217 protein-coding genes and 1 pseudogene (1 of these 218 cut by a window edge) are annotated in these 226,891 nt (G+C 69.9%); 91 read left to right on the top strand and 127 right to left on the bottom strand.

Going from position 1 to position 226,891, the window contains the following annotated elements; all coding sequences use genetic code 11:
* Positions 1-1,959, bottom strand: partial view of an LLM class flavin-dependent oxidoreductase gene (locus ABZ794_RS03755; RefSeq protein ID WP_357514054.1) — the 5' portion only. It extends 321 nt beyond the left edge of the window; only the first 1,959 of its 2,280 coding nucleotides appear in the window; its start codon is at positions 1,957-1,959; the stop codon falls past the left edge of the window.
* A 144-nt stretch (positions 1,960-2,103) separates the two neighbouring features.
* On the opposite strand from ABZ794_RS03755, the gene ABZ794_RS03750 reads away from it, so the two are divergent.
* Positions 2,104-2,628 carry a MarR family winged helix-turn-helix transcriptional regulator gene (locus ABZ794_RS03750; RefSeq protein WP_357514053.1) on the top strand — a complete coding sequence of 175 codons (525 nt, stop codon included), beginning with the start codon at positions 2,104-2,106 and terminating at the stop codon, positions 2,626-2,628.
* 73 nt (positions 2,629-2,701) lie between these two features.
* Here the strand turns inward: ABZ794_RS03750 and ABZ794_RS03745 are convergent, their stop codons facing one another.
* On the bottom strand, positions 2,702-3,529 hold the full coding sequence (locus ABZ794_RS03745; RefSeq protein ID WP_357514205.1) for an SAM-dependent methyltransferase: 828 nt from the start codon (positions 3,527-3,529) through the stop codon (positions 2,702-2,704).
* Positions 3,530-3,786: 257 nt separating this feature from the next.
* Here ABZ794_RS03745 and ABZ794_RS03740 point away from each other — a divergent pair, with 257 nt between their 5' ends.
* Both ABZ794_RS03740 and ABZ794_RS03735 read left to right on the top strand, forming a co-directional pair.
* A complete protein-coding gene (locus ABZ794_RS03740; protein WP_357514051.1) occupies positions 3,787-4,722 on the top strand; it encodes a hypothetical protein in 936 nt (311 codons plus the stop codon).
* Between the two features lie 174 nt (positions 4,723-4,896).
* Positions 4,897-6,600: a cellulose binding domain-containing protein gene (locus ABZ794_RS03735; protein WP_357514049.1), complete on the top strand. Its 1,704-nt coding sequence runs from the start codon at positions 4,897-4,899 to the stop codon at positions 6,598-6,600.
* Positions 6,601-6,701: 101 nt separating this feature from the next.
* Here ABZ794_RS03735 and ABZ794_RS03730 read toward each other — a convergent pair whose 3' ends face one another.
* From ABZ794_RS03730 to ABZ794_RS03695, 8 genes are all read right to left on the bottom strand, one after another.
* Positions 6,702-7,688, bottom strand: coding sequence for a LacI family DNA-binding transcriptional regulator (locus ABZ794_RS03730; RefSeq protein ID WP_210781547.1), 987 nt, complete (start codon positions 7,686-7,688; stop codon positions 6,702-6,704).
* Positions 7,689-7,800: 112 nt separating this feature from the next.
* Positions 7,801-9,528, bottom strand: coding sequence for an IlvD/Edd family dehydratase (locus tag ABZ794_RS03725; RefSeq protein WP_357514047.1), 1,728 nt, complete (start codon positions 9,526-9,528; stop codon positions 7,801-7,803).
* Between the two features lie 87 nt (positions 9,529-9,615).
* On the bottom strand, positions 9,616-10,500 hold the full coding sequence (locus tag ABZ794_RS03720; protein ID WP_357514045.1) for a carbohydrate ABC transporter permease: 885 nt from the start codon (positions 10,498-10,500) through the stop codon (positions 9,616-9,618).
* Positions 10,500-11,441 (bottom strand): sugar ABC transporter permease, encoded by a 942-nt coding sequence (locus tag ABZ794_RS03715; protein ID WP_238689939.1) that lies wholly within the window; start codon positions 11,439-11,441, stop codon positions 10,500-10,502. Before ABZ794_RS03715 ends, ABZ794_RS03720 begins: the two co-directional genes overlap by 1 nt.
* Positions 11,442-11,517: 76 nt before the next feature.
* Positions 11,518-12,858 carry an extracellular solute-binding protein gene (locus ABZ794_RS03710; protein ID WP_357514042.1) on the bottom strand — a complete coding sequence of 447 codons (1,341 nt, stop codon included), beginning with the start codon at positions 12,856-12,858 and terminating at the stop codon, positions 11,518-11,520.
* Between the two features lie 104 nt (positions 12,859-12,962).
* Positions 12,963-15,146 carry an alpha/beta hydrolase-fold protein gene (locus tag ABZ794_RS03705; protein ID WP_210781501.1) on the bottom strand — a complete coding sequence of 728 codons (2,184 nt, stop codon included), beginning with the start codon at positions 15,144-15,146 and terminating at the stop codon, positions 12,963-12,965.
* A gap of 91 nt (positions 15,147-15,237) precedes the next feature.
* Positions 15,238-16,233 carry a LacI family DNA-binding transcriptional regulator gene (locus ABZ794_RS03700; protein ID WP_357514040.1) on the bottom strand — a complete coding sequence of 332 codons (996 nt, stop codon included), beginning with the start codon at positions 16,231-16,233 and terminating at the stop codon, positions 15,238-15,240.
* Positions 16,234-16,548: 315 nt separating this feature from the next.
* The gene (locus ABZ794_RS03695) at positions 16,549-18,921 is read right to left on the bottom strand and encodes a glycoside hydrolase family 3 N-terminal domain-containing protein (protein WP_210781503.1); all 2,373 of its coding nucleotides are present in this window, start codon (positions 18,919-18,921) and stop codon (positions 16,549-16,551) included.
* A 285-nt stretch (positions 18,922-19,206) separates the two neighbouring features.
* Between ABZ794_RS03695 and ABZ794_RS03690 the strand changes: the two genes are divergently transcribed.
* Positions 19,207-20,730 carry an alpha-N-arabinofuranosidase gene (locus tag ABZ794_RS03690; RefSeq protein ID WP_238689934.1) on the top strand — a complete coding sequence of 508 codons (1,524 nt, stop codon included), beginning with the start codon at positions 19,207-19,209 and terminating at the stop codon, positions 20,728-20,730.
* A 111-nt stretch (positions 20,731-20,841) separates the two neighbouring features.
* On the opposite strand, the gene ABZ794_RS03685 is transcribed toward ABZ794_RS03690, so the two are convergent.
* The 9 genes from ABZ794_RS03685 to ABZ794_RS03645 all read right to left on the bottom strand — a co-directional run bounded on the left by ABZ794_RS03685 (position 20,842) and on the right by ABZ794_RS03645 (position 29,786).
* Positions 20,842-20,967: a hypothetical protein gene (locus tag ABZ794_RS03685; protein WP_255750828.1), complete on the bottom strand. Its 126-nt coding sequence runs from the start codon at positions 20,965-20,967 to the stop codon at positions 20,842-20,844.
* A gap of 99 nt (positions 20,968-21,066) precedes the next feature.
* A complete protein-coding gene (locus tag ABZ794_RS03680; protein ID WP_210781505.1) occupies positions 21,067-22,269 on the bottom strand; it encodes an RNA-guided endonuclease TnpB family protein in 1,203 nt (400 codons plus the stop codon).
* Positions 22,270-22,289: 20 nt separating this feature from the next.
* On the bottom strand, positions 22,290-22,448 hold the full coding sequence (locus ABZ794_RS03675; RefSeq protein ID WP_210781506.1) for a hypothetical protein: 159 nt from the start codon (positions 22,446-22,448) through the stop codon (positions 22,290-22,292).
* Between the two features lie 324 nt (positions 22,449-22,772).
* Positions 22,773-24,290, bottom strand: a complete 1,518-nt coding sequence (locus tag ABZ794_RS03670; protein ID WP_210781507.1) for an aldehyde dehydrogenase family protein — start codon at positions 24,288-24,290, stop codon at positions 22,773-22,775.
* Positions 24,287-25,495: a fumarylacetoacetate hydrolase family protein gene (locus ABZ794_RS03665; protein WP_210781508.1), complete on the bottom strand. Its 1,209-nt coding sequence runs from the start codon at positions 25,493-25,495 to the stop codon at positions 24,287-24,289. Before ABZ794_RS03665 ends, ABZ794_RS03670 begins: the two co-directional genes overlap by 4 nt.
* On the bottom strand, positions 25,492-26,673 hold the full coding sequence (locus ABZ794_RS03660; protein ID WP_357514036.1) for a mandelate racemase/muconate lactonizing enzyme family protein: 1,182 nt from the start codon (positions 26,671-26,673) through the stop codon (positions 25,492-25,494). The genes ABZ794_RS03665 and ABZ794_RS03660 overlap by 4 nt, the downstream gene beginning before the upstream one ends.
* Before the next feature lie 8 nt (positions 26,674-26,681).
* Positions 26,682-27,512, bottom strand: coding sequence for a carbohydrate ABC transporter permease (locus ABZ794_RS03655; protein WP_357514034.1), 831 nt, complete (start codon positions 27,510-27,512; stop codon positions 26,682-26,684).
* Positions 27,509-28,462, bottom strand: a complete 954-nt coding sequence (locus ABZ794_RS03650) for a sugar ABC transporter permease (protein WP_210781511.1) — start codon at positions 28,460-28,462, stop codon at positions 27,509-27,511. Before ABZ794_RS03650 ends, ABZ794_RS03655 begins: the two co-directional genes overlap by 4 nt.
* 76 nt (positions 28,463-28,538) lie before the next feature.
* Positions 28,539-29,786, bottom strand: a complete 1,248-nt coding sequence (locus ABZ794_RS03645; protein ID WP_210781512.1) for a sugar ABC transporter substrate-binding protein — start codon at positions 29,784-29,786, stop codon at positions 28,539-28,541.
* A 111-nt stretch (positions 29,787-29,897) separates the two neighbouring features.
* Between ABZ794_RS03645 and ABZ794_RS03640 the strand changes: the two genes are divergently transcribed.
* A complete protein-coding gene (locus ABZ794_RS03640) occupies positions 29,898-30,740 on the top strand; it encodes an IclR family transcriptional regulator (RefSeq protein ID WP_357514032.1) in 843 nt (280 codons plus the stop codon).
* A 37-nt stretch (positions 30,741-30,777) separates the two neighbouring features.
* On the opposite strand, the gene ABZ794_RS03635 is transcribed toward ABZ794_RS03640, so the two are convergent.
* Together ABZ794_RS03635 and ABZ794_RS03630 are read right to left on the bottom strand one after the other, a co-directional pair.
* Positions 30,778-31,074 (bottom strand): chorismate mutase, encoded by a 297-nt coding sequence (locus ABZ794_RS03635; RefSeq protein WP_357514030.1) that lies wholly within the window; start codon positions 31,072-31,074, stop codon positions 30,778-30,780.
* 121 nt (positions 31,075-31,195) lie between these two features.
* The gene (locus ABZ794_RS03630; RefSeq protein WP_357514029.1) at positions 31,196-31,813 is read right to left on the bottom strand and encodes a TetR/AcrR family transcriptional regulator; all 618 of its coding nucleotides are present in this window, start codon (positions 31,811-31,813) and stop codon (positions 31,196-31,198) included.
* An 81-nt stretch (positions 31,814-31,894) separates the two neighbouring features.
* Here ABZ794_RS03630 and ABZ794_RS03625 point away from each other — a divergent pair, with 81 nt between their 5' ends.
* Together ABZ794_RS03625 and ABZ794_RS03620 are read left to right on the top strand one after the other, a co-directional pair.
* Complete coding sequence (locus ABZ794_RS03625; protein WP_210781515.1) at positions 31,895-32,323, top strand: hypothetical protein; 429 nt, start codon at positions 31,895-31,897, stop codon at positions 32,321-32,323.
* Between the two features lie 11 nt (positions 32,324-32,334).
* Positions 32,335-32,721, top strand: coding sequence for a hypothetical protein (locus ABZ794_RS03620; protein WP_210781516.1), 387 nt, complete (start codon positions 32,335-32,337; stop codon positions 32,719-32,721).
* 129 nt (positions 32,722-32,850) lie between these two features.
* Here ABZ794_RS03620 and ABZ794_RS03615 read toward each other — a convergent pair whose 3' ends face one another.
* The 4 genes from ABZ794_RS03615 to ABZ794_RS03600 all read right to left on the bottom strand — a co-directional run bounded on the left by ABZ794_RS03615 (position 32,851) and on the right by ABZ794_RS03600 (position 36,354).
* Complete coding sequence (locus ABZ794_RS03615) at positions 32,851-33,792, bottom strand: hypothetical protein (protein ID WP_357514026.1); 942 nt, start codon at positions 33,790-33,792, stop codon at positions 32,851-32,853.
* 156 nt (positions 33,793-33,948) lie between these two features.
* Positions 33,949-34,836, bottom strand: a complete 888-nt coding sequence (locus tag ABZ794_RS03610; RefSeq protein ID WP_357514024.1) for a helix-turn-helix transcriptional regulator — start codon at positions 34,834-34,836, stop codon at positions 33,949-33,951.
* A gap of 98 nt (positions 34,837-34,934) precedes the next feature.
* Entirely contained in the window at positions 34,935-35,525 is a 591-nt protein-coding gene (locus ABZ794_RS03605; protein WP_357514022.1) for a WHG domain-containing protein, read from the bottom strand.
* On the bottom strand, positions 35,518-36,354 hold the full coding sequence (locus ABZ794_RS03600) for an alpha/beta hydrolase (protein ID WP_210781520.1): 837 nt from the start codon (positions 36,352-36,354) through the stop codon (positions 35,518-35,520). Before ABZ794_RS03600 ends, ABZ794_RS03605 begins: the two co-directional genes overlap by 8 nt.
* A 167-nt stretch (positions 36,355-36,521) precedes the next feature.
* On the opposite strand from ABZ794_RS03600, the gene ABZ794_RS03595 reads away from it, so the two are divergent.
* Positions 36,522-37,124 (top strand): class I SAM-dependent methyltransferase, encoded by a 603-nt coding sequence (locus ABZ794_RS03595; RefSeq protein ID WP_210781521.1) that lies wholly within the window; start codon positions 36,522-36,524, stop codon positions 37,122-37,124.
* A 94-nt stretch (positions 37,125-37,218) separates the two neighbouring features.
* On the opposite strand, the gene wrbA is transcribed toward ABZ794_RS03595, so the two are convergent.
* Positions 37,219-37,818 carry an NAD(P)H:quinone oxidoreductase gene (gene wrbA / locus ABZ794_RS03590; RefSeq protein ID WP_210781522.1) on the bottom strand — a complete coding sequence of 200 codons (600 nt, stop codon included), beginning with the start codon at positions 37,816-37,818 and terminating at the stop codon, positions 37,219-37,221.
* Between the two features lie 165 nt (positions 37,819-37,983).
* On the bottom strand, positions 37,984-38,376 hold the full coding sequence (locus ABZ794_RS03585; RefSeq protein ID WP_210781523.1) for a nuclear transport factor 2 family protein: 393 nt from the start codon (positions 38,374-38,376) through the stop codon (positions 37,984-37,986).
* Positions 38,377-38,602: 226 nt separating this feature from the next.
* On the opposite strand from ABZ794_RS03585, the gene ABZ794_RS03580 reads away from it, so the two are divergent.
* Complete coding sequence (locus ABZ794_RS03580; protein WP_357514019.1) at positions 38,603-40,480, top strand: alpha/beta hydrolase-fold protein; 1,878 nt, start codon at positions 38,603-38,605, stop codon at positions 40,478-40,480.
* Positions 40,481-40,634: 154 nt separating this feature from the next.
* On the opposite strand, the gene ABZ794_RS03575 is transcribed toward ABZ794_RS03580, so the two are convergent.
* Positions 40,635-41,348, bottom strand: coding sequence for an alpha/beta hydrolase (locus tag ABZ794_RS03575; RefSeq protein WP_357514018.1), 714 nt, complete (start codon positions 41,346-41,348; stop codon positions 40,635-40,637).
* A gap of 109 nt (positions 41,349-41,457) precedes the next feature.
* Here ABZ794_RS03575 and ABZ794_RS03570 point away from each other — a divergent pair, with 109 nt between their 5' ends.
* The 4 genes from ABZ794_RS03570 (at position 41,458) to ABZ794_RS03555 (ending at position 44,721) form a co-directional block, all read left to right on the top strand.
* Positions 41,458-42,123, top strand: coding sequence for a DNA alkylation repair protein (locus ABZ794_RS03570; protein WP_357514016.1), 666 nt, complete (start codon positions 41,458-41,460; stop codon positions 42,121-42,123).
* Between the two features lie 75 nt (positions 42,124-42,198).
* Positions 42,199-43,437, top strand: coding sequence for an MFS transporter (locus ABZ794_RS03565; protein WP_357514014.1), 1,239 nt, complete (start codon positions 42,199-42,201; stop codon positions 43,435-43,437).
* Between the two features lie 227 nt (positions 43,438-43,664).
* The gene (locus tag ABZ794_RS03560) at positions 43,665-44,423 is read left to right on the top strand and encodes a hypothetical protein (RefSeq protein WP_357514012.1); all 759 of its coding nucleotides are present in this window, start codon (positions 43,665-43,667) and stop codon (positions 44,421-44,423) included.
* Between the two features lie 13 nt (positions 44,424-44,436).
* The gene (locus ABZ794_RS03555; protein WP_357514010.1) at positions 44,437-44,721 is read left to right on the top strand and encodes a hypothetical protein; all 285 of its coding nucleotides are present in this window, start codon (positions 44,437-44,439) and stop codon (positions 44,719-44,721) included.
* Between the two features lie 171 nt (positions 44,722-44,892).
* On the opposite strand, the gene murQ is transcribed toward ABZ794_RS03555, so the two are convergent.
* On the bottom strand, positions 44,893-45,786 hold the full coding sequence (murQ, locus tag ABZ794_RS03550; RefSeq protein WP_238667857.1) for an N-acetylmuramic acid 6-phosphate etherase: 894 nt from the start codon (positions 45,784-45,786) through the stop codon (positions 44,893-44,895).
* A 252-nt stretch (positions 45,787-46,038) separates the two neighbouring features.
* Between murQ and ABZ794_RS03545 the strand changes: the two genes are divergently transcribed.
* From ABZ794_RS03545 to ABZ794_RS03535, 3 genes are read left to right on the top strand one after another with little or no spacing between them, the layout of a single operon-like run.
* Positions 46,039-47,604 carry a sodium:solute symporter gene (locus ABZ794_RS03545; RefSeq protein ID WP_357514008.1) on the top strand — a complete coding sequence of 522 codons (1,566 nt, stop codon included), beginning with the start codon at positions 46,039-46,041 and terminating at the stop codon, positions 47,602-47,604.
* An 11-nt stretch (positions 47,605-47,615) separates the two neighbouring features.
* Positions 47,616-48,812, top strand: coding sequence for an anhydro-N-acetylmuramic acid kinase (locus ABZ794_RS03540; protein ID WP_357514007.1), 1,197 nt, complete (start codon positions 47,616-47,618; stop codon positions 48,810-48,812).
* A 24-nt stretch (positions 48,813-48,836) separates the two neighbouring features.
* A complete protein-coding gene (locus tag ABZ794_RS03535) occupies positions 48,837-51,710 on the top strand; it encodes an FAD-binding and (Fe-S)-binding domain-containing protein (RefSeq protein ID WP_357514005.1) in 2,874 nt (957 codons plus the stop codon).
* A 100-nt stretch (positions 51,711-51,810) separates the two neighbouring features.
* Here the strand turns inward: ABZ794_RS03535 and ABZ794_RS03530 are convergent, their stop codons facing one another.
* From ABZ794_RS03530 to ABZ794_RS03515, 4 genes are all read right to left on the bottom strand, one after another.
* Positions 51,811-53,850 carry a hypothetical protein gene (locus ABZ794_RS03530; protein WP_357514003.1) on the bottom strand — a complete coding sequence of 680 codons (2,040 nt, stop codon included), beginning with the start codon at positions 53,848-53,850 and terminating at the stop codon, positions 51,811-51,813.
* Positions 53,851-54,005: 155 nt separating this feature from the next.
* Positions 54,006-54,152, bottom strand: a complete 147-nt coding sequence (locus ABZ794_RS03525) for a hypothetical protein (RefSeq protein ID WP_167337290.1) — start codon at positions 54,150-54,152, stop codon at positions 54,006-54,008.
* 133 nt (positions 54,153-54,285) lie between these two features.
* Positions 54,286-54,927 carry a GNAT family N-acetyltransferase gene (locus ABZ794_RS03520; RefSeq protein ID WP_357514001.1) on the bottom strand — a complete coding sequence of 214 codons (642 nt, stop codon included), beginning with the start codon at positions 54,925-54,927 and terminating at the stop codon, positions 54,286-54,288.
* Positions 54,928-55,181: 254 nt separating this feature from the next.
* Positions 55,182-56,396, bottom strand: coding sequence for a cellulose-binding domain-containing protein (locus ABZ794_RS03515; RefSeq protein WP_357514000.1), 1,215 nt, complete (start codon positions 56,394-56,396; stop codon positions 55,182-55,184).
* 413 nt (positions 56,397-56,809) lie between these two features.
* On the opposite strand from ABZ794_RS03515, the gene ABZ794_RS03510 reads away from it, so the two are divergent.
* The 3 genes from ABZ794_RS03510 to ABZ794_RS03500 all read left to right on the top strand — a co-directional run bounded on the left by ABZ794_RS03510 (position 56,810) and on the right by ABZ794_RS03500 (position 60,298).
* A complete protein-coding gene (locus ABZ794_RS03510; protein ID WP_238689924.1) occupies positions 56,810-57,409 on the top strand; it encodes a hypothetical protein in 600 nt (199 codons plus the stop codon).
* A 215-nt stretch (positions 57,410-57,624) separates the two neighbouring features.
* The gene (locus tag ABZ794_RS03505) at positions 57,625-57,978 is read left to right on the top strand and encodes a VOC family protein (protein ID WP_210783576.1); all 354 of its coding nucleotides are present in this window, start codon (positions 57,625-57,627) and stop codon (positions 57,976-57,978) included.
* A 190-nt stretch (positions 57,979-58,168) separates the two neighbouring features.
* Positions 58,169-60,298, top strand: a complete 2,130-nt coding sequence (locus ABZ794_RS03500) for a ThuA domain-containing protein (protein WP_357513997.1) — start codon at positions 58,169-58,171, stop codon at positions 60,296-60,298.
* 21 nt (positions 60,299-60,319) lie between these two features.
* Here the strand turns inward: ABZ794_RS03500 and ABZ794_RS03495 are convergent, their stop codons facing one another.
* On the bottom strand, positions 60,320-60,796 hold the full coding sequence (locus ABZ794_RS03495; protein ID WP_238689923.1) for an Rrf2 family transcriptional regulator: 477 nt from the start codon (positions 60,794-60,796) through the stop codon (positions 60,320-60,322).
* A 110-nt stretch (positions 60,797-60,906) separates the two neighbouring features.
* On the opposite strand from ABZ794_RS03495, the gene ABZ794_RS03490 reads away from it, so the two are divergent.
* From ABZ794_RS03490 to ABZ794_RS03470, 5 genes are all read left to right on the top strand, one after another.
* Positions 60,907-61,374 carry a cupin domain-containing protein gene (locus ABZ794_RS03490; protein WP_357513995.1) on the top strand — a complete coding sequence of 156 codons (468 nt, stop codon included), beginning with the start codon at positions 60,907-60,909 and terminating at the stop codon, positions 61,372-61,374.
* 436 nt (positions 61,375-61,810) lie between these two features.
* Entirely contained in the window at positions 61,811-62,536 is a 726-nt protein-coding gene (locus tag ABZ794_RS03485) for a hypothetical protein (protein ID WP_357513993.1), read from the top strand.
* A complete protein-coding gene (locus ABZ794_RS03480) occupies positions 62,533-63,060 on the top strand; it encodes a hypothetical protein (RefSeq protein WP_357513991.1) in 528 nt (175 codons plus the stop codon). Before ABZ794_RS03485 ends, ABZ794_RS03480 begins: the two co-directional genes overlap by 4 nt.
* On the top strand, positions 63,057-63,596 hold the full coding sequence (locus tag ABZ794_RS03475; RefSeq protein WP_210783587.1) for a hypothetical protein: 540 nt from the start codon (positions 63,057-63,059) through the stop codon (positions 63,594-63,596). Before ABZ794_RS03480 ends, ABZ794_RS03475 begins: the two co-directional genes overlap by 4 nt.
* A gap of 57 nt (positions 63,597-63,653) precedes the next feature.
* Positions 63,654-63,791: a hypothetical protein gene (locus tag ABZ794_RS03470; protein WP_210783756.1), complete on the top strand. Its 138-nt coding sequence runs from the start codon at positions 63,654-63,656 to the stop codon at positions 63,789-63,791.
* Positions 63,792-63,915: 124 nt separating this feature from the next.
* On the opposite strand, the gene ABZ794_RS03465 is transcribed toward ABZ794_RS03470, so the two are convergent.
* The 3 genes from ABZ794_RS03465 to ABZ794_RS03455 all read right to left on the bottom strand — a co-directional run bounded on the left by ABZ794_RS03465 (position 63,916) and on the right by ABZ794_RS03455 (position 67,400).
* A complete protein-coding gene (locus ABZ794_RS03465) occupies positions 63,916-65,265 on the bottom strand; it encodes a glycoside hydrolase family 6 protein (protein ID WP_357513988.1) in 1,350 nt (449 codons plus the stop codon).
* A gap of 223 nt (positions 65,266-65,488) precedes the next feature.
* Positions 65,489-66,442: a cyclase family protein gene (locus ABZ794_RS03460; RefSeq protein ID WP_357513986.1), complete on the bottom strand. Its 954-nt coding sequence runs from the start codon at positions 66,440-66,442 to the stop codon at positions 65,489-65,491.
* A 112-nt stretch (positions 66,443-66,554) separates the two neighbouring features.
* A complete protein-coding gene (locus ABZ794_RS03455) occupies positions 66,555-67,400 on the bottom strand; it encodes a DUF1963 domain-containing protein (protein ID WP_357513984.1) in 846 nt (281 codons plus the stop codon).
* Between the two features lie 412 nt (positions 67,401-67,812).
* Between ABZ794_RS03455 and ABZ794_RS03450 the strand changes: the two genes are divergently transcribed.
* Positions 67,813-69,000, top strand: a complete 1,188-nt coding sequence (locus ABZ794_RS03450; protein ID WP_357513983.1) for an amidohydrolase family protein — start codon at positions 67,813-67,815, stop codon at positions 68,998-69,000.
* 13 nt (positions 69,001-69,013) lie between these two features.
* Here ABZ794_RS03450 and ABZ794_RS03445 read toward each other — a convergent pair whose 3' ends face one another.
* Positions 69,014-69,448 (bottom strand): glutaredoxin domain-containing protein, encoded by a 435-nt coding sequence (locus ABZ794_RS03445; RefSeq protein ID WP_210783595.1) that lies wholly within the window; start codon positions 69,446-69,448, stop codon positions 69,014-69,016.
* A 258-nt stretch (positions 69,449-69,706) separates the two neighbouring features.
* Here ABZ794_RS03445 and ABZ794_RS03440 point away from each other — a divergent pair, with 258 nt between their 5' ends.
* The 3 genes from ABZ794_RS03440 to ABZ794_RS03430 all read left to right on the top strand — a co-directional run bounded on the left by ABZ794_RS03440 (position 69,707) and on the right by ABZ794_RS03430 (position 73,571).
* Entirely contained in the window at positions 69,707-71,209 is a 1,503-nt protein-coding gene (locus ABZ794_RS03440; RefSeq protein ID WP_357513981.1) for a family 43 glycosylhydrolase, read from the top strand.
* A 140-nt stretch (positions 71,210-71,349) separates the two neighbouring features.
* Positions 71,350-72,927 (top strand): RICIN domain-containing protein, encoded by a 1,578-nt coding sequence (locus ABZ794_RS03435; RefSeq protein WP_238690124.1) that lies wholly within the window; start codon positions 71,350-71,352, stop codon positions 72,925-72,927.
* A gap of 122 nt (positions 72,928-73,049) precedes the next feature.
* The gene (locus tag ABZ794_RS03430; RefSeq protein ID WP_210783597.1) at positions 73,050-73,571 is read left to right on the top strand and encodes a hypothetical protein; all 522 of its coding nucleotides are present in this window, start codon (positions 73,050-73,052) and stop codon (positions 73,569-73,571) included.
* A gap of 51 nt (positions 73,572-73,622) precedes the next feature.
* Here the strand turns inward: ABZ794_RS03430 and ABZ794_RS03425 are convergent, their stop codons facing one another.
* Both ABZ794_RS03425 and ABZ794_RS03420 read right to left on the bottom strand, forming a co-directional pair.
* On the bottom strand, positions 73,623-74,888 hold the full coding sequence (locus ABZ794_RS03425) for a PHB depolymerase family esterase (protein WP_210783599.1): 1,266 nt from the start codon (positions 74,886-74,888) through the stop codon (positions 73,623-73,625).
* Positions 74,889-75,055: 167 nt separating this feature from the next.
* Positions 75,056-75,655 carry a hypothetical protein gene (locus ABZ794_RS03420; protein WP_210783601.1) on the bottom strand — a complete coding sequence of 200 codons (600 nt, stop codon included), beginning with the start codon at positions 75,653-75,655 and terminating at the stop codon, positions 75,056-75,058.
* 116 nt (positions 75,656-75,771) lie between these two features.
* Between ABZ794_RS03420 and ABZ794_RS03415 the strand changes: the two genes are divergently transcribed.
* The 4 genes from ABZ794_RS03415 to ABZ794_RS03400 all read left to right on the top strand — a co-directional run bounded on the left by ABZ794_RS03415 (position 75,772) and on the right by ABZ794_RS03400 (position 80,734).
* Positions 75,772-78,087: a tetratricopeptide repeat protein gene (locus ABZ794_RS03415; RefSeq protein ID WP_357513978.1), complete on the top strand. Its 2,316-nt coding sequence runs from the start codon at positions 75,772-75,774 to the stop codon at positions 78,085-78,087.
* A gap of 75 nt (positions 78,088-78,162) precedes the next feature.
* Positions 78,163-79,311 (top strand): sensor histidine kinase, encoded by a 1,149-nt coding sequence (locus ABZ794_RS03410; protein ID WP_357513976.1) that lies wholly within the window; start codon positions 78,163-78,165, stop codon positions 79,309-79,311.
* Entirely contained in the window at positions 79,308-79,970 is a 663-nt protein-coding gene (locus ABZ794_RS03405; protein ID WP_210783607.1) for a response regulator transcription factor, read from the top strand. The genes ABZ794_RS03410 and ABZ794_RS03405 overlap by 4 nt, the downstream gene beginning before the upstream one ends.
* Before the next feature lie 98 nt (positions 79,971-80,068).
* A complete protein-coding gene (locus tag ABZ794_RS03400) occupies positions 80,069-80,734 on the top strand; it encodes a DUF2306 domain-containing protein (protein WP_210783609.1) in 666 nt (221 codons plus the stop codon).
* Between the two features lie 73 nt (positions 80,735-80,807).
* On the opposite strand, the gene ABZ794_RS03395 is transcribed toward ABZ794_RS03400, so the two are convergent.
* The gene (locus ABZ794_RS03395) at positions 80,808-81,140 is read right to left on the bottom strand and encodes a TraR/DksA C4-type zinc finger protein (RefSeq protein ID WP_210783611.1); all 333 of its coding nucleotides are present in this window, start codon (positions 81,138-81,140) and stop codon (positions 80,808-80,810) included.
* A gap of 480 nt (positions 81,141-81,620) precedes the next feature.
* Between ABZ794_RS03395 and ABZ794_RS03390 the strand changes: the two genes are divergently transcribed.
* A complete protein-coding gene (locus ABZ794_RS03390) occupies positions 81,621-83,765 on the top strand; it encodes an amylo-alpha-1,6-glucosidase (RefSeq protein ID WP_210783613.1) in 2,145 nt (714 codons plus the stop codon).
* 21 nt (positions 83,766-83,786) lie between these two features.
* Here the strand turns inward: ABZ794_RS03390 and ABZ794_RS03385 are convergent, their stop codons facing one another.
* From ABZ794_RS03385 to ABZ794_RS03350, 8 genes are all read right to left on the bottom strand, one after another.
* Positions 83,787-84,521, bottom strand: coding sequence for a VOC family protein (locus tag ABZ794_RS03385; protein WP_357513972.1), 735 nt, complete (start codon positions 84,519-84,521; stop codon positions 83,787-83,789).
* Between the two features lie 113 nt (positions 84,522-84,634).
* Complete coding sequence (locus ABZ794_RS03380; RefSeq protein ID WP_357513970.1) at positions 84,635-84,991, bottom strand: DNA polymerase ligase N-terminal domain-containing protein; 357 nt, start codon at positions 84,989-84,991, stop codon at positions 84,635-84,637.
* A gap of 50 nt (positions 84,992-85,041) precedes the next feature.
* Positions 85,042-86,154 carry a Gfo/Idh/MocA family oxidoreductase gene (locus tag ABZ794_RS03375; protein ID WP_210783619.1) on the bottom strand — a complete coding sequence of 371 codons (1,113 nt, stop codon included), beginning with the start codon at positions 86,152-86,154 and terminating at the stop codon, positions 85,042-85,044.
* On the bottom strand, positions 86,124-86,834 hold the full coding sequence (locus ABZ794_RS03370) for a ThuA domain-containing protein (protein ID WP_357513968.1): 711 nt from the start codon (positions 86,832-86,834) through the stop codon (positions 86,124-86,126). Before ABZ794_RS03370 ends, ABZ794_RS03375 begins: the two co-directional genes overlap by 31 nt.
* Positions 86,835-87,673: 839 nt before the next feature.
* Positions 87,674-89,149, bottom strand: coding sequence for an RICIN domain-containing protein (locus ABZ794_RS03365; RefSeq protein ID WP_307850528.1), 1,476 nt, complete (start codon positions 89,147-89,149; stop codon positions 87,674-87,676).
* Between the two features lie 29 nt (positions 89,150-89,178).
* Positions 89,179-90,618 carry a glycoside hydrolase family 43 protein gene (locus ABZ794_RS03360; RefSeq protein WP_357513965.1) on the bottom strand — a complete coding sequence of 480 codons (1,440 nt, stop codon included), beginning with the start codon at positions 90,616-90,618 and terminating at the stop codon, positions 89,179-89,181.
* A 36-nt stretch (positions 90,619-90,654) separates the two neighbouring features.
* Positions 90,655-92,052, bottom strand: a complete 1,398-nt coding sequence (locus tag ABZ794_RS03355) for a family 43 glycosylhydrolase (protein ID WP_357513963.1) — start codon at positions 92,050-92,052, stop codon at positions 90,655-90,657.
* Between the two features lie 507 nt (positions 92,053-92,559).
* On the bottom strand, positions 92,560-93,144 hold the full coding sequence (locus tag ABZ794_RS03350) for an NADAR family protein (RefSeq protein WP_357513961.1): 585 nt from the start codon (positions 93,142-93,144) through the stop codon (positions 92,560-92,562).
* 9 nt (positions 93,145-93,153) lie between these two features.
* Here ABZ794_RS03350 and ABZ794_RS03345 point away from each other — a divergent pair, with 9 nt between their 5' ends.
* Entirely contained in the window at positions 93,154-93,837 is a 684-nt protein-coding gene (locus ABZ794_RS03345) for a DUF6817 domain-containing protein (RefSeq protein ID WP_357513959.1), read from the top strand.
* 123 nt (positions 93,838-93,960) lie between these two features.
* Here ABZ794_RS03345 and ABZ794_RS03340 read toward each other — a convergent pair whose 3' ends face one another.
* On the bottom strand, positions 93,961-94,833 hold the full coding sequence (locus ABZ794_RS03340) for an ATP-grasp domain-containing protein (RefSeq protein ID WP_357513957.1): 873 nt from the start codon (positions 94,831-94,833) through the stop codon (positions 93,961-93,963).
* 61 nt (positions 94,834-94,894) lie between these two features.
* On the opposite strand from ABZ794_RS03340, the gene ABZ794_RS03335 reads away from it, so the two are divergent.
* Entirely contained in the window at positions 94,895-95,488 is a 594-nt protein-coding gene (locus ABZ794_RS03335) for a GNAT family protein (RefSeq protein ID WP_210783633.1), read from the top strand.
* Positions 95,489-95,534: 46 nt separating this feature from the next.
* Here ABZ794_RS03335 and ABZ794_RS03330 read toward each other — a convergent pair whose 3' ends face one another.
* From ABZ794_RS03330 to ABZ794_RS03320, 3 genes are all read right to left on the bottom strand, one after another.
* On the bottom strand, positions 95,535-95,939 hold the full coding sequence (locus tag ABZ794_RS03330) for a hypothetical protein (protein ID WP_357513955.1): 405 nt from the start codon (positions 95,937-95,939) through the stop codon (positions 95,535-95,537).
* A 101-nt stretch (positions 95,940-96,040) separates the two neighbouring features.
* Positions 96,041-96,916, bottom strand: coding sequence for an endonuclease/exonuclease/phosphatase family protein (locus tag ABZ794_RS03325; RefSeq protein WP_357513953.1), 876 nt, complete (start codon positions 96,914-96,916; stop codon positions 96,041-96,043).
* A 152-nt stretch (positions 96,917-97,068) separates the two neighbouring features.
* On the bottom strand, positions 97,069-97,695 hold the full coding sequence (locus ABZ794_RS03320) for a disulfide bond formation protein DsbA (RefSeq protein WP_210783744.1): 627 nt from the start codon (positions 97,693-97,695) through the stop codon (positions 97,069-97,071).
* A 39-nt stretch (positions 97,696-97,734) separates the two neighbouring features.
* Between ABZ794_RS03320 and ABZ794_RS03315 the strand changes: the two genes are divergently transcribed.
* The 3 genes from ABZ794_RS03315 (at position 97,735) to ABZ794_RS03305 (ending at position 99,529) form a co-directional block, all read left to right on the top strand.
* Positions 97,735-98,262: a MarR family transcriptional regulator gene (locus ABZ794_RS03315; RefSeq protein WP_210783637.1), complete on the top strand. Its 528-nt coding sequence runs from the start codon at positions 97,735-97,737 to the stop codon at positions 98,260-98,262.
* Positions 98,263-98,306: 44 nt separating this feature from the next.
* Positions 98,307-98,834 (top strand): GNAT family N-acetyltransferase, encoded by a 528-nt coding sequence (locus tag ABZ794_RS03310; protein WP_210783639.1) that lies wholly within the window; start codon positions 98,307-98,309, stop codon positions 98,832-98,834.
* A 92-nt stretch (positions 98,835-98,926) separates the two neighbouring features.
* Positions 98,927-99,529 (top strand): GNAT family protein, encoded by a 603-nt coding sequence (locus tag ABZ794_RS03305; RefSeq protein WP_210783641.1) that lies wholly within the window; start codon positions 98,927-98,929, stop codon positions 99,527-99,529.
* A gap of 32 nt (positions 99,530-99,561) precedes the next feature.
* Here the strand turns inward: ABZ794_RS03305 and ABZ794_RS03300 are convergent, their stop codons facing one another.
* The 8 genes from ABZ794_RS03300 to ABZ794_RS03265 form a co-directional block, all read right to left on the bottom strand.
* A complete protein-coding gene (locus ABZ794_RS03300) occupies positions 99,562-100,101 on the bottom strand; it encodes an SUKH-4 family immunity protein (RefSeq protein ID WP_357513949.1) in 540 nt (179 codons plus the stop codon).
* Positions 100,098-100,628, bottom strand: a complete 531-nt coding sequence (locus tag ABZ794_RS03295) for an SUKH-4 family immunity protein (RefSeq protein WP_247669315.1) — start codon at positions 100,626-100,628, stop codon at positions 100,098-100,100. Before ABZ794_RS03295 ends, ABZ794_RS03300 begins: the two co-directional genes overlap by 4 nt.
* A gap of 8 nt (positions 100,629-100,636) precedes the next feature.
* Complete coding sequence (locus tag ABZ794_RS03290) at positions 100,637-101,167, bottom strand: endonuclease (protein ID WP_210783647.1); 531 nt, start codon at positions 101,165-101,167, stop codon at positions 100,637-100,639.
* On the bottom strand, positions 101,160-101,654 hold the full coding sequence (locus ABZ794_RS03285; protein ID WP_210783649.1) for a hypothetical protein: 495 nt from the start codon (positions 101,652-101,654) through the stop codon (positions 101,160-101,162). The genes ABZ794_RS03290 and ABZ794_RS03285 overlap by 8 nt, the downstream gene beginning before the upstream one ends.
* A 4-nt stretch (positions 101,655-101,658) precedes the next feature.
* Positions 101,659-101,982 (bottom strand): hypothetical protein, encoded by a 324-nt coding sequence (locus ABZ794_RS03280; protein WP_210783651.1) that lies wholly within the window; start codon positions 101,980-101,982, stop codon positions 101,659-101,661.
* On the bottom strand, positions 101,979-102,401 hold the full coding sequence (locus ABZ794_RS03275; RefSeq protein ID WP_210783653.1) for a YbaB/EbfC family nucleoid-associated protein: 423 nt from the start codon (positions 102,399-102,401) through the stop codon (positions 101,979-101,981). Before ABZ794_RS03275 ends, ABZ794_RS03280 begins: the two co-directional genes overlap by 4 nt.
* Positions 102,402-102,592: 191 nt before the next feature.
* Positions 102,593-103,609, bottom strand: coding sequence for an ATP-binding protein (locus ABZ794_RS03270; RefSeq protein ID WP_210783655.1), 1,017 nt, complete (start codon positions 103,607-103,609; stop codon positions 102,593-102,595).
* Positions 103,602-104,297 carry a response regulator transcription factor gene (locus ABZ794_RS03265; protein ID WP_307850530.1) on the bottom strand — a complete coding sequence of 232 codons (696 nt, stop codon included), beginning with the start codon at positions 104,295-104,297 and terminating at the stop codon, positions 103,602-103,604. Before ABZ794_RS03265 ends, ABZ794_RS03270 begins: the two co-directional genes overlap by 8 nt.
* 159 nt (positions 104,298-104,456) lie before the next feature.
* Here ABZ794_RS03265 and ABZ794_RS03260 point away from each other — a divergent pair, with 159 nt between their 5' ends.
* Positions 104,457-105,536 carry an NAD-dependent epimerase/dehydratase family protein gene (locus tag ABZ794_RS03260; RefSeq protein WP_210783659.1) on the top strand — a complete coding sequence of 360 codons (1,080 nt, stop codon included), beginning with the start codon at positions 104,457-104,459 and terminating at the stop codon, positions 105,534-105,536.
* Here ABZ794_RS03260 and ABZ794_RS03255 read toward each other — a convergent pair.
* The gene (locus ABZ794_RS03255; RefSeq protein WP_357513944.1) at positions 105,508-106,863 is read right to left on the bottom strand and encodes a hypothetical protein; all 1,356 of its coding nucleotides are present in this window, start codon (positions 106,861-106,863) and stop codon (positions 105,508-105,510) included. The two genes, ABZ794_RS03260 and ABZ794_RS03255, sit on opposite strands and share 29 nt — an antisense overlap.
* Positions 106,864-107,019: 156 nt before the next feature.
* Here ABZ794_RS03255 and ABZ794_RS03250 point away from each other — a divergent pair, with 156 nt between their 5' ends.
* The 9 genes from ABZ794_RS03250 (at position 107,020) to ABZ794_RS03210 (ending at position 115,334) form a co-directional block, all read left to right on the top strand.
* On the top strand, positions 107,020-107,697 hold the full coding sequence (locus ABZ794_RS03250; RefSeq protein WP_238689904.1) for a glycosyltransferase family 2 protein: 678 nt from the start codon (positions 107,020-107,022) through the stop codon (positions 107,695-107,697).
* Positions 107,694-108,374: a DUF2064 domain-containing protein gene (locus tag ABZ794_RS03245; protein ID WP_210783665.1), complete on the top strand. Its 681-nt coding sequence runs from the start codon at positions 107,694-107,696 to the stop codon at positions 108,372-108,374. Before ABZ794_RS03250 ends, ABZ794_RS03245 begins: the two co-directional genes overlap by 4 nt.
* Positions 108,375-108,496: 122 nt before the next feature.
* On the top strand, positions 108,497-109,084 hold the full coding sequence (locus tag ABZ794_RS03240) for a class I SAM-dependent methyltransferase (protein ID WP_247669333.1): 588 nt from the start codon (positions 108,497-108,499) through the stop codon (positions 109,082-109,084).
* Complete coding sequence (locus ABZ794_RS03235) at positions 109,081-110,247, top strand: molybdopterin-dependent oxidoreductase (RefSeq protein WP_357513942.1); 1,167 nt, start codon at positions 109,081-109,083, stop codon at positions 110,245-110,247. The genes ABZ794_RS03240 and ABZ794_RS03235 overlap by 4 nt, the downstream gene beginning before the upstream one ends.
* On the top strand, positions 110,244-110,669 hold the full coding sequence (locus ABZ794_RS03230; RefSeq protein ID WP_210783669.1) for a hypothetical protein: 426 nt from the start codon (positions 110,244-110,246) through the stop codon (positions 110,667-110,669). The genes ABZ794_RS03235 and ABZ794_RS03230 overlap by 4 nt, the downstream gene beginning before the upstream one ends.
* Before the next feature lie 44 nt (positions 110,670-110,713).
* Positions 110,714-111,553, top strand: coding sequence for an S-methyl-5'-thioadenosine phosphorylase (locus tag ABZ794_RS03225; RefSeq protein WP_210783671.1), 840 nt, complete (start codon positions 110,714-110,716; stop codon positions 111,551-111,553).
* Between the two features lie 78 nt (positions 111,554-111,631).
* Positions 111,632-112,204: a DM13 domain-containing protein gene (locus ABZ794_RS03220; protein ID WP_210783748.1), complete on the top strand. Its 573-nt coding sequence runs from the start codon at positions 111,632-111,634 to the stop codon at positions 112,202-112,204.
* A 371-nt stretch (positions 112,205-112,575) separates the two neighbouring features.
* Positions 112,576-113,928 carry a ricin-type beta-trefoil lectin domain protein gene (locus ABZ794_RS03215; protein WP_210783673.1) on the top strand — a complete coding sequence of 451 codons (1,353 nt, stop codon included), beginning with the start codon at positions 112,576-112,578 and terminating at the stop codon, positions 113,926-113,928.
* A gap of 119 nt (positions 113,929-114,047) precedes the next feature.
* The gene (locus tag ABZ794_RS03210; protein ID WP_238690122.1) at positions 114,048-115,334 is read left to right on the top strand and encodes a ricin-type beta-trefoil lectin domain protein; all 1,287 of its coding nucleotides are present in this window, start codon (positions 114,048-114,050) and stop codon (positions 115,332-115,334) included.
* Positions 115,335-115,405: 71 nt separating this feature from the next.
* On the opposite strand, the gene ABZ794_RS03205 is transcribed toward ABZ794_RS03210, so the two are convergent.
* From ABZ794_RS03205 to ABZ794_RS03160, 10 genes are all read right to left on the bottom strand, one after another.
* Positions 115,406-115,792, bottom strand: coding sequence for an AtzH-like domain-containing protein (locus tag ABZ794_RS03205; RefSeq protein WP_210783675.1), 387 nt, complete (start codon positions 115,790-115,792; stop codon positions 115,406-115,408).
* An 83-nt stretch (positions 115,793-115,875) separates the two neighbouring features.
* A complete protein-coding gene (locus tag ABZ794_RS03200) occupies positions 115,876-117,504 on the bottom strand; it encodes a regulator (protein WP_247669317.1) in 1,629 nt (542 codons plus the stop codon).
* A gap of 12 nt (positions 117,505-117,516) precedes the next feature.
* On the bottom strand, positions 117,517-118,209 hold the full coding sequence (locus ABZ794_RS03195; protein WP_238689899.1) for a cysteine hydrolase: 693 nt from the start codon (positions 118,207-118,209) through the stop codon (positions 117,517-117,519).
* Positions 118,210-118,218: 9 nt separating this feature from the next.
* Positions 118,219-118,908: an isochorismatase family cysteine hydrolase gene (locus tag ABZ794_RS03190; protein WP_210783679.1), complete on the bottom strand. Its 690-nt coding sequence runs from the start codon at positions 118,906-118,908 to the stop codon at positions 118,219-118,221.
* A gap of 37 nt (positions 118,909-118,945) precedes the next feature.
* Positions 118,946-120,748: an allophanate hydrolase gene (atzF, locus tag ABZ794_RS03185; protein WP_357513938.1), complete on the bottom strand. Its 1,803-nt coding sequence runs from the start codon at positions 120,746-120,748 to the stop codon at positions 118,946-118,948.
* A gap of 99 nt (positions 120,749-120,847) precedes the next feature.
* Positions 120,848-121,513: a GntR family transcriptional regulator gene (locus ABZ794_RS03180; RefSeq protein ID WP_210783683.1), complete on the bottom strand. Its 666-nt coding sequence runs from the start codon at positions 121,511-121,513 to the stop codon at positions 120,848-120,850.
* Positions 121,514-121,668: 155 nt separating this feature from the next.
* Positions 121,669-122,928, bottom strand: a complete 1,260-nt coding sequence (locus tag ABZ794_RS03175; protein ID WP_210783685.1) for a SpoIIE family protein phosphatase — start codon at positions 122,926-122,928, stop codon at positions 121,669-121,671.
* Positions 122,925-123,731, bottom strand: coding sequence for an alpha/beta hydrolase (locus ABZ794_RS03170; RefSeq protein WP_210783687.1), 807 nt, complete (start codon positions 123,729-123,731; stop codon positions 122,925-122,927). Before ABZ794_RS03170 ends, ABZ794_RS03175 begins: the two co-directional genes overlap by 4 nt.
* A gap of 98 nt (positions 123,732-123,829) precedes the next feature.
* A complete protein-coding gene (locus tag ABZ794_RS03165) occupies positions 123,830-124,255 on the bottom strand; it encodes a hypothetical protein (protein ID WP_357513934.1) in 426 nt (141 codons plus the stop codon).
* 205 nt (positions 124,256-124,460) lie between these two features.
* The gene (locus ABZ794_RS03160; protein WP_210783691.1) at positions 124,461-124,874 is read right to left on the bottom strand and encodes an STAS domain-containing protein; all 414 of its coding nucleotides are present in this window, start codon (positions 124,872-124,874) and stop codon (positions 124,461-124,463) included.
* 256 nt (positions 124,875-125,130) lie between these two features.
* Here ABZ794_RS03160 and ABZ794_RS03155 point away from each other — a divergent pair, with 256 nt between their 5' ends.
* The 6 genes from ABZ794_RS03155 (at position 125,131) to ABZ794_RS03130 (ending at position 132,429) form a co-directional block, all read left to right on the top strand.
* Entirely contained in the window at positions 125,131-126,924 is a 1,794-nt protein-coding gene (locus ABZ794_RS03155) for a thiamine pyrophosphate-requiring protein (protein WP_357513932.1), read from the top strand.
* 82 nt (positions 126,925-127,006) lie between these two features.
* Positions 127,007-127,564: an HPP family protein gene (locus tag ABZ794_RS03150; protein WP_357513930.1), complete on the top strand. Its 558-nt coding sequence runs from the start codon at positions 127,007-127,009 to the stop codon at positions 127,562-127,564.
* On the top strand, positions 127,533-129,968 hold the full coding sequence (locus ABZ794_RS03145) for a nitrate reductase (protein WP_357513928.1): 2,436 nt from the start codon (positions 127,533-127,535) through the stop codon (positions 129,966-129,968). The genes ABZ794_RS03150 and ABZ794_RS03145 overlap by 32 nt, the downstream gene beginning before the upstream one ends.
* Positions 129,969-129,971: 3 nt before the next feature.
* Positions 129,972-130,430: a hypothetical protein gene (locus tag ABZ794_RS03140; RefSeq protein WP_357513926.1), complete on the top strand. Its 459-nt coding sequence runs from the start codon at positions 129,972-129,974 to the stop codon at positions 130,428-130,430.
* A gap of 124 nt (positions 130,431-130,554) precedes the next feature.
* Positions 130,555-130,962 (top strand): four-helix bundle copper-binding protein, encoded by a 408-nt coding sequence (locus tag ABZ794_RS03135; protein ID WP_210783700.1) that lies wholly within the window; start codon positions 130,555-130,557, stop codon positions 130,960-130,962.
* 168 nt (positions 130,963-131,130) lie between these two features.
* Entirely contained in the window at positions 131,131-132,429 is a 1,299-nt protein-coding gene (locus ABZ794_RS03130) for an NAD(P)/FAD-dependent oxidoreductase (protein WP_357513925.1), read from the top strand.
* A 99-nt stretch (positions 132,430-132,528) separates the two neighbouring features.
* Here the strand turns inward: ABZ794_RS03130 and ABZ794_RS03125 are convergent, their stop codons facing one another.
* The 3 genes from ABZ794_RS03125 to ABZ794_RS03115 all read right to left on the bottom strand — a co-directional run bounded on the left by ABZ794_RS03125 (position 132,529) and on the right by ABZ794_RS03115 (position 133,773).
* Positions 132,529-132,765 carry a hypothetical protein gene (locus ABZ794_RS03125; RefSeq protein WP_210783704.1) on the bottom strand — a complete coding sequence of 79 codons (237 nt, stop codon included), beginning with the start codon at positions 132,763-132,765 and terminating at the stop codon, positions 132,529-132,531.
* A gap of 70 nt (positions 132,766-132,835) precedes the next feature.
* Complete coding sequence (locus ABZ794_RS03120; RefSeq protein WP_210783706.1) at positions 132,836-133,018, bottom strand: ribonuclease; 183 nt, start codon at positions 133,016-133,018, stop codon at positions 132,836-132,838.
* A gap of 47 nt (positions 133,019-133,065) precedes the next feature.
* A complete protein-coding gene (locus tag ABZ794_RS03115; protein WP_357513923.1) occupies positions 133,066-133,773 on the bottom strand; it encodes a GAF and ANTAR domain-containing protein in 708 nt (235 codons plus the stop codon).
* Positions 133,774-134,187: 414 nt separating this feature from the next.
* Between ABZ794_RS03115 and ABZ794_RS03110 the strand changes: the two genes are divergently transcribed.
* Positions 134,188-134,421 carry an ANTAR domain-containing protein gene (locus tag ABZ794_RS03110; RefSeq protein WP_238689894.1) on the top strand — a complete coding sequence of 78 codons (234 nt, stop codon included), beginning with the start codon at positions 134,188-134,190 and terminating at the stop codon, positions 134,419-134,421.
* Positions 134,422-134,566: 145 nt separating this feature from the next.
* Here ABZ794_RS03110 and ABZ794_RS03105 read toward each other — a convergent pair whose 3' ends face one another.
* From ABZ794_RS03105 to ABZ794_RS03095, 3 genes are all read right to left on the bottom strand, one after another.
* Complete coding sequence (locus ABZ794_RS03105) at positions 134,567-134,950, bottom strand: VOC family protein (RefSeq protein ID WP_357513921.1); 384 nt, start codon at positions 134,948-134,950, stop codon at positions 134,567-134,569.
* Positions 134,951-135,062: 112 nt separating this feature from the next.
* Positions 135,063-136,709 (bottom strand): thiamine pyrophosphate-binding protein, encoded by a 1,647-nt coding sequence (locus ABZ794_RS03100; protein ID WP_357513919.1) that lies wholly within the window; start codon positions 136,707-136,709, stop codon positions 135,063-135,065.
* Between the two features lie 12 nt (positions 136,710-136,721).
* The gene (locus ABZ794_RS03095) at positions 136,722-137,483 is read right to left on the bottom strand and encodes a cyclase family protein (RefSeq protein ID WP_238689891.1); all 762 of its coding nucleotides are present in this window, start codon (positions 137,481-137,483) and stop codon (positions 136,722-136,724) included.
* Positions 137,484-137,657: 174 nt separating this feature from the next.
* On the opposite strand from ABZ794_RS03095, the gene ABZ794_RS03090 reads away from it, so the two are divergent.
* Together ABZ794_RS03090 and ABZ794_RS03085 are read left to right on the top strand one after the other, a co-directional pair.
* Positions 137,658-138,962: a cytochrome P450 gene (locus ABZ794_RS03090; RefSeq protein WP_238689890.1), complete on the top strand. Its 1,305-nt coding sequence runs from the start codon at positions 137,658-137,660 to the stop codon at positions 138,960-138,962.
* Between the two features lie 173 nt (positions 138,963-139,135).
* Positions 139,136-140,788, top strand: coding sequence for a right-handed parallel beta-helix repeat-containing protein (locus ABZ794_RS03085; RefSeq protein WP_357514200.1), 1,653 nt, complete (start codon positions 139,136-139,138; stop codon positions 140,786-140,788).
* 27 nt (positions 140,789-140,815) lie between these two features.
* Here ABZ794_RS03085 and ABZ794_RS03080 read toward each other — a convergent pair whose 3' ends face one another.
* Positions 140,816-141,250: an ATP-binding protein gene (locus ABZ794_RS03080; protein WP_210783717.1), complete on the bottom strand. Its 435-nt coding sequence runs from the start codon at positions 141,248-141,250 to the stop codon at positions 140,816-140,818.
* A gap of 197 nt (positions 141,251-141,447) precedes the next feature.
* Here ABZ794_RS03080 and ABZ794_RS03075 point away from each other — a divergent pair, with 197 nt between their 5' ends.
* From ABZ794_RS03075 to ABZ794_RS03065, 3 genes and pseudogenes are all read left to right on the top strand, one after another.
* Positions 141,448-142,668 carry a GAF domain-containing SpoIIE family protein phosphatase gene (locus ABZ794_RS03075; protein ID WP_210783719.1) on the top strand — a complete coding sequence of 407 codons (1,221 nt, stop codon included), beginning with the start codon at positions 141,448-141,450 and terminating at the stop codon, positions 142,666-142,668.
* Between the two features lie 199 nt (positions 142,669-142,867).
* Complete coding sequence (locus ABZ794_RS03070) at positions 142,868-143,584, top strand: GAF and ANTAR domain-containing protein (RefSeq protein ID WP_357513917.1); 717 nt, start codon at positions 142,868-142,870, stop codon at positions 143,582-143,584.
* 233 nt (positions 143,585-143,817) lie between these two features.
* Positions 143,818-144,105: pseudogene (locus ABZ794_RS03065) on the top strand (STAS domain-containing protein); the annotation flags it as partial.
* Between the two features lie 18 nt (positions 144,106-144,123).
* On the opposite strand, the gene ABZ794_RS03060 reads toward ABZ794_RS03065, so the two are convergent.
* Positions 144,124-144,864 (bottom strand): GAF and ANTAR domain-containing protein, encoded by a 741-nt coding sequence (locus ABZ794_RS03060; protein ID WP_357513915.1) that lies wholly within the window; start codon positions 144,862-144,864, stop codon positions 144,124-144,126.
* 319 nt (positions 144,865-145,183) lie between these two features.
* Complete coding sequence (locus ABZ794_RS03055; protein WP_238690120.1) at positions 145,184-145,903, bottom strand: SigB/SigF/SigG family RNA polymerase sigma factor; 720 nt, start codon at positions 145,901-145,903, stop codon at positions 145,184-145,186.
* Between the two features lie 613 nt (positions 145,904-146,516).
* On the opposite strand from ABZ794_RS03055, the gene ABZ794_RS03050 reads away from it, so the two are divergent.
* A complete protein-coding gene (locus tag ABZ794_RS03050) occupies positions 146,517-147,809 on the top strand; it encodes a protein kinase (RefSeq protein ID WP_357513913.1) in 1,293 nt (430 codons plus the stop codon).
* Positions 147,810-147,893: 84 nt separating this feature from the next.
* Complete coding sequence (locus ABZ794_RS03045) at positions 147,894-149,669, top strand: substrate-binding and VWA domain-containing protein (RefSeq protein WP_357513911.1); 1,776 nt, start codon at positions 147,894-147,896, stop codon at positions 149,667-149,669.
* 85 nt (positions 149,670-149,754) lie between these two features.
* Here ABZ794_RS03045 and ABZ794_RS03040 read toward each other — a convergent pair whose 3' ends face one another.
* From ABZ794_RS03040 to ABZ794_RS02995, 10 genes are all read right to left on the bottom strand, one after another.
* Positions 149,755-150,771 (bottom strand): ABC transporter permease subunit, encoded by a 1,017-nt coding sequence (locus tag ABZ794_RS03040; protein WP_210786700.1) that lies wholly within the window; start codon positions 150,769-150,771, stop codon positions 149,755-149,757.
* Positions 150,768-151,649 carry an ABC transporter ATP-binding protein gene (locus tag ABZ794_RS03035; RefSeq protein ID WP_210786702.1) on the bottom strand — a complete coding sequence of 294 codons (882 nt, stop codon included), beginning with the start codon at positions 151,647-151,649 and terminating at the stop codon, positions 150,768-150,770. The genes ABZ794_RS03040 and ABZ794_RS03035 overlap by 4 nt, the downstream gene beginning before the upstream one ends.
* Positions 151,646-152,035, bottom strand: a complete 390-nt coding sequence (locus tag ABZ794_RS03030; protein ID WP_210786704.1) for a GntR family transcriptional regulator — start codon at positions 152,033-152,035, stop codon at positions 151,646-151,648. The genes ABZ794_RS03035 and ABZ794_RS03030 overlap by 4 nt, the downstream gene beginning before the upstream one ends.
* 89 nt (positions 152,036-152,124) lie before the next feature.
* Positions 152,125-152,949 carry a 5-deoxy-glucuronate isomerase gene (gene iolB, locus ABZ794_RS03025; RefSeq protein WP_210786730.1) on the bottom strand — a complete coding sequence of 275 codons (825 nt, stop codon included), beginning with the start codon at positions 152,947-152,949 and terminating at the stop codon, positions 152,125-152,127.
* A gap of 45 nt (positions 152,950-152,994) precedes the next feature.
* A complete protein-coding gene (locus tag ABZ794_RS03020; RefSeq protein ID WP_210786706.1) occupies positions 152,995-154,182 on the bottom strand; it encodes a glycoside hydrolase family 88 protein in 1,188 nt (395 codons plus the stop codon).
* 84 nt (positions 154,183-154,266) lie between these two features.
* On the bottom strand, positions 154,267-154,944 hold the full coding sequence (locus tag ABZ794_RS03015; RefSeq protein WP_210786708.1) for a hypothetical protein: 678 nt from the start codon (positions 154,942-154,944) through the stop codon (positions 154,267-154,269).
* Positions 154,945-154,949: 5 nt separating this feature from the next.
* Positions 154,950-155,846: a carbohydrate ABC transporter permease gene (locus tag ABZ794_RS03010; RefSeq protein ID WP_210786710.1), complete on the bottom strand. Its 897-nt coding sequence runs from the start codon at positions 155,844-155,846 to the stop codon at positions 154,950-154,952.
* Complete coding sequence (locus tag ABZ794_RS03005; RefSeq protein ID WP_238689881.1) at positions 155,846-156,709, bottom strand: sugar ABC transporter permease; 864 nt, start codon at positions 156,707-156,709, stop codon at positions 155,846-155,848. The genes ABZ794_RS03010 and ABZ794_RS03005 overlap by 1 nt, the downstream gene beginning before the upstream one ends.
* A gap of 116 nt (positions 156,710-156,825) precedes the next feature.
* Positions 156,826-158,130, bottom strand: coding sequence for an extracellular solute-binding protein (locus ABZ794_RS03000; RefSeq protein ID WP_210786714.1), 1,305 nt, complete (start codon positions 158,128-158,130; stop codon positions 156,826-156,828).
* A gap of 43 nt (positions 158,131-158,173) precedes the next feature.
* Positions 158,174-160,183, bottom strand: a complete 2,010-nt coding sequence (locus ABZ794_RS02995) for a DUF2264 domain-containing protein (RefSeq protein ID WP_357513906.1) — start codon at positions 160,181-160,183, stop codon at positions 158,174-158,176.
* A 399-nt stretch (positions 160,184-160,582) separates the two neighbouring features.
* Between ABZ794_RS02995 and ABZ794_RS02990 the strand changes: the two genes are divergently transcribed.
* From ABZ794_RS02990 to ABZ794_RS02975, 4 genes are all read left to right on the top strand, one after another.
* A complete protein-coding gene (locus ABZ794_RS02990; protein WP_210786718.1) occupies positions 160,583-161,722 on the top strand; it encodes a substrate-binding domain-containing protein in 1,140 nt (379 codons plus the stop codon).
* 199 nt (positions 161,723-161,921) lie between these two features.
* Complete coding sequence (locus ABZ794_RS02985) at positions 161,922-162,971, top strand: hypothetical protein (protein WP_357513904.1); 1,050 nt, start codon at positions 161,922-161,924, stop codon at positions 162,969-162,971.
* A 202-nt stretch (positions 162,972-163,173) separates the two neighbouring features.
* Positions 163,174-163,782: a response regulator transcription factor gene (locus ABZ794_RS02980; RefSeq protein ID WP_210786722.1), complete on the top strand. Its 609-nt coding sequence runs from the start codon at positions 163,174-163,176 to the stop codon at positions 163,780-163,782.
* A 118-nt stretch (positions 163,783-163,900) separates the two neighbouring features.
* Positions 163,901-164,485 carry a response regulator transcription factor gene (locus tag ABZ794_RS02975; RefSeq protein WP_210786724.1) on the top strand — a complete coding sequence of 195 codons (585 nt, stop codon included), beginning with the start codon at positions 163,901-163,903 and terminating at the stop codon, positions 164,483-164,485.
* Positions 164,486-164,514: 29 nt separating this feature from the next.
* Here ABZ794_RS02975 and ABZ794_RS02970 read toward each other — a convergent pair whose 3' ends face one another.
* From ABZ794_RS02970 to lanKC, 4 genes are all read right to left on the bottom strand, one after another.
* On the bottom strand, positions 164,515-166,293 hold the full coding sequence (locus ABZ794_RS02970) for an ABC transporter ATP-binding protein (protein ID WP_357513901.1): 1,779 nt from the start codon (positions 166,291-166,293) through the stop codon (positions 164,515-164,517).
* The gene (locus ABZ794_RS02965; protein ID WP_357513899.1) at positions 166,290-168,017 is read right to left on the bottom strand and encodes an ABC transporter ATP-binding protein; all 1,728 of its coding nucleotides are present in this window, start codon (positions 168,015-168,017) and stop codon (positions 166,290-166,292) included. Before ABZ794_RS02965 ends, ABZ794_RS02970 begins: the two co-directional genes overlap by 4 nt.
* Before the next feature lie 72 nt (positions 168,018-168,089).
* Positions 168,090-168,209, bottom strand: coding sequence for a SapB/AmfS family lanthipeptide (locus tag ABZ794_RS02960; protein ID WP_013734295.1), 120 nt, complete (start codon positions 168,207-168,209; stop codon positions 168,090-168,092).
* Positions 168,210-168,214: 5 nt separating this feature from the next.
* Positions 168,215-170,812 (bottom strand): class III lanthionine synthetase LanKC, encoded by a 2,598-nt coding sequence (gene lanKC, locus ABZ794_RS02955; protein WP_357513897.1) that lies wholly within the window; start codon positions 170,810-170,812, stop codon positions 168,215-168,217.
* A 585-nt stretch (positions 170,813-171,397) separates the two neighbouring features.
* Between lanKC and ABZ794_RS02950 the strand changes: the two genes are divergently transcribed.
* A complete protein-coding gene (locus ABZ794_RS02950) occupies positions 171,398-171,976 on the top strand; it encodes a hypothetical protein (protein ID WP_357513895.1) in 579 nt (192 codons plus the stop codon).
* A 268-nt stretch (positions 171,977-172,244) separates the two neighbouring features.
* Positions 172,245-172,850 carry a lytic polysaccharide monooxygenase gene (locus ABZ794_RS02945; RefSeq protein WP_231396184.1) on the top strand — a complete coding sequence of 202 codons (606 nt, stop codon included), beginning with the start codon at positions 172,245-172,247 and terminating at the stop codon, positions 172,848-172,850.
* 80 nt (positions 172,851-172,930) lie between these two features.
* Here the strand turns inward: ABZ794_RS02945 and ABZ794_RS02940 are convergent, their stop codons facing one another.
* The 6 genes from ABZ794_RS02940 to ABZ794_RS02915 all read right to left on the bottom strand — a co-directional run bounded on the left by ABZ794_RS02940 (position 172,931) and on the right by ABZ794_RS02915 (position 177,902).
* Positions 172,931-173,290, bottom strand: a complete 360-nt coding sequence (locus ABZ794_RS02940) for a VOC family protein (protein ID WP_238689872.1) — start codon at positions 173,288-173,290, stop codon at positions 172,931-172,933.
* Positions 173,291-173,535: 245 nt separating this feature from the next.
* Positions 173,536-174,459, bottom strand: a complete 924-nt coding sequence (locus ABZ794_RS02935; protein ID WP_238689871.1) for a serine hydrolase — start codon at positions 174,457-174,459, stop codon at positions 173,536-173,538.
* Positions 174,452-175,066 (bottom strand): hypothetical protein, encoded by a 615-nt coding sequence (locus tag ABZ794_RS02930; protein WP_357513892.1) that lies wholly within the window; start codon positions 175,064-175,066, stop codon positions 174,452-174,454. Before ABZ794_RS02930 ends, ABZ794_RS02935 begins: the two co-directional genes overlap by 8 nt.
* A 229-nt stretch (positions 175,067-175,295) precedes the next feature.
* Entirely contained in the window at positions 175,296-175,796 is a 501-nt protein-coding gene (locus ABZ794_RS02925) for a SigE family RNA polymerase sigma factor (protein WP_210780432.1), read from the bottom strand.
* Positions 175,789-176,667: a hypothetical protein gene (locus ABZ794_RS02920; RefSeq protein WP_357513890.1), complete on the bottom strand. Its 879-nt coding sequence runs from the start codon at positions 176,665-176,667 to the stop codon at positions 175,789-175,791. The genes ABZ794_RS02925 and ABZ794_RS02920 overlap by 8 nt, the downstream gene beginning before the upstream one ends.
* Before the next feature lie 233 nt (positions 176,668-176,900).
* Complete coding sequence (locus tag ABZ794_RS02915; protein ID WP_210780434.1) at positions 176,901-177,902, bottom strand: PaaX family transcriptional regulator C-terminal domain-containing protein; 1,002 nt, start codon at positions 177,900-177,902, stop codon at positions 176,901-176,903.
* 399 nt (positions 177,903-178,301) lie between these two features.
* Here ABZ794_RS02915 and ABZ794_RS02910 point away from each other — a divergent pair, with 399 nt between their 5' ends.
* Entirely contained in the window at positions 178,302-179,687 is a 1,386-nt protein-coding gene (locus ABZ794_RS02910; RefSeq protein ID WP_307850410.1) for a PHB depolymerase family esterase, read from the top strand.
* A 162-nt stretch (positions 179,688-179,849) separates the two neighbouring features.
* Here the strand turns inward: ABZ794_RS02910 and ABZ794_RS02905 are convergent, their stop codons facing one another.
* The 8 genes from ABZ794_RS02905 to ABZ794_RS02870 are packed head-to-tail and all read right to left on the bottom strand — an operon-like array spanning position 179,850 to position 186,068.
* Positions 179,850-180,677, bottom strand: a complete 828-nt coding sequence (locus ABZ794_RS02905; protein ID WP_307850411.1) for an IclR family transcriptional regulator — start codon at positions 180,675-180,677, stop codon at positions 179,850-179,852.
* Positions 180,674-181,054 carry a 4-carboxymuconolactone decarboxylase gene (gene pcaC / locus ABZ794_RS02900; protein WP_210780435.1) on the bottom strand — a complete coding sequence of 127 codons (381 nt, stop codon included), beginning with the start codon at positions 181,052-181,054 and terminating at the stop codon, positions 180,674-180,676. The genes ABZ794_RS02905 and pcaC overlap by 4 nt, the downstream gene beginning before the upstream one ends.
* The gene (gene pcaD / locus ABZ794_RS02895; RefSeq protein WP_238690159.1) at positions 181,051-181,830 is read right to left on the bottom strand and encodes a 3-oxoadipate enol-lactonase; all 780 of its coding nucleotides are present in this window, start codon (positions 181,828-181,830) and stop codon (positions 181,051-181,053) included. The genes pcaC and pcaD overlap by 4 nt, the downstream gene beginning before the upstream one ends.
* Positions 181,827-183,167 (bottom strand): 3-carboxy-cis,cis-muconate cycloisomerase, encoded by a 1,341-nt coding sequence (pcaB, locus tag ABZ794_RS02890; protein ID WP_210780436.1) that lies wholly within the window; start codon positions 183,165-183,167, stop codon positions 181,827-181,829. The genes pcaD and pcaB overlap by 4 nt, the downstream gene beginning before the upstream one ends.
* On the bottom strand, positions 183,142-183,714 hold the full coding sequence (gene pcaG / locus ABZ794_RS02885) for a protocatechuate 3,4-dioxygenase subunit alpha (RefSeq protein WP_210780437.1): 573 nt from the start codon (positions 183,712-183,714) through the stop codon (positions 183,142-183,144). The genes pcaB and pcaG overlap by 26 nt, the downstream gene beginning before the upstream one ends.
* Positions 183,707-184,456 (bottom strand): protocatechuate 3,4-dioxygenase subunit beta, encoded by a 750-nt coding sequence (gene pcaH, locus ABZ794_RS02880; RefSeq protein ID WP_210780438.1) that lies wholly within the window; start codon positions 184,454-184,456, stop codon positions 183,707-183,709. Before pcaH ends, pcaG begins: the two co-directional genes overlap by 8 nt.
* Entirely contained in the window at positions 184,453-185,253 is an 801-nt protein-coding gene (locus ABZ794_RS02875) for a CoA-transferase (protein WP_210780439.1), read from the bottom strand. Before ABZ794_RS02875 ends, pcaH begins: the two co-directional genes overlap by 4 nt.
* The gene (locus ABZ794_RS02870; protein WP_210780440.1) at positions 185,250-186,068 is read right to left on the bottom strand and encodes a CoA transferase subunit A; all 819 of its coding nucleotides are present in this window, start codon (positions 186,066-186,068) and stop codon (positions 185,250-185,252) included. The genes ABZ794_RS02875 and ABZ794_RS02870 overlap by 4 nt, the downstream gene beginning before the upstream one ends.
* Positions 186,069-186,368: 300 nt before the next feature.
* Between ABZ794_RS02870 and ABZ794_RS02865 the strand changes: the two genes are divergently transcribed.
* From ABZ794_RS02865 to ABZ794_RS02835, 7 genes are all read left to right on the top strand, one after another.
* Positions 186,369-187,829 carry a benzaldehyde dehydrogenase gene (locus ABZ794_RS02865; RefSeq protein WP_210780441.1) on the top strand — a complete coding sequence of 487 codons (1,461 nt, stop codon included), beginning with the start codon at positions 186,369-186,371 and terminating at the stop codon, positions 187,827-187,829.
* 17 nt (positions 187,830-187,846) lie between these two features.
* Positions 187,847-189,028 (top strand): 4-hydroxybenzoate 3-monooxygenase, encoded by a 1,182-nt coding sequence (gene pobA, locus ABZ794_RS02860; protein WP_247668652.1) that lies wholly within the window; start codon positions 187,847-187,849, stop codon positions 189,026-189,028.
* 207 nt (positions 189,029-189,235) lie between these two features.
* Positions 189,236-190,210, top strand: coding sequence for an ABC transporter substrate-binding protein (locus tag ABZ794_RS02855; RefSeq protein WP_210780442.1), 975 nt, complete (start codon positions 189,236-189,238; stop codon positions 190,208-190,210).
* Between the two features lie 71 nt (positions 190,211-190,281).
* Positions 190,282-191,082 (top strand): ABC transporter permease, encoded by an 801-nt coding sequence (locus ABZ794_RS02850; protein WP_210780443.1) that lies wholly within the window; start codon positions 190,282-190,284, stop codon positions 191,080-191,082.
* Complete coding sequence (locus tag ABZ794_RS02845) at positions 191,079-191,903, top strand: ABC transporter permease (protein ID WP_307850412.1); 825 nt, start codon at positions 191,079-191,081, stop codon at positions 191,901-191,903. Before ABZ794_RS02850 ends, ABZ794_RS02845 begins: the two co-directional genes overlap by 4 nt.
* On the top strand, positions 191,896-192,708 hold the full coding sequence (locus ABZ794_RS02840) for an ABC transporter ATP-binding protein (RefSeq protein WP_238690165.1): 813 nt from the start codon (positions 191,896-191,898) through the stop codon (positions 192,706-192,708). Before ABZ794_RS02845 ends, ABZ794_RS02840 begins: the two co-directional genes overlap by 8 nt.
* Before the next feature lie 39 nt (positions 192,709-192,747).
* Positions 192,748-193,638, top strand: coding sequence for a PaaX family transcriptional regulator C-terminal domain-containing protein (locus tag ABZ794_RS02835; protein WP_210780445.1), 891 nt, complete (start codon positions 192,748-192,750; stop codon positions 193,636-193,638).
* On the opposite strand, the gene ABZ794_RS02830 is transcribed toward ABZ794_RS02835, so the two are convergent.
* The 8 genes from ABZ794_RS02830 to ABZ794_RS02795 form a co-directional block, all read right to left on the bottom strand.
* Complete coding sequence (locus tag ABZ794_RS02830) at positions 193,559-195,085, bottom strand: long-chain fatty acid--CoA ligase (protein ID WP_238690166.1); 1,527 nt, start codon at positions 195,083-195,085, stop codon at positions 193,559-193,561. The two genes, ABZ794_RS02835 and ABZ794_RS02830, sit on opposite strands and share 80 nt — an antisense overlap.
* Before the next feature lie 58 nt (positions 195,086-195,143).
* On the bottom strand, positions 195,144-195,596 hold the full coding sequence (locus ABZ794_RS02825) for a MaoC family dehydratase (RefSeq protein WP_210780447.1): 453 nt from the start codon (positions 195,594-195,596) through the stop codon (positions 195,144-195,146).
* A gap of 16 nt (positions 195,597-195,612) precedes the next feature.
* Positions 195,613-196,494, bottom strand: a complete 882-nt coding sequence (locus tag ABZ794_RS02820; protein WP_210780448.1) for an amidohydrolase family protein — start codon at positions 196,492-196,494, stop codon at positions 195,613-195,615.
* A gap of 51 nt (positions 196,495-196,545) precedes the next feature.
* Positions 196,546-197,472: an SDR family NAD(P)-dependent oxidoreductase gene (locus tag ABZ794_RS02815; protein WP_210780449.1), complete on the bottom strand. Its 927-nt coding sequence runs from the start codon at positions 197,470-197,472 to the stop codon at positions 196,546-196,548.
* A 162-nt stretch (positions 197,473-197,634) separates the two neighbouring features.
* Complete coding sequence (locus ABZ794_RS02810) at positions 197,635-198,375, bottom strand: IclR family transcriptional regulator (protein ID WP_238690167.1); 741 nt, start codon at positions 198,373-198,375, stop codon at positions 197,635-197,637.
* 54 nt (positions 198,376-198,429) lie between these two features.
* Positions 198,430-199,383 carry a PDR/VanB family oxidoreductase gene (locus ABZ794_RS02805; protein WP_307850413.1) on the bottom strand — a complete coding sequence of 318 codons (954 nt, stop codon included), beginning with the start codon at positions 199,381-199,383 and terminating at the stop codon, positions 198,430-198,432.
* Positions 199,380-199,598, bottom strand: coding sequence for a hypothetical protein (locus ABZ794_RS02800; protein ID WP_210780451.1), 219 nt, complete (start codon positions 199,596-199,598; stop codon positions 199,380-199,382). Before ABZ794_RS02800 ends, ABZ794_RS02805 begins: the two co-directional genes overlap by 4 nt.
* The gene (locus ABZ794_RS02795) at positions 199,595-200,638 is read right to left on the bottom strand and encodes an aromatic ring-hydroxylating dioxygenase subunit alpha (protein WP_210780452.1); all 1,044 of its coding nucleotides are present in this window, start codon (positions 200,636-200,638) and stop codon (positions 199,595-199,597) included. The genes ABZ794_RS02800 and ABZ794_RS02795 overlap by 4 nt, the downstream gene beginning before the upstream one ends.
* Positions 200,639-201,335: 697 nt before the next feature.
* Between ABZ794_RS02795 and ABZ794_RS02790 the strand changes: the two genes are divergently transcribed.
* Both ABZ794_RS02790 and ABZ794_RS02785 read left to right on the top strand, forming a co-directional pair.
* A complete protein-coding gene (locus tag ABZ794_RS02790) occupies positions 201,336-203,684 on the top strand; it encodes a non-reducing end alpha-L-arabinofuranosidase family hydrolase (RefSeq protein ID WP_307850415.1) in 2,349 nt (782 codons plus the stop codon).
* Between the two features lie 139 nt (positions 203,685-203,823).
* On the top strand, positions 203,824-205,167 hold the full coding sequence (locus ABZ794_RS02785; protein WP_357513879.1) for a ricin-type beta-trefoil lectin domain protein: 1,344 nt from the start codon (positions 203,824-203,826) through the stop codon (positions 205,165-205,167).
* 114 nt (positions 205,168-205,281) lie between these two features.
* Here ABZ794_RS02785 and ABZ794_RS02780 read toward each other — a convergent pair whose 3' ends face one another.
* The 3 genes from ABZ794_RS02780 to ABZ794_RS02770 all read right to left on the bottom strand — a co-directional run bounded on the left by ABZ794_RS02780 (position 205,282) and on the right by ABZ794_RS02770 (position 207,297).
* On the bottom strand, positions 205,282-205,767 hold the full coding sequence (locus ABZ794_RS02780; RefSeq protein ID WP_210780454.1) for a hypothetical protein: 486 nt from the start codon (positions 205,765-205,767) through the stop codon (positions 205,282-205,284).
* Positions 205,764-206,531, bottom strand: a complete 768-nt coding sequence (locus tag ABZ794_RS02775) for an SDR family oxidoreductase (RefSeq protein WP_210780455.1) — start codon at positions 206,529-206,531, stop codon at positions 205,764-205,766. Before ABZ794_RS02775 ends, ABZ794_RS02780 begins: the two co-directional genes overlap by 4 nt.
* A gap of 154 nt (positions 206,532-206,685) precedes the next feature.
* Positions 206,686-207,297, bottom strand: a complete 612-nt coding sequence (locus tag ABZ794_RS02770; RefSeq protein ID WP_210780456.1) for a copper resistance protein CopC — start codon at positions 207,295-207,297, stop codon at positions 206,686-206,688.
* A 174-nt stretch (positions 207,298-207,471) separates the two neighbouring features.
* On the opposite strand from ABZ794_RS02770, the gene ABZ794_RS02765 reads away from it, so the two are divergent.
* The 7 genes from ABZ794_RS02765 (at position 207,472) to ABZ794_RS02735 (ending at position 213,208) form a co-directional block, all read left to right on the top strand.
* Positions 207,472-207,906, top strand: coding sequence for a hypothetical protein (locus ABZ794_RS02765; protein WP_210780457.1), 435 nt, complete (start codon positions 207,472-207,474; stop codon positions 207,904-207,906).
* 29 nt (positions 207,907-207,935) lie between these two features.
* Complete coding sequence (locus ABZ794_RS02760) at positions 207,936-208,235, top strand: sigma factor (protein WP_210780458.1); 300 nt, start codon at positions 207,936-207,938, stop codon at positions 208,233-208,235.
* A 138-nt stretch (positions 208,236-208,373) separates the two neighbouring features.
* Complete coding sequence (gene sigJ, locus ABZ794_RS02755) at positions 208,374-209,231, top strand: RNA polymerase sigma factor SigJ (RefSeq protein ID WP_247668655.1); 858 nt, start codon at positions 208,374-208,376, stop codon at positions 209,229-209,231.
* A gap of 124 nt (positions 209,232-209,355) precedes the next feature.
* Positions 209,356-210,807: a PLP-dependent aminotransferase family protein gene (locus tag ABZ794_RS02750; RefSeq protein ID WP_238689776.1), complete on the top strand. Its 1,452-nt coding sequence runs from the start codon at positions 209,356-209,358 to the stop codon at positions 210,805-210,807.
* Complete coding sequence (locus ABZ794_RS02745; protein ID WP_210780461.1) at positions 210,795-211,199, top strand: cupin domain-containing protein; 405 nt, start codon at positions 210,795-210,797, stop codon at positions 211,197-211,199. The genes ABZ794_RS02750 and ABZ794_RS02745 overlap by 13 nt, the downstream gene beginning before the upstream one ends.
* 12 nt (positions 211,200-211,211) lie before the next feature.
* A complete protein-coding gene (locus ABZ794_RS02740; protein ID WP_238689777.1) occupies positions 211,212-212,027 on the top strand; it encodes an NAD(P)-dependent oxidoreductase in 816 nt (271 codons plus the stop codon).
* Between the two features lie 47 nt (positions 212,028-212,074).
* Positions 212,075-213,208, top strand: a complete 1,134-nt coding sequence (locus ABZ794_RS02735) for a hypothetical protein (RefSeq protein ID WP_238689778.1) — start codon at positions 212,075-212,077, stop codon at positions 213,206-213,208.
* Here ABZ794_RS02735 and ABZ794_RS02730 read toward each other — a convergent pair.
* A complete protein-coding gene (locus ABZ794_RS02730) occupies positions 213,170-215,398 on the bottom strand; it encodes a hypothetical protein (protein WP_210780464.1) in 2,229 nt (742 codons plus the stop codon). The genes ABZ794_RS02735 and ABZ794_RS02730 overlap by 39 nt on opposite strands.
* Positions 215,399-215,619: 221 nt before the next feature.
* Between ABZ794_RS02730 and ABZ794_RS02725 the strand changes: the two genes are divergently transcribed.
* Both ABZ794_RS02725 and ABZ794_RS02720 read left to right on the top strand, forming a co-directional pair.
* Positions 215,620-216,528 carry a GNAT family N-acetyltransferase gene (locus ABZ794_RS02725; RefSeq protein ID WP_238689779.1) on the top strand — a complete coding sequence of 303 codons (909 nt, stop codon included), beginning with the start codon at positions 215,620-215,622 and terminating at the stop codon, positions 216,526-216,528.
* Positions 216,528-216,989 (top strand): barstar family protein, encoded by a 462-nt coding sequence (locus ABZ794_RS02720; RefSeq protein WP_255750777.1) that lies wholly within the window; start codon positions 216,528-216,530, stop codon positions 216,987-216,989. The genes ABZ794_RS02725 and ABZ794_RS02720 overlap by 1 nt, the downstream gene beginning before the upstream one ends.
* 54 nt (positions 216,990-217,043) lie before the next feature.
* Here the strand turns inward: ABZ794_RS02720 and ABZ794_RS02715 are convergent, their stop codons facing one another.
* The 3 genes from ABZ794_RS02715 to ABZ794_RS02705 all read right to left on the bottom strand — a co-directional run bounded on the left by ABZ794_RS02715 (position 217,044) and on the right by ABZ794_RS02705 (position 219,759).
* A complete protein-coding gene (locus tag ABZ794_RS02715; protein ID WP_238689781.1) occupies positions 217,044-217,448 on the bottom strand; it encodes a hypothetical protein in 405 nt (134 codons plus the stop codon).
* A 557-nt stretch (positions 217,449-218,005) separates the two neighbouring features.
* Entirely contained in the window at positions 218,006-218,608 is a 603-nt protein-coding gene (locus ABZ794_RS02710) for a response regulator transcription factor (RefSeq protein WP_210780468.1), read from the bottom strand.
* On the bottom strand, positions 218,608-219,759 hold the full coding sequence (locus ABZ794_RS02705) for a histidine kinase (protein WP_210780469.1): 1,152 nt from the start codon (positions 219,757-219,759) through the stop codon (positions 218,608-218,610). The genes ABZ794_RS02710 and ABZ794_RS02705 overlap by 1 nt, the downstream gene beginning before the upstream one ends.
* Before the next feature lie 107 nt (positions 219,760-219,866).
* On the opposite strand from ABZ794_RS02705, the gene ABZ794_RS02700 reads away from it, so the two are divergent.
* From ABZ794_RS02700 to ABZ794_RS02690, 3 genes are read left to right on the top strand one after another with little or no spacing between them, the layout of a single operon-like run.
* Complete coding sequence (locus ABZ794_RS02700; protein WP_210780470.1) at positions 219,867-220,748, top strand: ABC transporter ATP-binding protein; 882 nt, start codon at positions 219,867-219,869, stop codon at positions 220,746-220,748.
* Positions 220,749-220,774: 26 nt separating this feature from the next.
* The gene (locus tag ABZ794_RS02695; protein WP_210780471.1) at positions 220,775-221,494 is read left to right on the top strand and encodes an ABC transporter permease; all 720 of its coding nucleotides are present in this window, start codon (positions 220,775-220,777) and stop codon (positions 221,492-221,494) included.
* Complete coding sequence (locus tag ABZ794_RS02690; protein ID WP_210780472.1) at positions 221,491-222,171, top strand: GPP34 family phosphoprotein; 681 nt, start codon at positions 221,491-221,493, stop codon at positions 222,169-222,171. Before ABZ794_RS02695 ends, ABZ794_RS02690 begins: the two co-directional genes overlap by 4 nt.
* Positions 222,172-222,480: 309 nt before the next feature.
* Here the strand turns inward: ABZ794_RS02690 and ABZ794_RS02685 are convergent, their stop codons facing one another.
* Complete coding sequence (locus ABZ794_RS02685; protein WP_210780473.1) at positions 222,481-223,683, bottom strand: low temperature requirement protein A; 1,203 nt, start codon at positions 223,681-223,683, stop codon at positions 222,481-222,483.
* Positions 223,684-223,946: 263 nt separating this feature from the next.
* On the opposite strand from ABZ794_RS02685, the gene ABZ794_RS02680 reads away from it, so the two are divergent.
* Entirely contained in the window at positions 223,947-225,032 is a 1,086-nt protein-coding gene (locus tag ABZ794_RS02680; RefSeq protein WP_238689782.1) for a hypothetical protein, read from the top strand.
* A 193-nt stretch (positions 225,033-225,225) separates the two neighbouring features.
* On the opposite strand, the gene ABZ794_RS02675 is transcribed toward ABZ794_RS02680, so the two are convergent.
* A complete protein-coding gene (locus tag ABZ794_RS02675; protein ID WP_238689783.1) occupies positions 225,226-225,768 on the bottom strand; it encodes a hypothetical protein in 543 nt (180 codons plus the stop codon).
* A gap of 185 nt (positions 225,769-225,953) precedes the next feature.
* Positions 225,954-226,778 (bottom strand): helix-turn-helix transcriptional regulator, encoded by an 825-nt coding sequence (locus tag ABZ794_RS02670; RefSeq protein WP_238689784.1) that lies wholly within the window; start codon positions 226,776-226,778, stop codon positions 225,954-225,956.
* Positions 226,779-226,891: the final 113 nt, after the last annotated feature.

Here is a 226,891-nt window from a genome sequence, read left to right as displayed (position 1 = left end):
GATCATCACGTCGCCGGAATGGATCATGTGCTCCATGAGGTCGGCCGCCTGCGGTGTGACGTGGTGCAACAGGCCGCTGCGGGTGTCGCGCAGTCCCTGCCCCCGATGCTGGTTGCCCGGCGGCACGACGATCGCCGGGTACGGCACGAGCTGCGCCTGCTGGTCGAGGATCGGCCCGATCTCCAGGAACGGGCTGAGGGCGGACTGCGCCGCCTCGACGTCGTCACCGGCGTAGACGAGCGTGACCTGGGCAGCCGGTGGGCTGCCACGGCGAGCGGGAAAGAGGGAGAGGAAGCTCGTCAGCTCCCGTGGCGCGTCCTCGACGAGCTGGCCCCACCGGCGCAGCAACTGGGCGGTGTCGGTCGCGTCCGCGACGAGTTGGGCGTAGACGACCTTGTCGACCTCGTACGCCTCCAACTCCAGCGCGGTGACCACACCGAAGTTTCCACCGGCGCCGCGGACGGCCCAGAACAGGTCGGGGTGATGCTCGTCGTCGACGCGGAGCAGACGGCCATCCGCGGTGACGATCTCGGCGGCGACGACGTGGTCGATGGTCAGGCCGTGCTTGCGCGCCAGGTACCCGACGCCGGCGGTGGTGGCGAGACCACCGACGCCCACGTCTCCGTAGTCGCCCGAGCTCATGGCCAGACCGTACGGCGCGAGCGCCTGGGCCACCTCGCCCCAGCGTGCACCCGGCTCCAGTCGCACCCGACGGGTCGCCCGGTCGAGCACCTCGACCCTGTTCATCCTCGACATGTCGATGACGACTCCCCCGTCGTTCGTCGACCGGCCGCTGATGCCGTGCCCGCCGCTGCGCACCGACAGCGGAACTTCCTGCGTTCGGGCGTACGACACGGCGTCGACCACCTCGGCGGCGTTGCGCGGACGGATCACCAGGGCCGGCGAGCCGTGCCAGCTGTAGGTGTGGCGTACCCGCTCGTACTCCTGGTCACCGGGCTCGACGGACCTGGCGGCCAGCGACGGCGGCAGCGCGTCGTAGTCGAGGCCGGGGTGCCGCTCGGCCAGCGCGACGGTCGTGCGGACCGGCCCGGTGCCGACCTCACCCCCGGTGCGCTCCTTGGCGACCGCCTCCCGCAGCGCGGGGGCGATCTCCTGCCCGAGGGTCTGGATGAGACGTGGGTCGTCGCGCCCGATCAGGAAGGTGCTGAACCCCTCCTCCACGACCAGCGGAAGGAGTTGGTCGACCCACTGCTCGACGGGCCCCTGGAGGAAGCCGCGGCTGCGCGACGAGACGTCGACAGTGAACAGGTTGAGCAGCCGCCGGATCTCCCGGGGGTCGCGGCCCGCGGCGATGGCCGCCTCGTCGATGAGCCGGTTGGCGGTCACCCGGTCCGGAGATCGCAGGTATTCCAGCGTCGGCAGCCAGCCGTTGGCCTTCTGACCGGTCAGGGCCAGCATCTTCGGCTGGTACGCGCCGAGCCAGATGTCGATGTCGTGTGCCGGCTTCGGGCCGCGCTGCATGCCGGGTACGGGGTAGTACTCTCCGTCCAGCCGCAGCGGCCCGGTGGCGGTGTCGTCCCAGACGCCGCGCAGGACGTCGATAGCCTCCCGCAGGGCCGCGACTCCCTGCCCCGCTGTCAGCCGACGAGCGCCCATGCCCTCGATCCCGTCCCAGAACGCGCCGGCGCCGAGGCCCAGTTCGAAACGGCCGTGCGACAGCCGGTCCAGGCTCGCCGCGGCCCGGGCCAGCACTGCCGGCGGGCGCAGCGGCAGGCTGAGGACGTTCCCGGAGATCCGGAGCCGCTCCGTGCGGGCGGCGACCCAACTCAGCAGGGTCCAGGTGTCGAGGAACTCCGCGTTGTACGGGTGGTCCTGGAAGGTGACCAGGTCCAGCCCCGCCGCCTCGGTCAGCTCGGCCAGCGCCACCACCTGATCCGGGTCGTGCACGCTGGGTGTCAGGAACGACCCAAACCGGAGTTCGTGCCCGTAGTCCGACATTGCTTCACCATCCACGCGATCGTTTGATCAATCTATCATGTTCTGCACCTATCGTTTGTCAGACAACCTATCTTAGCTGCCAATCATTCCGGGGCTGCCGCGATGTCGGATCATGATCAACGCACCGGCCACTAGCATCGGGACATGTCCGTGACCGACCCGTGCGAGCTGCCGGCCGACCGCGAGCGCGGCTCGAACTTCGGTTGGTCGCTGGGCATGGTGCTGCGCCGCTGGCACGAGCGCGTCGAGGAGTTACTGAAGGACCTGCCGCACGGCAGCCGGGGCTACCACATCCTGGCCGTCGTCGTGCACGAAGATGTGCCCACGCAGGGAGCCCTGGCCGCTCGCCTGGCCATCGACCGCAGCGTGCTGACCTACGTCATCGACGACCTGGCGAACGCCGGTCTCATCGAGCGCAGGCCTGACCCCCAGGACCGGCGGGCCCGACGGGTCGTGGGCACCGAACGCGGACGCCAGACGCTCGCCGAGGCCGAGCGGCGGGTCGCCCACGCCGAGGACCACGTGCTGGGCGGGTTACCCGAGGAGCAGCGCGAGGTCTTTCGCGACCTCGCCGCCCGGGCCGCCGAAGCGATCCACGCCGCCGCACCCGCCACGGACCCCTGCGTGGCGGTGCAGAGCGTCCTTCCGCCAGCCGACCAGTCCGGCTGACCGTCCTTACCGCTCGGCGGCGTAGCCACCAGGAACGACCCACAGCGGTGCCGACCGCCGCCGCACGACAGTGTCAGCGCTTGCGGCCCACCCCGCCGAAGGCGTCGATGTCGGCCGGCGTGTCGACCGCGTCGTCCGGCCGCCACTGCGGGCACGGCACGACGCCGGGCTCGACCAGCTCCAGGCCGTCGAAGAAGCCGGCGATCTCGTCGGGAGAGCGCAGGGTGTACGGAGTCGCGCCGCTGCCGTTGTAGTCGTCCTGCGCCTGCTGCATCTCGGCGCTGATCAGGCTCGTGCCGTCGTTCAGCGAGAGGTAACTGCCGCTCGGCAGCGCCGCCACCAACTGCCGGGTGATCGAGCGGGCGGCCTCGTAGTCGGGCACGTGGCCCATGACGCCGCTGAGGATGAGACCGATCGGCTGCGCGAAGTCGAGCGTCTTGCCGGCCTCGGCGATGACCGCGGCCGGGTCGTGCAGGTCACCGTCGATGTAGGCGGTCCTGCCCTCGGCCGTGCCCACCAGCAACGCGCGAGCGTGCACCAGCACCAGCGGGTCGCTGTCGACGTAGACGATCCGCGCGTCCGGGGCGATCCGTTGGGCCACCTCGTGCGTGTTGTTGGCGGTCGGCAGCCCGGTGCCGACGTCGAGGAACTGGCGGATGCCCGCGTCGGCGGTGAGGAACATGATCGAGCGGACCAGGAACTGCCGAGAGGCCCGGGCCACGTCGACGACGCCGGGGAAGACCTGGCGATACTGGTCCCCGGCCTCGCGGTCGACGGCGAAGTTGTCCTTGCCACCGAGCCAGTAGTTCCAGATCCGCGCCGAATGCGGCACCGACGTGTCGATCTTCTGCTGCACGTCGGCCTCACCGGCCTCGTGCCGGCCGGTCGTCGGCGATTCCATGCTCACGACGAATCCCCCATGTCGAACGCGTACGCGACGTCGTCGCGGGCGGCCCGGTCGAGGAAGTGGCCACCCGTGATCGTGCCACGGTATAGAAGGCCGAGGATTCGCACCACACCCGGTCACTCCACAGGAGACGCACGGTGCTTGACGCGCCCTGTTCGGCGCACCCACTGTCCGGCCGGTCCCTCCCGCGAGGGAGCGACGTCCCCTGTCAGCGGGGTCCGCCCACCCGGGGACGCCGGCAGGATCGGCGCATGACGACATCGACACGGATCGTCGGGCGGAGCGTCCATGGCCTGACGTACGCAGTGCTCGGCTGGGCCGTGGCATACGGGGGCGTGCGTCTGGCCTGGACGGTCGGCGAGGCTCCGGAGTTCGGGAGGCTCGGGCTGGATCTGCTCGGCTTCACCGGCTGGTGGTCGGTGGCGTTGTGTGTGGTCGCGGGCGGGGTGGCGGTTGCCCTGGACAGGGTGGCGACCTGGCGGCCGACGCTTGCGGGACTCGCCTGGACGGTCGCCGCAGCGCTGGTCGCGGCAGCCGCGATCCTGCTGCCGGAGCTGGTGGGCTTCCTGCTGTTCACCGTCGGCCCGTTCTTCGACCCGCTGGCGTTCGTCAGTCGGCTGACCTGCGTAACCGGAGCGGTCCTGCTCGCTCTGGCCACCGCGCGCTATCAGCGGCGCACCCGGGGCGACTGCCCAGCCTGCTGCCGGACGGTCCGACCGGGTACGCGGCGCTCGGCACCCACGCGGTGGGCGCGCTGGGCGGCGTGGGCCACTGTGGGCGGTCTCGTGACCCGCTTCGCGGCCCAGTTCGCGGTGGGGTTCGACCGCGTCGACCAGAGCGCCTCCCTGCTCGGGTTGGAGATCGGCCTGGTGCTGGCAGGAGTGCTGTTGCCACTGGCGCTGGTGTACCACTGGGGTGAGGTCTGGCCGGGGTGGGTGCCGCTGCTCGCCGGGCGCACCATTCCTCGTCTGCTGCTGCTGGTGCCCGGCTTCGGGCTCGGCGCGGGCATCGTGGCCTACTTCGGCATGGGGATGGTGCAGGTGACGTCGGGCTCGCACAGCGAGTTCTCCGACGCGTTCCTGTGGGTGGCGATGTCGGCGTACCTCGTCATGGGGGTGGGCCTGGTGATCGCGTCCACCGACTACCACCTGCGCACTCGCAGGCAGTGCGGCGCCTGCGGCCGGTGACGGCACCACTGCGCCCAGGCCGATTGCATTGACAGGATTCGTTATACGAATTAGCTTTCTGAGTCACCACCTGGGAGCGCTCCCAATTTTTCCGCCGCTCACACCGTCGCTGAATCTCACCGCAGACGAGCCCTCCCGAGGCGTGGAAGCCACCACCACTTCAGGAGGAGTTTCATGAGAAGAAGCAGAGTGACAAACGCCGCCCTGGTGTCGGCCGGCGCCGTCCTGCTGGCGTCGGCGGCGGTCGCCGTGGCGATGCCGGCGGGGGCCGCAGCCGCCGGCTGTTCGGTGAACTACAGCGTGTCGTCGCAGTGGCAGGGCGGCTTCGGCGCCAACGTCACCATCACCAACCTCGGTGACGCGGTGACGAGTTGGACGTTGACCTGGAACTACAACGCCGGTCAGACCGTCACGCAGGCCTGGAACACGACGTTGACGCAGAGCGGCACCGCCGTCACCGCCAAGAACGTCAGCTACAACGGGGCCATCCCGACCAACGGGACCGTCTCGTTCGGTTTCAACGGCTCGTGGACCGGCAGCAACCCCGATCCGACCATCTTCGCGTTGAACGGCGTGGGCTGCACCGGTGGCACCGAGCCAACCCCGCCACCGACGGACCCGCCGCCCACCACCACCCCGCCGCCGAACGGGCCGGCGGACATCACTGTGAACAGCGCTACCAAATACCAGACGGTCGACGGGTTCGGGGCCGCACAGTCCATCTGGGGTAGCGCCTGGTCGACGACGGACACCCAGACGCTGGTCGGGATGGGTGCCAACCAGCTGGGGCTCTCCATCGTGCGGACCGGCCTGTCGCCGGAATCCAACGAGTGGGCGACGCACGTGAACTCGTTGAAGACCGCGAAGTCGTACGGGTCCAACGTGAAGATCCTCGCCTCGCCCTGGACCGCGCCGGCAGCGTGGAAGACCAACAACAGCCGGGTCAACGGCGGCAAACTGAGGACCGACTACTACGACGACTACGCCAACCATCTGAACAGCTACGTGCAGTACATGCGTGGCCAGGGCGTACCCGTCGATGTCACGTCGGTGCAGAACGAGCCGGACTGGCACCCGGACTACGACTCGATGGACTGGAGCGGCACCGAGCTGCGCACCTTCGTCCGCGACCAGGGCACCAAGGTGCAGAACACCAAGCTGATGGTGGCCGAGGCGGTCAACATGAACTACGGCTACACCGATCCGACCCTCAACGACGCGACCGCCCGCAACAACATCGGCTACGTCGGCGGGCACCTGTACGGCACCGAGGAGTCGGGCCGACTGCGGCCGTACTCCCTGGCGGAGCAGCACAACAAGCCGGTGTGGATGACCGAGTGGAACCTGCACGCCGCCGACGGTGGCGGCTCCAACATCTGGGGCAACCCCGCCAACGCGGCGGTCTGGAACGAGACCCTCGACGACATCATGCGCACCGTGCACAAGTCGATGGAGGCCAACTGGAACGCCTACATCTGGTGGTACGGCAAGCGCTACTACTCCTTCATCGGTGACGGCGAGTCGGCGTTCGGCACCGTCGCGGGCGCTCCGCTCAAGCGCGGGTACGCCTTCTCGCAGTACGCGAAGTACGTCCGCCCCGGCTACCAGCGGGTTGCCCTGACGAAGAGCTCGAAGGCCTCGCCGCTGGAGGTGACCGCCTACCAGGGGGACGGGAAGATCACCCTGGTGATCCTCAACCGCTCGAACAGCGCGGTCAACAACGCCGTGATCCAGGCCCCGCAGAACGTCAGCCGGGCCGAGCACTATCTCACCTCACAGAACGCCAACGCGGCCAGCCAGCCGACCAGCGTGAACGGCGGCCAGGCCACCATCAACGTCGGCGCCCGCAGCATCTCCACGCTCGTCTTCACCCTCTGAACACCTCGTTCGCCCCGAGCACCATCGACGTCGCGGGGGTCCCGGTCACACGCCTGGGGCTCCCGCCCGTCGGCGGGCGGCCGCTCCAGGTCGTCGGCTGTTCAGGTAGCGGTCGGCGGCGCCGTGCTCTGTCGCACCACGAGCTTGGGAACGACCAGCGGCAGACGCTGCGGCACCGTGTCGTCGATGGCCTGGGTGACGGCCGTGATGGCCCGCCGACCGACCGCGTCGAAATCCTGCTGAATCGTCGTCAACGGCGGGATCAGGAAGGGCGCCTCGGGCACGTCGTCGAATCCGACGACGGAGACGTCGTGTGGCACCCGCCGGCCACGCTCGTGCAACGCGCGCAGCACACCGATGGCCATCTGGTCGTTGGCGGCGAACACCGCAGTGGTTGCGCGCATCGCACCGATCCGCAGCCCGGCGGCGTAGCCGCTGTGCGCCCTCCAGTCCCCCTCGACCGGCTCCGGCGGGCGTAGGCCCGCGGCACTCATCGCCCGACGCCACCCTTCGAGGCGAGCGCGGGCCTCCGCCCAGTTGAGCGGGCCGCTCACATGCACGATCTCTCGATGCCCGAGGTCGAGGAGGTGCTCGGTGGCCATCCGGGCGCCGAGCACCTGGTCGACACCGACTGTCACGCTGGCCCTGGACAGGTCGCCCTCCACGACGACGAAGGGGACACCCGAGCGCGTCATCCGCACCACCTCGAGGGCCTCGTCGTTGCCGGCGATCATCACGACGCCCTCCACGCCGACGCGCATGAGGTGTTCGGTGGCGTCGCTGAGCGCCCGTACCGTCACCTCGGAGAGGCTCACCGAGGTGGCGAAGTAGCCGGCCGCGCGGGCGGCGTCCTCGACGCTGCGATGGATGCTCGTCGGACCGAACAGCGTCCTGGCCGTGCCGATGATGCCGATCATCCCGGACCGTCCGCGCACCAGCGCACGGGCGGCCGTGTTGGGGCGGTAGTCGAGTCGTCGGATGGCCTCGAGGACCCGCTCCCGCGTCTCGCGCCTGATGCTGGGTGCCCCGTTGATGACCCGGGACACCGTCTGGTGTGACACGCCCGCCAGGCGAGCGACGTCGGCCATGACCGGGGGCCGGTCGGCCGCTGTCACAGCGGCCTTTGCGTGAACTCGCACTGGCGGGCCGTCCGTTCTTCCATGGAATCAGTTCCTCGTGGGCCTCGTCCGATCGTGGCCGTCAGTGTGAATGACGGGGCACCGCGCTGCCGCTGCCCCCGACGAGGAAGTCGAGGTCCGCGCCGCTGTCTGCCTGTAGGACGTGCTCGCTGTAGAGCCGTACCCAACCCCGGTCGGCCACCGGCTGCGGAGGCTGCCAGGCGGTGCGGCGTCGGGCGAGTTCGGCGTCGTCGACCAGGAGGTCCAGCCGGCGCGTCGTAACGTCGACGGAGACCAGGTCGCCGGTGCGTACCAACGCGAGCGGGCCACCCACTGACGCTTCCGGTGCCACGTGCAGGATGCAGGTGCCGTAGCCGGTGCCGCTCATCCGAGCGTCGGAGATCCGCACCATGTCCGTGATGCCGTCGGCGAGCAACCGTCGTGGCATGGGCACGTTGCCCACCTCCGGGAAGCCGGGGTAGCCCCGCGGCCCGGCGTTGCGCACGACGATCACCGTGTCGGGGGTGACCTCGAGGTCCGGGTCGTCGGCGGCGACGACGTACTCCTCGATCCGGTCGAAGACGAGCGCCGGGCCGGTGTGCGTGAGGAGGTGGGCGGAGGCGGCGGAGACCTTCAACACCGCCCCGGACGGCGCGAGCGAGCCGCGCAGCACCACCGTGCCCGAGCCAACGGGCTGGAACGGCTCCTCCAGGGTGGCGATGACGTCCCGGTTCCAGCACTGGGCGCCGTCGACGTTCTCCGCCACGCTCCTGCCGCTGACAGTGATGTGGTCCATGTGCAGCAGCGGGGCGAGCTCCTTCATCACCACCGGAAGGCCGCCCGCGTAGGCGAAGTCCTCCATCAGGTACGTCCCGGACGGCATGAGGTTGACGAGCATGGGCACGTCGGCGGTGAGGGTGTCGAAGTCCTCCAGCGACAGGGGGACGCCGAGGCGTCCGGCGATCGCGAGCAGGTGTACGACGGCATTGGTGGAGCCGCCGATGGCGGCGTTCACCCGGACGGCGTTCTCGAACGCCTGCCTGGTGAGCACCGAGGACAACCGCTGGTCCTGTTCGACCATGGCGACGATCCGGCGTCCGGCGGCGTGCGCGAGCGCGTACCGCCGGGAGTCGACAGCCGGCACGGCGGCCGCCCCCGGCAGCTGCACGCCCAGCGCCTCGGTCACACAGGCCATCGTGGACGCGGTACCCATTGTCATGCAGTGGCCTCGGCTGCGGGACATGCCGACCTCAGCCTCGGAGCAGTCGGCCGCGGTCATCCGGCCGGCCCGCATCTCCTCGGTGAAGCGCCAGACGACAGTGCCGGAGCCGATGTCCTGGCCGCGGAACTTGCCGTTGAGCATCGGGCCGCCGGTCAGCATCAGGGTCGGCAGGTCGACGCTCGCCGCTCCCATCAGCAGGCCGGGGGTGGTCTTGTCGCAGCCGGAGAGCAGGACCACCCCGTCGAGCGGGTTGGCGCGGACCGACTCCTCCAGCTCCATCGCCAGCAGGTTGCGGTAGAGCATGGTCGTGGGTCGCATCAGCGGCTCGCCCAGGCTCATCGCCGGGAACTCCAGCGGCAGGCCCCCGCTCTCCCACACGCCCCGCTTCACCGACTCGGCCAGGTCGCGCAGGTGGGCGTTGCAGGGCGTCAGCTCCGACCAGGTGGTGGCGATGCCGATCACCGGGCGACCGTCGAAGACGTCGTCCGCGAACCCCTGGTTGCGCATCCAGGACCGATGGATGAACCCGTTGCGGCCTTCCGCACCGAACCACTCCCCGCTGCGCAGCGGTCGATTCGTCGTCGACATCAGCACACCTCTCTGTCATCCGTCCGGCCGCGTCCTGCGCGGCGATCAATGCGCCTGTGGTGGATTGGCTGGTGACGTCGGTGCGGCCTACCGGAGACCTCCGACGGAGAGGCCGCCGCGCCAATGTCGTTGCAGACTGAAGAACGCGATGATCAGCGGGATCACTGACACCAGGGAACCCAGGATGATGAGGCTCCACAGCGAGGTGGTTCCCGCGTTGTTCGCGGACGCGATTCCCTGCCAGAGGCCGAGGCCGACGGTGACCGGGAAGAGCCGGTTGTCGGAGAGCATGGCCAGCGGCAGGAAGTAGTTGTTCCAGGACGCCACGGCCGACAGGAGCAGCACGGTGACCACCGCGGGACGCATCAGCGGAAGAGCGATCTGAAGGAACGTCCGTACCTCTCCCGCGCCGTCGACCCGTGCCGCGTCCAGGAGTTCGTCGGGCACCGCGTCGCGCGCGTACACGTGCATCAGGTAGACGCCGAACGGGTTGAGCAGCGACGGGAGGATCACCGCCCAGACCGTGTTCGTCAGGCCGAGCCGGGAGAACATGATGAAGGTCGGGATGACCAGAGCGGTGGCGGGCACCATCAGCGCGCCGAGCACGATGGCGAAGCTGAAGCGCCGGGCGGCGAACCGGTACTTGGCGAACCCGTAGCCGGCCATGACCGCCAGGACGGTGGCGCCGATTCCGCCGGCGATGGCGTAGAGCGTGGAGTTGAGCATCCACCGCAGGTAGATGCCACCGTCGTAGGTGAAGAGCTGCCGCAGGTTCCCGAGGTAGTCGATCTGGTCGGTGAACCAGAGGGTGTTGCCGCCGCCGAACAGGCCGGGCGCGCCCTTGGAGCTGTTGACGATGACCCACCAGAACGGTACGAGGAAGTAGATCACCAGGAAGCCGAGGAGGATCTGAAGGGGAAGATAGCGCTGCGGTCGGCGGGCGCCGGCGCGAACGCTGGTGTGGTCGGTCATCAGAGGAAGCTCCTCCGCTTGCGGGTGAAGAACAGGAAGGCGTACACGCAGATGAACACGAGCCCGCCGAGGGCGAAGGAGATCGCCGACCCGTAGTTGAAGTTGGCGAGCGAGAACGCCTGTTGGTACGCGTACATGTTCGGGGTGAAGTCCGCGCCGATCGTGCCCGCGGCGAGGTAGCGCAGGATCTGCGGTTCGTTGAAGAACTGCAGGGTGCCGATGAGCGAGAAGACCAGGATGAGGATCAGGGCGGGCGCGATCAGCGGAATCTTGATCCGCGTCGCGATCTGCCACCGCCCGGCGCCGTCCATCCGGGCCGCCTCGTAGAGCGTCGGGTCGACGCCCTGCAACGCCGCGTACAAAATGATCATGTAGTAGCCGGCCCACTGCCAGGTGACGACGTTGAGCAGCCCGTAGAAGATCAGGTCGCTGCTCAGGAAGTCGGGTGCGGTGGCGCCGAACAGCCCGAAGATGTCGGTGAGCGGGCCGAAGCCCCGGCTGTAGAGGAACCCCCACATCACGGCCCCGATCACGGTGGGGATCGCGTACGGCAGAAAGATCATGAGGCGGGAGAAGCGAGCGAACAGGGTGGTCACCGAGTCCAGGATGAGGGCCAGCGCGAGCGCGATGACGATCTGCAGCGGGATCGAGACCAGCGAGAAGCGGATGACGAACCACGCCCCGGACAGGAAGCTCGGGTCGGTGAACGCCTTCACGTAGTTGTCGAAGAGAACGAAGCTGGTGCCGCCGATCAGCTTCTTCTGAAAGAGACTGAGGTACAGCGCGTACCCCAGCGGTGCGATGAGGAACGCCAGGAACACGATCCCGAACGGCCCGACGAAGAGCCACCCCATCAGGTGTTCGCGGAGGTGCACCTTGCCACGGATCTTGCGCGCCTCAGGCTGAGGACGCGGTGCTCGCTTCTCGGTCAGGGATGTCATCTTGGTCTCCGGGACGTGGACGCTGAGGGGGGCGGGTGGGCCGGCCGGCCAGTGCCGGCGCGGCCCACCCGTCCGGTCACTGAACGGTGAAGCCTTGTTCCTTGGCGTACTTCGCCACGTCCTCCTGGAGCCGGTCGGCAGCCTGCGAACCGGTGACGGAGCCCTTGATGATCTCGCTGACCTGTTTGGTCATGGCATCGAGGTAGTACTGACCGAAGGGGGCGTACGCGACACCCCTGTAGGCCTCGGCGGCGGGAAGGTAGACCTCCTTGTTCGCCTGCTGGCCGTTGAAGAACGCCACCTTCAGGTCGGCGAACGCGGGGTCCTTGAGCGCCGTGAGGTTCAGCGGGAAGATGATCTGGTTGGTCCAGCCGTCGGTGAGCGACTCCTTGTCGGCGTAGAGCCCGTAGGCGACCTTCGCGGCCAGCTCCGGCTTCTTCGCCTGCTTGGTCACCGAGAAGGCCGACCCACCCCAGTTGACCTGCACCGGGTTGGCCGGGTCCCACTGCGGCAGCGGCGCCACAGCGAACTTGCCCGTGTCCTGCCCCTTACCGACGCCGGCGCCGGTGAGGTAGCCGGGCGCCCAGGCCGCCGAGATGTACGTCGCGTAGTTGCCGTTGATCACGCCGGAGATGTACTCCGGGGTGAACTGGTCCTGCGTACCGACCAGGCCCTTCTTGGCGAGGCCGCCCCAGTAGTCCAACACGTCCTTGGACGCCTGGTCGTTGAGCTTCACCCCGATCGCCTTCGGCTGCGCCGGGTCGTAGGTGAAGGGCGCGGCGCCCTTCTGGATCTGCAGCGCCATGGTGAGCGCCGAGACGTTCGCGCCGAGGTCACCGAAGAGCGGGCCACCGGCGTCCTTGACCTTCTGGGCGGCCTGCTCGTACTCGGCCCAGGTCTTCGGCGGCGTGATCTTGTATTTGTCGAAGATGTCCTTCCGGTAGATCATCGCCACCGGGCCGCCGTCGACCGGGACGCCGTAGACCTTGTCGCCGACCGACACGTCCTTCCAGGCGCCCTCGCCGTAGTTGGCCTTGACCGCGTCGAAGCCGTACTGCTTGATGTCGACGAGCGCGCCCTGGATCTGGAACGTCGGGATCCGGTCCGCCTCGACCATGATCACGTCAGGTGCGCCGGTGCCCGCCGAGATGGCGGTCTGGAACTTGTCGTACTCGTCGCTGCCCTGGCCGACGTTGGTCCAGCAGACCTGCACGTCGTCGTGCTGCTTGTTGAAGTTGTCGACGACGAGTTGGGTGTTGGGGTACCAGCCCCACATCGTCACGACCGGCACGTTCTGCTTGGTGATGGTGTTCGTGCAATTGCTCGCGTCGCTGCCGCCCTCGTCGGAGGAGCAGGCGACGAGGCCGGTCCCCGCCGCGAGCATGGCTACCGTGGCGAGTATTCGTCTTCTCTTCATTGAGATGGTTCCCTTCGGCGATGGCGGTGCACTGCATCCATGCGCTGGCGGGCGCCACCGGGGGCAGGAAGCCCTGCTCCCGGTGGCGTCGCCGGCGAAGGCTCCTAGCGCTTGAACAGACGGGGCGCCAGGTCGATGAGGTTCTTCTGCCACACGTCCCAGCCGTGCGGCCCGGGGGTGACCCCGTCGAACTCGTAGCGGATACCGAGGTTGTCCAACGTGGTCAGCGATGCCATGAAGCTCGGGTACACGAAGTCGGTCTGGTCACCGACGTACAGGCGCAGCATCTTGGTGCCGTTGTTGATCGCCGCCACGTCGACGCCGGTGCCGCTGCCGAAACCGGCCGAGAACGCGGCGACGTAGGCGAACTCGCCCGGGTAGGCCCGCAGCACCCCGAACGCCTGCCCGCCGCCCATCGACAGGCCGGCGAGGGCCTGCTGCGACGGATCGCTGGAGATGTGGTAGCGGGCACGGGCCGTCGGAACGATGTTCTGCCGCAACTCGCTGTTGAAGTTCGACGAGTTGCCGTTGCCCATCACGACGACCATCGGCGTGAGGTCGCCGTCGAGGAACTGGTGGTCGAGGATCTGCTTGGCGCGGCCCATCTCGACCCAGTCCGTGTAGTTCTGGCCGCCGCCGTGCTGGAGGTAGAGGACGGGGTACGGCTGCGTCCGGTTCGGGTCGTACCCCGGTGGGGTCCACACCAGCGCGGTGCGGTCCTGGCCGGCCACCGTGCTGGGATAGGTCATGCTCTCGACCTTGCCGCCGCGACCGGCGGGCACGTCCGACAGCAGTCGGGCACCCGGCCCCGGGATGAAGAAGGTGCTCCACATCGGCTCGGTGGTGACAGTCGTCGGGTTGGAGGCGTCCTTGACCGCGACCCGGTCCACGATCAGCCGGTAGTAGTAGAACCAGGGCTTCAGCGGACCCACTGTTGCCCGCCACCGGTCACCGTCGCGCGTCAGTGGCAGTCGCAGCCAACTGCCGCCCGGCGCGACGTTCGCCCAGACCGTGACGTGCTGGGCGTCAGTGAAGTCCGTGGTCGTCTCGAAGGTGACGAACCCGTCCTCACTGATGAAGGGTGTCGGGGTGGTGCCGGCCGGCGGCGGGGCGAACTCCCGCTTGAGCGGCTGGTGACCGGGGCTCGGCCCGTGGTCCGCCACGTGCCGGAACAACCGCGGCACGAAATCGACGAGGTTCTCCTGCCAGGTGGTCCAGGTCGCGCCGCCGTCCGGGTTGACCCCGTCGAACTCGAACCGGACGTCAGCTCGGGTCAACGCCTTCGTCAGCCGGTAGGTGGGGTTGTACGCGGGATCGGTGACGTTGCCGGTGTAGAGGCGGAGCAGCTTGACGCCGCGGTTGATCGCCTTGGCGTCCTTCCGGTCGATCTGCGGGGCCGACGTGCCCGAGAACGAACCGACGTGCCCGAACTGACCCGGCTTGGTGAGCGCTGCCCGCAACGCCTGCGTGCCGCCGTCGGACACACCCGCGATCGCCTGGTGCGCCGGATCGCGAAGGACCCGGTAGGTGTCGGTGACCGCCTTCCGGAGGTCCTTCAACTCCCTGTCGTCCGAGGCGTCGGCGTCGTTGATCACCACCACCATCGGGCTCATGGCACGCGCGGCCGAGAGGTTGTCGAGGATCTGCTTGGATCGGCCGAGGTCGAGCCAGTCGGTGGCGGCCACATCGTCACCCGACTGCAGGAAGAGCGCCGGGTATCCCTTGGAGCCCTTGGCCGCGTAACCCGGTGGCGTCCAGACCAGGGCGGAGCGCTGTGCGTTCCTGGTCCGATAGGTCAGCGTCTCGATCTTCCCGCCGGTGCCGGCTGGCGCGTCGACCAGCCACCGGGCCGAGTCACCCGCGATGAAGAAGGTGCTCAGGAGCGGGTTGGACGCGACACCGGTGCTGTTCGTCGGGTCCTTGATGGTCAAGGTGTCGTCGGCGGTGAGCTGGTAGTTGTACAGCCCGGGCTCCAGCGCGCCGAGAACACCCGACCACACGTCACCCCGGCGGGTCAGACCGAACTCCGCCCAGCTGGCCGACGGGCCGAAGTTTCCCTCGACGACGACCTGCGAGACGGTGCCCAGGTTCTCCTGGACGTACGCCGCGGGAACGGCGAACGTGGCGTAGCGGTCCGCGGAGACGTCCAGCCACGGCGTGTCCGCCGCTGCCGGTTGCGGCGCGAGGAGCACCGCCGCGGTGGCGATGACCCCGGCGGTGAACGCCGCCGAGAGCCGCCGACGTACGCCCAGACGGCGTAAACGCCCGTGATACTGTTCGGTAGCCACACTCCACTCCTTTCACGTGCCGGCAGCGGATGCGACCCGACTGGCCGGCTCAACTCAACGGTGGATCTGCCGTGTGGTGCGTGCACCTCCTTCAGGCCGCTGCCGCGCTCTTCGGCGGTGCTGTCGAGTCGCGCACGACGAGGCTGGTCGGAAGCACGATCTGGCTCGGCTCGTCCCACTCCCCGGTCACCAGTGACTTCAGCATCCGCGCGGCTTCGTACCCGAGCTGATACATCGACTGGTCCACAGTGGTCAGACCCGGCTGGGTCAACGCCGACTCGGGGATGTTGTCGAACCCCACGACGGACAGGTCCCCCGGCACCGAGAACCCCAGCTCCCTGGCGACCTCCAGGACCTTGAGGGCCATCCCGTCGCTCGCCGCGAAGATCGCCGATGGCGGGTCCGGTCGTTGCAGCAGGACGCGCGCCAGCGGAGTCGCCGACTCCGGGTTGAAATCTCCTCGGCCGATCAGTGTCGGGTCGACCGGAACCCCGGCGGTGGTCAGCGCGGCCCGGTAGCCCTCCTCCCGGGACCAGGCCGAGGCCAGGCTGTCCCGGCCGGCGATGAACCCGATGCGTCGATGGCCCAGGCCGAGCAGGTGCTGGACCGCCGTGGTGGCGCCAGCGAAGTTGTCGGAAATCACCGAGGGTGCCGTCGAGCCCCGCACCGGGTCGATGGCCACGACCGGCGTCCGGGTCCGGAAATCACCCCAGGGCGTGACGACGATGCACCCGTCGGTGAGGGTGCCCGACAGTCGGGTCAGGTGGCGCTGCTCCCAACCCTCCGAATACGACCCGTAGAGGTCGCTGTTGGCATAGATGATCAGATCGAAGCCCGATCGGCTCAGCGCCTTCATCACGCCCTTGAGCACTTCCGCCGTGTACGACTGGAAGCTGTGCGCCACGAGACCCAGAACGTTGGTGCGGCTGCGCCGAAGGCTGGTGGCCACCAGACTCGACTCGTAGCCGAGCTGCTCGATGGCGGAGCGCACCTGAGCGACAGTGCGAGCGCTGACGCCGTAATGCCCGTTGACGACGCGCGAGACGGTGGCGGTGGAAACGCCAGCAGCTCGGGCGACATCACTCATTGTTACCGGCGCATTGACTTCAATCATGCCGCTCTCTCTGGACTGCAATCGTTATCGGTTACGTTTCCAGGATGTTGCCAACGTAACTGAGAACGATTACGAACACAAGACCTCTTCGTCCTTGACCGACCGTCGAGAACAAGGTCCTAACCGGACGCCCGCAAGGGCGCGATGACCTTCGGACGCCGTTGCGGATAACGCAATCGGCATCCTCTGCCGGGGGTCGGATTGGGCCCGATTTCCGCGTTGGTGCCACCCGTTGACAACAGGACGGCACGCTCCGTCAAGAACCATTCCCCGTCCCCGGGTGAACGATCACAGTTGCCGAACTTCGACGGCCCCGGTAAAGACCTTCGACGTCGGCCGGTCCGGGTCCGCACTGATGACAAAGGTGCCGGCATGAGTGTGGTCGGCAGCCGAGAAGCCGACGTACACCTCGATCTGCCCGGCCTCCACCGCGTAGGCCATGCTCCGGTCGTAGAAACCGAGCTGGCCGGTGGGGAGCGCGAACCGCACCGCCACCCGCTGGCCGGCGGCGGCCTCGACGCGGGCGAAGGCCTTCAGCTCCAGCACCGGCCGGGTGACAGTGGCCTGTGGGTCGCGGACGTAGAGCTGCACCACCTGCTCCCCCGCCCGGTGTCCGGTGTTGGTGAGCGTGACCTCGACACCGACGGTGTCCCCGGCGCGAACCTCGGCGCTCTCCACCGTGGCGTCCTCGATCACGAACGAGGTGTACCCGAGGCCGTGGCCGAAGACGTACCGCGGGGCGACCGGCGAATCCACGTAGTCGCCGTGCCAGTGTGACCGCCCGCCGGACACCTTGTGGCCGTAGAAGACGGGGATCTGGCCCACGCCGCGGGGGTACGAGATCGGCAGCTTCCCGCTCGGGTCGACCTCACCGAGGAGCACCTCGGCGATCGCCTGCGCCCCGGTCTCCCCCGGCAACCAGGCCATCAGCACCGCGGCGCACTCCTCGTGCAGGAAGTCGCTGCCCACCGGTCGGCCGGCGACGAGCACCGCCACGACGGGCGTGCCGGTGGCGACGACGGCACGGACAAGCGCTTCCTGCACGCCCGGCAGATCCAGACTGGACCGGTCCCGCGACTCGCCAGTGGTGGCCCCGGGCGTCACGCCCGAGCGATCACCCAGGACCAGCACCGCGACGTCGGCCGCCGAGGCGACGGCGACCGCCTCGGCGAACCCCTCGTTCGACGGGTCGAGCACGTCGCAGCCCCGGGCGAAGCGCAGCCGGTCGCCCAGCCGCGCCGCGAGTTCGTCCCGCACCGTGGGCACACCCTCGGTACTCTCGTCGATCTCCAGATCGTCGGGGATCGTCATCATCTCGCCGAGCAGGCCGCGCCGCTTGCGCGCCTGGACCAACGCCTCGATGTGGGCCACGAACGAGTAGTCACCGAGCAGGTGTCGGGCGTCGTCGGCGTTCGGGCCGATGAGAGCGACGGTTCCGACGCCGGCGAGCAGCGGCAGGACGCCGTCATTCTTGAGCAGGACGAGGCTGCGGCGGGCGATCTCCAGCGCCACGTCCCGGTGCCGCTCGGCGTTCGCCGACGTCGAGGCCGCATCCTCGTCGACGTACGGGTTCTCGAAGAGCCCGAGTTCGACCTTGTGCCGAAGGATCCGTGCGACCGCCTCGTCCAGCCGGGCCTGGCTGACCTCGCCGGCGTTCAGGGCGCGGGTGAGGGCGTCCGCGTACGCGTCCGTCGCCGGAAGCTCGACGTCCACGCCCGCGCCGAGGCCCACAGTCGCGGCCTGCTGCTTGTCCTGGGCGAAGTGGTGGTACGAGTGGAGGTCGTTGACGGCGAAGTAGTCGGAGACCACGGTTCCGGTGAAGCCCCACTGCCCACGCAGGACGTCGGCGAGGAGTTCCTGGTTGGCATGGCACGGGACGCCGTCGAGCTCGTGGTAGCCGGCCATCACCGACTGGAGCCCGCCGTCACGGACCGCCGCCTCGAACGGATACAGGTACACCTCGCGCAGCAGACGCGGCGGCAGGTGGGCCGGCGCCCAGTTCAGCCCACCCTCGGACGCCCCGTAGCCGACGAAGTGCTTGGCGGTGGCGAGGACGCCGTCGGCCAGCTCGGCGCCCTGCAGGCCCCTGACGAACGCCACCCCCATCCGGGACACCAGGTACGGGTCCTCGCCGTAGGTCTCCTCCGTCCGGCCCCACCGTGGGTCGCGCACCACGTCCAACACCGGCGAGAGCCCCTGATGACTTCCCATGGCGCGCATCTGTGCGCGAACAACGTCCGCCAGCTGCCGGTTCAGCTCCGGTGCCCAGGTGCTCGCGACGCCGATCGCCTGCGGGAAGATGGTCGCCTCGCGGGCCATGACCCCCGAGCAGACCTCCTCGTGCACGATCGCCGGAATCCCCAGCCGGGTCTCGCTGACCAGGAAGCGCTGGATCGCGTTGGCGGCCCGCGCCACCTGCGCCGCCTTCAGACTGGTCGCGCCCGCGATGCGGGTGACGTGCCCCAGGCCGTGTCGAAGGATCGGCCGGGCCCGCTCGGCCGCGAACCGTCCGCCCTCCAGCAGTGTGAACGCCCACGTGCTGCCCAGTTGCGCGAGCTTCTCCTCGCGGGTCATCCGGGCCAACAGGTCCGACACCCGTTCGTCGACCGGTGCCGTCGCATCCCTGTAGGTCGCTTCGATCTCCGGCTCAACAGTGGTCACCCGGTCACCCCAATCACCGCGACAAGCTGGTCTTTCGGCCGGGGCGGCAGGACCCGCGGGGGGATGCCGGCCAGACATTGGTCCAGGCGTCGTGTTCCCTTACGTAAACGTAATCGGTAACGTTTACATAGATCGAGAACGTAATCGAAGACGATCACGTTGTCCAGAGCTCACAGTGCCTCCACCACCCCTCGGTCCCGGCGCTCGGGCAGTGCTGCCGGCGTCGGACCTGCACGAAGGGAGCCAGCCCTGAACACCCACCTCGACAGCGCGCCGGAGAACGGCGTGAACACGGCCCGCCTGACCCTGGACCCCCGCCGACGCGTCGCGCCGGTGCCACGTCGACTCTTCGGCTCGTTCGTCGAGCACCTGGGTCGCTGCGTCTACACCGGAATCTACGAGCCGGGGCACCCGACGGCCGACGCCGACGGCTTCCGGGGCGACGTCCTCGCGCTGGTGCGTGAGTTGGGCGTCACCACGGTCCGCTATCCCGGCGGCAACTTCGTCTCCTCCTACCGCTGGGAGGACGGCGTAGGCCCGGTCGACAAACGACCGGCGAGGCTCGACCTCGCCTGGCACAGCCTGGAGACCAACGCGTTCGGGCTCGACGAGTTCATGCGGTGGGTCGGCAAGGCCGAGGTGGATCCGATCATGGCGGTCAACCTGGGCACCCGTGGCACCGCCGAGGCCGTCGACCTGCTCGAGTACGCCAATCACCGCGGCGGGAGCCACCTCGCCGACCAGCGCCGCGACAACGGCGCCGTCGATCCGTACGGAATCAAGCTGTGGTGCCTGGGAAACGAGATGGACGGCCCGTGGCAGGTGGGCCAGCGCAGCGCGACCGAGTACGGGCGGCTGGCGGCGCAGACCGCGAAGGCCATGCGCCGCTTCGATCCCGATCTCGAACTCGTCGCCTGCGGCTCCTCACACCTCGGTATGCCGACCTTCGGCAGCTGGGAGCGTGACGTGCTGACCGAGGCGTACGACGACGTGGACCTGATCTCGCTGCACGCGTACTACCAGCCGGTCGACGACGACCTGGCCAGCTTCCTCGCCTCGGCCGAGGACATGGACAGGTACATCGACGCCGTCACCGCCATCGCCGACTCGGTCGGAGCGATCCGTCGGTCCACCAAGAAGATCATGATCGCGTTCGACGAGTGGAACGTCTGGTACCAGTCCGCCGCCCCGTCCACGCCGCCGAGCGGCGAGGACTGGCCGGTCGCACCGCCGCTGCTGGAGGACCACTACAGCGTGGCCGACGCGGTCGTCGTCGGCGGCCTGCTCATCAGCCTGCTGCGGCACAGCGACCGGGTGAGCGCGGCGTGCCAGGCCCAACTGGTAAACGTCATCGCACCGATCATGACCGAGACGGGCGGCTCGGCCTGGCGGCAGACCATCTTCCACCCCTTCGCCCGCACCGCCCGGCACGCTCAGGGCACGGTGCTGGACGTGCTGCGCGAGGGCAGCACGACGACCACCGACCGCTACGGTGAGATCAACGCGGTCGACGCGGTCTCCACCTGGGACGACACCACCGGGGAGATGACCGTCTTCCTCGTCAACCGCGTCCTCGACACCCCGGCCGAGGTGACCATCGACGTCGCCGGCGCGCAGGTCAGCGACATCATCGAGTGCGTCACCGTCGGCGGCACCGACCTGCACGCCAAGAACACGGCCGACGGTCCGGACCACGCCGCGCCGCGCCCCAACGACACGGCACGCGGCGCCGACGCCAGCGTCCAGCTGACTCTTCCGCCGGCGTCCTGGACCATGCTGCGCCTGCGTGCCGCCGACAAGACCCCGTGATCGGCTGACGAACGGTCCCGGACATGCCCCGGCCGCGCACACCCTGGCAATCACCAGGGGTGCGCGGCCGGGGGCTTCCCCACCACAGGGAGTACGGGATCCAGCCTGTTGTTACCGGGCGTCGACGGGATCGCTGTCAGAGTCGTTGAAGAGCTTGTCGCCCCGGTAGCGGGCGACCACCGGCGCGTTCAGCTCACCACTGACGGTCTTCTTCAGCCGGGCGACGCCGTGGCGCACCGGGGCCGACCCGAGGTGCCTGTCACCCGCGTAGAAGTCGACAGTCGTGGGTGAACGCTTGACGTCCTCTCTGCCCTGGAGGGCGGAGATTCCGGTCTGCTACGCCCCCGAAGGGGCAAGCTCTCGGCGGGTTACCGCTTCGCCGCGCGGTGCCGGCACGGGTGCCGGTCTTACCTGCGCTCCACGGTCGTTGAGGTCCGCCCGTCCGGCGGCCCTGATGTTCTTGGCGGCGTTCACGTCTCGGTCGTGCAGGCTGCCGCATGGGCAGCCCCACGTCCGGACGTTGAGCGCCATCTTATCGTTGATCCGGCCGCAGTCCGAGCACATGCGCGTCGACGGAAAGAACCGACCTACCCGAGCGAAGGTGCGCCCGCGCCGGGCGGCCTTGTACTCCAGCATGGCCGCGAACTGCGACCACCCAGCGTCGTGCACCGACTTCGCCAACCGTGTCCGGGCGAGACCAGCCACGCACAGGTCCTCGACGAACACCGCTTGGTTGTCGCGGATGATCTGCGTCGAAAGCTTGTGCTGCCAGTCCCGCCGGGTGTCGGCCACCTTCGCGTGCGCGCGGGCGACCTTCCGGACAGCCTTCTTGCGGTTGTTGCTGCCCCGCTGCTTGCGGGACAAGCCCTGCTGCAACCGGCGCAGCTTGCGGGCTGCACGGCGCAGGAACTTCGGCGCGCTCACCTTCGTCCCGTCGGACATCACTGCGAAGTGCGTCAACCCCAGGTCGATGCCGACCTCCGAGTCCAGCTCGGGCAACGGCTGGTCGGCGGTCTGCACCACGAACGAGGCGAAGTGCCGACCGGCGGCGTCCCGGACCACCGTCACCGACGTCGGCGCAGCCGGCAGCTCCCGCGACCAACGGACTTCCAGATCGCCGATCTTCGGCAGCCGCAGTCGACCGTTGTCGAGGATCTTGAACCGGGCGTTGGCGGTGAACCGGACGGCCTGCCGGCTGTCCTTGCGGGACCGGAACCGGGGAGCGGCGACCTTGCGACCCTTGCGCATGCCCGACAGCGAGGCGAAGAAGGCGCGGTACGCAGTGTTCAGGTCAGCGAGGGCCTGCTGCAACACCACCGATGACACCTCACCCAGCCACGCACGCTCCGGGGTCAACTTGGCCACGGTAACCCGCTTGGACAACTCGGCGTCCGTCGGATACGGCAGGCCAGCCTCGTGTGCTTCCTGTCGCACGCGCAGCCCGTCGTTGAACACCACCCGCGCGCACCCGAACGCCTTCGCCAGCGCCTCACGCTGGGCGGCGTCCGGGTAGAGCCGGTAGTTGCACCGAAGCTGCACGCATCGATTCTAGCGTTGGTCTATGGCTGATCTCGGAGACGTCCGCACTGGTAGACGGTCGGGCGCAGGAGCGCGGGGGGTGCGGCCGAGGCGGGCGGGGCGGTGACGGCGGCGAGCAACGCGAGCATCAGCCGGCGCGTCGGTGCCGGCATCAGGGGACGGGGAGGTGCGACGGGCATGTTCCTGCTCCCTCTTCGGCGTGTGGGTCAGACCGCACCGAGCGGCCGACCGACCATTCGATGGTGAGGTGAAGGGATACCAGTAACGAGCGATGCAGCTATGCGAGCGCTAACATCGTTCCCTGCCGAAAACACAACCATGAATTGCATTGACGGTGAAGACGGAAATCGGAACAGAGAATCGCGTCCAAACAATTCGGGCGCGCTTCAGCGGCACCAGGACAACTGGCGCGCGAATTCGCTGTCGGGTCGATGTCGTCGAGGAATTCGCGCGCCAGTCGCAGGTGGGCCGGAAACGCGCCCAAAAGAAACCGGCAGACCCGGTTATTCGACCGCTGGCTGCAACCTCCCGTCGATTCGCCGGGAGATGGCGGTGTACTCGTCGCGCAACTCCTCGGGGAGGACCCAGGCCGGGGCGTCCTGCCACGCCAGTGGGCGGAGGAACCGTCGGATCGACGTGGCGCCCACCGACGTGTGCACGGCGTTTGTCGACGGCCACGGGCCACCGTGGTGCTGGGCCCACGACACCCGGACACCGGTCGGGTAGCCGTCGAAGACGATGCGACCCGCGCGGGCGGCGAGCACGTCGACCAGTCGGCGTACGACGTCGGCGTCGTCGCCCGGTCCGCTGTGGAGCGAACCGGTCAGCGACGGCGGGACGGAGGCCAGCGCGGCGTCGAGGTCGGCGGCGTCGTCGTAGCGGACCACTACCAAAAGCGGGCCGAAGCACTCGTCGGCGATCTCGGCGGTCAGGCCGGCGAGGTCGACCTCCAGGAGGGTCGGTGCCACCGTGAAGCCCGCCCCGGGTTCGACAGTGGGCCGCGCCGACAGCCGGGCGCCGGCCCGTTCGAACTCCGTGGACCGGTCCTCGAACGCGTCCCGGATGCGCTCGTTGAGCAGGAGCGTGCCGCCCGACGCGTCGACTCTGGCCCGCAGCGCGTCGACCAGGCCGTCACCACCCGGATCCGACGGAACGAACGCCAGGCCGGGCTTGGTGCACAACTGACCGCCCGAGTTCGTGAAGGAGCCGAACAGCCCCTCGGCGATCTGGTCGGCTCGGGCGGCGGCCGCGTCGGGCAGGACGACGATCGGGTTCACGCTGCTCAGTTCGGCGTACAGGGGAATGGGGTCGGGCCGTTCGTCGATGGCCGCCTGGATGGCGCGGGCGGCGTTGACCGAGCCGGTCAGGGCGGCTGCGCGGATCGCCGGGTGGCGCACCAGCGCGCGACCGGCCTGCTCCCCGTACACGGTCGCGACGACACCCTCGGGCCCGCCGAGGTCGCGGACCGCCGACTCGATCGCGGCGGCGGAGGCGTGCGAGGTCAGCGGGTGCGACGGGTGGGCCTTCAGGATCGTCGGACACCCGGCGGCGAGCGCCGCGGCCGTGTCACCGCCGGCGACCGAGAAGGCGAACGGGAAGTTGCTGGCCCCGAAGACCGCGACCGGCCCGAGGGGTACCAGCATCCGCCGCAGGTCCGGGCCTCGGCCGAGCGGGGTGTCGGCGGCGTGGTCGATGGTGGCCTCGACGTACGCGCCGTCGCGCAGCACCTCGCCGAACATCCGGAACTGGAGCGCCGCCCGGGTGAGTTCCCCGTCGAGTCGCGCGTGGCTCAGCCCGGTCTCCGCCTCGGCGGCAGCGACCAGATCCACCCGACGGGACTCCAGCGACGCGGCGATCGCGTCCAGCAACTCCGCGCGGCCGAGCCTCCCGCGCGCGGCCAGCCACTGCGCCGCCGGGGACGTCTGACCGGCGATCACCTCCAGTCGAGACTCGTCGGTCTCGGTGAGCTCCGTCGCGCGACGCTGACCGTCGCGCGGATCGACAGTGCTGACCACGTTCACAGCAGTCCTCTCCTTACCAGATTGCCCATGAGATCGCGGACGCCGAAGTGCCAGGGCTCGCACTCCTCCGCGTGCCACACCCGATTGACCAGGGTGCCGAGCGCCGGGCAGCTGATCCGTACCACGTCGTCGACCTTGTGGGTGAAGCCCTCACCGGGGCGGTCCCGGTCCTGGATGGGCGCGAACATGGTGCCGAGCATCAGGGCGGCGCCGTCGGGATAGTGGTGGTGCGGCCCGATCAGCTGCCGGACCAGTTCCTCGGGATCGCGTGACATCTGGGTCATCTCCGAGACCGCCTCCAGGTGGAAGCCGTCCTCGCCGCGAACCTGCAGGCGCACCTCGAGTTCGCGTATCCGATCCATGCCGAACCGGTCGTCGAAGAGCCGGATCAGGGGGCCGAGGGCGCAGGAGGCGTTGTTGTCCTTCGCCAGGGGAAGCAGGAGCGCCGAGCGGCCCTCGATGTCACGCAGGTTGACGTCGTTGCCGAGGGTGGCGCCGACGATCCGGCCACTGGACTGGACGATGAGCGTGACCTCGGGTTCCGGGTTGTTCCAGGTCGACGCGGCGAGCACGCCGACCGGAACGGCGGTGCCGACGGCGGAGAGGATCTGTCCCTTGGTGAAGATCTCGGCGTCCGGGCCGATGCCCACCTCCAGGTACTGGCTCCACATGCCCTCGGCGACCAGCAGACTCTTGAGCCGATCCGCCTCCGGTGAGCCCGCCTCCAGGTTGTGCAGGTCGACACCGACGTCGGCGAGCATGCGGTGCCGGATGTCCGCCGCCAGTGCCAGGTCTCCCCGCGCCCGTTCCTCGATCACCCGCTCGATCATGGAGATCGGGAAGGTCACGCCAGCGGCCTTGAGCGCCTGGAGGTCGACCGGGGTGAGCAACCAGGGCGTGCCACGGTCCCGGGTCGCGGCCCCCGTGTTGGCCAGTATCTCCCCGAAGTCGCCCACCCTCGGCCCGTCGAGCCCGGCCACCGTCGCGGCGGGATCGGGCAGCTCGCAGATGTCGCGGACGGTCGGGAACCGGTGGCTGATGTCGATGACCTCGCCGTCGCGGACGGTCACCGGTGAGGGGCCGTCGCCGGACGGGTCCCAGATGCGGCCGATGAGGACGCTGTCGGCATCGTCCGGCAACGCTTCGGCGGCGGTACCGACCCAGTCCGCGGCCGCGGCCGACCCCCGGGGCCGTGGCAGCGTCATGAGTCGCTCTCCAGGTTGAAGAAGGACCGCTCGTCGCGGGGACGGATGTCGAAGACGGCGTCCTGGAACATCCGCAGCGGGTGCGGTGTGAACGGATGCTGCTCGATCGCTGTGAGATCCACCTCGATGCCCAGGCCGATCCCGGTCGGGATGAGGATGTCTCCGTCGTCGGTCAGCACCAGCCGCTCGTTGGTGATCTCGGGACGCCAGGGCACGTCGGTCGCCATGATCTCCAGGTACCGGAAGTTGGGCAACGTCGCCCCGAGTTGCAGCGTCGCGGCGGTGCTGAGTGGACCGCTCGGGTTGTGCGGCGCGAAGCCCACGTAGCTGGTCGCGGCGAGCGTGGAGATGAAGGCCAGCTCGGCGATCCCGCCGGCGTGCGTCACGTCGGGCTGGACGAAGTCGACCGCCTGGCGGGCCAGCGCCGGCGCGAAGCCCTGCCGCCCGTACCACCGCTCCCCCGCGGCGATCGGCACCGGCGACGCGCGACGGATGTCGACGAGCGCGTCGAGGTTGTCCGGTGGGCAGGGTTCCTCGAACCACACCGGGTCGAACTGGGCGATCTCCTTCGCCACCTTGATGGCGTGGCGGACGTCGAAGCGGCCGTGCCCCTCGACGAACAGCTCCACCTCGCGGCCCACCGCCTGACGGACGGCGTCGATCTGGGCCAGCACCCGGTCCAGCTGCGCGGTGGTGATGGTCAGGTCGTAGTTCTCGAACGGGTCCCACTTGAGGCCCCGGAAGCCCGACTCCACGGTCCGGCGCGCGGCGGCCGCGTAGTCCTCCGGCGTGACGGCGCCGGAGAACCAACCATTGGCGTACGCGCGGACCCGGTCGCGGGTCGCGCCGCCGAGAAGCCGGGAGACCGGCACGCCGAGCTCGCGCGCCGAGATGTCCCACAGGGCCATCTCCAGCGAGCTCAACGCCGTCATGATCACCGGCCCGCCGCGCCAGTACCAGTCCCGCGCGGCTTCGTAGAGGATCTTCGAGATGCTGGTGGGATCCAGGCCCACCACCGCCTCGGCCAGCTCGGCGATGGCACCCTGGACGGCACGTTCCTTGCCCTCCAGGGTGGCCTCACCGAGCCCGACGATCCCCTCGTCGGTGTGGACCCGCACGATGACGAGGTTCGTACGGTAGAAGTCGACGACCAGTGTGTCGACAGAGACGATCTTCATCTTTCGGCTCAACCCTTCACCGCACCGGCGGTCATGCCGGACACCACGTACTTCTGGACCAACAGGTAGAAGGCGACGGCGGGCAGTGTGAACAGGAAGGCGACAGCCATCACCGTCTGGATCGGTGTACCCAGCTCGCCGATGAAGTTCGCGATGCCGACGGAGGCGGGTTGCAGGTCGGGGTTGAAGATGAACGTCACCGCGAACACGTACTCGTTCCAGGCGTGAAAGAAGGCGATGACCGCGGTGGCCGCGATCGACGGTGCGATGAGCGGCACGTTGATGCGGGTCAGGGTGGTGAAGGGCCGGGCGCCGTCGGCGCGCGCCGCCTCCTCCAACTCCTTCGGGATGCCGTCGATGGCGCCCTTGAGGATCAGCGCGACGATCGGCAGGACGAAGGCGGAGTTCACCAGGACGAGGCCGGTCAGCGAGTCGAGCAGTTCGAAGCGGCGGAACAGCGCGAACAGCGGGACGACCATGAGCGCCTCGGGAAGCATCTGCGTGAACAGCAGCACGACGGTCAGCACGGCCTTGCCCCAGAACGAGAATCGGGACAGCGCGTACCCGAGCGGGATGCCCAGGCCGACGGAGAGAACCATCGTGCCGACGGCGATGATCAGGCTGTTGAGCAGCCACCCGGCCGCCTTGCCCTCGGCGAGCGCGTCCACGAAGACCCCGAACTGGCCGAGGTCGGGCGTGAGCCGGGGCTGATCGGCGAAGAGGTCGCTGTTGCTGGACAGCGCCGTGACGAACATCCAGTACAGCGGGAACACCGCGACACCCAGCACGACGAGCACGGCGATGATCCGTGCGGTGACACCGAATCGGACGCGCCTCATCGGACGTCCCCCTTCTCCACGGCACGGGCGACCAGGCGGCTGCCGATGATGACGATGAGCGAGATGACGACGCCGACCATTCCGATGGCCGCCGCCGATCCGAGTTCCTTCGAGTCGAACGCCTGCGAGTAGAGGTCGATGACGAGCGTCTCGGTGGCACCGACCGGTCCGCCCTTGGTCATCAGCCAGATCAGCTCGAACCGCCGCAGCGACCAGATCGTCATCAGCAGGGCCAGCAGGCCCACTGTCGGCTTGATGACCTGCCAGGTGACCGCGCGGAAGGTGGCCCATCGTCCGGCGCCGTCCACCGTCGCGGCCTCGTTGAGGTCCTGCGGAACGGACTGCAGGGCGGACAGCAGCACCACGGAGGTGAACGGGAACAGCTGCCAGATGGTCGTGGCGAGCACTGCCGGGAGCGCGTAGCGCGAGCTGTCCAGGATGGCGCCACCCGGGACGCCGAGCCCGACCGCGTCGAGGAAGCGGTTGACGATGCCGTACTGCGCGTTGAGCATCCAGGTGGCGATGAGCGCGACCGCGATGCCCGGAGCGGCCCAGGGGACGGTCACCAGCGCCCGTGCCACGCCCCGGCCGCGAAACTTCTTGTTGAGCAGGAGCGCGACGGCGAGCCCGGCGCCGATCGCGACGACCACACAGGTGATCACGTAGACGAAGGTGATCAGCAGCGTGCGGTGGAATTCGGGGTCACCGAAGATCCGGTTGAAGTTGTCGAGCCCGACCCACTCGCTGCGGGTGGGGTTGAGCAGCCTCGTCCTGGTGAAGCTGAGGTACACCTCCTGAACGAGGGGTACCACCTGGAAGACGAGGATGAACAGGGCGGCGGGTGCCAGGAAGAGGTACGGCGTCCACTTGCTGCCCAGTGGGCTGGGCCGACGCCGGGGTCGGCCTGGGGTTGGTGTCTTCGGTGCTCCGGTCTGCTCGACCACAGTCATCGGGTTCGATCCTTCTGGGGGAAGGACGCTGCCGGCGCACGGATCGTTGCGCCGGCAGCGTCGCCGTGTCGAGCGGTCAGCGGACCAGTTCGCTCGCCTGCTGCTGGGCGCGATCCAGTGCCGACTTGAGGTCGGCCTTGCCCTGCAGTGCCGCGACCACGTTCTGCACGACCACCTTGCGGATGTCCGGCGTCTTGGCCTCGAACCCCAGGACGATCTGCGGCAGGCTGGTCTCGGTGAGCCCGTCGAAGACGGGGAGGAACGGGGTCGCCTTGAGCGCCTCCGCGCTGCGCTGCGTGGTGGTGGCCACGCTGCTCGCGCCGAGGATCTCCTGAAGCTTGACCTGGTTCTGCGGCTCCAGCGCCCACTTGATGAAGGTGCCGGCCTCGTCCTTGCCCTCGCTCGCCTCGTTGATCACGATCGGTGCGAGGATCGCGCCCTGCTTGCGGACCGGGAACGGGATGGGCGCGACGTTGAAGTTCAGCTTCGCGTTCTGGCCGCGGGTGGCGGTCACGTAGCCGCCGTTGTTCAGCTCCATCCCGACCTTGCCCTCGGCGAACATCCGCCGGAAGGTGGCCGCGTCCGCTCCGCGCGGGATCACGTTCGCGTCGTACAGGTCCTTGAACGCCTGCAGGCCCTTGAGGTTCTCGGGCGAGTTGATCGTCAGGTTCTTGCCGTCGGACCACGCGCCGCCGAAGCCGTAGACGTAGTTGAAGATGTCCTGCCAGACACCGGCCTCCTCGGCCTCCGTCTGACGGAACGCCAGGCCGAAGACGTCACCCTTGGTCAGCGACTTCGCGGTGGAGGTGAACTGCTCGTAGGTGGTCGGCGGCGTCGGGATCAGGTCCGCGTTGTAGAACATCGCGTAGTTCGACGCCTCGAAGATGACGCCGTGCCGGACACCGTCGTGGACCATGAACTGGTCCGGCTGCTTGAGCAGGTCGTACTTGCTGGCGTCGATCACCTTGTCCAGCGGCGCGACGAGGCCGGCGTCGGAGGCCGCCTCGAACTCGGGCATGTCGAAGCGGATCAGGTCGGGGCCCTTGCCGCTGCCCATCTGCGTGAGCACGGTCTGGCCGAAGGTCGGGTACGGCACCGCGGCGGCGGACACCTGGACCTTGGTCTGGCTCTGGTTGAACTCGTCGAGCCACTTCGTCAGCAGGGGCCCGCGGCCCGGGTCGCCGAAGGTCGAGGCGGCGAAGGTCAGTTTGGTGACGCCGTCGCCGGAATCGCCGTCCGAGCCGCAACCGGTCAGGAGGGTGGCGACCAGGCCGAGGGCACATGTCGCCCTGGCGATGCCGAAATGAGCGCGCTTATTACCCATCGTTACTCCACTGTTACGAGTTGGCGTCAAGCCGATGAAATTGCAACGATCGTAGCGCCATGTGCAACGGTGTCAAGTGGCGATTGCGCATCGCGTCATCTATATTGCATAATGTGCAATGAGAGCGACGGCGTTGCCCGTCGCGCGAGGGGAGACACAGCCTTGGCGCAATCAATCCGCCGCGCGATCGACCTCATCCGTCGATCCGCGGAGCACCCGCTGTCCCTTACGGAGGCTGCGGACGTGCTCGGCGTCCACAAGTCCACAGCCCTGCGCATCCTGCAGACACTGGAGTCCGCGCGCTTCGTCCGCCGCACCGGCGCGGGCACCTACGTGCTCGGCAGCGGCCTGATCGAGCTGTCCGAGCTCGCGCTCGGCTCGATGGACCTCCGCCAGCCCGCGGCCGCACACCTGCGTGCGCTGCAACGCGCGACCGGCCACACCGTACACCTGGCGCAACTGACCGGCGACGAGATCATCTATATCGACAAGGTGGACAGCCCGGCCTTCGACGCCGTCAAGCTGCCCTCGCGGGTGGGACGCGCGGTGTCCATCTACGCGAGCGCTGTGGGCAAGACGATCCTGGCCTACCTCCCCCGGCAGGAACGCGACCGCCTTCTCTCCCACGTCGTCTTCGAGAAATTCACCGACACCACCTTCACCGACCACGACGCCCTGGAAGCCGAACTCGCCCGCATCCACGACTGCGGCTGGGCCATGGACAACGGCGAGCACGACGCCTACGTGATGTGCGTGGCCGCGCCGATCAGGGACTCGCGGGGAAAGGTCATCGCCGCCGCCTCGATCACGGCGATCGAGGTCATCGCAAGCCTCGACCAGCTCAAGAGCAACCTTCCGCTGCTCCTGGAGACCGCCAACAAGATCTCGTACGAACTCGGCTACGCGCCGCCCGCCCTGGCGAGCCCGGACGGTGAGAGCCGCTCCGCGACCTGAGCGCGCACGTCCCGGGCGATCACCGCACTCTCGACGCCTACCCGCCGGTGACGCGACGGTGCTCGTCGGTCTCCATGGCGATGAAGGCCTGGATCATGCCCCGGTAGATCCGTTCGATCAGATCCGGGTCGGCGCTGGCCTCGCTGGCCAACGTGCGGACCCGGGCCACCACCTGCGCCACCCGGTCCGGCGCACGGACCGCCTGAGCGTCGCTCTTGAGCGGGGCGGCCTGCCGGACCAGCGCCTCCCGCCGGGCGAGCAACCCGACCAACTCCCGATCCAGCTCGTCGATCCGTGCGCGGATCTCGGTCAGCGTCGCCGCAGTCTCTGCCACGCCGGAATCGTCCCATGAGGGCGACGCGATCAGGTGACCCGCTCGCCTGCCCGTTTCGGCCGGTCAACCCGGCAGCACGGGCACGGACGACTTCCTGCCCGCCTACGCCTGAGCCGTCCGGTCAGCGCAGCAGCGTCATCCGGTCGATGATGGAGTCGAGCAGCCCCGGCGGCCACGGGAACAACGGCGCCGCCACCTGGAGCTGGGCGAATCCGTGCAGCCCGACCCAGAGCGCCGCCGCGTCGCCGAAGGGGTCCACACTCGTCGATCGTCCCGCCGCGACGCAGTCGGCGAGCGTACGCCGGAAGACCTCGAAGGCTCCCATCCCGAGCACTGTGAGATCGTCCGCCATGGCCGGGACCCGCTCAAGGGCCTGCCCGGCGTCCCAGACGGCACCGAACATCACCCGGTACTGGTGGGGCCGGCGTTCGGCGAAGGTCAGGTAGGCAGCGCAGATCGCGCGCAGGCGCTCGACCGGATCCGCGTCATCGGGCGCGCTCAGCTCCTGCTCCAGGATTCCGAACGCGCGTTGCGCGACAGCGAGCAGGATCGAGTCCAGGTCCGGAAAGTGCGGATAGATCGATGGCGCGGAGATGCCGGCCTGTCGGGCGATCCCCCGCAGGGTCACGTTCTGCGGCGTGCCGTCCTGCAGGAGCGCCATCGCGGCGTCGACGATCTCGTCGCGCAGCTGAGCACCTTCGCCGCGCTTGTTGCGGGCCCGTGTTCTCGGTGAGGTCACGCCATGACTTTACAGGCGTTAGGCGAGAGCGTAAGTTAACGCCTGTAAGTTCACATCCGTTTCCTGGAGATGAGGCTCCTCATGACCACCGCAACAGCTACCCGAATCGGCCTCGCCGCCCCCGCCCGCCGCGCAGACCTCGTCGGCCGTGGGCTGGCGGCCCTCGCGTCCCTCGCCACCGGCGTCGCGTTCGTCAACGGCGTGCTCCTGACCATCAACGCCAGCGACGACCGCCTGTTCGTCGAAGGCTGGCGAGTTTCCAGCTTCGGCATCTTCGCCGCGCTCTTCGCCCTGCTCGCGGTAAGGCCCCGTCAGGCGGCCGGTGTCTGGGAGATCGTGCTCGTCGGCAAGGCCGCGCTCGTCGTGTTCGGCGCGCTGATCGGAGACGTCCCCGAGGCGCGCCTCTCCGCCATCATCGACTTCGGGCTCGTCGCCGTCGTCGCGGCTGCCTACGTGCTGTGCCGCGGCTGGTCGGCGTGGCGTCCCGCCACCACCAACCCGACCCGATGACGGAGGCGACGATGCCCCCCACCTCGCCTCGCCGGCGCGTCGACCGGACCGTCATCATCTCGATCTGGGCGGTCCCGGTCCTGGTCGTCGGCCAGTTCGCCATGCTGGCCATCGTCCCGGTGGTCCTTGCGCTGACCGTCAGCCTGCGGCATGCCCACCTACGCGGGCTGCGCCGCTGGACCATCGCTCTCACCACCGCGTACGCCACGCCGCTGATCCTCTGGGCCATCGGGCCCGACCGCGCCCCGAGCCTTTCCAAGGACATGCACCCGCTCTTCGCCGCGCTGATCGTAGTGGCCGCGCTGGCCGCGGCAACTGCCTTCCACCTCTGCCATCGACGCCCGAGCAGGCCCGACGGGACGTCGAGCGAGCGGCCGCACTTCCGGGCCGCGCCGTGACCGATGCGCTTCTCCCCCGCCTGGGCGGGAGCGCCGGATCGCCCGTCGCCGTCATCCGACGGTGGCGGGCGATCCGAGCGCTCAGTATCGAGGGAACGTGGCCTCACTGCTCCACAAAGGAGTGGTGGGTCAGCGGAGCGGCAGGGTGGCCAGCACCAGGTTGGGGTCGACGCCGGTGGCGTATGCGGCACTGAGCACGTAGACGGTGCGGCCCCGCACGGCCACCGAGGTCGGGTTCTGCAACCCGTCGGCGGCGGTCATCAGCGTTCGGGAACGGCCGGCCGCGTCGATGCTCACCACTGCGTTCGGTCCGTTCAGTGTGGCGACGACCTGGTGGTCACCGACGAAGGCGAAGTCGTCGATGCCGACCAGCCCGGTCGCCGCCACCCGGACCGGCCCGGGTCGGCCGTGCCGCAACGGAATGCGCAGCAGCGTGCCCTGGTCGAGGTTGGTCGCCCAGGCCGCACCGGCACGTACCTTGATGCCGTTGGCACCGAGGAAGCCCGTCGCGGCGAGCTCGGGTGCCGAGGACCAAACCTCGGCGCTGCCGCCTTCCAGGGGAACGGTCGAGATCGTGCCGAGCACCGAGTCCGTGAGGTAGAACCTCTTCGTGTCCGCCTCGAACGCCAGGCCGTTGGGGAGCCCGTCTGACGGCAGGGCCGCGATGCGGTGCGGGGACCGGCCGGGACGCAGCCGGTACAGCCCCGTGGTGGTGGCATCGCCGCTCGCGTAGAGGAAGTAGAGGGTGCCGTCATTCATTCGGACGATGCCCGTGGTCAGCGCGAACGCGAGCACCGGCGTGTTGACGCCGCCATCGGCCGGGGCCGGCAGAGTCGCCAGGATCCGCGTCCCGCCGGACGGGCTGACCGCGGCGACCTGCCGGGCGGCCGCGAAGGTGACGTAGGCGGTGCCGTCCGGGCCGAGCGCGACGTTCTCCGGCAACTGCCCCTTCGACAGGTCGAAGTGGACCGCGATCCGTGCGGGCACCGGCGCGGCCGACGCTCGGGGCGCCCCGACGGTGAGGGGCCTGGCGGTGGCGGCCGGTGCGGCGCCTGACGGTACGACCGTCACGACGCCGATCCCCGCTGCTGCGACAGCGACTGCGAGGGTCATCGTTCTCTTGCGCATTTCTGTCCTTACTCACTGTGTTGTTGGTGGGCTTGAAAAGGGCGCGACGGGTCCGGCGCTCCTTGCGGAGCACCTCGTGTCGAGCCGATGGGGACGGCGCTATTCGCGCCTGACGAGCGGCTGTGGAGCACCGGCACGGGTGGTGACGACGCCGTGTACGAGCAGCGTCATCGCGGCGTGAGATGCCGAGCCGGGTTCGGTGGTGGCGACGACAACGGTCTGGCCGTCCTCGATACGCAGGGTCTGCTGTGTCACGTCCATCGCACCGACCAGCGGGTGACACATCCGGTAGACGGTGTCGCCGCCGACCTTCACCCGGTGATCGGCCCACATGGCGGCGAACTGCGGACTCCGCATCGTCAGCTCACCGACCAGCGCGGCCATCAGCGGGTCGTCCGGGTGCTGCCCGGAAGCCATCCGCAGCGTCGCCACCACCGCGCGGGCCTTGGCGGGCCAGTCCGCGTACAGGTCACGGGTGTGCGCGTCCAGGAACACCAGTCGTGCCATGTTCGGGTACTGGTTCGGCCGCTGCGGGATCTCCGGGTTCAGGTGGCCGGCGAACAGGGCGTGACCGGCGGTGTTCCAGGCCAGCACGTCGGCGCGGCGACCGAGCACCACCACGGGTACGTCACCAAGCGTCGCGAGGAGCTGGCGTACCGCCGGGCTCACCCGTTCCGGGGCCGGGCGACGGACGGCGGGCCGACGGCGGGTTCCGGCCGCCAGCTCGCCCAGATGGCGGCGTTCCGCGTCGTCGAGTCGCAGTGCCCTGGCAAGCGCGTCGAGCACCTCGGGTGAGGCGTTCACGGCCTGCCCCTGCTCCAACCGGGTGTAGTACGAGACGCTCACCCCGGCCAGCAGGGCCAACTCCTCCCGGCGCAGCCCTCGAACCCGGCGCCGCTCACCGTACGTCGGCACGCCGGTGTCCTCCGGCCGCAGCTGGGAGCGCCGGGCCTGGAGGAAGTCGCCGAGTTGTCCTCTCGCGTTCATGCCTCGAAGTATTGCGAGCCCTGCCGGCCCCAACCACTCCCTGCCAGGGGTAGGCACCGCGCGGCGAGGCAGCCGGTACGGGTCGAGGCGACCCGGTGTCAGCGGGCGGCGTCGCTGCCGCTGGCGGCACCGGCGCGAAGGCCCTGATCGATGAAGTTGACCAACCAGGTGAAGCTGTCGTCGACGGACGCGTCGATCTGGAACCCACCAGCCGTCTCCAGGGTGGCGAACCCGTGCAGGACGCTGCGCAGCGTCCGCATGGCGTGGATCTTTTGGCCGGGGTCCAGGTCGTACCCGCTCAGCATGGCCGCCCAGGAGGCCAGCACTCGCTCGCTGGCCGGGATGAACGGGTCGTCGGGGCCGGTCGGGCGGGTGGCGTTGGCGGCCGCGTACCGGCCGGGGTGTTCCCGCACGTACGTCCGCATCGCCTGCGCGCCCGCGGCGAGGGCATCGCTGCCGGACCGGCCCTGAATGGCGTCGCGGATGGCATCGCCGGCCTCGGTCATGGCCAGGACGGCGATCCGGTGCGCCAGCTCGGCCTGGCTGGCGACGTGCTTGTAGAGCGAGGGGGTCTTGACCCCCAGCCGTTCGGCGAGCAGACCCATGCTGAGGTTGTCGAAGCCGACCTCGTCGACCAGCTCGGCCCCGGCCTCGGTGACCGACGCCGGCGTGAGCCGGGCCTTAGGCATTGGTCAGCGTCCGGGCGAGGAAGGGCAGGGCCAGGGCGACGACCTGGTCGGGCGTCTGGACGTGCGGGTAGTGGCCGGCGCCCTCGATGACAGCCAGCTCGCCGAGCCCTCGCGGCAGGTCGGCGATGATGCGCTCACCCTCGGCCCGCGGGTCGGCCCAGTCCGGGTCGGCGCTGCCCTGAATCACCAGGACCGGGCAGGTGACGTTGGGCAGTTGCCGCCCGGCGTCGCCCGGGCTGGTCTTGGCCATGGCCTGGAGGACCTTCATCCGGCCGGGCTCACTCATCGTGGCCTCGATACGTGCCAGCTCGCTGTGCCAGTCGGCGGGCTTGGTGGGGATCGCCACGTCGAGGTACCTACGCCAGTTCGCCAGGCTGCCCCGCAGGAGCACCTGCGCCAGTTGGAGGTAGCCGGCCCGGAAGCGCTTCACCCGCACCAACCCGCCAAGGTCGAAGGACTGTGCGCGGGTGAACGGCGCCAGCTCGATGGCGCCGACGATCAGCTCGGGCGCGGTGGCGGCCGCGATGGTCGCGGCACCCCCGCTGATCGACTGGCCGATGATCACGGCCGGCCCGCCGAGGTGGCGCACGACGGCGACGAGATCACCAGCGATGTCGGTGCGGCTGTAGCCGTCCCAGCCCAGGCTGGAGTCGCCGCAGCCACGGATGTCGACGTTGGCGACCCGGTATCCGGCCGCGACCAGGGCCGGAGCGACGAACCGGTAGGAGTGTCGGCTGTCGCCCATGCCGTGCGCCAGGACGACCAGTGGGCCCTGTCCGGTCACCTCGTAGGCGATGGTGTTGCCGGCAATGTCCAGGTATTCGGTCATGACGTCCTCCATGGAAGCTAACGTGATTAGCTAAAGGCTAACCGCATTAGCCACAGCTGGCAAACGCCGGTCGCCGCTACGTCCCTCCGCCCAGGCCGAGCTGGGGATAGAGGGCGTCAGGGGCGGAGGCCGCCTCGGCAAGGCCTGGTGACCCGTATAGTGCCGCGATGGAAACGGACACGGTGCGGCAGGCTTACACGTCCGTCGCGGAGCTCTACATCGAGCTGTTCGGCACGAGCCAGCAGGTGGACACCGACGACCTCGCCCTCATCAGGCGACACCTGGGCAGCCGGCCCGGCCGGGTGCTCGATCTGGGGTGCGGGCCTGGCCACCTCACCGGCTACCTTCGTGAGCTGGGCGTCGACGCAGCGGGGATCGACCTGGTCCCCGAGTTCATCGCGCATGCGCGGGCGTCCCACCCGGGCGTCGAGTTCCACATCGGTTCGATGGAACGCCTCGACGTGGCCGACGACTCGATCGACGGCATCCTGGCCTGGTACTCGTTGATTCACCTTCCGCCGCCGGAGTTCGACGGCATGCTCAAGGAGTTCCGGCGGGTGCTGGTCCCGGACGGACGGTTGGTCCTGGGCGTCTTCGACGCCGAGGAGGTCGGCGCCTTCGACCACAAGGTCCTGACCGCCTACCGCTGGCCGGTCGACGAGATCTCCGAACGACTCGGCCGGGCCGGTTTCCGGGAGGTCGAACGCCTCCGGCGGCCCGGCACCGACGAACATCGGCTGCTTGCCGCCGTCGCGGCGATCGCGGTGTGAGGACGCCGAGGGCCGGCCTCCCGTGGTGGGAGGCCGGCCCTCGCCCAGCTGAGCACCCGCGTCGACGCGGGCGTCCGTTACGGCGCCAGCGCGATCAGGCGCTGAGCTTGCCGGCGATCTTGACGACCCGCTCGGCCAGGTGGTCGAGGGCAGCGAACTGGGCGTCGCCCAGCGGGGCGTCGTTGCTTCCGCCGGTGACGTGCGAGACGCCGTACGGGTTGCCGTCGGCGAACTTCAGCGGGTCGGTGTAGCCCGGGGCGACGACCAGACCGCCGAAGTGGTGGACGGTGTTGTAGAGCGCGAGAAGCGTCGACTCCTGGCCGCCGTGCGCGGTCATGGAGGCGGTGAAGCCGGCGTACACCTTGTCGGCGAGCAGGCCCTGCGCCCACTGCGGGCCGAGGGTGTCGATGAACTGCTTGAGCTGGCTGGCCACGTTGCCGTAACGGGTGGGCGTGCCGAACAGCACCGCATCCGCCCAGACGACGTCGTCGGCGGTCGCCTTCGGCTCGTTCTTCGTGGAGTCGAAGTGCTGGCTCCAGGCGGCGTTGGAGGCGATGGCCTCGGCCGGGGCGAGCTCCGGAACCTGACGCAGCCGCACCTCGGCGCCCGCCTTCTCGCCGGCCTCGGCGAGGCGCTTGGCCATGGCGTGGAGGGTTCCGGTGGACGAGTAGTAGATGACGGAGAGCTTGGTCATCGGAGGTATCCTTCCCAAAGTAGTTGCCGCTGATAAATTTGCGGCCGCAACAATCTCGACTGTAGCAGCCGCCCCCGCGGCGCCCCAACGTCCTGACCATGCCCACCTGCGTGACGGAGCACACCAGGCGGAGCGGGAACTGTTGCCGCCGTCGGGTTCCTCGGGTCACGACCCGTCCGGGGGGTCGGCGGGCTGCTGCCCCGGCCAGAACGGCCACTCCTCGAATGAGCGGCACCGTCCGTCGTCGGCGAATCGCATGACCCACAGGTCGCGGTACTCCTGGTCGACCGGGTCGCCGTAGCGGACCTCCTGGCGCGACACGGCGGTGTCGCCCTCGACCGCGACGATCTCCGTGGTCAGCTGGAACACCTCGTCGGGGCCCTTGCGCTGCTTCTCCCACATCCGGGCGATGGCCGGCAGGCCGACGACGGGGGTCCAGTACGGGCCCTGCTGATAGCTCGCGTCCTCGGTGAAGAGCGTGACCAGCGCGTCAGTGCCCGGGGTCCGCCAAAGCCGCTCGTAGGTGGCCAGCCAATCCTCGACGTGCTTCCTGTCCATGGCCAACACCCTGCCATCCGAGCGGCGCCCAGCTGGGAAAACCCGCAGGCCGCAGGTGGTGGGCCCATTGATGCGCTGGCCGGCCTCAGCTCCGGACACCCTTGACATCGAAAGGTGTAGCCAGCCACACTCCCGATGCTAATTCGATTTAGCGACCATCGAAGCCCTCAACTCCCAGCACTGGACCAGACCGCGACGAGCGACCACCACAAAGGAGTCTTCGCGCATGAGGGAAACGACCGGAAGACGCGGGCTCCGGCTTGCGATCTCGATTCTCGCGCTCACGGCACTCGGTGCGGGGGCCGTCGTCCCCGCGCCGGCTGCCGCCGCCGGCCGGCCCGTGCCGGGTGCGACGGTCAAGGCGGACCGCACCTCACCGACCGGGTACACAGTCACGTTCGTCTACCGCAACCCCGACGCCACCCAGGTCCGCCTCGCCGGGGACCTGACCCTGCTCGACGTCGCCACCGGCACCACGCGCTACCAGCCGCAAGAGTGGCAAACGGGGCGCTACCACGCGGGCGGCACCGAGTTCCTCCGGGACATGACCAGGGACCCGAAGGGAAACTGGTCGGTCTCGATCCCGCTGCACGCCGGGGGACTCAGCTACTGGTACCGGGTCTGGGACCCGACGCAGGGCTGGGAGAACAAGCGCATCTGGGACCCCGCCTCGACGAACCCTCGGCCGCCAGGCGAGTCCTCGTTCCGGGTCAGGAACAACGACGTGCTCGACGCCGTGCACGTGCCGTACGCCAAGAAGCAGAACGACCCGGTGCTGAAGGCGCGTGCGGACTACGAGTTGCCGGTGGCCGACCGCGCGAAGCGGGGAACCGTCCGGTACGTCCCGTACACCACGATCCTGGGCGACAGCGGCCACTACCTCGGCGTCTACCTGCCGGCCAACTACGACGCCAACCGGGCGGAGCCGTACAAGGTCGCGTACCTCGCCCACGGCATCTTCGGCGACGAGACCGACTTCATGGTCCCCGCGAACGTCCCGAACATCCTGGACAACATGACGGCCAGGGGTGAGATCGAGCCGACGGTGGTTGTCACCATGGGCAACCACTTCACGGGCACCAGCCTCGGCTTCGCCTCCTACAACCAGACCAACGCGGCCAACAACCTGGTCCAGACGATCCTGCCCCTCATCGAGCGCAGCTACAACGTCTCGACCGAGCGCTCCGGGCGGGCCTACGCCGGGTTCTCGTACGGCGGGATGACGGGCGGCGTCGTCATCAAGAACTACCCGAGCACCTTCGCGTTCTACGGACACTTCTCCGGCAACCCGTCGCTCACCAGCCAGGACTACGACACCATCGCGAACGCGGTCGGGGACGACGACCTCTCCGTCTTCCTCGGCAATGGCATCTTCGAGGGCAGCCTCAACGCCCAGAACGCCATCGCGGACAACTTCCGGGCCCGGGGATACGCCGCCGCGACGACCCAGGTCCCCGGCGCGCACGACGGAATGACGGCGGGCCAGCTGTTCACGATCTTCGCCCGGGACCACCTGTGGTCGGGGGTCGACTCCGTGTCGGTGACGCCCGCGACGGTTAACCTGACGAAGGGCTGGAACTGGGCCAGGCGGTTCACCGCCCAGGTGACGGCCAACGAGGGTGTGAGCCCGGCGGTGACGTGGTCGGTCCAGGGAGCGACCTCCACCGGCACCAGCATCTCCGCGGAGGGCCTGCTCTCGGTCGCCGCCGCGGAGACCGCGTCGTCGCTCACCGTCGTGGTGACGTCAGTGGTCGATCCGAGCAAGTCACGCTCCGCCCAGGTCACCCTGACGCCTCCGGGCCCGGCCCGGGTCGCGGTGAAGGCGAAGGCCACGCCAGCCTCGGTCGTCAGCGGTGACACGTTCACGCTGACCGTCGGCGTACGGGCACAGTCTCCGCACCGGAAGGCTCCGAAGGTGACCGGCGAGGTCGCCGTCACCTTCGGCGGTACCACCCAGGTGGTTCCGCTCCGTGGTGGCGCGACCGTCGTCGAACTGCCGACCGGCGGGCTGCCCGCGGGGGTGTACCCGATGCACGTCGCCTACTCCGGTGACAGGGTCCACGCCCCCAACGCTGCGGTCCACCAGCGGTTGCGGGTTCGGTAGCCAGCAGGCAGGGGTGGGGGGGGGGCCCCCCGGCGGCGCCCCCCCCCCCCCGGAGCGCGGGCCCCCGCGCGCCCCCCCCCCCCCCCCCCCCGCGGGCGGGGGGGGCCCCGCCCCCCCGGGGCCCGCCCCCACCGCCAGTTGTCCGTCCGGACCGTCAGCTCACGCCCCGAACCGCCTCGATGATCGTCTCGGCGACCTCGCTCGGCCGGGCCACCGCCATCGCGTGCGAGCCGCCGACCACCTCGCGCTGCCCCCGGGGGTTGGCCCGTTCGGCCATGAACCGGTGCACCTCGGCGGGGATGTTCTTGTCAGCGTCCCCGAACACGAACCAACTGGGCAGCGACCGCCAGGCGGGGTCGCCGGTGAGCTTGTCGCCCAGGCCCTGTTCGGTGATCGGCCGCTGGGTCCGGGCCATCAGCGCGGCCATGTCGTCCGTCGCGTCCGCGCAGAACTGCTCGTGGTACTGGTCCTGGCCGATCGCCACCTCGTTCCCACCGCTCGACACCGGGTACTGCACCAGCGTGTCGGCGAGGGTACTGCCGGGGAACTTCGCGGACAGTGTCAGCGCCGACTCACCGGTGTCCGGGGCGAAGGCGTTCACGTACACGAGGGCCCGCACCGAGGTGTCGCCGGCTGCGGCCTGCGTGATCACCATGCCGCCGTACGAGTGGCCGACGAGGACGACAGGACCGCCGATCCCGCGCACGACATCCCGCACGTACGCGGCGTCGCCCGCCACGCTCCGCAGCGGGTTCGCGACGGCCACCGAGTCGTACCCGGCGCCCAGCCGCTCGAGGACACCGTTCCAGCTCGCCGACTCGGCGAACGCGCCGTGCACGAGCACGATGGTGGGCTGTGGATCAGGCATGACAGGTGCCCCCTCACTCCGTGAAGCTGTTCACCGCCGGTCGCGCTGGTACGCCTGGATACCCGTTACGCGAGTGTGAAACGTCCGACCCGATGAGCAGGAGGCTGCGATGGCTATGACGACGCTGGCCGAGGTGACGGCCGAACTGGCCGCGCTGGAGGACCCGAAGGCACTGGAGGTGAACGCCAGACACGGCGACGATCATGGTGTGCACCTCGGTGCGCTTCGGGCGCTGGCGAAGCGACTGAAGACGCAGCACGATCTCGCGCGCCAGCTCTGGGCGACGGGCGGGGCCTCGGCGCGGCTGCTGGCAATCCTGATCTGCCGTCCCAGGGCGTTCGAGCGGGACGAGTTGGACGTCATGGTGCGCGAGGCGCGCGCCCCTAAGGTGCACGACTGGCTCGTGAACTACGTGGTGAAGAAGAGTCCGCACTCCGAGGAGCTGCGGTTGGCCTGGTTCGCCGACCCGGATCCCGTGGTCGCGAGTGCCGGCTGGGCGCTGACCACCGAACGCGTGACGAAGAAGCCCGAGAGTCTCGACCTCCCGGGACTGCTCGATGTGATCGAGACCGAGATGAGGGACGCGCCGGATCGCCTGCAGTGGGCGATGAACCACTGCCTGGCGCAGATCGGCATCGAGCACGCCGAGCACCGCGAACGGGCGACCGACATCGGCGAACGCCTTGAGGTGCTCAAGGACTACCCCACCTCCCCTGGCTGCACGTCTCCGTTCGCGCCCACCTGGATCGGCGAAATGGTGCGCCGAGCGGGATAGGCAGCCGGTTCTCGGTCGAGCCCGCATCGGCGGGGTCGACGCCCTCTCCCGCGCGCCCCTATAGTGAGTTCCATTATGGGACTTACTACGTTCTGGCGGTGGTGGGTCGCCGGCACGACCAGCCAACTCGGCTCGGCGGTCGGCGCGCTGGCCCTACCGTTGACCGCGCTGACCGTGCTTCACGCGTCGGCCTTCGAGCTGGGTCTGGTCACGGCGGCGGGCTATCTGGCGTACCTTCTGATCAGCCTGCCGGCGGGCGTGATCGTGCAGCGCCTGCCGCTGCGCGGCATGCAGGTCGCCCTGGATCTGGTCCGGGCCCTCGCCATCGCGTCGGTCCCGCTGGCCTGGTGGTTCGACATGCTGACGGTGGCCCAGCTGATCGCGGTCGCCCTGGTCGTGAGCTTCGCCAACGTGCTGTTCGACGTGGCGAACCAGACCTTCCTGCCGGAGATCGTGCCGGCCGCGCAGTTGCAGGCCCGCAACAGCCTCACCTCCGGCACGCACGCCGCCACCGCGCTGGGCGGGCCATCCCTGGGCGGTCTCGCGGTGCAGTTGCTGGGTGCGGTGCCGACGCTGTTCGTGGACGCCGTCAGCTACCTGCTCTCCGCCACGCTGCTGCGCACCCTTCCGGCCCGGCGGGTGCAGCGACCGGCCGAACGGCCACCGATGATCACGATGATCCGCGAGGGCTGGCACTTCGCGCTCCGGCACCCGATCATCGGACCGGCCATGTGGGACGCCACCGCGACGAACTTCGTCAACGGCGCCATGCTCGCCCTGTTCCCCTTCTACCTGGTGCGTGAGCTGCACGCGTCGCCGCTCATGGTCGGGCTGCTGATCGCCACCGACGGCCTCGGCACGCTCATCGGCGCGGCGTTGACGACCCGGTTCACCGACCGGTTCGGCACCGCACGCGGGCTGATCATCGCGGCCTTCGTCGGTGTGGCCGGCGCGCTCATCATCCCGTTGGGCACCGGCACCGCCGCGTTTCTGGCCTTCGCCATCGGAAACATCATCTTCGCCGGCTCCACTGTGGTGCTCAGCGTGACCACCCGCACCTACCGGATGCTCGCCAGCCCACCGGAGCTGCTGTCCCGGGTGATCGCCACGGTCAAGTTCGTCTCCTGGGGCGCCATCCCGGTCGGCGGCCTGCTCGCCGGCATCCTGGCCGGGCCCCTCGGCGCCCGTACCACACTGCTGGTCTTCGGGGCGCTCACCGTACTGTCCCCGATCATCTACCTGTCGACGCCGATCCGCCGGCTGCGCGACCTGCCGCTCGATCCCACGCCGACACCCACCGAGGCGAGGGTGTGACCCGGTCGGGTGTGCTCCCGATCTGTCCACATCGCTCACCGGAGATATCGACAGAAGGTGTAGCTCCCGGTCCCCCGGGGCAAGAACCCGCACATGGAGGGAACGGCAGGCTACGAGGGGCAACAGCTCGGCCGACGGCACCGCACCGGTGAGCCGGACCGGGCCGGCCTGGCGTCCGCGCTGCTGGCGACCTCCGTCTGATGCGGCTGAGGCACAGCCTCCCCCCGGTGGCGCTCGGCGCGGTGGCGCTCGGCGCGGCTCTGGGTGCCAACCCCGCCCACGCCGACACCCCGTCGCCGTCGCGTATCCCGCTGGTGGAGGTCGCCACCTCGCCGGAGGCCATCAAGGTTTCGGTGGCCGAGGTGGTCGAGGTGCAACTGACCGTCCCCCTGCCCCTGCCGACCGCTGTCGTCTCGCTGCCCCTGCCTCTACCGTCGACGGACCCGCTGCCCCTACCGTCGACGGCCCCCCTGCCGTCGGCCGTTCCGCTGCCGACGCCGCCGGCTAAGCCCTCCACCGCCCGGCCGAGTCGGCCGGCTGGCACCCCGTCGTCGTCGCCGCAGGCAACACGGGCACCGTCCGCCTCGGCATCCCCGGTGGCACGGGTCGCCTCGCGGCCGTGGCCGGCGCCCGCGACGCGTGTACCGGCGACGGTGACCCGAAGCGGCGCTCGCGACACGTCCGACGGCCGGGCGTCGGCCCAGGCGACGATGACCGCCGTCACCGGACAGCGGCCCAACCCGCCCGCCCGTCGCGCACCCGGGCCACCGGTGTTCGTGCTGGCGCTCGCGTCCGCACCGACCGGCGTCGGCGCCGGCGGCGCTGATCCACCCACGTCAACAGCAGAAGCTTCGCCGCCCGCCTCGCCGCTGCGGCCAGGGCTCACCGTCACCGCCGTCGACATGCGCGCCTCCAGCCGTCCCGTCGAGCGGGGTCCTCCCCCGCCCCGACACCTCCTGATCACCCACTCGCGTCCACGACGTTGATCAGGAGAGGTTCATGGAAATCGCCGTTATCTGGATTCCCGCCCACATCGAGCCGTCGGAGCCCGCCGTCGCGAAGTGTCTCAGCCACCTTCGCGAACACTCCTACCGATTCGCAGGAATCATGCGGGCCCCGTGGGAGACCGTCGAGCAGACGATGATCGACGGGGAGGTGGATGTCGTCGTCATCGCCGACTTCGCCCACCTCCCGCCGGATCGGTCCCCCCGGATCGAGCTGGCCAGTCCCCCCGACGGCGACGCGGACGAGGACCGAACGGTTCCGGGCACCCAGCTCGACTGACACCACGAAGCGCCCCGTCCGCAATGGACGGGGCGCTTCGTCAATCGGGCTTTCTGCTCCGGACACCGTGCGATCAGGATGTCGGGCGGTGGCATCGTGCCGCCACCACCACGACGAGCTACCGCTCGCCCTCACCCGGACCCCGACAAGACGCCGCCGCGAAGCCCTGGATCAGGCAGCGACGGCCGCCCGGACGTCGTCGTCGGCGGCGCGCAGCCGGGCCGCGGCCTCCTCGGCGGTGCAGTTCGCCAACAGCAGCACGATGGCCGTCTTGGCGTGCCCGTGCGCCGCCGCGAGCGCCCGCGCGGCCGTGTCGAGGTCGGTGTCGGCGGCCTCGGCGACGATCCGACGCGCCCGGTCGACGAGCTTCTCGTTTGTGGCGTTCATGTCCACCATCAGATTGCCGTAGACCTTGCCGAGCCGGGCCATCGTGGCGGTGGAGAGCATGTTGCAGACCAGCTTCTCGGCGGTGCCGGCCTTGAGCCGGGTCGAGCCGGTGAGCACCTCGGGGCCGGTGGGCACCTCGATGGCGACGTCGGCGTGCCGGCTGGTCACCGCGTCGGTGTTGCAGGCCACCGATACGGTCGCCGCGCCAAGCGCGCGGGCGTGATCCAACCCACCGACCACGTACGGGGTACGGCCGCTGGCGGCGAGCCCGACCACCGTGTCGCGGGCGGTCAGGCCGACGGCGTCCAGGTCGGCGACGGCGCGGGTCGGGTCGTCCTCCGCGCCCTCGACGGCGACACCGAAGGCTCGCGCCCCGCCGGCGAGCAGACCGACGACCCGCTCGGGCGTCGTACCGAAGGTGGGTGGGATCTCGACGGCGTCGAGCATGCCGATCCGGCCGCTGGTGCCCGCGCCGAGGTAGATCAGCCGTCCGCCCTGGCGGAGCGACGCCACGATGACGTCGACGGCGGCGGCGATGTCCGGCACGGCCCGGCGGACGGCGTCGGCGACAGTCTGGTCCTCGTCGTTCATCGCGAGAAGCAACTCGGTGGGAGACATCCGGTCAAGGTCGCCGGTCTTGTCGTTGCGGGTCTCGGTGCCGAGGGTGCTGAGGTCCACGGGGTGCTCGTTCCTCTCGCTGGTGTGCAGTCGCCAGCCGGCGGGGAGAGGTCCTCCGGTCGCCCGGCGGCTCGCCGTCGAGCGTGTCCTCGCGACCCGCCGCCGCGGCCAGGCCGAGGGCGCAGCTGCGAACAGTCCCCGTATCAGCAGGCTGAAACCACAGCGTAACCAGCCCGGACGGGCGGTGGCAAAAAGTTTCGCGTTAGGGTGAGTCAACGTCACTTATTGACAACCGCTGGTTGGGAGCGAGCCGTGCGTCAACTCGACCTCGTCGTGATCGTGCTGTACCTCGTGGTGATCGCCTACGTCGGACTACGCCTGTCCGGTAAACAGAAGTCCGCCAAGGACTACTTCGTTGGCGAGGGTCGACTGCCCTGGTGGACCGTCTCGTTCTCCGTCGTCGCCACCGAGACCAGCGTCCTGACCGTGATCAGTGTTCCCGGCGGGGCCTACAGCGGTCAGGGCTTCGGCAACGTCGAGCTGGCCCTGGGCTACGTCATCGGTCGGGTCGTCGTGGCCGCGGTGCTCATCCCGCTCTACAAGCGGGGTGGGTTCGTCAGCGCCTACCAGTACCTCGGTGAGCGGTTTGGCCTGAAACTTCAGGGCCTGGCGTCGGTGACGTTCGTCTTCACCCGCCTGCTCGCCGAGGGCGTACGGCTGTTCGCCTCGGCCATCCCCATCAAGCTTCTTCTCGACGAGTTCGGGCTGAATGTCGGCTATCAGGCCATCATCGTCGTGCTGACGCTCATCACTGTGGTCTACACCTACCTCGGTGGCATCAAGGCGGTCATCTGGACCGATGCCATCCAGATGGGGCTGTACCTGGGTGGGGCGATCCTGGCCATCGCGGTGCTCAGCCACGCCGTCGGCTTCGACGGCTACTCGCAGGCGCTGGACGCCGGCAAGTTCCAGCTCTTCGACACCAACTTCGCCCTCTCGCACGTGCTCACCAGCCCGTTCGCCCTGCCGACCGCGATCATCGGTGGCGCGATCTTCGCGATGGCCAGCCACGGGTCGGACCAGCTGATCGTGCAGCGCATCCTGTCGACCCGCACGCTGCGCGAGGGGCAGCAGGCGATGATCTCCTCGGGCATCTTCGTGGTGATCCAGTTCGCGGCGTTCTCCCTGGTCGGCGCGCTGCTGTGGTCGTACAACAAGGGTCAGACCTTCAAGGAACTCGGCCTGGCCAGCAGCGACAACCTCTACCCGAGCTTCATCCTGCACGCCCTGCCGGTGGGCATCTCGGGTCTGCTGGTGGCAGGCATCCTCGGCGCCGCGATGGGCTCTTTGTCCTCGGCGCTGAACTCGATGTCGAACTCCACAGTCGCCGACTTCATCCACAGCTTCTTCCGCAAGGTCCCTTCCGACGACACGATGCTCCGCCTCGCCCGGGTGATGACCCTGGTCTGGGCGGTGCTGATGGCGGTCTTCGCCTGCGCGTTCAGCTCCAGCACCGGAAACGTCTACCTGACCGGTTTGACCATCGCCGGCTACACCTACGGGGCGCTGCTCGGCGCATTCCTGCTCGGCCGTCTCGTCAAGCGGGCCAACCAGGTCGACGCGGTGATCGCCTTCCTGGTCACCGTGGCGGTGATGACCTACATCGTGCGCTACGTCAAGATCGATGTGACGACGGCCGGGACCACCACCGCCACCGCCATCGCCGCGCAGTGGCTGGTCCCGATCGGCGTCCTGATCACCCTGGTCGTCGGCGCGGTGTCCAGCCGGTTCCACCCGGCCCCGGAGACGCCGTACGACCATGGACGTACCGACGAGGTCGACGACGACGTGGCGGCGGCGCCAGCCGGCCGGGCATGAAGGAGGACGTGATGCGCGTGATCGGCCTGATGTCCGGAACCTCCTACGACGGCATCGAAGCCGCCGCGGCCGAGTTCGAAATGAGCGGCGAAACAGTGCGGATGCGACCGCTGGGCCGGCTCAGCCACCCGTACTCCGACGAGTTGCGCACGCAGATCGCCGCGGCCCTGCCGCCCGTGGCGACCACCACCGAGGCGATCTGCGTGCTGGACACCGGCATCGGCCAGGCCTTCGCCGAGGCCGGCGTGCAGGCCCTCGCCCAGCTGTGCGACGGCAATGCCGACCTGCTCGTCTCGCACGGGCAGACCATGCACCACTGGGTCGAGGAGGGCACGGTCCGGGGCACTCTCCAGCTGGGTCAGCCGGCCTGGATGGCGGAGGCCACCGGCCTTCCGGTCGTGGCCGACCTGCGCAGCCGCGACGTGGCCGCCGGCGGCCAGGGCGCTCCCCTGGTCGCCCTCTTCGACGCACTGCTGCTGGGTGGCCTGCCCGGCGTCCCGGCCGCGCTGAACCTGGGCGGCATCGCCAACATCACCGTCGTCGCGCCGGACGCCGACCCGCTCGCCTTCGACACCGGTCCGGCGAACGCGCTCCTCGACGCCGCCGCCCGCCACTTCAGCGGGGGCACCGAGGAGTACGACCGGGACGGGCGCGGGGCGGCCGCCGGGCAGGTGAACCCGGACCTGCTTCGGCGGCTGCTCGATGAGCCGTACTACCGGCTGCCCGGCCCGAAGAGCACCGGGAAAGAGCTGTTCCATCTGCCCTACCTGCTCGCCGCCCTCGCCGACGCGCCCACACCGGACCCGCAGGACGTGTTGGCCACGCTCACCCGGCTGACGGCGGTCACTGTGGCCGGCGCCTGCCGTGAGCACGGCGTCACCCGGCTCGTCGTCTCCGGCGGCGGCGCACACAACCCGACGCTGATGCGCATGATCACCGACGAGCTGCCCGGCGTCGAGCTGTCCTCCAGCGACGACCTGGGCGTCGCGTCGGACGCCAAGGAGGCGCTGGCCTTCGCGCTGCTGGGCTACCTGACAGTGCACGGGCTGCCGGGCACCCTGCGCTCGGGCACCGGTGCGCGGCACGCCTCAGTGCTCGGCAACATCACCCCCGGCCGGCAGCCGCTGCGGCTGCCGGCTCCGGCCAACACCGCTCCCCGCCGACTGCTTATCGCCGGCCGCCCCGCCGTGCCGCCGGTGGCCGGCTGACCACGCTCCCGGGAGGATCCGCCGATGAGACCCGTCGTACCAGTGCCACCGCCGACCGCGGCCGGTGCTCGCGCCCGCGCGGTCGCCGAGCTGCTACGCGCGCGCCTCGATGATCCGAGCCGGGCCAGCGCCGAGCTGCCCCGGCGGCTGGCGGCGGCACACGACGCCTCGCCGTACCTGTTCGAGCCGCAGGCCGTGGTGCGCGCCGCCTCGGCCGCCGAGGTGGGGGCGTTGATGGCCGGCGCCCGGGAGGCCGGCGTGCCGCTGACCCTGCGCGGCGGCGGCACCAGCCTCGCCGGGCAGGCCGGCGGCGCAGGCGTGCTGGTCGACGTCCGCACCGACTGGCGCCACGCCGAGGTCCTCGACGACGGCCGCCGCATCCGGCTCCAGCCGGGCCTGACGATCCGGCAGGCCAACGCCCGGCTGGCCCGCTACCGACGCCGACTCGGCCCGGACCCGGCCAGCGAGGCCGCCTGCACGGTGGGCGGCATGGTGGCAAACAATTCCAGCGGGATGACCTGCGGCACCACCGACAACGCGTACCGCACCATGGAGTCGCTGCGCTTCGTGCTGCCGTCCGGCACCGTCGTCGACTCCGGCGCCCGCGACGCCGACGACCGGCTGCGGGCCGACGAGCCCGAGCTGCACGCCGGGCTGCTGCGCCTGCGCGACCGGGTGCGATCGACGCCGGGGTCGCGCGCCATCATCGAGCGGCTGTTCGCGATGAAGAACACCATGGGGTACGGGCTGAACTCGCTGCTCGACCACAGCACCCCGGTCGAGATGCTCGCCCACCTGATGATCGGCAGCGAGGGCACGCTCGGCTTCGTGGCCGAGGCCGTCTTCCGTACCGTCGAGATCCACGACCACGCCGCCACCGGCCTGCTGATCCTGCCCGGTCTCACCGACGCCACCGACGCGCTGCCGGCCCTGCTCGCCGCCGGCGCCCGTACCGCCGAGCTGCTCGACGCGGCCGCGCTGCGGGTCAGCCAGCGCGACCCGGGCGTGAGCCCGGCCCTTCGTGGGTTGACTGTCGTCGGGCACGCCGCGCTGCTGGTGGAGTTCGCCGAGGACAGCGCGGAGCAGTTGGCCGCGACGCTGGCCGACGCCCGGCCCGTGCTCGACCGGCTGCCGGCCGTCACCGGCACCGAGCTGACCCGCGACCCGCGCGAACGGGCCAACCTCTGGCACCTGCGCAAGGGCCTCTACACCGCCGTCGCGGGGGCCCGCCCGCCCGGCACCACGGCCCTGCTGGAGGACGTCGCGGTGCCGATGCCACGCCTGACCGGCACCTGCGACGGGCTGATCCGCCTGTTCGACCGGCACGGCTACCCGGACGCGGTGATCTTCGGACACGCCCGGGACGGCAACCTGCACTTCATGCTGACCCAGTCCTTCGACACCGCGGCCGAGATCGATCGCTACGCCCGGTTCACCGACGACATGGTCGACCTGGTGCTCGCCGAGGGGGGAACACTCAAGGCGGAGCACGGCACCGGTCGGGCCATGGCGCCCTTCGTCCGCCGGCAGTACGGCGACGAGCTGTACGACGTGATGCGCGAACTCAAGCGGTTGTGCGACCCGAGCGGTCTGCTCAACCCCGGTGTGCTGCTCAACGACGACCCGACAGTGCACCTGCGGCAGCTCAAGGCCGTCCCGACGGTCGACCCCGAGCTGGACGCCTGCGTCGAGTGTGGCTACTGCGAGCCGGTCTGCCCCACCGCCGACGTCACCACCACGCCCCGGCAGCGCATCGTCCTGCAACGGCAGATCGCCCTCGCCACCGCCGCCGGCGACGAGGAGCGCCGCCGGGAGCTGACCGCCGACTACGAGTACGCCGCGGTGGACAGCTGCGCCGCGGACAGCCTCTGCGTCACCGCCTGCCCGGTCGGCATCGACACCGGGGCGGCGATGAAACGGCTGCGCGCCGAGCGGCACAGCCCTCGCGCCCAGCGCACCGCCCGCACCGCCGCGCGGCACTGGCAGGCTGCCGTGACTGGCGTCCGGGTGGGGCTGACCGCCGCGCACGCCGTGCCGACGCCGGTGACCCGGGCCGCCACCGGGATGATCCGTGGGCTCGGCGCCACCGAACTCGTGCCAATGTGGAGCGAGGACATGCCGCGCGCCGGCGCGCCCCGCCCCACCCCGCGCAGCACGCCGGACGCCCAGGCGGTGTTCTTCGCGGCCTGCGTCGGCAGCCTCTTCGCACCCGAGGACGGCTCGTCCGGCGGTTCGGCGGCGGCGTTCCTGCGCCTCTGCGAACTGGCCGGGGTGCCGCTCGTCGTACCGACCGGCACGGCGGGTCTGTGCTGCGGAACCCCGTGGCAGTCCAAGGGTTACCCCGCCGGTCACCGTGAGATGGCCGAGCGGACGCTGGCCGCGCTCTGGGCGGCCAGCGACGAGGGCCGGCTGCCCGTCGTGTGCGACGCGTCGTCGTGCACGCACGGGCTGACACAGCTGACCGCCGCGCTGGCCGTGGAGGAGCAGGCACGGTACGGCGCGCTGCGCTTCGTCGACAGCGTGACCTTCACCGCCGAGCACCTCCTGCCGGCGCTGCCGCAGCCCCGGCGACTGGGCTCGCTGGCCCTGCACCCCACCTGCTCCACGGTGCACCTGGGCGGCATCGACGACCTGCGCGCGGTGGCCGGGGCGGTCGCCGACACCGTCACCGTGCCGGACAGTTGGGGGTGCTGCGCCTTCGCCGGTGACCGGGGGCTGCTGCACCCCGAGGTCACCGCCGGCGCCACCGCGGCGCAGGCCGCCGAGATCAACGAGCGCGACCACGACGCGTACGCCTCCTGCAACCGCACCTGCGAGATGGGCATGAGCCGGGCCACCGGCCAGCCGTACCGGCATGTGCTCGAGGTGCTCGTCGAGGCGGTCGAGCCGCCGGCGTAGCCGGCGGTCCCTGCTCACGAGGTGCGCTGCTGACCCGGCTCGGCGTTTCCCCGGCGGGGCGCTGGCACGGCCAGCGCCCCGCTTCGTCCCGAGTCTCGCGTCACGGGCAGGGTGTCCGTCCGCAGACGTCGACGACCTTGCCGGTGAGCAGGAAGACCGCCTTCTGTTTCTGGGCTCCGGCCTGGGCGCGGGGGAACTCGTGCGGATCGTCGCCGTACTCCGGTCCGGCCGGGGCGAGGTTGGTCGGGGGCGGCGCGTACGCCGCGCCGCTGTTCCAGATCACGATCGCCGAGCCGGTGTACGGGTAGCGGCGGATCGGCGTGATGCCCCAGTACGGCCGCACGTCCAGCGACCAGCCGTCGGCGAGAGCGGGAGTGTGCAGGCGCGCGCCGATGGTGCGCGCCTGCACCTCCGCCGCGGCGGGCGAGACCTGCTGGTCGCCGAAGGCCACGTGCATCAGCACCTGGTGCGCCGGGGTGCGCGGGAGTGGCCGGTCGGTCATGTGCTGGGCGTACCCGTTGGCCTCGGACCGGTCCCACAACATCTGCAGCAGCGCGAGGACCAGCTGTTGGTCGGCAGTGTCCGGGTAGTAGCCGTCGAGCACCGTCTGGAACGGCGCGAAGTCCACGCTGCGTTGCAGCAGCGTGGAGTAGTTCATCGCCGGTACGCCGAGCACCGACCGGGTCCAGTCCTGGGCGATGGCGGTGAGGGCACCTCCGTTGATGCCGCCCTGGCTGTTGCCGTCGTAGTGCAGCCCACCGACGCGATTGATCAGCGGCCGGGCGGTGTCGTCCCGAAACGCCGGATGCGCGGCGAACCCAGCCGGGTGGATCATCGCGCGACCCAGGAAGAGGAAGTTCAGGAGACTCTGCTGCAACCGGTCCGCCACCGCGGGAAAGACGCTGAGGTCGGTGAAAGCGTTGGCCACGAAGGGAACGTCGGCGGCGGCCATGCCGATCCAACTGGTCGCGCAGAAGGTGAAGTTGTGGGTGTTCGACATCGTCCTGACGTTGCCGGCGTTGATCTCGGTCGGTCGGCCGAGCAGTCCGTGGCCGTAGAGCGAGAGATGAGCCGGCCGCGCGGCCGAGGCGCTGCGCGGAATGTTGCAGACGAAGTCCGCCGCCACCGTCGCGCCGGACGGCGTGGGCACTGCGTTCGGTGTGGGTGGCGTCCCGGCGCCGCCGGCCGGCCCGTAGTGCAGGCGGGAGCCCGGCCCGCCGTCGCCGGTCAGATAGGACGGTACGCCGATGGTGCCGGTCACCTGCCGGGCGATCAGCGGATCCTGCTCCGGCGAATAGTCGGTGACCATGTTGACGGTGACCGACGGCGCGGCTCGGCCGAGGTCGGCGAACGCGTCGTCCCGGACCGCCAGCATCCGCCCGGTCAACCCGTGCCGGCTGGCCACCGTGAAGTCCCAGGCCAGGTAGAGGCTGTGCCGCTTGACGCCGGTCCGGCTCAGCTCGGCGACGATCCGCCTCAGTTGCGTTCCCCGAGCGTCCCGCTGCCTGAGGCCGGCACTCGTCACGTACGCCGTGAACGCCTTCGGCGCCGGAATCAACGCCCCGTTGCCGTCCCGCAGACCGCGCAACCCGACGACGTAGCGGGTGCCCTCGGTCAGCGCCACCGCAGGCCGGATGATCAGCAGCTGCCGGTCGGGCTGGCCGGCGGCGTGCGCGTCCAGCTCGGCCCAGTACGGCGTGCGCTCACCGGTGCGGGTGTTGAGCAGCACGATCGGCGCGTTCGGCGCCAGCGAGCGGCCGATGTCGGTGACCGGCGCGATCCCGCTCGCCGCGGCGTCGAGACCGGGTACGCGCACCAGGATCGGTGAGCCCGGACTGAACCCGTCCTGCCGGTTCCACTCCGTCGGGTCGATCGGGGTGCCCTGCACGTTGGCGGGCATCGCGGCGGCGGCGAACCGCACCCGCTTGCCGGTGGCGCTGCTCCGGTCCGGCACTGTGAAGTAGTCGTTCGGAAACGGCAGCAGGCAGGCGGTCGGGTCGATCGGGTCGCAGGACGGATGCCCGGCCGGGGCGGGAGTCGTTGGCGGTGCGGCAGGGGCCGCCGTGCCGAGCAGGACGGTGCCTGCTGCCACCAGCACGGACACGGCGAGACGGAGCCCTCTGGAGGTGGTCACACGCATCTCCTTCGACGCTGGACGGCGGATCGACGGGTGGTGTTCTTCCTACGCGTATGAAAGAGACTCAGCAAGCGAACAAACTCGCGGCCGGTGGCCGGGCAGCCCGATCACGCTCTGGCTGCCGGCCACCGGCCGCATCGACGACGACTGACGGAAGATCAGTCGGTGATCACCGGCCAGGCGTAGGCGAGCAGGGCGCAGGCGGCGCCCAGAAGCGCGAGCGAGACACCCCTCGTGGGCAGCGGCAGAGCAGCGAGCACGATCAGGATGACGGCGACAACGTAGAGAAATGCCTGGACCGACATGGTGCTCTCCTCGATCAGGGGAAACGAGCGGCTGACTTCATCCGCCGGGATGCCCCCAGGGGTGATCTCGGAAACCCTCCTTCCGATCACGGTTTGGCCCACAGTGGTACGTGCGGATCGTCCGGTGCGGCGCCTACGTCGGGAGAAGAAGCGCTTCGGCACCCACCGGTCGAAAGCCCGCCGCTTGGAAGGCGCGCACACTTCGCGCGTTGCCGGCGGCCTGCTGGGCCCAGACCGGCTGACCGTGGGGCACCAGATGTCGGGCGGCGGTCGCCAGCGCCCGCCCCAGGCCCCGGTGACGCCGCTCGTCGTCGACCTCGATCGCCGCCTCCCAACGGCCGGCCACCCCGCGGCCGAGCACGACCACCCCACCCTCGGCGGCCCAGACACGGATGTCGTCACGACGCCGACGCGACCTGACCTCGCGAGGATGATCCGCGTCCACCAGCTCAGTCAGTTGCAACGGAGGCGGCCCGTCAAGGCAACTCGCGACGGTCAGCAGGTCGATCGTGTCCATCGAGCGCCGGGTGCGGTCGAGCAGCGCACCCAGGAAACGCGGATTCATCGTGGCAGCCAGGGGGTCGCAGTCGACGGTGGCCAGCGTACGACGTACCCACTGGGGATCTTCGTCGGTGAACACCACCGAGTGTCCGGTGAACGCGATGACTCCGGCGTCGCGGCGGCTCGGCTGCGGCACCACTGTGGTCCCGCCGTCCGACGGCGGGAGACGGCCCTGCGCCGCCGCGTCCAGGATGTCGGCCAACGTGCGGTCCATTGTCGCCTCTCCTCGGTCCCCGACCGCACGGCTGTCGAGGGCGGACGTGGGCAATGCGCTCCCGCCCCTTGCCACCGCGCGGACCAAACAGTGTCCAGACATCCTCCCGGGTGAGGTGAGCAACTGGGTGCCCGCCGTGTCGTGAATGAGAACAATGACGACCAGGGGTGTGACCCGGCTTCCGGGTCACACCCTTGGCACATTCACGGATCTGGGGGGCACCGCTGACGGCCCCCGCCCACGACCCCGACGGGTCAGCAGCCGATCCGGCTGGACCCCAGAGCGACGTCGTCGTACCAGAGGGTGTCGGCTCCGCCGCCGTAGCTCTCCCAGCCCAGCTTCAGGTCGGTGAGCTGCGGCCGCCAGGTGCGGTTGTACCACTGGCCGTCGATGTCGTGCGTGGGTGCGCCGTCAGCGGTCAGCCCGGGGATGGCGGTGCCGTCCACCCAGGTACGCAGCTGACCGGCCACACCGTCCACCATGAACTCGACGCAGGTCCACCGGTTGGTGGGCAATGGCAGGCTCTGCGCCACCCCGGCCGGGCTCTGCTCGGGCAGGGTCGCGTCGTCGGAGGCGCGGTTCCACTGCAACGCGCCGTTCTGGCCACCCAACCGCAGGTCCTTGTTGCCGTCGGCGGCGTCGGCCATGGCGATCATCGTGGTGTGTTCGGTGGGTTGGGCGGTGGTGTGCCGGACCCAGATCCGGCCGTACCGGAGGTTGCCCACGCTGCCGAGGTTCTTCGTGGATCTGACGAAGACGTGGTTGCAGTACCCGGCGGCGCCGTTGATCCGGACCGACCGACTGCCGCTGTGCGTGATCGCCGTGTCGATGGTGGCGGCACCGGCGCCGGAACAGTCCGGGCTCACCACGGCCCAGTCACCGGAGGGCGTCGAACCGGTCTGGCCCTCGAAGCCGTCGCAGAGCACCGCGCCAGCACACCCGTTCGGCGGCTCGGTGGTGGGCGGCGGGGTGGTCGGCGGAGGCGTCGTCGGCGGAGGCGTGGTGGGTGGCGGCGTCGTCGGCGGCGGGGTGGTCGGCGGCGGCGTGGCGCCGTTGCACGCTACGCCGTTCAGGCTGAACCCGGTCGGCGCACCACCACTGGAGCCGTACGTGCCCTGCAACCCGAACTCGGTGGAGCCGCCCGCCGGGATGCTGCCGTTGTACGACGCGTTGCGGGCGGTCACCGCCGATCCGGACTGGCTGACCGTGGCGTTCCAGCCACTGGTGACCCGCTCGTCCCCGGCGTACGTCCAGGCGACGGTCCAACTGGAGACGGCCGCGTCCCCCGGGGAGACCTTGACGGTGGCGGTGAATCCGCCGGGCCACTGGTTGGGCGTGTAGTCGACCCGGCAACCCTGGGCGGCTGCGGCCGGGCCGCTGAGCACGGCCGCTCCGGTGGTGGTCGTGGCGGCGGCCAGCGCGGCGGCGACCACCAGGGTCGCGGCGGGGCGGGCACGGAAAATCGTCATGAACGGTCCTTCTGCCATCGAGCTGAGCGGAGACGGCACGGCGGCGCGTCCTGGACGGACGCGGCGCGACAACGTGCCCTGGATGCGGCGCGGCGGTGCGCCACAGCGACCGGTCGTGCGTACGACCGAAATGCCCGGCTCGGGGTGGACCTGTCAGCCGCCGACGGCCCGGTCCCCCGGACCCCGGCGGCGCCCACCCTCAATCTATTGACGATCGCCTATTGAATCAAGCTTCGGAATTCCGGGTTTCGCCCGGACGGCCCCGCGCCTGCGCGCTCTCCCGCAAGCGAGGTCCGGTGTCCCAGGCGCGAGGGAGTGGTTCCCCCCGTGAAGGGGATCACTCCTGCTCCCAGTTGGTCGACCGTAAAGGCATCGCAGGGCCGCGGTGCCGCGGCCAGATTGGGAGGACGACGATGCGCAGAACACTCGGATGGGGCATGGCCGCAGCGGCGATGGCAGTCGCGGCGGCGACGCCGGCCGGGGCGGCGGACCATCGACCGGCGCGGGTGACCGGATCGGCGGAGTTCGTCCTGCCGTACGGGCAGGACGGCGACGTGCAAGCGTTCACCTTCGACGCCCGGTCGGCGCCGTACAGCCGCCCGCTCCCGATTCCGAGAGGGGAGAACGGCACCCCGGCGGACGCGGCGGGGACGGTGCGAGTCTCACACTGGCTGGCCGCAGCCGACATCACCGTACGGTGGGAAGCGTCGGTGGACTGCATGATCACCAGCCCGGGTCACGCGACCCTGACCGGCATCGTCACCCGCGCCGACCAGATGGCCAATGATCTCGTCGGTAAGCGGGTCGGATTCAGCGTGCAGGACGGCGGGCGCGGCGGCGACCGGGTCGGCTTCACCTGGTCAGCCAGCATGGACCAGGACGAGGAAGGCCAGTGGGGCCCAGCCCGAATCGGTACGTGCCTCGCACCGGCGGCGTTCGCCACGGTGACTCGCGGCAACTTCACAGTGCGGCACGCCGAACTGACTGCGCCGCCGGAGGACGAGCGACAGTGACCACGCCGCGACAAGGGAAAGATGTTCCGGGGCCCGTGTCGATCCGTGGGCCGCTCGTTCGACGTGGGGATGCTGGGGCCGGGAGACGGCCCCGTCGGATCAGTTCTCGGCACCGCTCAGGTCGTCGGTGGTGATCACGCCGCCACGACTCACCACGGCAGGTGCGGTGTCAGGCGGATAATCACAGGTCCCAATCGAGTGAGCTGGAGGCCCACATGCGCGTCATCCGCATTCTGCCCAACCTTCCGGTGGCTGACGTCAGCGCCGCCAAGGGCTTCTACACCGACTTTCTCGGTTTGAGCACGGAGGCGTTCAACCTGGGTTGGGTAGCCCGTTACACCTCGCCCGACCCCGACGTGGCCGTGCAGCTCGTCTCCGGCGACGCGACCGCACCCGAGGACTCGGTCATCAGCGTGCAGGTGGACGACGTGGACGGCGCCTATGCCGAGGCGCAGCGGCTCGGCCATGAGATCGTGCACCCGCTCACCACCGAGCCGTGGGGCGTGCGACGGTTCTTCGTCCGCGACCCGGACGGCAACGTCATCAACGTGGCGGCGCACCGTTCCTGAGGCGATCCGGACAATCCCGAGGGATTGACCCTTACCGGCGGGCCGATGTTAACTGCATATCAACGATGTGGATCGATGTTCATCCGGTTGGCGCCAAGCCGGCCTGGTGGCACCGCTCCGCGTCGTCTCGACATCGCCCTCGTTTCGGCGGACGCGGGCACATCGGGCACTTCCTCACAAGGAGCCCTGCATGCGCAGACGCGCCATCAGCACGCTCGCCGCCGCCGTCGTCGCCGGACTCACGCTCGCCGCCGGGGCGGTGACGGTGGCCTCGAGCCCGGCCGAGGCCGCACCGTTGGCCAAGGTCCTGGTGTTCTCCAAGACCGCCGGCTTCCGCCACTCCTCCATCCCCAACGGCATCGCCGCCATCCAGCAGCTCGGCGCGGCCAACGGCTTCACCGTCACCGCCACCGAGGACGCGGCGACCTTCACCACTGCCAATCTCGCCCAGTACCAGGCGGTGGTCTTCCTCAGCACCACCGGCGACGTGCTCAACGCCGGTCAGCAGGGTGCGTTCGAGGCGTACGTCGCCGCCGGCGGCGGTTTCGTCGGTGTGCACGCCGCCGCCGACACCGAGTACGACTGGCAGTGGTACGGCGGGCTGGTCGGCGGGTACTTCGCCTCGCACCCGGCCACCCAACAGGCGACCGTGCGAGTCGAGGACCGCTCCAACGCCTCGACCGCGCACCTGCCGTCGACCTGGACCCGCACCGACGAGTGGTACAACTACCGGACCAACCCCCGCTCGGCGGTCAAGGTGCTGGCCAGCCTCGACGAGTCGTCGTACACCGGTGGGTCGATGGGTGGTGACCACCCGATCACCTGGTGCCACAGCTACGGCGGCGGACGCTCCTGGTACACCGGCCTCGGCCACACCGAGCAGAGCTACGCCGACCCCAACTTCACCCGGATGCTGCTGGGCGGCATCCAGGTGGCGGCCGGGGCGGTGGCGGCCGACTGCCGGCCGGAGCCCGGCTACACCCCGCTGTTCGACGGCACCCAGGCCAGCCTCGGGCAGTGGCGGCAGGCGGGGCCGGGCGGCTTCACTGTGGCCGACGGCACCCTCACGTCGAACGGTGGCATGGGGTTGCTCTGGTACCCGGTGCGCACCTTCGCCAACTACTCACTCAAGGTCGACTGGATGATGCCGGGCGACGACAACGGTGGGGTCTTCATCGGGTTCCCCGATCCGCAGGGCGACCCGTGGGGCCCGGTCGCCGCCGGTCACGAGATCCAGATCGACGCCACCGACGGCGACCCGACGCGCACCACCGGCAGCGTCTACAGCTTCCAGGCACCCGACCAGGCCACCCGCGCGGCGGCGCTCAACCCGCCCGGCTCCTGGAACACCTACGAGATCGGCGTGCACGGCCAGCGGGTCGAGATCTGGCTCAACGGCCTCAAGATCAACGATTACGTCAGCAGCCGGGCCATCGCCAACCGCTACATCGGGTTGCAGAACGACGGCGCCGGGATGGACATCAACTACCGCAACGTACGGATCAAGACCGACGGTCCGAGTGAGCCGCCCGCCACCGACCTGGCCCAGGGCCGGCCGGTGGCGGCGTCCAGCGTGGAGCCGGGCAGCGCGCACGCGGCAGCCAACGCGGTGGACGGCAACACGACCACCCGCTGGGGCAGCGCGTACGCCGACCCGCAGTGGATCACCGTCGACCTGGGAGCCCCGTACGCGATCAACCGGGTTCGGCTGGCCTGGGAGACGGCCCACGCGCGGGCATACCAGGTGCAGGTGTCGCCGGACAACGTCACCTGGTCGCCCGTGCACACCACGACCGCCGGAGACGGCGGCGTCGACGACCTCACTGTCAACGGCACCGGCCGTTACCTGCGGGTGTACGGCACCCAACGCGCCACCCAGTGGGGCTACTCGCTGTGGGACCTCAACGTCTACGGCACCGCGGCCGGTGGCACACTGCTCTCCCGGGGCAAGCCGGTCACCGCTTCCAGTGTCGAGCCGGGCAGCGCGCACGCGGCGGCCAACGCCGTGGACGGCAACACGACCACCCGCTGGGGCAGCGCGTACGCCGACCCGCAGTGGATCTCGGTGGACCTCGGAGCGTCCCGCACCCTCGACCGGGTCCGGCTGACCTGGGAGGCGGCGTACGCGCGGGCGTACCAGATCCAGGTCTCCCCGGACAACGTCACCTGGTCGCCGGTGCACACCACGGCCACCGGCGACGGCGGTGTGGACGACATCGCCATCTCGGCCACCGGCCGCTATCTGCGCGTGCAGGGCACCCAGCGGGCCCTGCCCGCGTACGGCTACTCGCTGTGGGAGCTGGAGGTGCACGGCCGCTGACCGCGGGCCGGAACACGCTACCTAGCGCAGTTCCGAGATCCTGGCGCGGGTGTTGGCCGGCGCTTCGGGGTGCCCGCGCTCGACGTCGGCCCGGACGTCAGCGACGGTCTTGCCGGCCAACTCCCGCCGCCAGGCCAGGTCGGCGCCCCGCATCGCCTGGGCGAACGCGCAGGACTGTCGATAGTCGACGCCCGCGTGTTCGCCCGGGCCCTTGCGGAGGATCTGGTCGCACTGGAACAGCTCCTCCGGGCCCTCGATCGCGGCCACGATGTCCAGCAGAGAGATCGCCGCCGGGGTCCGGGCCAGCTGGAAGCCGCCGCGTGGCCCCGAGGTCGACGTGAGGATCCCGGCCCGGGCCAGGGCCTGGAGCTGCTTGTTCAGGTACGCCGGCGGCAGCTCGTAGTAGGCGGCGAGGGTGCTGGTCGGCACCGGGGCGTCCAGCCAGCTCAGGTTCAGGCACGTGTGGAGGGCCCATTCGACACCCTGACTCATCCTCATGATCCTGGACTTTACATGTCCAGGATTTGTGACGCAGACCATGATCGCTGGCGTCGACCGGTTCTGGACATCTAGTGTCCAGGAATCGACGGACGACGAAGGAGCCGACAATGACTTTGGTACGCGCAGCCCAGGCCGAGGTCCTCGACAGCGATCCGGCCAGCGTGATCAGGCTGCTCCTCGACCCCGAGCACACCGGCGGCGCCCTGACCAGCAACCGCACCCTGCTCAGGCACGGCACCGACGGTGCGCCGCCGCACCTGCACACCCACTCCGGTGAGCTGTTCTTCATTCTCGACGGCGCCCTCGAGATGCTGGTCGACGACGAGTTGCACACCCTGCACAAGGGAGACGCGCTCTTCGTCCCGCCGAACACCCCGCACGCCTTCGCCCCCGCCGACGGCCAGGACGCCGACTTCCTCGTCGTGATCACCCCCGGCAAGCACCGGTTCGACTACTACCGGCTGCTCGACAAGGTGCACCAGGGCGAAGCCACCTGGCAGGACGTCGGCGAAACCCAGGACCGCTACGACAACCACTACGTGGACAGCCCGTTGTGGGCCGACCGACGCAGCTGACCGGCGCGACGACGATCGTGCCGCGATCATCGCGGCCGGGACACAGTGTCAGCCGCGCGGCACGCCAGCTACCGGTTTGCCACCGAGGAAGTCCTCCTCACGTCGACGTACCGGATCGCGACCCTGGCGAACGACTTCTTCGCCAAGAACGCCACCCCGGCTTCACGGCGCTGTTCGACGCGCGCAGGCAGGACCGCAGCCTGTACAACGGCGGTGACGCGCTCTGGCCCTACCTGGAGGAGGCGTCGCCGGCACCAGACAGTGGGCGCTGGCGTGTGCCGTGTTCGTCGTCACTGCGGTGGCTCAGCGGCTCTACTGGATCGCAGGTGGCCGGTGGGGGTACACCGCCTGCGATCGCACCGATCTGGTAGATCCGGCGGGCGGGTGCGGTGCGGACCAGGTCGTGGCGTTGCCGTTCTGGTCAGGGTGGGGAGCGGTGGGAGTCGGCGTCGCCCTCGCGGTGGTGCTCGCGTGCACGGTCCGGATGCCCGGCAGCTGGACGACCACCGGCGGCTGGGCTGCGGCCGCGCTGCTCCTGGTGGTCGCGTTCCCCCTGCACCTGCTTTTCGAGATCCCGGCGGCGCTGGCGGGGCGGCCCTCGGACTGGCGTGACCTCGGAGCCCGGCTGGCGCTGGTGGCCGGTGGCGTCCTGTTCGCCGGGCTCGCGAACACCTCCGGGCCCCGGCGTGGACCGGTCGCCGTCGGCTACCGGCCGGTGCCGCGGTGGACACGCCGCTGGGCGTACGTCGCCGTCGCGCTGCCGGTGGTCGGCTGGGCCGTGCCCCACGCGCTGTGGGTGCTCGGCGTCCCGGTCGGCATCTCCGAGCGGGAACTGAACGACATCGAGCAGAACCTCTCCACGCCGACCGGTGTCGCGATCACGCTCGTCCCGCCGCTCGCCGGCCTGCTCGTGCTCGGGCTGGTGCGGCGGTGGGGGCAGCAGTTTCCGCGCTGGGTGCCGGGACTGCACGGTCGACAGGTCCCCCGACGGCTGGCGGTGATCCCGGCCGGCGTGGTGGCACTCACGCTGGTCACCTACGGCGTGCTGAGCATCGCGGTGCTCGTCGGCGAACTGCTCACAGGTGACACCCGCTGGTCCGACGTGTGGGACGGGTGGGCCGACGCCGCCATGACCGACCTCCCAGGATCGGAGCACCCATGAGCCCCACCGACTCCGCCCGCGTCGAAACCGCCGCCCCGCCGGCCTGGGCGATCTGGGCCGCCTACGCCGTCCCGCTCTGCGTCCTGCCGTCCGCGCTCTGGCGACTGTCGTTGGTGTTCGCCGACGATGGCACCACGCACCGGTACATGGTCTTCCTGTCCGCGTTGTCGATGGGACTGGCCCTGTTGACACTCGGGCTGGTGCACCGGTGGGGACAGCGAGTTCCGCACTGGGTGCCCCGCATCGGAGGCCGTTGCATCCCGGCGCGTCCGGTCGTGCGCATCGCATTGACCGGCGGCTGGTTGCTCGTCGCCATCTGCGTGTACTTCCTCCTGAACCACAGGTTCCATCTCGTGCAGAGCGGCTGGGTGGGCATCGGAGAGGACGAACCGGTGCACCCGACCCCCGGATGGGAGGTGCTCCGCTACTACACCCCCCTGCTCGCGTGGGGGCCGCTCGTCATCGCCGTGGCCGTCAACTACGGCCGACGCCCAGCCAGGGTTCGAAGAATGGAGAAGCCATGAAAATCCGCAGGTTGCTTGTCGCCCTGCTCGCCGGGGTCGTGACAGTAGTCGGTGCCCCGGTGTCGGCGCAGGCCGACGACCAGGACCCACCCGAGGTGCCCGCCACGCCGGGTGCGTGGATCGCCGGCCTCGGCGGGTTCGTCTACAACGAGCCCGGGTTGGTCGATCATCAGATCCGGTTCGGCGTCCTGGGCTGGGTCGACCGCCACGGGACAGGCCACGGCGTGTTCCACTTCCGGCACGCGAGGCCCGACGGGAGTGTGGCGAGCGAGGGACAGGCCGAGGTGACGTGCGTCAGCGTGGTGGGCGACACCGCACTGGTAACCGCTGTCGTCCCGGAGGGCGGCAGCCCAATGGTCAACCACGTCTTCGCTATCAAGATCATTGAGGGCGGTCCGGGTCGAGCCGACCAGATCGAGACGCTCCAGGCCGGCGGCGATCCGACCAGACCCGCCAAGCGGTACTGCATCGACACCGCGCCGTTCAACCTTTCCCGCTACCCGGTCCGACCCGGCGGCTACGCGTTCGGGTCGTGACGTTCCACAGCGATATCACGCCTGCGGGAGCGGGGAGTCCGGTCCTATCCTTGCGCGGTGTCGTACGCCGATCTCACTTTCGCGCAGTGGAACAACCTCTCCGATGGTGCCGCGCGCCGCCTCGCCGAGGAGATCGCCGACCGGCACGGTCTGACCGTGCCGGTCGGCCTTCAGGACACGGTGTACCCGGCCTGAGGACGACGGCTGCGGATGCGTGGGTACGCCGACGAGATCCTGACCTGGCCCGTCCTTGAGCTGAGCTGAGCAGCGCCGAACCGGGTCGGTGTCGCCGTCTCAGTGTGTCAGTGTGGAACCACGGTCACAGGGGCGGCCAGGCATTGGCCAGCAACTGACGGAAGTGCGCGGGGAACCACTCTCCGAGCGGCGGGGCGCCGGGCATCGCACCGGTGTCGTACGCGGATCCGCGAGGTGGCAGGTAGTTCGGGTCGCACAACGGCTCGTACGGCTGGCCGGCGTTCGGGCTGCCGCTGGTGCCATCGGACTCGCCGGGCGGCTTGACCCAGACATAAGCGTCGATGCCTGGTTCCGGCGTGGCGACTGGACGCTGCCCGAGGCCGGCACCCCTCTGATTGCACCAGTTCCCGGTCACCGCCCGCCGGTCGATCCGGCTGCCGTCGACGTAACTGTTCAGATCGACAAAGGGGCCCGGGCCGGTGGGTCTGTTCGGGCCGCCCCAGCCGTTGCGTGAGGTATCGACGATCACGCCCGCGTCCGGGGAGAAGCCCGCCTCCGTCAACAGTCCCCGCAGGTGTCGCGCGTAGGGCACCTCGTCGATGAACGGGTTCCAGTCGACCCACTTCGACTGGTACACCGGTTGGCCGTTGATGACATCGTCGGCGCGGAAGTACTCCTCGTGCAGGACCGAGTAGTTGGCGGTGTTGGCCACGAAGCCATGGACGTCGGCCACCGTGCTGCCTGCGGTGGTCGCGGCCTGCGACAGCAGCGCCGTCAGCGGACCGGAGTCCTCCGGCCAGCCGACTTCGGCGTGGTGACTGATGTCGAGGTACGAGTAGACGTTGGACAGGGAACCGAGCCGGGCCAGGGCGTACCCGACCCCGTGCTGGTAGGTGCCGCGCGCCAGCGCGTCGTCACAGGCCGGTGTGGCCGCGTACCGGTTGCCGGTGTTGACGACAAGGTCGGGCAGCGAATTCGGTTCGACGAAGACGACGATCCGCAGGTCGGCGTAGTCGGGCGCAGCGAGGATCTCGACAATCGGATCAATGAACTGTGCCCGGTACCGGGCAAGGTCCCCGATCGACAGCTCACCCTGCGGGGCCCGCCGGCCGCAGTCGCGGGCCGGCAGGTTGTACAGGGTCAACTGGACGAGGTCGGCGTGCTGTGCCACGGCGGCGTCCAGGTGCTCGCGCAGGCCCATCCTTCCGTCGTCTCCCTCGATCCTGGCGATCCGGTCCAGCCAGACCGCTGTCGGCTGGCCGGCGACCGCGTCGCCGCCGGGCTCCGCGATGGCGCGGTCGACCCACTCGGGATTGACGTAGAGCTGGGCTCCGACGTAGGGGTTGGCCACCCGGTGCGGCGGATCGGCGGCGTTGGCCGGACCGGCGGCGCCGAGCAGCACCACGACGAGGACGGACACGGCGGCGGCGAGGACCGCTCGAACCCGGGCGGGTACGCCTCGCCAACGTGGCATGGTCATGGTGGTAGCCCTCTCGGAACCTGACCCGGTGCCGGCCTGCGGCTACCGGCCCGGCCTGGTTGCTCCGACCGCATCGCACCACGGCGGACACCCCTGCCAGAGATTTACGCACTTCGATAACTCATCGCATTATGCCGCACCACGTCGGACCCGGGGGTCCGTACCGCGGTGCGGTGGCTACCACTGTGAGGCTGGCGCTGGGAGTGCGCCGCGACGGTCAGAAGGTGGCGATCGGGTTGACCGGGCTGCCGGACGTGCCGGCGAAGCGGACCGGTGCGACTGCCAGGTGGAAGTCCCACTGGCCAAGCTCGGCGGCCGTCGTCGCGCACGCCTCCAGGTCGCAGTTGTCGAGCATCCACAGGCCCATCGCGACGAGGCTCACGGCGTGGACCGGCATCAACACGTCGTCGTACCCCGACGGCTGAACGTCCTGTGGTGTGTCGGCGCCGATCAACGCCACCCCCCGTTCATGCAGCCACGGCAGGCAGGACGCGTGCCAGCCGGCCTGCGTGAAGCCGCTGGCCGCACCGTTCTCGTGCCGGAAACGGCCATAGCCGGTCCGCAGGAGTATCGCGTCGCCGGGGCGCACCCGCACCCCCTGGCGACGCTCGGCCTCCTCGAGATCGTCGGGAGACACGCCCTCCCCCGGCTCCAGCCACGGCACACCGCGGGCCGCCGCGACGTCCAGCAGGACACCACGCGTGACGATCCCGTTCGCGGCCGCCGTGACGGCCGCCCACGCCGAGCCCGTCGCGGCGTCGACGAACGAGTGCGACCGCCCGTTGTACATCGTGCCGTCCCAGTAGATGTGGCACGGCGAGTCGAGGTGGGTGAGGGTGTTGCCGTGGAAAGAGATGCCCAGCCGCTCGGACGAGAAGCCCCAACGCCGGTCGGCGTGGAACGCGGGCGGCATGTTCTCGGCACCCGGCATGTCGGCGGTGCACGGGCACGTCGTCGTCGACCGCTCCATGTCTCCCGGTGCGACGACCTCCCACGCGCAGGACACGCTCCTGCCGTGCCGCACCGCCCGCGCCGCCGCGAGCCGGACGTCGTCGGTGATGTGGTTCAGCGTGCCGAGTTCGTCGTCGTCGCCCCACCGTCCCCAGTTGGACAGCGTGTCGAAGTACCCGAGCACCTCGTCCTGGGTCGGCATCGGTCGCCCTGCCGTCATGTCAGCATCGACTCCTCGTGTCACGCGGTGTCGAGGCACCGCAGGTCAGGGTAGCCGGCCGCTTGATCGACGGACGACCGCAGGCAGCGCAGGTGCGCTGCCTGGCGCTGTTCTACTCACTGAAATCGGTCACGGAGAGCGCCTCGTCCAGCCGACCGGCGGCCAGGTCGTCGTGGCGGATGACGAAGCTGCCGTAGTAGAACTCGTCGGCCAGGGAAAAACGGGCGAGCGACACCCATTCGCTCGTCAGCCGGTGCTTCTCCTTCTCCACCTGGGAATACCACTGCGCCACCGGGACGACAATCTCGCCGGCCTTCTCCCGTCCGGCGAGGGTCTGCTCCGCGATGCTCCTGATCACCTCGTCGTCGGCGTACCCGCCGATATCGGCGCTGGCAAGCCCTTCATCGGGCGACCAGAGGTCGTCGGCCAGCGCACGGAGCTCCTCCAGGTGCGGCAGGTCACGCTCCAGGTCACGGACCAACTGCTGCTGGAAGGGCGACAGGTCGTCCTCGTCGTCCTCGTCGTCGTCGTGCGTCGCGATCCAAGGGGGCAGCTCCGCGACCAGCGTGGCGCGGACGTCGTACTGCTCGCCGACGAAGTTGGGGATGCTCGGTTCTTCCGCCACCTCGGTATCGGTGTCGGCCGGCACGTACACGACCCGCGCGTACCTCCGGTCTCCGGTGCCACCGGCCAGGTGGTCCTCCTGGTGGGCCAGGAAGAAGAGCAGCGAGCCGTCTGCCGGCAGGCCGAAGCCGTCGATTCTCGGCAGCGCCGCACAGTCCACGGAGAAGATGAATGGCAACGGACTGGTTCCGGCGGTCGGCCAGTCGGTGCCCACCGGTAGTCGGGGCAACCCACCGAACTGCCCGACCGGGGCACCGCCGGAACCGCCGCTCAACCGGATCGACAGACGCAGGTGGTCGGTGAACCTGCTGAGCTCGTCATCCGGAATGCCCACCTCGAGCGCTGCACGACGAAACTGCCCCTGATGATCCATGGCCCAGCATGATGCCATGGAGATACGACGGGACGACGACCCCGGCGAACGGGTGGGCCAAAGACCCTGTCCGACCTCGACCAGACATCCGTCCGGGTCCCGCAGGTGGCGCGGGGCGCCGACCCCACCGACTACACCAGAGGCACCCCACCTTTGCTCTGCACCCGCCCATGCGCCAGTTACGGACCGTGCGTGGTGCGTGGGCGGGTGCAGAGCAAAGGGCGGATTCCGCACGGACACCGTACGGGCGGATCGCTAACTCGGCTGGGGGACGAGACATCGCTCTGGCGAGGGAGGCTGCGCGCACTCGGCGGTGCGATGGTCAGACCATGACCGGTGGCAGCTGCGCCGAGCGGTGTGGGATGGGGTGACGATGACGAAACATGCGGTCCGGGTGGCCCGGATGTTCGACGGCGAACGGCTCGTGGACGGCGGGGTGCTGGTCCTGGTCGACGGCGGGCGCATCGCCGACGTGCGCCGGGGTAGCGTCGAGGCGCCGGAAGGCTGGCCGGTGCGCGAGGAGCCGAACGGCACGCTGCTGCCCGGCTTGGTCGACGCGCACGTGCACCTGTGCGCCGACGCCGGGCCCGACGCGCTCGGCCGGCTCGCCGATCGTCCCGAGTCAGACCTCGACGCGGTCGTCGAGGCGTCACTACGTAGGCACCTGGCGGCAGGCGTCACGGCGGTCCGGGACCTGGGCGACCGGCGTGACGCGGTGCTGCGTTGGCGGGATCGGCGGGTGCGGGACGACCTTCCGACAGTGGTGGGGTCGGGCGCACCGCTCACCAGCGTCGGCGGGCACTGCTGGTCGTTGGGGGGTGAGGCGAGCGGTGTCGACGGGGTCCGCGAGGCCGTACGTCTGCGGGCGGCGGCCGGGGCCGATCTGGTGAAGGTCATGGCCAGCGGCGGGGTGTTCACCCCGGGCACCGACACCACGAGGCCGCAGTTCACCGACGAGGAGCTGACCGCCGCGCTGACGCAGGCCCACGATCTGGGCCTGCCGGTGACCGCTCACGCGCACGCGCTCGGCGCGGTCGAGCAGTCGCTGCGCGTCGGTGTGGACGGTATCGAACACTGCACCTGCGTCACCTCGGCCGGCGCCCGTGTCCCCGCTGAGCTCGCGGACCGACTGACCGCGTCCGGGGTGGCGGTCTGTGCCACGCTTGGCACCGACCCGGCCGTGGTCACGCCACTCGAGGTGGTGGAGATGGCGGCGCGGGCCGGGCTCAGCGAGGCCGCGCTGCGCGACGGCGTTGCCACGCTGCACCGGGCCGGGGTCCGCCTGGTGGCGGGTTCGGACGCGGGTCTCGGCCCCGCGAAGCCGCACGGGATCCTGCCCGAGACGCTGGTCGAGTACGTGGTCTGCGGCATTCCCGCCACGGTCGCTCTCGCCGCGGCGACCTCGGTCGGTGCCGAGGTGTGTGGTCTGGGGCGACGCAAGGGCCGGGTCCGCCCGGGGTTCGACGCTGATCTGCTGATCGTGGACGGCGACCCGACGAGCGACATCACTGTGCTGCGCCGCCCGCTCGCGGTGTACCTCGCCGGTGACCTCCTGAGATGAGGGTGCCGTCGGGTCAGGACGAGCCGAGCTGCTGGCGGAACCAGGCCCGGTCGGGGTTCACGACGGCTTGGTCGCCGAGCACGACGGTGGGCACTGTCTCATTGCCGCCGGCTACCGCCCGGACGGCGGCGGCAGCGGCCGGGTCACGCCAGATGTCCACCCAGTGCGCCCGCCGCGCGAGCCGGCCGAGGGAGAACCGGAGCCGGAGGCAGTAGTGACAGCCGGGACGCCAGTACACGATCGGCCGGCCGTCGACCGCGCTGGCCCGTTGCGCCTCGGCGGCGCCCATCGAGCGGGGAAAGGCCCACGGTGACAGCAGCAACGCCAACGCCAGGAAGACCACCAACTCGACGCCGCCGACGACGGGCAGACCATCGGCCAGTTGCGTCACCGCCACCAGCACGCCGAACGCCGCCATCAGGATCGCCAGAGCCCACCGTCGCAGCACGCCGAGGACACTACCTCCAGGTGCGCGACGGCGGCTGCTCCGGCCAGGAGGGCGGCCACCATACCTTGACAGCCATCGATGTTAACGCCAACATGAACTCCGCCACCTGATAGCAACGCCACCGTCACATTCCCAGCCCTTCGCGCCTCTCCCCCGGTCCTGCCCGACGTCGCCGCCCGGCGTCGACCGGACCGGCCACGGGATTGTCGCGGTGCTACAGGTGCTGGTCATGGCCGTTCCCAAGCTCGCGGAGGACAGATGCCGCTGCCATCCCCTCGAACCGACCCGAACACCCGTCGGGGGCCTGCCGGCCACGGCGTCACTTGGCGTCTGCGGTCGATGCTGGCCGCGGTGTTGGTGGTCCTCGCCGTGTCGGCCGGCCTGCCCGTGGCGGCGCCGGCGCAGGCCGCGCCGGCCGTCAACTACACCAACCCGCTGGTGAACCAGCGGGCCGACCCGCACATCTTCCGGCACACCGACGGCTACTACTACCTGACCGCGACGGTGCCGCAGTACGACCGGATCGTCCTGCGCCGAGCGACCACACTGCAAGGATTGGCGACGGCCGCGGAGACGACGATCTGGAGCCGCCACACCAGCGGAGAGATGGGCGCCCACATCTGGGCGCCAGAGATCCACTTCATAAACAATCGGTGGTACATCTACTTCGCTGCCGGCCGCACCGACGACGTGTGGCGGATCCGGATGTACGTGCTGGAGAACGCCAACGCGAATCCGCTGACCGGTTCGTGGACGGAACGCGGCCGCATCACCACGCCCTGGGACACCTTCAGCCTGGACGCCTCGACCTTCGTCGCCAACGGGGTGCGCTATCTGACCTGGGCCCAGCAGGAACCGGCGATCGGAAACAACTCCAACGTCTACCTCGCCCGGATGGGTGCCAACCCGTGGCAGATCACCGGCACCGTGACTCGGCTCGTCGTGCCGACGTACGACTGGGAGACCCGCGGCTACCGGGTTGCCGAGGGACCGGCGGTGATCCAACGAAACGGCCGGATCTTCCTGACCTACTCCGCCAGCGCCACGGACGCCAACTACTGCCTCGGGATGCTGAGCGCCTCCGCCAGCGCGAACCTGCTCGACGCCGCCTCCTGGAGCAAGAGCCCCAGCCCGGTGTTCGCCAGCAACGCGGCCACCAGCCAGTACGGCCCCGGCCACAACTCGTTCACCGTCTCCGAGGACGGGCAGAGCGACATCCTCGTCTACCACGACCGGAACTACCGCGACATCACCGGCGACCCGCTCAACGACCCGAACCGACGCACCCGGCTGCAGAAGATGTACTGGAACGCCGACGGCACCCCGAACTTCGGCATCCCGGTGCCCGACGGGGCCACACCGGTGCGGCTGCGGTCACATGATCAGGCCAGCAGCTACATCCGGCACTACGACTATCGGGCCCGGATCGAGCCGAACGTGACCAACCTGGCCGACTCCCAGTTCCGCATCGTCACCGGCCTCGCCGGCGGCGGTTCGGTGTCGCTGGAGTCGACCAACTTCCCCGGTTACTACCTACGTCACCGGGGCTACGCCCTGTACGTGGAGAAGAACGACGGCTCGGCGCTGTTCGGCGGCGACGCGAGCTTCCGTCGTCAAGGCGGCCTCGCCGACAGCGCCGGGATCTCCCTGGAGTCGCAGAACTTCCCGGGCCGCCACGTGCGCCACCGCGACGGACTGCTCTACATCGAGGCGGTCAGTTCGAGCGCCGAACGCGCCTCGGCCACCTTCCACCTGGAGTAGGCGCCCGCGGTCGTCGACACCCGTCCAGTTTCGCCCGGAGCCCATTCCAGCCAGGAGGAGCGATGTCCGCTACCAGCACGAGAAGACCGTCCGGCAGTGGGACGATGCGTCGCGGCCGGCGTACGGGCCTGGTGCTCGCCATGATCACCATGCTGGTCGGCGCGGTTGGTGCCGTTCTGGTCGGCGCACCGCCGGCAGCGGCGGCGAGCATCGACACCAACGCCTACTACGTCCTGGTCAACCGGAACAGCGGCAAGGTCCTCGACGTCCGGGACACCTCGACGGCGGACGGCGCGGTGATCCAGCAGTGGTCCCGTAACGACGGCGCGTGGCAACAGTTCCAGTTCGTCTCCTCCGGCAGCGGCTACTACCGCCTCAAGGCCCGGCACAGCGGCAAGGTCGTCGACCTCTGGGAGTGGAACACCGCTGACGGCGCCGAGTACCGCCAGTGGTCCGATGTCAACGGCATCAACCAGCAGTTCCAGGTCCTCGACTCCGACAGCGGTTACGTCCGGCTGATCAACCGCCACTCGGCCAAGGCACTTGAGGTCTGGGAGCGGTCCACCGCCGACGGGGGCCGGATCAGTCAGTACGCCGACCTCAACGGCCCGAACCAGCAGTGGCAGCTGGTCGCGGTAGGCGGCGGCACGCCACCGACCACCGGCTGTGGCAGCGGGTCGAGCAACGCCGAGGCCGTACTGAGCGGGAGCACCTGGACGGCCCGCAACGGCTCGTCGACGGTCTACTCGGGTTCGGACATGCTGTCGGCGATGCAGGCGGCGGTCAACTCGCTCTCGACGGGTCGTACGTCGAAGCAGCGGGTGGTGGTTCGCGGCTCCGGCTCGATGAGCGCGGGCTCGCGGTTGTCGCTGCCGTCGTACACGACTCTGGCGGTGTGCGGCACGATCAACGTGACCGGGTCGGGCTCGGGTGACCAGGCGCCGGTGTACTCGCGGGGGACCACTGACGTCGAGGTGCAGAACCTCACGCTGACCGGTTCACCGTTGTACGGGATCTTCATGCGCAACGTGAACAACCTGACTCTCGGGCAGATCGACATGCGGCTCTCCGCCGGGCTGGGCGTACGCATCGACAACCACGGTGGAGATCGGGCGGTGAAGGTTCGCAACGTCCGCATCGACAACGTGTACGTGTCGGGGAGCGGCACCCACGGGGTGGAGACGTACGGCGTGGACGGTCTGACGATCGGCACGGTCACGGCCCGGAACACCCGGGACTCCGGCCTGCTGCTCAACGACACGATCAACGCCACGGTGGGCACTGTCGACGCGCAGGGCGCCGGGGCCGGAACCGGGTACGCGGCGTTCCGGATGGCCAACCGCAACGGCCGGGTGGGCAACTCGTACCCGACCAATATCCGGGTGGGAACCGTGCTCGCGTCCGGCGGTGGCCGGGGGATCTTCTGCGTGTCGGAGTCCGGTGGCGCGGTCATCGACCGGGTGACGATCTCGAACACGGGCAACAACGCGATCCTTGTGGAGAACTGCTACAACGTCGTCATCGCCGGGGTGTCCGGGACGGTGACGGGCGGCGGCGAGGTGCGGATCGCGGCCCGGAGCGAGTTCCCGATCTCCTCCGGCATCCGGTTCCAGAATCTGACCGTCAGCGGCACCAACATCACCCAGAGCCCCTGCGGTGGGGCGAACAACACGATCAGCAACGTCACCCGGGTCAACTCGACCCTGACGTGGTGTTGACCCGGTGAAGAGCGGCCGCCCCGGTAGGGGCGGCCGCTCTCAGTCGGATCGAGGTTGGTGTGCTCCGGCCCGGGCCGGTCGCGGGGTTTCGTCGGCTGTCGCTTGCGGGTAGCCGATGGCCCATGAACCGCAATCTCGTCAAGGCTCTACAGGTCGCGTGGGAGCTGCCGGAGTTCCGCACCGGGGTGCGACACGTCGTCGATCTCGATGAGGTCGCGGTGCTGCTGGCCACGCTGTCCGTTCCGGACCATGACCACGAGGTGGAGCGCAGCCTGCTGAGCCTGCTGCGGTCCGCCCTGGACACTGTCGAGATTCGGGAAGCGGTGTTGCTGCTGCTGGAGCAGGACGAGGTGCGCAGACCGCTCGTCGCGGCCGCGGTGGAGCCGCTGGCTGACCGGCCGGGTCGGGCTGCCGCCATCGCGTCGGCGGCCGAGGATCCTGTGGTGCGGCGTGAGGTGAGGGCGGTGTTGGCCAGCGCCAAGGTGCGCGAGCTGATCTGGCAGGCGATCGAGAACCAGTTGAGCGACGACCGGTTCGGCCTGATCCGCCGGGCGGCGGTGCTGTTCGTGCGGCACCCGAGCGTCCGGCGCCTCGCCTGGGCCCTGCGCCGGCACGGGGTGTTGCGCGAGCTACGCCGCAAGTAGGCCGTGCCGGCCGGCCGGTCGGCACTCGTCGGCCTGCCCTCGGAGGGCAGATCACCGACGGCGGCGGGCCATCCACTGCCAGATGTGGGTGCCGTTGAGCCTCGGGTCGTTGCGGGCCACGTAGATCCAGGACCAGTGACCGGGGAACTGGTAGCCGTTCCAGACGACGTGGTCGTACAGGCTGATCAGTGATCCCGGGATGAGGTCGTGGGCGTGGATCGTGTTGGTCTCGGGTGGCACGGTGTCGTCGTCGCGCGAGGTGACCAGCCAGGTCGGGGTCCGAATCTTCGCCAGCTCCGCGTCGGTGATCAGCGGCGGGCCCTCCCCGCTGAGCGGCTCGACGACACCGCAGATCGGCACCGAGGCGGCGAACAGGTCGGGGTAGGTCGAGGTCATCTCCAGGGACATGTAGCCGCCGTTGCTGCAACCGACCACGTAGATCCGGTCCGGGTCGACACGCTTGCGGCGTACGAGGTCCTGAATGATCTCGCGGATCAGCGGGGCGAACCGGGGGCCGTCCTCCATCCAGTAGGAGGTGCTCTGCGGCGCGACGACGTACGCGCCGGAGAAGATCCGCTGGGCCTGCGGGGTGGCGAAGCCGAGCGCTCCCCGGTTGGCGCGCAGCGTGGTCTCGTTGTCGTAGTAGTCGTCCGGCAGCGAGGCGCCCTCGCCGCCACCGTGCAGCCAGACGATCAGTGGTCGCCGGCCATGCCGGGGCGAGTGGTCGGGCGAGTACAGCCGGTACTTCATACCCGAGCCCGAGACGTGGTGGCTGAAGGCGTCCACCTCGGGGTTTGACAGCCCTGCCTGCACGAAGCGGCTGATGGTCACCGGCGAGCCGTGCCGCCGGACGATCGGGGTGTTCTGGGTGATGGTGTAGACGAGGTCCAGCCGGACGTTGCGGCCCCTGCTCAGGATGTAGCCGAGGGTGCCACCGCCGGGTTGGCCCTCGGCGTGGCTCAACTCCAGCACGATGTTGCCGTGCCGGTCGAGTCGGGCCGCGGTCACCGTGCGGTCCAGGTCGTACTCGCTGAAGATCTGGTCGCCGGGAGCGATCGGGATCGGGCTGGTGGCCTTGGCGTGCACTGTGAACGTGCCGGGGGTCAGCGCGGCCGGGTCGATCGATCCGAGCCGGCGGGTGTCGAGGGTGACCGAGGTGACCTGCTCACCGCCGTCGAGCGTTCTCGCGCCGAGGGTGAAGCTCACGTTGGTGGGATGGTGTCCACCGGCGTGAGCGGCGGCGCCGGGCAGGGCCAGGCCGATGGCGGCACCGGCCCCACCGGCCAGGACGGTGCGGCGAGTGACAGACGTGGACATGCGGGCCCCCGTAGCTTGCGATGTAGAAGCTCATCGATGGCACCTCAACGTAACGCCGCGGAGATCCGCTGGCAACCGGTGCCGGCACGAGTGATCAGGGCGCCCCACAACGTGGAGCTACGCGGAAGACGCCCTGATCAGTCACGGGAGGAAGGCCACCGGCACGGTCAGCTCAGGCGCTCGAACACGGAGAACGGGTAGACCCAGGCGGGGTTGAAGATGAGGCCCAGCCGGTGCAGGTACCGCTGGCAGGTGCTCGGCTGCGCCGGGTCGGGGCAGAACGTCACCCACAGCTCGGAGTAGCCGTCCTTCTCGGTCGGGCTGTAGCTGACGATCTGGTCCCGCACCACGAACTGCAGCGAGGTCAGTCGGGGGTCCTGCACGTCGTTGGGGAAGGCGAGGGACGTGTCCAGGCCGTAGAGCACGATCTCGTTGGCGAACAGGCAGACGCTCGCCTGGAAGTACAACTCGTAGATGGTGGTGTAGGTGGCGGTCTCGTACACCTCCTCGGAGACCTCCTCGCGGTAGCACGGGGTGCCCGGCGGGAACGCGGGTGGCGTGGGCACCGGGATCGCGTTGGTCGTGATGTCACCGGTGGTGCGGGTCGAGCTGCCCGACGACGTCGCGCGCAGGCCGCCGTCGGAGCAGGCCGCCTTCGTCTTGCAGATGGCCGCGTCGGGCGCCGCCGACGCGGCCGCCGCCGGGACGGTGAGCGTTGCCGCGAGCACGGTCAGGGCCAGGACCAGAGGCTTGAGATGTACGGACACGTAACCTCCAATGGTTCGATCAGTGCGCTCTGCACCCGAGCAGAATCGCCGAGCGGGCCGGCCCTCTGGCCGGGATTCCGTACACCGCCGTACACTGACGAACGTCTATTTTGACTGTGGGGGGCAGGACGCTGGATGCTGCGACGGCGCGAACGTCTGACGACCTTGCCGGGTTGTTGCGGGCGTTGCGACGCAGGCACGCACGCCAACAGGGCGACAGCGAGCTGACCTATCGCGAGCTGGCCGCCCGCACCGGCTGGTCGCACACGGCGATCGCGGAGTACCTCACCGGGAAAACGCTGCCACCGACCGACCGGCTCGACGCCCTGGTCCGGCTCCTCGGTGCCACGCCGGCCGAGCAGGGCGCGTTGGCCACCGCCCGGGACCGGATCGAGGAGAGCCGCCGTCGCGCGCCCCGCGCACCCGCCCGGATGGTGCCCCGGCAGTTGCCCGCCGACGTGGCCAGCCTCGCCGGTCGTGAGGACGAGTTGGCCCTTCTCGACAAGCTGGTCGCCGCGCCCACCGCCGTCGTGGTCGCCGCCATCTCGGGCACCGCCGGGGTGGGTAAGACCGCCCTGGCCGTGCACTGGGCGCATCGCGTCGCCGACCGGTTCGACGACGGTCAGCTCTACGTGAACCTGCGCGGCTTCGACCCGCGCGGGCAGGCGCTGAGCGCGGCGAAGGCGCTGCACGGCTTCCTGGACGCGCTCGGAGTGCCGGCCGCCCGGGTGCCCGCCGACCTCGACGCCCAGGCCGCCCTGTACCGCAGCGCGCTGGCCGGCAAACGGGTCCTGATCGTGCTCGACAACGCCCGGGACGCCGAACAGGTCCGTCCGTTGCTGCCCGGCACACCCACCACCGTGGTGCTGGTGACGAGCCGCAACCAGCTCACCTCTCTGGTCAGCCTCGACAGCGCGCACCCACTACCGCTCGGCCTGCTCAGCCGCGCCGCGGCCAGTCACCTGCTCACCAACCGGCTCGGCGCCGAACGGGTGGCCGCCGAGCCGGAGGCCGCCGAGGCGATCATCGCCGCCTGCGCCCGGCTACCGCTCGCGTTGAGCATCGCCGCCGCCAGAGCCCAGCAGTCCGGCTTCCCGCTGGCCGTCCTCGCGACCGAGCTGGGGACGGTCGGTCGGCGGTTCGGCGTACTGGACGCAGGTGACGCGGTCGGTGAGGTACGGGCGGTGTTCTCCTGGTCGTACACCGCGCTCACCCCGCCGGCGGCCGACCTGTTCCGGCTGCTGGGCCTGCATCCCGGCCCGGACACCACTGTGCCCGCGGCGGCGAGCCTGGCCGGTCTTCCGGCGGAAGGCACCCGCCGGTCGCTGACCGAGCTGACCCGAGCGAACCTGCTCGCCGAGTACCGGCCCGGCCGGTTCACGGCGCACGACCTGTTGCGGGCGTACGCCGCTGAACTCAGCGACGGCACCGATCCCGAGCCGGACCGTCGGGCCGCCACCACTCGGCTTCTCGACCACTACACCCACACCACCCACACCGCCGACGCCCTGCTGCGCCCGTACAGCGACCCGGTCGACCACCTCGTGACGCCGCCCGCTGACGGCGTGCATCCTGAGCGACCCACCACCCACGCGGAGGCGATGGCCTGGTTGACCGCGGAACATCCGGTCCTGCTCGCCGCGCTCCGGCAGGCCGCCGGTGCCGGGTTCGACGCGCACACCTGGCGGTTGGGGCGGGCCCTCGACACGTTCCTTGACCGGCAGGGGCACTGGCACGACCGTGTCGAGACCTGCCGGGCGGCCCTGCTCGCCGCCGAGCGCCTCGGCGACCCGGTCGCACAGGCGGTCGCGCACCGCTTCCTGGCCGGCGCCCACACGGTGGTCAGCCAGTACGCCGACGCGCTGGGCCACCTCGAACAGGCCCTCGACCTGTACGTCCGCGCTGGGGACACCGAGGGCGAGGCGCGTACGCACCAGAACCTCGCCTCGTTGTGGGACCGGCAGGGCGAGCCCCGGAAGGCCCTTGAGCACTCGAAGCGGACCCTTGTGCTGGCCGAGGCCGCCGGCCACCGCAGGGCCCAGGCCGACGCGCTCAACGCGGTCGGCTGGTGCCTCGCCCAGCTCGGCGAGCACCTCGGGGCGTTGGCGTACTGCGAGCAGGCACTCGAACTCCTCCAGCAGCTCGACGACCGGGCCGGTGAGGCCGCCACCTGGGACAGCCTCGGCTTCGCACACCATCACCTCGGCCAGTACGGCCGGGCCGTGGAGTGCTACGAGCGCACGCTCGAGCTGACACGCGACCTCGGGGACCGCTGGGGCGAGGCGGACACCCTCAGCCGGCTCGGTGACACCCGCCACGCCCTTGGCGACCCCACCTCCGGTCGGGCAGACTGGCAGCGGGCACTGGACATCTTCACCGCCCTCGACCATCCGGACGCCGCCGCCGTCCGCGCCAAACTTCAGCTCACGTAATCGAGACCATCGCCCAGCGACCGGCCACCCGGGTCGTACTTTGGAACGATCTGGAGTCGCACCACCGTTCGTACGATGAGTCCCATGCATCCTCGCCTGCACGCGGTGTTGACCGAGCCGCGTGTCTCCCCCGCCCCGTCGCGGACGTGGCGCGATTGGGCGATGGTCGCCGCCCTCGCGCCGGCGATCGTGGTGGAAGGAATCCTCCGACCCGATCTGCCCTGGCGGGTGGGCTGCGTCGTCGTCGCGCTCGCGCTGCTGCCCACGCTCCTGTGGCGGCGTACCGCACCGCTCGCGATGGTGGTGATCGCGTTCGGCTGCACGACGGTCGCCCCGTTCGTGCTGCCCGGCGATCCCTGCCAGCTGTTCACGGCGAGCTTCCTGGTCCTCCTGGTCTACGCGCTGTTCCGCTGGGGCTCCGGCCGGGAAGCCGTGCTCGGTTCGTTCTTCGTGGTGACCAAGGTGACCGCCGCCGGCCTGGTCGGCTCGGCCGACGGCGGTGAGCTGGTCGCCGGCTTCGCGGTGATGTTCGCCGCCGCCACGCTGGGTGTCGCCATCCGCTTCCGCGCCGCCGCCCGGCTGCGCGAGCTGGATCGGGTGAAGCTGTTGGAGCGTGAACGGCTCGCCCGCGACCTGCACGACACGGTTGCCCACCACGTGTCGGCGATGGCGATCCGAGCCCAGGCCGGCATCGCCGCGTCGGCGACCCAGCCGGATGCCGCCGTCGAGGCGCTGCGCACCATCGAGGCCGAAGCGTCCCGTGCGCTTGCCGAGATGCGCGCGATGGTCCGCGTCCTGCGCCGCAACGAGCCCGCCGACCTGGCGCCCAACCCGCAGGTCGCCGACATCGGGCGGCTCGCCGGCCAGTTCCGCACCGGTCCGACCGTCGACGTGGAGCTGCGCGGCGACCTCGGCGAGCTTCCGCCAACTGTCGGCTCCGCGCTCTACCGCCTGGCCCAGGAGTCGGTCACCAATGCCCGTCGCCACGCGCGCCACGCCACCCGCATCGAGGTCAGCGTCGCTGCCGACGACACGTCCGTGCGACTGCGGGTCAGCGACGACGGCGAGGCCGGCGCCGCTCGTCCGACCGGCTCGCCCGGTTTCGGCCTGGTGGGCATGATGGAGCGCGCCGACCTGCTCGGCGGCACCTGCGAGGCCGGCCCCGATCCCGACCGTGGATGGACCGTCACGGCCGTGCTTCCGCGCGAGGGGGTCGGCGCGTGACGGTTCGCGTCCTCGTGGCGGACGACCAGGAGATCGTCCGTACCGGCCTCACCATCATCCTGAACACGCAGCCCGGCATCGAGGTCGTCGGTGGGGCGGGCGACGGCCGCCAGGCGGTCGAACTCGCCCGTCGGCTCCGCCCCGACGTGTGCCTGTTCGACATCCGGATGCCGGGCATGGACGGCATCGAGGCCACCCGGGCGCTCGCCGGGCCAACGGTCCCTGATCCGCTAGCGGTGGTCGTCATCACGACCTTCGACCTCGACGAGTACGTGTACGCGGCGCTGCGGGCGGGCGCCCGCGGCTTCCTGCTCAAGGAGGCCGGCCCCGACCTGCTCAGCCAGGCCGTGCACGCCGCCGCCAACGGGGACGCGCTGATCGCGCCGAGCGTCACCACGCGGCTGCTGAAGGCGTTCGCCGACGCCGATCCGGCCGCACCGCGCAGGCAGCCCATCGAGGCGCTCACCGACCGGGAGGAGCAGGTCCTGGTCGCCGTTGCGCGGGGACGCACCAACCAGGAGATCGCCGACGAGCTCTACATCACGTTGAGCACGGTCAAGTCGCACGTCACCAGCCTGATGACCAAGCTGGGGGTGCGTAACCGGGTCGAGTTGGCGATGTGGGCGTACGAGACCAACCGCCGCCGACGGCAGTGGTGACCGGCGGAAGTACGACGACGGCGTCCGACCATGGGCCGACCCGACTGCGGCCCATGTGCCGATGAGCGAGGGCGGGTGCGGCGTACACCATCGATGGCATGACGATGCGCGAGTGGCGGCTACCGGCCGCGTTGATCCTGCTGGGCCTGATACCGATGCTCGCCGGCGCCGGACGCCTCACCGAGCTGGGCAGCGGACCGGAGGTCACCCCGGCCAACGCGCGCTTCGTCGCCGATCCGCTGCCGGTGGTGCTGCACATCGTCGGCGCGGCGGTCTACACGATCCTCGGCGCGTTCCAGTTCGTGCCCCGTCTGCGCCGCCACTCCTGGCACCGCCGTACCGGCCGCGTGCTCGTCCCCTGCGGGCTGACGGTCGCCTTCACCGGCCTGTGGATGGCCGTCGCGTACGACCTGCCGGCCCATGACAACGACGTGCTCGCCGGCATGCGACTCGTCTTCGGCTCGGCCATGGCCGGCGCGATCCTGCTCGGCCTCGCCGCCGTGTTACGCCGGGACATCGCCCAGCACCGCAGGTGGATGGCGCGCGGTTACGCGATCGGCCTCGGCGCCGGTACCCAGGCGTTCACCCACGCGCCGTATTTCATCGCGACCGGTGAACAGCCCGACGGTAACGTCCGGGCCGGCCTGGTGGTCGCCGGCTGGTTGATCAACCTTGCGGTGGCCGAGTGGTACCTGCGGCGTCCGACTCGGGCCGTCGCCGCGGTGGCCCTGCGCCGAGCTGAGCCCGCGCCGCAGAGAGGCTGAGGGGCTGTTGTCTCCCCTCTCGCACCTGACGGTGTGGCTGCCGCGCCGGCGGTACGGCAGCCACACCCCGGCGTCACCTGTTCTGCTTCTCCTGGCACGGCACGCAGAAGCGAGCGTGCGGGAGAATTTCGAGCCGCTCGGTCGGGATGCTCTGGCCACATCTCTGGCAGGCACCGTAGGTGCCGTCGCTGATCCGGTTCAACGCACCGGTGATCTGCTCGATGTTCTGACGGGTCGCCAGCAGCAGGGCGGCCTGGTTGTGGGCCTCGCCGGGGTCGCCGGTGTCCGCGTTGAGCTCGGTCAGTTCCCGCAGCCGAGCCGTCTGGGTGGCGAAGTCGTCCGCCAGGGACACTCGCAGGTCAGCCAGCCAACTCTGGTCGAGAGTACGACGATGATCGACGCTCATGATCTGCCTTTCAAGGGGAATGGGTGGGAAAAACAAAAAGGGCCGAAGCTTGGATAGCTTCGCCCTGGCGGTCGTTCTGGGTATGCAACGACTCCGCAGGTGGGCCTCGGCCGGTTCGCATCGGGCTCGACGTTGTGCACGTGGGCGCGGTGTGCGGCGGGCGGACAACCGGCACCCGCATGTCGGCCTTGGGGCGTGTCGTCGTCGGCACGCGCACAGCATCGCTCACCGCCACCTCGGTGGCGGCGGGCGAGCGGAACGTCACCGGCGGCATGCCCCCACCATAGAGCGGGGTTGCCCTAATGCCAACGTTCGCGGTGGAGCCTCGTTCGGGCCACGAACTGCCGCTTTTCGCCGCAATAGCGCCGTTGCCCGAACCCGGTTCGCGCCTTTCGATATCGCAGCGAGGTCATCTTCTCGAGTCCTAGACTGCGGTGCGTGGCGGGGTCTTTACCCTGCCAACCGGGGGGAGAGAATGGCATGCAATCTCAGTCGACACCGTCCGGGTCCCCGTCGACAACGCAACAATCCGACAAGGCTCACGGTGGAGCCAACCGGGACATGCCGCCGGAGTTGGGATCGGACGCTGTCGGCATATTCGAAGGCCGCACCTTCATGTTGTCCGATCCGGCCGGGAACGTGCCGAGCGACTCCATCGCTGGCCTGGTACACGACGACACCCGCTACCTCAGCCGCTGGGAGCTGACCCTCGACGGGAACGCTCCACTCGTCCTCAGCGCAAACCCTGTCGATCCCTACTCAGCGGCCTTCTTTCTGGCGAACCCTGAGATCGAGGGCCTGGCGGCGAACCGGGTCGGCGTGCGACGGGAGCGTTTCGTCGGCGACGGCATGCACGAGCGGATCACTGTGCAATATTTCGGTGCCGAGCCGGTCTCCGTGCGTCTGCGGTTGGATGTCGGCGCGGACTTCGCTGATTTGTTCGAGATAAAGGGAACGGGACGGAGCAGGCTGGCCGACATCCGGCGGACCCACCGGTCGGACGGCTCAGCGCTGTCTTTCTCCTACCAGAATTCGCACTGGTCGGCCGTCACCACCATCGAGGCCGAGCCGCGTGCCGATCGGGTCGAGGGCGACGCACTGGTCTGGGACGTGCACCTGGGGCGAGGTCAGACCTGGGGTTGTGAGCTGCGGGTGCTGCTGAACTGTCGGGGCAGGGACTACCAGCCCGTCAGCCGCACCTTCGGCGAAGAGCAGGACCCCGGCGCCGACGACGCAGCCTGGCGGTGGAGGGCGAACAAGCCGCACCTGAGCGCCGAATCAGACCTGTTGCGCGACGTGTACCACAAGTCGGCCAGCGATCTGGTGTCGATGCGGATCGCCAAGGAGATTCGGGGTGAGCAGGTCGTTCTGCTGGCCGCCGGCATGCCCTGGTTCCTGGCGGTCTTCGGACGAGACACTTTGATCACCGCCTACCAGAGCGTCAGCTGCGGACCCGACGTCGCGCGGGGCGCGCTGGTCACTCTCGCCGCGCATCAGGGCGGCGCCATCGACGACTTCAGCGACGAGGAACCGGGAAAGATCCTTCACGAGTTCCGCTCCGGCGAGCTGACGCAGCTCGGCATCATGCCGTACGGCCCATGCTTCGGTGCGGCCGACACCACCCAACTGTGGCTCATCCTGCTCTCCGAGTACTGGCGGTGGACGGGCGACGACGCACTGGTCCAGCGGTTGCGGCCGAACGCCGACGCGGCTCTGCGGTGGATCGACACCTTCGGGGACCGCGACGGCGACGGCTACGTCGAGTACGCCACCCGCTCCCCCGAAGGTATGCGCAACCACTGCTGGCGCGACTCACCGGACGGGGTCCAGTTCGCCGACAGCAGCCTTCCCTCCCTGCCGGTCGCGACCTGTGAGATCCAGGGCTACACCTATGACGCGAAGCTTCGCGCGGCGCAACTCGCCGACGGCCCGTGGGCCGACCGCGCATTGGCGCGACGGTTGCGTACCGAGGCCGCCGAGCTGCGCGAACGCTTCAACCGCGACTACTGGCTGCCCGCGCGCGGCGGCTACTACGCGATCGGCCTCGACGCCGACAAGCGCCCCATCGACTCGATGACCTCCAACATGGGTCACCTGCTGTGGAGCGGCATCGTCCCGCCGGACCGTGCCGCCACGGTGGCCCGGCAGTTGATGTCCGACCAGATGTTCTCCGGCTGGGGTGTCCGGACCCTTTCCACCGAGGACGTGGGTTACAACCCCATCGGCTACCACCTCGGGACCGTGTGGCCACACGACAACTCGATCATCGCCGCCGGGCTCGCTCGGTATGGCCACCGCGACGCCGCGAACCGCATCGCTGTGGCGATGCTGGAGGCCGCCGCCCACTTCGAGCACCGCCTGCCCGAGGCGATCTCCGGGTACGACCGCTCGCTCGGCCGACGACCCGTGCCGTACCCCACCGCCTGCAATCCCCAGGCCTGGGCCAGCGGCGCACCCCTGCTGTTCCTGCGGACGATGCTCGGGCTCGACGTCAACGACGGGATCCTCGCCACCGATCCGCACGTTCCCGAGGCGCTGGGGAACATCCGGCTGACCGGGGTCGCCGTCCACGGTGGGCGACAGACGGTTGAGGCGTCCCCGTCGCCACCCGGTTCCTCGGCCTGAACCGCGGCGCTCAAGCTTGAATCAGCCCGGGGTGAGGAGACAGAACTCGTTGCCCTCCGGGTCGGCGAGCACCCGCCACGGAACGTCTTGCCCCAGGTCGATGGGGCTCGCGCCGAGACTCCGCAGCCTGGCCGCCTCGACCTCCGGGTCGTCACCGGGGTACGGACGGACGTCGAGGTGGACGCGGTTCCACCCGCTCTTCACGTCAGGGGTACGGACGAACTCCAGGTAGGGCCCGACGCCCTTGGCGGAGCGCAGTCTCGCACCCTGATCGGTGACCTCGTGCAGGGTCCAATCCGTGGCCTCGCTCCAGAATCGGGCCATGGCTCGCGGATCAGCGCAGTCGACCACTACGGCGGCGATCGGTCCGGTGTCCCGGTAGAGCGCCCTGGGCTCCAGGACGCAGAACTCGTTGCCCTCCGGGTCGGTCATGACCGTCCACGGCACGTCACCCTGGCCCACGTCGGCAACGGTTGCGCCGAGATCCGTCAGGCGTGCGACCACCTGCGCCTGGTGGGCCGTCGAGGTGGTGGCGAGGTCCACGTGCACGCGGTTCTTCACCGATTTGGGCTCCGAGGAGACGACGAGGTCGACGCAGACAGCGACGGGGTCAGGGTAGACGAATCCCTCGGGTTCGAGGTTGGTCACGCCGGGGCCCTCACTGGAGACTCCCCAACCCAGCGCCTGCGCCCAGAAACCGCCCAGCGCGGAGTCGTCCCGAGCCTTCATGTTGATCTGAACAAGCCGTGTCGCCATGCCGTGATGCTAGGACCTATCGAGTCGACGGTGGCACCCGACCTGACGTGACGGGACGGGCTCACACCGACCGCCGGCACAGCCACGCGAGCACAATTGGAGCCTGTGGCCAGCTATCCGTGCTGGTCCGGAGGCTGCTCCCTCGTCAGGTGCAGCAGCCATCCCTCGCCGGTGCGAATGAGCGCGTATCGCCGGCGACCGGTGCGGCCGTGCAACGTGAACAGCATCCGGCGGTCGGTGCGATCATGCTCTTCCCAGGTGCCGATGTCGGCGATCGACTTGTCGACGTCCTCGTAGGTGAGGTGATCGAGATCGTGGTCGGGCACGGCGATCGCGAGCCGGTTGTCGCTGGAGCTGTCCGGCAGACCGCGAGGCACCGCCCATGAGCGCAGCACACCGTCTTCTTCGAGCCGCAGGTCGAAGTGCGGTCGTGGTTTGCGGTGGTGATGTAGGACAAAGGCGGGTGCCACTCCCCCATTGTCGGCGCCGGCCGGCCCTTCCGCCCGTCAACGCGACCAGCTCACGACGCCTGGTAGGCCGTCCAGTCCTCGATCGGAGTGAGCGGAACCGGCACCGGCCGCTCCACCACCGTCGTCAGCTCGATCCGCTGGCCTTCGGTCGCCGACCGGAGCAGGCTGGTCATGGTCTCGAGTACGTGCAGTGCGACGTCACCGTCGGCGCGCGGGGGACGCTGATCGTCGGCCCTGACCAGGTCGATCAGACCGATGCCCCGGGAAGCCCCGGCGTAACCGGCCCGCGGTTCGAGAGCGCGCCATTCGGTGTCGCCGAGCGCGAAGAGGCGGACTTCACCGTCGAAGTAGTTCGGATCGGGTACGGCGAGCGTGCCGGCCTCGCCGTGCACCTCGATCGGTGCGGCCGTCGTCCTGACGCCGTCGAAGCTCGTCGTGATGGTGGAGAGCGCACCGTTGGTGTGCTCGAGTACGCCGGTGAGGTGGGTGTCCACCCCCACCGGGATCCGCTGGCCGGTGCGCGGGCCCGAGCCGATGACGCGCTCGGCGCGCAGGCGGCTGGCGGCTCCGGTCACCGCCCGGACCGGCCCGAGCAGGTGGATGAGCGCCGAGATGTAGTACGGCCCCATGTCCAGCATCGGGCCGCCGCCCGGGGCGTAGTAGAAGTCGGGATTGGGATGCCAGCGCTCGTGTCCCGGAGTGACCATGACAGCCGATGCGGACATCGGGCGGCCGATGAGCCCGCCGTCGATCGCCGCCCGCGCCGTCTGCGTACCCGTACCCAGGACGGTGTCCGGCGCGCACCCGACGCGGACGCCGGCCGACACGGCCCGATCGATGATCGAGCGGCCGTCCGGAAACGTCACGGCGAGCGGCTTTTCCACATACACGTTCTTGCCGGCGTCGATCGTGCCCAGCGAGATGTCGGCATGGGCCGCGGGGATGGTGAGGTTGAGCACGGTCTGCACGTCCGGGCGGGCGAGCAGACGCTCGACACTCATCGCCTCGGCTCCAGGAATCGTGGCAGCGACCTCGGCCGATCGGGAGACGTCGAGGTCGGCCACCGCGACGATGTCGACCTCAGGGTGGCCCGCGAGTGTGTCCAGGTATGCGCGGGAGATGACCCCGAGACCTATGACGCCGACGCGGTGCGGGTCGCCCACACCATCCCCCTCTCGATCACGGTACGGACATCCGCGTGCTCCAGCACGTCGAGGCTGTGTCCCGGGGTCGTCACGACGATGCGCCCGGCACCCCACTCGCGGGTCCAGATCGCCGGTGAGGTGACCGGGCGACGCCACGGATGCCACGCCTGCGTCGGGTGGGTGGTCACGGCCAGCACGTCGATCAGATCATCGTGCAGCACCCAGTACTGTTCGGTGACCAGGTCGAAGCCCTCGATGCCCGCAGTGATCGGGTGCTCCCGGCCGAGGTCGGTGACGCGCACGGTGTGCGGCAGGAAGTTGTCCTCCGGGCCACCGTGACGCTCACACGGCTCCCGGCCCGGATGGGTCGCGAACTGGCCGCCCACCAGGTGCAGGTATTCGGAAGACGCGCGGAACGAGTCAACGATGCCGCCGTGCCAGCCGGTGAAGCCCGTGCCGGCGATGACCGCCGCGCTGAGGCCCGCCACCTGGTCCGCGGTGATCTGCGACATCGTCATGCACTGCACGACGAGGTCGGTCGCGGCCATTTCGGCGGGGTCGGCGTAGATCTCAGTCGACTCCTCGACCCGTACGGCATAGCCGCTACGTTCGAGGAAGGGGAGGAACAACTCCGTCGCCTTGACCGGCTGGTGCCCCTCCCAACCGCCCCGAACCACCAGTGCTCTCCGCTGCGCCACCGTCGCTCCCTCCCACGGTCCGTCACCACCGGGCTGGCCGCTCCGGCCCCGACGACGTGCCGCCGACGCCCGTACGTGCCGAGCACCGAAACCGTACCCGTGGTCGCCGACAAAGCCGACCTACGCCGGCTTGCGGGTGCCACTTTGCCCGGTCGGCATACGCCGCACCACGAACGCACCGGTGCTGGACCGCCGAGAGACTCCGGGCAGGTCGGGTCGCAATCGCGAGCGTCGTGGCGGGACCCGCTGATCAACCGCTACGGCGGTTGCCGTACTGGCGAGGGCTCTGGACCGAGCCGCGGCCACCGAGGTGCTGACCCTTTCCATGCGGTTGAGGTGAGGCCACCTTGCCCTTCGCCCGTCGGGCAGCCCGATTCGCGGGAACGGCCGGCTGTTCGGTCTCGGTCTCGGCCGTTGAGGTGTCGGCAGCCACCGCGGGGTCGTCTTGGGCGGGTTCAGGCTCCGGCATCGGGTTCTCCTTGATTTGGTGGGGTCCTGCGGACCATCGACGGCCGGCGGACGTGGACTGATCGACGCCGAGGTGCGCGCCTTGACGGTAGCGCAACGCCAGGCCCAGCTGAGTGCTCCCCCACTCCGACGGGACAGTCGTTACCTGCTGGCTGCCGGCGCAGGCAGCGTCTTCAGCGCTCAGACGATGGTGGGCTCCTCCGGCAGGTGGACGAGGTCGGCGCGAGGTGCGCCTCCACGAGGACTCATTCCAGGTGGCCGACGCCTACGCCGAAAGACCGGCGTCAGACGGCGTCGCTCCGGCCCGCACATCCCGGGTACCGGGTTGTGCGGGCCGGAGCGTGGATCAGTGACTCGGTCGGGACGACAATTCAGACTGCGGTGCGTGACCACTGCTGGTTGGTGCCGGAGTTGCACGAGTACTGCTTGAGGACCACTCCGTCCGCGGTCGCGGCTGCCGGCACGTCCACGCACTTGTTGCTGTGTCGTGCCCGGAGCTGGAAGTAGCCGCCGTTGGTGACCATCTGGAACTGCTGGTTGGTGCCGGTGCCGCAGGTGTACTGGACGAGCTCGGCGCCGTCGGCGGTCGACGCGCTCACCACGTCGAGGCACTTTCCGCTGTTACGGCTGATGATGCGCCAGTAGCCGCTGCCGGCGTCCTGGAACTGCCACTGCTGCCACGCACCACCACCGTACGTGTACTGGCCGACGCGCGCGCCGTTGTCGGTGTTCGGTGACTGGACGTCCATGGCCTTGCCGCTGTGCCGCACGTTGATCCGGTAGTACGTCCCCGTCGACGGCGGAGGCGTCGTCGGGTCGCCGCCGACGGTGTCGCCCCACGCGTACCGGATCCGGTCCGCGCCCGAGGTGTTGCGGACGGTCAGGTTGAGGTCGGTGCCGGTACCGTTCAGCGCGAACATCGAGTACCAGTCGTAGCCGATGGTGCCGGTCTTGCCACCGAGGGCGGGCCAGTAGGTGCCGCCCATCTGATTGTCGCGCATGACCTGGGCCATGGCGCGGATGTAGCGCACGAAGTTGTCGGTGCTGCCCGCGTCGGCGTAGTTGCGGCCGTCGTTCATGGGCGCGCCGAACTCGGTCGCGACCGCGCGGGAGGCGCAGTTGCCGAGGCGGGCCTGGATGTGGCTGCGGAAGGCGTCGTATGTCATCGCGCCGTAGAAGAAGGCGTAGTAGTGGAAGGACAGCAGCGTCGAGTTGAATCGGCTGTCGTTGCAGATGTCGCGCAGGTCCTGGCTGAAGCCGGTGCCGCCGATCAGCACCCGGCCGGGCACCGCCGAGTAGTGGTAGCTGAGCCAGTTCGCCGCGACGTTGCGCCACTCCGCCGAGCTGTAGCCGTGCGGCTCGTTCATCGGCTCGAAGTAGACGTTGGTGTTCGTGCCGTACGTGTTGGTCACTGTGGACCACATCGCGTTCCACGCGGCGAGGTTCGTGATCCTGCCGCCGGAGGCGGCGCCGTCCTCCCAGTAGGCGAGGATGACCTTGAAGCCGCGGGCGGTGGCCGCGTCGATGGCGCCTCGATATGCCTCCCACCAGGCCGTCCCCACCGTGTGGGTGTTGATGGGCAGTCGGATGGTGTTGACCCCCATGGTGGAGGCCATGTCGTCGTAGAGGGCATTGGCCTTGGCCCGCACGGTCGCGTTGCTGTCGGACATGCTCAGGCCCTGCACGACGAGCGGGCTGGTCTTGAAGTTGTCACCCAGCATGGCCCAGTTCATGCCTCGGAACTGGTTGGTGGCGGCGGTCGCCGGCGACGACGCGACGGCGACGATGCCAACCATCGCCGTCAACGCGGCCACCAGGGCGCAGAGCACCCGTCGATGTAGTGCCACAGTCGGAACTCCTTGGAGAGGGACCAGGTTCAGCTGGTCACGCGGAAGGTGGCGTCGGCACGGCTCTGCGCGTCGGACACCGGGTCGAGCCGGAGCAGGTAGGCGTAGTGCCGGAGGTAGCGGTCCGGGTGGCTGTAGGACTGGAACGACGTCCACGACGAGTTGGCCAGGCCGGCGACCTGCCGGAAGGTGGCGTCGGCGGCGAAGGTGGCGGTGCCGTCGTTGGCTTCCAACCGGAAGTCGTATCCGTAGTGGCGCAGGTAGTGGCCCGGGTAGTTGACCGACTGGATGGAGACGGTGCCGGAGCCGACCAGGCCGGGCACCACCCGCCACTGGCCGTCCTGCGCAGGGCTCACGTTCGGGTCGATGCGGACGTCGTAGTCGTAGTGCCGCACGTACCGGTCCTGGAAGTTGTACGACTGGATCCGGTTGACCGCTGTGGCGGGCCAGCGGGCGAGCACCCGGTTCTGTTCGGCAGCGGTCAGGTTGAGGATCGAACCGTGCCGTTTCTTGGTGCCGCCCATCGCGTACGAGCCGGACGCCGGCAGTCGGTAGCTGCCCGGGCTCGACGGATCGGTGGTCAGGACCGGCAGGTAGCCGCGCCCGCTGGAGTACTGGTCGAGGTAGAGGACCCACTCGTTGCGCGTGTTCATCTTCATCCACATCGGGCCTTCGACCTGCGCACCGGTCAGCCCGATGCCGGAGAGGTTTCCGAGGCTGGTCCAGGTGCCGAGGATGGAGTTGCTGCCCTCGATGGCGATCTGGCCGTCCCGGGAGGCCCGGACGTAGCGGTAGGCGCCGACTCCGGCCGGCACCTCGACGATCTGCGTGTCGATGATTTCCTGGTTTCCCGGCCGGTTGACGTAGACCTGCGGCGTGGTGACGCTGCGGAAGTTCGCCGTGCGCGCGTAGTAGATGCGGTGCTTGGTCGCGCCGTTGAGCGGGACGTTCGTCGCCCAGTAGAGGACGTAGTCGCCGGTGGCCGGGTTCCAGATCGCCTCCGGTGCCCAGGCGTTGCGTCCGTCCGGGATTGCGCCGGCGACGTTCAGCAGCCACGGCGCCGACCAGTTGACCAGGTCGGTGGACTCCCACACGACGAGGTTGCGGCTGCCGTTGTTGATTGCGGTCGACCAGTCCTGACCGCAGCCGATGCACAGGTCCGTGGCAATGATCCAGTACCGGTCGCCGGCCGGCGAGCGGACCAGGGCGGGATCGCGGACGCCGCGGGTGCCGACCGTGGACCGCAGCACGAGCCCACCGTTGTTGAGGTCGGTCCAGCGTAGGCCGTCGGTGCTGTGGGCGAGGTAGATCTGCTGGTCGGTCGACGACTCACCGGTGAAGTGCGCCATCAGGTAGCCGACGGTCGGGTCGAGCGCGGCCGCCTCCTTGGGTGTCGCCGCCGACCAGGTGGTGAACAGCAGGCTCGCGGCCACCGCAACCGCGCAGAGCCGGGCGAGGACTCTCGACATGTGTCTCTCTCCTTCGCGCAGGGGCTTACCGGTCAGCTAGAGCGTCGGTGCGACAGGCCGGATGGTGCCGTCGGTGCTGAACTCCATCCGGTCGATGGCGGTCTCGCGATTGGTGCCGTTGCCGGTCGGCACGGCGAAGCGGTGGTAGGCGATGTACCAGGTGTCGCTGCCGGGGGCGCGGACCACAGAGTGGTGACCGGTGCCCTTGATGCCGACGTCGAGGCGCTTCTGCAGCACCACGCCGCGCCTTGTCCACGGCCCGAGGGGTGAGGGGCCGGTGGCGTAGGCGACCCGGTAGTCCTCGCTGCGCGTGTCGTTCTCCGACCACATGAAGTAGTAGAGACCGTTGCGTTTGAACACGAACGGTGCCTCGTTGTAGCCCGACGGGGTGATGACCCGTGCCTGCGCCGCGTCGAAGGAGACCATGTCGGCGTTCAACTCCACCGCCCGCGCGACGCCCTGCCCCCAGTACAGGTAGGACTGCCCGTCGTCGTCGGTGAACACCATGGGGTCGATCGTCTGCCCGCCGGAGAACTGGTCGCTGCGGATCAGCGGCCGGCCCAGCGCGTCACGGAACGGTCCGGTGGGGTGGTCAGCCACGGCCACGCCTAGCTGTTTGGCCGTGTTGCCGCTGGCCGCGCCACCGCTGAAGTACAGGTAGTAGCGGCCGTTGGCGCTGGCCACCGCCGGCGCCCAGGCCGAGTTGTCCGCCCAGGACACGTCCGGACCGTGGTCGAGGATCACGCCGTGGTCGGTCCAGTTGACCAGGTCGGTCGAGGAGAACGCCTTGTAGTAGGTGCCGGCCCAGCTCGCGTAGCCGTCAGTGGTCGGGTACAGGTAGTAGCGGCCGTTGAACGCGGTGAGGTGCGGGTCGGCGAAGAGACCCGGAATCACCGGCCCCTTGGTGGTCCTGGGTGCCCAGGGCGCGACGAGGCGGAAGGCGCTGTCCGCCCGGAACGCGGCCGTGTCCTGGTAGGCGTCGAGCCAGAGTGCGAAGTCGCGGTGCCGGATCCGCCGGCTCGGGTAGTTGTACGAGACGAGCGCCACCGATCCGCTGACCGAGCCCTCCACGGCGCAGAAGGTGGCGTCGGCCCGGAACGCCGCGTCGCCGGTGTTCGCATCGACCCGGAGCCGGTAGTCGCGGTGCCGCAGGAACATGCCCGTCCTGGTCTGGAACGAGTAGCAGGTCGGCGACGCCAGACCGTTGACCACGGTGAAGGTGGCATCGAGCTTGGTCTGGTTGGCGCTGCTGGAGGTGACCGGGTCGAGCTGACCGAGATAGTCGATGTGCCGCACGTACCGTCCGGACTGGTTGACCGCCTCCAGCGAGACCACGCCGGTCGGCAGGCTGGCGGCTTGCGCCGGCCCGTCGGCCACCACCACGACAGCCGCGGCGGCCATGGCGGACAGCACGAGCAGGGCACGTGGACGCATGGTCGATGCTCCCGACAGAAACGCCATCCGGCCCCCTCTCGCAAGATCGTCTATGTTAGCGTTAACAAGAGCAGCCGGTATCCGGGCTCAGGCTTGAGCGGCCTGGCGACGGGGTGGAGTGTTCGCATGCGGTGCCTCTGGCGCGTCACACGACCACAGACGCAATGTGTTCGGCTCGTTAAGTTCGCGTTGCGGACAAGTGTTAGCGATCGCATCTACGAGTGTCAAGGGATCGACCGCGGCCACTCTCCCGGGACCCCGGTCACGCCACCCGTCATCCACAGTCCCGGTCAGACCGTGCCGCCACCCTCCTGAAGCCATCGATGGACGACGGCGAAGTCCGCTTCGGTCAGGCCCGTGTACGAGTCAACGCGGTGCAGCAGCGCCCGCGCCGGGTGGTGAGCCCTCACCCATCGGCGGTCGGCTGGCCAACCGGTCGGGCCTTGAAAGTGATCAGCGGTCCGTCCACATCGGGGACGATGACCGGACGTCCGGCGAAGCCGGGAGTCACGCCGGAACCGTCCCCTGCCGACCGTGATCCTCAAGCACCTCACGCACCTGCATGAGCGCGAAGCCCAGCAGGTTGAGGCCTCGCCAACAGGCGGGGTCGACAGCAGCCGGATCGTCGCGGTTCAGGCCGATGCCCCAGATCCGGTCGACCGGGCTGGCCTCCACCAGGACTCGCTGCCCGGTGGCCAGCAGAAACGCCCGGAGCGCGGGGTGTTGATCGAATTTCGCGAGGTTGCCGGCCACCACGATCGCGATGCGGTGTCTACTCCAGGTCTGCTGATCGAAACCCGCGACGCGTCCGCCCAGCACCTTCGCGGCGTGGGGATGCGGCGCGGCGAGGATCTGTTCCGCCATCGCGCGGTCGCCGAACAGGATGGCCTTGCGCCACATCATGTAGTGCTCCGACGTGGCGAACCGCATGTCGCCGGCGGTGAACGGCGCCGGCCACCACTGACTCAGGCAACCTGCGCCGACACCACCGTCACGTTCGGGCTGGTGCCCCCAGAAGAACAGGAATTTGACCTGACGACCCTGCGCCTGCGCAGCGGCCAGATTCGCGACGCTCCGAACCGATGCCAGCATGATGGGTAAGTGTGCGGCACCAGCGCTCCGCGTACCCCGCATTTTTCGACCGCGACGACTGCTCGCGGCCGCCGCGACGCCAGGCATGCCCACAGCGCTGTGACATATTGCCCACGTCCGGCGGCCATCGAACCCGACGGCCGATACCTACAGTCGGACCATGACCATCGACGACGGCGGCGGGTCTGGCTCCGCCGGCAGGGAGCTGAACAGATCGCCCATCCCGGAGGCAACCTGTACGTCCACCTGTGTCGAGTCAGCGAACGACTCGCCGTGCTCGGCTGCGCCCGTGACGGGCAAGCAGCGGGCCTCACCCACGCCGCCTACGGGACCGACGGGTTCGACGTCACCCTGGTTGATCGGGCCGATCGTGCGGTGCTGCGGGATCTCGTTGGCGCCGACGCCGAGAAGCTCGTCTATCTGTACGGCGCCTGCGACCGTGGACGCAGCTGGCAGGAGCTGGCGAGGACCGGCGAGGTGTTCGACCGCTTCGCACGTCAGGTGCGGACGCCCGATGAGACTCAACTTCGGTCGCTCGTGGACCTGAGCATCGTCAACGAGCTGGACGTCATCGAGCACGATCCTGCGGTGGCGGACCGGCACGGGGCCTACTTCCGGGAGCTGTTCGCGTCGTGGGCCCCGATCGCCTCGGAGCAGGTCATCAGCGATGCGCAGCGGGTCCTGCGGCAGTGACACCCGAATCGTCGCGTCCGACAGCACGGACCTTCGGCCGCGTACGGGTGCGAGCCGTCTAGCCCGGCAGCTTCGATCCCTTTGCTCCGGGGCACGTGAATGTGGTCAGCCGGGCACGCGCTCTCATCGACGTGCGCGCGCTACGGGCGTGGCGGGCCCGAGTAGGGCGGCAACCATCGTTTCGGGCTCGATGGTGGTTGGTCGATCGCTGACCTGCCCGTCGCCGAGTTCGATGACCCGCCACACGCCGTCGGCGCGTAGGGCGAGGTCCACGGTGACGAAGGGCAGACCGAGCCCGGCGATCATCGGCGCGAGCGACTCCAGGTCGACCTCGACCGAAGGGCGGTCGTTCGGGCTGTCCGGATGAGGGCCGATCAGGACGCAGTCGCCGTTGACCCACCAGGTGCGTACCTCGGCGGAGGTGAACCGCTCGAAGCGGCGCAGCACGAGCCCGCCCACGAAGTCGTCCTCACGCAATTCCAAAAAGCGGCTCGCCACTCTCCAGACGGCCACCGCGTCGTCGAGCTCGGGGATGAAGGCCGCGTCGTCCCAGTAGTGCTTCATCGACTTGGTGTAGTCACGTAGTACCGCGGGTCCCGCCCCGAGCGCGACGCGCGCCTGGTCAAGATCCGCCTGATCCGAGCCCCGGGTCCACACCGATGCGGGAGTGACCGCCGCCAGCGCCGCGTACCAGCCGGGCAGCTCATGTGCCCGCCGATACTGCTCAGCAGTGGTTCTCAACACCACACCGCGCTCGGCGAGAGCCTCGGCGAACGCCGCGTACCGCTCGCTGCGCAGCATCCAACCGCGGTAGACCGCCGCACCGGTCCCCGAGACTGAGGCCATCGCCGGACGTACGTCACCGCCCCGCGCCAACGCGTCGTGGTCGACCATCGCCACCTCGAATCCCGCAGCACGGGCCGCTTCAGCCTCGGCCACGAAGTGCTCGTCCGGGCGGCGTGGACGCAGCGGGTTCGCGGGAACGATCAGGATCACCCCCGTATCCTGCCCCCGGAAACTGGTTGCCTGTCGCGGGGGTCGCGCCGACGATCACTCGATGCCCAGTGACCAGGAGACCCCCGACTTCTCGATCAAGCCCACCCTCACCGGTGAGCGAGTGATCCTGCGGCCCTTCGTCGACGACGACCTGGACACCTTCCGGGCGGCGGTGGCCGACCCCGAGGTGGCCAGGCTGACCGGCAGCCCGGCCGACGACGCTCCCGACGAGGAGCGGATGCGTTCCTGGTACGGCAGCCGCAACGCGCAGACCGACCGACTCGACCTGGCGGTCGTGGACCGCGCCACCGGGGCCTGCGTCGGCGAGGTCGTTCTCAACGACTGGGACCCCGCCAACCGGAACTGCAACTTCCGCACCCTGCTCACCGCCGCCGGCCGCGACCGCGGCTTGGGCACAGAGGCGGTACGCCTGATCGTCGGCCACGGTTTCGAGAGGCTCGGCCTGCACCGCATCTCCCTGGAGGTGTTCGCCTTCAACCCCCGGGCGCGGCGGGTGTACGAGAAGGTCGGCTTCGTTGCCGAGGGTGCGCTGCGGCAGGTCCTGCGCGACGGCGACGACTGGGTTGACGCCACTGTGATGTCGATCCTCGCGCCCGAGTGGGCGGAGCACCGGGGACATCCCGAGCGCCGATGATGGGCGTCAGCCCGCACACCCTCGATGCGAACCCGCCGCCACTCCACTATCTTGCGATGTCGCGGAACGGCCGCCCGTCCTCGATGGTCGGTAAGGCTGCGCTTCTCGCGATCCAGCGGTCGACGTAGGCCTTCAACCCGTCGGCGTTACGCGCCGTGATCAGCCAGTCCCATGCAGCGTCGCGGATCTCCCGTTGGGCGATCATCTCAGTACCGTCGCCGTAGTCGAACGGGAAGCCGTCGACGATGTCCGACAGGCCCCCGAAGAGGGGGTAGAGCTTGCCGACACTCCCCTCGCTGACCTCGCTGACCTCGACATTCGGCTCGGTCAGTGCGCCCATCAGCTCCCCGATCACCAGCACCGAATCCTCTGCGCCCTTCAGCACGCGGTACATGTACTCATCGACGAGTTCGATCACAGCAGGCAGCGAAGCCGGCACGGTGTCGGTCACGCTCGCATTGTCGTCTGCCGTGCCAGCCGCGTCGCATCTGCCCGGCAGCACGGAACGCCTCGGCCGGGAGCGGGCGCAGGACCCGGCGGAGGGCGGGCGCGTCAGCTCTGGATGGAGAACGTCGCGACGACACCGTTGTGGTCGGACCTGGTGCCACCGACGATGTCGTAGTCGGTCATCCACATGAGCTGGTGTTCGGGCAGCCGCTTCCAGAAGTAGACGTAGTCGATGTGCCGGTTGCCGTGCGTCCCGGTGCCCTTCTCGCCGTACAGGTTGTAGTTGGAGCGCAGATTCGGCAGCTCGTTGGCCTCGAAGACCTGCCACGGGAACTTCGCGTACCCGAAGCTCCGGTCGGCGCTGAAGTCGACGTTGAGGTCTCCGCTCACGATGACCTGGCCCTCGTCCTGCTTGTCGACCGCCAGTTCCTTCAGCCCCTGGAACTGCGCCTCGGCGCACCTGGTGCGCGGCAGGTCCGCCGGCCGGCCGGCGGTTTCGATGCCGGCCACCGCATGGGCGTTGACGTGGGTCACGTTGCGGCCGCTGGCCTTGTGCCGGTACTTGACCCAGTTGTTGTACCGCGCTGGCGGCACCTCGCCCGGACCGTTGGTGTCACAAACGAAAATCGAGCCCTTGTCGAGTACGTCGAACATGCTCTTCTTGGCGATCAACGCCTCGCCGGCCTGGTTGGTGCCGCCCGGCGCGTACAGCCACCAGCCGTTGTCGGCGGCCCAGTTCGCCAGGAAAGCCTTGCGGGCGTCGACCTCGTTGAGTCCGACGAGGTCGGCCTTGGACGCGATCAGGTTCAGGTCGTGCACGAAGTCGGCCTGGCTCAGCCCGTAGTAGATGTTCAGCGTGGCCGCCTTGAAGCCCACGCTCGCGGCAGCGGCCGGCGCCGCCGGCAGCAGGGCCGCCACCAGCGCGACCGCGCCCGCGAGAGCGCCCAGGGCGCGGGCCGACCAGTCCGTTGTCGTGCGCATCGAACTCCCTCCGCATGGGCCGCCGGCGCTGGCCGACCAACGGACACTATCGATTCGAGCCGACGCGACGCCGAACCTCCGGTGACGAAGCATCGACAGACCTGGGTCGACCAGTGCGGGGGTACCCGACTCCCCCGTCGGCAGCGGTGGAGCTACGCGAAGGTGAGGCCGTCGGACCGGGCGCGTTTGAGTTCGGAGAAGGCCGGGCAGCCGGCCAGCAGGCGAGCGCCGTCGAAGACGCGGACGGCCTCCTCGCCACGAGGGATCGAGGTCAGCACGGGGCCGAAGAAGGCCACGTCGTCGACGACGACAGTCGGGGTGCCGAGGTCCTCGCCCACCAGTTGCTGTGCGTGGGCGGTGCTCGCCCGCATCTGCGGGTCGAGGTCGCTGCGGTGGGCGGCGTCGGCCAGGTCGGCGGGGAGGCCGGCCTCGGTCAGGGCCAGCGGGACGACGGTGTCGAAGTCCTTGTCGCCGGCGTCGTGGATCCGGCGGCCGAGCGCCGGGTACAGCCGTGCGAGGGCGGCGGGGCCGTGATGCGTGGCTGCCGCCACACACACCCTGGCCGGCCCCCACGCCCGATCGTTGAATTCGCGGTACCAGGGCTCCAGGTCACGGTGCTCGTTGATCACCGCGAGGCTCATCACCTCGAACCGCAGAGTGAGCGGCCGCATCTTCGCGACCTCCATCAGCCAACGGGAGGTGATCCAGGCGAACGGACAGGACGGATCCACGTACGCCGTGACCACCGGAGTTGACGTTCGAGGCGAGTTGTCTTCCACGGAAGGCAACTTATCTTCCCTGGAAGGTAAGATGCAACGGTGAATGACGACCGGATCGCCGACATCGTTGGGCAGTGGGGTCGCGAGCGACCGGACCTCGACCCCACCCCGTTGCTGATCATCGGTCGCATCCAACAGTTGGCTGCCGTACTCGATGAGGCCCTGCGGCCGCCGTTCGCCGCGGCGGACCTCGGCAACGGTGACTTCGACGTGCTCGCGGCGCTGCGCCGCGAGGGCGAGCCCTACACGCTCACGGCAGGCCAGCTGAGCCAACGGATGCTCGTGACCACCGGAGCCGTGACCAAGCGGGTGGACCGGCTGATCGCCCGCGGCCTCGTGTCGCGCTCGGTCTCCGCAGCCGACGCGCGCGGCAGAGTGGTCGGGCTGACGCCGACCGGCGTGGCGTTGACCGACCGGCTCATCGAGGAACATCTGGCCAACGAGGCGGCAATCCTCCGCGGCCTGACCGACAACGACCGCCGAACCCTCGAGCGCCTACTGACGGCGATGAGTCGGACCCTGACCTCCGGGGACTTCGGACCTGGGGGTGGGGGTCAGGACGGGTGACGCCCTCGATCGTGATCGGCCATTCCTCGGATTACCATTCGGTCATGGACACCACCGCCGGCGTACGCATCAGACGCGGTGGCCCGGCCGACGCGCCCGCCGTACTGACCATGCTCGATTCCGCGGTGGTGTGGATGAACGACCGCGGCAACACCGAGCAGTGGGGCACGACGCCGTTCTCGGAGAAACCCGAAAGGGCCGCACAGGTCGATCGGTACCTGACCGAGAACCTCCCGTTCATCGCGGAGGTGGACGGGACGCCGGCCGCAGCCCTCGTGTTGGATTCCGGGCCCGACCCGCGGGCACCGATCGCGCCTGCGGAAGAACCAGAGCGATTCGTCCGCCTCCTGGTCTCCGATCGACGATTCGCCGGGCGGAAGCTCGGGTCGGCCCTGTTGGCACACGCGGTGGAGGAAACCCGGCGAGCCGGCGTGCGGTTGCTACGGGTCGACTGCTGGGCGGGCGGTGGCGGCGAGTTGGTGGCGTACTACGAGCGCAACGGGTTCACTCCCACCGAGACGTTCCTGGCCGGATCCTGGCCGGGGCAGGTGCTGGCCCAGCGGGTCGATTGAGCCGTGCGCCCCCTCCCACCGAGGACGGGGCAGGGGCCATCGGGCCGATATTCGGGCGTCTCGCCGGGGTGCGTCCACTAGCGTCCCGCCTCATGGAGAACACCACAGTACGCACTGAACGCCTCGAGCTTCGCCCGGTGCGGGACGAGGACGTCGACCGGATGCTGGAGTACCGCAATCTGCCGCAGGTCACGCGCTGGCTACTCCGCACGCAGGTCGACCCCGCGTCCTTCCGCGCGGCGTGGCGACGCGCGGCCGCAGACCCCGACGACCACAGCATGGCGGCCACGCTCGACGGCGTGGTGATCGGAACCGTCTCGCTCGACGTCGTCGACGGCATGGGTCAACCCGGCATGCCACCACGGACCGAGGCCCAGCTTGGCTACATCTTCGATCCCGCCTTCGGCGGACGTGGGTACGCGACCGAGGCGGTGACCGCTGTGGTGGCGCACGCATTCGACCGGCTCGGCGTTCGGAGAATCACCGCCGGCTGCTTCGCGGACAACCTCGCCTCGGTGCGAATCCTCGAGAAGGTCGGCATGCGTCGGGAGCAGCACGGCGTCGGCGATTCCTGGCACGCCGAACTGGGCTGGGTGGACGGCTACACCTACGCCCTCCTCGCCGAGGCATGGCATCGAGAGGCAGCACCGTCGGAGCAGCCGGCCGTGTCCATACCGGTGCCGCGAGCGCGGTGAACCTACGGCGTTCACGGCCGGCAGCGGCGAGGCTAGCCGCTGGTGGACTCCAGCTGATCGAAGGCCGTGCTCCACCAGGACTTCGGGTCGGCGAACGCTGACGAGTCGACGCCCGTCAGTTCCTCGCGGATCGCGGCGGCGCGGGCGGCGCGGGCCCGACCGCCCGGATCCGTGGCGATGAGCCCTCCGAGCCGGTAGAGGAACTCGACGAACGCGGCGAAGGTCGCGTTGACCGTCTCGAAGTTGGGGGTTTCCAGATCCAGCAACACGACGGCACCGGTCAGCGCGTCGAGGCAGAAGAGCAGCTGCGGGTCCTCGGGTGAGCTGCCGAGGACGATGTGGATGCGCGGGCTGGCCTCGCCGATCTCGATCTTCAGCTTGGAGAACAACTCCATGCCGGGAACGTCGACGTCGACAGTGAACAGGATCGGCACGTCGACCGGGATGGCCCCGAACGGCGGGAAGACCTCTGGCGTCAGCGGACCGAGCACGTCGTCGAACCGGTCGAGCGGAAAGTAGATCATCCCATCGGCGCCCCAGAGCGCCGTGAGCTCCTCATGCGTCGCGGTCAATCGTCCGCCTCCTCGTCATCGTCACCGGGCGTCGTCAGACCGTGCTCGTCGAGGAAGCTCCACCACTCGTCGTCGTCGAAGGCGACCTCCCCGTACCCGGCGCCGAAGACGTAGTAGGCGAGGAACGAGTCGAGGTCCGGCGCGACGTCGAGGAACATCTCACGCATGAACCACTCGTCGGTGGTCTCCGCCGGGAAGTACCAGACCGCGCCGGTGTCGCGTCGGATCAGCAGCGGCTCGTCGTTCAGTGTGCCGATGACCAGCCATTCGGCGGGTTCGTCGGCGACACCGGTGAACTCGGGCATCTGCTCGATGTAGTACTGGACGTCGTCGAGGTCCGCGAGCGCGGGCAGGTCGAACGCTCCGGCCAGGATGCCGTTGGCGGTCGCCAGCAGCTCCCGGACCGGCTGCGGCAGCTCGGCGGGAATCTGGTCGGCCGGGGCACCCTCGTTGATCTGGGCCCACGCCAGCGTCGTCGGCTGGCCCGCCTCCAGGTCGGTACGCAGCTCCGCGATGAGCTCCCGCAACTCGAGATTCAATCCACTACCTCTATTCGGATCGGTGTGCCGTCAGGCAGGTTCATGATCTGACGCCAGATTTGCCCGCCGACATCCCAGTTTGTTCTACCGTCCAGGAGCTTCAGATTACTAACGTCGTCGGCGCCGCCGAGTTGCAGCTCCCACACATGGTCGGGCTGCTGCTTGCGGAGCCGGGCGGCGAGGGCGTTCGCCATCTTCTTGTCGTGGGGCCAGTACTTGTCGAAGATCTTCTGCCGGATGCGCTTCTTGTAGTCGGCCGTGATCGTCTTGTCCCGGCCGACCGGGTTCGCCTGCTTGAACAACTTGCCCTCGTCGCTGAGCTTCTTCAGCGCGTTCATCTTGCGGTCGAACTGGCCGCGCGCGTGGAACGGCCTGCGCTGCACCTTGATCGTGACCTCGGGCAGGTCGTTGTTGCGCACCACCGGCTTGGCGGCGGCCTTCTTCACCGCCGCGCGGACGCCCTTGCCAACCTTCGGCTTGCCCGCGCCGCCGCGCTTCTTCGAGCTTTTCGGCGCCCTGCTAGGCATCGAGGAGCTCCTGAATCACCTGGTCGATCAGCAGACCGACGATCTCTCGCGTGATCATCTGGAAGATCGGGACCTCGGCCAGCGACGCGCCGAACGTGACGACGGCGGTGGCGATCGCCTGAGCCACCGCGAAGGCGAGGATCGCCAGCTGCACGATCACTTGGATCTTCAGTGCGAGCACGATCGCGGCGGCGATGATCAGCCCGGTGCCGATCAGCATCGCGGCCTCGGCGTAGTCCGGCAGTGTTCCGGGACCGGTCTCCGGGTTGGACCACCACTTCTGGAACGCCTGCATCGACTCGCCCCGGTGCTGCGACCAGATCGCCGCAGCAGCCGAACCGGCCTCCCCGGAGGCGTCGGCGACCGTGCCGGAGAAGTCCAGCCAGGCCTGGCCCATCTCGAAAAGCTTCTCCTCGTCGGCCTCGGGCCAGCTGTAGCCGATCCAGCCGAGTGCCGTGATCAGTTCACCCGGCAGTTGGAGTCCCACACCGTCACCCCAGCATTCCCTGGATGTCCCGCAGCGCGCCCGCGGCGGCGTCCTCGACCAGCTCGAAGTTGTCGGCCATCTTCGTCAGATCGCTGCCGGCCGAGCCGATCTCCTCGGCGGCAACGCCGATGCAGTCCAGAACCCAGGTGGACGCCTCCGTGTACGCGATACCGATCAGCGAGCCGATGTCGTCGGCGCCCCACGGCTCGCCGTACCCCTGCATCTGCGCCTCGAAGCTCTCCAACTGCCCGATGAAGCGTTCGGCGGCGCCGATGACCTCATCGCCGCCGGAACGCAGCAGCGCGGGCTCGACCTCGAAGCCGTTCATCGGGAACCTCCTCGGGCCATCCGCTCCTGCGCGTCAGTGAGCGCCTGCAGGAACGCACCGAGCCGCGGCACGGCCGTGTCACGAACCTGCTCCAGCTGCTCGGTGAGCTGCGAGAGGTCGCCGGAGGCCACCGCCGGGCCACCGCCGCGCATCGAGTCGATCGCCGCGTTCACGGCCGCGATCACGTGGTCGCAGACCTCGGCCGCGCCGAGCCGCATCATCCGTGGATCCAGCGTCAGCGACTCCAACCGGCCGTCAGCGCCAAACTCGGCGCGGACCTGCCCCTCGGCGGACTCACCGACCCGACGTAGGCGCGCGGCCTCCTCGTCCTCCGGCGCGGTGCCGGCGGCGCGCAGCGCGCCGACCGTCGCGTCCAGCATGCGAGCGAACTCCCCGCTCGCCGGCTCATTCACCGACATGCGCCCTCCATCGATCGCCTCCGAGACAGTGGAAAGCGTAGTCAGATCCGGCAAATCGCGTCGTCCCGGGAGGTGCACGTCCTATCGAGGGTTGTCGAATGGCACGAGCCGTCGACGGACCTGGAGAGGCGACGGGTACGCCCTGCGCGCGCTGTGGGAGACGCTGGCCGGCGGCGCCACCGTTCGTTGCCTCAGGCGGTCGCCAGGCGGACCATGAACTGGCAGCCGTCGGGGGTGTTGCGCACCTCGACCCGACCGCCGTGCGCCTCCACCAGGCCATGCACGATGGCCAGGCCGAGCCCTCCGGACGCCCCGCCGTCGCCGGGGCCGGGCGTGCGGGCCGGTTCACCACGGAAGGCGATGTCGAACAGCCGGGGAAGGTCGGCCGGGGGGATGCCGCCACAGGTGTCGGCTACCGACAGCCAGGCATGGTCGTCCTCCCGGCCGGCTTCGATGCGTACGGTGCCGTCCTCAGGGGTGTAGCGGACCGCGTTGAGCAGCAGGTTGGCCACGACCCGGGCCAGCTCCGGTTCGCTCGCGGCGACCGTCGGCCACCCCGACTCGCTGGCGATCAACTTGATCCGGCGAGCGTCGGCCAACGGGATGGTGCTGGCCAGCGCGTCCGAGACCACCTCTCCGAGCGGCACCGCCGTCAGCGACAACCGCAACGCTCCCGCGTTGATCCGGGACAGCTCGAACAGGTCGTCGACGAGTCGGGTCATCCGGTCCGTCTCCAGTCGGATGCGTCGGTGGTACTCGTCGACAGTGTCCGGATCACGAACCACCCGGTCCTCCAGCGCCTCGGCCATGGCTCTCAGCCCGGCGAGCGGGGTCCGCAGGTCGTGGGAGACCCAGGCGACCAGGTCGCGCCGGCCCTTCTCCAGTTGCCGTTCCCGCTCCCGGGCCTGGTCGCGCCACACCGCGGCGCGGGCCAGTCGCCGACCGAAGTGCCCGCCGACGGCGAGGCTGACCACCGCTGCCGCCGCGACGGTGATCAGGACCACCTCAAGGTCGTGCGCGGAGAGGAACATCGCCTCCGCGACCGCCATCACCCCGACGGCGACGGCGACCACGGTGGTGGTGAGCAGCACGTTGAGGTGCACGGTGATCGAGCTGCGTCGAAGCGCGCGCAGCAGCACCGCGCCGGCGAGCCCGATGCCGAGCGCCGCGCCGAGGGCGAGCGCGAAGATCAGGAGTACGTCACGCATGGGCCGGCTCGTAGCGGTAGCCGACGCCCCAGACGGTCACGATCCGCTGCGGATCGGCCGGGTTTGCCTCGATCTTCTCCCGCAGCCGGCGTACGTGCACTGTCACTGTCGAGTGGTCCCCGAAGTTCCAGCCCCAGACCTGTTCAAGGAGTTCGGCCCGGCCGAACACCCGGGACGGATGCCGCATGAGGTGGACGAGCAGGTCGAATTCGCGCAGTGTCAGGGCCAGATCCGCACCGGCGAGGCGGGCGGTTCGGGAGGCCGTGTGCACCACCAGGTTGCCGTCGGTGAGTGCCTCCGGCCGCTCGGGTGGCGTCGCACCGCCGGCGCGACGGAGCACCGAACGGACCCGCAGCACCAGTTCCCGGGGTGAGAAGGGCTTGGTCAGGTAGTCGTCCGCGCCGAGTTGCAGCCCGAGGATCCGGTCGGCCTCGTCACCGCGGGCGGTGAGCATGACGATCGGTACGCCGTCCGGGCGTACCCGCAGTGCCCGGCACACCTCCAGCCCGTTGAGCAGCGGCAGCATCAGGTCGAGCACGACCAGGTGTGGTGCCTCCCGCTCCACGGCAGCCAGTGCCGCCGCACCGTCCGCCGCGAGGCTGACCTGGAAGCCGTCGTTCTCGAGGTAACGACGGATGACGTCGCTCACTGTCTGATCGTCGTCGACCACCAGCACCCGCTGTGTCACGGACCTTCCCCGTTCCGCCCCGTCAACGTCTCCCCCAGATGTCCATCGGCCCAGCGTAGCCACGTACCAGACTCCGCCCGCACCGGCAAACCTTGCGAGGTTCTTACGGCTGCGCGCGAAAACCCGAGCGGGCGTACGCGAGGTCATACGGTGACCGGAATGCGGATCCTTGTCACCGGTGCGGCCGGGTTCATCGGCTCACACGTCGCCGACCTGCTCACCGACGACGGGCACGAGGTGGTGGCAGTGGACGCGCTCCTGCCCGAGGCGCACGCTGCGACGGCGCCGCCGTGGACCGAGCGGCACGACGTGGTGGTCGGTGACGTACGCGACGGCGAGCTGCTGACCCGGCTACTGGCCGGGGTCGACGCGGTCTGCCATCAGGCGGCCATGGTCGGCCATGGCATCGACCCGGCCGACGCCCCCCGGTACGCCGCGCACAACGACCTCGGCACCGCCACCCTCCTCGCGGCGATGCACGCCACCGGCGTACGCCGGTTGGTGCTGGCCAGCTCGATGGTGGTCTACGGCGAGGGCCGCTACCACTGCCCCACCCACGGGATCGTCCGGCCGGCCAACCGCCGGGTCGTCGACCTGGCCGAGGGCCAGTACGAGCCGACCTGCCCTCGCTGCGACCAGGCGCTCTCCCCCGGTCTCGTGCCCGAGGACGCGCCGCTGGAGCCGCACAGCACGTACGCCGCCACCAAGCTGGCCCAGGAACACCTCGCCGGTGCCTGGGCCCGGCAGACCGGCGGATCGGTCTGGGCCCTGCGCTACCACAACGTCTACGGTCCGCGAATGCCCCGTGACACTCCGTATTCGGGGGTCGCGTCGATCTTCCGGTCGGCCCTGGCCGCCGGACGACCGCCCCGGGTGCTCGAGGACGGCCGGCAACGGCGCGACTTCGTGCACGTGACCGACGTGGCCACTGCCAACCTGCTGGCCCTCACGACACCGGCACCGGATCCCCTGACCCCGATCAACGTCTGCTCGGGCGAACCACACACCGTCGGCGAGTTGGCCCACGAGCTGGCGGCGGCGATGGGCGGGCCACCGCCGGTCACGGTCGGGGGCGGACGGGCGGCGGACGTACGGCACGTCGTGGCGGATCCGGCGCGCGCCGCCCGGGTGCTCGGTTTCACCGCCCGAGTCGGCTTCGCCGCTGGCATCGCCGACTTCACCACGGCGGTGATGCGGGACCCGGCATCGGTCACGACACCGTCCACAGTAGGTGGTTGACGGCGAGAGCCGTGGCGGCCTGGGCGGCCAACCACCACCGTCGGTGAGAGTGGGGCAGGTGCGCGGTGGCGACCAGCAGCCAGACGGCGAACGGTAGCCAGATCCGCTCGACCTCGGCCTTGCTGAGCCCGGACAGGTCCGCCGCGAGCACCGCCGCCGTCGCCGCGATGGGCAGCCACACAGTGGGCCCGGCGCTGGCGATCCGCTGCCGGAGGGCCGTCGCGAGCGGCGGGTGCGGTGCTCGGATCGACACGGCGGCCACCGCCCGCCGCAGCGCCGGCCCGACCACCGGGCCGGCCGAGAGCAGCAGGGCGGCGAGATTCGCCCAGACCCAGTAACCGTACGGACGTTCCGCCGCCCAGCCCTGGTAGTAACGACGTGCCACCAGGTGGTAGCCGTCCAGCCACCAGAAGCCGGCGAGGGTGAACACGGCGACGACGCCCGCGACCGCCGTCGCCGCGACCAGGAGCACGCCGAGGCGGTCCCGCGCCCGGAGCAACACCACTGTCAACGCGAGCAACCCGACCAGGACGAACCCGTACGACAGGTAGAGCGCGAAGCCGAGTAGCAAGCCGCCCAGTACAGCCCCTGGTCGGCCACCCACCGCCAGCAACGCCAGCCCGGCCGCGACCACCGCTGCGAAGATCCCGTCCGCGGACGCGCCCACCCAGACCGCCCCCGGGAGGAGCACCAGGAACGGCCACACCGCTCTGGCCGCGTCCTCGGCGCCGAGTGCCCGCAACGTCACCGGAACCGACACCGACACCGTGGCGCCGAGCAGCACGCAGGCGAGCCCGGCGGCGGTCCCGCCGCCCAGGCCGATCCGCTCCAGCCAGACGAAGAACAGCAACGCTCCCGGTGGGTGAGCGGCAGCGTGGGTGGACCACGAGTCGGGCTGGAAGTCGAGAATCCGGTCGGCGAAGCCGGACAGCATGATGCCGACGTCAGTCACCCGGGGCACCTCGTGCAGGTACTCGGCCTGCACTGTGAGCCGCTCGGTCAACCCCGCGGACCAGCCGTCCACCAGGGCCAGTGACAGCGTCCAGAGCAGCGAGGCGAGGTAGCCGACCGCCAGCAGTCGCGGCCACGGCGTGTCGGTTGCCCAGCGCACGCCCCGCCAGACGAACAGCGCGGCGACGAGAAGCGCGGCGGGGGTGCCGGGCCCCAGGTGGGGCTGCCAACTCGCGTAGAGCGGCGCCGCGTCGGCGTGCAGCCGTACGCCCTGGTGGTTGAGCAGGGCGCCGACGGCGACGGCGACGGCGAGCAGAGCCACCTCGGCGCCGAGGACGATCAGGTCGGCGGACCGGGTTCGTCCCGGCCGGGTCATCATGGTCATGGTGACGGCCGACGATACGACCTCCCACCAGGCATTCGTCGGCCAGACGGTGAGACGTCAGCGAGTCGTAAGATCCGTTGCCGTGTAAGCGATTCGTAAGGAGAAACCGCGGTCCGGGCGGCCGGTGGCGGGCCTAGCGTCGCCGGTATGCACACAACGATCGACGTGGTGCTGCCGTGTCTGGACGAGGCGGCCGCACTGCCTGCCGTACTGAGCGGGCTACCGCCCGGCTACCGCGCCATCGTGGTCGACAACGGCTCCACCGACGGTTCGCCGGGCGTCGCGGCCGAGCACGGAGCCCGGGTCGTCCACGAGCCGCGACGCGGGTACGGCGCTGCCGTGCACGCCGGCCTGCTGGCGGCGGAGGCGGATCTGGTCTGCGTGCTCGACGCGGACGGCTCGTTCGACCCGGCCGAGTTGCCCAGGCTCTCCTCGGCGGTGCTCGACGGGCGAGCCGATCTCGCCGTGGGGCGGCGTCGGCCGGTCTCGGCGGATGCCTGGCCGTGGCATGCCCGCGCCGGGAACGCGCTGGTCGCGGCCCTGCTGCGGCGTCGTGGCGTGCCGGTGTACGACATCAGCCCGATCCGGGTGGCCCGCAGGGCGGCGCTGCTGGGCCTCGGGGTCGACGACCGGGCGTTCGGCTACCCCCTGGAGTTGCTGCTGCGCGCCGCCGGAGCGGGCTGGCGGATCCTCGAACTGGACGTCGCGTACGCGCCCCGGGCCGCCGGCACCCGCTCGAAGGTCTCCGGGTCGGTCCGGGGCACGCTGCGGGCGACCCGGGACTTCGCCGGAGTGCTGCGCGCCGACGCCGGTGGTGGCCGGTGAACGTCCTGCTCCTGGTCGCGAAGGCGCCGGTCCCCGGGCAGGCGAAGACGCGCCTCTGCCCGCCAGCCGATCCCACCCAGGCGGCCCGGATCGCGGCGGCGTCGCTGCTGGACACCCTCGCGGCGGTGCGTGCCACCGCCTCGACCATTCCCGTGCTGGCCCACACCGGTCGGTTCGCCGATGCCGAGTTCGGCGCGGAGTTGACCGCAGCGTTGGCGGGCTGGCACCTGCTTCCGCAGCGCGGCGGCACGTTCGCCGACCGCCTCGCGAACGCCCACGCCGACACCGCTGCGGCATTTCCCGGCCGACCGGTGCTGCAGATCGGCATGGACACCCCGCAGATCGGGCCGGCAGTGCTCACCGCCGCGCTGGACCGGCTCGCCGAACACGAGGCGGTGTTCGGGCCGGCGCTGGACGGTGGCTGGTGGGCACTCGGGTTACGCGATCCGAGGTACGCGAGCGCGTTACGCGACGTACCCATGTCGACCGACGACACCGGGCGCCGCACCCTCGCCGCGCTGCGCGGGCACGGCGTACAACCGGCGATCCTGCCAGTGCTGCGCGATGTCGACGACTGGTCGACGGCGCTGGCGGTCGCGGCCGGCCTACCCGGCACCCGGTTCGCGGACGCCGTCGCGTCGGTGGGCGGCCATCTGCTGAGCGGACACCCCCGGTGAATCCGACGATCAGTCTCGACGGTTTCGACGTGGTGCTGGGCAGACTCGGCGGTTGGTCCGCCGACCAGGACGCCCACGGCACGCCGGTCGGCCCGAGGCCGGCGACCCAACCCGACCATTGGCTGGTGCACACCGACGGGCGACGTGACCTGTTGCCGGTACGGCGCTGGCACGGCCCGCCCGAACCGGCAATCGAGTCCGTCGCCGCACGCTGCACCGGGCCCACGATCGATCTCGGCTGCGGCCCCGGCCGGCTGACCAGGGCACTCGCCCAGCGCGGCCTCGTCGCACTGGGTGTGGACATCTCCGCCGAGGCGGTACGTCTGACCCAGGGCCGAGGTGTGGTGGCCCTGCGACGCGACGTCTTCGAACCCCTTCCCGGCGAGGGGAGGTGGGCGCACGCCCTGCTCATCGACGGCAACATCGGCATCGGCGGCGACCCGGTCCGCCTGCTGCGCCGGTGCGGCACCCTGGTCGCGGCCGACGGAACGCTGGTGGTCGAGGTGGAACCCCCGGGGGCCGGGCTGTGGCAGGGGCAGGCGTACGTCCTGTCCGGATCGTCCGGCGATCGGGAACTGCGCGGGCCGGCGTTTCGCTGGGCGCGGGTCGGGGCGGAGGCGGTGGCCCGTGCCGCCGCCGCTGCCGGCCTTCGCGTCGTCGACCGTTTCCGGTTCGGTCCACGCTGGTTCGTCGAGTTGGCACGCTCATGATCCGCCGGCCACGCGTCCCCGCCCCCGAGGACTTCACCGGGCCCTCGCACTCACCGCTGGTCACCGCCCGGCTCGGCCTCTGGCTCGGGGTGGCGTTCGGGCTGTGTTTCGGCACCGGGTTGCTCAGCCACTACATCCAGCACCCGCCGGGCTGGTTCACCTGGCCGACCCGACCGGTCAACCTGTACCGGGTCACCCAGGGCGTTCACGTGCTCTCCGGTGTCGCGGCGATCCCGTTGCTGCTGGCCAAACTGTGGAGCGTCTACCCCCGGCTGTTCGTCCGTCCGCCCCTCCGTCAGCCGATCCGGTTGTCCGCCCACACCCTCGAACGGATCTCCGTCCTGGTGCTGGTCTGCGGCGCGTTCTTCGAACTGGTCACGGGCCTGTTCAACGTCGCCCAGTCGTACCCGTGGGGGTTCTTCTTCCCGACGGCGCACTACGCGGTCGCCTGGCTGGTGGTCGGGGCGATGCTGCTGCACGTCGCGGTGAAGCTCCCGGTGGCCCGCACGGCGCTGAGCACGCCACTGCGGCGCAGCGGAGCGCTACCGGCCGCGACACCAGGGCCTGACGATCGGGACTCGTCCGCGCGACGCGCGTTCCTGCGTACCTCGGTGGGCGTCGCCGGCGTCGCCGTGCTGGCCACCGCCGGGGTCACAGTGCCGTGGCTACGTCGGGTGTCACCGCTGGCGTGGCGTTCCGCGTCCGGGCCGCAGGGCGTACCGATCAACCGTACGGCGGCTGCCGCGCGCATCGTCGTTCCCCCGGACTGGCGACTGGAGATCGTCTGGCCGGGCGGGCGAGACAGCCTGTCCCTGGCCGACCTGGCGGCCCTGCCGCAACGGACGGCGGAACTGCCGATCGCCTGCGTCGAGGGCTGGAGCGCCTCGGCCCACTGGACCGGCGTGCCCGTCGTTCAGTTGCTCCGCCGGGCCGGCGCACCGGCCGGCCGACCGGTTCGGGTCACCTCGCTGGAGACCGACGGCCTGTACGCGGCCAGCACGCTCCCTGCGGCCCATGCCCGCGACCCGCTGACCCTGCTCGCGCTGCGAATCAATGGCGAGCAACTCTCGCCCGACCACGGTTACCCGTGTCGACTCATCGCGCCGAGTCGGCCCGGCGTCCTGCAGACCAAGTGGGTGGCCCGGCTGGAGGTGTTGCGGTGAGAACCGTCCGGCTGCTCCTGTTCGTGGTCGGTGCCGCGGCCACCGCGTACGGCGGTTGGTTGCTGCTTCCCCAGTTCGGCACCGCCCTGCCATGGCTGATCGGCGGCCCGGTGCTGCACGACGTCCTGGTGGCACCGCTGGTCGGACTGGCCGGGTTGGCGCTGGGTCGACTGGTGACGAATCGGTTGCGCCGGGCCTGGATCGCCGCGGGTCTGCTGGCCAGCGCCACATTGCTGCTGATCGCGGTGCCCCTGCTGTGGCGACCACCCTCGGCGCCTCCGAACCCGGGCCTACCGGACCGCGACTACCCGCTGGGGCTCGCTGTCGGGCTGGCTGTCGTGTGGGCCGTGATCGTGGTCGTCCTGGTCGTCGCCACCACCGTCGACCGACGCGTCGCGCACCGACGGGCAGACCGTCGCTGAGTCGACCCCCACCCGTTTTCACTGTTCGCCCAGGAGGGGCACACATGTCAGCAGGAGACACCAGCACGACCGATCGCCCGCCGGTCGCCGTGATCGGCGGATCGGGGTTCTACGAGTTCCTCGACGACGTCGCAGAGGTCACCGTCGACACACCGTACGGACCGCCGAGCGACGCGCTGTCCGTCGGGAGTGTCGCCGGGCGGCCGGTGGTGTTCCTGCCCCGCCACGGACGCCGGCACACCCTCCCCCCACACCGCATCAACTACCGGGCCAACCTGTGGGCGCTGCGCGCACTCGGCGTCCGCCAGGTGCTCGCACCGGGCGCCGTGGGCGGCCTGCGACCGGATCTGGGCCCGGGGACGCTCGTCGTACCGGACCAACTGGTCGACCGGACCAGCGGCCGGGAGCAGACCTACTACGACGGGCAGCCCCGCGCGGACGGGAAGCCCTCCCAGGTCGTTCACGTGCCCTTCGCCGACCCCTACTGTCCGGTCGGACGGGCCACTGTCCTCGACGCCGCCCGATCCGCCGGTTGGCAGCCGGTCGACGGCGGGACGATGGTCGTCATCGAAGGGCCCCGATTCTCCACCCGCGCCGAATCGCGCTGGTACGGCCGGGAGGGCTGGTCGGTCGTCGGCATGACCGGCCATCCGGAAGCGGTGTTGGCCCGCGAACTGGCACTGTGTTACACAGCGCTGTCAGTGGTGACCGACCTCGACTCGGGCGTCGAGGTTGGCCAGGGCGTGACCCAGCAGGAGGTGTTCACTGTCTTCGCCCGGAACATCGATCGCCTGCGCCTCCTGCTCGGTGACGCGGTGAAGACGTTGCCGGAGGACCAGGGAGCCTGCCCGTGCGGACTGGCCCTGGCAGATACGGAGCGGTGAGCGTCGTAAGAGTTCCGAAAGGGTTCGCGAACAGTTCGACGGCGGCTGCGGCCGTACGCTGCGGGGGTGAGAAAACGGATGTTCCGGTCGCCGGTGGTCCGAGCCGGTCTCGCAGTCGCTGTCGTCGTGGCGATGCTGGGCCTCTACTGGTTCCAGCCGTGGAAGCTGTTCACCGACACCTACGTCGACGAGGCGATTCCCCGCGTAGCGACGACATCGGCCGCCCCAGTCCCGGCGTCCGCGACCCCGGAGTCCTCGACGCCGGCCCCCGCGACCTCGGCGGCCACCCCAGCGGCGAACGAGATCCTGACCACCGGCGAGTTCGTCACCCATGAGCACCGGACGACCGGCAGTGCCGAGATCCACCGGCTCGCCGACGGGCGCCACCAGCTCATCATCCGAGACCTGAACACGTCGAACGGTCCGGACCTTCGGGTGTGGCTGACCGACCAACCGGTCATCCGGGGCACGGCCGGCTGGCGGGTGTTCGACGACGGCGAATGGGTCGAGCTCGCCAAGCTCAAGGGCAACAAGGGCAACCAGGTGTACGAGCTGCCGGCGTCGGTGGACCCGGCCGACTTCCGCAGCGTCTCCATCTGGTGCAAGCGGTTCGCGGTCTCCTTCGGCGCGGCAGATCTCACGAGCGCCTGACCGGTCCAGCCGGGTCGCAACCTGCCGGACACGGCATTGACATCTTTCACTACGCGATCTAGCGTCGGAGCGAATCGATTCGACGCCGAGCCGGGTCTTCCGACACCGTCGGGCGAACGGTCGCGTGGTGTTCGGGCGCACGGTGTGGCCACAGTCGATTCGACGACCGACTGGTCCTGCGTGGGCAGCGAGACCAGTGGCGGAAACCTGCGTCGACGAGCCGGCCGGGCGCCGCCGGCACATCGCGTCCTCTGGGGTTCGTCCGCGGCGAACGTGGTCGATGGGGTGACCCGCAGCGGCGCGTCGTGGCGGCGTGCGGGTTGCCGTGGACCTCTTTCAACCAGTTCGTGCCGAGTGGCGGGAGCCCTTTCATGACAAGACGTAGACCCATCCTTGGACTGCTTGCGACGGCGGCGGCCGTCGTCATGACAGTGAGCGCGGGGGCACTGGCCGGTGGTTTGAGCACCACCGCGTCGGCCGCGAACATCGGAGCGGCCGCAGCGACCGCCGGGTGCGGCAAGGCGCCCACGTTGACCAGCGGCCAACGGTCCATCCAGAGCAGCGGCCAGAACCGTAGTTTCATCCTGAGGATTCCTGACAACTACGACAGGAACCATCCCTACCGATTGATCTTCGGATTCCACTGGAACGGCGGCACCGCGAACGACGTCGACGGCGGTGGGTCCGACGGGGCCGCCTGGTCCTACTACGGGCTGCGGCAGCAGGCGAACAACAGCACCATTTTCGTCGCCCCCCAGGGCAACGGCAACGGCTGGGCCAACCCCGGCGGCCAGGACGTCACCTTCGTCGACGACATGATCAGGGTGATCGAGGCAGACCTCTGCGTCGAGACCACGCAACGCTTCGCGCTCGGCTTCAGCTACGGCGGCGGCATGAGCTACTCACTGGCCTGTTCCCGGGCAGGGGTATTCCGCGCTGTCGCGGTCTACGCCGGCGGGCAGCTCAGCGGGTGCAGCGGCGGCACCCAGCCGATCGCATACATGGGGATCCACGGCATCGGAGACTCAGTGCTCAACATCTCCGCCGGACGGTCCCTGCGTGACAGGTTCGTGCGGAACAACGGGTGCACCGCGCAGAACCCGCCGGAGCCGAGGGCGGGCAGCCTGACCCACATCACCACCACCTACTCGGGATGCCAGTCCGGCTATCCGGTGGTCTGGGCCGCCTTCGACGGCGGGCACACCCCCGGCCCGGTGGACGGCGGCGGGGACAGCGGCGCCCGGACCTGGACCAAGGGCGAGGTGTGGAGGTTCTTCACCCAGTTCGGTAGCACCGACCCCACGACACCGCCACCGACCACCACCCCGCCACCGAGCGGCACGTCGCCCCTGCGCAGCACGTCCTCCGGACGGTGCCTCGACGTCAACGGCGCCTCGCAGACCAACGGCGCGGCGGCGATCATCTGGGACTGCCACGGCCAGAGCAACCAGAGCTGGACCTCGACCGCCGCCCAGGAGCTGCGCGTCTTCGGCGGCAAGTGCCTCGACGTCAACGGCGCCGGCACCGCGAACGGCAGCACGGTGATCATCTGGGACTGCAACGGCCAGTCCAACCAGAAGTGGCGGCTCAACACCGACGGCTCGATCACCGGAGTTGGTTCGGGCCGGTGCCTGGACATGGTCGGCAACGGCACTGCCAACGGCACGCGCGTCCAGATCTGGGACTGCACCGGCGCGGCCAACCAACGCTGGAGCCGGAGCTGAGCCCGGCGAGGTTCCCGGGACGGGGACCGGCCCAACGGATGTTCAACCACCCACAAGGAGGATCGGCCGTGCCAATTCGCAAACTCTCCGCCCCCTGGCTGGGGGCAGCCATGGCGGTGATGGTCCTGATCGCCGTAGGAATGTACGTCCTCACGACAGTCTCACCGGCGGCAGCGGCCACCACCGCCGGCTGCGGCAAGGCGCCCGGACTGAACAGCGGCACCCACACCATCCAGAGCAGCGGAAAGAGCCGCAGCTTCATCCTTCGGCTGCCGGACAACTACAACAACACCTACGCCCACCGGTTGGCCTTCGGGTTCCACTGGTTGGGCGGCACCGCCAGCCAGGTCGCGGGCGGCGGCTCCGACGGGGCCGCGTGGGCCTACTACGGCATGCTCTCCCAGTCGAACAACACCACCATCTTCGTCGCCCCGCAGGGCCTCAACAACGGCTGGGGCAACTCCAACGGTGAGGACGTCACCTTCACCGACGACATGATCCGCATGATCGACAACGCTCTCTGCGTCGACACCACACAACGCTTCTCGGTCGGGTTCAGCTACGGCGGCGCGATGAGCTACTCGTTGGCGTGTTCCCGGCCGACGGTGTTCCGGGCGGTCGCGGCGATCGCGGCCCCGGGGGCGATCAGCGGATGCAGCGGCGGCACCCAGCCAGTGGCGTACCTGGGGATTCACGGCATCAACGACAACATCCCCAGCGGACGGTCGCTGCGCGACAGGTTCGTCCGCAACAACGGATGCGCCGCACAGAGCCCGCCCGAGCCGAGGGCTGGCAGCCTGACCCACATCACCACCGCGTACTCCTGCCAGCCCGGATACCCGGTGCTCTGGGCCGCGTTCGACGGCGGCCACCAGCAGGGCCCGGTGGACGGGTGCGCCGGCTGTGAGAGCGGCGCGCGGAGCTGGGTCAAGCAGGAAGTGTGGCGGTTCTTCACCCAGTTCGGGTCGGACGTGCCGCCCACCACTCCCCCGCCGACCACCCCGCCGCCCGGCCAGCAGAACGTGCTGATCGCGGGGAGCCAGTCCGGCCGGTGCATCGACATCCCCAACTCCAGTACCGCCAACGGCGCCCGCCCGCAGCTGTGGGACTGTCACGGTGGCACCAACCAGCGCTGGACCCACACCGCCAACCGCACCCTGACCGTCTACGGCAACAAGTGCCTCGACGCCAGCGGCGCGGGCACCAGCAACGGCACCGCGGTCCTCATCTGGGACTGCAACGGCCAAGCCAACCAACAGTGGAACCTGAACTCCAACGGCACCATCACCAGCGCCCAATCGGGGCTGTGCCTCGACGCCGTCGCATCCGGCACGGCCAATGGGACGCAACTTCACCTCTGGGCCTGCCACGGCGGCGCCAACCAGCAGTGGGCCAGGCGCGCCTAGTACCGCACCAGGCAACGCCCCTCATGTCGTAGATGCGCCGCTCGGTTCCTTTCCCGGGCGGCGCGTTGCCGTCAGGCGGTGGGAGCGGCGGAGACTGAGACGTGCGCGGTGACGATCCGCCAGCCGACGGGCAGGCGTACCCAGGTCTGGGTCTGCCGCCCGGTGGCGGCGGTGCCGTCGTACCCGAATCGGGTTGTCACGACCGCCAGGTCCGGGCCGAACGTGGTGACGATCGGGTCGACCAGCCGGCGACCGGCCGGCAGCGGTGGCTGCGCGGCACGCCACTTGCGCTGCTCGTCAAGCCCGTACTGATGGTCGGCGAGGCCGAACCGCACTGTCCGCTCGGAATCCCAGAAGTACCCGCAGATCCGGTCGGCGTCCCCGTCGGCCAGCGCCCGTTCGTAGTCGGCGAAGGCCGCCGCCACCTCGGCGACCACGTCCGTCCGGTCGATCTCCATGCGGTACGTCCCTTCGGTCCGTTCGGTCCGGGAACTTGCCGGCCCGGTCGGGAGCCGTGACGCCCCCGACCGGGCCCGCCGGGTCAGCCTCTCAGCGCCGAGGTCCGCTGCTCGCCGGCTGACCGATCGGTGGCAGGGTCGGCCCGGTCGGGCTCTCCGTCCAGTTCGACCTCCTCCGGTCCGGGTTCGCGGGGCGTGGGGCGGCCCAGCGCGAAGACCACACAGATCACCGCGACGAAAAGGTAGCCGAGGGCCACCTGACCGTTGGCGTTCCACTCGATCCGCTCGCCGTGGATCAACCCGATGAATGACAGCAGCGCACCGGAGCCGGCGAAGATCGCGGCCCGACCGAACCGCTTGTCGATGATGAAGACCACCACCGCGCCGAGCACCAGGCCGGCGAGGATCGCGCCCTGACCCAGCACCATCAGCCCGTCGTAGATCACTCCGGCGCCGTTGAGCGCATCGTCACCGACCGCCGCGGCGGTGGTGCCGGCCGCCGCCAGGGTGTTGTCGATCTGCCCGGTGGCCCAGGCCGCGATGTTCGGGATCAGCGCGGCGACCACTGCCGCGGCGTGCGCCCTGGGGGTCGCCTGGAACGCCTGTGCACCGATCAGCAATCCGATGTAGAGCAGAATCGGCACGATCGCCGCCGTCGGGAAGATCGCGCCGAGCAGCCCGAACATGCCGAGGAAGCAGAGCAGCGCGATCACCACACCGGTCGCCATCGAGTAACCGCTGCGTCCACCGGCGGCCTTCCAGCCCGGGTGCCCGACGTAGACGGCCGGTGGGAACGGCGAGCCGAGCGCTGCCCCGATCACCGCGCCCGCACCGTCGGCGAGCAGCACGCTGCGCAGGTTGTAGTTGTCCCCGGCGGTGGCCGCGCTCTCCACGTTCGTCATGCCCTCGGTGAAGTTGTAGACGCCGAGCGGGATCGCCGTCGCCAGCAGGGGCGCCATGTCGGCGAGCCCGGTGAAGAGCAGGTCCAGCTTGAACGAGGGGACGGCGACCGCGATGTCCCGGGCCGCGGCCGTCACGTCCGGCACCGACATCGCCCCACCGACCCAACCGATAGCGGTGCCGAGCAGCAGCGCGGCGAGCCCGATCGGGAAGTTGAACGGCAACTTCACATCGGTCAGCAGACCGATCAGCAGCAACGCGAAGACCGGTAGTGCGACCCAGGCCATCCGCCACATCTGCCCGGCCGGGTTCATCGAGATGAACGTGATGGAGATTCCGGCGAGGGTGCCGAGCAGCGCGGCCCGGGGCGCGTACCGGCGGATGTACGGCCCGACGAACGCGCCGATCAACACGATCACGCCGATGATGAAGGCCCACGCCAGACCGGCTTCCCAGGCCCGTACGGGATCCTGGGTGCGCAGGTAGATGGGGAGCATGATGACGAAGATGACGATGAACATGTGCGGCACGCTCGGCCCGTACGGCAGTGCCGTCACGTCGGTGCGGTTCTCCCGTCGAGCCAGCCGGCGGGCCAGGTAGGTGTAGTAGATGTTCCCGGCGACCAGGGCGATGCCGAGCGCCGGCAGGATGGTGCCGAACACCTCCCCCTCGGGAAGGTTCACCACGGCGAGGCAGAGCCCGGTCAGGGTGAGCACGTTGACCAGGACGTTGACGCCGAAACCGAAGAACGCGTTGGTGTCGCCGCGGACCCAGTACGGGAGCGGGACGACTGTGGGTTTGGTCGAGGTCATGGCTGCTCCCGGTCAGGAGGAGGGCTGCAACACTCCGGTGGTGGGTAGCGCGGCGCGTACCTGCGCCGAGTCGGCGACCCAGCCGAAGATGCCGCCCTGGGCGGCGATCATGTCGAGTCCGACCCGGTGGAACTCGGGGAAGTAGGACCCGACGCAGTCGGCGAGCACGAGGCACTCGTACCCGCGGTCGTTGGCCTCCCGGACGGTGGTGTGCACGCACACTTCGGTGGTGACCCCGGCGACCAGGAGGCTGCGGATGCCCCGCTCGGTGAGCAGGACGTCCAGGTTGGTGGCGTGGAAGGCGCCCTTGCCGGGCTTGTCGATGACCGGCTCGTCGGGCAGCGGCGTCAGCTCGTCGACGATGTCGTGGCCGTACTCGCCACGGACCAGGATGCGGCCCTTGGGTCCGGGGTCACCGATCCGTTTGCTCGGCGCGCCGCGGCTGAGCTTGGCCGGCGGGCAGTCGGACAGGTCGGGCAGGTGCCCCTCGCGGGTGTGCAGGATGCTCAGGCCGACGGCTCGGGCGTCGGCCAGCAGCGCCGCGAGCGGCGCGATGGTCCGGCGCAACTGACCGACGTCGTTGCCCAGGCTCTCACCGAAACCGCCAGGTTCCAGGAAGTCGCGCTGCATGTCGATGACGAGCAGCGCCGTGGTCGAGAGGTCGAAGAAGTACGGTCCGGGCCGTGCGGCGGCGATGGTCAACATGGGCGCACCTCACCTGGCCGTGGCGGCGATGACGTCGTCGGAGGTGGTGACGCAGCCGAAGACACCGCCCTGCATGGTGACCATGTGCAGTGCCGCGTCGTGGTTGGCCTTGTCGGTGGCGCCGGTGCAGTCGGAGAGGATCAGGCACTCGTACCCACGGTCGTTCGCCTCGCGCATTGTGGTGTGCACGCAGACGTCGGTGGTGATGCCGGTGAGGATCAGGTGGGTGATGCCCCGGGTGCGGAGCACCAGGTCGAGGTTGGTGGCGTAGAAGGCGCCCTTGCCCGGCTTGTCGATGATCACCTCACCGGACACCGGGGCCACCTCGGGCACGATCTCCCAGCCCGGCTCACCTCTGACCAGGATCCGGCCGGCCGGTCCGGCGGCGCCGATCTCGGCGCCGATACGCGCCGAACGCCACCGCTTGTTCGCCGGCAGATCCGACAGCTGCGGGTCGTGTCCCTCCCGGGTGTGTACGACAAGCATCCCGAGCGATCGTGCGTGCTCCAGTAGCCGGGCAGTGGCCGGCAGGCCGGCCCGGGTGAGGCCGATGTCGTAACCCATCGCGTCGACGTAGCCGCCCGGTCCACAGAAGTCGGTCTGCCAGTCGATGCAGAGCAGTGCGGTACGCGCGGTGTCCGCCGCGCCGTCGTAGGGCCACGGGTAGGGGTTGGCCGTTACCGGCCCGATGCTGCCCATCCTCTCGCCTCCTGTCGTGATCGCTGGTGCTGCCGCGTCAGCGCCGGGCCGCGGAACGCCGGTACGCCCGCCACCCACCGCTGGAGCTGATGTCCTCGGCCGGTGGGCCCGCCGCATACGCTTCGCAGAGAAAACCGAGCACGTCCCGCCCGTCGTGCAGCCGGACCCAACCGAGCGAGAGGGGTGCCGGCACGCCGGCCAGCAGGCCACCGACCGCGGCGCTGGGCAGCCGCCACAGCTCGACCTCGATCGGATGGCCCGTCGAGCTGTCCGGGCCGATCCGGACGAGGCCGGGCAGTCCCTCGCCGTCGGGGGTGTCCATCCGGTACAGCCGGTAGAGCGGTGCGGTGCGGGCGGTGCCGGCGAGGACCGCGCCGTGCCCGAGCAACTCGCCGTTGCGGGACTCACCGGTGAGGTGCCGGCCGACCACGGCGACCAGCAGTTCCGCCGAGCGCTGCGACGGCGGTGAGACGGCCTCGACCGCGCCGGGCGGCGCACCACCCTCGGTCAGGGTGGCGGCCAGCCGGGCCAGTGTGGTGTCGCTGAACGCCGGGCCGACGAGGGTCAGGCTCGCCGGGCGGCCGGAGCTGGTGAACCCGTTGGGTACGGTCACCGCGGCCAGGTCGAGCAGGTTCGCGAACTGGGTGTAGCGGCCGAGCATGGCGTTGCGCCCGATCGGGTCCTCGGCGATCTCGTCGAGTGTGAAGGTGGTGCCGACGGTGGGCACCACCAGCACGTCGATGTCCTGCCAGAGCTGGTCGACCTGCGCTCGCAGTTCGCGCAGGCGGTGCTGACCCCGGAAGGCGGCGATCGCGTCGTAGCGCCGCCCGGTCTCCAGTACGGCCCGGGTGACAGCGAGGACCGACTCGGGGTGCGAGCGCAGGAAGCCGTCCAGGGCGACGAGTCGCTCGGCCACCCAGGGTCCCCGGTAGAGCAGGTCGCCCGCCTCGAAGAAGGCGCCGAGCGGCACCGACCGGGGGGACCCGACGAAGGTGCGCAGCCGCTCCACGCCCGCAGCGAAGCGGGTCTCCTGCCCGGTGTCGCCGAAGAACTCCAGGTCTTCTGTCCGGGGCACCCCGAGGCGGAGCGTCCCCGGCGGGCGGGGCACGACCCGCTCGGCCGGGAACGGACGCCCCCAGGGGTCGGCGGGGGTGACGGCACGGGCGGCGTGCAGCACGTCGAGGGCGCCGGCCACGTCGGGGGCGAAGACCGACACGCAGTCCAGTGAGCGGCAGGCGGGCACCACGCCGGCCGTGCTGAGTAGACCTCGGGTGGGCTTGAGGCCGACTATCCCGTTGAGTGCCGCCGGCACCCGGCCGGAGCCGGCGGTGTCCGTACCCAGGGCGAAGCTGACCTGGCCCGCGGCCACCGCGACCGCCGAGCCGGAGCTGGAGCCCCCGGAGATGAGGCCGCCGCCGAACACGCTCTGGCAACTGCCGTACGGCGAGCGGGCGCCGGTCAGGCCGGTGGCGAACTGGTCGAGGTTGGTCTTGCCGACCAGCAGCGCCCCGGCGTCGAGGAGCCGGCGCACCACCGGAGCGTCCTCAGCGGCCAGGTAACCGAAGTCGGGGCAGCCCGCGGTGGTGACCATGCCGGCCACGTCGATGTTGTCCTTGACCGCGAACGGGATCCCGTACAGCGGCAGCGCGGGATCACCGTGGCGGGTCAGCGATCCGGCGCGCTCACGTAGGAGCTCGGCCGGGACCGCGCTGATCCAGACCGGCCCGTCGTCGCGCCCGGCAAGCCCGTCCAGGACGCGTTCGGCGTGGTCCGCCGGGGTCAGGCCGCCCTCGCGGTACGCCGACCGAAGCTCCGCAATGGACCTCGTTCGCTCTGGCATACAGTCGATTGTCGACTGTTCTGTTTCAGGAAACCGCGCGGCACGTAACGACGACATGACGGCGCGTGGCCGCAGCCCGCCGGCCCTGGCTGACGTCAGCTAGCCGAGGTACGAACGCGCGCCGTGCCCGGAGAGCACGGCGAGCACCTCCTCCGGGTCTCCTCCGGCGACCGCCTCGAACAAACGCTCGTGCCGGTGGACCCCGTCCAGCGGCTGCGCCAGCTCCGCCTCCCGGCGCAGGTTGATCGCCATGTAGAGCTGGAGCTTCACCAGGATCGAGCCGTACACGGCGGAGAGTTGCCGGTTGCCGGCGAGCGCCACCAGCGCGACGTGGAACTCCCGGTGCGACTCGGCGACCGCCATCCGGTCACCGGCCCGGGTCGCCTCCCTCAACTGATCGAGCGTCGCACGCAATCCGGCGAGGTCACCCTCCCGAGCGACCGGGATCCCCGCCCGCACCGAGAAGCGTTCCAGCATGTCACGCAGCTCGTACAGCTCCTGCACGTCGCGGTCCGACAGGGTGGCTACCCGGACTCCACGCCTGGGCACGTGCTCGACCAGCCCCTGCTGGGCCAGCAACCGCAGCGCCTCCCGCAACGGAGCCCGGCTGATCCCCAGCCGCCGGGTCAACTGCTCCTCCACCAGGCGCTCGCCCGGGTCGCTCTTGCCGCTGAGGATTTCCCGGGTCAGCCGAGAGACGGCGAGGTCCACCAGGCTGACGCTCTCCAGCTCACCATCCACCGTCGATGCGGCCACGTCGTCCACGCCGATGAGTCTGCCACCTGCCCCCGGACGACCGGCCTGAGCGCACCCCCTCGGCAGGCCGCGTCGGTGCGTCGCAAGGGCGTCGGAGCGTGGGCCGGCCGGCCAGAACATTGCCGATTCGCCGGCTGCACAGCCGGGTGTCGGAGTCCGGCCGGTCAGGCTCGGTGCGGTGGGGCACCGATGGCCAGGACAGCGGTGTCGTCGGTGAGTCCGGCGCCGAACGTATCGAGTAGAGCGGTGACGGCGGTGACGGCTGCGGCGGCGGTGGTGGGCGCGAGAGAGCGGGCAAATCGGGCGAGGGCCGGCGCTCCGTAGCGGCCGTCGGCGGTCTCACTGCCGACGGGACGAGCCTCGGTGAGTCCGTCGCTGTAGAGGAGGAACGTGTCGCCAGGGTTCACCACCACCGTGGTGTTGGTGTATCGGGAGTCCGGGAAGGCCCCCACGATGCGGCCCTTCGTGGGGTGGTAGTGGATCGAGCCATCGGCCCGCAGTAGCAGGGGCTCCGGGTGCCCACCGCTGGCGATGATCGCGGTGAAGCCGCCGACGGCCGTCGTGGGTGTGAGGATGCCGAACACGACGGTGCAGTAGCGGGCGTCCTCCCGGTATTCCTGCCAGAGCACCGTGTTGAGGTTGTGCAGCGCGGCGGCGGGGTCGGGGTCGTAGACGGTTGCGGCCCGCAACGTGTAGCGGGCCAGGGCGGTGACGGCAGCCGCTTCGACCCCCTTGCCGCTGACATCGCCCAGGAAGAACCCCCAGCGGCCGTCGACGAGGGGGAACAGGTCATAGAAGTCGCCGCCGACATGGTCGGTGGAGGCCGCCCGGTAGTACGCGGCGCTGTCCAGTCCGGGCGGAGTCTGCAGCACAGCGGGGAGGAGACTGCGTTGGAGCTTGCCGACGAGGTGCCGCAGCCGTTCGTCCTCGCGTTCGGCGGCCTTACGGGCATCGAGGAGCTCTCGTTCGTAGGCACGGCGCATCTTGGCGTCGAAAATCGCCGTCCGGATGAGTTGGGGTTGACCCTCGCTGCCGGCCTTGACGATCGACGTGACGAGGACCGGCATCCGGGTGCCGTCCTTGGTACGGAGTTCGAGGGACACACCGCCGATCTCGCCCTGCATGGCCAGAATCGGCGCGAAGTGGGTCTCGTGGTAGATCCTGCCGCCACCGGTGAGGAGATCGCTGAAGCGGCGCTGACCGACGAGTTCCTCGCGGCGGTAGCCGAGCCACGTCAGCAGGGTGCCGTTGATTTTGGCGATGGTGCCGTCCAGGAGGGTGGACAGGTGCCCGCAGGGCGCGTTCTCGTACAGGTCTTCGAGGTCGTCCTCCAGCAGGGCCGGGAACCCGGCTTCACTCGGCTGGGCACTCCTGTCGTCGCCGGAACCTTGGCCGCGAGGGTCGTGCCCCGAAGTTGCGGTCATCGGTAGGCGGCCCTGCAAAACGACGTGATCGCTGCGGCGGTGGCCTCCGGCGCGCTCAACTGGGGGCAATGCCCTGTCGCATCCAAGGTCACGAGCCGACTTCCGGCTATCTGCGCATGCACGAACGCGCCGACTTCGGGCGGCGCGATGGCGTCCTGAGCACATTGCAGGATCAACGTGGGAACGCTCACCGCGGCGAGATCCGCGCGGTTGTCAGACAGGAACGTCGCACGGGCGAACACCTGCGCCATCGCGGGATCCGTCCGGCAGAAGCTCGCCGTCAGCTCTTCACCCAGCTCCGGCCGCTCCGGGTTGCCCATGATCAAAGGTGCCATGCTCGACGACCAGCCGAGGTAGTTGCTCTCGAGTGAACCGAGCAGGTCGTCGATGTCGTCGCGGGTGAAACCGCCCCGGTAGTTTTCGTCGTCGATGTAACACGGTGAGGGGGTGACCAGGACAAGCGCGGAGAAGCGGTCCGGTTCGCGGTTCGCCGCGAGGACCCCGATGCTCGAACTGACCGAATGCCCCACGAAGACCGGCTGCTGGAGGTCGAGGTCCTGGCAGATGCTCAGCACGTCGTCGGCGTAGCCGTCCAGGGAGGCGTACCGGTCAGCGTCCCAGGCCGCCGGATCGGCTTTGCCCGATCCGACGTGATCAAACAACACCAGCTGGGCCCATTGTCCGATTTCGGCTACCACATGACGCCACATCTGCTGATCGCAGCCGAAGCCGTGCGCGAGCACAACGGTAGGGCCGCCCTGACGACCGGTCACCACCACGTTGTTGCGGTTGCGTACGCGCATTCGCCTATTTTCCACCACCCGCATCTTTGGACCAAGCGCCGGCTCACCTGGGCGAACGTCGCCGCACGAACGACCCTGGCAGACCCGATGGGCGATGATCACCAGGATCGGCAGGTGAACCGCTCCCTGGTGGCGATGGCCGTCACCGCGGCGGACAATTCGTGTCCGATCCGCTCGGCCTCCTCCCGGTGCACGATCGTCACCCCGATCGGCAGGTTCTGCGCCGGTGGTCGGCGCAGCGCGAGGTCGTCCGGGTCGGCCACGATGCCGTACCAGGCCAGTAGCCGGCACCACCGGCGGACCTCGTGCTCGTCTTGCCGCCACTCCGGTGCAGTGTGGTGTCCCGCCTCCGGCCAGGCGAAGGCCATCAGGCGCCGGGGTTGGGCGATGTGCAGCAATCGGCGCGACTGCGGCCCCCGCCCATGCAGGTTCACCGCCCAGTCCGGCGACAGCGGTGGCCACCGGTACGGCCCCAGCCCGTCGACATCGATGAGCTGGTCGACTGCGCCGATCAGGTCGAGCATCGGGGCGAGCCAGCGCGGTGCGGCCAGCGCCAGTCGATGGTCCGCAAAGGCGGCGCGCAGCCGATCGCCCAGAGCGCGGTTTTCCTGTTCAGCCCTCGACCCCGGTCGCGGAGTGGGCCGCGCCGACCGGTACCGAGCTGCAACCCGCCCCGGTCACCAGAACCAGAGCCGCGCCCACCGCAGCGCCTGCACCCCTCATGTAGGGCTACTCCCCCCGATCGACGCTCCCCAAGCGAGAATGGGATAACCGACTCGCGTTGGCCGCCGGGATATCCAGGTTTATCCCGGCGCTGGTCACTGCCAGCAGGTAGCTGACGCATGAGGCGGCGGCGCGCAGAGCCAACGTGACCTCGGCAGACTCCGCCGCGCGCTGTATACGCAGCAGGGCGCTGATGCCGTGGGCGCTGAAGAACGTCACCTCGGAGAGGTCGAGCACCAGACGTGCGGGTCGCCTGGTGATCACGTGTTCGGCCAGCTCACTGATGAGATGAGCGGTGCTCATGTCGACCTCGCCGGAAACGGCGATCAGTGGCGCATGCCGATCATTGCGCAGGTCGAGCGTCATGATCGGTTTGGTGGGCTGAGCGTGCTGCCGGGTGGGTTGTTCGAGGATGGACATGACGCCTCCCGATCTGCTGCATCGGTGAGTCGGACCCTGCCGCGGCGACGAGGCGCGGGAGGCGGACCTGGGCGCATGTCTTGACCCGCGGACCACCCTACCCACGATTTCGCCGCCCACACCATTCGAGCCGTGGGCAAGCATCGATCCGGCAGTGCTGGCGAGAATCCCCGAAGAGGTGCCCCTCGTCCGGTTCGGTCTGCCGGGCTGAGGGTAGGGCCACATGCTGGAGGGCGGTCCAGGCGAGGAGGCGACGGTGGCGGACGCGACGGTGGCGGACCTGGTGGTGGCCCGGTTGGCCGGCTGGGGCGTGGACCGGGTCTTCGGCTACTCCGGGGACGGTATCGATGGGGTGATGGGGGCGCTGCGTCGGGCCGGTCGGCCGGAGTTCGTGCAGGCCCGGCACGAGGAGACGGCGGCGTTCATGGCCTGCGGGCACGCCAAGTACACCGGCGGGCTGGGGGTGTGCCTGTCGACCCAGGGACCGGGCGCGGTACATCTGCTCAACGGCCTCTACGACGCCCGGCTGGACTCCCAGCCGGTGCTCGCCCTGGTCGGCCAGCAGGTGACGTCCGTTCTCGGTAGCGGCTACCAGCAGGAGATCGACCTGGTACGCCTCTACGGCGATGTGTGCGCACAGTTCGTGCAGACCGCGTACACCCCGGAGCAGCTGCCCATGCTGCTCGACCGGGCGATCCGCGCCGCCCTGGCGACCCGCAGCCCGACCTGTGTGATCCTGCCGCACGACGTGCAGACCGCCCCGGCCCCGGACCTCGGCGCGCACGAGCACGGGATCATGGTGACCAACCCCGGGTTGCCGGTGCCCGAGCTGCGACCCCGCGCCGGTGATCTGCGGGCAGCCGCGGACGTGCTCGACGCCGGCGAGCGGGTGGCGATCCTGGTGGGGCAGGGTGCCCGAGCCGCCGCCGGCGAGGTGGTCGAGCTGGCCGAGGCCCTCGGCGCCGGCGTGACGGCGTCGCTGCTGGGCAAGCCGGTGCTGGACGAGGCGCTGCCCTTTCACACCGGCGTGATGGGCCACCTGGGCAGCACCGCCAGCAGCATGCTGATGAACGGGTGCGACACCCTGCTGATCGTCGGCAGCAACGATCCCTGGTCGGAGTTCTACCCGACACCGGGGCAGGCGCGGGCGGTGCAGATCGACATCGACGGTCGACGCCTGGGGATGCGCTACCCAGTGGAGGTGCCGCTGCTCGGCGACGCCGCCGAGACCATCCGGGCGCTGCTGCCGCTGCTCACCGCCCGGCCAGATCGGAGTTGGCGTCAGCGCGTCGAGGGCGAGGTGACCCGCTGGCGGGACATCGCCCGGCAACGGGCGACCGCCACCGCCGAGCCGGTGAACCCGCAGTACGTCCTGCACGCCCTCACCGACCGGCTACCCGCAGACGCACAGGTGGCGGTGGATGTCGGGTCGGTGACCTACTGGTACGCCCGGCACCTGCGGCTGCCCGTCGGTGTGGACGCGCACCTGTCCAGCACCCTGGCGTCGATGGGCTCGGCGCTGCCGTACGGGCTGGCCGCGAAACTCGCCACCCCGCACCGACCCGTGGTGGCACTCGCCGGGGACGGGGCGATGCAGATGAACGGGCTGGCCGAGTTGCTGACCGTCGCGCACCGCTGGCGCGACTGGGCGGACCCCCGGTTCGTGGTGCTGGTGCTGCACAACCGCGACCTGGCCGAGGTGAGCTGGGAACAGCGGGAGATGGAGGGCGATCCCCGCTTCGTCGACTCCCAGCGCCTGCCCGACGCGCCGTACGCCCGGTGGGCCGAGTTGTTGGGCCTGCGCGGCGTCCGGGTCACCAGCCCGACCGAGGTCGACAAGGCCTGGGACGAGGCCCTGTCGGCGGACCGGCCCACGCTGATCGAGGCGATCGTGGACCCGGCGATCCCGCTGCTTCCGCCCGCGCAGCCCTACGAGAAGGTCGCCACCATGTACGAGGCGCTCGGTCGGGAGGACACCGACCTGGGCCGGCGGGCGCTGGCGCACCTGCGCCGCGAACGGGCCACCGAAGGCTTCGACGATCCGCTGTGACGCCGGGCAGCCATGACGAACAAGGTTCGGGAGAAGTGTTCCCGAGCAAGCGCGGAGCGGCACGAGCGACAGGGGGAAGGTGATGGGCCGAGCGGGGCGCTCCGCGCACGCCTTCGCCGGCGGCGCACTGGCGGTGTTGCTCGCCGGGCTGGTCGCCCTCGTCACCCACCAGCCGTGGCTGTTCCCCAGTCTGGGACCGGCGGTGATGTTGCACGTGGAGAAGCCGGCGTCGCCGGAGTCCTCGCCGCGCAACACGTTCATCGGGCACGGGGTGGCCCTGTTGGCCGGGTACCTGTTCCTGGTGGTCTGCGGGCTTGCCGACGAACCCTCGGCGCTCCAGGAGGGGGTGACCTGGTTGAGGATCGTGGCGGTGGCCGGGTCGCTGGCGGTCACCGCGTCGGTGCTGGTGTTGTTGAAGGCGTCGCACGCCCCGGCGGGCGCGACGACACTGATCGTGAGCCTGGGCCTGCTCCGTACCCCGACCCAGTTACTCGTCGCGGCCGGCGCTGTGGTGCCGGTCACGGTCGTCGACTGGCTGTACGGACGGGTGTCGGGCCGGCCGATGCCGCTGTGGGCGGCGTCCGCGCCGTCACCGGAAGGAGGACATCGTGGTGGACCGGATCGCCGACCCGTGGGGTGAGCGGACCCCGTACGGGCCGGGACAGCAGTGGCCGGTGCGGGTGGACCGGTACCTGGCCGACGGCCGGACCGATGCCGACGTGGACCGGTGGGTGCAGTCGGCGTCGGTGCTGCACTCCAACGGCGACGCGCTGGACATCGCGGTCGCCGACGGGCGGATCGTCGGGGTGCGCGGGCGGGTTGTGGACCGGATCAACCGGGGTCGGGTCGACCCGAAGGACCTGTACGGCTGGCAGGCCAACCACAGCCCGGACCGGTTGACCCGACCGCTGGTCCGCGACGGCGGCCGCCTGGTGGAGACGGACTGGGACACGGCGATGGGCCGGATCGTGGCCCGGTCGAAGGACCTCCTCGACGGGCCCGGTGGGTGGGGGCACTTCGGCTTCTACACCAGCGGGCAACTGTTCCTGGAGGAGTACTACACGCTCGGTGTGATCGGTAAGGCCGGTCTGGGCACGCCGCACATGGACGGCAACACCCGGCTCTGCACGGCCACCGCGGCGGCGTCGATGAAGGCGAGCTTCGGCACCGACGGGCAGCCCGGCTCGTACACCGACGTCGACCACTGCGACGCCATCGCGCTGTGGGGTCACAACGTCGCCGAGACGCAGACGGTGCTGTGGATGCGGATGCTGGACCGACGCCGTGGCCCCAACCCCCCGGCGATGCTGGCGGTGGACCCGCGCGCCACCCCGGTCGCCCGGGAGGCCGATCTGCACCTGGCGGTGCGTAACGGCACGAACGTTGCCCTGATGAACGGCCTGCTCCGGGAGATCATCCGGCAGGGCTGGTACGACAACGACTACGTCGACGCACACACACTGGGTTTCGAGGAGTTGTGCCGGATTGTCGACGGCTACCCGCCGTCGCGGGTAGCCGACATCTGCGACGTGCCGGCCGCCGACGTGGAGCGCGCCGCCGAACTGCTCGGCACCTCGCAGCGGTTGCTGTCGACCGTGTTGCAGGGCTTCTACCAGTCGAACCAGGCCACCGCCGCCGCCTGCGCCGTCAACAACCTGCACCTGATCCGCGCCATGATCGGCCGGCCCGGCGCCGGGATCTACCAGATGAACGGCCAGCCCACCGCCCAGAACAACCGGGAGACCGGCGCCGACGGCGACCTGCCCGGCCTGCGCAACTGGGACAACGAGCGGCACGTCGAGGAGTTGGCCCGGCTGTGGAACGTGGACGTGGACACCATTCCGCACTGGGCGCCGCCGACGCACGCCATGCAGATCTTCCGGTACGCCGAGCAGGGCTCGATCAAACTGCTCTGGATCTCCGCCACCAACCCGGCCGTCTCACTGCCGGAGCTGCACCGGATCCGGCAGATCCTGACCCGGCCGGAGCTGTTCGTGGTGGTCCAGGACCTCTTCCTCACCGAGACCGCTGAGCTGGCCGATGTCGTGCTGCCCGCCGCCACCTGGGGCGAGAAGACCGGCACGTTCACCAGCGTCGACCGGACCGTGCACATCTCCGACAAGGCCGTCGACCCGCCCGGGGAGGCCCGCCCGGACCTGGACATCTTCCTCGACTACGCCCGCCGGATGGACTTCCGCGACCGCGACGGCCAGCCGCTGATCGACTGGAGCAGGCCGGAGGAGGTGTTCGAGGCGTGGAAGGAGTGTTCGCGGGGCCGGCCGTGCGACTACACCGGCATCACCTACGAGAAGCTGCGCGGCGGCTCGGGCATCCAGTGGCCCTGCACCGACGAGCATCCCGACGGCACGGAGCGCCTCTACACCGACGGACATTTCCACACCGACCCCGACTACTGCGAGACGTACGGTCATGACCTGGCCACCGGCGCGGAGTTCACCGAGGCGGAATACCGGGCCAAGGAACCGCACGGGCGGGCGTTCCTGCACACCGTCGACTACCAACCCTCACCTGAGGTGCCCGACGACGAGCATCCGCTGCTCCTGACCACCGGTCGCACCGTCTACCAGTTCCACACCCGCACCAAGACCGGCCGGGCCCCGCAACTCAACCAGGCGGCACCGGACGTGTGGGTCGAGCTCAACCCCGCCGACGCGGCCCGGTTCGGCATCGTCGAGGGCGACCTGGTCGGCGTCTCCTCGACGCGCGGCGCCATCCAGGCCCGCGCCCGGCTCTGCGGCATCCGCCCCGGCGTGGTCTTCCTGCCGTTCCACTACGGCTACTTCGACCAGGACCCCGCCGACCGCACCCCGCGGGCGGCGAACGAGCTGACCATCACCGCCTGGGACCCGGTGTCCAAGCAGCCCCTGTTCAAGGTCGCCGCCGTCGCGGTGACGAAACTCGCCGACGGGCGGGGCGTACCCTCGCCGGCGCCGACCGTCGGCGGCAGCGCACCACCAGCGGACGCTGACGTGCCGCCCACCGTTGGTGGGCCGGCGGCCGAGGCCACCAGCGGGAAGGAGTGAGCCGTGCACCTCGCCCACTACCTCGGTCTCCTGCACCGCGCGCAGGTCAACCTTGCCGACGCGTTCCGGCAGGTCGCCGACGCGCACGCCGAGGAACCCGACGTCGAGCACCTCTGCCAGCAGCAGGCGAAGCGCTGCGACGCGCACGCCGAACAGCTGCACCCGTTCGTGGTCCGCTACTCCGAGGACGCCCCCGACGAGCCCGACCGGCTGCACTCGCAACTGTTCACCGGCACCCGCACCGGCGGCATCGGCCTCCTGCGGGACCTCCAGGACCTCTACCTGATGGCCGCCGAGTGCGACATCACCTGGACGGTCGTCGGCCAGGCCGCCTACGGTGCCCGCGACGAAGAACTGCTCGCTGTCGTACGACGCTGCGAGGGAGAAACGGCGATCCAGCTCAAGTGGCTGCGTACCCGGATGAAGGCCGCCGCGCCCCAGGCGCTCGTCGTCGCCGACTGACGGCGCCGACCGGGGCAGGCGGCCGCTTCGGTCCGCTGGTCCTCCGGTCGGCCGCCGACGTCCACCCGGTGTGTCCCGGGGCTTTTGGGGTAGGGCATCAGGAACCGAGAGAGAGGAATTCCTGATGCCGAGCACCACAATGAAGATGCTGGAGACGTACCCCAAATCGATCAACCTGGACCGCGCGAAGCTGGCGGCGGCGATCGACACGCTCAACGACTGCGCCCAGGCCTGCACCGCGTGCGCGGACGCCTGCCTGAGCGAGGACATGGTCGCCGAGCTGACCAAGTGCATCCGCACGGACCTGGACTGCGCCGACATCTGCACCACGACCGCTCGGGTGCTGTCCCGACACACCGGCTACGACGCCAACATCAGCCGCAGCCTGCTGGAGGCGTGCGCCACCGCCTGCAAGTCGTGTGGGGACGAGTGTGCCGCTCACGCCGACAAGCACGAACACTGCCGGGTCTGCGCCGAGGCGTGCCGGGCGTGCGAGCGGGCCTGCCGGGACCTGTTGGCCACCATGAGCTGAGCGACAGGCAAGGGGGTGCCGGCAAGCGAGAGCCGCCTTCCCGACGACGGGAGGCGCAAACGGCGCCAGCCGGCACCCGGTTCCAGGATTCGGACGTTTCCGCCTCCAGCGTGGGGTTACCACCTGAACGAGACGAGGAACGACAGTCGACCGTTGAGGGGAACCGCCATGGCCCGACCCAGGATCGTCATCGTCGGCGCGGGATTCGCCGGGTTCCACGCCGCGCGTCGGCTGGCCCGCGTCTCGCGCGGCGCCGCCGACGTGGTGCTTGTCAACCCGACCGACTACTTCCTGTATCTGCCGCTGCTGCCGGAGGTCTCCGGCGGCGTGCTCGACCCGCGCCGGGTCACCGTTTCGCTGGCCGACACCCTGCCCGGGGTACGAGTGGTCCTCGGCGAGGTCGACGGCATCGACGTCGACGGGCGGACCCTCTCCTACGTGGACCCGGAAGGACGCACCAGCCGGTTGTCGTACCACCGCCTCGTCCTGGCCGCCGGCAGCGTCAACAAACTGCTACCGATCCCCGGAGTCGCCGACCACGCGCACGGCTTCCGCGGCATCCCCGAAGCGGTGTACCTGCGGGAGCGGCTGATCCAGCAGATCGAACTGGCCGACGCCACCGACGACCCGACCGAACGGGCGGCACGCTGCACCTTCGTCGTGGTCGGCGCCGGCTACACCGGCACCGAGGTCGCCGCTCAGGGGCAACTGTTCACCGACGAGATCGTCCGCCACCACCCGCGGCTGGACGGGATCCGTCCACACTGGTTACTGCTGGACACCGCCGACCGGGTCCTACCCGGCCTCGCCGCCCGGATGTCGCGGGCAGCCGAGCGGGTGCTGCGCGAGCGCGGGATCGAGGTGTGCCTGGGCACATCGGTCACCGAGGCCACCGCCGACGGGGTTCAACTCTCCGACGGCCGTTTCCTGCCGTCCCGGACCCTCGTGTGGTGCGTCGGGGTACGGCCCGACCCACTCGTCGAGGCCACCGGGCTGCCGACGACCCGCGGACGGGTCACCGTCGACGAGTACCTGACGGTGCCCGGCCACCCGGAGATCCTGGCCTGTGGCGACGCCGCCGCCGTACCCGACCCGGCCCGACCCGGTGAGATCACCCCGATGACCGCCCAGCACGCCGTGCGGCAGGGCCGGCTGGCCGCCGACAACATCGCCGCCTCCTACGGCGTCGGCCGACGCCGCCCGTACCGGCATCGCGACCTGGGTTTCGTGGTGGACCTCGGCGGGTGGCAGGCCACCGCGAACCCGCTGCACGTACCCCTGTCCGGGCTGCCGGCCCGCGCCGTGGCGCGCGGCTACCACCTGCTGTCCCTGCCCGCCAACCGCGCCCGCACCGCCGCCGACTGGCTCTTCGCCGCGATCGGATCTCGGCCGAGCGTGCAACTCGGCCTGGTGCCCGACGCCGCCGTTCCCCTGGACACCGCCGCCCCGGAACTCGCCCGCCGCTGACCTGTCGCCGGGGGCCGGTGCGGGCCGGTGACAGGTCTGGAACGCGAGCCGCCCCGCCGCCGAGAGGCGGCGGGGCGGGCCAACTGGCGCCTCGTCGGGTCACTCGCCGCCGGCGGCTCTGTCACGGTCGGCTTCGGCGTCCGCCGCGCCGGTCGGGGTGCCGTCGCCGTCGCGGGCCGCGTGGGACAGGTCCACGTCGGCACCCGTCCGGGCGGCGTCCGCCTTCGCGTCGTCCGCGCCGACGATCTCCCCGGCGGGACCGGCGCCCGCGCCCTCGTCGTCGATCAGCCGTCCGGCGTCGGCCAGTCCGACCGGTACGTACCTGGGATCGGTCATCTCGTCCTCCTCGGGGGTTTCGCTCTCCCCCTACCGCTACCCCGAGGTGGTTCCCACACACCCCGGCCCGCTACTCCTCCGGGATGCGCGGCCCGACCTCTCCCCGCCTCAGGTGCTCCGCGTTGCGGTCGGCCTCGCTGTCGGCGTGCGCAGCCCCGGACCCGGGATCCGTCGTCCGGCGCCCCTCGGCGTCCTGGTACACCGCGCCGGTCTCGAGGGCTCTTTCCTGCTGACTCTGCTCGGGCGTAGTCATGGATTCCCCCTACCCTCCGGGTCCACCAGCAAACGATCTCGCCGGTGCTACCGCTGTGGGCGGCGTGCGTTCTCGACCACCGCCGAGGCGACGTCGCGCACCTTGCGGTTGCTGTCCTGCGACAGCTTGCTCAGGATGGCGAAGGCCTGCTCGGGGGTGCAACGACGCTCGCCCATGATGATGCCTTTGGCCTGCTCGATGACGGCGCGGTTCTCCATCGCCTTCTGCATGTGCCCGGCCAGGGTGGCCTGGGTCTCGTACAGGTGGGCGTTGGCCAGGCCGACTGCGGCGAACCCGGCGAACGTCTGAGCGATAGCGATCGCGTCGTCGTCGAAGGCGTTCGGTGTGGTGGCGTAGATGTTCAGCGCACCGGTGACGTGCTCGTGCACCGGCAGCCCGACCGACAGGGAGCTGTGCGCGCCGGCCTTGGCGGCGGTCTCGGCCCAGCCGGGCCACCGCTGCTCGCTGCCGGTGTCCGGCACCATCAGGCTGGAGCTGCTCTCAGCGGCCTGCAGACACGGGCCGTAGCCACGTTCGTACTGCTTCTCGTCCAGGGCGAGGGCGCCGGTGAACGCGGCGGTCTGCGGCTTGTTGTCGTGCAGCAGGGTGACACTGACCTCGCTGGCCCCGGGGATCGTGCGCTTGGCCAGCTGCGCGATCTTGTCCAGCAGGGTGTCGATGTCAACGTCGGCGAGTCGGATGCGGCCGAGCTCGGCGAACGCCTCGTGCGGGTCCATGGGTTCGACGTGCGTCATCAAAGCGTCCTTAACGAGGGCGCGTACCACCAGCAGGTATCTGGGGTGGGGGCGCGGATCGCTGCAGGACTCCGCGGGCGGAGTCCGGGATCCGCGCCGCTTCTTGACGCTGGTCTCGACGACGCCCATCGAAGGCGCCGTGCCACAGGTCTCCAGCCTACCCGTAGCGGAGCGTCGGCTGTCATCCACGTCCCGCAGTGGTGGCGTGGCGCCCCTCGCGACGATCGGTGGCGGCTGCCGAGGGCGCGTACGCTCGGGGTCTGTGGTCGACGCCTTCAACGTCGACCGAACCATCGTCAAGAAGCGGCGTAGGTCTAGGACTCCCCTGAGTGGGGGCCTGCAGCGACCTACGCACGCCGGCCCTGTCGAGGGCACCGGTGAAGTGCCCTTTCTAAGGTGCGGGGCACTCTCGCCATGGCCAACGACCACCTCAACGACGCCCAGGCGACCCTCTCGCAACACGTGAGCGCCGCCATGGACAGCGAAGCCATCATCGAACAGGCCAAGGGGATCGTCATGGGCGACCGGCGCTGCACCCCCGAGCGGGCCTTCGCCGACCTGACGAGGATGGCGCACGACACCAACCGCACCGTCCGCGAGGTCGCCCAAGCATCGGTGGAGCGCACCGCTGAAACCGCCGGTCAGTAGTCGACGGCGGCTCGCCCGCGCTTAATTCGCCCGGCACGGGGAAAAATGGCGACGATGCCACAGCCGCTGCAGCGGCGGGCATCCCGCGGCCGCCGGTCGAGAAGCCGGCCGGCGGCCACATGCGGGTGCGGCCCTGATCCTGGCCTCAAGCGACGCAGAACTCGTTTCCCTCGGGGTCGAGCATGACGACGTGGCCGAGGACATCGCCGTACCACTCCTCGCGGACCACAGTCGCGCCGGCGGCAACCAGATCGGGCACCTTCTGCCGGATCAACCGGGCGCGCTCGGCCATGTCCCCGGAGCCTGGATCGGCCACCCGGATGTCGATGTGCATACGGTTCTTGGCGGATTTGCCCTCGGGGACCTTGAGGAAACTGATGGCAGGGCCCATGCCGTCCGGATCGACGATGGACGCGTTGTCGGGCTCGTCGAAACCGGGCTCCTTGACATAGCCGAGGGCCAACGCCCAGAAGGCAGCGATCCGCTGGGGATCGTCGGCATCGCATCCCAAGGTCCAAAGAGTGGCCACCGCGCCAACGTACGTCAGCTATGACACCCTGTCACCGACCTGACCGGGCGTTGCCCCGGCTGACGCCCGGGAGCGCCGGGTCTGGCCTGGCCTTGGGCACGGCGGCGTTGGCTCAGTGACCACGGAACGCCTCCTCCAACCACCACGAGCCGCGCGCGGCGCAGACCTTGGCGTCGATCACCAACGTCCGGGTACGGGGACCAGCGAGCCAGCGGCGTACCGGTCCAAGATCGTCGACGGTCCGGACGGTCAATCCGTCGCAGCCGTAACCACTGGCGATCGCGGCCAGGTCGGTCTCGGGGAAGGTGACGGTCTCCAACGGATGCCCGTCCGGGCCGAAGTGGTGCACCTCGGCCCCGTACGCCGCGTCGTCGTAGATCACCACGAGCAGGGGTAGCGCCAGCCGGACGGCGGTGACCAGTTCGGTCGCGGACATGACGAAGCCACCGTCGCCGACCGCGGCGACGGTGAGCCGGTCCGGCCGGGCGACCGCCGCGCCGAGCGCACTGGCCAGACCGAGCCCGACCGACTGGAACGCCTGGGTGAAGCAGAATCCAGCCACGTCCGGAACGTCGAGCCACATCGACGGGTAGCCCATGAAGTTGCCGGAGTCGACCACCACCGTCCGGTCGGCCGGCAGCAGGTCGTCCAGGGCAGCCGAGAGCGTCCTCGGGTCGATCGTCGCCGGGGCGCCGCCGCCCTCATCCTGGTAGGGAACGGTCCGCCACCGACCGTGGTCGCGAATGTGTCGGGCCAGTTCCGGCGTACGCCACCCGCCGGTGGTGGCGTCCCCGGCCCCGGTGGAGCCGACGCCCAGCCGCGCGAGCACCGCCTCGGCGACCGCCGTCACCTCGCCGGCCACGGTCAGGTCGACCGGGCGGTTCACCCCGAACGCGGCCGGGTCGCTGTCGACCTGGACGACGACGGCGGAGGGCGGGATCAGTTCGCCGTGCCGGGTGGTCCACATGTTCAGCGTGCTGCCCCACGCCACGACCAGGTCCGCCCTGCCGATCAGCTCGGCGGCGAGCGGGGTGGCGAAGCCACCGGCCACGTCGAGGTTCCACGGGTTGCCGGCGAACAGCCCCTTCGCCGCGGCCGAGACCGCGAGCAGCGCGCCGCACGCGTCGGCGAGCCGGGTCAGCGGTTCCCGGGCCGACCGGGCGCCCCGACCGCCGATGAAGACCGGTCGACGGGCGGCCTGGAGCGCGGCCAGCAACGGCTCGACCTGCGGGGCGGTGACGGGGGTCGGCTCGGCCGCAGGGACCGGGCCGGACCACGGTTCGGTCACGGCTTGCTGCACGTCCAACGGCAGGCCCAGCAGCACAGTCGCGCCCCGGGCGGCGGCCCGGTACGCCGCGCCGGTGTCCTCAGCCGCGTGCGTCGCGCGTACCCGGTGGAAGTCGGCCCCGACCGCGGCGGCGAGCGCCGGCAGGTCGATGAAGAAGTTCGACACCGGCGCGGTCGCCTCCGGGGCCAGTACCACCATCGGGGTACGGCTCTTCGCCGCCTCGGTGAGCCCGGTCAACGCGTTGGTGATACCTGGGCCCTGGTGCACCGAGAGCAGCCCCACCGTCCCGGCGGTACGGGCGTACCCGTCGGCCATGCTCGCCGCGCCGCCCTCGTGGGCTGCCGCCACGAACCGGGCGCCGGCCGCGACGAGCGCGTTCGTGACATGGAAGTTGCCACTGCCGACCACCCCGAAGACGTGCCGCGCGCCGTGTCCGTACAGGACCCGCCCGACCACCTCGGCTACCCGCATCGGTGGCTCGGCCTACCGTTCGACCAGGGCGAGGACCCGACACGGGCTGCCGGACCCGGAGACGATAGGCAGCGGCCCGGCGATCACCACCGCGCCGGTCGCCGGCAACTGCGCCAGGTTACGGAGCTGGGTCAGGCCGTACTTGTCCTGGCCGAGCAGGTACGAGTGGCACGGGAACGGCGGGTCGAACGAGTGCGCGGCACCAGCGTCGGTCCCGACCGTCTCCACTCCGACGCCCTGGATCGGCGACTCCTCCGCCAGCCAGCGGGCGCACTCCGCCGAGATGCCCGGGGTGCGGCCGGCGTTGGCGTACCGCTCCGGGTCGTCGCCGTACGCGTCCCAGCCGGTGCGGTAGAGCAGCCAGCCACCGCTGGGCAGGGCGCCGTGTTCCGCCTCCCACGCCTTGACGTGCTCGACCTCGAGCAGGAAGTCACTGTTGTCGGCGGCGTCGGCAGCGTGGTCGATCACCACCGCCGGCGCGATCAACTGGCTCACCGGAACCTGCGACACGTCGGCACCCTGCTGACCGGTGACCCAGTGCACCGGCGCGTCGAAGTGGGTGCCGGTGTGCTCGCCGGTGGAGAAGTTGTTCCAGTACCAGGCCGGGCCACGGTCGTCGTACCGGCTGATCTCGCTGAGCTGAAACGGCCAGGTCTGGCCGAACTGCTCGGGCAGACCGAGGATCGGGGTCTGGTCCGAGAGCGGAGCGGTGAGGTCGACAACCTGGATCCGGCCGCTGGCGAGAGCGGCGACAAACTCCTGCAGCACCGTCATGCGGCGACGCTACACCCGCTCAACCTCCACGATGGACCTGGGACGAGCCACTTGCCGCGATGGACACCGCTGCCCCGAACCTCGCCCGCCGCCGACGTCGCGGGTTCCTGCTCACACTGTCGTTCGGGTCGGCCAGGCGGGTTTCGCGCCGGGCGTTGTGGGCACTGCCCGCTCATGACCGACCAGCGCGGACCACATCTGGACGACACCCTCGGGGCGATCCTCAACGGCTACGCCTGGCTGCCCGGGTTGTTGAGACGTGAAGGCGCATCCAGCGCGCGGATCCGGGTGCTGGGTCAGCGCGCACTGGCGCTCCGCGGACCCGAGGCGGTGCGGTTCTTCTACGACGAACGGCACGTGTGCCGGCACGCGGCCATCCCGGAGCCGGTACAGGGGACGTTGTTCGGTCACCAGGCTGTGCACACCCTCGACGGTGCGGACCATCGTCACCGCAAGGCGATGTTCCTGTCCCTGCTCACCGATCCGAGTGGCGTTGCCGCCCTGGTCGACCAGGTGGGCGCGGCCTGGAACGAGGCGATCGCGACGAGCGGTGACGGGCGACCGGTGGTGCTCTTCGACGAGGCGAGCCACGCGATCACCAAGGGCGTCTGCCGCTGGGCCGGAATCCCACTCGGCGACGCCGCTGTCGGGCCCGTGGCCCGCGACCTGACCGCCCTGGTCGACGGCTTCGCCACGCTCGGCCCGCGACACTGGCGGGCACGGCGCGCCCGTGGGCGGCGGGAGAACTGGCTGGCCGGGCTCGTCCAGCAGGTCCGCGTTAACGCGATCACCGCACCTGCCGGATCGGCACTGGAAGCGGTCGCCGGGCACCGCCACCGAGACGGTCAACTGGCGGACGCCAAGCTCGCCGCTGTCGAGTTGCTCAACATCATCCGTCCCACCGTCGCGGTGTCCTGGTTCGTGGCGTTCACGGCACACGCGCTGCACCGCTGGCCCGAACACCGCGACCAGTTGCGCGCCGACGACACCGGCTATGCGGTCGCCTTCGCCCACGAGGTGCGCCGCTTCTATCCGTTCGCCCCGTTCGTCGGTGGCCGAGCGGTGACCGACCTGACCTGGCAGGGCCAGCACGTTCCCGTCGGGTCGCTCGTCCTGCTCGACATATACGGTCAGAACCACGACCCGGGGCTGTGGCCCGACCCGTACCGCTTCGACCCCCAGCGATTCGTCGGGCGCACTCCCGATCCGTACGAACTCATCCCCCAGGGCGGGGCCGATCCGAGCACCGGGCACCGCTGCCCGGGTGAGGACGTCACGGTGGCCCTGCTCGCGGCCTTCGCCGGCTGGTTGGCACGGCTGGACTACACGGTGCCCGAGCAGGACCTGACGATCTCGCTGCGCCGAATCCCCACGCTGCCCCGCAGCCGGTTCGCCGTGACCGACGTGCGCGTCTCGTACGGCAGGGAGGCGGTCGGTGGACAGCGGGAGCACCATGTCAGCAAGCGGGATGTCGGTTAGGTCCACAGGCCGTGGGTGATGATCTGTGGGTGTTCACGGCGATTGGCCCGTCGGGCGGCGTGGATCGCCGTACCGTCGGAGCAGGCCAACTCGCGCATCCCAGGCCGGATCGAGGCTGAGGGACCGGTCGCCCGCCGGGGGTCACGAGGGGAGATTTTTCGGTGCCGAGCCAGATGACCCCGGCCAGCCCGGGAGTACGTCAGTACCCCGTGGCCGGGGCCCCGCTGCTCTGCAACGCTCAGGATCACGGCCTGACCGGCAACGGTACGACCAACGACCAGCCCGCGCTCGCCGCGCTCGTCGATCAACTGGGCGACGCGTTCGCCGCGGACGGGCGAGCGCGGGTGATCTACTGCCCGCCCGGGGTGTACGCCATCCGCGACGCCGCCACCGTTTGGCGCAGCGGCGTGTCGCTGATGGGCGCCGGGCCCGGCGCCACCCGGTTCGTCCTGAGCAACGAGGGCAACCGGTCCCAGGCGGCACCCCTGGCGTTCTACACCGCGCAGTTGCACGGGGCGAGTCCGGACCGTCACCTTGCCTACTGCACCTTCGCGGACTTCGAGATCGACGGGTCGGGGGTGGCGCAGCCGGCGTACGACCCCCTTTCCAAGGGGCTCGGGTTGCAGTACGTGACCGGCGGCCTGTTCCGAAACCTGTTCATCCACCACACGGCAGCCACCGGCTTCGGCTGCGACTTCCTCCAGGACACCCTGATCCAGGCGGTCCGGGTGCTCGAATGCGGCCGGATCGACAACGGCATGGAGATGGGCGGCGCGGGCATCGGTGTCGGCATCGGCGGATGGGGGGCGATGGAGCGGCTGACCATCGCCAACTGCGTCACGGTCGGCAACGCGACCAACGGCATCTTCCTGGAGATGCAGCACCCCGATCGACCCCAGCCCCGGGGGATCAGGATCGTCGCCTGCCACGCCGAGGCCAACCGGTTCGGCATCTCCGACTGGGGCGCCGACGGTCTCATCGTCACCGGATGCACGATGACCGGAAATCTCGAGGCTGGCTTCCAGGTCTCGGCGAAGGGCACCACCGGCATCCCGGGCAAGGGCGGCCTGCTCACCGACTGCGTCCTGGACGGTAACCTTCGCGACGGTGTCAGCATCGGTAACACCGCCGGCCCCTACACGGTGCGGGGCAACCGGATCACTGGAAACGGCCGCTACGGCTACCACCACCAGGACCTCGGCGACGGCGACCAGGCCGCCGCCGAGGAGATCGTCATCGAGAGCAACGACATCTGGGGCAACAGTCTCGACGGTATCCGCTTCGACCGCCCACTGACCGACGCCGTCATCATCAACAACCGGATCCGTAACAACGGCCGCCAGTGTGCCGACGCCGCCGAGGGGGGCGGCGAATCGGTTCGCTACAGCCAGAACACGCTGGTTGACCAGCATGCGAGCTGGCCTGCCGACGGCCACCGCGGCAAGGTGCTCCGTGTCAGCCACCGGTACGCCGTCGTGGCCGCCAACGACGCCACCACCCTCACCCTCACCCCGATCCGCCCCGGCAGCGCCAACAGTTGGAGCGCCGACACACCGCCGCCCGGCACACCGTACGAACTGCCGGCCGCTCCCACCAGACGAGCCGGCATCATGATCAATGCCGCCGCCGACTCGGTCACCATCCGGGGCAACCTGATCCGCGACACCAAGTCCCACACGCAGACCCACGGAATCCTGATCACCGATCGGGGTAACTGCGTCAACTGCCGCGTCGTGGAGAACGACCTCGACGGCAACCGGTTCGCCATCCAGACCGACACTCCGCCCGGAGGTGGCCACTGGGAGGGCAACCACGGGAACCAGTGATCTGACGATCCGGCCGAGCGACCCCGGCTATCCGAGAGTGCCGCGGGTGCGTGCCGCGATGCGGATGGTGGTGCCTGCGGGTCCGCTGTCGACAAGGAGGTAGACGGCCATGCGCCCGACCACCCACAGGCCCATTCCTCCTGTATCGGACAGGGGCGGTCGCTCGGTGCGCGGAACGTAGCGAGCGGTGTTGAACCCGCGCCCCTGGTCAGTGACTTCACAGACGAGCTGGCCGTCCAGAAGCAGACGTAGCCCGCCGGCGCCGCCCCCGTGCCGAATCACGTTGATCATCAGTTCGTTGACTGCGATGACCCATTTTTCGATCTCGTCGTGGTCGAGGCCGCACCGGCGACTGACGGCCTCGACCTCGTGTCGGACGCGGTTGAGGTCGGCGAGGGTGAACGACGTCGAGAGCAGGGGCTTCCTGACGGTGGGAGCGTGGTGATCGAGCGGCGGGTTCACCACTGCTTCCCCTCCCTGTCGGACGTGGAGCCGGTGACCTTACCGGTGGCACGAGGGAGGATAGCTCTCCGGAACGGGTTCACCAGTCGGGCAGTGCATCGATGTGACGTCGGAAGGTACCCCGCGTCGACGGCGCGACACTGTTGATCTTGCTCCTGACGTGCCACCGGCCGGGTGCCCGCGTCTAGGCTGCCTGGGTGGCTGATGCCGAGGTGGTGACGAATGAGGAGCGCCTGCGACGTATCGAGGCGATCACCGATGCCGCTCTGTCGGGGCTGAACATCGCCGACCTGCTCGACGAGCTCCTTGAACGGGTCCGGGATCTGCTCAAGGTCGATACCGCCACCATCCTCCTGCTGGACGACCACACCGGCGAGCTCGTCGCGACCGCGGCCAAGGGCCTGGAGGAGGAGGTACGCCGCGGATTCCGCATCCGGGTCGGACGCGGCTTCGCCGGGCGGGTGGCGGCGACACGCGCGCCGGTCACGATCCATGACGTTACTCCCGACGACGTGGTCAATCCGGTCCTGCTCGCCACGGGCATACGTGCCCTGCTGGGTGTGCCCATGCTCGCCAACGGCATCCTCGTCGGCGTGCTGCACGTCGGCTCCCTCGCCCTGCGGCGGTTCGGCCCCGAAGACGTGAAGCTGTTGCAGCTTGTAGCCGATCGTGCCAGCCTCGCAGGTCAGGCCCGAGCACAGGTCCTCGACCGGCAGGCAGCGCTGGCCCTACAACACAGCCTGCTGCCCGGCCGGCTACCCGACATTCCCGGCCTGGACCTGGCCGCCCGGTACGTGCCCGGCCACGACCTGGGCATCGGCGGCGACTGGTACGACGTGTTCACGTTGCCCTCGGGCTGGCTGGGCGCCGTCATCGGTGATGTCTCCGGCCACGGGCTGCCATCCGCCGTCGTCATGGGACGCATCCGCAGCGCGCTACGCGCCTACGCCCTCGATTCCGACGATCCCGCCGTGGCGCTGACCTCCCTCGATCGCAAGATCCACCACTTTGAGGCGGGCACCCTCACCACCGCCGTCTACGCCCTGATCGCGCCCGACCGCACAACGGTCCACCTCTCCTCCGCAGGCCATCTGCCACCACTGCTGGCTGTCCCCGGCCATCCCACCCAGCTCGTCAACCTGACGGTGGACCGGCCACTCGGCGTGGGCCGACCATCAACCAGTCGCCGCACCACCGTTCTGGACCTACCGCCAGGCGCGGCGCTCGTCTTCTACACCGACGGACTGGTCGAACGCCGCAGCGAACTGATCGACACCGGCATCGAGCGCCTCGCTGACGCCGTGCGGTCCGGGCCCGCCGAGGCGTTGTGCGACCACATCATGGCCACCACGGCGGAGGAGCATCCCACCGACGACATCGCCCTGCTCGTCATCCGCCGCCAACCACCATCGGATTAGGCCGCCGAGGCAGGCATGTGGCGAAGCTGGATCTAGCCGCTATGCTGGCTCATCTGTGGCCGATGCCTCTCCGGGTGTCGGCGATCCGGCGTCATGAAGCGGCGCGGTTCCTGGGTTTCTCTTTGGGTGCCCTGCAGTGATCCGCATGCCCGGGCGCCCGCTGGAGCGTCTGTGACGTGCCCTTCAGAGGGACACAGACATGAGTGACGTAGACCCACTGCTGCCTGCCGTTGCCTTCGCGGAGTTGGGTCGGATCAAGTTCACCGAAACCGATTTCAGCGGTGTCCTGTCCCGGGTAGCCGGCTTGGCCACCCGGACCGTTCCTGGCGCCGACCAGGTCTCGGTCACCCTGGTCGGGGCCGGCGGCGCGCACACCGCGGCCTTCACCGGCGAACTTGCCCTCGCGCTGGACGAAGCGCAGTACGAACAGGGCCAGGGTCCATGTCTCGTGGCGGCGGCGGCCAACGTCACCATCCACGTGGTCGACATGACGGCTGAGAGCCGCTGGCCGGACTGGGCCGACCAGGCCGTCGCCGCCGGCGCGCACAGTTCCCTGTCGATCGGCCTGCCGATGCACGAGTCCGTCACCGGTGCGCTCAACCTCTACGCCACCCGACCCGACGCCTTCCGCGCCGAGGCGGTGACCCTCGCGGAGACCTTCGGCGACTACGCCGCCGTGGCCATGACCAACGCCCACCTGTACGACACCCAGGTGACCCTGGCGCAGCACATGCAGGCCGCGATGAAGAGCCGCGCGGTGATCGAGCAGGCCAAGGGAATCATCATGGGCGAGCGACGCTGCACCGCCGACGAAGCCTTCACGATCCTCGCGAAGATCTCCCAAAACTCCAACCGCAAACTTCGCGACGTCGCCGCGGCGCTCGTCGCCCGCGCCGCGACGATCCGGAGGCCCTGAGCCGGCACGTCATCGCCCCGGAGACGTCCGCATCGATGGTGGACGGCAGAGCGACAACGGTTATAGTTGCCGTCGAACAAGTTCTACCTTCAGCAGCGAGGGACCATGACCGCCGCTCTTGCGGGAGGTACCTCGTGCACCCTTACACACCCGGTCAATGTCCGACCGAGCAAGGCCTCCTGCGGGTCGACGTACACGTCGAAACCTAGACGCGGGCGCGAGTCGCTGCCGTCGGTGAGCTGGACGGGTGCGTCACTGATCATTTCGAACAGGTTGTGCAGGGCATTCTGCGCGAGCGCGACTTCCGAGACATAGAGGTAGACCTCGCCGGCGTGACGTTCATCGACTCTGCCGGCATCAGGTGCCTACTCACCTGCCGAGAACACGCCTACGGGACAGGGTGCCGGCTGCGTCTGAGCAACCTGACTCCGACCGTGCACAGGGTTTTGGCCATCACCGGGCTACTGGGTGTTTTCGGCGTGCCCGACCGCCTGTCCCCGCCTTCTCGATCCGAAGCATGAGGGACACGGAGGCGCCGTTCACCGGGGTGTGCGGTGGGTCAGTTGGCCCGTCGCCGTCAGGTACCTTGCGACGTCGACGAGTTTCCGGTTGGTGTTCTGACTGGCCCGTGCCAGGACAGCGAATGCCTGATCGGCGGTCAGCTTGTGACGCTCCATCAGGATGCCCTTCGCCTGCCCGATGACGTCCCGCACCGAGATCGCCTGATTGAGCTGTTCGAGGTGCTGCGCGCCGGACATCGCCACTGCGGCGTGCGCGGCGAACAGCAGCCCCACGTGCGCCGAGTCGTCATCGAAGGCGTGCGTGCGCGACGAGTACAGGTTGAGCGCGCCGAGGTTGTCGTCCTGCACGTACAGCTGAAACGACAACATGCTCGACACGCCCAACTCGGCGGCGCGCTGGGTGAACCGGGGCCACCGCCCCTCGACCCTCATGTCCGGCACGTGCACGGTCTGCTGCTCATACACCGCGCTCAGGCACGGGCCCTCACCGACCTCGTACTGCACCCGATCCACCGCGTACACCAGGTCGGAGGTACCGGCCCGAGTGTGGATCTCCCGGCGGTGTTCTACCACGGACAGGGCGGCCTGCTCCGCGCCCGGAACCGTCCCCACCGCTGCGCCGGCAATCGCCTGCAGGGTCGCCTCCACGCTGTCCTCGTGCTGCAACCTCCGAGCCAGGTCACTCAGCTTCGCCGCGAGATCGTCCACCGCTGCGGGCCGTGGCTCGTCGGTGCCCGCACCGCTGTCACTGCCAGCCATCCCGCTGCTCCCTCACCTAGGCGGGCGGCCCCGGACGGAACCTTCTTACCGGCCGGGGCCTGACCGGGGCACTTGTCGCGAACCGCGCCCCAGGTTGCCCGAGGTTATGACGTCAAGACCACCGTCACAGAGCTGGCAACGCCGCTAGCGATAGCCCACGCTAGCTGGTCACCCGCACCTTGCTGCGCCGATTGCAGCGAAAACCGGCTCGCTAGTGGCTGTCCTGACGAAGATGTCAGGAATCTCCGTCCGGCGACTCCTGCCCGTCGGCCCGGCGGCGGCCGGATCCACCGATCGCCGCAGGTCACCGGCCCGCCCCTCAAGGGGTGGCAGTGAGCTGCACCCTCAGCTTGGCCAGCGCGCGGGTCAGCAGCCGGGAGACGTGCATCTGTGACACCCCGATCTGCTCGGCGATGCCCTGCTGGGTCAGGTTGCCGTGAAAGCGCAGTGCGATGACCCTCCGTTCCCGGTCGTCAAGGACCGCCGCCGCCGACGTGAGAGCCACCCTCAGCTCGGCGAGGGCGAGTTCGTTGTCGTCGCCGCCGAGAGTGTCGCCCAGTTCCCTGGAGGTGGTGCCATCGCCGAACGGGGTGGACAGTGAGACCGCGTTGTACGCGCGGGCGCCTTCCAACCCTTCGAGGATCTCCTCCTCCGTGAGGTCGAGATGTCGGGCGATGTCGGCGACGGTCGGCGAGCGGCCCAGCAACTGGGTGAGGCTGTTGTTGGCCTCGCCGATGGCCATCCGCCGCTCCTGCAACCGCCGGGGAACCCGCACGTCCCAGGTGCGGTCACGGAAGTGACGCTTGATCTCTCCCACGATTGTGGGGACCGCGTAGCTGACGAATTCGATCCCACGCGAAGCGTCGAACCTGTCGATCGCGTTGATCAGGCCCAGTGCTGCCGTCTGGGTCAGGTCCTCGTTCGGCTCGCCGCGGCCGCTGTAGCGCCGGGCGAGGTGATGGGCCAACGGGAGCCATGCCTCGATGGCCTGGGCGCGGGCGGCGGGCCTGGACGGATGGCCAGCCGGCAGCGCGACCATCACGGCGAGGAGTTGGCTGGCCGGCGACTCAGGCGTGGTGCCGCGGTCGGCCGGGCTGTTCGTCTGTGCGGGCCGACCCGTCGAAGTGGTGGTCATGGGTTCCTCCGCTGTCCGGTCTGGGCGTCGTCGCGACCCCGCGTGGGGAGGCCGCGTCGTGCTCAGACCGGGCGGGTCGCCAGCCGCCCGCAAACCTGCATCAATGGATATCAGGTGGGCCTTCACGGCCGATGCGGTTGCTGGCTCGTCGGTCACGTGCGGACCTCCCGAGACTCGGGATCGTGTCGGGCACGTGGCTTGACCCAGAGAAGAGCCTAGAACGGTCGGCAGGGTTCTGCCACTCAGCAGCCGTGCCGGCCCGAGCCCGGCCAACAGAGCTGACAAGGAGCCGGCGGTGATCTCACGCGGGCCATGGAAGACCTGTTCAGCGCACCCTGCGACAAACCGGGGCCGGCGCTGTCGCACCGGTTGCGTCGTCGTACCGGATGGCCCTTGGCGAATGGGTCTTCTTCGACCTCGACCCATTGTCGAACGTCCTCGGTCGCCGGCGGCCGACATGGCACGATGGCCGTGTCCTGCGCCGCCGGTGGCCGGGCACGACACTGATGGAGTCGGGATGTCAGAGCTGGCCGGCCCGCCGGTGCCGGGGTTGGCGAAACTGTGGACGCACGACCCGGTCACCGCCGGCCCGTATCGCCTGGTCGGGCGATTGGGTGCGGGTGGGCAGGGGGTCGTCTATCTCGGCGAGGACGACGCCGGTGACCGGGTCGCGGTCAAGATGGTCAACGTCGACCTGAGTGATCCACGGGCGCGGTCGCAGTTCGTCAAGGAGATCGCCGCAGCCCGCCGGGTCGCTCCGTTCTGCACCGCGCAGGTGCTCTTCGCGGAGGTGGACGGCGAGCGACCCTACGTGGTCAGTGAGTTCATCGAGGGCCTGACCCTGCACCGGCACGTCCGCGAGCGTGGTCCGGTGACCGGTAACGCCCTGCACCGGCTCGCGGTCGGCACCGTCACGGCGCTCGCGGCGATTCACAGTGCCGGGGTGGTGCACTGCGATCTGAAGCCGGACAACGTGGTGCTGGGCGTGGACGGTCCTCGGGTGATCGACTTCGGTATCGCCCGGGCGTTGGGCAACACCGAGACCGCCTCCAGCCGGGTCATGGGGACCACCGCCTACATGGCACCGGAGCGGTTCCGCAACGACGTGATCGGTCCACAGTGCGACGTCTTCGCCTGGGCGGCCACTATCGCCTTCGCCGCCGGTGGTCGGCCGCCGTTCGGCAACGACTCGCTCTTCGCCGTGATGCACCGGGTGCTGAACGATCCGCCCGACCTGCCGGCGATGCCTCCCGTACTGGACGAGCTGATCCGGGAGTGCCTGGCCAAGGACCCGGCGGACCGGCCGGCTGCCGAGCGCGTGTTGGTGCGGCTGCTTCGGCAGGATGGCAGGGTCACCGAGCCGCTACGTCGGGAGAGCCTGCTCGAAGCCGGCAACGAGACCGCGGGCGCGCCGACTCCGAACCAACCGCTCCCCCAGCTCACGCCGACGGCGTCGCAACCGGGCGCGACGCAGCCGCAGGTACCGGCCCGGCCGACGGTGCCGACCCAGGCCCGACCGGCCCAGCCGGCACACCCGCCGGTGCAGACCCAGCCGGCACACCTGCCGGCGACGGGGCCCGGCATGGGTGCTGAGGGCGGTGGCACGTTGCGGCGGCTGCGTCGTGAGGCCCTCGACGCCTGGGGCATCTCGACAGCGCTCTTCCTCGGTTCGGTTGGGGCCGCCGCCGGCTACGTCGCGTCGAGCGCTGTCGGCCCGGCCGCCGCGGTCGGGGCGGTCGCCTTCGTCGTGGTCTACCTGGTTCGACTGCTGGTCGCGACGGCCCTCGGGAGACGGCCCGACCGCAGGTGACCGGCGCGCTGGGGTCGGGTTCGCCGACTGGCGCCGCATCGATAGGTTGACTGCCACCAGCCGCCCGCCGAGGAGGACGTCCCGATGGCCCCACCCGCTACGCGTACGCGGCAGTGGTTGCCGTACACCGCCGCCGTCACCGCCGGGCTGGTGGTCATCGCCGGGGCGTTCGTGTTCGTCCGACAGCGCGAAGCGGGCACCGACTGCGCCACGATCCTCCAGGTCAACTCCTCGACGGAGAAGGCGGCTCTGCTGGTTGACCTGGCCGAGCGTTACAACCGCAGCGACCGGTCGATCAAGGACGGTGGCTGCGCCCAGGTGCACGTCAGCGCGTTGAACTCGGGCAAGGCCACCGAGGCGCTGGCTTCCGGCTGGACCCACACCGGCCTGCCGCAACCACAGGTCTGGCTGCCGACGTCGAGCCTCTGGACCGGCCAACTCCGGCTGCTCGATAAAGCCGCCGGGCGGGAGTTGCAGACTCCGGACCGCTACCCGTCGATCGCCAACAGCCCGCTGGTGATCGCGATGCCGCAGCCCAAGGCCGAACTGGTACGCAAGCGCGGATCGTTGGGCTGGGGAGAGATCCTGGGCCTGTCCGGGCGGGACGGGTGGGCGGACTTCGGCAAGCCGGAGTGGGGCCGTTTCACCTTCGGCAAGGACAACCCGAACCTGTCCACATCCGGGCTGGCGGCGACCATCGCCACCTACTACGCGGCGGTGCGACGGGCCAGCGACCTGACCCGGTCCGACCTGGCCGACCCGACGGTCACCCAGTTCGTCCGCCGGATCGAGGCCAACGTGTCGCACTACAGCGACGACTCGGTGGACCTGCTGCGCAGCCTCGCCGAGGCGGACCTGGCCGGCGGGGCGGGCAGTACCGACGACATGAGCGCCATCGTCCTCCAGGAGGAGCTGGTGGACCTCTACAACACGGGTGCGCTCAGTCCTCGGCAGGAAGGGCAGGAGCGAGGCCGCCGGCCGAACGTCCCGCTGGTCGCCGTCCATCCCAAGGAGGGCACGTTCAACCTGGACCACCCGTTCGTGGTGCTGCCCTCCGCCGATGAGCGGCAACGCGCGGCGGCGGCCGACTTCCAGAAGTTCCTGACCGAGAATGACCAGCAGGCGAGCTTCGCCCGCCTCGGCTTCCGCGACCATGAGCGCCGCGCCTCGGCGGAGTTGCTCGCCAGCGTCGGCGCCGAGCCCACCGGCGGGCTGAACTACTTCGAGCCACCAGACCCGCAGGTGGTCAGCGCGATGCTGGACGGCTGGCGCACCCTGCGCAAGAAGGCCAACATCCTGATCGCCCTGGACACCTCGGGGTCGATGGAGGCGATGGTCGGCACCCGTACCCGTTTCCAGGTGGCCGCGGCGGCGGCGGGCAAGGGCCTCGCCCTGCTCAACACCGAAGACCGGGTGGGTCTCTGGTCGTTCTCCTCGGAGACGCAGCAGCGGCCGAAGAGCCCCTGGCGGGAGGAGGTCCCGCTCGGCGGGTTCGACCAGAAGCGGATCAACAGCAAGATCGCCGGCCTGCAGGTCGCTGGCGATACCGCGCTCTACGCGACGGTCCGGGCCGCACACCGGGAACTGCTCGACCGGTACGACCCGCAGCGGATCAACGCGATCGTCGTGCTGACCGACGGCAAGAACGAGTACAGCAAGGACAACGACCTGGCCCGGTTGCTCGCCGAGGTCGCCCTGGACCCGCAGCGTCCGGTGAAGGTGTTCTGCATCGCCCTCGACCGGGAGTCGGACTTCGCCACCCTGGACCGGATCGCCAAGGCATCGTCGGGCAAGGCCTTCGACGCCACCGACCCCACCAAGATCGACGAGGCGTTCGTGAAGCTGGTCAGCAGCTTCTGACCCTCCCCCGAGCCCGCTGGCCGGTAGCTACGGGCCGACAGGCAGGTGGGGCCAGGCGCTCCGCCTGCCCCCACCGGCTCTGCTGTCAGACGAGTCGGCGGCGAACCCACCAGAGACAGAACAGGGACAGCACGACGGTCAACGCGATCAGCACGCCGAACTCCCGCCATTGCAGGCCCCAGAACTTCGAGCCGGGCACGTAGCTCACCTTCAGGCTGAGGTTCTGCTCGCCCAGCCATCTCTGGCACGCCTCGCGCCCGCCGAGCGCCCTCGGTCCGCACCGGGTCAAATCGGCCGGACCAGTGAACTCCGCTCCGGTCGAGGTGATCGTGGTGCTCGACACCACCCAGTCACCCCTGCGGTCGGGCTCGACGTGGACCGTCATCCGCCCGGTGTCGGGGCTCATCGAGATCCCGAAGTCGCCGTCGAACGTCAGAGGGGTGACAGTGGTGATCGGCTGGGCCAGCCAGGGGCGTACCACGAACGGCGCGGCGATCTGGAGGCTGACCACCACCAGCAGGGTCACCGCCATCGCGCCCAGGGTCCGCCGCAGCAGCAGCCCGGTGGCGACACCCACAACGAAGGCCAGCGTCGCGTAGCCAACCGGGACGACCCCTCGGGCCGCGAACACCAGCGGGTTCATCCGGTCCGCCGAGGCCCCGTCGATCGGCTGCGCCCACTCGGTCAGCACCAGGCTGAGCAGGCCGGCACCGAGCGCGGCGGCGCCGCCCCCGACCGCCAGCTTGACCACCAGCCAGCGGCCGCGGCTGACGGACTGGCTGAAAACCATGCGGTACGTGCCGGACTCCAGCTCCCGGGCCACCAGCGGCGCGCCCCAGAAGATGCCCACCAGGGCAGGCAGCAGGTAGAGCGCCCCGATGGCGGCGATGTGGAACTCACTCGCCCATCCCGGTTGCAGCGCCTGGAGGAACGTCTCGGCGGCGGCACGACAGGCATCGCCCTGGCAGCCGGTGTATCCGGTCTGCGTGGCCAACTCGGTCACCTCCGACCAGGTCAGCGCCAGACCGCCCAGCAGCGCCAGCAACAGGGTGCCGGTGGCCAGGGCCGGGGTGCGGAACTGCCGCCACGTCATCCAGATCATCGCTGCCCCTCCAGAACCCGGCCCGTACCGTCGCCGGTGGCACCGCTCATGTACGCCAGCACGATGTCCTCCAGGTCCAGCCGGTCGACCTGCCAGGACGGGTCGACGATCGGCGCGGTGCTGCGCACCACAAGGGTCGACTGCACCTCGGTGTGACTCTGCTCGACCAAGGCTCGCCCGACGCCCAGCTCTGTGGTGTCGCGCCGCCGGCCGACCAGGCGGTGGTGGGTGGCGAGCAGGTCGTCCACGTCGCCGGCCACCCGCACCCGGGAGGCGACAAGCACGATCAGGTGGTCGCAGACCCGTTCCAGGTCGGCGACCAGGTGCGAGGACATCACGATGCTCATGCCCTGCTCTGCGGTCAGCTCCATCAGCCCCTGCAGGAAGTTGCGCCGGGCGAGCGGGTCGAGTGCCGCCACCGGCTCGTCGAGCAGCAGCAGATTGGGCCGCTTCGCCGCGGCGACGGTCAGGGCCAGTTGGGCGCGCTGGCCACCGGAGAGCTTGCCCGCCTTCTGTTTCGGGTCCAGGCCGACCTGGGCGATGCGCCGCTCGGCGAGCGCAGCGTCCCAGGACGGGTTGAGGTGCGCGCCCATCCGCAGGTGGTCGGCGACGGTCAGGCCGGCATAGACCGGGGTGTCCTGCGCGACGAACCCGACCTGCGGCGACCCGCTGACCGGCCGCGCGCCGAGCACCTCGATCCGCCCTGCGGTCGGATCGAGCAGCCCACAGGCCAGTTGCAGCAGCGTGGACTTACCGGCGCCGTTCGGCCCGACCAGACCCACGACATGGCCGGCCGGAATGTCCAGAGTGCAGTCATTCAGTGCGGAGCGCCGCCCGTACCGCTTGGTCAGACCGTCCGCAATCAGGGCGCTAGTCATCCTCGGGCCTCCGAAAATGTCCGAAAGCTGCTGAGGAAGAGCGCCTCGATGCTCTCGTCGTCCAGGCCCGCCTCCCGTGCCTCGGTCAGCCAGCGGGCCAGGCCCTGCCGCAGTGGCTCGTGCTTGCTCAGCGAGTCGCCGACCAGCGTGCGGGTGACGAACGTGCCCAGCCCGGGCCGGGCGGTGACCAGGCCCTCGTACTCCAACTCGCGGTACGCCTTGGACACCGTGTTCGGGTTGATAGCGACCCGGGCCACCACCTCCTTCACTGTGGGCAGCTTGTCGCCCTCGTTCAGAACGCCGAGCCGGAGCGCGTGCCGTACCTGTCGGATGAGCTGCATGTACGGCGCTACCCCGGACCGTGCGTCCAGGTGAAACTCGATCACCTCGCCACCCCATTCCACTAGTTGCCTAGCACAATAGGGCCATGGAGGGTCTGTCCGCTAGCTCGTTGCGATGGGTCCCACCGGCGTGACTACAGGCCGAGGCTCCGCAGGGTCGGTACGGTCTGGCCCACCCAGGCGAGATCGGCGTCCTCGCGAGCACCCTGGGTGCGTTGCGTGCCGGCCAGGAACCACAGGAAATAGGTGGTGTAGCCGGGTGCGCTGACCACTGTGTGGTACCCCTCGGGCATCATCTGCATCACGTGGTCACGGATGGTGACGTTCTCCTCGTACCCGTCGTCGGTGTAGACCCGGCTGATGCCGAACCCGTTCGCCGGGTTAACGCGGTAGTAGTACATCTCCTCGTGTGCGGCCTCGGCGGGCAGGTCGTCGACCTTGTGCCGGTGCGGCGGGTAGGTGCTCCAGTTGCCCGACGGCGTGTAGGTCTCGCCGACGATGAGCCGGCGGGCCGGCAGGTCCGGCTGGGAGACTTCGGTGAGGATCTGGTGGTAGGTGCGGCCAAAGTTTGCCGCTCCCCAGCGGCCGCCCACGACCTGCTCCGGTGCGATGACATAGGGGTCTGTGGCCAACTCGCTGGGTGCGCTGGGTAGGGCAATCTCCACGGCGGTGACGGCCTCGACGGTCACCGAGGAGCCGGCCGGGATGTAGACGGAGTGCGGCTTGCCGGAGAAGACGTCCGGACGCTGGCCGACCTGCGGGAAGTGGCGGCCGGCAACGGTGAAGCTGGCCGTACCACCGAGGATGACGGCCAGGATCTCCCGGTCACCGGACTCGCCGGTCCAGGATTCGCCGGCCGACAGCCGCAGCAGGGTGAAGTCCAGCAGCCGGCAGGGATTGAAGGGCAGCGTGTTGCGGCCGTCGACGGCGGGAACAGAGCAGTGGTAGCGGTAGTCCATGGTCACCTTTCGGGATGCGGGGCGGAGCGGGTCGGTGCGTGGCGGTCACCAGGGGCTGGTCCAGCCCGCAATGGTGGCGCGGGTGAGGGCTTCCAGGTAGAAGTAGTCGCCCCACAGGGTTCCCTCGTCGACGCCGACGCTCTTGGGTTTGTCGTAGACGCCGTGCAGGATCAGCGCGTTCGAGACCGGATGGCCGCCGGTGGAGTAGTGGCCGATGAGCGAGCGCAGGATCTCGGCGGCGGCTTTCCGGTACCGGTCGGCGCTGACCGTGTCGTCGGTAAGGCCGTCTGCCAGTTCCACCAGGCCGCAGGCGGCGATGGCCGCCGCCGAGCTGTCCCGCTCCTGGCCGCTGCCGTCGCCGAACTCCAGATCCCAGTACGCGACGTGGTCGTCGGGCAGGTGGGCGAGGAAGCGGTCGGCGCAGGTCCTCGCGGCGGCGAGCAACGCCGGGTCGCCGAGGTGCCGGTGGTTGAGGCTGAACCCGTAGATGCCCCACGCCTGCCCGCGCGCCCAGCAGGAGTGGTCGGAGTGGCCCTGTTCGGTTTCGCCGCGTAGCGGCGCGCCGCTGGCCGGGTCCCAGTAGAAGGTGTGGAAAGTGGTGCCGTCGGGACGCAGGATGTGCTGGCGCAGCTGAGCGGTGTGCCGGCGGGCCGCGGCGGCGTAGCGGTCGTCGCCGGTGCTCTGGCTGGCCCAGAAGAGCAGCGGCGTGTTCATGAGGCTGTCGATGATCGTGCGCCCGCGTTGGCGGGGGTCGTTCAGGTCGCCCCAGGCCTGGATGATTCCGGCGGGTTCGAGGACGCGCGTCATCAGGTGGTCGGCGGCGGCGAGAGCCGCGTCTCGGGCCTTTGGGTCGCCGGTACGGCGGGCCGGGGTGACGCAGGCGAGGGTGTAGAGGAACCCGAGGTCGTGGGTGTCCAGGTCGATGCCCTGGGTCATCCGGGCCGCGAAGCTGTCCACGTGGGAGAGCGCTGCCCGCAGGTGGCGCTCGTCGCCGGTCAGGTCATGTGCCAACCAGAGCATGCCGGGCCAGAAGCTGGTGGTCCAGCCGACGTTGGCGCCCTCCGGCTGGTCTCCGCTCGGTGGCCGGAGCGGGTAGCGGTTGGCGTCGGTGGTGTCCGCGGGGTACCGGTCGCCGAAGGTGGCGATGTTCGCGTCGACGGTACGTATCGCGGCTGCCACCGCGGCCGCCGTGGCTTCTGCGTCGGAGTTGGGACGGACGTCGGTCGCCGTCATGGATGCTGTTCTCCCTCGTGGGTCCGGTCCGGTGCCGGGCAGGTGTGTCGTCGGCGTCCCGGCTCGGTGGCCGGAACGTGGCGCTCAGGTGGTCTGGGGTGCTGTCGTCGGTGGGTCGAGGGCGGCGCGCAGGGTGAAGCGGCTGTTGGCCCATACGACGTAGAGCAGTGGCGCGGCGGCGAGGCCGAGCGCTATCGCGGGGCGGGCCGCCAGGATCTGGGCGAGCAGCACGAGGACGAGCAGAGACACGGCGGTGAGGTACCAGCGGCGCACCGCCAGATACACGCAGGCACGGGCCACCTCACGCAACCGCGCGGTGGGTCGGTCGGCGAGGGTCACCAGCCCGAGCAGCGTGGTGGCGACGGTGAGGACGATCAGGGTCGCCAGCACCGGCAGGGCGAGTGCCCCGACGCGGTGGCCCCAGGCGGCGCGGGCGTCGACGGCGAGCACCACCAGGGCGGCCATGGCCGCCGCCGTCCAGAGCGTCGCCGGCCGGGCGGTGGCTCGCCAGGCGCGGCAGTAGGTGCGCAGCACGCCGCCGGAGTCGCCGGCCGAGTAGGCGGACATGACCGCGAAGACCGCACAGAGCCCTGGCGCGCAGAGCGGAGCGGTCAGCGCGTACAGCGGCCACGAGCGGGCCGCCTCGGTGGTGAACGCGAGCGTCACCAGAGGCAGGCAGCCGAGCACCAGCAGCAGGTTGGTGACGAGCGCGACGTAGAACCCGTCGAAGACGGCGGTGATGGTGTTGTGGCGCGAACGCATGGGCCTCAACCCTTCAGTCCGGTCGAGGCGATGCCCTCGATGAAGTAGCGCTGGCCGAGCAGGAAGATGACGGCGACCGGCAGCACTGACAGCACCGAGCCCGTCATGATCAGCGCGTACTCGGCGTTGTACTGGGAGACGAAGGTGTTCAGCCCCAACTGGATGGTGCGCAGCTCCGGACTCCGCAGGTAGACAAGCGGGCCGAGGTAGTCGTTCCAGGTGGTCACGAACGTCAGCAGGGCCAGGCTGGCCAGCGCCGGCCGGGACAGCGGCAGCATGATCCGTCGGTAGATGCCGAACTCGCTGAGCCCGTCCACCCGAGCTGCCTCGCTGAGCTCCTCGGGAATCGTCTCGTAGAACTGCTTCATCAGGAACACGCCGAACGCGCCGAACGCCTGCAGCGCGACGATCGACCACAGCGTGTTCGACAACTGCAGCTTCGACATGAGGATGAACTGCGGAATCATGTACGACTGCCACGGCACCGCGATCGTCCCGACGTACGCCAGGAAGAGCGCGTTGCGGCCGGGAAAGCGGACCCGGGCGAAGCCGTAGGCGGCGAAGCTGCCGGTCACCACCTGGAGGAGGCTGACGACCACCGACAGCAGCAGTGTGTTCCCCAACCACGTCGTCATGTCCGAGCGCTGCCAGATGTCGAGGTAGTTTCGCCACACCACGGGATCGGGGAGCCAGGTGATCGGGATGGTGAAGACGTCGCTGTTGGTCTTCAACGACGCCACCACCATCCAGTAGAACGGCAGCAGCAGCCCCGCCGCCGCGAGCACGAGGGCGGCGTACCCGACAAGTCGCCAACCCCGGGACCGGACCGGTCGGCCGGGCGCGCTGCGGTTGCCGGGCGCGGCGACGGCCGGGGCGGGCAGGGAGAGGTCGGTAGCGGTCATCAGCTGTTCCTCCGCTTGTTGACCATGAACTGGATGACCGTGATGCTGAAGCAGATGGCGAACAGGACGACGGAGACCGCCGAGGCATAGCCGAACTGGTTCTCCTCGAAGCCCTTCTGGTAGATGTACTGCGAGAGCACCAGTGTCGACTGGCCCGGTCCGCCGCCGGTCATCACGAGGATGAGGTCGAAGACCTTGAAGCTTTCGATGGTGAGCAGCACTGTGACGAAGAAGGTGGTGTGCCGTAACCCGGGGAGGGTCACGTGCACGAACCGCTGCCACGGTGTGGCGCCGTCGGTCTCGGCCGCCTCGTAGAGCTGGGCCGGGATGGTCTGCAGGCCGGCCAGGAACAGCAGCATGTAGTAACCCATGTACCGCCAGGTGCCGACGATGATGACGGCCGGCATCGACCAGGTCGACGATGTGGTCCAGCCCGGCGCGTCGGCCACCCCGACGGCGCCGAGGAGAGCGTTGATCGGGCCGTACTCCGGGCTGAACAGCTGGTTCCAGACGATCGCGATCGCCACGATCGAGGTGATGTAGGGGAAGAACGCGACGGTGCGGAAGAACCGCACTCCGCGCAGTTTGCGGTTGAGCAGCAGCGCCAGCCCGAGTGAGGCCGCGAGGGTCAGCGGGATGTGGAAGACGGTGTAGTAGACGGTGTTGCGCAGTGCGGTCCAGAAGCTCGCGTCGCCCCACATTCGCCGGAAGTTGGCGGTGCCGGTCCACTCGGCCACCCCGAAGACGTTCCAGTTTGTGAAGGCCACGTAGAACAGCACGACCACGGGTAGCAGGGTGAGCACGGCGAAGCCGACGAAGTTGGGCAGGATGAACGACCAGCCGGCGACCGTGTTGCGCGACACCAGCCGCCGGTTCCTGGGTCTCGTGCGCGGCAATGTTGCCATAGGGAGTCTCCGGGAGCGTTCGGCATGGTGGCGGGACCGGCGTGCGGTTCAGGCGCGCCGGACCCGCCATCAGCTCACTGGTTGAGGACCTCGTTCTTGGCGCGGGCCTGCGCCTTGCTCAGCTCCGCGTCGACGCCCTTGCTGTCGGAGAGGATCGCCGAGTGCGTCTCGTTGAGGAGGTTCTGCAGGCCGGCGGTGTGCTTCGACACCGGATTCTCCGGCTTGATGGTGTGCTTGGCGTAGGCGAACTTCGACAGGTCGTCCTGCGGTACGCCGTCCAGCCCGAACAGCGTCGCGGTGACCGCGTCGGTGACCTGGGCCGGGGTGATGCCGATCCCGGAAAGCGCCTTGCCGGCATCCGGGCCGGCCGCGTACTGGAGGAATGCCTTCGCCGCGGCGGTCTTGGACTTGCTGATCTTCGGATTGATTCCCAAGCCGGTCGGGTCACCGAAGGTGACAGGTGTGGCGGAGGTGCCGGTGGTGGACTTGTCGAACTGCGGCGCCGGGGCGATCCCCCACTGGAACTTGTCGGCGTCACCGCTCTGTCGCTGGTTGAGCAGCGTGGCCACGTACCAGGTGCCCATCAGCAGCATCGCCGACTGCTGCTTGCCGAACTGCGCCTGGTAGGTGAGTTTGTTGGTCTTCGCGGTGCCGAAGGTCGGCTGCGCGCCGGCCGCCTGCAGGTCCAGTGACCGCTCGTAGTACGGCTTCAGGTAGCCGAAGTCCCCGGAGAGCAGGTCCGCGTTGGGGGTCTGGGCGAGCGCGAATCCCTGGACTGTCGACTGGAAGGTGTGCTGGTACGCCCCGGTCGCGTTCGAACCGGCCCCCTTCAGCCCGGTGTGCAGTCGCTTCGTCGCGTCGGTGTAGTCGTCCCAGGTCCAACTGCCGTCCGGCGGTGCCACCTTCGCCTTCGCGAACAGGTCCTTGTTGTAGAACAACACCCACGAGTCCTGCCGGTACGGCACCGCGTACGCCTTGCCGTCCACCTGGTACGACGCGAGCGCCGGGCTCGAGCCGAGACCGGAGGTGGCGTCGGAGACGTCGAGCAGCTGACCACCGCTCTGGTACGTGTAGAAGTTCTTGAGGTTCTTCATGACGTAGACGTCCGGGGCGGTGCCGGCGGCCAGGTCCGTGATCATCTGGGTGTCGTAGTCGTTGCCCGGGGCGTACTCCTTGAGCTCCACCGTCACGTTCGGGTGGGTCGCCTTGAAGCCGTCGGCGAGCGTCTTGAACTCGGGCGTGGACGACAGGCTCCAGCCGGCCAGGGTGAGGGTCACCGGGGCATTGGGGTCGACCGGCTCGTCTCCGCCGCCGCAACCGGCGAGAACAAGCGTCAGGGCCGTCGCAGCGCTGATGACGGCCGGTATCGCACGCTTCATCCCTTTCTCCTTCAGGTCAAGGGGCCCGGACGGGCCCGCACTGCTACCAGGACGCCTGGGTGGGCCTGGCATGCTCCGTGTCCAGGCGGGTCGACGTACTGATCCCGTCGGGCCAGTCGACAGCCAGGTGGAGGCCCCGGCCGTCCTCGTCGACCACGGCCTGGCATGCCTGCCCGGCCGTGGCCACCGGCACCCTGGACAGGTCGGTTAAGGTGGCAGCCCATGCGCCCAGCCGGACGGGGTGGTCCAGCCAAGGCACGACCAGCCCGCCCGCCAGGGGCCCGCCGTGCGGAACGGCGGTGACGCCGGCCGTGCCGCCACCCTGAAGGCTTTCGAGCCGGCTGGTCAGGTCGGCCGCGGTCACGACCGCCACACCGCCGCCGGCGGTGGCCGTCGCATCCCCGGCAATGGCCCAGCCGCCGATCCGTAGCCTCAGCGCAGCCGCCTCCATGCCGTCGGCGAGGTCGTCGACGCGGGTCAGACGTAGCTCCCAGGGGCCGCGGACCAGCGAATACACAGTCAGGTGCCCGGCCGGTCGAAACCGGCCCACCCGGCCGCCGCCGTGATCGCGCCGACCCGGATCCGGGTCGACCCAGTGGGCGAGGGCACGTGACCCGGCCACGCCCACGCCGTCGGCGTCGACGTCGACGTGAACGGTCAGCAGGCGCATGCCGGCGCGGTGGGTGACCCGGCCCGCGTCGTCGACGAGAGTGACGGACTGGTCGAGCGGACTGGCCCAGCCGCTGTCGTCGAGGACCGGAGTGGTGGCGGTGGAGTAGCCCAGCCGGGCGTAGAGCGGGGAATCTGAGACGGTGGCACCCTCGACGGCGTGGTCGGTGCCGTGGTTGACGACGCGGACGATGCCGTCGGCACGGGTGCTGGAGACCAGCCAGCCTGGCGCGTGTATCGCCCGCACCGCATCGCGCTCGTCCACCGGCAACGACTCCTCGGGAGTCGTCCAGATCGGATGGTCGGCGGGTAGCGCGATGCCGAGCAGGCCCTTGCTGGCCCAGTACGGCGAGCCCGGCCCGGAGTACGACTGCGCCAGTCGCGGCCACGGCCCGTGCCAGCCGAGGCTGAGCAGGCCGCGTTCGTCCAGGGCGCCGTTGGCGACGAAGTGACGCACGATGCGGGTGGCCGCGCCGCGCAACCGGCCGAGGCTGACCGAGGGCACGCCGGCGATGGCGCCAACCCAGAAGGGTGCCGCGGCGGCGAAGCGGTAGGTCAGGCTTCGCCCTTGGATCAACGGTGATCCGTCGGCGCCCACGAGCGCGACCGCGTCGCTCAGGAAGCGGTCCAGGCCGGCCAGGTCCCGATCGCGGCGCTGCTCGGCCAGGTCCGCCGCGCCGGCCATCCGGGCCCACAGAGTCGGGTAGAGGTGCAGGGCCCAGCCCACGTAGTGGTCGTAGGCACGGTGCGGCCCGTCGGACATCCAGCCGTCCTCGCGGACGAAGCCGTCGTGCGTGGTCAGGTCCTCGTTCATCTCGTCGAGCGAGTGCGGCCCGCCCACCGAACGCAGGAACGTCTGTACGACCAGCCGGAACCAGACCCAGTTGATCCGTGGGTACGTGTCGTCGCCGACCGCCGGGCGCAGGTAGTCCACCACCCGCTCACGCACCACTGACGGCAGTCGGTCCCAGATCCACGGGCGGGTCATGTCCAGGACCAGCGCGATGGAGGCGGCCTCCACCTTCGCCTGGGGGTGCTCGTCCAAGCGCACCCAACGGTCTGGAGAGCTCGGGTCGGTGCCAGCGGTGATGCCTGCCGTGTACCAGTCCACGAGTTCGTCCAAGCCCACTCCTCTGGCACCCGCGACGCGGAAACCAGCCAGCAGGAAGGTGCGGGCGAAACCCTCCAGTCCGTCGACGGCCCGCCCGTAACCGCCCTCCGGCCCGGGGAAGGTGACGAGGGCGTGTCCGGGCGACGCGAACGGCCGGGCGGCGGTGAGCATCCGGTCGGCGAGGGCCAACCAGTCATCCCGGCTCCAGGTCGCGGCGGTAGCGACATCCGAGTCGGTCGCCGGCGCCACCTGGCCCGTCGTCCCGGACGTCATCCGTGGTCCTGTCGCATCGATCCGTCTCCGTCGACTGTGGCGAGCGGGGCGTTGCCCATGAATGTGACGAGCAGGCATCCGCAGGGTTTCCGAAGTAAAACGCTCACAAAGGAGCGAGTCAATGCCGTTCCCAAACCGATGTGGACACAGCCGATCAAGAGCGTGCACAACACCGCCTTGACGCGCCAAGCGCTCTGATACGATCACAATCGTTCACAACCGCTCTACCGTCAGAGAAGTCATGACCGACCCGGCGGAGCACGACTCCTATGCTCTTCGTCGGATGGGGAGATCAGCCGATCCGGCTCGCGATCGACGTCACCGCGTTCGGCCCGGCCGGCGAGGTCGTCCGCACCACGCAAGAGCTTTCACCGCACGAAGCGTTCCTCGGAGGTCCCCATGACCAAGGACAGCCCCGTCGTCGTCACGGCGGAGGCCCCCCGAGGGCCGCTTCAGGTCGCCCGCCGCCAGCAACTGTTGGCAGCCCTGCAACGCGACGGCTCGATGCGCATCTCTGACCTGTCCCACGTGCTTGGCGCCGCGCCGGTCACCATCCGGCGCGACATTGCGGAGCTCGCCGCCGAAGGCTTGGTTCGCCGGGTTCACGGTGGGGTCGCCCTGATCCTGCCGGACGACGTCCCGGCAGCCGACGAGCCGCCCGCCGCTGGTCGGGACCCGCTGGTCGGGCGCACCCTCGGCATGCTCGTGCCCTCCTTGGACTACTACTGGCCGGACGTGGCTCGCGGCGTCGAGGGGGCCGCCCGCGAGCTGGACATGCGAGTGGTTTTGCGCGGCTCGTCCTACGACAGTGAGGACGACCAGCCCCAACTGGCCCGCATGGTGGGGCGGATGGGCGTCGACGCGCTGATCATCGCGCCGAGCATGGACACACCGACCGCCGAGCGCACCATCGAGTGGCTCGACGACGTCGGCGTCCCGGTCGTCCTGCTGGAACGCACCGCCACGGTAGGCAGCCACCACGCCGTCATGGAATCGGTGGTCACCGACCACGCGCTCGGTGCGGCCATGGCGGTGCGCCACCTCACCTCGCTGGGACACCGCAAGGTCGGCTTGGTGCTCGACGCCAACAGCCCCACCAGCCAGCACGTACGGCGCGGCTGGCTCGACGCCACGTCCGAGTGCGGCCTCGACTCGGACGCGACGGTGGTGGCTGTGGTACCCGACGCACGGTCACCCGAGCGAGACACCGTGCTCAACGGCATCCTCGACCAGTGCCAGGCGACCGGGACGACGGCGCTGCTGGTGCACGCCGACGCCGAAGCGATCGCGCTGGTGCAGCACTGCGAGGAGCGGCACCTGACCGTACCCGGCGATCTCTCCATAGTGGCGTACGACGACGAGGTAGCCGGGCTCTTCAGCCCGCCGCTGACAGCGGTCCGACCGCCGCGACGCTCGATCGGACGAGCCGCCGTGCGTCTTGTCGCCGACCGGCTCGCCGACCCCGACCGCCCCACCCACCGGATCGTCATCAGCCCGTCGCTGCGGATCCGGGGGTCGACCGCGCCGCCACCCGCGTAGGCGGTCTTCCCGCATCCTGCCGACGAGCGCGCGCCCACCGGGATGCGATTACGTGAGCACATCGCTACCATGGGTCAGCAACCCAGAGGGAAGGGGTCGTGCCCGCGTGCGAAGTCCCGTCAGCGGAACCGCGTCGGCGTCTGCGCCGGACCGGTCCGCGCCGCTTGCGGCCGGACGGCTGCGCAGGCTCACCCGGCGGATGGCGCTGATCGCGGTCGCCGTCGGGGCCGGTTTCGTCGTGGCCGCCCTGTTTCAGGGGCCGGCCGCCGCCGACGGGATGCGCAGCGGGTCCGGCGACGAGCCTCATCGGAGGATCGGCGTTCTGGTCGAGTCGGTCGTACGGCTCTCGGTCGCCGAGCGCCCCGACCAGGACCGTCAACGAGCGGCGGCTGCCGACGACCGCCGCCACGACATGCCCCGTGCCCCGCTGGTAGCGCCCACCGGCGCGGTGGCCGCCCCCCGCGAGGATTCCCCTTCGACGGAGCCTCGACGGTCGGCGGGTGCGTCGAGGCTCGGCGCATCCGTCTCAGCCGGCACGGCGGAGCACGAAAGGCTCCGACCGGCCTCCGTGGCCCGCGCGGCTCACCGGGTGGACCTGTCGCTGCCGGCCGCCGATCCACCGCGACAGCCGACCACCGCCGCCCCCGACCGGTCGGCGGTGCGTACGCCGGCCGGTCCGCCCGTGGTCGGCCTGGTCACCGCTCCCCTGCCGTACGTCGTCGACATCGTGAGCACGGTGCCGATCAGGCCCGTCGTCGTGGCGCTCCTCCGGGTCACCGATGCCGTTCTACCGCCCGTTCTCGGCCCGGTGGTCGTTCCGGCGGCGACACCCGCACTGCCCGTTCCCCCAGCGCTCGGGCCAGCCGCCGTGTCGGTGACCGAGCCGGCTGCCGTACCGACAGTGCCGACGCCACCGGCGGGGCCGGCGCCGGCCCCCGTACGCGTCGCCGCGCCGCCGGCCCCGGCCGCGCCACCGCCAATGTCCGTCGTCGGCCCCGCGCGTGCCGCGGCCCCGACGGCGCACCTCGCCGCACGCCTGGTGCCGGTGAGCGCGCGGGCTGTCCTTCCTGGCCAGCCCGTCGCGCCCGCCGACCAGGACGCCGGCTGCGTCGACAATGGATCGACGCCCGGGCCGGGGCTGGTCCGGCCACTCGACCGGCAGTCCCACCTCGGTGCCGGGCAACGCTGCGATCTCGTGCGGCTTCTGGTCGCGAGCCGAACTCCTGCTGGGATCGCCCGCCCAGGCTGAGGCGGGTCGACCGACCCCGGCGGCTGGCCCGAGCGGCCGGCCTGTTCCACCCGCTGGTCGGTCGATCAGTGCCCGTGCCCGTCCACCGTGACGGTGTCGCGGGCCGATGCCCACCCGTCTGTAGCGCACGACCGCCCTGACCAACCCGTGGATGTTCCGGGATCGGTGGCCGTCGTGACGAGTATCGGAGATCGGAGAAAACGTGGTGATCCACGTTGTCGTCGCCGAGGACATGGGTTTGCTCCGCGGAGCGCTCTGCGCCGCGCTGTCACGCGAGGAGGACATGGAGGTGGTCGCCGACGTCGAGGGTGTCGGTGAACTGTTGACTGTGGTCCGGCGGTGCCGACCGCAGGTGGTGGTGCTGGCACTGACGCCGGAGCTGCCTGACCCGGTGGAGGTGGTCGCCCGGATCGACGTCGAGGCGCCGCACGCCGCCGTGCTGGCGATGAGCCCTCGCTGGAGCCCGGCGCTGGTGGAGGCGGCGCTGGCAGCCGGCGCGCGCGGCCTGGTCGGCAAGGACAGTTCGCTGGCCGAGTTGGTGCGGGCGATCCGCGCGCTCGCGGCCGGGGAACGGGCGATCGACCCGGCTGCGGCGATCGCGGTGCTGAGTCCCCCGGAGATGCCGTTGACGCCTCGGGAGATGGACGTGCTGCGGATGGCGGCCGAGGGCCTGCCCCTGAAGGAGATCGCCGTACGCCTCTACCTGGCACACGGGACGGTGCGCAATCACCTGTCGGTGATTCTGCGCAAGACCGGGGCCCGCAACCGGTTGGAGGCGGTGTCGCGCGCGCGGCGTAACGGCTGGCTGTGACCGTTGGGGGCGGGCCCGGTGGAGTTTCCGGACCCGCCCCGTCGCCGTGCGGTCCCATCGGATGCGTGTTTGAATGTTGACGTTGTGTGATCACCATCGGAGTGCGGGAAGGTTCATCGTGATCCGTACCTTGCTCGCCTTGGACGGTGCCCTGGTTCTGGGCGCGCTGTCGTTGGTCCTCGCCGCTGAGGAGGACATCCGTGTCGTGGCGGAGGTGGATCGCGGTGACGCGGTCTCCGCGGCCGTTCGGGCCCAACGCCCCGACGTGGTGGTGGCCGACCTCGACTTCGTCGAGGGAGTCGATCCCGACCGTCTCGGCCGGTGTCCCGTCCTGGTGCTGGCCCACCCGCATCGGGCCCGGCGACTGCGGGGCATGTTGTGCCCGACCAGGGCGGTCGGCATCCTGCGCAGTGACGCCGCGCCCCAGCGGGTCATCGACGGGATCCGACGGCTCGCCCGCCGGGAGCCCGTGCTCGACGCGGATCTCGTCGTCGCGGCGCTGCGCTCGGACGGCCCACTGACCAGCCGTGAGACGGAGGTGTTGAGGCTGACGGCCGCGGGTGCGCCGGTCGCCGAGGTGGCGGTGTCGCTCGGGCTCACCCGTGGCACCGTGCGCAACCATCTCGGGCGGATCGCGCGCAAGGTGGGTGCGCGTACCCGGGTGGAGGCCGTGCGGATGGCCGGCGAGGCGGGCTGGATCTGACCGGCGCCGTCGGCGTGCATGTGCGAGGTTCAGCCTCGGCGCGTCGACACCGCCGGGGACGGCACCACCGGGTCGTCCCAGCAGCCGACGAGCACCCGGTAGGTGGCCGAGCGGGCCATCAGCTGTTCGTGCGTCCCGACCACGGGCTCGTCGCCGTCGAGGACCAGCACCCGTGCGGCCCGAAGCGCGGAACTGATCCGGTGCGCGATCACCACGAGGGTGCCGGGCCGCCGGGCGAAGGCGGCCTCGACCGTCGCTTCCAGCACCTGGTCCAGGTGGCAGGTCGCCTCGTCGAGGACCACCAGCGGGGCGGGTGCCAGCCAGGCCCGGACAGCCGCGATGAGCTGCCGCTCGCCGGCGGAGAGCAGGGCCGGCGCGACCGGCGCGCCCAGGCCGCCCAGGCGGGTCGCCAGGGGACGCGCGCCGAGCGTGTCGAGGGCGACCTCCAGCGTGTGATCGTCGGCGTCCGGCCGGAGGTAGCGGAGGTTGTCGGCGAGGCTGCCGGTGAAGACGTACGCCTCCTGGGGCACCAGCACTCGCATCCGGGCGAGAGCGGCGGGCTCGACCTCGGCGACCCTCGTGCCGGCCAGGTGGACGGTGCCTGCCTGCGGCGGCACCAGACCGGCCATCAGGGCGGCCAGGGTGGACTTGCCCGCACCGCTCGGGCCCACCACGGCGAGATGGTCCCGGTCGACGAGTGTCAGCGAGAAGTTCTGCAGGACGGGCCGGGCGTGCGGGCCGTAGCCGAAGGTCAGTCCCCGGACCTCGAGGGCTGGCGGGCGACCGGCCGGACCGGCGGGTGGTCGGCGGCGGGGCATCCGGGCGGCGAGGGCCGGCGGGCGCTGGTCGTCGGAGACCGGACAGGTGCGCAGAATGTTCTCCAGCGTGACCGCGTAGCGGAGCCCGCCGCCGCCGAGACCCTGCACCAGTGTGTGCAGGGCGGGTTGCAGCCCGGTGGAGACGTAGATCAGCGCGCCCAGCACCGCGCCGGCGGTGAGACCACGCTCGACCAGCCACGGGGCGGCCACCATCAGCACCAGCAGTGGCAGCCAGCCGCCGATGCCGAGGCTGAGGCTGCGGATCGCCGCCATCCGGGCGAGCACGCGTTCGGCGGCGGCCTGCGCCGACACCCAGCGGGCCACCTCCGCCGCCACGCGTGTCTGTGCGCCGCAGGCCAGCACATCGCGGTGACCGGCCAGCGCGGTCGCCGCCGACTGGCCGAGTTGTTCACCGGCCCGGACGTAGGCGCGCTGGTGCGTGACCATCGCCGGCAGCGCGGCGAGAAACACGACCAGACCGGCGACCAGCGGCGCGACCGCCAGCGCCGCCACCACCGGCGCCAGGGCGAGCAGGCCGAGCAGGGCCGCGCCAGCGGAGAAGAGGAAACCGCGGGTCACCATCAGCAGACCGGCGAAGGTGTCGCGGACGATCTCCATCTGGTGGGTCAGCCGGGTCACGGCGGCGCTGTCCGGGCGGCCACCCGTCCGGGTGGCGTCGCGTAGCGCGCCGCGGATCACCTGGGCGGCCACCTCGTCGCGGAACGGCTCGACCACGGCGCCGAGGCTCCGGTACGTCCGACCGGTGGCCGCCGCGCCGACCAGTACGGCCACGGCGAGGACCCCCAACCAGGCCAGGCCGTTGAGCAGACGTCCGGCCAGAAAACCCTCGTCGACGGCGCGGGCGACCAGGTAGCCGGCGAGTAGCGCGGGCAGCGACTCGACAAGCGACCAGCCGCCGAGCCCGGCGAGCTCCCGCCGACTGGCGCGCAGCGCCCGCCAGGTCACCCGACGTACGCCGGGACGGCTCACGATCCACCGTCGGCAGGCTGGAAGACGGCACGGTAGTCCGGATCGGCCCACAGTTGCCGGTGCGGTGCCAGGCCACGCAGCCGACCGCCGTCCAGCCAGGCGACGAGGTCGGCCGCCGCGGCCGCCGCGGTCCGGTGGGTGACCACCAGTCGGGTACGCCCCCCGGCGCTCCCGAGAACCGCCTCGGTGATCCGGTGTTCGGTAGCGGTGTCGAGGCTGGACGTCGCGTCGTCAAGGATGAGCAGGCGTTCGGCGGCGAACGCGCGGGCCAGGCCGAGGCGTTGGTTCTCACCCCCGGACAGCGGTGTGTCCACCAGCGGGGTGCGGTAACCGCTGGGCAGACGTTCGATCACGTCGGCGACGGCCGCCATCCGGGCCGCTCGCAGAACCTCCGGGGTGGCCGGGCTCCGATCGGCCGGCGGTGCCGCCGCGTCGACCGGCAGCGCCAAGCCGATCGCGTCGTGGACTGTCGCGCCGATCAGCACGGGCCGGTCGAAGGCGTAGCCGACGGCCCGGCGCAGCGCCGCCGCGTCGAGGTCCCGCAGCGGCACCCCGTCCAGTCGCACCTCACCGCCGTCGGGGTCGTACAGCCGTCCCGCCACGGCCGCCAGGGTCGACTTGCCGGCACCGGACGCTCCGACGACTGCCACTGTCGCGCCGGCCGGCACGTCCAGGTCGACGCCGTCCAGGATGGGCCGGCCGTCGTCGGCGTGCACGCACACCCCGCGCAGTCGCAGGGCGCCGCCGCCGGGTGGAAGAGGCCGATCGCCTGCCGGCGTGGCGGGCTGCGTCAGCAGCTCGGCGACCCGGTGTGCTCCCGCGCGGCTGCGGACCAGGTGGTTCAGGGTGGCGAGCACTGCACCGAGCCCGGCGCCCATGGCCGCGTACCGGACGGCGGCGACCAGTTCACCCGGCGTGAGCCAGCCTGCGGTCAGGGCGTACCCGCCGACCGCGATGACGCTCAGGTTCAGCAGCGGCGCCACGGCCGAGGTGCGCGCACTCGCCCGGGCCAGCAGTCCCCAGGTGTGCCGGCCGTGCCGGTCCAGCTCCGGTAGGGCCGCCAGCACCCGGTCCTCCTCGCGACGGGTGGTGCCGGCGGCGGCGATGGTCCGGGCACCGGTCAGCGACTCCAACAGCCGGCCGGCGATGTTGCCGAGCACCCGCTGGTACCCGGCGGTTGCCGCCGAGGCGTCGGCCACGAAGGCGCGCATGAGGACGGCGAGCAGGGTGAGACCGACGAGCAGGGTGAGACCGAGGACCGGTTCCATGATGGCGAGCGCGACGACGCTGCCCAGCGGCGGAAGCACCGCCACGATGGCCAGGACCACGGCGTTGCCGGCCTGTCCGGCGTCGGCGGCCTGGCCGACCAACCGGCCGACGAGATCACCCACCGGGTGCCGGCGGGTGACGCGGACGTCCATGGCGAACAGGTGACGCAGTAGGCGTCGGCGCAGCCCGGCGGTGGCGCGCGCCGCACCGAAGCCGCTGGCCAGGTCCGTCAGGGTGTCGACGCAGATGAGGACCACGACCAGGGCGCAGGCGGACACCGCCCACCAGGCGGAGCCGCCGTCGAGGGCGGCGTCGACGGCGCGGCCGAGGGCCGCGGGTAGCAACAGTTCGGCGGCCGCGCCGAGCAGCGCGACCGCCGCGAGTCCAGCGGTCCAGCCGCCGCCCGCCAGGACCGTCTGCCGCAGCAGCCTGTCCCCCACGGCGAACGTCGGCATCGGTCCTCCCGTTGGTACGCGGTTGCCCTGGGTGGGCACGTCTACCCACCCAGGGCCCCACGTGTGCGTGGATCAGTTGCAGGTCGTGACGGAGAGCGAGCTGTCGCCGCAGAGCAGCAGGCTCGCCCGGCTACCGCCACCGGTGCGGTCGGCCGGAGCCATCTCCAGGCCTTGGAGGTCCAGAAGTGCCATGTCGTTCACCTCCCTTCCTTCCGTTCGCCGATCAGGTCGCCCCCGCTGTCGCGGGGGAGTCTGTTCGCGCCCGGCAGGGGCGCGAGGAAGGGCAGCGTCGGCGGCTGGTCGTGCTCCGCGCTGGCCAGCGCGTACAGCACGCCGGCGGTGCCGGTGCCGAAGTCCATGGAGAGCCGCAGCAACTGCTCGCCGGGGAATGCGATCCCCTCCCGGTACGGCAGCGCGTGCCAGTCCAGCCGATCCATCTGCGCGCGGAGTTCGCCGCGGTCGGCCTCGTCGGTCGAGGCGGCGAGGTAGGCGATGATGCCGGCCCGGCCGGCGAAGAGCCCGGACTGTGCGTAGAACGGTGAGCGCGTCGCGCGCCGAACCCCGGCGCTCGCCTCGGCGAACCGGTCGTCGGCCCGGTGGCGCAGGTACTGGTCGAGGACCAGCCCGATACCGACGCTGCCGTGGGCCAGATAGGGCATGGTGCGCCAGCCCTCATTGACCTCCAGGGCACCGTCCGGGCGCAGCACACACCGCCGCAGATCCTGACGCAGCGCGGTGGCGGCGTGCCCCAACAGCTCGTCGTCGCCGCTGAGCTCGTAGAGGCGCAACAGCATCAGCGCCGGTCCGGTCCGGCCCCGCAACAGCCCGGCGTACGGGTTACGGCCGCCGCTGACGTCCGGGCCCGGGTCGTCGGCCAGCTGCCCGATCACACGCTCGGCGGCCCGCCAGGCGGCGTCGCGCAACGACACCTCCCCGGTGCGTGCGGCCAACTCGGCCAGGTTGAGCGCGATCCCGGACAGTCCGCTGGCCAGGCTGTGGTCGAGCCCGTCCATGGGTTCCCGCAGGCAGATGTCGAGAACGTCCAGCGCGTCCTGCCGGCGTCCGAGGTGGACCAGCGCGTATGCGACGCCGTGCAGCCCGTCGTAGAAGCCGCAGCGGGTGCCGGACGGGGGCGTTGTCGCCCGCCGCACCAGCCAGTCTTCGTGCTCGGGCCACCGCCCGGCACCGCTCTTGTCGAGCGCGTACAGCACCCCCGCCGCCCCGTGGGCGAGGTTGAGGCCGCCGCTGCGGAACTGCTCGATGTCACCGGGAAGGAGCCGATCGTCGCGCTCGGGGGTGGCGCTGGCCACGATCGCCGTCGTCAGCCGGTCCCGCATGGTGCGCCAGTCATCAGTGCCGAGATTCCCTCGCGGTTCCGCGGCGACACACGGCTCACCGGTGATCTCCTCGACCGCCGGATCGAGGAAGGACCTCGGCACCGGGAAGTTGGCGGCGATGATGTCGGCCAGGTGAGTCACCTTCGCCGGGGCGAGCCGGACCAGCTGGGTCAGTGGCAGGAACAGCGCCAACCGCAGGCACGCCAGGGCGTACCGGTCGACCGCCGGCCCGCTGCGGTCCCTCGGTGCCGCGAAGCCCTGGTTGCGCAGCCCGGGTCGGCGGTGCCCGGCGATCGGGGCGGCCACCTCGAAGTCGACCAGGGCGACCCGGTCGTCCGGCCGGATCATGATGTTGAACAGGTGCAGGTCCCCGTAGACCAGGCCGCGCTCGTGGATCGCCGCCACGACGGCTTCGACCTGCTCGTAGGTCTGGCGGGCCCACCGGGCGTACGCCGCCCGGTCGTCGTCGGTCGCGTCGGCGTCGATCAGCGGGTACCGGTCGACCAGCACCTTGTTCAGCGGCCGGCCCTCGATGAACTCGAGCGCGAGGAACCGGTGCTCGCCGAGGACGAACTCGTCGTGCACCCGAGGCACCTGCGGCAGGTCGGCGAGTTGCCGCAGGGCCTGCGCCTCGCGGGCCAGCCGGGCGACGGCGTCGGTGCCGTCGGCGTCCAGGCCGGCGTGCGGTCGGGCCTCCTTCAGCACCACCTCGGTGTCGGTACGCAGGTCCCTGCCCACGTACAGCCCGCCGCCGTTCGAGAAGTGGATTACCCGCTCGATCCGGTACGGCACCTGGTCGGTGCTGGTGCCGCTCCGGGCGGCCAGGTGCGGGCCGAGGAAGTCCGGCAGGGTGACCCAGGACGGTACGTGAAAGACGGGCTCCCGCCGGTCCGGCACCAGCGTGCCGCCGTCGTCCTCGATCGCCGGCACCACCTGGCCGTCCGGCGAGTGGCAGTAGCGGGCGGCAAAGCCGCCGTAGCGCACGTGGACCGGGCCGACGCCGTAGCGGAGGTCACTGAGGATGTACGGCCCGGTCTCGCCGGTCAGCAGTTCGTCGAGTTCCTTGCAGGCCAACTCCAGCTCCGCGTCGTCGCACGGATAGACAGTGATGAACTTGCCGCTGGCGGCCCGGGCGGCGTACTTGGAATTGCGCAGCAGCAGCGTGCGCGGTCCGCGCAGGAACTTGAAGGACAGGCCGCGGGGGACGCAGTAGTTCCAGACCGCGTCCAGCACCCGTTCGGCGTTCGCCAGACCCGCCGACACATGGATCTTCCAGCCCTGCTGCGGCAGGGAGCCGCCGTCGGGCGCGTAGATCAGCCAGTCGTCGAGCGGCTCGCGGCGCCAGCCGGTCGGCGTCGGCCGGTCGGCGGCCGGAAAGACCGGCTGTGCGACGGCGCTGCCGAGCGAGTCGTAGAACAGCCGATCCGCGGCGCAGTAGCTGTCGTAGCGTTCGTCCACCGTCCCGCCGCCCCTCGAACTCGGCCGGCTGTTGTTCCGGCGATGAATCGAGTCTCATCGACGGGACGAGTGGGCTCCAGTGCGCTTAGTCACGACGTTCGATGCGGGGTGCACAGGTACTCATGACATTAGTCAGGCCCGCACACCGTAGACGGCGGCGCCCATCGGCTTGTCGACGTCGAGGTCCGGGGGGACCGGCGGTGGTGCGGCGACAGCACCCGTGCGCGAGGAAGGCGCGGGTGGACCGGCCCCGAAAGCACGCTGATGCCCGTCGATGTTGCCAAAGTCGATCCAGACGTGTTGGAATGGCTCATATCGCCGCAGCGCGGGGGCAACCGCGCTGGGAACGGCCAGCACGGGAGCATCGCAGCGCCGGCAGCGCGCCGCCTTGGCGGACGCTCGCCTGGCGAATCGCCGGGTCACCTCTACGACGACGGGCGCCTTGCCGGGCAACCACTCTCGCCCGCCGTAGGTAACCCCCGGCACGTGTCCCCCCAACGGCTGACGCGCTCGACGCCTGACCCGCCGGGGGCGTCCGATTCGGCCTGCCAGCACCAGAAACCGGCGACGAGGTGAGAAGCAATCATGATTTCCCGAGAGAACTTCGCGGGTTGGTACCGAAACCGCTTCGTGTGGGTGGCGGTGATCCTGCTGGTGGTGTCGGCCGGCGCGGTCGTACTGGTCAACCGGGCCGGCCCGGAGGCGAAGCCGGCGGATCTGCAATCACAGATCATCGCCCGAATGCGTACGACGCTCGAACAGGCAGACCCGGGGCAGCACAACCACGCCGGACACGGCGCCCAGCAGGCGGCCACCACGGCGAAGCCGGCAGTGATCTGCGGGGTCCGCGTCTACGGCTACGAGCCGACCGAGGCCACCGCGCTCGCCGACGTGCAGACGGTTTACGGCTTCCACCTCTGCGGGGTCGCCGAACAGAAGCGCCCCTGGGACGTGGCGGTCAAACTGGCCGGACCCGTGATCATGGACATGTCCACCCAGCCTCCGGGCATCCAGGTGGTCGAGGCGACCGCCGAGGTCATGTTCACCGACCGGGTGCGGCAGATGCTCCCGCCCAAGTACGCGGAGCTGGCGCTCAAGGAGGCGCTGTCCGAGTCGGAGATGGTCGACCAGCGCCGCCGGTACGACGCCGCAGCCGGCCTGTGACAGTGCCGGGCGGCAGGCGGCGCGGTCGTTACCCGCACCCGGATCCGAACCGGGCGGCTGCGGACAGCCCGGTCAGCTCGATCCACATCCGACCATAGATAGATAACGATTGATATTTGAGTCGATAGATGCAACAGTTGGTTTGGGAGCGTTCCCATACTGATCTGTAGTCCCGAAGAGCGGAGGATGAACAGTGCGTTCACTCAAGTCCGATCGATCCGGCGGACGATCCCGGTCACCAGTCCGTCGGTCCCTTCGAGCGTTCGTCATGGTGTTCGCCATCGTGGCCGGCATGCTGCCCTTCACCGGGGCAGCCCAGGCCCACGGCACCATCATCAACCCGATGAGTCGCGCCTACCAATGCTGGAAGGCGTGGGGCAACCAGCACATGAACCCCGCCATGCAGCAGCAAGACCCCATGTGTTGGCGGGCGTTCCAGGCCAATCCCGACACCATGTGGAACTGGATGAGCCAGCTGCGCGACGGCCTCGGCGGCCAGTACCAGGCCCGCACCCCGGACGGTCAACTGTGCAGCAACGCCCTGTCCAGGAACGACAGCGTGAACCAGCCCGGGGCGTGGAAGACGACCACCGTCAGCCGCAACCTCACGGTCCAGCTGTACGACCAGGCCAGTCACGGCGCTGACTACTTCCAGGTCTACGTCACCAAGCAGGGGTTCAACCCGGCCACCCAGAAGCTCGGATGGGGCAACCTCGACCTGATCACGACGACGGGGCGCTACGCGCCGGCGCAGAACATCTCGTTCAACGTCTCGCTCCCGTCGCGCAGCGGGAACCACATCCTGTTCGTGCTCTGGAGGGCGTCGCACCTGGACCAGACCTACATGTGGTGCAGCGACATCAACGTCACCTGATCGGCAGTACCAACAGCTACAGAACTATTCCGGCTCAGGGCGTCAACGCCCTGAGCCGGATTGGTTGTCTCAGGTGGAGGTCACGCGTCGGCTTCGAGAGCGAAGGTGTTGCCGTCCGGGTCCTGGAACCAGGCGATACGTCCACCTCCGGCCCGCGCGGTAATCCCCTTGTCGTCGTGCTCGAACTGCTCGTAGCGAACGAACTCGACGCCGGACGAGGTGAGCTCGTCGACGATCTGGTCGATGTCGTCGACGTACCACGTCGCCACCGTCGCCGAGGTCTGCCCGGCAGTGACCGACTGATACACGTTCAGCGCCGGCCCGCCACCGGAGCCATAGACACGGCTACCGTCGGCGATGGTGGCGCTGGGGCCCGACCGCAACGCCCGCAGGCCCAGCGCGCCTTCGTAGAAGGCCACGGCCGTCTGAATGTCGGACACGGCGACCGAGGCTCTGAGGTGGTACGTACTCAAGGGCATGAACCACTCTGGCAGGTGCTCGACGAATCGGGGCGCCGAATCGGAGACCGTCACATCCGCACACTGCGGGAAATGCCGAACAGGACGTTCGGACGCAGTGCCCCGTCGGGTTCGGTGGGATCGTCGAAGCCGTGGGCCAGGACCGCCAGCGGCCCCTCGGTAGCGCAGCCCCGGCCCCAGGCCGAGCGGGCGAGCGGCGCCGAGGGCTACCCCTGCGACGGGCCGTCGCCCGCAGTGGCGGTACGCAGCTCCTTGAGCACGTACGTGGCAGCCTTCTCGACGACGCGGATGCCCTCTTTCTGGCTCACGTGATGGTCGGAGAGCACGGCGATCAGCCAGTCATGACGGGCCTCGACGATCCGCCCGATGCTGTTGACCAGCCAGCGGCCCCCGTCGACATCAGCGGTGTCCCAGCCGTTCTTGACGTACTCCGAACGACTGCCCGCCTCCCGCGCGGCGGTGACTCCCCACCGCTGCTCGGGGATCACCTTCTTCATGAGGCCCATGACGAAGGTACGGTCCTGCGGGGTCAGCGGTCCTGTCGGTGACGTCAGCGCGGTCAGCAGACGGAGTTGGTCGGCGACCGTGGTCGTGGTGAGGCCCCAGTGCGAATTGGGCTTCGTCTCGCGCAGACCGAGCGCGCGGTTCGCGGCGGTGAGGCCGCGCGAGCCCTCGATCCGCTGCCAGAGGGCGACCGCCGCATCGTTGTCACTGGACACGATCATGGCCTCGGCCAACCGCCGGGTGTCGGAACCCAGGGCCTTGCCCGGCGGGTTCTGGCGCAGCAGAAGGGCCGCGAGGATGTTGACCTTGACGATGCTGGCGGTCTCGAACCGTTTGGCGCCGACCGTCACCGCAGCCGTTCCTTGTCGATCCAGTGCCGCGACCGCCAGGTGGCCGTCGTACCGCTGCACGTAGGCCTTGATGCGCGTTCTCGCCTGGTCGATCCGGTCGACGGCCGGCGTCGTGGGGATCGGAGTGGCAGGGGAGGAACCCTGCGATGGTCCGGCTCGGTCGCCGTCGCGGCCGCGCGTGGCACCCAGGGCGGCCGTCGCGACGCCGGCCAGCGACGTGGTGACAGCGGAGATGACCCAGCGTCGCGGCAGCTGCCGCCCTTTCCGCTCAGCCAAGGCGGGCCACCGCCCTCGCCGCGATCTCGTCCACCGCGGCCTGGCTGCCCGGATCGGGCAGGCGGACCGTCGAGACCGTCTCGCCTCGTTGCACCATCACGAAGTACGTGACGGTGTTCGAGGTGTCCGCATGCGCGATGCGACCTCGAACGAGCATGCCGGCGCCGTCCAGATATTGCGGGTCGACGACGTCGAACGAGACCTGCGATCCGAGGACCGGGTAGCTCGCGCACCGCAGGAGGACCCGACGGACGTCGTCGACGTTCCGCTCGGCCCATCCAGGTTCGTACGTCTCCACGACGTGATGGGCCGGCGACGAGCCGTCAGACGGCCGGTAGTAGCGCTCCACGGCAGCGCGCCGATGCGATTTGGCCGGGTAGTCGCTGCTCCGATAACTAGGGCAACTGTCCTGCTCCCACGGCCAGGGCGGCAGACCGGTTCGCGCGTCGTCCGCACGCCAGTCCGCTCCCAGATCGCCCGCCCCCAGCAGCGGGCTCGGATCGCCCCGTTCCGCGTTTGCGGTGTGTCGCTCGTCGGGGCCGATACCGGACTCCCCCCGATGGCACCCCGCGGCCATCACCATCGACGCCGCCAGGACCGCCGGCACGACCGCAAGCGAACCTCGGCCGCTGCCGCGGATCCGGCCTCGGCTCGTCCTGCTGCTCGATACGAACACCGAAACCTCCCCAGACGCAGATACTTGCCACCGCAGGTGGCGCCTCAGCCGACGACGCGGGGCGGCACGTTCGCCGCCGCCGCAGCACCGACGCGGCGGTTACCGGCCGACGGTCCGACACCATCGGGATCCGCCACACCCCGGCCGCAGACAGGACCCGTCAATGGCGTTCCTCGGCGAACAGCTCGGCACGGGTCTCGCCGAGCAACTCACGCAGGCGGTTGAGGGAGCGCATGCTCTGGCTCTTGACAACGGCGGTGGAGACGCCCACAACCTCGGCGGTTGTCTCCACGCTCAGGTCGTCCCAGTAACGCAGGACGATGATCGCCCGATCCCGCAACGGCAATGTGGCGACCGCGTCCAGCAACGTCATGCGCAGCTCGGCCGGATGTTCCTCGCCCCGATCCGGCGGCGCCGACATCGCCAACTCGCGGCTGGAGCGACGTCGCTGCTGGTCGATCATGCAGCGCAGCAGTATCTTGCGGGCGTACGCGTGGGGGTCGTCGGCCCGGCGGACCCGCCTCCAGTTGGCGTACACCTTGGCCAGCGTCGTCTGGGTGAGGTCCTGGGCGAGATGCCAGTCGCGGCACATCAGGAAGGCCGCGTCGCGCAGCCGACCAACGGTCGCCTGCGCGAACTCCACGAAGTCTTCGTCAGCCATTCGCCCGGGCCAGCTTCGGGAACCTCTTGGTCCCGTTGACGACGTACTCGGCCGGCAGTGTCGTCCCCCAGTTCGGGTTCGCGGCGATCGCGATCGCCTCCTTCACGGAGAGGACGGGCGGCGCCGGCGACGTTCCCTTGGCGTCCCAGACCAGACAGGTGGCGATCATGAGATCGACCTGGAGGCCAGCGCGGTGGTGCACGGTGACCGTCTGGTTCTGCACGCAGTTGTCGGGTACCTCGGTCAGCTCCACCGTCCCCGGGGCGGGGTCGCCGCCGACGCGGTCCCGGTAGATGGAGAGCCGCAGCATGCCCGGTCCATCGCCTCGGTCCAGGTAGAGCTGGACGTACGGCATGCCGGGGCCTGACCCGCTGCTCTCCAGACTCGCGTAACCGCTGGTCTTCCCCCTGGGCAGCAGCCGGGTCAGCAGTTCCAGGGCGCCCTGCGGTGTGGTGGTCAGCAGTTCACCGTCCGGCCCCGCCCCGATCCTCACGGTGTCGATCACCGTGGTCGAGGGAGTCGGCGGCGCTGACCGGAAGAGGTTTCCTTCGGCGCCCTCTTCCAGCCCGCCCGGGGCGCCACCGGAGGACCCAGCCGGGGACGGCGTGGTGGTGTCGACCGATCCGCCCGGCAAGCCCACGTTCGCTCCGCCGGGCTGACCGGCGTCATCCGCTCCGACGCCGAACGGCCCGGCGGCCAGGCCGATCACGAGCAGCATCGCCAACGCCGATCCGCCGACGCCGAACTGCGCCAGGCGGCGTTGGCGACGAAGTCGGCGGCCCTGCACCACCGACTGCTGGACCAGGTCACCCAGTGGCGGGGCGGGATGTTGGGCCAGGTCGTCCCTGAAACGCCCACGCACGTCGCCCATGTCCCTTGCTCCTCCTCGGCCGGCCGCCCCCAGTGGCGATCCGTCACTGACCTGACGGGTTGGCCAGCCGATTTGGTTACCGGCTTTCGGCGCGAATCTTCAGCCACCGCGTCGGCGGAACGCCGTCGGTTCGAGCAGCTGAAGCTGCTGGCGGTCCCGGCGGCCGCACGGAAACACCGGGCCTGCCCCATCAGCTCGCCTCGCCGCCGGGACACTCCACGCGAGCCGGTCCCCTATTGATTCATTTCCTCGAACATCGCAGCAGGGCGAGGGTCGCCGCAATCGGCCCAGAGGTCTCCAAGCTGGTCGACGCGGTGGGCCCGGATGTCGGGTTGCGGTCCGATGGCGTACCGGTGAGCTACGGCCCGCACGTGCTCCTCTGCGGGGTCGGCGAGCCCGTCGTACACCGCGACGAACACCGCCCGCGCGTCCCTCCTGGGCCATCCCGCAGGCATCAGCTCGATCGGCAGCAGCGGATCCAGGATGGGGAAGCGCCGATAGGCATCCATCACCTCGGTACGCGCCCGTACCGCAGCCGCCCCCGTGATGTCTCCCGACCGGACACCTGGCAACAGGGCATCCCAGCGTCGGATGAATGAGTCGTACTGCTGCACGAGCGCGGCGGTGTCCCAGGCGTCGATCGGTACCCGATTGGTGTGCGCCTCGATCTCCACGTGCCGAGCGCGGAACACGGTCGTGGCGCCGAGCGCGATGGCCGAGAGCTTCGCTCTGGGCGTGTGGCCGAGATTGTGCGGTGATACCCACAGTCCGTCGTACAGGGGTGCGTACCCGAGCCATCGAAGCTGTCCGCGGAGGACGCGTCGCTCGGCGCTCGCCTCCTGCGGCAGGGAGAACGCAACCAGTGTCCACCAGCCGTCCCACGACTCGGCCTGCGCATCAAAGACAGCGATCCGGCGTGCGCCGCGCGCGAGGTTGTGGGCGGCGGGCTGGGTCAACCGGTAGAAGCTGTTCCGTCCCTGACGGTTGATTTCAAGCACTCCGCGGCGCGCCAGGCGGCTGATGGCGGTCCGCGCCCCGGCCGTGTTGACGCCCGATTCGGCAAGCAACGCCACGAGGGCGGCGGAGGGTAGCCAGGTGCGGCCCTGAAGTGTGTAGTCGGCCAGCAGCGTCACGGCCAAGCCTTGGGGTGAGCTGCCTGACTGCCTGCGGGGCAGTCGGGTGGAGCCGTCCGCGCTGTCGGGAAAAATCTCGTCGATGTTGAAGGGGCTGACCACACGACGCTCCGGCGCAGATCGGGGAAGACCGCTAGTAGATCCGATTGTGGCAGGTGCCCGGCCACGTTCGTCCGCCCCCCGTCATCCGGAGCTGATTTCCGCTCACCTCGCCGCATCCATAGCGATTCGTCGATTGACAGTTTCACCGACCAGAGAGACACTTTTTGTAATGCGTCTGGCGCTGCGGGAGCGCGCAAAGCCAGCGGGCAGCTGACCGACCTCCCCGGGCGGAGGTCACCTGACGAGCCGACCGGCATAAACCTGCCGCGACCCACTTCACCATGGACGGGTTGACGGTGAGGCCGGTCCGGCGCGTCTTGTCCAACCACAGTGATGTACCGCCTCCGGTGCCCGGTGGCGCGATTCACCGTGTCCAATCAAGCGTCAAGGGAGTGAAGCGTGAAACCCTATCGACGGCTGCTGGTCGGCTTCGCCGTGTTCCTCGCGGCGGCTGGCCTGGCACTGGTGATACCCGGACTGACGAAACCAGCCTCTGCGGCCTCGTTGACCGAGGTGACCAATTTCGGCAACAACCCGGGCGGGATGCGGATGCACATCTATGTGCCCGACGCCCGGCCGGCCAACCCGGCGATCGTGGTCGCCATGCACGGCTGCGGCGGCTCCGGCCCGGGCTTCTACTCGGGCAGCGAGTTCGCCTCGCTGGCGAACCAGTACGGCTTCATCGTCATCTACCCGAGCGCCATGCAGGAGGCCGGGTTCGGCAAGTGCTTCGACACCTGGTCGGACGCGTCCAAGCGCCGTGGTGGTGGCAGCGACCCGGTCTCCATCGAGTCGATGGTGAACTACGCCCGGCAGCAGCATGGCGGTGACATCAACCGGGTCTACGCCACCGGCAGCTCGTCTGGCGGGATGATGACCCAGCACATGCTCGCGGTCTACCCCGACCTGTTCAAAGCGGGCGCGTCATTCATGGGCGTGCCCTTCAACTGCTTCGCGAACGCGGCCGCCTACCCACCCGGCGGGCCGTGCACCAACGGCAGCATGAACCGGACCCCGCAGCAATGGGGCGACATGGTCCGGGCGGCGTATCCCGGCTACACCGGCCCGCGCCCGCCGATCCAGCTCTGGCACGGCACCAACGACACCCTCGTGCCCTACTCACTGCTGCAGGAGTCGGTCGAGCAGTGGACCAACGTGCACGGGCTGAGCCAGACTCCGACGTCCACCGACACCCCGCAGCCCAACTGGAACCGCCGCCGCTTCGGCACCCAGGTCGAGGCGTACGCCATCCAGGGCGCAGGGCACAGCCTGCCCTCCAGCGGCATGGCGCGTGTCGCCATCCAGTTCTTCGGGCTGGACCGCACGACCTCGCCCACCCCGACGCCGACCCCCACCGACCCGCCGACCCCCACCCCTTCACCCACCGTTCCGCCCGGCTCCGCCAGCGAAATCGTCGGCACCCAATCCGGCCGGTGCGTCGACGTACCCAACGCCTCACGCAACAACGGCACCCGGGTCCAGCTCTACGGCTGCAACAAACAAACCAACCAGGCATGGACCTACACCACGACCAAACAACTCCAGGTGTACGGCACCATGTGCCTCGACGCCGCAGGCACCGCCAACGGCGCGGCAGTACAGATCTACAGCTGCCACAGCCAGACCAACCAACAGTGGAACATCAACTCCAACGGCACCATCAGCAACGTCCAATCCGGACGCTGCCTCGACGCCTGGAGCACCACCAACGGAGCCCAAATCCAGCTCTACGACTGCCACGGACAAACCAACCAACAGTTCCGACTCGCCGCCCTCGCCCGCTGATCACAGCCAAGTTCGCAGCACGTTCGACTGCGTGCAGATGGACCAACGGCAGGGCGAGATCAACACACCTGAGACAGACCGGACTGCAGACGGGCGGGCTCGGCGTCACGCCGGGCCCGCCCCCATCGACGTCGGTCAGTTGCCGGCCGCGCTGCGTGACGCTTACTCCCCGCCTGCGGGCAGGACTCCTGCCGCCGAAGTCTTGCCCAGGCCACCCCGGACATCCTCCTCGATCCGCTTCGCGGCAGCCAGCAGCGGCGGGAGCAGCTCGCGACGGATCATCTCGAACGACCCTCGGGTGGCGTGTGCGGAGACGTTCACCGCTGCGATCACCGAGCCGTTCTCGCCGTGGATCGGCGCGGCCACGGAGCGCAGCCCCTCCTCCAACTCCTGGTCCACGATGGCGTACCCCTGGGTGGCGATCTTCGTCAGGACGGTGCGCAGCTTGGCCGGGTCGGTGACGGTACGCCGGGTCAGCGGCCGCAGCTGAGCCGTGGCGAGGTAGTCGTCCAACCAGTCCACCGGTTGCGCGGCGAGCAGCACCCGGCCCATTGACGTGGCGTACGCGGGGAACCGGGTACCGACGCTGATCCCCACCGTCATGATCCGCTTGGTGGGCACACGGGCGACGTAGACCACCTCGTCGCCGTCGAGCACCGACACCGAGCAGGACTCGTGCACCCGCGCGACCAGTGCCTCCATGTGCCGCTGCGCGACCTCGGGCAGGCTCAGGCTGGACAGGTACGCGTAGCCGAGTTCGAGGATCCGTGCCCGCAGCGAGAAGAGCCGGCCGTCGGTGTGCACGTAGCCGAGCTCGACCAGGGTGAGCAGGAACCGGCGTGCCGCGGCCCGGGTCAGCCCGGTCCGTCTGGCCACCTCGCTGAGCGTGAGCTGCGGATGTTCGCCGTCGAACGCCCGGATCACCGCGAGGCCGCGCTCCAGCGACTGGACGAACTCCGGCGACCTCGCCGCGTCCTCGCTCACGCTCACCCGGCCTCCTGCCGCAGAGTCTCCCGGGCCACCTTGAACGCCCGGTTCGCCGCCGGTACGCCAGCGTAGACGCCGACCTGGAGCAGGACCTCCGCCACCTCGGCCGGGCTCAGCCCGTTGCGCAGCGCGGCCCGGACGTGCATCGCCAACTCCTCCTCGTGGTGCAGCGTGGCGAGTACGGCGAGAGTGACGCAACTACGGGTACGCCGGTCGAGGCCCGGCCGGTTCCACACCTCCCCCCAGGCGTAGCGGGTGATGAAGTCCTGGAAGTCGGCGGTGAACTCGTCCGTGCCGGCGACCGCGCGGTCGACGTGCGCGTCACCGAGCACCTGTCGACGTACCGCCATGCCCGCCTCGTGCCGCTCGCGGTCGTTCATCTGTCCCCGCGTTCCTCGTCGAAGTGGTCCAACAGGAGCCGGCACACCTGCTCGGGTTGCTCGACGTTGGCCAGGTGCGCCGCCGCGTCGACCACGGCCAGCCGGGCCCGCGGGATGCGCCCGACGATCTCGCGGGCGTGCTCCACCGGGGTGGCCCGGTCGTCGGCTCCCGCGATGACCAGCGTCGGCGCGGCGACCCGCCCGAGGTCGGGTCGGAGGTCCATCGCGGCTATCGCCTCGCAGCAGGCGGCGTATCCGGCCGACGACGTCGCGGTCAGCATGGCGCGGTGCGCGGCGATCGCCTCCGGCCGGGCCGCGGCGAACGCCGGGGTGAACCAGCGGGCCACCACCGCGTCGGCGATCGCCGGCAGACCGTCCGCGCGTACCGTGGCGGCTCGTTCGCGCCACTGTTCGGGTGGGCCGAGCGACGCCGACGTGCAGAGCAGCGCGAGCCGCCGCACCCGCTCGGGCGCGTGCGTGGCGAGCCACATGCCCACCATGCCCCCGAGGGACAGCCCCGCGTAGTGCACCCACTGCACGTCGAGGTCGTCCAACGTCAACAGCAGTTCCCGACCCAGCAGGTCCAACGTGTACGGCCCGGACGGCACCGCCGAGCGGCCGTGGCCCAGGTGGTCGTACCGAACAACCCGGAACCGTTGGGCGAGCACCGGGACCTGGGGTTCCCACATCGCGGCGGCGGTGCCGAGGGAGCTGCCGAGCAGCAGCACCGGCGCGGCGGCCGGGCCGTCGACGGTGAGGTGCAACCGAGAGGTCATCCGCTCACTCCCCGGGCAGCGGTCAGGGCACTGTCGACGAACCGGCCGGCCGAGCCGAGCCAGCGGGACGGGTCGAGCGCCTCGGCTATCTCCGTCTCGGACAGGTGGGCGCGTACCTCGGGGTCGGCGAGCAACGCGGCGCGGAACGAGGGTCCGGCGGCGGCGCGGGTCACCAGTTCGTGTGCGACGGCGCGACCGACAGCGGGCGCCAGCCGCGCGGCGACGGCCTCGGCGAGCAGGAGGCCGCCGGTCGCGTCGAGGTTCTCCCGCATCCGCTCCGGACGGACCTGCAGCCCGGCCAGCACCCGGGCGCACCGGGCGGCGGTGCCACCGGCCAGGTGCAGCAGATCGAGCAGGGGCTCCCACTCGGCGTGCCAGGCGCCTGCGGCCCGCTCGTGCTCCTGCACCGCCGCGGCGAACAGGGTGGCGACGAGACCCGGACCGCGGCGCGCCGCGGCGGTGACGAGGATCGAATCCACCGGGTTGCGCTTGTGCGGCATGGCCGAGGAGCCGCCTCGTCCGGCGCCCCCCTCGGCGACCTCGCCTACCTCGTTCTGGGCGAGCAACCCGACGTCGAGCGCGACCTTGCCGGCGGCCACGAGGAGCCCGCCGAGGGCGGTGGCCAGATCGAGCCAGGGCTGACGCCGGGTGTGCCAGGGCAGCGGGCTCGGCGACAGGCCCAGGTGCGCCGCGAACCGCTCGGCGACCTCGGTGCCGGCCGGGCCGAACGCGGCCAGGGTGCCGACCGCCCCACCGAGTTGTGCCGGCTGTACGGCGCGGGCCTGACGCAGGCGGTCCCGGGCCTCGACCAGACCGGTCAGCCAGCCGGCGGCCTTGAGCCCGAACGTGGTCGGTGCCGCCTGCTGCCCGAGCGTCCGCGCGACCATCACCGTGCCCCGGTGGGCGTCGGCCAGTTGGGCGGCGGCGTCCACGGCGGCGTCGAGGTGACGCAGCAGCGGCCCGAGCGCCCGTACGGCCACCAGGGCCAGCGCGGTGTCCAGGACATCCTGGCTGGTCGCTCCGAGATGCACCCAGGCTCGGGCATTGTTCGGCACGGCGGCGGTCAGCTCGCTCACCAGCGGGACGACCGGGTTCCCCGTGGCGTCGGCCGCCCGGCCGAGCACGCCCGGGTCGTACCGCTCGGCGCGGCACTGCTCGACGATCGCCTCGGCCGCCGGTGCGGGGATGACGCCGGCGTCCGCCGCGGCCCGGGCGAGCGCGGCCTCCACGTCGAGCATCGCCTGGAGCACTGACGGGTCGCTGAGTTCCGCGTCGACGTCCGTGGCGCCGGAGAGGCCGCCGAGCAGGCCGTCAGACGGCGAAGAAGACGGTCTCATGGTCTCCCTGAAGGTGGATGTCGAACCGGAACCCGTCCGAGGCGGGTCTCGCCAGCAGGGTGTCACGGCGGTCGGCGTCGACGCTGCGCAGCACGGGGTCGGCGGCGTTCGCCGCCGGCTCGTCGGGGAAGTAGAGCCGCGTGACGAGACGGTGCAGCAGCCCACGCCCGAAGACCGACAGGGCCAGGTGGGGGGCTTCGGTGCCGCCGTCCGGATCGGGCAACGAACCCGGCCTGACGGTCAACAGCCGGTACCACCCCTGCCCGTCGGTCTCGCTGCGCCCGAATCCGCGAAAGCCCGCGAGCGCGGGCGGCCGGGCACCCCGAGGGTCGTCCGGGTGGTCGAACCGCCCGTCCGGGTCCGCCTGCCAGCTCTCCACCATCGCGTCGACCACCGGCGTCCCGGTGCCGTCGACGATCCGACCCCTGATCCAGAACGCGCCCGGCGTGCCCTCGGGTACGACGTACGGTCCGTCGGGCCAGCGCAGGCCGATGTGCAGGTACGGCCCGACGGTCTGCGCCGGCATCACGCCCAACCGTTCACTCATCGTCGTCCTCGTCCTCGAAAGGGGTGCTCTCCCGGCCGCGCAGCACTATGTCGAACTCGTATGCCAACGCCCACTCCGGTGCGGTGGTGGCGTGGTCGTACCGGGCGATCATCCGTTCCCGGGCCTTCGGGTCGCGAACCGAGTTGAAGATCGGGTCCTGGAAGAAGAGCGGGTCGCCCGGGAAGTACATCTGGGTGACCAGCCGCTGGGTGAACGCCCGACCGAAGAGGGAGAAGTGGATGTGCGCCGGCCGCCAGGCGTTGTCGTGGTTACGCCAGGGGTAGGCGCCGGGCTGCACAGTGACGAACCGGTAGCGCCCCTGGTCGTCGGTGAGCGCCCGGCCCACCCCCTCGAAGTGGGGGTCGAGCGGCGCCGGCCAGGTGTCCCGTGCGTCGCGGTACCGGCCGGCGGCGTTCGCCTGCCAGATCTCGACCAGGGTGCGGGGTACCGGTCGGCCGTCACCGTCGCGGACCCGCCCGTGCACGATGATCCGCTGTCCCTGTGGCTCACCGTCGTGCTGGCGGGTCAGGTCGTGGTCGAGCGCACCGAGCCGCCCCTCCCCCAGCAACGGCCCGGTGACCTCGGTCAGCCGCTGCGGCAGGTGGATCAGTGGGTGTTGCGGCGCCCGTGCCACTGTCGACTTGTAGCCGGGGCTGAGCAGGGGTGGGTGAGCGTCGACGTCGTCGCGCCGGTACCGCGGTAGCACCAGGCCGCTGCTGGCCCGGTTGTCCTGAGTGGTCATGGGAGTCTCCCGTCGGACTTCGTCGCCTCCAGTGCCCGCAGCACCGTGAGTTCGGCTGCCGTCGGTGGCTCGCCCGTGGTCAGCCCTTCCGCGACGGCGAGGTCCCAGCCGGTGGCGGCCCGCGCCTGCTCCCGGGTCACGCCGGGGTGCAGGCGGGTCAGTGTGAGTTCGCAGGTGAGCGGGTCGGGTTCGAGGACGCCGAGATCGGTGATCACGACTCGTGGGCCTCCGCCCCGCAGGCCGAGTCGCTCCCGGTCGCCCGGGCCGGCCCCGTACCCGACCGAGGTGACGAAGTCGACCCGTTCGGTGAACGTCCGGAGGTCCTGCCGGACGATCACCACGACCTCGCGGCAGGACGCGGCTATCTCCGGGGCGCCACCGGCGCCGGGCAGTCGGACCATCGGGGCGTCGTAGTCGCCCCCGACGACCGTGGTGTTGATGTTGCCGTACCGGTCGATCTGCGCGGCGCCGAGGAAGCCCACGTCGATCCGGCCGGGCTGGAGCCAGTAGTTGAACACCTCGGGCACCGAGACGACCGCGTCAGCGGTGTCGGCGAGGACTCCGTCGCCGATGGAGAGCGGAAGCCGGTCCGGTTTCGCGCCGAGGCACCCGGATTCGTAGATGAGGACCAGGTTCGGGGCGTGGGTCGTCCGGGCGAGATTCGCCGCGGTGCTGGGCAACCCGATCCCGACGAAGCAGGCGGTGTCGTCGCGTAGTTGCCGCGCGGCGGCGACGGTCATCATCTCGTCCGCGGTCCAGTCCGCCACCGCGTTCCCTCGTTCGCTGCGCTGACTCATGTCGTCGCCCCGGCCTTGTGCACGTGCTCGTCCAGCCAGGCGCGGAAGGTGTCGCGGTGCCGGCTGACGGCGTCCCAGTCCCGGTAGAAGTCGTTGTCGCGCACCGAGTAGCCGTGGGCGTAGGAGGGGTGCGCGCCTCCGGGTACCTCGGCCACCGCGGTGACCGCCCAGCCGGGCAGGACGACCTGCCCGGGTACGGGTGCCAACTCGTCCACGATCTCCTCGACTGTGACAAGTGACCGGTGGGCGGCCAGCACCGCCTCCTTCTGCACCCCGGTGATGCCCCACATCTGCACGTTGCCGTTGCGGTCGGCGCGCTGGGCGTGCACCACCGTCACGTCGGGACGCAGCGCGGGGACGGCGGTGAGCGTCTCGCCGGTGAAGGGGCAGGTGATGGGCCGGATGTTTGGCGTGTGCCTGGGCAGGTCGGTGCCGGTGTAGCCGCGCAGGACGGCGAACGGCAGCCCGGACGCCCCGGCGACGTAACGGTTCGCCATGCCGGCGTGACTGTGCTCCTCCAGCTCGAGCGGACGCGGCCAGGCGTGCTGCACGGCGTCCCGGAAGCGGTGCAGCGACCCGACTCCCGGGTTGCCGCCCCAGGAGAAGACCAGGCGGCGGGCGCACCCCGCCCCGATGAGCTGGTCGTAGATGACGTCGGGGGTCATCCGCACGAGGGTCAGGTCCTGCCGTCCCTGGCGGATGATCTCGTGACCGGCGGCGAACGGAATGAGGTGCGTGAAACCTTCCAGGGCCACCACGTCACCGTCGTGGACCAGGTGCGCCACGCCGTCGGCCAGCGAGACGAGCTTCGCCATGGGCCTCCCGCCTTCCGCGAAAACCGCGCTGCCGCCAGCCGTTCGCTATGCGGACTGCCGTACTCATCTCGAACGTACGACGGCGGATGACATCCGTCAACGACAGGTTTGCCCGACCCGGCGCGCGCCGTCCACAGTGTCTGGAAGTCACGTCGGACGATGCGTTGACGCGAGCCGGGCCACGTGCCAACGTTCATACAGAGAACGGCCGTTCGGTAAGCGAACACCTCCGGGCCTTTCGCGAGCGCACGTCGGCCCGGTCACCCCTGGGACCACCCCCACGCTCCGAGGAGGACCGCCATGACACTGCTGGACCCCACTACCTGGCAGGGCACCCTGCACAGCGGCGGCTGGGTGGAACCGGCCGGCGGCACAGCGGCGGTACGATCCCCCGCCACCGGGGAGGAGATCGGCCAGGTCGGCACGGCGAACGCCGAGGATGTGACGCGCGCCTGCGCCCGCGCCGTCGCCGCCCAGCGCGCCTGGGCCGCCACCGGCTACGCCGATCGGGCCGCGGTGCTGCGCCGGGCCGGGCAACTGTTCGAGCGGCACGCCGCCGAGATCGGCGACTGGATCGTGCGGGAATCCGGGTCCATCCCACCCAAGGCTGGGGTCGAGACCGACACCGCGGCGCAGGAGTGCTACGAGGCGGCGGCGCTGGCCTCGCACCCGCTCGGCGAGATCATCCCGAGCGCGCAACCGCGGCTCAGCCTGGCGCGCCGGTTGCCCGTCGGCGTCGTCGGGGTCATCGCGCCGTTCAACTTCCCGCTCATCCTGGCCACCCGTTCCGTGGCCCCGGCCCTGGCCCTGGGCAACGCGGTGGTGCTCAAGCCCGACCCGCGCACGGCGGTCTGCGGTGGCGTCTCGATCGCCCGGGTCTTCGAAGAGGCCGGCCTGCCCGAAGGGTTGCTGCACGTCCTTCCCGGCGGGGTCGAGGTCGGCGAGGCGCTGGTGGCCGACCCGAACGTACGGGTGATCAGCTTCACCGGCTCGACCGCCGCCGGCCGCAAGGTCGGCGAGGCGGCGGCACGCCATCTCAAACGGGCGCACCTCGAACTCGGTGGCAACTCGGCGCTGATCGTGCTCGACGACGCCGACCTCGACCTGGCGGTCTCCGCCGGCGCCTGGGGGTCGTTCCTGCACCAGGGCCAGATCTGCATGACCACCGGCCGGCACCTGGTGCACGAGAGTCTGTCCGAGCGGTACGTCGAGCGGCTGGCCGACAAGGCGGACCACCTGCCGGTCGGCGACCCGGCGAAGGAGCGGGTGGCACTGGGGCCGATCATCGACGAGCGCCAGCGCGACAAGATCCATGCGCTGGTCACCGCAAGTGTCGACGCGGGTGCCCGCCTGGCCGCCGGGGGCACGTACGAAGGGCTGTTCTACCGGCCGACGGTGCTCACCGACGTCACCCCCACGACCCCGGCGTACGCCGAGGAGGTCTTCGGCCCGGTCGCGCCGGTGATCACCTTCGCCGACCAGGACGAGGCCGTGGAGTTGGCCCGGCAGACCGAGTACGGCCTGTCGCTGGGCATCCTGAGCCGCGACGTGATGAGGGCGATGGCCCTCGCCGACCGGATCCCCAGCGGGATCGTGCACATCAACGACCAGACGGTGAGCGACGAAGCGGTAGCGCCGTTCGGTGGGGTGGGAGCATCCGGCACCGGCTCCCGGTTCGGTGGGCCCGCGGCGAACGTCGAGGCGTTCACCGAGACCCAGTGGCTCACCGTGCAGGGCGCCATCACGCGGTACCCGTTCTGACACCGGGAGGAGAGGGCATGCCGGGAATGCGCACCCAGGTCGGCATCGTCGGCGCCGGGCCGGCGGGGCTCATGCTGTCGCACCTGCTGCACCTGCGTGGGATCGATTCGGTGGTGCTGGAGAGCCGCAGCCGCGACTACGTCGAGCACCGACTCCGGGCCGGCGTCCTCGAACAGGGTTCGGTCGACCTGCTCTGCCGCAGCGGCGTCGGCGAGCGGCTGCAACGGGAAGGGCTGCGCCACGAGGGCATCGAGCTGCGCTTCGCCGGGGAGTCGCACCGAGTGCCGATGGCAGACCTGACCGGGCGGGCGATCACCGTCTACGGGCAGCAGGAGGTGGTCAAGGACCTGATCGCCGCCCGGCTCGCGGCCGGTGGCTCGATCCTCTTCGAGGCCGACGCGGTACGCCTGGACGGCCTCGACTCGGACTCGCCGATCGTCCACTTTCGACGCGACGGACGTGACGAGGAGCTGCACTGCGACTTCGTGGCCGGCTGCGACGGGTTCCACGGGGTGAGCCGCGGCGCGGTGCCCGAGGGTGTGCTGACCACCTACGAGCGGGTGTACCCGTTCGCCTGGTTGGGCGTCCTCGCCGCCGCGCCGCCGGCGGTGGACGAACTCATCTACGCCAACCACGAACGGGGCTTCGCCCTCTACAGCATGCGCTCCCCCGAGATCTCTCGGTTGTATCTACAGGTCGCGCCGGACGAGGACATCGGCGCGTGGCCGGATGAGCGGATCTGGACAGAGCTGCGGGCGCGGTTGGAGACGGTGCCGGGGTGGTCACTCAACGAGGGGCCGATCCTGGAGAAGTCCATCACCCCGATGCGCAGCTTCGTGGTCGAGCCGATGCAGTGGGAGCGACTGTTCCTGGCCGGGGACGCCGTGCACATCGTTCCGCCCACCGGCGCGAAGGGCATGAACCTGGCCCTGGCCGACGTCGCGCTGCTCGGGGAGGCCTTCACCGGGTGGTACGACGGGGGGCGCACAGACCTGCTGGAGTCCTACTCGGTCACCGCGTTGCGCCGGGTCTGGCGGGCCCAGCACTTCTCCTGGTGGATGACGTCCATGTTGCACCGGCTGGAGCGCGACGACCCGTACGAGACGAAGCTGCAGACCGCCACGCTGAGGTACGTCGCCACCTCCGACGCCTACGCCACCAGCCTGGCCGAGAACTACGTAGGTCTGCCCGAGGTCTGAAAGCGAGCGTGGCGGTGTCGCCACCGCAGAGCGTCGTTCAACTAATTCATGACGGGCGTCAGAAATTATTGACTTTCAATGCCTGGGTGACTGACCATGGCCACCACAGCGGCGTGCGCCCCCACGCAGCGGTAGTCCACCTGCAAATCCGAGGCATCCGCCGACTTCCGACGCACCCACCACCCCCGCCCAGGAAGGGCCTCGTCCATGAAGAAGGTCATGGCTTTCGGGCTGATCGCCGCCACCGCGATCGCCCTCACCGGATGTACCGACTCCGACGCGTCCAACCCGTCCGAACAGACCTCGGGCGAGTTGCGCAAGGTCCGGGTCGCGGCGCTGCCCATCACCGAGACCGCCGCGCTGTGGGGCGGCATCAAGGCGGGCATCTTCGCCGAACGCGGGCTCCAGGTCGAGGTGCTGCCCGCCCAGGGCGGCGCACAGGCCATTCCCGCACTGATGAACGGCGACATCGACTTCGCGATCGGCCAGCCCTTCGGTCCGTTCCGGGCCGACCTGGGCGACCTCGGAGTCGTCATCATCGGCAACTACGCCTCCTCGTACGCCGACGGCGACGACATCAACGCCGTGGTGGCCTCGGCGAAGTCCGGCATCAAACGGCCGGCCGACCTCGCGGGCAAGCGGGTCTCGGTCAACAGCCTGGGCGCCGCCGGTGACGTGACGATCATGGCAGCGGTCGAGAAGGACGGCGGCGACCCGTCGAAAATCAAGTTCGTCGAGGTCGCCTTCCCGGATGCCCCGGCCCAACTCGAATCGGGCAACATCGACGCCGCGTGGGTGCCGGAACCCTTTGTGACGCAGCTGAAGACCCGCGGCGACACCTTCATCGTCGCGCCCTACCAGGCGGTGGTGCCCGGCCTGACGACGCTCACCACCATCACCACCAAGGAACGCACGGACAAGGACGCCAAGCTGGTCGAGGACTTCACGGCGTCGATGAAGAAGACGTTGGAGTGGGCCAAGGACCCCGCCAACGATGCGGCGCTCCGGCAGGCCATCAAGGACAATCTGCAGCTCCCCCCGCCGGTGGCCGAGTCGGTGCGGCTCCCGGCCTTCGGTTGGGAGGTCGACCGGGCGAGCCTGCAGACACTCGCCGAACTCGCGCAGAAGTACAAGGTGCTCGACAAGCAACCCAACTTCGACCGTCTCATCCAGCAGCAGTAGCTGGCGCGATCCGCCCTCCCCGGCCCCGGACCGGGGAGGGGCCTCGCCGCCCGCCTGAGGACGGGAGTGACATGCGCGTGTTTCCCACCCGACGCCTGCGCGCGTTACGCAGAGCGATGCTCGGCGTCGTCGGCCTGACCGGGTTCCTCGTCCTCTGGCAGCTGATCCCGACGCTGGGCCTGATCAACCCGCTGTATCTGCCGTACGTGACGGACGTGCTGGCCCGGCTGTTCGAGCAGCTCGTCGACCTCGCCTTCTGGCGGCGGCTGGGCAGCACGATGACGTCCTGGGCGATCGGCCTGACGGTGGCGACGCTCGCCGCCGTCGCCGTCGGCACCGTCGTCGGGCTGGTGCCCTTCCTGCGGCGCGCGACCCACACGATGGTCGAGTTCCTGCGACCGATCCCGTCGGTCGCCCTCATCCCGCTCGCCGTGCTGATGTTCGGCATCCAGCGGCAGGCCGCCCTCGTCATCATCATCTACGCGTCGTTCTGGCAGGTGTTCGTGCAGGTTATCTACGGCGTCGCCGACGTCGACGTGGTAGCTCGCGACACCGCACGCAGCTTCGGTCTGACCCGGCGGGAGCAGCTGTCGCACCTCGTCCTGCCGACCACCCTGCCGTACCTCATGACGGGCCTGCGGCTCGCGGCGGCGGTCGCGCTCATCCTCGCCATCACCGCGGAGATGGTGATCGGTAACCTCGGCCTCGGGCGCATGATCGAGTTGTCCCGGTCCGCCGGTGACGCCGCCGGCCTGTACGCGCTGGTCGTGGTCACCGGCCTGCTCGGGCTCATGGTGAACATCGTCTTCCGGTTCATCGAGCGTCGGGTGCTGTCGTGGCACCAGTCCGTACGAGGAGAGGAGCCGCTGTGACCGCGTACACCGGGCGGGTCGCCACCACGGCACGCGGCCGGACGATCGGATCCCGGATCGCGGCGAGCCTCCTCTACCCGTTGGGGCTGCCGACGCTGCTTCTGGTGGTCTGGGGTCTGGTGGCGACGAGGACGACGAGCCGGTTCTTCCCCGACCCGTTGACGATCGCCGAAGCCTTCCGGGAGACCTGGATCGGCCCGGCGTTCGTCGAGGACGTGCTGCCGAGCCTCGCCCGCCTCGGCCTCGGTGTCGCCGCGTCGATCGTGCTCGGCGTCGCCGCCGGCACCGTCATCGGCCTGACCCACTGGTTGCGGGAACTCCTCGAACCGCTGCTGGAGTTCCTCCGGGCCATCCCGCCCCCGGTGCTGATTCCGGTGGTCATGCTCCTCCTCGGGATCACCGACACCATGAAGGTCGTCGTGATCGTCTCCGGCGCGGTCTGGCCCATCCTGTTGAACACCATCGAGGGTGTCCGGGGAACCGACAGCGTCATGAAGGAGACCGCTGAGTCGTTCCGGGTCTCCTGGTGGGAGCGGCTCAGGTTCCTCGTGCTCCCGGCCGCCAGCCCACGGATCATGGCCGGGGTTCGTCAAGCCCTCTCGGTCGCGCTGATCCTGATGGTCATCTCCGAGATGTTCGCCTCCTCCTCCGGCCTCGGCTACCGGATCGCCTACTTTCAGCGCAACTACCTGATCGCCGAGATGTGGAGCGGCATCCTCCTCCTCGGCCTCGTCGGCGTCTTCCTCGCCGTCGCTTTCGGTCTCGTCGAACGGCGCGTCCTGCGCTGGTACCACGGAATCAGGGAGGTCAACCGTGCCTGATCGGCGCACCCTGCTGCGGGTGGAGCACCTGCGCAAGGTCTACGAATCCGCGACGGGCAACGTCGAGGCGATCGGGGACATCAGCTTCACGATGGACGCCGGCGAGCTCGTCTGCATCGTCGGACCGTCCGGATGCGGCAAGACCACTCTCCTGAAGTGCCTCGCCGGCCTGCTGCGCCCCACCAGCGGCGTGGTCGAGATGGACGGCTCACCGGTGACCGGGCCCAGCCCGGCCATGGCCGTCGTGTTCCAGGAGTACGGCCGCAGCCTCTACCCCTGGCTGACGGTGCGCGGAAACGTCGAGCTTCCGCTGCGGCACAAGAAACTCTCGCGCGCAGCCCGGACCAAGCTGGTCGTCGACGCTCTTGAGGCGGTTGGCCTCGCGCACGCCGCACGAAGCCACCCGTGGCAGCTCTCCGGGGGGATGCAACAGCGCGTGGCGATCGCGCGGGCGATCGCCTACCAGCCCGACGTCCTGATCATGGACGAACCGTTCGCCGCGGTGGACGCGCAGACCCGGGCCGACCTGGAGGACCTGGTTCGCGAGCTGCACGCCAGCCGCACCATCTCGGTTGTCTTCGTCACCCACGACATCGACGAGTCGGTGTATCTCGGTCAGCGGGTTCTAATATTGTCCACGTCGCCGACCTGGATCCAGGAGGACCTCGCGATCGACCTGCCGCCGGAGCGCGATCAGATCACGACCCGCGCCCTGCCCCGTTTCACCGAGCTGCGGACGCACGTCTACAACCAGATCCAGCGGGCCAAGCGCGGGCAGGCTGTGGCCCCGCGATCCGCGCGGTGATCGGCGGCCAAGCCAACGAGTTCCCCGAAGGGAAGGGCTGTGGGTAGTCGTCAGCCGAAGCAGTTGTTGCTGGCCTTCTTTGGCGAGCATGTCGTCGACGGCGCCACTGGGCCGATCCGGGCGAGCGTCCTGATAAACGTGCTGGAGGGTGCGGACGTCGCCGCGCCGGCCACCCGCGCGACCCTCGACCGTCTCGTGCACAGCGGCATCCTCGCCCGAAGCAGGAGTGGCCGGGAGACGCTGTTCTCGCTGACCGAACACGGCGTCGCGGTGCTGCGCGAGGCGACGTACCGCGTCCGCGGGCCGCGGCCGTTCGACCCGCAGGGCAGCGGCTGGACCCTGGTCACCTTCTCGATCCCCGAGGGCCAGCGGATGCTGCGGCACCGACTGCGCTCAACCCTCACCTGGGAGGGCTTCGCGCCGATCCGGGACGGCCTCTGGCTCGCGCCCGGCGAGGTCGACCTCGCCGGCTCGCTGGAGCCGCTGCGGCAGGACCTCGCGCCCAACACCGTGGTCGCCTTCCACGCCCGCGAACTCGCCGGGTTCCCGATCGGCGAGAGCGTACGCGCGGCGTGGGACATCGAGGCAATCCGGCGCGCGCACCTCGCCTTCATCGACACCTGGGACGACCCCTCCGCGCTGGGGATGGCACCGACTGCCCTCACCGTACGCACGATGCTCGTGGCGGACTGGCTCGCCCTGCTGCGCGCCGACCCACGGCTGCCGGCCGAGTTCATGGACGCGGAATGGCCCGCCACGAAATCGGCTCAGACCTACCGTCGGGTGCACGAGAAGCTGGCCGAGGCGTCCGCGGCGGAGTTCGATGCACTCGTCGCGGCCCGGCCCGCGACTAGGCGCCGAATCGGGTCCTCAGATCCGCCTTCCGCACCTTCCCCGACGCGGTCCGCGGCAGCTCGTCCACGACGATGACGTTCCTCGGGAGCTTGTAGCGCGCGATCCTGCCGTCGAGGCACGCCCGGACGGAGGCGGTGTCCACGAACACCCCCTCCCGGACGGTCACGATCGCCCACGGCACCTCCCCCCACCGCTCGTCCGGTACGCCGATGACCGCCGCCGAGGTCACCCCGTCGACCTCGGTGAGCAGCCGCTCGAGTTCGAGCGGGTAGATGTTCTCGCCCCCTGAAATGATCATGTCCTTGAGGCGACCGGAGATGTAGAGGTAGCCGTCGGCGTCCAGGTGACCGAGGTCGCCGGAGCGGAACCACCCGTCGGGTGTGAACGCCTCGACGGTCGCCTCCGGGAGCCCGTGGTAGCCGGGAAAGACGTTGGGCCCGGCCACCTCGATCTCACCGACGGCGCCGGCGGGCACCACCACACCGGCCGCATCGGTGATCCGCACGTCGGTGAAGAAATGCGGCAGACCGACACTGCCCTGCTTGACGCGGGTCATCGTCGAGGGCAGCGCGGTCGCGCCCGGCGCGGCCTCGGTCATGCCGTAACCCTGCGAGAACGACAGCCCCCGCGCCTCGTACGCGTTGAGGATGCGGGCCGGCACCGCCGAACCTCCGCAGGTGAGCTTCGTCAGCGTCGACAGGTCGGTCGACGCCCAGGCGGGGTGATCGGCCATCAGCTGGTAGGTGGTCGGCACGCCGCTGAGCATGGTGACCCCGTGCCGCTCGATCTGCGCGAGCGCGTGGCCCGGCTCGAAGCCCTTCTCGATGACCATCGTGGCGCCCTTGAGGATGACGGGCAGGGCACCCATCCCGAGCGAGGCGACGTGGAACAGCGGCGAGATCATGAGCGCGACGTCCGTGGAGACGACGTCGTAGTCGACCACACAGTTGAGCGCCACCCAGGTGAGGTTGCCGTGCGTCAGCACGGCGCCCTTGGCCCGGCCGGTCGTGCCCGAGGTGTAGACGATCGCCGCCGGGTCCTCGTGGGCGGTGTCGGCATGGTCGGTGAACGGGGTGCGGGCGGCCCGTGCCAGGGCGGCCAGCCCGGGCCGGTCCGCGGTGCCCGCACCGTTGACGATGACGGACGGGGTCCGGGCGGCCGGCGCGGCGGAGGCCACCGGCGCGGCGAAGTCCAGGTCGTGGATCAGCACCCGAGCGCCGCAGTCGCCGAGGACGTGGGCGATCTCGGGCGCGGCGAGCCGGGTGTTGATCGGCACGAAGACGGCGCCGACCTGCGCCGCCCCGAACATCACCTGGAGAAATTCTGGGCTGTTCTCACCCAGGTAGGCGACGGAGTCGCCCTTGCCGACGCCCCGATCCCGCAGCACGGCTGAGACCCGGTCGGTGGCTTCGGCAAACTGTCCGTACGTCATGGGCGACCGCTCGCCGTGGATGATCGCGACCTGGTCCGGGGACTTGAGCCGGCGCTTGGCCACCCAGGCGCCGATTCCCTGCTGGTGCATCATCTTCTCCTGTGGGTGGAGGTGGTGTGCTCATCCGGCTCGACGGATGCCCCCGGGCTCAGGCGTAGAAGCGGTACAGCCCTCGCGCGACGACCGCCGGCTTGGTCCCGTCCTCGATCTCGATCGTCTGGTCGACAGCGAGCTGGTAGCCGCCGCGGACCTCGACGACCTCGACGACTGTGGCTTGCATGCGCACCCGCGCCCCGACCACGACCGGTGCGGGGAAGCGGACCTTGTCGAGGCCGTAGTTCACCTTCGTGGTCACGCCCTTGACCTCGAGCAGTTCGGTCCAGAAGGGAACCGCCAGAGAGAGGGTGAGGAAGCCGTGCGCGATGGGTGCGCCGAACGGGCCGGTCCTCGCCCGTTCGGGGTCGACGTGGATCCACTGGTGGTCGTCCGTGGCATCCGCGAACAGGTCCACCTGGTCCTGGGTGACCGTGCGGTACCCGGTGTGGCCGAGATCGGTGCCGGCAAGGTCGCCGAGCCGGTCGTAGGTGATGGTCGTCGTCATGCGTTTCCTCTCGTCGTCAGCGGGCGAGGCCCAGCAGTCGGACCGCGTTGTCCTTCAGGATGCCCGGGAGCACATCCGGCTTGAGGTCGGTCGCCTGCACGTCGCGCAGCCACCGGTCGGGGGTCAGCATCGGGTAGTCGGTGCCGAACAGCACCCGCCGCTTCAGCACCGAGTTGGCGTAGCGCACCAACTCGGCCGGGAAGTACTTCGGGCTCCAGCCGGACAGGTCGATCCAGGTGTTGTGCTTGTGCGTGGCCACCGACAACGCCTCGTCCTGCCAGGGCACCGACGGGTGGGCCATGATGATCTGCAGGTTGGGGAAGTCGGCCGCGATCGGGTCGAGCAGGATCGGGTTCGACAGGCCGAGCCGCAGACCGTAGCCGCCCGGCGTACCCGCGCCGATGCCGGTCTGCCCGGTGTGGAAGAGCGCCGGGACGCCCGCCCGCTCCAGCAGGCCCCACAGCGGCGCGTACTCGTCGTGGCTGGGGTCGAAGCCCTGCACGGTGGGGTGGAACTTGAAGCCGCGTACGCCCTCCTCCCGGATCAGCCGGTCGGCGAGTTCGAGGGCCGCTGCCCCGGTGCGCGGGTCGACCGATCCGAACGGAACGAGCACGTCGGCGTGCTCGGCCGCCGCGCGAGCGATGTCGGTGCTGGACAGTGGCCGGTGCTTCAGTTGCGTACGCGCGTCCACTGTGAAGACGACGGCTGCCATGTGCCGTTCGCGGTAGTACTGGGCCACAGCCTCGACCGCAGGCCGTGGGCCGTCCGTCTTGAAGTACGCCGACGCCGCTGCCACGAGCGGTTCGGGCAGTGAGGTGTGACCGTGGTCGTCGACCTCGATGTGCACGTGCATGTCGATCGCCGTGACGTCGTCAAGGTCGATGGCGGGCTGGTACATGGGGCCAACCTTCGTCGGGCGGTTCTGCGCAGGCGGGTCTGCTCGGGCTGGTCAGGACGTCGTGGGCTCGAACTCCTCGGGGAGTTTCGGGAAGCGTTCGCCGACGCTCTGCGCGGCGCCGGCGAACGTCGTCGGCCAGGCGTCCACGAGCGCGTCGTACGTCCAGCCGCCCTCGCGGTGCGCGGTCAGCGCCGCCTCGGGGTGGGTCCAGATCTGCAGGCGGTCACCGCCGACACCGATCACCTGGCCGGTCACCGAGGCCGCCGCGTCGGAGCCGAGGAACGCGACAAGTCCGGCCACGTCGTCCGCAGTGCCGAACCCCAGATCGTGTCGGAAGAACGCGGGCATCGGCTCGCCGTTCGCCTCGGCCCGTACCGCCGCGGCGAAGTAGGGGACGGTGGCGGTCATCGCGGTCGCGGCGACCGGGACGACGGTGTTGGCGGTGATGCCGGCCCGCTTGAGTTCGAGCGCCCAGGTACGGACCATGCCGACGATGCCCGCCTTGGCGGCTGCGTAGTTGGTCTGGCCGAAGTTTCCCCGCTGTCCGGTGGGTGACCCGACGCAGATGATCCGCCCGCCCTCGCCGGCCTGCCGCATGTGCTGCACCGCCTCGCGCACTGTGGTGAACGTGCCGCGCAGGTGCACGTTTATGACGGTGTCGAAGTCGTCGTCGCTCATCTTCCACAGCACCGTGTCGCGCAGGACGCCTGCGTTGGTGACGAGGATGTCCAGGCGCCCGAAGTGCTCCACCGCCGTGCTGACGAGTTCCTTCGCGGTCTCGGTCGGGCCGACCGGTGCGACCACCGCGACGGCCCGGCCGCCGAATGCCTCAATCGCCGCCACGGCGTCGGCCGTGACCGAGGCGTCGACGTCGTTTACCACAACCGAGGCGCCCCGCCGCGCCAGCTCCTGCGCGTAGGCGAGGCCCAGACCCCGCCCAGCCCCGGTGACGATGGCGACTTTGCCGTCCAGTGACATGAGCGCTCTCTTTCGTCGATGCCGATCTGCGCACGAGGGTGGGGGTCAGCTGTCGCACGGGCAACGTAATGCAGAATTTGATCGGGCGTCAACGATTTGCAGTCTGTCTACATCAGACGGGGCTGTGGGTCTGGCCGGCAGGGCGCGACCGCTGAGGTTTCCCTACCTCGGTGGTTGCTGGTGGGAGCTGTTCAGCGCCCGGGAGACCACCCGACCCGCGGCCTGGACCAACGGTGCCAACGCCACCGGGTCCGCGCGGTCGTGGGCGACCACCAGCGAGATCGCTGCCACCACACCCTCCGGTACGCGGATCGGCGCGGCCACCGAGAGGGCGTCCATGGTGACCTGACGGTCGCTGACCGCGTATCCGATCCGGCGCACCTCGGCGAGGCAGCGACGCAGCCGCTTCGGGTCGGTGATGGTCAGTTCGGTGTACCGCTCCAACGGCGCGGCCAGCACCTGCTCCTGGACCTCGGCGGGCGCGTGGGCGAGCAGGACCAGCCCGACGCCGGTGGCGTGCAGCGCGAAGCGACCCCCCACCCGGGTGAGCACGGGCACCGCGTGTCGCCCGGCGATCCGTTCGATGAAGACGAGTTCAAGGTCCTGCCGGACGGCGAGCTGGACGTTCTCGTGGGTCACCTCGTACAGGTCCTCCATGACCGGCAGTGCCAGCTCCCGCAGCCCAAGGCCCCTCGGGGCGAGCGAGCCCACCTCCCACAGCCGCAGACCGATCCGGTACCGCCCGTCGTCGCCGCGCTCCAGTGCCCCCCACGCGACCAGTTCCGCGGCCCGCCGGTACACGGTGGGCAGGGGCAGTCCGGTGCGACGCGCCAACTCGCTCAGGGTCAACACCGGACTGGCCTGGCTGAACGCGTCCAGCAGCGCCAGCACCTTACTGGTCACCGACCGTCCCGGTTGTGCGCGCACCTCGCCATCATCCCCGCGTGCGCCGGCCGCTCACAGCTCAAGGACGAGCCGCGGCGTGCGGGCCCGGGACACACAGATCATCATGGTGTCCCCGGCGGCCCGCTCCTCCTCGGTGAGCAGGCTGTCGCGATGCTCCGGCATGCCGGCGAGCACCGGGGTCTCGCAGGTGCCGCAGGTGCCCTCTCGGCAGGACGAGAGGACCTGCACGCCAGCCTCCTCCACCGCCTGCAGGATCGGCGTACCCGGGGGCACCGTCACCGTCCGCCCGGAGAGCGCGAGTTCGACCACGATCGTCGTCTCCGGCTCCCCGGTGCCGGCCGGGGCGGTGAAGCGCTCGACGTGCAGGCAGCCGGTTGGCCAGCCGCGGCAGTGCTCCTCGACTGCTGTGATCAGTGCTTCCGGGCCACAGCAGTAGACGAGCCCGGCGCCGGGCCGGCCCAGCAATCCGGCCAGGTCGAGCAACCCGGTCTCGTCCTGCGGGTGCAGGCTCACCCGGTCGCCGTACTTTTCCCACAGGGTGGTGGCGAAGGCCATCGTGGTGCGGCTGCGTCCCCCGTACACCAGCCGCCAGTCGGCGCCCGCGGCGTCGGCGGCGGCGACCATCGGTGCGATGGGGGTGATACCGATGCCACCGGCGACGAAGAGGTAGCGCCGTGCCGCGACCAGCGGGAAGGTGTTACGCGGTCCGCTCACCCGGACGGTCGCCCCGACGGTGAGCCGCTCGTGCACCAGCCGGGAGCCGCCGCGTCCGTTCGGTTCGCGCTGCACCGCGATCCGCAGGGCGGACCGGTCCGCCGGGTCGCCGCAGAGGGAGTACTGACGGGCCCAGCCGGTGCTCAACTCCAGGTCGATGTGCGCGCCCGGCGCCCACTCGGGCAGGTCACCGCCGTCGGCGCGACACAGGCGAATCGCCACGACCTCGGCCGCCACCCGATCCCGGCCGGCAACCACCAGCTCCACACCGGTCAGAACGTCCACTGTCACTCGCGCATCGCCATCGTTCTCGGCGGTCCGGCCGCCCGCACCGCCACACCCTGGTGGCCCTGCGGGTGGGCGAGCAGCCACTCCCACAACTCGACCGGGTCCTCGGCGATCCGCTCGGCCCCACAGTGGCAGATCCCACGCAGGGTGTCGGTGCCCGGCACCCAGTGGATCCGGTAGACCCGGTCCCCCGTGAGGGTGCCTGCCAGGGAGCTCACCGCGCCGCTCCCACCGTCCCCGACCCGACCATCCGGGCCAGCAGCCGCCGGGCGGCCAGGCCACCGGTGTCGATGTTGATGCTCAGCTCCTGATACCTGTCCGGCTCGGTCGCGATCACCTGCTCCAGGATGTTGAGCGCGGTCACATCCTGCATGACCACTGTGTGGTTGCTGTGGTGGAGGTACTCGCTGACCGACTCGTCGTCGATCGCGAAGTCGCGCGCCACGGCCCAGAAGTCATAGGTGGTGTTCTCGGTCGACGGGGTGATGGCGTACACGATCTCGGCGTGGAACGCTTCGCTGTCCTCGCCCTCGGCGGGCGGATGCACGCCCTGCGGCGCGATCCGGCTGTGCAGCAGGTAGAGGCAGGGCGGGTGGTATTCGATGTCCTGCCACCGGGTGATCCGGCCCTGGATCCCGGTCGAGCGGGCGTAGAACGGAGGGCACTCGGCGTCGTCCATGTGCCGACTGACATAGACGATCCCCCGGTCCTCGTCCACCTCGGTGGTGATCGGGGTGTTCGCTACCTCCGGCGTGCCGATGTAACCGCCGTGCAGATAGGTCTCGTGGGACAGGTCGAGGAGGTTGTCCACCAGCAGGCCGTACCGCGCGTTCAACGGCGCCATGCCGCGTACCACCGCGTAGCGGGGGTCGGCGAGCCACGGTGCGCGGGGAATCGCGGCGGGGTCGGCGCGGTCCAGGTCGCCGATCCAGACCCAGATGAAGGAGTCCTGTTCCACCACCGGGAACGAGGGAACCCGCGCGGTGCGCGGGATGCGCTGCTGACCCGGCACGAAGACGCAGGCGCCGGTCGGATCGTAGGTGAAGCCGTGGTAGCCGCAGACGATGGTGTCACCGTCGAGCCGGCTCTCCGAGAGCGGGAAGCGCCGGTGCACGCACCGGTCAGCGAGCGCCACCGGCTTCCCGGCACCGGTGCGGTACAGCACCAGCGGCTCACCGAGCACCGTACGGGCGAGCAGTGCCCGCCCGACCTCGCTGGCGTAGGCCGCCACGTACCACTGGTTACGCGCGAAGGCCATGCGACCGACCCCCCTCCTGGACGAACACGGGTGGGGCCAAATCATCGCGTGAGGTGTGCGCGGCGGGGACTGAGCTTTCACTGGATGAAAGGCCGAGGTGCGGTCTGCCATCAACTTGTGGATGGTTCACCGTGATCGGGGTCACAACCGACAGCGCCGGCCGCTCCGGGAGACCAGAGGATTTGATCTTGCCCGGCCGAAGGGAGTCGAACACCTGTCGCCCTGATCCGTAACACACCCGAAACTACCGGTTGAAAACTCTGGAATTTTCTGCCAGCCTGGGAGCCATCGATGAGTGTGAACGTTAACATGATCACTTCACTTCCGGAGGCGCCTCAGGTGACCACCAGCCCACCCACCTAACAGGTACCACGTCCACCACCGGCAGACCCCAGCGCCCGCAACCGCTTCCCGGCGGGCGACCGGACGCACTCACCGCAACCCCTGCATCCGCTGATCAGGCAGCCCGAGACGGCTCGTCTCCGCACGGGCGCCTGACGTGAGTCCGGCCCGCTCAGGCCGACTCAGCATCGTGGCCGCCGCCATCCGAGCGGGGCTTCCCACTCGAACAGCGACCGAGCTCCATCCATCCCACCACTGGAGGACCGGCATGGTTTCCCGGACCCGTCCCATCGGGCGCACCCGACTACGAGCACTAACTTTTTCCGGAACGGCCGCGATAATTCTGGCTCTGGCCGTGTCGCTGCTGCCCAATCTGGCCCAGGCCGCCGAGACGACCCTCGGTGCCGCCGCAGCCCAGTCCGGCCGGTACTTCGGTGCCGCCGTCGCCGCCAACAAACTCAACGACAGCGCCTACACGACGATCCTGAATCGTGAGTTCAACAGCGTCACTCCCGAGAACGAAATGAAGATCGACGCGACCGAGCCGCAGCAGAACAACTTCACCTTCAGCAACGCGGACCGGATCGTGAACCACGCCATCTCCCGGGGTTGGAAGGTCCGGGGCCACACCCTGGCCTGGTACTCGCAGCAGCCGGGCTGGATGCAGAGCATGGAGGGCACCGCCCTGCGCAATGCGATGCTGAACCACGTCACCCGAGTGGCCAGCTACTACCGGGGCAAGATCGACTCTTGGGATGTGGTGAACGAGGCGTTCGAGGACGGCAACAGCGGCGCCCGCCGCAACTCGAACCTCCAGCGCACCGGCAACGACTGGATCGAGGCGGCGTTCCGCGCCGCCGACGCGGCGGACCCGAACGCGAAGCTCTGCTACAACGACTACAACACCGACAACTGGACCTGGGCCAAGACGCAGGCCGTGTACAACATGGTTCGCGACTTCAAGTCTCGTGGGGTGCCGATCGACTGCGTCGGCTTCCAGTCGCACTTCAACGCCAACTCGCCGTACAACAGCAACTACCGCACCACGCTGTCCAGCTTCGCCGCCCTCGGGGTGGACGTGCAGATCACCGAGCTGGACATCGAAGGCTCCGGCACGACGCAGGCCAACACCTACCGCAGTGTGGTCAACGACTGCCTTGCCGTGGCGCGCTGCAACGGGCTCACCGTGTGGGGGGTGCGGGACTGCGACTCGTGGCGCTCCAGCGGCACCCCGCTGCTCTTCGAGTGCAACGGCAACAAGAAGGCCGCCTACACGGCCACCCTGGAGGCGCTGAACAGCGCGGGCCCCACTCCCACTCCCACGCCCACCACGCCGGGGCCCACCCCCACCGTCCCACCAGGCTCCGCCTCTGAGATCGTCGGCACACAGTCCGGCAGGTGCGTCGACGTACCCAACGCCTCGACCAGCAACGGCACCCGGGTGCAGCTCTACGACTGCAACAAGCAGACCAACCAGGCATGGACCTACACCTCGGGCAAACAGCTACAGGTGTACGGGAACATGTGCCTCGACGCCGCAGGCACCGCCAACGGCGCGGCAGTACAGATCTACAGCTGCCACAGCCAGACCAACCAACAGTGGAACGTCAACTCCAACGGCACCATCAGCAACGTCCAGTCCGGACGATGCCTCGATGCCTGGAGCACCACCAACGGAGCCCAGATCCAGCTCTACGACTGCCACGGACAAACCAACCAGCAGTTCAGGCTCGCCTCCGTCGGCGGTCCCACCCAAACGCCGACGCCGACGCCGACGACGCCGCCACCCGGCGGTTCGTGTGACCTTCCCTCGTCGTACCGCTGGTCGTCCACGGGCGCGCTGGCGCAGCCGAGGTCGGGGTGGGTGTCGCTGAAGGACTTCACCCACGCGCCCTACAACGGCCAGCAGTTGGTCTACGCGACCACGCACGACACGGGCACGACCTGGGGCTCGATGAACTTCGGTCTCTTCTCGAACTGGAACCAGATGGGGTCGGCGTCGCAGAATCAGATGCCGTTCGCGGCGGTGGCGCCGTCGTTGTTCTACTTCGCACCGCGCAACATCTGGGTGCTCGCCTACCAGTGGGGCGGGCCGGCCTTCTCCTACCGGACGTCGACCGACCCGACCAACGTGAACAGTTGGTCCGCGGCGCAGACGCTGTTCACCGGAAGCATCTCCAACTCCAGCACGGGCCCGATCGACCAGGCGATCATCGGTGACGACCAGAACATGTACCTGTTCTTCGCCGGGGACAACGGCAGGATCTACCGGGCCAGCATGCCCATCGGGAACTTCCCGGGCAGCTTCGGGTCGAACTACACGACGATCATGACCGACACCACCAACAACCTGTTCGAAGGGGTTCAGGTCTACAAACTCCAGGGCCAGAACCGGTACCTCATGCTCGTCGAGGCGATCGGCGCGAACGGGCGCTACTTCCGATCGTTCACGGCCACCAGCCTGGGTGGTACGTGGACACCGCAGGCCACGTCCGAGAGCAACCCGTTCGCCGGCAAGGCCAACAGCGGCGTCACCTGGACCAACGACATCAGCCATGGCGAACTGATCCGCAGCAACGCCGATCAGACCATGACCGTTGACGCCTGCAACCTGCAACTGCTCTACCAGGGGCGTTCCCCCAGCTCCGGCGGCGACTACGGCCTTCTGCCGTACCGGCCGGGTCTGCTGACGCTGCAACGCTGACGACCGGACAACGCCGGGGCGGGCAGGCTCGGCACCACACCGAGCCCGCCCGCCCCGCACCCACCACCACCAGGAGGTAGCGACAGTGCGAGGACACGGGCACCACCCCCCGCCCGCGGGGGAAACCCATACCGACCGAATGCCCGCCCGATTTCGGGGACGGCTGTTCAAGCTCGCCGCGGCTGGGATCGCCGCCGCAGTCGGGCTGTTCACCATTACCGTCGCGACCGGGTCGGCGTCGGCCGCCGACAACCCGTACCAGCGGGGCCCGGATCCCACCCGGACCAGCGTCACCGCCGTGAACGGTCCCTTCGCCAACACGTCGGTCAGCGTCCCGACCGGGTACGGCTTCAACGGCGGCCGGATCTACTACCCGACCGACACCAGCCAGGGCACCTTCGGGGCCATCGCGATCTCGCCGGGCTACACCGCGTTGTTCTCCGCCGAGCTGGCCTGGATGGGACCGTGGCTGGCGTCCCACGGCTTCGTCGTGATCGGCATCGAGACCAACAGCCGCAACGACTTCGACACCGCCCGAGGCACCCAACTGCTCGCCGCACTGGACTACCTCACACAGCAGAGCCCCGTACGCGACCGGGTCGACCCCAACCGGTTGGCCGTCGCAGGCCACTCCATGGGTGGCGGCGGCGCGCTGAGCGCAGCCACCCGACGCCCGTCGTTGAAGGCAGTGGTCGGCATCGCGCCGTACTCGCCGTCGTCGAACCTGGCCAACGACCGGGTGCCCACCATGATCTTCTCTGGGCAGGCGGACACGGTGGTCACCCCGTCCTACGCCACCGGCCTGTACAACAGCCTCCCGGCCACGACGGAGAGCGTCTACCTGGAGGTCGCCGGCGCGGATCATGGCTTCATGGTCGGACGGTCGAACCCGGTGATGGTCCGGACCATGCTGCCGTTCGTCAAGATGTTCATCGACAACGACACCCGGTACAGCCAGTTCCTCTGCCCACTGCTCGACTCCAGCGGCGTGGTCACCTACCGCAGCACCTGCCCGTTGCTGCCCTCGACCCCGACCGACCCGCCGACCCCCACCGACCCGCCGACCCCCACCGATCCGCCGACCGTTCCGCCCGGCTCCGCCAGCGAAATCGTCGGCACCCAATCCGGCAGGTGCGTCGACGTACCCAACGCCTCACGGAACAACGGCACCCGGGTCCAGCTCTACGGCTGCAACAAACAAGCCAACCAGGCATGGACCTACACCACAACCAAACAACTCCAGGTGTACGGCACCATGTGCCTCGACGCCGCAGGCACCGCCAACGGCGCGGCAGTACAGATCTACAGCTGCCACAGCCAGACCAACCAACAGTGGAACATCAACTCCAACGGCACCATCAGCAACGTCCAATCCGGACGCTGCCTCGACGCCTGGAGCACCACCAACGGAGCCCAAATCCAGCTCTACGACTGCCACGGACAAACCAACCAACAGTTCCGACTCGCCGCCCTCGCCCGCTGATCACAGCCAAGATCGCACAGCACCCGTTCGACTGTGTGCAGATGGACCAACGGCAGGGCGAGATCCAACACACCTGAAACGGGCGGACCCGGCGTCGCGCCGGGTCCGCCCGCATCACGTGGCCGGAGTGCGGCGACGCCTGGCGTCTCGGACGAGCGTCAGGGCGATGACGAGAAGGCCGAGCAGGGCGACGACGGCATTGGCGGTTGTGAGGAACACCTTCTCGCCAAGGGTGGCGTGGTGCAGATGGGTCAGGTGGAAGAAGAAGTGGGGTATGGCGAAGGTGGAGAATGCCGCCGCGGCGGGGATGGTGAAGACCGCCCGAGGTGCGACGAGCGCTATGCCGAGGACGACAGCGAGGCCGAGGGTAGCTCCGCCGAAGTCTCGCGCGTAGTGCTCGCTGAACGGCGGGGTGAGGCTGACGGTCGGGAAGTTGTTGTAGAAGCTTTCGGGGAAGACCTGGTTCCAGAACCCGACAACGAGTTCGTCGAGGAAGAGGACGGCCAGAGCGATCCGGATCAACGCGGTCAGCGCGGTGTCGCGCCCGTCTGTTGACGTTGCCGGCGGTGCGGCGGGGGTGGGTGACCGGCCTTCGTTCATCGGGTCCGCCCGGCGTCGTGCTGCGCTGCCGGGCTGGCCAGCCACTGGTCGAAGGTCTGTTTGCCCCTCGGACCGGGGCCGGTGGGCAGCAGGCCGTTTTCGGCCATGGCTCGCCCGGTCGCTCCCGGAAGGCGGACGGGCAGGACAAGGCGGTGACTCCCGCGGGTACGCAGCAGGCGGCGGGCCATGTCAGACATGCGCAACTGTTGCGGGCCGGCGATGTCGGGCGCCCGTCCGGCCGGGTCTGCCAGTGCGAGGTCGACGAGACAGTTGGCGACTTCATGGGACGCGATCGGCTGCATGAGCATCTGGGGCACCACTGCGATCGGGCCGGGAATGGTGGCGAGCATCTGCGCGGCCAACTCGTAGAACTGCGTCGAGCGGAGCAACGTCGCCGGTACCGCACCGTCCAGGACCAGCCTCTCCTGGCGTCGTTTGCCCGCGTAGTAACCCCAATTCACCCGGTCGGCGCCGACGACCGACAGCGCGACGTGGTGCCGCACCCCGACGCGCTGGCCTGCGGCGAGCAGGTTCGTTGTCGCCGTGCCGAAGAAGCGCTCCGACTTCTTCCGGTTGATCGTCGACACGTTGCTGACGTCGATCACGACCGGCACGCCGGTCAGCGCCTCGACCAGCCCGGAACCGCGGATCAGGTCGACGCCCGTGGAGCGGGCGAGGATGACCGGCTCGTGTCCGGCAGCCCGCACGGCGTGGACGACGAGACGTCCGACGCCGCCGGTCCCGCCAGCTACCGCGATACGCACTGAGCTACCTCCCGATCTGCGTTCGCCGTAACGCCGCTGTGGCGCGTAGCCCGGACCGGGGGCCGGGGTGAAAGGGAGATAAGTCGCTGTGATGTCACTGTTGGTTCTACCTCTCCGAGACTTCTCGTCCAGGACACAGACTGCGCAAATAGCCCTAAAGGGTGGAACCCTCGCCTGTATCGGTGCGCTTGCTGGCGGCGTAGACACCGCGTGAGAGCGTCATGATCGCGAGTAGGAGGGCCAGTACTGCTCCACCCGAGGCGGCGTACAACGCGACGACTCCGCCGCGCGTGAGGCGGGCCCGAAACGGATTCGCTGCGGCGGCCGCCGCGGCTTCCGCTCCCACAGTGAACTCCGCCGTGCCGGCTACCGGGTGTCCGTCGGTGAAGGTCGCCCGCCAACTGATCTCGTACCAGCCGTCAGGCATATCCGCTCTCACCTGATGGCGCAGCGTCGCTGCGTGGACAGCCGACCGGCCGACTGCCCAATCCGTCCCCGTGTGGTCCGTCACTGTGACACTGCTGTCGGACGTGATCTCGGCGGCGAACACCACCTCGACCCGTTGCGGGGCCTTCGCGAGCGCGGCACCGGCGGTCGGCGTGATCGAATGCGTCGCGCCGTGCGCGAACGCGGGCGCGGGTGTGACCGCCAGCGGGAACCCGGTCGCAAGCGCGACCGTGACGATCAATCTGACGCTACGACGAATGCGAGGCGCCCGACCGGTGTCCGACCTGTCGGTCACGCGCGCCGCAACGCTTCTCTTCATGGCGTTCTCCCCTCCGCCGCGAACGACCGCGGCGTCTGCGAACAGGACCGAGCGGCCCTCCGATTCGTGACAGCAGAGGTCACGGCCGGGGCGGTGTGTCACGAATCGGAGACCTGCTCGGTCCGTACCTGGTGACACTCACCCACCACCGGCACAGCGCAAGGAGCGACGATCATGACCGCCATCATCCGCATCGCACTGGCGATCTTGTTTCTCGACAATTTCGTGGTCGGAGCCTGGAACGCGATCTGGCCGGCCAGCTTCTACGCGAACTTCCCGACCGTGGATCTCACGCCGCCGTTCAGCGAGCACTACGCGCGGGACTTCGGTACGGCATCACTAGCGATCGCCCTGCTGCTGGGCATCGCGGCGGTCAAACCCACCGCCCACTTCGTCATCCCTGCCGCGGCTGCCTATTCGGTCTTCGCGCTACCCCATTTCTTCTATCACCTCACGAACATGCAGGGGGCGACCGTGGGTGAGGCGATCCTCCTCACCACCGCAAACGCGACCGTGGCGCTCATCGGCCTGGTGATCATCTTGCTGACGGCGCTACGCGACCGTTCGGCGGCTCGGCGCGGTCTCGCCTCGGCTCGGGCCGCCCACTGAACCTGCTGCGTCAACCACTGGGAGAACCGATGGTTCCCGAACCCCTCCGGCCACCTCGGCTGAACGCGCTACCCAGCGCGTTCTGCGTCGTCGTCGCCGAACGACGCCTCCTCAAGAACCTCGCGTACCACCTGCTCGGTTCAGTTGACGTCGCTGAACACGCGGTACAAGCGACGTACACCATCTGGTACACCATGCCGGACGACAAACAGGATGGCATCAACAGTCCCTTTACCTGGCTCGTCGGCACGCTCGTGCAGATCTGTATCGGTCTGCTCGAATCGCCGCCGACCCAAGCCGCTGGCCATAACGCCGCTCGGGTGCTGTAGTACGGCCCGACAGGGGTACCTGTGTGGTTGGTGCTCAACAGACAGCAGCGATGTCGGCGGCAGTTCAAATTCGCCTGCACATTCAGGGATAGAAGCGACGAGGCGGCGGCCATGGTAGGGCGAGGAAAAGACGGGGCAATGGTCGACGCGTTAGCGGTGTTCGACGCGGTCCGTCCGCGGCTCTTCGGCATCGCCTACCGGATGCTCGGCAGCGTCGCCGAGGCGGAGGACATCGTGCAGGAATCCTGGCTCCGGTGGCAGCAGACCGAACGCAGCCAGGTACGGGACCCGATCGGGTTCCTGGTCACGACGACTTCTCGGCTCGCTCTGAACGCCGCGACGTCGGCTCGCGCCCGCCGCGAGTTGTATCCCGGACCGTGGCTACCCGAGCCCGTCGACACCTCCGCCGACCCGACACTCCGGGCCGAACGCAACGAGTCGCTCGAACTCGCCGTGCTACTCCTGTTGGAACGGCTCACCCCGGCCGAGCGAGCGGTGTACGTGCTGCGGGAGGCGTTCGACTACCCATTCCGGCGGATCGGCGAGGTACTCGACGTCACTGAGGCATACGCACGACAGCTCGGCCACCGCGCCCGCACGCACCTGGCCCGGCAGCGGCGCGAACCGGTCGGCCACGCCGACCGCGACCGCCTGCTGCATGCCTTTCTCGCCGCAGCCCGCTCCGGTGAGCTGACCCAGCTCGAGGAACTGCTCGCCGAAACAGCCATCTCCTACGCCGACGGCGGCGGCACCGTCCGGGCCGCCCAGCTACCCGTCGTCGGACGTGACAACGTCGCGCGTTACCTCCTGGGACTGATCCGGAAGTTCGGCCGCGACCTCTCACCGGAGATCGTCGAATCCAACGGCCAGGCCGCGATCCTCGTCTCGCGGCCCGGGACAACTGTCGCTCTGGTCACCATCGACGCCTCACCCGCCGGGATCGAACGAGTGTTGATCATCCTCAACCCGCAGAAACTAGCCCAGTTCCAGCGGTGACCGTCGGCACCGACGCCTGGCGACGCGTGGTTCGTCGACGGCACGTACGTCGGGGTCGATGCTCTGGCGCCTGAGTCGTCGCCTAACCTGCCGGCGGTGCTCTCACGAATGGGATCGTTGCTGAGTGACGAAGTCGCTTGACCTGCATCTGGAGTTCGATCGGAGTGCGGGTTTCCCGGGTCGCTCGCTGGAGAGCGCGTTACGGGAGAGCATTCGGACCGGCCGGCTGCGGGCCGGGTCGCGCCTACCCGGGAGCCGGAGCCTGGCCGCCGACCTGGGCTTGGCCCGGGGCACCGTGGTGCAGGCGTACGCGCAGTTGGTGGCGGAAGGGTGGCTGCTGGCGGCACCCGGCTCGGGCACCCGGGTCGCGGACGTAGCTCATGATCCGCCCGGCTCGCGCGGGCGACCGCGGCCGTCGCCCCCGGCCGGGCCATTGATCGAGTTGCGGCCGGGGATTCCCGACCTCGCGTCCTTCCCCCGAACGGCCTGGGCGGACAGCGTCCGCCGGGCGCTGACGACGGCTTCACGCGGCACGCTGGACTACTCCGAACCGACCGGGCTACCCGCACTCCGGGCGGCGGTGGCCGGCTATCTCGCGCGCACTCGTGGAGTGCTCTGCGAGCCGGATGCGGTGGTGATCACGGCGGGCTTCACCCAGGGCCTCTCCCTTCTCGCGCGGACGCTGCACCGGCGCGGCGTCCGTGCCATCGCCACCGAGAACCCCGGTCTGGCCCATCACCGCATGGTGCTGCGTGCCGCGGGTCTGACAGTCACCCCGCTCACCGTCGGTCCCGGCGGGGCCGACCCGGATGACGCGGCGGGTCAGGCCGCGCTACTCACCCCGGCGCACCAGCATCCGACCGGGGTGGTGCTCGCCCCACGGCACCGCTACCGGCTCATCGCGTGGGCACGGAAGCACGACGCGTTCCTGATCGAGGACGACTACGACGGCGAGTTCCGCTACGACCAGCGGCCGGTGGGCGCCATGCAGGCGCTGGCACCAGAGCGGATCGTGTACGCCGGCAGCACGAGCAAGTCGCTGGCGCCGGGCGTCCGCCTGGGTTGGTTCGTCGTCCCCGAACGACTGCGTCGTGACCTGACGACGACGATCATGGAGGCCGGCGCCGCAGTCTCCGCGATCGACCAGCTCACCATGGCCGACCTGCTCACGCACGGCGACTACGACCGACACATCCGCCGCATGCGCCTGACCTACCGGCGTCGCCGGACGGAGCTGGCCGGCCGCCTGGCCGAGGTGACCACCACTGCGCTGGAGGGCATCGCCGCCGGCGTCCACGCGCTGCTACCGCTGGCCTCAGTGGCGCAGGAGCGCTGGCTGATCCAGGCCGGACGCCGCGAGGGGCTGCACCTGATCGGCCTGCACAGCAACGGCTACTGGCACGATCCCGTGGATGAGCGGCAGGCAGCAGCCCTGGTCCTCGGATACGCGGCGCCGCCGGCTCACGCCTGGCAGGAGGCACTGTCCGGGCTCTGCCAACTGGTCCATCAGACCGGTCACCAACTGGTCCATCCTGCTGGTCCGGTCGGGGATACGTTCGACTCATGCAGACCATGAAGATCGGAAACAACGAGATCGTGCTGCTGGGCACGGCCATGCCACCGGAGTTGCCGGACGGCTCCCACGTGATGACAGCGACGATCGAACTGCCACCGGGCGACCCGGGCACGCCGCCACACCGGCACTCCGGCCCGGTCTTCGGCTACCTGCTCGAGGGCGAAATGCTCTTCGAGCTGGAGGGCGAGCCCGAACGGGTGATCAAGGCCGGTGAGGCGTTCTGGGAGCCAGGCGGCGATGTCATCCACTACCGGTCGGCCAACAACCTGTCCGATCGGGTGACCAAATTCCTGGTCGTGATGGTGTGCGCGCCCGGCCAGGAAATGCTGGTGCTGGTGAGCCCCGACGAGCTCGAACAGCGTAAGGACCGCCGCTCACCCCGGCCGAACTGAGAGAGGCACGTCATGCGTATCGTTCTCGCCGGTTCGACCGGCGTCATCGGCCGCCGGCTCGAGCCGATCCTGACCGCCCAGGGGCATGAGGTCATCGGGTTGGCCCGCAACGGCCCGGTCGCCGTCGACGTGCTCGACCGGGACGCGGTCGCGGCCGCCGTCCGCGACGCCCGGCCCGACGTGGTGATGCACCAGCTCACCAGCCTGAGCACTGGCGACTTCGCCGCCAATTCGCGGCTGCGCCGGACCGGGACCCGCAACCTGGTCGACGCGGCGCTCGCCGCCGGGGTACGCCGGATCGTGGCACAGAGCATCGCCTGGGCGTACGAGCCGGGCGCCGAGCCCGCGACCGAGGAGACCCCGCTCGACCTCGGCGCCCCAGAGCCACGCCAGACCAGTGTGGCTGGTGCCGCCGCGCTCGAATCCGCCGTCCAGGAAGCGCCCGAGTGGGTCGTGCTGAGGTACGGCACCCTCTACGGCCCGGGCACCTGGTACGCCCGCGACGGTCTGATGGCCCAGTTCGCCGCCGCCGGCAAGGTCCCCGCCGACGCGGACGTGAGTAGCCTGCTGCACATCGACGACGCCGTGGCCGCCGCGGTAGCGGCTCTGGAGTGGCCCGTCGGCGTCGTCAACGTCTGCGACGACGAGCCAGCCGCCGCCTCGCAGTGGGTGCCCGCTTTCTGCGCGGCGGCCAATGTGCCAGCACCAGCGGTGACCGGGGGCGAGCGGCATGGCTGGGCGCGGGGAGCGAGCAACCACCACGCCCGCACGCACCTTGGCTGGAGCCCGGCCTATCCGTCCTGGCGGCAGGGATTCGTCACCCTGTGAGCCGTCCGCACATCTTGATCTTGCAGAAGCAACGGAGACGAAGAGTCATGTCCGATCACCCCGAACTGGCCGCGCTCAGTGACGACTATGCCCGCTTCGGCCTAGAGCGCGATGCCGTACGCGAATGGGAGGACGGCGCCCGCACCGACAATCGCGCCGGGTCGTACGAGTGGTGGTACTTCGACGCCCACCTGGACGACGGCGCGAAGGTTGTCGTGGTGTTCATGAACAAGGACCTCGGCGCGGCGGGTAGCCCGCTGTCACCGCAGCTTCGGGTCAACCTGGAACTGCCTGACGGGACGACGTCGAACAACACGATCGCGATCCCCGCAGCGGACTGGTCGGCGGCGAGCGGGCGTACTGACGTCCGGATGGGGCCGGGCAACCGCTTTCAGGGCGAGAGCCTGCGCGAGTACCGGATCCAGGCGACCGCCGGGAGGCTGAGGGTCGACTTCACACTGACGTCCGAGGTCCCGGCCTGGCGTCCGGCCACCGGGCACATGCTGTTCGGCCCGGAGCGCGACCTCGAGTTCAATTGGCTGCCCTCGGTGCCCCAAGGAGCCGTGCGGGGCTCGTACACGATCGACGGGGTGCGGCATGAGACGACCGGCGTCGGCTACCACGACCACAACTGGGGCAACGTCGGGCTGCCGAAAATCATCAATGACTGGTACTGGGGACGGGGGCAGGCCGGACCGTACACGGTCATCGCGTCGTTCATCACCGGCGCCGAGAAGTACGGCTCCGCCGAGATCCCCATCTTCATGCTGGCCCGCGACGGCCGGATCATCGGCGACGATCCAGCGAAGATGACGTTCGAGCGGGACGGGGTCTACACCGACGCGAAGACCGGCAAGCCGGTGGCGGACATCGTCCGCTACACCTACGTGGACGATGACGACACGTACGTGGTGACCTTCGACCGCGAGCGCGACCTGGTCCGCAATCCCCTCACCAAGGACCTGCCCTGGCTCAAGCGGGCAGCGGCCCGGTTGATCCGGTTCGACGGCGCCTACCTCCGCTTCGCCGGCCTGCTCACGATCGAGCACCACAAGGGCGGGCAGGTGGTCGAGGCGTTCGCCGAGGACGCGATCTGGGAGCTCATGTACTTCGGGCGCGCCCGCGTCACCGCCGCGGATCCGTCAGTGCCCGGTCGGCGGGTCGCCCGGAAGCGGCACTGAGTCCATCGGCTGGCGAAGGCGCTCAATCAACTCGCGGGCCGCCTCGGCGTACCGCTGCTCCGATCCGCGGGGCCGGTGTCCCTGGATTGGCGGCGGGACGCTGTCGCCGGGTAACGGCACCACGTCGGCGGGATCCCGTAGCCGGCGGTCCACCGTTGCCGCCGTCTGGCCGACGGTTGCCGGAACGGCTGTCCGGTGGGCGGCGAATATCCAGCCGCCGATCGAGTCGGTGTCGCGCCACAGGTTCACCCACCGCCAGTCGACGCGAGCGCCGATCTCGTGCAGCACCTCGTCGTCGACGAAGGCGGGAAACAGTCGCGCGTAGAGTCGGCTCAGTGGCGACCCGTGGGTGAGCAGAGCGACTCGACTGCTGACCTGGGGCGGCAACTGGAGCACTGTCGCGGCGGCCAGGACCGCACCGTGGCTGTGTGCGGTGAGCAGGACGAGGTTGCCGCGTCCGACCAGATACGTGATTCGTCTGGTCAACTCCGGCACCGCTCGTTCGGCGTAGCAGGGTGGCGCGAACGGGTGGGCGGCCCGTGGCCAGAAGGTGCCCAGGTCCCACAGGACACCGACGTGGCGCCTGAATTCGGCCGTCCGGTAGGCGAAGATGCCGCCGATGGTCAGGCCGAGGATGATCGCGGCGATCCCCCAGCTCCCGAACGCGATGGAGAAGGTGATCAGGTCGGCGGGCACCCGTGCGTACCGCTGCACAGACTCGCTCGGCAGCAACTCCAGCAGACCGAGCGTGGTGGTGGCCGTGCCGATCCCGGCCAGGCAGGCGTAGACCACCGCCAACGGAATCAGTCTTTCCGTGAAGCGGGCCCTGGCTATCGCCTTCTGCACCTGCCGCAGTCGGGTCGCGGCTGCGGGCGGGCGGTCCGGGTAGTCGCAGGCGACGATCGCCGCCGCGGCACGAAGTCGACGGCGTCGAGAGATGAGGATGACCGGAACCGCTACCACCAGCGTGAACAGCACTGTCCGGAGAAAGCCGAAGATCGCCCAGGTGAACGCCGGCGGCAGACCGGAGGCCAGGCCCTCCCCGGTCGGCGCGTCGCGATCCAGGAAATCCGCCACCCGGTAGACGAACTCGGCGGACACTGCCACCGCCAGACTGACCGCGCTGGCCGCCATCACCAGCGCGCCCAGCCCGAGCAGCGGGCTGGCGTCCCGCCGCCGAACCCGGCGCCAGAGCAGCACACCGCCGAGGGCGGTCAACAGGGTCGTCTGGGCAACGAACAGCGAGGTGAGAATTGCGCCGTAGCCGGGTAGGCCTTCCCCCTCATGCCACGGTGCCGGGCTGGCGAGGACGTTTACCGTCACCACGATGGTCAGGACCACGGCCACCGTCCGCACCGTGCGGGTGATTCGGTCCAGTCGCCGGTCCGAGGCGGCCCGGTCGAGCAGCGGGGGCAGGCAGAGCAGGACCACGCAGCTGGCCAGCACCGTCCCGGTGGCCACAGCCAACGCGATCGTGCTGGCCGAGGCGCCGTTCGCGGCTCGGGCGGCGATTAGAGCGACGTCCAGTGTCGCGAACGCCGCCGCGACGTGAATCGAGCGCAGCCGACCCACCAGCGGCCCCGCGTCCCACTGACCGATCCCGCTGAGTCGATGTTCGGCGACCTCGTCCGCCGGAGCGCGGAACGCGTCGAACATCTTTCCCGGCCGGGTGCTGGCCCGCCAGAGCAGGCCGATGGCGCCGGCCGGGACCACAGCGAGTACCGCGAGGCGCAGGCCCACCGGTTGCCCACCCAACCAGGACAACCAGGTGCGCCCGGCCAGGCAGTCTGACGAGCCCATGCACTTCCACCCGATCAGGTCCAACGTGACGCCGACGAAGGCAAGCACATACAGCGCGGTGAGAGTGAGCGCCAGCAACCGGCACAGGGATCTGACCGTCGCGTCGGAGCCGGGGCTCGCCGGCCGCATCCAGATCGCCAGGTTGGCCAGCATGAACGGCAGGAGGAACACCAGCGTCAGCGTTCGGACCACGCTTCCGGCGGGCAGGTCACCCCAGCGGTACGCCTCCGTCACCCGTTCGCCGCTGCCGCAGGAACACGGGCGGTGGGGTCGGTAGAAGCCCCCACTGCGGTCGCCCGCGACCTGCTCGACCTGCGCCACGTTCAACACCTGGGCGGCGCTTGCGCTGGCGGCCCCGTGGACCCGCAGCTCCACCACCTCATCGGACATCCCGGGCCCACCTGACCGCGCTGATGCACCCGACATCGGCCCCTCCGAAGCACCTTCGGTGGCCAAACCGGGTTAACCCAGCCCCCGCGCCACTCGCGGCGGTGTACCCCACCCGGCCGAGACCAAGCGTGGGCCCGCCGCACGGTTGGCTCAGCGCTTGCAGGTCCTCGGGCGTACAAAATTCCGGTGTCGATCTGGTAGGCGGTGGCTAGCGTACGCGGATGAGCACTGTCCCGAGGACCGGACTGCGGCTGCGGTTTCACACCGATCCGGGCGAGTTCCTGGCCGCTGCGGGTGACTACCTGGGTGCCGATCCGGTCGTCAGCACTGTCGTGACCACCATCGCGCACCGGCTGTTGTCGCAGCGGGCCGAGGGGATCCCGCAGCCCGACCACAACTGGTGGTTGGTGGTCAGCGACGACTCCGGCACCGTGGTCGGTGCCGGGATGCGCTCGGCGCCGTATGCCCCCTATCCGCCGTTCCTGCTGCCCATGCCCGATGAGGCGGCCGTTGCGCTGGCCCACGCCCTGCACGAGCGCGGAGAGGAGGTCCTCGCGGTCAACGGGGCGCTGCCTGCCGCTGAGCTGTGCGCCTCCGCGCTGGCCCGGCTCGGCGGGGGTGAAGTCCGGGTCAACCAGCACACACGGCTGCACGAGCTCGGCGAGCTGACGTGGCCGCCTCCGGTGCCGGGCCGCTTGGTGACCGCGACCGAGGACGACGCGGGACTTGTCACGCAGTGGCTAGCCGCGTTCATGGGCGACGCCGACGAACAGGCGGGCCGCCCGCGCGGTACGAGTGCGCACGAAGCGCCCGACCACGCGGAGGTGCTGCGTCGGATCGGAGCCGGACGGCTGTGGTTCTGGGTCGACGAGGCCGGGGAGCCGGTGCACCTCACCGGCGCCAACCCACAGTCGTTCGGGGTGGCCCGGTTGGGCCCGGTGTACACACCGCCGGCCCAGCGGGGGCGCGGTTGGGCCAGCAACGCGGTAGCCGAGATTTCCCGCCAAATCCGGGCCGAGGGCGCGCGGGTCTGCCTGTTCACCGACCAGGCCAACCCGACGTCGAACAAGATCTACGCCGCCCTCGGCTACCGGCCGGTCGTCGACATGGCCAACCTGGTCATCGTGTGATGGGCAGCTGGTGGAACGGCGCCACCGATCAGATCGTGGTCTGTTCGCGTAGTGCGCAGGTCGAGTTGGCGGCGGTGTTACCAGCAGCGGGCCGGTTCGTCGTCGCCCGGCTCGACGGAGAGAGGATGACGGACGCGGACCACACCTTCTACGAGTTCTCCGACGCGCTGCTCTTTCCCGGCTACTTCGGTTGGAACTGGGACGCGTTGTCCGATTGTCTCCGTGATCTGCACTGGTTGCCTGCGGACGGGTATCTCATCCTCGTCGAGAACCCGACTCGGGTGCTCTCGAGTAGTGCCGCGGATCGGCACACGCTGTTCCAGATCCTGGCGCAGACCGTTCATCACTGGGCAAGCCCGTTCGGCCAGCCAGAGTTCGCTGTGCTGCTGCTCTGTGACCGCGACGACGAGGCGACTCTGCTGCGGCAGGAGATCGCCGCCGCGGTCCACAAGCGGCGGTGAAACCGTCGACGCCGCCGGCCATCCGCTCCCCCAACGCTCGGACGTGGCTACGCCTCACCGAGACGGGTTCCCTGATCGTCGGCCGTAGGAAACGGTCGTCCCAACCAGCAGCACTGCTCCTGCGAAGAAGTAGGTGTTGATTCCGATGCCGGTCCAGAACTCGCCCGTGGAGATGTCCGCCACCCCCACGAAACCTCCGCGACGGATACCGCTGACCATCAGAAGATTTTCGGCCATTCCTGGAGCACCCCGGATGACGAGCAGGATGCTGCCGAACAACAGTGGCGTCAGAAGTAGCCACCGGGGACGACGTCGAGCCGGCGGGCGGACTGTGGCCAGAACGACGGCTGCTCCGATGGTCGACATCGAGATGAGCACCACGTTGAAGATCACGTAGGCCCTCATGCCCCACGGTCCATCACCGGTTGGATCAGGCCCGGGGAAGAACACCAGGATCACGTGGGACACCACAAAGAAGATCAACCAAGCCAAGGCGCCGTACGCCCAGCGACGACTTCTGAAAGCGGGCATACCAGCACTCTCGCCAAGCCAACACCCTGGCGCCTCCCTCCCTGGGCCGGTTTCACTCCCTCAGGAGAGCGAGGTGCGGGAGCGATACATGCTGCTACCGGGGTGCCACTCTCGGCATGATTCTCCGTTCGCCGGTGGCGGCCATCGAGTGCATGGCGCTCGCCGGCGGTCCGCCAGACGGCGACGGAGTCATACGACTGATCCAGTGATATTCACCCATGTTTGCTGTGGACATCGGAGGCTCTGGTACTGCATGCCGTTGTGACGTCAGGACCGTCTTTGGGAGACGGCTCTCCCGCGGTCCGCACGTTCGTCCCGCAGCGAACGTTCGGCATTCCCCGCTGGGGGCGTACGTCCACCGTAGATGGCCGATGCCGCACACGACGTCCCGCGTTTGACAACCGGGCTCGCCGCTCGTGCAGCCAGACCAGCACCACCATGGCGACGTGGAAGGCAACCGGTGCCGCGATCGCCGCTTTGGCCGTCTACAGCCAGTCGTGTTCGCGGGCGTAGCGGGCCGCTTCGTGGCGGGTCCGGGTCTGGGTCTTGCGCATCGCGTTGGAGAGGTAGTTGCGGACGGTGCCCGGAGCGAGGTGGAGCCGAGCGGCGATGTCGGCGACCGAGTAGCCCTCGCCGGTGACCCGCAGGACGTCGGCTTCACGGTCGGTGAGGGGGGAGTCCTCGGTGACGGCGAGCACTGACACGTCCGGATCGATCCAGCGTTTCCCCGAGTGCAGGGTGGCGATGACCGAGGTGATGTGGGCTGGCTCGGCGGACTTGCTGACGAAGCCCTGGACGCCGAGCTTCAGCGCCTTGCGCAGCACTCCGGGGCGGGCGTGCCGGGTCAGCATGAGGATCACCTGCTCCGGCCGCTCACGGCGGATCTCGGCGACCGCGCCCAGGCCGTCCACGCCCGGCATCTCCAGGTCGATGACCAGCACGTCGGGCCGGTGCCGCAGGGTGGCATCGATCGCCGACCGACCGTCCTGCGCCTCGGCGAGAACGATGATGTCGCCCTCCATCGGCAGCAGCGCGGCCAGGGCCGTGCGCAGCAGCGCCTCGTCGTCGGCGAGCACGATGGTGGTCATCAGTCGTCCTTCCCGGTGACCGTCGGGGCCACGTCGGCCCGAGCGGGTGGGAAGACAGCGGCGGTCAGGAACCGCCCGTCCTTCTGTTCGACGGTCAGCTCACCCCCGTCGCCCGCCACCCGTTGCCTCAGTGTCGCCAGCCCCCTGAGCTCGGGCGTCGTGCTGGCGGTCACGCCGTCGTTGACGATGGTGATTCCCGACGCGGCGAGCGTGATCTGCACCTGGGTGGCCTGCGCGTGCCGCAGGATGTTGGTGGTCGTCTCCCGCAGCACCTGCCCGAGCAGTTCGCTGGCGCGGGCATCGACCTCGGCCTCCCGGGTGACCCGGACCCGGATGCCGGCGGCCTCGAACAGGTTCTTCGCGTTTTCGATCTCGGCGGTGAGGTTGAGCCGCCGTTGCGCGTAGGCCAGTTCCTTGGTCTGCGCGATGGTGTCGCTGACCAACGTGTACGTCTCCCGCAGCTCCTTCTCCGCCCGAGCGGTGTCGCGGAGCAGCAGTCGCTGGGCCAGGGCGATCTTCAGCTTGACCACGTGCAGGGTGTGGCCCTGGATGTCGTGCAGGTCGCTGGCGAACCGTACGCGCTCCCGGACCACCGCCAGCTCCGCCTCGCGTTCCCGAGTCTGTTCGAGCTCCCGGATGAGGTCGTAGAACCGCTCGCCCACCACCGTGAAGACCGTCACGACGACGGTGAGAACGGTCGGGATGAGAACGTAGGTGACCAGCACTCCACCGATGTCGTCCCGCTGCACCAGCAGCCGCGCCGCGCCGACGGCGGCGACGTAGGTGAACAGCCCGGCCATCGTCAGAGCCCGATGCCGTCGCACCTCGCGCAGGGCAAGCGAACCTACGGCGCAGACACCCCAGTAGGCGTTGGGGCTGCCGGTCACCAGGACCCCGAGGGGCCAGACCGCTGCCGCCACGACCAGGCAGGGCAGCGCGACCCGGGCGAGGTCGTTCGCCGTCCACCGTTCGAAGGCCACCACTGCCGCCACGGCCCCCGGCGCCAGGACGACGATGTGCCACCAGGTACGCGCGTCGGTCCAGAGCAGGACCACCGCGGCGAACACCACCGGCGGCAGTGACGTGGCCAGGTTGAGCCGGCGCAGCCTTCCCTGCGTCGACTCGGTGAAGCGCGGCGATCTCCCGGTCACCACCTCAGTATCCGGCAGCCAGGGGCCACGACCAGTGACACCACGTCACATGCGGTGATGACGTGGTGCCACTGACGGGTCGGCCGGGTCCGCGCTGTCATTGGTGCATGTCCACCACACCCGTCATCGAAGTCGACCGGCTGAACCTCACCTACGGCGACTTCCACGCCGTCAAGGACCTCTCCTTCGAGGTACGACCCGGAGAGCTCTACGCCCTGCTGGGCACCAACGGAGCCGGCAAGACCTCGACCCTGGAGGTTGTCGAGGGACACCGGAGGCCAACCTCGGGCACCGTTCGCGTCTTCGGGCGCAGCCCCGACGACCGGCGAGCGGTACGTCCCCGAATGGGTGTCATGCTCCAGGAGAGCGGATTCTCCCCGGACCTCACCGTTCGTGAGTCCGTCGGTCTGGTCGGTCGGCTCACCCGACGCACCGACGACGTCGACCGGGTGCTCGACCTGGTCGACCTCACCGGCCGATCCGGCCGCAAGGTGTCGCAGCTGTCCGGCGGAGAGAAACGGCGCCTGGACTTCGCCACCGCGGTCTACGGCACCCCGGAGCTGATCTTCCTGGACGAGCCGACCACCGGCCTCGACATCCAGTCCCGCGACGCCGTCTGGGCGACTGTTGACCGGCTCCGGGAGAACGGGGCGACCATCGTGCTCACCACGCACTACCTGGAGGAGGCACAACAGCGCGCGGACCGGATCGGGCTGATGCACGAGGGCGCCTTCCACCGGGAAGGCACCGTCTCCGAGCTGACCCGCACCCTGCCCGCGGTCATCCGCTTCTCCCTTCCGGTGCCGGCGCCGGCGCTGCCGGTGCGGGCCGCCGTCGACGCGGACGGGAAGGTCGTGGTCGAGACCTTCGAGCTGCAGAAGGACCTGCACCTCCTGCTCGGCTGGGCGCAGGACCACGCCGTGGAGCTGCAGGACCTGGCGGCAGGGCCGACCCGGCTCGACGACGTCTTCCGCGCCATCAACAGTTGATTCGATCTTCCGCGAGGAGCCTCACCGTGTTGTCCATCGCGTCCAGCGAGCTGATCCAGATCTTCCGCAACCGGCTGGTGCTGATCACCAGCCTCATCATCCCGGTCGCGGTCTGTGTGTTCTTCGTCCGTCAGCACGAGACCTACGCCGCCATCGGGAGCCTCGGCTACATCGCCGCGATCGTCACGTTCACAGTGGCTGCGTTCGGGCTCTACGCCACCGCCGTCACCACCCTGGCGTCGCGGCGACAGAATCTCTTCCTCAAGCGGCTGCGCTCCACCGCCGAAGGCGACGCCGGCATCCTCGCCGGCCTGCTGCTGCCCGTGGTCGTCCTCGCCGGGGTGCAGGTGAGCGCGATCCTGACCGCCCTGGCCGTGGTCGCCGGCGGACCGGCGAACATCGCCCTGCTGGTGGTGGCGGTCCTCGCGACAGTGGCCATGATGATCGGCCTGGCGCTGGCCACGGCCGGGCTGACGAACTCCCCCGAACACGCCCAGGTCACCACCCTGCCCGTTACTCTCGGGGTGATCGCCATGGCCAGCTGGGTGGGCATCACCGGCACCGAGAACCTCGCCTGGCTCAAGCGGCTGCTGCCCGGCGGCGCCGCCACCGAACTGACAATGAACGCCTGGAACGGCGGCGTCGCCGTGACCGACTCCCTGCTCCTGCTCGCGCCCACGCTCGGCTGGGTCGTCGTCGCCGTCGCTCTGGCCACCCGACTCTTCCGCTGGGAGCCCCGCCGATGACCACCGAACCCCTGTCGGACGCGCCGACCCTGGTGGAAGACCTCCTGCTGCTCCTGTTCCAACCCAGGTCCGGGACCATCGCGGGAGAGAACACCCTTTTCTACGTCCTCGGCGGAGCCGTTCTCGCGGACCTCGCCCTCGGCGACCATCTGACCGCGGCGGACCGGGGGCGGCTCAGGAGCGTGGCGGGTCACCCACCGTCGGATGGCCTCCTACGCCCGGCGTGGGACTACCTCGCCGAGAAACCGAGGGGGGTGCAGACGGCCCTGGCCGCTATCGGTCCCGCCCTGCGTCAGCCGGTGCTGGAGCGGCTCATCGCACGAGGCGACATCGACCAGGAGCCCCGTAAGGTGCTCGGCCTGTTCCGGACGACGGCCCTGCGGGAGGGCAGGACCGAACGACGGTCCCGCCTACTCGCCGACGTTCGGCAGGTTCTCGTGGACGGCGCGGAGCCGCAGGCCCGTGTCGCCGCGCTCGCGGCGCTGCTCTCGGCGAGCGGAACGCTCCCGCAGTTCGACCGCGAGATCCCGTGGACGTCATCGGTGATCAGCCGGGCCAAGGAACTCGAGCGAGGCAACTGGGGTGCCGACGCCGCGTCGGCAGCCGTGACCCGCACCGTGACTGCCACCGTCGTCAACAGCGCCATCGCGGCCATCACAGTGCTTCCTCGAAGCTAGGGCGCGCGAGACCAGACCGGTCCAGTCATTGTCAGCCGGGCTACACACCCTTGCCTCTGACATCCAGGTTCGGGCCGCCGGGGTGGCGCGCATCGACCACATGCTCCGGTCCGGACTCGTCCGGGCGCTCAACGGCAATCTGCCCCTCCCGTAGGTGATGGGATTGGAGGCCGCCGGTGACGTGCTCGCGGTCGGCGCCGGCGTCACCGGCATCGCGGTGGGCGACGCGGTGTTCGGGTTCGCGCTCAGCGGTGCCGGCGGCCTCCGTACGACCGCCGGACGTGTGCGGGTCGGTGGAAGTTTCTACGCTCACTGCCTGGAGTTGGCCGGGTGCGGTCGTTCGGGCGGTTTCCCCTTGGCGTGGACGGCGTCGGAAGCGGCGATGCCGGCGAGGACGATGACGGCGGTGACGGCCACGGCCAGCGGCGGCAAAAAGATCATGAGCGGCGACGCGCCGGCAAGCGTCAGAGCGCCGACGATCCGAGAGCGGGACACCCGGGCGAACACGGCATGTTCCAACAAGGCTCGCCCGATCAGGAAGAGCATCGGTCCGCCGAGGACAACGAGGATCCACGCCGCGTTGGTGTGCCCGAACGGATGTTCGATCACGATCTCGTATCCGACGGCAACGGCGACGATCCCGGCCACCATGAGTACGTGCGCGAGAAAAGCCTCCCGAATGAGGTGCGCGGGCCGCGCGGCGGCTCTGATGGCTTCGGGCAACAACTGACCCGACCTGAAGACGTAGACGCGAAACAGCAGCACAGTGGTGATGAATGAAACCGCGAAGGCTGCTGCGGCTCCGCCGTGCCGGAACGACGTGTCGCTGTAGGCCGAGCCGGTCGTCAAAATCAGTTCACCGAGAGCGATGATGAAGAATTGTCGGTAGCGCTCGGACAGGTATTCGGCCAGGACGGGCCACTGCCGTTGGGTGGGGCGGGACCACGGCGCGGGATAGAACAGCAGCAGTGCCGCGCCGTCGATGGCGATCGCGAGCGTCCACAACAGGCTGCGGGCCAGGTCCGTCACGATCGCGCCGGCGATCCACGGCACTGCCGACAGCGTGAACCAGAAGAACACCCCGGCCGCTCGGCGCTGAGCCTCGTGGCCGCGCAACATCGGGACGATGATCAGCCCACGGATGATGTGGACGGCGACGTACGCGCCAGCGAAGGCCAGACTTCTGTCACCGAACGCGTGCGGCACCGCGACCGCCATCACCAGCGCGCCGAGCATGGCCGTGTAGACCAGCACCTGAAGTTGCGGCCGCTGCGGATCGTAGAGGTCGGTGACCCACGCCGTGACGAACCACAGCACCATGAAGGCCAGCAGCAACAGCAGCGTCTCGCCGACGTCGATGAGGACGACGCGCTGCTCGGTAAGCTCCTCGACCAGCCGCTGTGAGACCCGATTGAGGGCAAAGATGAAGACCAGGTCGAAGAAGAGTTCCAGAAGGCTCGGCCGCTGCGGTTGCCCGGGTTTTCGAAGCAGCGCTGCTGCCCTTGTCGACATGGGCCGCCCATTCCTGCCGGCTTCGCCTATCCGGGTATTGGTACCACGCCGCGCGGGTCGTCGAGTCGATACCCGAAGAATGCCGGTGGACCGCACACCTTTCGACGGCAGCAGGCCCGAGGCCCCCCATGGACTCGCACTGCTCAGAAGTTCGGTTACGAGTAGCGGACAGCCGACACCAGAGCGCGATGTAGCCGACTGTGACCATCAGATCACTACGCGCACACTCCTCTCCGACATGTTCCCGTCGACTGGAGGAACAGATGCGTCTCCGATCGTTAGTCACCACGGCACTGGCCGCCGTCCTGGCCGCCGGCGCACTCGCGCCGCCGGCGCCGGCAGCGGCAGCCACCGCCGACCGCTGGGGCTTCGCGTACGTCAAGGACCCGACCGTGCCGGCCTGGACGGTGCTGGACACCAGCCGGCAGTGGGGTAGCTGGAAGACCGCGTTCCCGGCCGCCTGGGCCGACGGCATCAAGCTCGCGCCCGGCCGTTTCCAGGTCCGCTTCCCGCAGATCGGTGCCAGCTCACGGGGTGTGCCGCACGTGACCCCGGTGAACCGGACCGGTCACTACTGCGAGGTGGTCCGCTGGTTCCAGTCCGGCGCCGACGAGATCGTCGACGTGCAGTGCCACAAGCCGGGCGGTACGCGCGACGACACCCCGTTCACAGTGCTCTGGACGACCAGCTCGGGTGTGCTGCCCGCCGCTACTGCCCACGCGTACGTGCAGTGGAGCAGCGGGCTGGTGGCGCAGTCGTACAACTCCACCGGCGTCGTGAACACTGTCGGGCCGCTGGGCGTCGGGCAGTACCTGGTGCGGCTGCCCGGGGTGGGGTTGGCCGGTCTGCTCGCCGGCAACGTGCAGGTCACCGCCGTGCAGCCGAACGCCGGCCCTCGCCGCTGCAAGGTCTACTCCTGGAGTGCGGTCGGCACCGGCGTGCAGGTGTACGTCTTCTGCTACGACCAGGCAGGCGCGTTCATCAACACCGACTTCGTCCTCTCGTACCACCGTCGGCGGCCGGTGATCGGCTCCCTCGGCCCGCCCTCGTACTTCGGCTACCTGGGTACCGCCGTCGGCGGGCCGACCAACGACAACTCGGTGCTCGGCGTCGGCGCGAACACTGTGGCACCGCTGGCGCCCGCCGGCCGCTACCTGGCGACCTTCCCGCAGGTCGGCCTCAAGGAGACGCACGCCCAGGTGGTGGCGCAGGGCACCGGTAGCAACTACTGCCACCTCACCCAACCCTGGCCGTACACCACAAACGCCGACGTCGACGTCATCTGCTTCGACAACGCCGGCGTCGTCACCCCGCACCGCTTCCTGGCCACCTTCACCTCCCGGCTCTGACGTCGGGCCGCGCCGGTGGTGGCGGTCTCCGCTGCTGCCGGCGCGGTCAAGGGCCAGCACTCGTGGTAAGTCCGCTGAGTCTTCGGGATCCGGCGGACCCGAGTGTCTAGAACCCGGTGCCTTGCGCAGCCCGCCTGGTTTGTTCATCGAAGCGTCGCGATGCCGAGGCCACAGTCAATTCGTGGCCGCCAGATCATCGTCCTGCCAACTCAAGACACCCACGACAATCTTCCCGTTCGGACCAGCTTCGTCGCTTCAGGTCGGCCGGCTCCAACCGGGCCTGGTCGAACTCTGTGCGCACCACCATCCGGAACTGCCAGATCGCCTCGGCGAACTCGTGGTATGCGCGGTGGTACTCCCCCGACGAGAGCGTCACGCCGGATCGGATCGCGTTCCGCACCCCGATCAACCCCTGGTAGGCCATCTCCCCGGCTTTGACGATCTCTTTGGTACCGGCGACGAGTAGACGTTCTCGCGCGGTAAACACGTTCGCCTCGTGGACAACGCGGCTGGCGGAACGGAGACCGTGTGACGGGTCCTCGCCGCTTTGGGCGATCTCCCGGAGCGCGCTGTGGGCTGTGTCGAGCGCCACGGCAAAGTCCAGGTAATAGCCGATGCGCTCCCCCTCACGGCCGCGTCGACGTTCGGCACGGTTGTGCTGTACCTCGACGCTCACCGCACTGGCGAGGGCAATAGCGGCTCCGCAGATCGCACCGACGAATGGTATCCATTCCACGTCTTCAGTCTCCGCCGACGATGTCCGGCCCACCATGTGTTCCTGTCTCCGGTATGACTGGGGTCAGGAAACACCGGCGGAGGGTGTTGCCGGAATCGTGGCCGGATTACCGGTGTATCCAGACGACACAGAGACCCGCCTTACTGGCCTCTCTGCGCGTCGCCCAATGCCGTCACCACCGGGTCTTACGCGGAGGGAAATCCCTGCTGCTCACAGTCGCGGCACCGTTCACGGTCCGACCAGTCTCGCCGGCCGATCGCATCCGGGGTCAACGGCGACTGCCCCAGGTCGGCCCGCAAAGCCATCCGGAAGGTCCACAGCGCCTCGGCGAACGGGTGGTAGACCTGATGGTAGGCCGCCTCCTCTAAACGCGCCCCGGTCCGGATCGCGTCCCGAACCGCGATGAGCCGCAGGAACGCCGCTTCGGCCGCGCTCACCAACGGCACGGTGCCCAGCACGAGGAGCCGCTCACGGAGCGCGTACACCCGTGCGTCATGGAGCACGTCATTGGCTGGGTCACGTCGGGCCGAGGGCGGCAGGTCGGCACGGGCGACGGCGCGCAGGGCATTGTGCGCTTCGTCGAGAGCGAGCATGAACGCGACGGCAGTGCCCGACGAAACCGGCAGCTCAGCCTCGGCGAATGGCTCGTCGGTGCGGTACTGAGATGTCGCGACGTCGCGGCGACGCTGGCGAGGCAACCCGAGCGGCGCCTCCCGCGCGGGATCGCGTGGCTCCGTCCGTTCGGGCGGGTGCGGGTCACGCGGCTGCGTCCGCGCAAGCTTGGCCAACGCGCCGCCGGTCCCAAGCGCCTCGTCGCAACGCTCCGCCAACTGGATGTTGCCCGGTGCGCGGCCTGTCTCCACCTTGCTGAGATAGCCGCGGCTGTAGTTGACTTTTCGAGCGAGCCCGGAAAGAGACAGCCCGGCGGCCTTACGGCGTCGGCGGAGGCACTCTCCCAACCGTTCTACGGTGTCGTTAGGCGGTTCGAATTCCTCGTCGCGCGCGGCCATCATGGCGCAGCGTCGCCTTGGCAGGACACATCGTAACTGTATCAAGGTCAACCTTCGTACGGCGGTGGTGCGGGGGGGGGGGGTGTACGGCGGGCCAACGCCCCGATAAGCAA

This window comes from Micromonospora sp. NPDC047187 (assembly GCF_040643355.1).
Lineage (GTDB): Bacteria > Actinomycetota > Actinomycetes > Mycobacteriales > Micromonosporaceae > Micromonospora > Micromonospora salmantinae.
This window is presented reverse-complemented; position numbering and strand designations above follow the sequence as displayed.

Bases quoted from the DNA above. Each gene is read 5' to 3' on its own strand.
- ABZ794_RS03750 (WP_357514053.1), top strand. From the start codon at position 2,104: ATGTCCGTGACCGACCCGTGCGAGCTGCCGGCCGACCGCGAGCGCGGC.
- ABZ794_RS03745 (WP_357514205.1), bottom strand. From the start codon at position 3,529: ATGGAATCGCCGACGACCGGCCGGCACGAGGCCGGTGAGGCCGACGTG.
- ABZ794_RS03740 (WP_357514051.1), top strand. From the start codon at position 3,787: ATGACGACATCGACACGGATCGTCGGGCGGAGCGTCCATGGCCTGACG.
- ABZ794_RS03735 (WP_357514049.1), top strand. From the start codon at position 4,897: ATGAGAAGAAGCAGAGTGACAAACGCCGCCCTGGTGTCGGCCGGCGCC.
- ABZ794_RS03730 (WP_210781547.1), bottom strand. From the start codon at position 7,688: ATGGCCGACGTCGCTCGCCTGGCGGGCGTGTCACACCAGACGGTGTCC.
- ABZ794_RS03725 (WP_357514047.1), bottom strand. From the start codon at position 9,528: ATGTCGACGACGAATCGACCGCTGCGCAGCGGGGAGTGGTTCGGTGCG.
- ABZ794_RS03720 (WP_357514045.1), bottom strand. From the start codon at position 10,500: ATGACCGACCACACCAGCGTTCGCGCCGGCGCCCGCCGACCGCAGCGC.
- ABZ794_RS03715 (WP_238689939.1), bottom strand. From the start codon at position 11,441: ATGACATCCCTGACCGAGAAGCGAGCACCGCGTCCTCAGCCTGAGGCG.
- ABZ794_RS03710 (WP_357514042.1), bottom strand. From the start codon at position 12,858: ATGAAGAGAAGACGAATACTCGCCACGGTAGCCATGCTCGCGGCGGGG.
- ABZ794_RS03700 (WP_357514040.1), bottom strand. From the start codon at position 16,233: ATGAGTGATGTCGCCCGAGCTGCTGGCGTTTCCACCGCCACCGTCTCG.
- ABZ794_RS03675 (WP_210781506.1), bottom strand. From the start codon at position 22,448: ATGCCCGTCGCACCTCCCCGTCCCCTGATGCCGGCACCGACGCGCCGG.
- ABZ794_RS03665 (WP_210781508.1), bottom strand. From the start codon at position 25,495: ATGACGCTGCCACGGCCCCGGGGGTCGGCCGCGGCCGCGGACTGGGTC.
- ABZ794_RS03660 (WP_357514036.1), bottom strand. From the start codon at position 26,673: ATGAAGATCGTCTCTGTCGACACACTGGTCGTCGACTTCTACCGTACG.
- ABZ794_RS03655 (WP_357514034.1), bottom strand. From the start codon at position 27,512: ATGAGGCGCGTCCGATTCGGTGTCACCGCACGGATCATCGCCGTGCTC.
- ABZ794_RS03650 (WP_210781511.1), bottom strand. From the start codon at position 28,462: ATGACTGTGGTCGAGCAGACCGGAGCACCGAAGACACCAACCCCAGGC.
- ABZ794_RS03645 (WP_210781512.1), bottom strand. From the start codon at position 29,786: ATGGGTAATAAGCGCGCTCATTTCGGCATCGCCAGGGCGACATGTGCC.
- ABZ794_RS03640 (WP_357514032.1), top strand. From the start codon at position 29,898: ATGTGCAATGAGAGCGACGGCGTTGCCCGTCGCGCGAGGGGAGACACA.
- ABZ794_RS03625 (WP_210781515.1), top strand. From the start codon at position 31,895: ATGACCACCGCAACAGCTACCCGAATCGGCCTCGCCGCCCCCGCCCGC.
- ABZ794_RS03620 (WP_210781516.1), top strand. From the start codon at position 32,335: ATGCCCCCCACCTCGCCTCGCCGGCGCGTCGACCGGACCGTCATCATC.
- ABZ794_RS03610 (WP_357514024.1), bottom strand. From the start codon at position 34,836: ATGAACGCGAGAGGACAACTCGGCGACTTCCTCCAGGCCCGGCGCTCC.
- ABZ794_RS03605 (WP_357514022.1), bottom strand. From the start codon at position 35,525: ATGCCTAAGGCCCGGCTCACGCCGGCGTCGGTCACCGAGGCCGGGGCC.
- ABZ794_RS03600 (WP_210781520.1), bottom strand. From the start codon at position 36,354: ATGACCGAATACCTGGACATTGCCGGCAACACCATCGCCTACGAGGTG.
- ABZ794_RS03595 (WP_210781521.1), top strand. From the start codon at position 36,522: ATGGAAACGGACACGGTGCGGCAGGCTTACACGTCCGTCGCGGAGCTC.
- wrbA (WP_210781522.1), bottom strand. From the start codon at position 37,818: ATGACCAAGCTCTCCGTCATCTACTACTCGTCCACCGGAACCCTCCAC.
- ABZ794_RS03585 (WP_210781523.1), bottom strand. From the start codon at position 38,376: ATGGACAGGAAGCACGTCGAGGATTGGCTGGCCACCTACGAGCGGCTT.
- ABZ794_RS03580 (WP_357514019.1), top strand. From the start codon at position 38,603: ATGAGGGAAACGACCGGAAGACGCGGGCTCCGGCTTGCGATCTCGATT.
- ABZ794_RS03575 (WP_357514018.1), bottom strand. From the start codon at position 41,348: ATGCCTGATCCACAGCCCACCATCGTGCTCGTGCACGGCGCGTTCGCC.
- ABZ794_RS03570 (WP_357514016.1), top strand. From the start codon at position 41,458: ATGGCTATGACGACGCTGGCCGAGGTGACGGCCGAACTGGCCGCGCTG.
- ABZ794_RS03565 (WP_357514014.1), top strand. From the start codon at position 42,199: ATGGGACTTACTACGTTCTGGCGGTGGTGGGTCGCCGGCACGACCAGC.
- ABZ794_RS03555 (WP_357514010.1), top strand. From the start codon at position 44,437: ATGGAAATCGCCGTTATCTGGATTCCCGCCCACATCGAGCCGTCGGAG.
- ABZ794_RS03540 (WP_357514007.1), top strand. From the start codon at position 47,616: ATGCGCGTGATCGGCCTGATGTCCGGAACCTCCTACGACGGCATCGAA.
- ABZ794_RS03535 (WP_357514005.1), top strand. From the start codon at position 48,837: ATGAGACCCGTCGTACCAGTGCCACCGCCGACCGCGGCCGGTGCTCGC.
- ABZ794_RS03530 (WP_357514003.1), bottom strand. From the start codon at position 53,850: ATGCGTGTGACCACCTCCAGAGGGCTCCGTCTCGCCGTGTCCGTGCTG.
- ABZ794_RS03525 (WP_167337290.1), bottom strand. From the start codon at position 54,152: ATGTCGGTCCAGGCATTTCTCTACGTTGTCGCCGTCATCCTGATCGTG.
- ABZ794_RS03520 (WP_357514001.1), bottom strand. From the start codon at position 54,927: ATGGACCGCACGTTGGCCGACATCCTGGACGCGGCGGCGCAGGGCCGT.
- ABZ794_RS03515 (WP_357514000.1), bottom strand. From the start codon at position 56,396: ATGACGATTTTCCGTGCCCGCCCCGCCGCGACCCTGGTGGTCGCCGCC.
- ABZ794_RS03510 (WP_238689924.1), top strand. From the start codon at position 56,810: ATGCGCAGAACACTCGGATGGGGCATGGCCGCAGCGGCGATGGCAGTC.
- ABZ794_RS03505 (WP_210783576.1), top strand. From the start codon at position 57,625: ATGCGCGTCATCCGCATTCTGCCCAACCTTCCGGTGGCTGACGTCAGC.
- ABZ794_RS03500 (WP_357513997.1), top strand. From the start codon at position 58,169: ATGCGCAGACGCGCCATCAGCACGCTCGCCGCCGCCGTCGTCGCCGGA.
- ABZ794_RS03495 (WP_238689923.1), bottom strand. From the start codon at position 60,796: ATGAGGATGAGTCAGGGTGTCGAATGGGCCCTCCACACGTGCCTGAAC.
- ABZ794_RS03490 (WP_357513995.1), top strand. From the start codon at position 60,907: ATGACTTTGGTACGCGCAGCCCAGGCCGAGGTCCTCGACAGCGATCCG.
- ABZ794_RS03480 (WP_357513991.1), top strand. From the start codon at position 62,533: ATGAGCCCCACCGACTCCGCCCGCGTCGAAACCGCCGCCCCGCCGGCC.
- ABZ794_RS03475 (WP_210783587.1), top strand. From the start codon at position 63,057: ATGAAAATCCGCAGGTTGCTTGTCGCCCTGCTCGCCGGGGTCGTGACA.
- ABZ794_RS03465 (WP_357513988.1), bottom strand. From the start codon at position 65,265: ATGCCACGTTGGCGAGGCGTACCCGCCCGGGTTCGAGCGGTCCTCGCC.
- ABZ794_RS03460 (WP_357513986.1), bottom strand. From the start codon at position 66,442: ATGACGGCAGGGCGACCGATGCCGACCCAGGACGAGGTGCTCGGGTAC.
- ABZ794_RS03450 (WP_357513983.1), top strand. From the start codon at position 67,813: ATGACGAAACATGCGGTCCGGGTGGCCCGGATGTTCGACGGCGAACGG.
- ABZ794_RS03440 (WP_357513981.1), top strand. From the start codon at position 69,707: ATGCCGCTGCCATCCCCTCGAACCGACCCGAACACCCGTCGGGGGCCT.
- ABZ794_RS03435 (WP_238690124.1), top strand. From the start codon at position 71,350: ATGATCACCATGCTGGTCGGCGCGGTTGGTGCCGTTCTGGTCGGCGCA.
- ABZ794_RS03430 (WP_210783597.1), top strand. From the start codon at position 73,050: ATGAACCGCAATCTCGTCAAGGCTCTACAGGTCGCGTGGGAGCTGCCG.
- ABZ794_RS03425 (WP_210783599.1), bottom strand. From the start codon at position 74,888: ATGTCCACGTCTGTCACTCGCCGCACCGTCCTGGCCGGTGGGGCCGGT.
- ABZ794_RS03410 (WP_357513976.1), top strand. From the start codon at position 78,163: ATGAGTCCCATGCATCCTCGCCTGCACGCGGTGTTGACCGAGCCGCGT.
- ABZ794_RS03400 (WP_210783609.1), top strand. From the start codon at position 80,069: ATGACGATGCGCGAGTGGCGGCTACCGGCCGCGTTGATCCTGCTGGGC.
- ABZ794_RS03395 (WP_210783611.1), bottom strand. From the start codon at position 81,140: ATGAGCGTCGATCATCGTCGTACTCTCGACCAGAGTTGGCTGGCTGAC.
- ABZ794_RS03390 (WP_210783613.1), top strand. From the start codon at position 81,621: ATGCAATCTCAGTCGACACCGTCCGGGTCCCCGTCGACAACGCAACAA.
- ABZ794_RS03385 (WP_357513972.1), bottom strand. From the start codon at position 84,521: ATGGCGACACGGCTTGTTCAGATCAACATGAAGGCTCGGGACGACTCC.
- ABZ794_RS03360 (WP_357513965.1), bottom strand. From the start codon at position 90,618: ATGTCGAGAGTCCTCGCCCGGCTCTGCGCGGTTGCGGTGGCCGCGAGC.
- ABZ794_RS03355 (WP_357513963.1), bottom strand. From the start codon at position 92,052: ATGCGTCCACGTGCCCTGCTCGTGCTGTCCGCCATGGCCGCCGCGGCT.
- ABZ794_RS03350 (WP_357513961.1), bottom strand. From the start codon at position 93,144: ATGCTGGCATCGGTTCGGAGCGTCGCGAATCTGGCCGCTGCGCAGGCG.
- ABZ794_RS03335 (WP_210783633.1), top strand. From the start codon at position 94,895: ATGCCCAGTGACCAGGAGACCCCCGACTTCTCGATCAAGCCCACCCTC.
- ABZ794_RS03325 (WP_357513953.1), bottom strand. From the start codon at position 96,916: ATGCGCACGACAACGGACTGGTCGGCCCGCGCCCTGGGCGCTCTCGCG.
- ABZ794_RS03310 (WP_210783639.1), top strand. From the start codon at position 98,307: ATGGACACCACCGCCGGCGTACGCATCAGACGCGGTGGCCCGGCCGAC.
- ABZ794_RS03305 (WP_210783641.1), top strand. From the start codon at position 98,927: ATGGAGAACACCACAGTACGCACTGAACGCCTCGAGCTTCGCCCGGTG.
- ABZ794_RS03290 (WP_210783647.1), bottom strand. From the start codon at position 101,167: ATGCCTAGCAGGGCGCCGAAAAGCTCGAAGAAGCGCGGCGGCGCGGGC.
- ABZ794_RS03280 (WP_210783651.1), bottom strand. From the start codon at position 101,982: ATGAACGGCTTCGAGGTCGAGCCCGCGCTGCTGCGTTCCGGCGGCGAT.
- ABZ794_RS03275 (WP_210783653.1), bottom strand. From the start codon at position 102,401: ATGTCGGTGAATGAGCCGGCGAGCGGGGAGTTCGCTCGCATGCTGGAC.
- ABZ794_RS03270 (WP_210783655.1), bottom strand. From the start codon at position 103,609: ATGCGTGACGTACTCCTGATCTTCGCGCTCGCCCTCGGCGCGGCGCTC.
- ABZ794_RS03260 (WP_210783659.1), top strand. From the start codon at position 104,457: ATGCGGATCCTTGTCACCGGTGCGGCCGGGTTCATCGGCTCACACGTC.
- ABZ794_RS03255 (WP_357513944.1), bottom strand. From the start codon at position 106,863: ATGACCCGGCCGGGACGAACCCGGTCCGCCGACCTGATCGTCCTCGGC.
- ABZ794_RS03250 (WP_238689904.1), top strand. From the start codon at position 107,020: ATGCACACAACGATCGACGTGGTGCTGCCGTGTCTGGACGAGGCGGCC.
- ABZ794_RS03235 (WP_357513942.1), top strand. From the start codon at position 109,081: ATGATCCGCCGGCCACGCGTCCCCGCCCCCGAGGACTTCACCGGGCCC.
- ABZ794_RS03225 (WP_210783671.1), top strand. From the start codon at position 110,714: ATGTCAGCAGGAGACACCAGCACGACCGATCGCCCGCCGGTCGCCGTG.
- ABZ794_RS03220 (WP_210783748.1), top strand. From the start codon at position 111,632: ATGTTCCGGTCGCCGGTGGTCCGAGCCGGTCTCGCAGTCGCTGTCGTC.
- ABZ794_RS03215 (WP_210783673.1), top strand. From the start codon at position 112,576: ATGACAAGACGTAGACCCATCCTTGGACTGCTTGCGACGGCGGCGGCC.
- ABZ794_RS03210 (WP_238690122.1), top strand. From the start codon at position 114,048: ATGGTCCTGATCGCCGTAGGAATGTACGTCCTCACGACAGTCTCACCG.
- ABZ794_RS03205 (WP_210783675.1), bottom strand. From the start codon at position 115,792: ATGGAGATCGACCGGACGGACGTGGTCGCCGAGGTGGCGGCGGCCTTC.
- ABZ794_RS03200 (WP_247669317.1), bottom strand. From the start codon at position 117,504: ATGACCTCGACCAAACCCACAGTCGTCCCGCTCCCGTACTGGGTCCGC.
- ABZ794_RS03195 (WP_238689899.1), bottom strand. From the start codon at position 118,209: ATGTTGACCATCGCCGCCGCACGGCCCGGACCGTACTTCTTCGACCTC.
- ABZ794_RS03190 (WP_210783679.1), bottom strand. From the start codon at position 118,908: ATGGGCAGCATCGGGCCGGTAACGGCCAACCCCTACCCGTGGCCCTAC.
- atzF (WP_357513938.1), bottom strand. From the start codon at position 120,748: ATGCCAGAGCGAACGAGGTCCATTGCGGAGCTTCGGTCGGCGTACCGC.
- ABZ794_RS03175 (WP_210783685.1), bottom strand. From the start codon at position 122,928: ATGACCGCAACTTCGGGGCACGACCCTCGCGGCCAAGGTTCCGGCGAC.
- ABZ794_RS03170 (WP_210783687.1), bottom strand. From the start codon at position 123,731: ATGCGCGTACGCAACCGCAACAACGTGGTGGTGACCGGTCGTCAGGGC.
- ABZ794_RS03165 (WP_357513934.1), bottom strand. From the start codon at position 124,255: ATGCTCGACCTGATCGGCGCAGTCGACCAGCTCATCGATGTCGACGGG.
- ABZ794_RS03160 (WP_210783691.1), bottom strand. From the start codon at position 124,874: ATGTCCATCCTCGAACAACCCACCCGGCAGCACGCTCAGCCCACCAAA.
- ABZ794_RS03150 (WP_357513930.1), top strand. From the start codon at position 127,007: ATGGGCCGAGCGGGGCGCTCCGCGCACGCCTTCGCCGGCGGCGCACTG.
- ABZ794_RS03135 (WP_210783700.1), top strand. From the start codon at position 130,555: ATGCCGAGCACCACAATGAAGATGCTGGAGACGTACCCCAAATCGATC.
- ABZ794_RS03130 (WP_357513925.1), top strand. From the start codon at position 131,131: ATGGCCCGACCCAGGATCGTCATCGTCGGCGCGGGATTCGCCGGGTTC.
- ABZ794_RS03125 (WP_210783704.1), bottom strand. From the start codon at position 132,765: ATGACCGATCCCAGGTACGTACCGGTCGGACTGGCCGACGCCGGACGG.
- ABZ794_RS03120 (WP_210783706.1), bottom strand. From the start codon at position 133,018: ATGACTACGCCCGAGCAGAGTCAGCAGGAAAGAGCCCTCGAGACCGGC.
- ABZ794_RS03115 (WP_357513923.1), bottom strand. From the start codon at position 133,773: ATGACGCACGTCGAACCCATGGACCCGCACGAGGCGTTCGCCGAGCTC.
- ABZ794_RS03110 (WP_238689894.1), top strand. From the start codon at position 134,188: ATGGCCAACGACCACCTCAACGACGCCCAGGCGACCCTCTCGCAACAC.
- ABZ794_RS03100 (WP_357513919.1), bottom strand. From the start codon at position 136,709: ATGCGGGTAGCCGAGGTGGTCGGGCGGGTCCTGTACGGACACGGCGCG.
- ABZ794_RS03095 (WP_238689891.1), bottom strand. From the start codon at position 137,483: ATGACGGTGCTGCAGGAGTTTGTCGCCGCTCTCGCCAGCGGCCGGATC.
- ABZ794_RS03090 (WP_238689890.1), top strand. From the start codon at position 137,658: ATGACCGACCAGCGCGGACCACATCTGGACGACACCCTCGGGGCGATC.
- ABZ794_RS03085 (WP_357514200.1), top strand. From the start codon at position 139,136: ATGACCCCGGCCAGCCCGGGAGTACGTCAGTACCCCGTGGCCGGGGCC.
- ABZ794_RS03070 (WP_357513917.1), top strand. From the start codon at position 142,868: ATGAGTGACGTAGACCCACTGCTGCCTGCCGTTGCCTTCGCGGAGTTG.
- ABZ794_RS03060 (WP_357513915.1), bottom strand. From the start codon at position 144,864: ATGGCTGGCAGTGACAGCGGTGCGGGCACCGACGAGCCACGGCCCGCA.
- ABZ794_RS03055 (WP_238690120.1), bottom strand. From the start codon at position 145,903: ATGGTCGCGCTGCCGGCTGGCCATCCGTCCAGGCCCGCCGCCCGCGCC.
- ABZ794_RS03050 (WP_357513913.1), top strand. From the start codon at position 146,517: ATGTCAGAGCTGGCCGGCCCGCCGGTGCCGGGGTTGGCGAAACTGTGG.
- ABZ794_RS03045 (WP_357513911.1), top strand. From the start codon at position 147,894: ATGGCCCCACCCGCTACGCGTACGCGGCAGTGGTTGCCGTACACCGCC.
- ABZ794_RS03040 (WP_210786700.1), bottom strand. From the start codon at position 150,771: ATGATCTGGATGACGTGGCGGCAGTTCCGCACCCCGGCCCTGGCCACC.
- ABZ794_RS03035 (WP_210786702.1), bottom strand. From the start codon at position 151,649: ATGACTAGCGCCCTGATTGCGGACGGTCTGACCAAGCGGTACGGGCGG.
- iolB (WP_210786730.1), bottom strand. From the start codon at position 152,949: ATGGACTACCGCTACCACTGCTCTGTTCCCGCCGTCGACGGCCGCAAC.
- ABZ794_RS03020 (WP_210786706.1), bottom strand. From the start codon at position 154,182: ATGACGGCGACCGACGTCCGTCCCAACTCCGACGCAGAAGCCACGGCG.
- ABZ794_RS03015 (WP_210786708.1), bottom strand. From the start codon at position 154,944: ATGCGTTCGCGCCACAACACCATCACCGCCGTCTTCGACGGGTTCTAC.
- ABZ794_RS03010 (WP_210786710.1), bottom strand. From the start codon at position 155,846: ATGACCGCTACCGACCTCTCCCTGCCCGCCCCGGCCGTCGCCGCGCCC.
- ABZ794_RS03000 (WP_210786714.1), bottom strand. From the start codon at position 158,130: ATGAAGCGTGCGATACCGGCCGTCATCAGCGCTGCGACGGCCCTGACG.
- ABZ794_RS02995 (WP_357513906.1), bottom strand. From the start codon at position 160,183: ATGACGTCCGGGACGACGGGCCAGGTGGCGCCGGCGACCGACTCGGAT.
- ABZ794_RS02990 (WP_210786718.1), top strand. From the start codon at position 160,583: ATGACCAAGGACAGCCCCGTCGTCGTCACGGCGGAGGCCCCCCGAGGG.
- ABZ794_RS02985 (WP_357513904.1), top strand. From the start codon at position 161,922: ATGGCGCTGATCGCGGTCGCCGTCGGGGCCGGTTTCGTCGTGGCCGCC.
- ABZ794_RS02965 (WP_357513899.1), bottom strand. From the start codon at position 168,017: ATGCCGACGTTCGCCGTGGGGGACAGGCTGCTGCGGCAGACGGTCCTG.
- ABZ794_RS02960 (WP_013734295.1), bottom strand. From the start codon at position 168,209: ATGGCACTTCTGGACCTCCAAGGCCTGGAGATGGCTCCGGCCGACCGC.
- ABZ794_RS02950 (WP_357513895.1), top strand. From the start codon at position 171,398: ATGATTTCCCGAGAGAACTTCGCGGGTTGGTACCGAAACCGCTTCGTG.
- ABZ794_RS02945 (WP_231396184.1), top strand. From the start codon at position 172,245: ATGGTGTTCGCCATCGTGGCCGGCATGCTGCCCTTCACCGGGGCAGCC.
- ABZ794_RS02925 (WP_210780432.1), bottom strand. From the start codon at position 175,796: ATGGCTGACGAAGACTTCGTGGAGTTCGCGCAGGCGACCGTTGGTCGG.
- ABZ794_RS02920 (WP_357513890.1), bottom strand. From the start codon at position 176,667: ATGGGCGACGTGCGTGGGCGTTTCAGGGACGACCTGGCCCAACATCCC.
- pcaC (WP_210780435.1), bottom strand. From the start codon at position 181,054: ATGAACGACCGCGAGCGGCACGAGGCGGGCATGGCGGTACGTCGACAG.
- pcaD (WP_238690159.1), bottom strand. From the start codon at position 181,830: ATGACCTCTCGGTTGCACCTCACCGTCGACGGCCCGGCCGCCGCGCCG.
- pcaB (WP_210780436.1), bottom strand. From the start codon at position 183,167: ATGAGACCGTCTTCTTCGCCGTCTGACGGCCTGCTCGGCGGCCTCTCC.
- pcaG (WP_210780437.1), bottom strand. From the start codon at position 183,714: ATGAGTGAACGGTTGGGCGTGATGCCGGCGCAGACCGTCGGGCCGTAC.
- pcaH (WP_210780438.1), bottom strand. From the start codon at position 184,456: ATGACCACTCAGGACAACCGGGCCAGCAGCGGCCTGGTGCTACCGCGG.
- ABZ794_RS02875 (WP_210780439.1), bottom strand. From the start codon at position 185,253: ATGAGTCAGCGCAGCGAACGAGGGAACGCGGTGGCGGACTGGACCGCG.
- ABZ794_RS02870 (WP_210780440.1), bottom strand. From the start codon at position 186,068: ATGGCGAAGCTCGTCTCGCTGGCCGACGGCGTGGCGCACCTGGTCCAC.
- ABZ794_RS02865 (WP_210780441.1), top strand. From the start codon at position 186,369: ATGACACTGCTGGACCCCACTACCTGGCAGGGCACCCTGCACAGCGGC.
- pobA (WP_247668652.1), top strand. From the start codon at position 187,847: ATGCCGGGAATGCGCACCCAGGTCGGCATCGTCGGCGCCGGGCCGGCG.
- ABZ794_RS02855 (WP_210780442.1), top strand. From the start codon at position 189,236: ATGAAGAAGGTCATGGCTTTCGGGCTGATCGCCGCCACCGCGATCGCC.
- ABZ794_RS02850 (WP_210780443.1), top strand. From the start codon at position 190,282: ATGCGCGTGTTTCCCACCCGACGCCTGCGCGCGTTACGCAGAGCGATG.
- ABZ794_RS02830 (WP_238690166.1), bottom strand. From the start codon at position 195,085: ATGCACCAGCAGGGAATCGGCGCCTGGGTGGCCAAGCGCCGGCTCAAG.
- ABZ794_RS02825 (WP_210780447.1), bottom strand. From the start codon at position 195,596: ATGACGACGACCATCACCTACGACCGGCTCGGCGACCTTGCCGGCACC.
- ABZ794_RS02820 (WP_210780448.1), bottom strand. From the start codon at position 196,494: ATGTACCAGCCCGCCATCGACCTTGACGACGTCACGGCGATCGACATG.
- ABZ794_RS02815 (WP_210780449.1), bottom strand. From the start codon at position 197,472: ATGTCACTGGACGGCAAAGTCGCCATCGTCACCGGGGCTGGGCGGGGT.
- ABZ794_RS02795 (WP_210780452.1), bottom strand. From the start codon at position 200,638: ATGGCCTTCGCGCGTAACCAGTGGTACGTGGCGGCCTACGCCAGCGAG.
- ABZ794_RS02785 (WP_357513879.1), top strand. From the start codon at position 203,824: ATGCCCGCCCGATTTCGGGGACGGCTGTTCAAGCTCGCCGCGGCTGGG.
- ABZ794_RS02780 (WP_210780454.1), bottom strand. From the start codon at position 205,767: ATGAACGAAGGCCGGTCACCCACCCCCGCCGCACCGCCGGCAACGTCA.
- ABZ794_RS02770 (WP_210780456.1), bottom strand. From the start codon at position 207,297: ATGAAGAGAAGCGTTGCGGCGCGCGTGACCGACAGGTCGGACACCGGT.
- ABZ794_RS02765 (WP_210780457.1), top strand. From the start codon at position 207,472: ATGACCGCCATCATCCGCATCGCACTGGCGATCTTGTTTCTCGACAAT.
- ABZ794_RS02760 (WP_210780458.1), top strand. From the start codon at position 207,936: ATGGTTCCCGAACCCCTCCGGCCACCTCGGCTGAACGCGCTACCCAGC.
- sigJ (WP_247668655.1), top strand. From the start codon at position 208,374: ATGGTCGACGCGTTAGCGGTGTTCGACGCGGTCCGTCCGCGGCTCTTC.
- ABZ794_RS02745 (WP_210780461.1), top strand. From the start codon at position 210,795: ATGCAGACCATGAAGATCGGAAACAACGAGATCGTGCTGCTGGGCACG.
- ABZ794_RS02740 (WP_238689777.1), top strand. From the start codon at position 211,212: ATGCGTATCGTTCTCGCCGGTTCGACCGGCGTCATCGGCCGCCGGCTC.
- ABZ794_RS02735 (WP_238689778.1), top strand. From the start codon at position 212,075: ATGTCCGATCACCCCGAACTGGCCGCGCTCAGTGACGACTATGCCCGC.
- ABZ794_RS02730 (WP_210780464.1), bottom strand. From the start codon at position 215,398: ATGTCCGATGAGGTGGTGGAGCTGCGGGTCCACGGGGCCGCCAGCGCA.
- ABZ794_RS02725 (WP_238689779.1), top strand. From the start codon at position 215,620: ATGAGCACTGTCCCGAGGACCGGACTGCGGCTGCGGTTTCACACCGAT.
- ABZ794_RS02720 (WP_255750777.1), top strand. From the start codon at position 216,528: ATGGGCAGCTGGTGGAACGGCGCCACCGATCAGATCGTGGTCTGTTCG.
- ABZ794_RS02710 (WP_210780468.1), bottom strand. From the start codon at position 218,608: ATGACCACCATCGTGCTCGCCGACGACGAGGCGCTGCTGCGCACGGCC.
- ABZ794_RS02700 (WP_210780470.1), top strand. From the start codon at position 219,867: ATGTCCACCACACCCGTCATCGAAGTCGACCGGCTGAACCTCACCTAC.
- ABZ794_RS02690 (WP_210780472.1), top strand. From the start codon at position 221,491: ATGACCACCGAACCCCTGTCGGACGCGCCGACCCTGGTGGAAGACCTC.
- ABZ794_RS02685 (WP_210780473.1), bottom strand. From the start codon at position 223,683: ATGTCGACAAGGGCAGCAGCGCTGCTTCGAAAACCCGGGCAACCGCAG.
- ABZ794_RS02680 (WP_238689782.1), top strand. From the start codon at position 223,947: ATGCGTCTCCGATCGTTAGTCACCACGGCACTGGCCGCCGTCCTGGCC.
- ABZ794_RS02670 (WP_238689784.1), bottom strand. From the start codon at position 226,778: ATGGCCGCGCGCGACGAGGAATTCGAACCGCCTAACGACACCGTAGAA.